The sequence below is a fragment of the Streptomyces hiroshimensis genome (assembly GCF_014650335.1).
GTDB lineage: Bacteria > Actinomycetota > Actinomycetes > Streptomycetales > Streptomycetaceae > Streptomyces > Streptomyces hiroshimensis.
The window spans coordinates 121699-351120 of record NZ_BMUT01000009.1; the positions used below are offsets into that span (position 1 = coordinate 121699).

A 229422-nucleotide genomic window follows, 5' to 3' on the forward strand; every position below is an offset into this window, starting at 1 on the left:
GTGTGGGCGACCGTCAGGTCGACGCAGCGTTCGGCGGCACCGGCGATCAGGGCGGAGCGGGCCAGGGCCGCGCGGAGCCGGGCCTCGTCGAGCAGTTCGGGGGAGATCCGGCGGACCCGCGAGGCGGGGATCTCAAGGGTGGCAAGGAACAGGTCGTCGCGGGGTTCCTCCGCGAGGTTGCCGCCGGGGGTGAGGACGGCCTGGCCGGGGGGCAGGGTGAACAGGACAGGGCCGAAGGGGGCGGCGGCCAGGACGACCACCGCGGTGGCGGCGCGGGCCCAGGGGACACGGTGCAGGGTGCCGGTGACCAGCAGGGTGTCGTCGTCGCCCAGGCAGCCGGGCGAGCCGACGGGGGAGGCCGCCGGGCGGGCGTGACGGACGGTGAGCTCGGGGGCGATCGCGTAGCTGAGCGGGCCGCCCGGGACGGGGAGGCCGACGCGGCGCAGCAGGGGGCGGGCGACCAGGGCGGTCTCGGCGAGGGGGGCGGGGACGGCGCGGTGTCCTGCTTCCCGGGCGGCGGCGAGGAGTTCGGCGGTGGAGGCGTCCTCGGAGGGGAGGGTCACGGCGTCGGGGGCGGTGGTGTTGGCGACCGTGGCGATGGCGTCCGCAGCGGCGTAAAAGGCGGTGGTGTCGTAGGCGTCGGCGGAGATGACGGGGGTGCCGGTGTCGATCGTGTGGGTGTCGATCGTGTCGGTGTCGATCGTGTCGGTGTTCATCAGTGCTGCTCCAGACCTCGAGTGATGATGCCGCGAAGGATTTCGTTGGTGCCGCCGCGCAGGGTGTAGCCGGGGCTGTGCAGCAGGGCGAAGGCGAGCAGTTCGGGGTGGCTGCCGGGGGTGGCGTGCGGGTCCGCCGGGGTCGGCAGGATGCTGCGGACGGTGTCGACCAGCGCGCCCTCCAGGCGGGTACCGAGGTCTTTGACCAGGGCGGCCTGGGTGTCGGGCGAGTGCCCGGCGTCCAGGGCCGCGGCCACGCCGAGGGACAGCCGGCGGACACTGTGCAGGCGGGCCGTGAGGATGCCGATCTGGGTGAGCTGGTCGGCGGTGGCCGGGCGCTGCTCCAGTTCGCGGAGCAGGGAGACCAGCAGGGGGAAGGTGGACAGGTAGCGTTCCGGGCCGCTGCGTTCGAAGGCGAGTTCACCGGTGACCTGCTTCCAGCCGCTGCCCCGCTCCCCGAGCAGCATGCCGTCGGGGATGTCGACGCCTTCGAGGTGGACGGCGTTGAAGCGGTGCTCGCCGCTCATCAGGTGGATCGGCTCGACCCGTACGCCCGATGCGCGCAGGTCGACGATGAACTGGCTGAGCCCTGCGTGCTTGTCCTCGGCGTCGTCGGTGCGGGCAAGGACGATGGCGTAGTCGTTGACGTGGGCGCCGCCGGTCCACATCTTGGTGCCGGTCAACCGCCAGCCGTCGGCGGTGCGTTCGGCGCGCGTGGCGACCGAGGCGAGGTCGGAGCCGCTGTTCTTCTCGCTCATGCCGATGGAGAAGAAGCACTGCCCTGCGGCGATCCGGGGCAGGAAGAAACGGCGCTGCTCCTCGGTGCCGTGCCGGAGGATGGACGGGCCGGCCTGCCGGTCGGAGACCCAGTGCGCGCTGACCGGGGCTCCGGCGGCGAGCAGCTCCTCTATCACCACATAGCGGTCCAGGAACCCGCGGCCTGCACCGCCGTACTCGGTGGGCAGGGCCATGCCGACCCAGCCGCGCTCGGCGAGGCGGCGGCTGAAGCCGGGGTCCCAGCCGGCCAGCCAGGAGTCGGGGCGGCCGAGCACGGTGCCGCGGGCGCGCTCCTCGTCGACGAAGGCACGGACCTCGGCGCGGAGCCTGCGGGCCGATTCGGGCAGGGAGACATCGGGGAAGGCGATCGGGGAAAGTGTCGAAGGAGACATGGATTGTCCGCTCCCGGGGTCGATGAATTGACTGATGCGTTTCAGGCCGCGGCGTGCAGCAGGGAAGGGTCGAAGCCGGCTTCGCGGAGCACCTCGTCGGTGTGCTGGCCGATGCCCGGGCAGGGCCGCAGCTCCGGCTCCGGGTCGGCCGAGTAGCGCACCGGGCGGCCGATGACCCGGTAGCGGCCCTCGGTGGGGTGTTCGGCCTCGTACAGCAGGCCGCCCTCTTGGGCGTAGGCGGTGGTGGCGGCGGAGGCCAGGTCGAGCACGGGGGCGGCGGCGATGCCCGCCCGGTCGCAGAACGCCTGCCACTCGGCGCTGGTGTGCCGCAGCGTCAGCCCCGCGAGCAGCGGATAGAACGCGTCGGCGTTGCGGTCCCGGTCGGGGGCGGTGGAGAAGCGCGGGTCGGTGGCCAGTTCGGGGCGGCCTACGAAGGCGGTGAAATCCCGCCAGTTGCGGTCGCTGTGCGGCAGGATGCACATCCAGCCGTCGGCGGTGCGCAGGGCCCGGCGCTGCGGGCTGAGCGAGCGGGGCGAGCCGAAGGCTCCGTCGGCCTCCAGGGCGGCCGCTCCCAGGTGCTCGACCAGGTTGAAGGCGAGCATGGTGTCGGCCATCGGGACCTCGATGTGCTGTCCGGTGCCGCCGTGCTCCCGGTAGTGCAGCGCGGCCAGTACCGACTGGGCGATCTGCATGCCGCAGATCTTGTCGGCGAGGACGGTGGGAACGTAGTGCGGCTGGCCGGAGACCTGGTGGTTGAGCCAGACCAGGCCGCTGGCCGCCTGGATGATGTCGTCGTAGGCGGCGTGCGTGCCGTAACGGCTGTCGCTGCGGAAGCCCTGAGCATTGGCGTAGATCAGGCCGGGGTTGACGGCCGCGGCCTCGTCGTAGCCGAGGCGGAGCTTCTCCAGGGCCTGCGGGCGCAGGTTGGTGATGAAGACGTCGGCGGTGCGCAGCAGGGCGAGCAGGGCGTCGCGGCCGTGCGGGGCCTTGAGGTCGATGGCGGCGCTGCGCTTGTTGCGGTTCAGGTTGAGCGCCGGGCCGCCCATGCCGGGGTGGCGCCGCGGCGGGTAGTGGCGCGTCATGTCGCCCGTGGGCGGCTCGACCTTGATCACGTCCGCGCCCAGGTCACCGAGTTCCTTGGCGGCGTACGGGGCCATGATCACGCTGGCCAGTTCGATGACGCGGACTCCGGCGAGGAGTCCGCGGCCGGACGGGCCGCTCGGCTTCTCGGACATCTTGCGGTGCCTCCTGGGGTATCGGGTGGGGCGGTACGGGCGGCGGCGGTATCGCGCCCCGAAGGGGCGCGGGGAACTGCGCGACCAGCCACGACGCGCCCGCAGGTGACGTACTGGACTTCGAGCGGAGCGCTTTAGCGCCACTGGAGCGCGGCAGACCCGAGCGGGGAACGCCGGCCGGGCTGTGGGACCGTGCGCCCGCTGTACGCGAACGGTGTCGCCGGTTCGGTGAGCGGGCCGAAGTCGGTCTCGGCGGTCGACAGCGCGGCGAACGGCGTGCGCCCGGGCCGGGGCAGGTCGAGTACGTCCTCCCGTGCAAGCAGCCCGAGCTCCTGCACCCAGTGGCAGACCCCGGCCAAGGTCACGCGGATCCGCCAGGAGCCGCCCTCGGTCGCACGCCGGCGCAGGACCGTTGCCACGGCGGCGGCCCCGAGGTAGGCGGCGAGGTAGTCGTTGAGCAGGTACGTCGGCGGCAGCGACGGCCGGTCGGTCCACTCCTCGACGGCGAATCCGGTCGCCGAGCAGGCGAGTTGGTCGAACCCGCCGCGTTCGCCCCAGGGTCCTTCGGCGCCCCAGGCGTGGTATTCGAGGGTGATGAGTCCGGGGCGGCGCCGGACGAGTTCCTCGGCCTGTGCCCCGTGCCGGGCCAGTCCCCGGTAGGCGTGCACGAAGACGTCCGCGTCCTGGAGCGCATCCTGGAAGGCCGCACGGTCGTGATCGTCGCGCAGGTCGCAGTAGGCATTGCGCTTGCCGCCACCGGTCATCGCGATCATCGGGATCGGGTCGGGGCGGTCGGGACGCGACAAGTGCAGCACGTCGGCGCCGAACTGGGCGAGGAGCCGCGCCCCGACGGGACCCGCGATGACATGGGTGAGATCGAGCACCCGTACGCCCGCGAGCGCCTCATCGTCCTCACCGATCGGCTCCAGCGGCCGGACCGGTCCGTCACCGACGCGTTCGATCTCGACGACCGGACGCCGGGCCACGTACCGCCCGGCGGGGTGCGCGAGCCACTCGTCGCGGGTGCGCACGGCGCAGGCGACGCCACCCCGCGCGCAGATGGCCTCCTCCAGCGCGAAGGCGTCCCAGTCGGCCGTGGCCTGCGCGATCCCCACCTTGTCGAGCCCGCACCCGAGCACGGAGCAGACCGCGTCCCGCAGATGCGGATAGGTGGTGATGAGGAAGATCCACCGGCCGTCGCGCGCCCGGTAGAAGTCGTTGTTGCCGAGCAGCGTCGGATCGTCGAGGAGAGCGCCGATCGGGCGCCCCGAGAGCGTCGTGTGATACGTGGCCATGAGCTGGTCGATCGCGGCCCCGGCCTGCACCTCCACCCTCTGGTGCCGGTGACCGCGCTGTTCGCCGACCGCCGCCGTCTGCCGCCCGAAGACACCGATCGCGGCGGACATGGCATCGGCGAGGCGGTGCACCGAGGGCACCAGGGGATCGGCTCCGACGACGGTGATGTCCTCGGCTCCCCGGGCCGGATCAGGGTCGCCGAGGGTGTGCAGCAGCCGGGAGACGATCTCGCCGGTGGGCGTCGGCGGTGTCGGCTCGGTCGTGGTCAGCGTGTGCGAAGTCATGCCGGGATGCTCGTTCCCAGCGCTGCGCGAGCGCCTGGACTCACGGATATCCGTGAATCGATGCGGATGTCACATCCGCCTCTCCTGGATGTGCGCGAGCAGCCGGGCCGCCGCCCGGTCCAGGCGCAGCCGCTCCGAGCGGCCGCGACGCCGGTGCGTCAGAACGAGGGCGCCCGTGACGACGGGGCCGTCCGTGACGGGGATCGCGAGCGCGCTGACCTCGGGATCGGCCAGACCCTCGCTGCGGCTGACGCGCGACGCGCGGATCGCCGGAAGAGCGCGGCGGAACTCCGCGACCGCCTCGGGGTCATGGCGGGCGAGCTCGTCGAGCAGGCCGTGGCGCTCCGCCTCGTCGGTGAAGGCCAGCAGCAGCCGGCCTGCGGCGGTGCGCAGCAGCGGCCGGGCCATGTGCTCGTCGGCAAGCGGCAGGAGGCGGGGGATCTCGTCCTCGCCGCCGCGCGCGAGGTGCACGGCGTCGAGCCCCACCCGCACCGTGAGCAGCACCGGGGTACCCGCGACGCGGCTCAGTTCGTTGAGCTCGGCCTGACTGATCTGCGGGACGACCCGGCCCGCGATGAGGTTGAGGACATGCGGGGCGGGTCCGAGCCTGAAGCGCCCGTGCCGTTCCAGCAGAAAGCCGGTCGCGGCAAGGCCGCCCACCAGGTCCTGCACCGAGCTCGCCGGCGCCCCGACCGTCCGCGCCAACTCGGCCACGGTCACCCCGCCCGGCTCCCGCGCGGCGGCCTCCAGGATCCACGCGACCCGGTCCACCGTACGGTGACGCCGCCGCCGGCCGTGCTCGCTCATCCCGCCCCACCTGCTCCTTACCTGGTCCTTCTTGTACGCCGCCGGCCATCAGCGCCGACACGGCCCGTCGATTCATTCCGATCGAGGGCCTACTCGGGTGCTCAGGTTGAGGGCCTACTCAGCGGCTCAGGGCGGCGGTTTTGATCTCGCGCTGGGCGAAGACGTGCTCACGGCGGTCCGCCATCTGCCGCAACGCGTCCTTGCGGTCCCGCTTGGAGAGCCGGTCGAGGTACGTGTGGCCGAGGAGGTGGTCGGTCTCGTGCTGCAGGCACCGGGCGAAATAGCCCGTCCCTTCGACGACGACGGGGTTGCCGTCCTTGTCGAACCCGCGGACGACGGCACGATCGGTACGGGGGACCGCCATGGTGGCGCCGGGCACGGACAGACAGCCCTCGCTGTCGTCGATGAGCCGGCGGCTGCCCGGATCGGGCAGGTCCAGAACCGGGTTGATGACGTGGCCGACATGCCGGATCCCGTAGTCGTCCGGGCAGTCGTACACGAACAGGCGTAGGTCGACACCCACCTGATTCGCGGCCAGTCCGGCGCCGTCGGCCACGTGCATCGTCAGGAACATGTCGTCGATCAACGCCGACAATTCCGGAGTGCCGAACTCGGTCACCTCCTGGCAGGGACGGTGCAGGATCTCCTCGCCCACGACCGTGATCCGGCGTACCGAACCCCGTGCCGAACCCCGTGCCGAACCCCGTGCCGGCTCCGTCATTGCTGTCTCCCCCTCTTGTTGATCTCGCCAAGTCTTCTCGCTTGCCAAGATCTTTGCAAAGTAGCAGACTTTGCAAAGTGACTGAAGATGACCTCAACTCCGGGCTGCACGGGACATGGGACAACGGCGGTGGCCTGCGCGAGCACGAGGTCCGTACGGCGCTGCTGGACCTGTTGGCGGAAGTCGGCACCGTCACGGCGACCGAAGCCGCCGACCGGCTGGGCTACAGCTCCGGGCTGTGCTCGTTTCACCTCCGGCAGCTCGCGCGCCACGGACACATCGAGGAAGCCCCTCACCACGGGGGTCGCGCGCGGCCCTGGCGCCTGAGGCAGCGCGGCTCCTCTGCGAGTGCCCCCGCAGGGGATCAATTCGGTGACCTGGCCCGGGGGCTGGAGGACGAGAGCTGGCAGCGATGGCTCGCCGGGCGGGATCAGGCGCCGGCCGAATGGCGCCACGACGAGGCCTTCAGTGCCATCGCCTACCTGACGCCCGAAGAGATGAGCCGGGTCGCGGACGTCATCCGTCGGGCGCTCGCCCCCTACCAGGACCGCGAACAACGCCCCCTGGCACGGCCCGACGGCGCCCGGCCGGTGGCCCTCATCACCCGGCTGTTCCCTTTGCTTCCCAGCGCGACGGAAGAGGGGGACCAGGACTGATCAGTCCAGGAGGCCGTCGAGGTCGCGGAGCAGGCGCACCTTGGACCGGGCGCCGACGAGGGACGTCACGGGCTCGCCCGCGCGGAAGAGCATGAGGGTCGGCATGGACAGGACCCCGTAGGCGGCCTGCGTCTGCGGGTTGGCGTCCACATCGAGTGCGACGATCTTGAGTCGTCCGGCTTCCTGCACGGCGAGATCGGCGAGTACGGGGGCGATCATGCGGCAGGGCGGGCACCAGTCGGCGGTGAACTCGACGAGGACGGGGAGCTGCTCGTCGAGGACTTCGGCGGCGAAAGTGGCGTCGGTGACGGCCGTGACGGCTGTGGAGGTGGTTGCGACCTTGACTGCGGCTGCGGCCGTGGAGGCGTTCATGGTGTGTCAGGGGTCCCTTCGAGAGGTGGCTCTTCCGGTGTGTCCGGTGTCCGGTGTTCCCGGTGTTTCCGGCCCGGTGAAGGCGCAGAGCGGCGGCGGGCCGCCGGGGGCGTCGGCCGCCGCCTCCAGCTCGGCGCGGGCGAGCTGGGCGCCCACCTCGGCGCGGATCCGTTGCAGGTGATCGATGCAGTCGTCCAGCTCCGCGAGCTTGCGGCGGTAGACGTCGAGGGAGGCGGGGCAGGAGTCCCCGGCCGGGTGGCCGGCCCGCAGGCAGTCGACGAACGGGCGGGTCTCCTCCAGCCCGAAGCCGAAGTCCTGCAGCGTGCGGATCTGCTGGAGCAGTCGCAAGTCGCCGTCGTCGTAGGTGCGGTAGCCGTTGCCGCTGCGGCGGGCGGGCAGGAGCCCTAGCTCCTCGTAGTGCCGCAGGGTGCGGGTGGTGGTGCCCGCCTGCTGTGCCAGTTCCCCGATGCGCATGGCGACGACCGTAAACCTTCACGTGGGCGTCAAGGCCAGTGCGGAGAGCGCGGAGAGCCCGGAGAGCCCGGAGAGCCCGGAAATCCGGTGACCGTGCGGAACGCCCTCGTTAGGGTGCGGTCATGATCGATGCCCCGTACGACGACGCCGGGCTGCTGCCCGCCACCCGCCGCGCTCTCCTCCACCGCCTCGCCACCGGTCAGTCCCAGGGGCGCGCGCCCTCCATGGTGGGGGCGGTGATGCGGGAGGGACGCCTGGTGTGGAGCTCCGGCCGCGGTGAACTGCCCGGAGGGGCGGCTGCGGAGGACGTCCAGTACCGCATCGGTTCGATCACCAAGACGTTCGTCGCCGTGCTGGTGATGCGGCTGCGCGACGAGGGGCTGCTGAAGCTGGAGGACAGGCTCGGCGCGTACATCGACACCCCTGCGGGCGGCGACGCGACCGTCGCCCAGCTCCTGTCGCACACCTCGGGGCTCGCGGCGGAGGCGCGCGGGCCGTGGTGGGAGCGCACGGACGGCTCGCTGCGCCCCGGCCTCGACGACCTCTTCGGTGACCGCCCCCAGCTCCACACCCCGGGGCGGCTGCACCACTACTCCAACCCCGGATACGCGCTGCTCGGCGCCCTGGTCGAGCGGATCCGCGGGGAGAACTGGTACGAGGTGCTGCGCCGCGAGGTGCTCGCACCGCTCGGCATGGACCGTACGACTCTCGCGCCCGTCGCGCCCCACGCGGACGGCTGGGCCGTGCACCCTTGGGCGGACGTCCTCCTTCCGGAGCCCGCGGCGGACACCGGGCGGATGGCACCCGCCGGCCAGCTCTGGTCCACGACGGCCGATCTGTGCCGCTTCGCGGCGTTCCTGACGGACGGGGACGAGCGGGTGCTGCCCGCGGCGACGCTTGCCGAGATGCGGGTGCCGGAGGGCGGTCCGCAGGGGCAAGGGAAGTCCGGCTACGGGCTCGGCCTGCAGGTGATGCAGCGGGACGGCCGGACGCTCGCGGGCCACATGGGCACCATGCCGGGCTTCGTGGCGATGCTGCTGACGAGCCCGGAGGACGGGATCGGGGGAGTCGTCCTGGCCAACCGCACCTCCTGCTTCGAGGTCGCGGACGTCGCGGCGGACCTGCTGGCGACGGTCGCCGACCTCGAACCGCGGATCCCCGCGCCCTGGCGCCCCCTCGCCGGGGTGAAGAACGAACACCTGGAGCTGACCGGCTCCTGGTACTGGGGTGCGGCCCCCTTCACCCTGCGGCTGCGCGACGGCGGGGCCCTGGAGCTGTCGCCGCTGGGCTCGGGCGGGCGCGGCTCGCGCTTCCGCCCGGAGCAGGACGGCACCTGGACGGGGCTCGACGACTACTACGCGGGGGAGACGCTGACCGCCGTCCGGACGGCGGAGGGCACGGTGAGCCACCTCGACATCGGCACGTTCGTCTTCACCCGTGAGCCGTACGAGGCGGGCGGTGCGGTGCCGGGCGGCGTGGACGCGGCCGGCTGGCGGGCCGAGGAAGGCATTGAAGGGAAGTAATCGGATTGTCCGTCCGGCTCTGTGGACGACGGTCGGCGCAGGACCGGGTGCGGACGTAGGGTCAGGGAGAGATTGGCGGGCGCCGGGAGACGGCGCGACACCCGGAAGGCACTGGCACCGTGACTGCGAACACCGCACCGGACCTGCTCGACCTCGCGCCGCTGGGCGCCGGACAGTTCGCGCGCATCGAGGACAAGATCGCGTCCCTGATGCGCACGCGCGAGACCGTCGTCACGATGCAGGGCGAGGCGCTGCTGCCGCTGGAGGCCGCGATCCGCTCGGCCGTCCGGCCCGGCAGCACCGCGCTCAACATCATCACCGGCCCGTACGGCGAGACGTTCGGCGGCTGGCTGCGCTCCTGCGGTGCCGAGGTGGTCACCGTCTCCGCGCCGTTCAGCGGCGCCGTCGGGGCCGATCAGGTCGCCGAGGCCCTGCGGGCGAATCCCGCGATCGACTTCGTCAGCCTGGTCCACGCCGAAGCGGCCACGGGCAACACCAACCCCGTGGCCGAGATCGGCGAGGTCGTGCGTGCGCACGGTGCGCTGCTGATGCTGGACGCGGTCGCGTCCGTCGCCGCCGAGCCGCTCCTCACCGACGAGTGGGGCGTCGACCTGTGCGTCATCGGCGGGCAGAAGGCGATGGCCGGTCCCGCCGGCGTCTCCGTCGTCTCGGTCAGCGCCCGTGCCTGGGAGCGCATCGCCGCCAACGAGCAGGCGCCGCGCCGTTCGTACCTCTCCCTGCTGGACTGGAAGGAGCGCTGGATCGACGGCGGCCGCACGGCGCTCCCCCACGCCCCCGCCCAGCTGGAGATGCTGGCCCTGGAGCAGGCCGTCGACCGCATCGAGGAGGACGGCCTGGAGGCCGTCATGGCCCGCCACCGCGCTGCCGCTGCCGCCACGCGCGCAGGGGCCCGGGCCCTGGGCGGCGGCCTGTCCCCGTACGTCGTCCGCGACGAGGACGCGGCCCCCGTCGCGACCACCCTGCGCGCCCCCGGCGGCAAGGACGCCCGCGATGTGGTGGCGGCCGCCCTGGCCGCCGATGCCTCGGTGCCCGTGCAGGCTGCGGCGGGTCCGCTCGCCAAGGAGATGATCCGCGTCAACCACTACGGCCTCGATGCGGACCGCGAAGTCGTCCTGGCCTCGCTCTCGGCGCTCGGCGAGGGGCTGCGCGCACTCGGCCTGCCGGTTGCGGACGAGGCGGATGCTCTGGAGGCGGCGGGCAAGGCGTGGGATGCGGTGATCCCGGGCTGACCCCCGGCTCTTAGGCGTGCCCCAGGGCCGCCGCCGGTGCTGTACGCACCGGCGGCGGCCCTTTTTCTTGCGCTCCTTACCTCGCGCCCCTTCCTCGCGCTCCTTCCTCCGTCTTTTCCTCCCCCCTTATTTGGATTTGCACCGATATGGCGTGTCGCGCCCCTCGTTCACAGGCCCGGATAAAATCGGAACCGGCAACCCGTTTCGATTCCTGGCCCCCGGAGGCGTACCCGCATGGCAGAGCGCAGACTCTCTTCGCTGCCTTCGCAGGCCTCCGCATCCTTGCGCTCGGACGCCCGGCGCAACCGTGCGCTGGTTCTCCAGGCAGCCCGATCCGCCTTTGAGGAAGCCGGGTTGGGGGCGCCGCTCGGTGAGATCGCGCGCCGCGCAGGCGTCGGTACGGGCACGGTCTACCGTCATTTCCCTTCCAAGGAAGCCCTGTTCAGGGCGGCGGTCAGCGACAGGATCGTGCTTTTCACGGACACTGCACGGGAGTTGGCGCATGCCGATGACCCCGGCGCGGTCTTCTATCGCTACCTTTCGGCGGTCATACGCCTGACCGTGCGGAACAAGGCGCTGTGCGAGGCCCTGGAGGGTCGTTTCGAGGCCTCTCCCGGCGTCGAGGAGGCGTTCCGGGAAGCCCTCGCCGTTCTGCTGCAGCGGGCCCAACAGGCCGACGCCGTACGGAAGGACGTGACCATCGACGACCTGATGGCCCTGCTCATGGGCTGTCTGTCGATGGAGCAGCGGCGCGGCCCGGGCGTGGCGCAGGGGAGGATGACGGCCCTGGCGTGCGACAGTCTCCGTCCGGGCCGCCGCGTAACGAAACTGCCCGCGAATCCGCCCGCCGGGCGTAACGAAACGCAGTGCGGGGTGTGCGGAGGCGTGGTGGCTCCCGCGCGTACGGGCCGACCGGCCCGGTACTGCGGCGCGGCCTGTCGGCAGAAGGCGCACCGGGAGCGGGCCAGGGCACGCGCGTAGGCCCCCGGCCCCTCAGGGCGGCCGGGGGTCTGTGGGTCTGTGGGCCTGGGGGCCTGTGGATCAGAGCCGGCGCTGTTACGAAACGGGAGCCAGCGACTCCACGGCCGTGACGAGCGGGGCCAGCTCCTCGCGCTTGGAGGCCTCCCGGAGGGCCTCGCGCAGCGCGGTGTCGTTCGTCGGCCGGGCCTCTGCGAGGAGGGCGAGGCCCGCCTCCGTGACGTCGGTGTAGATGCCCCGGCGGTCGGTGAGGCAGAGGTAGCGGGTCAGCAGGCCCCGGTCCTCCAGGCGGTTGACCAGGCGCGTCGTCGCGCTCTGGCTGAGCACGACGGCCTCGGCGACCTCGTTCATGCGCAGGTGGCCGCCCTCGCCGTTGTGCTGCCGGCTGAGCACGTCGAGCACGGAGAACTCGCGCACGCTCAGGCCGTGCGCCGCCTGCAGCGCCCGCTCGATGTGCGCCTCGATCCGGCCGTGCAGGGCGGACAGCGCGCACCAGCCCTGTGCCAGGCCGAGCAGAGCGGGGTCCGGGGTGCGGGACATGAGGCGCCTCCTTCTGACCGCACATGCGTGTCGTCACGGACCAGGATAGCCGTGCATCGCAATAGCCCGCGCTTGCAAGTATCCGCGTATGCAATTATTGTCTACGCCGGTAAGGGTCGATTGCAATGATGCCTGGCGGACTCCTCCCGCCCCTGATCCCTCTCCCCCTCCCCTCCGTGAAGGACCCCTCGTCATGCCTCTCGCACTGCTGGCGCTCGCCATCGGCGCCTTCGGTATCGGCACCACCGAATTCGTCACCTCGGGGCTGCTCCCGGAGGTCGCGGACGAGTTCGGCGTCTCCATCCCGACCGCCGGCTACCTGACGACCGGCTACGCGCTCGGCGTCGTGATCGGCGCCCCGATCCTGGCCGTCCTCGGCAGCCGGGTGCCGCGCAAGAAGATGCTCATGGCCCTGATGGGCCTGTTCGTCGCCGGCAACGCGATCTCGGCGGCCGCCCCCGTCTTCGGGGTGATGCTGGCCGGGCGGATCGTCGCCTCGTTCGCACACGGCGCGTTCTTCGGCATCGGCGCGATCGTGGCCGCCGGCCTGGTCGCCCCGCAGAAGAAGGCGGCCGCGCTCGCGATGATGTTCACGGGGCTGACGGTGGCCAACGTGGTGGGCGTGCCGATGGGCACGATGGTCGGCCAGAGCGCCGGCTGGCGCGTCACGTTCTTCCTCATCGCCGGCCTCGGCGTGCTCGCCGTCCTCGGCATCGCCGCGCTCGTACCGCAGCAGCCCCGCCCCGAGCAGACCCGGATCAGCGGCGAGCTGGCCGCCTTCCGCAACCCCCAGGTCCTGCTCGCCATGGCGATGACGGTCCTCGGATTCGGCGGCGTCTTCACCATGACCACCTACTTCACGCCGATGATGACCGACGCCGCGGGCTTCGCGTCCTCCTCCGTCACCTGGCTGCTCGTCCTCTTCGGCCTGGGCATGGTGGTGGGCAACCTCATCGGCGGCCGCTTCGCCGACCGCGCGCTGATGCCCATGCTGCTCACGGCCCTCGGAGGCCTCGCGATCGCCCTCGCCCTGCTGCCGGTCGCCACGCACGACAAGATCGCCACGGCGGTCGTCGTCCCGCTGATCGGAGCGCTGGGCTTCGCGACCGTCCCGCCGCTGCAGAAGCGCGTCCTCGACCAGACCGCGGACGCCCCCACCCTCGCCTCCGCCGTCAACATCGGCGCCTTCAACCTGGGCAATGCGATAGCGGCCTGGCTCGGCGGCCTCGTGATCTCCGCCGGCTTCGGCTACACGGCGCCCAACTGGGTCGGCGCGGCGATGGCCGCCTCCGCCCTCGCCCTGGCCCTCGTCTCGGCAGCACTGGAGCGGCGTACGGGCGCCCAGGGCGCAGCGGGTGCGCCGAGCGCGCGGGACGGGCGCATCGTGGCGCAGCCGGAGCGCGTCACGACGTAAGGCGTCACGACGTAAGGCGTCACCAAGCACGGCGTCACCAAGCACGGCGTCACCAAGGGCGTCATCACCCCAAGCCCTGCCTCATCAAGCACAGCACCACAACGCACATCCAGGAGCACCCCCCCCATGAGCACCACTGCCACTCCCGCCACCAGCGCCACCCCCGTCCTCCCGCTCACCACGGACGACGCCGACGCGCTCGTGGCCGCCGCCCGCCGTGCCGCGGACGAGCAGGGCGTACGGGTCGCCGTCACCGTCCTCGACGCGGGCGGCCACCTGCTGGCCTTCCGCCGGGACGACCGGGCGGTGCTGATCGCGGGGGAGACCAGCACGCGCAAGGCGTTCACCGCGCTGCAGCTGGACGCACCGACCGCCGACCTGGTCGACGCCGTCCAGCCCGGCGGCCTCTTCCACACCCTGCCGACCGCCCTCGACCGCCCGCTGCTCTTCATCGCCGGAGGCGTCCCGCTCCACCGCGACGGCAGGCTCGTCGGCGCGATCGGTGTGGGCGGCGGGGCGCCGGAGCAGGACCACGGCATCGCCCTGACCGCGATCGAGGCCGTCCTGGGCGGCTGACTCCGCGGACCCGCATACTCTCGGGCAGCGTGAGCAGACTGCATTTGTTTGATATGGACGGGACCCTGATGCACGGGTCCGCGGCGGCGATCGAGATATCCCGGCAGCTCGGGGTCGAGCGGGAGATCGCCGAGCTGGAACGGGCATTCGCGGCCCGCGAACTTCAGCCGCCGCGCTTCGCCGAACTCGCCTGCGCGCTGTGGCGGGAACTCACCGAGGAACAGATCGCCGCGGCTTTCGACGGCGCCCCCTGGATGGCCGGAATACGTGAGGTCTGGGCGGAGATCCGCGCCCGCGGCGAGCGCTGCGCCGTGATCTCACTCTCCCCGGGTTTCTTTGTGGAACGCCTGCTGACCTGGGGTGCCGACGCCGCCCATGGATCGCGCTGGCCCGCGGTGCCCTTCCGGGATCCGGTGGACCCGGCGGGCATCCTCGACGCCGGGTCGAAGGTGCGGATCGCGGACGAGCTGTGCGCGGAATTCGGCCTGACTCGTGCCGACTGCGTGGCCTACGGGGACTCGATGTCGGACGCACTGCTCTTCTCCGTGGTCCCGGTCTCCGTGGCGGTGAACGCCGATCACCACGTACGGGATATCGCCGTGCACTCCTATGCGGGCCGCGACCTCAGGGAGGCGTACGAACTCGTCGGCTCCGCTCGTTAGCCGGTAGTTCGCAGCCGATTCCGTAACAGTGAAGTCCGCACGTGGAAAGAGAGGTTGTATCGCTCGCGATGCCCGGTATGGTCAACGCCCGTTGGCTGGGGGCTGCTTGACCCACCGGTGTGGGTGAATCGGCTCAGCCTAGCCTCAACCGGGTCCCCGTCACCGGGACTTCCCGTGATTTGCGCGAGGCGGCGCAGAAGGTGGCATGCTGCGCAGCCTGGAACAGCGATCCATGAGCAGAGCGGGGAATTGCGAACACTTTCCGGCTTGAACGGAAGTGCGAGGACGGACCGAGAGATGTTCGAGGCGAGACGATGAAGGACGCTCCGACCAGGTCGGCCGACGGCGGCGCGCACGGCAGAGGGAGTGACCGGGGCTGGTTCACCCCGACGCAGCCACCGGACGGAGACAGGGCCCGCGGCGGGCACGACAGGCCACCGGAGGGCGGCACGGAGGCGGAGGCCGTACGGCAGGCACCCCGGCCGGGCAAGTGGGTGGCGGTGCGGTCGGCGGAGCAGCCGAAGCCCCGGACGCAGCCTCAGCCACCACCCCGGCCGCACGGGTACGAAGAGCCGCATGGGTACGAAGAGCCGCACGGACGCGAACAATCACGCGGGTACGAACAACCACGCGGGTACGAACAGCCGCACGCGTACGAACACCAGCGCCCGGCCGAACCGCCGCCCGACAGGGGATTCCGCCCCGCGTGGGAGCCCGCGCCCACCCCGGTCCCCCCTCCCTCGCCCCCTTCCCCTCTCCCTCCCCCCGCCCCCACCCCTCCGGCCCCCGCCGCCCCCGCGCCCGCAGCGGCGCAGTCGCCCGACACGCTGCTGATCCGCCGCACCATGGCCGAGATCGAGCCCGTGGCCGACAAGGCGACCTCGTACTTCTACGCGCTGCTGTTCATACAGCACCCCGGTCTGCGCGCCCTCTTCCCCGTGGCCATGGACACCCAGCGCGACCGGCTCTTCCGGGCGCTGCTGACCGCCGCCCAGCACGCGGACGACTCCGCCGCACTCACCTCCTACCTCTCCCGCCTGGGCCGCGGGCACCGGAAGTACGGCACCCTGCCCGAGCACTACCCCGCGGTCGGCGAGTGCCTGATCGCCGCCCTCAGCCGCTATGCGCCGGCCTGCTGGAACGAGGCCACCGAGGCCGCCTGGGTCCGGGTCTACACGGCGATCTCCCAGATCATGATCGACGCCGCCGCCGAGGACGAACGGCAGTCGCCCGCCTGGTGGCAGGCCGAGATCGTCGGCCACGAGCTGCGCACCCCGGACGTCGCCGTCGTGACCGTACGGCCCGACCAGCCCTACCCCTTCGTCGCAGGCCAGTACACCAACCTGGAAACCCCCTGGTGGCCGCGTGTGTGGCGGCCCTACTCCTTCTCCGCCGCGCCCCGCCCGGACGGGCTGCTCTCCTTCCACGTCAAAGCCGTGCCCGCCGGCTGGGTGTCAGGAGCACTCGTCCACCGCGCCCGCCCGGGCGATGTCCTCCGGCTCGGTCCCCCCACCGGTTCCATGATTGTGGACCACAGCACTGACAACGGCCTGTTGTGCCTGGGCGGCGGTACCGGCATCGCGCCGATCAAGGCGCTGGTCGAGGATGTCGCCGAGCACGGCCGGTGCCGCCCGGTCGAGGTCTTCTACGGTGCGCGCCACGCCGACGACCTCTACGACATCGACACCATGCTGCAGCTGCAGCGGGCGCACAACTGGCTCTCGGTCCGGCCGGTCGTCTCCGACGGCCCCACCCGCGGCCTGAGCGGGCAACTGCCCACCATCGTCCGCCAGTACGGCCCCTGGCCCGCGTACGACGCCTACCTCTCCGGGCCGCCCGGAATGATCCGCAGCAGCGTGGACACCTTGAAGGGCATCGGCATCCCGTCCCACCGCATACGGCACGACGCGATCGACGGCCTCATGGCGACCATGCCGGGCTGATCCGGGCTGATCCGGGCGGTCGCCCGGCGCGTCACCCCAGGTCGTCCGCCAGCAGCGCTCGTACGCCCTCGATGTTCGCGTCGAGGTAGGCGCGCAGCGACGGGGGCACCAGCTCCACCGAGGCGATCCCCTCCCGCGTGAACGGGATCCGCACCACCTCGTACGTCCCGCGCGGCTCGTCCACCTCGGGGCCGTGGCGCTGCGAGAGGTCCATGGAGGCGAGCCGGCAGACGAAGAAGTGCTGCACCTTCACGCCGTGGGCGGCGTGGTGGAGCGAGTGGGAGACGGTGTCGACGAAGGCGGGGACGACGTCGACGACCTTGGCGCCGAGCTCCTCGTCGACCTCGCGGTGGAGCGCGGCGACCACCGTGCTGTCCTCCGGCTCCATGCCGCCGCCGGGGGTGATCCAGTACGGCGCCTCGCCGGGCTTGGTGCGCTTGATCAGGACCATCTCGAAGGCGGCGTGGGGGCCGGGGTCGCCCCCGCTGTCGAGCAGGATGGCGCGAGCGGTGCGCTTGACCACTGGACGTTCGGTCATAGGGGACATCTGCCGCGTGGGGCGGTCGGTGAAACCCCTGGCGGCACCCCTTTCTCTCTCCTTTCTCTCTCCTTTCTCACCAGGAAACAGCGGCGCGCAGGAGCCACTCGTGTGCCCGTGCGAGGTGCGGGTGGGCCAGCGTTCCGGTCCGTACGACGAGGAAATAGGTGCGCAGCGGGGGCACGGGCGGATCGAGGAGGGCCACGATCTCGCCGGTGTCGAGGGCGTCCGCGCACAGGTAGCGGGGGAGCACGCCGAGCCCGGCGCCCGCGATGACGCAGGAGAGGACGGCGCGCAGGTCGGGGGCGATGACGTTGCCGGAGGCGACGGGCTCGGTCTCGAAGACGGCGGCCCAGTAGCGCGTGACGAGCGGCAGGGTCTCGTGGACTTCGACCACCGGCAGGTGTTCCAGGGCCCGGACGCCCTTGTCGCGCACGACGGCCGGGCCGCCCAGGCGCGCCGCCCAGCGCGGCGCCGCGACGAGTACGTGCTCCTCGTCGCAGAGCGGAGTGGCGGTCAGCAGCCGGCCGCGCGGGCGCGAGGTGGTGATGGCGAGGTCGTGGTGGCCGGCGGCCAGGCTTTCGAAGAGCTCCTCCGCGGTGCCGTGGGCGGCGCGCACGGCCAGGCCCTGGGCGATGAGGGGAGCGAGGGCGGGCAGCGCGCGCAGGTCGGTGAACTCCGGGGGACCGGCGAGGTGGAGGGTCCGGTTCCGGGACCCTTCCTCGTCCATGCCCGCTTCGGTGATCTCCAGCAGGGCGTCGACGTGGGGTGCGATCTTGTGGGCGAGTTCCTCGCCGGTGGTGGTGGGGCGCACCCCGCGGGCCAGGCGGAGGAAGAGAGGGCGGCCCAACTGCGTCTCCAGCGTGCGGATCTGGCTGGTGACGGCTGGCTGGGAGAGGCCGAGCAGGGCCGCGGCCCGGGTGAAGGACCCGGCCCGGTGCACCGTGACGAACGTGCGCAACAGGGCCAGATCCATGCCGTCTCCCCTGACTCGGTGCCTCCCGGTCGTAGGGGAACTATAAATAAGTCGATAGGGCTGTGTCGCCGGTGTGATTGGACACTGACGCAGAGTCAACTAGCCTGGACCGGGTGGTCATTCGTGCGTGGTTCGCGCGTCCGACCACGACGGCTCGAGTCAAGAGGGGGGAGACTCGAGCCGTCTCTACGGGCGGGCTGCGTCGTCCCTACGAGCAGGCCGCGTCGTCCAGCGCCGCGAGGACGTCCGCGATGAGATCCTCCGTGTCCTCGACGCCCACCGAGAAGCGGATGAACCCCTCCGGCACGGCGTCGCCTCCCCACCGCCCGCGCCGTTCGGCCGTCGACCGTACGCCGCCGAAGCTGGTCGCTTCGTCGACGATGCGCAGGGCGGTCAGGAAGCGCTCGGCGTACGCGCGGTCCGGCAGCACGAAGGAGACCACGCACCCGAAGCGCCCGCCGCGCATCTGCTGCAGGGCGAGGTCATGGGCGGGGTCGGAGGGCAGCCCGGGGTGGCGCAGCCCGGTCACTTCGGGCCGGTCGGACAGGGCCTCGGCGAGCGCGAGCGCGGTGGCCGCCTGCCGGTCCACGCGCAGCTGCAGCGTCGCCAGGGAACGGTGGGCCAGCCAGGCCTCCATGGGGCCGGGGATCGCGCCGGCGACCTTGCGCCAGTTCCGCACGGCCGCCGTGAGCCGCGGGTCGCGTGCGGCCACGTAACCCAGGAGGAGATCGCCGTGGCCGGTGAGGGCCTTGGTGCCGCTGGCCACGGAGAAGTCGGCGCCCAGCTCCAGGGGGCGCTGGCCGAGCGGTGTGGCGAGGGTGTTGTCGACGGCGACGAGCGCGCCGCGGCGGTGGGCGGCGTCGGCGAGCCGGCGGATGTCGCACACGTCGAGGCCGGGGTTGGAGGGCGATTCGATCCACAGCAGGCGGGCGCCCTCCAGCGCCGCGAGCTGGGCGTCCCCGGCGGTCGGAGCGGTGCGCACGGCGATGCCGAACGCCTCCAGGCGCTCGCGCAGCGCGGGCAGCAGCTGATAGCCGTCCGAGGGCAGCACCGCGGTGTCGCCGGGCCGCAACTGCGAGAGGAACACGGCGGAGATCGCGGCCATCCCGGAGGGGAACGTGACGGCCTCCGCCTCCGCTTCCGTCCCCGCGCCCGCCTCCGCGCCCGGGCCGCCGGGTGCCTCCAGGGCGGCGATCGCCGTCTCCAGGGCGGCCCAGGTGGGGTTGGCCTCGCGGCCGTAGGTGTACGGGCCGGAGACCTCGCCCGGCAGGTGGTAGTGGGCGGCGAAGGCCGGGCCGGGGAGCGCGGGCTCGTTCGCCCGCGGTTCCGGCAGGCCCGCCCGTACAGCCCGCGTGCCGTCGCCTGTCATGCGCAGTACCCCTCCTTGAGTCCTCGCCGTCTAGGCATTCGCGTCTCGGTCTTCCGTGTCCCCGTCCTCGGCGTCTCAGTCCTTGTCGTCAGGAAGGATCATGTGCATCGCCCAGGCCACGACCGAGATGATCACGCCGCCGATCAGGGCGTTCCAGAAGCCGTCGACGTGGAAGGCGAGCCCCAGCTCCTTCGCGAGGAACGACGTCAGCAACAGCATCAACGCGTTGATCACGAGCGTGATGAGGCCGAGGGTGAGGATGAACAACGGGAAGGACAGCAGCTTCACCACCGGCTTGACGATGAAGTTGACCACGCCGAAGACGAGCGCGACGAGGATCAGCGTGAGCACCTTGCGCACCGTGTTCTCACCGGAGAGCGTGATGCCCTTGAGCAGCCAGATGGCGACCGCCAGGGCCGCCGCGTTGGCGATCGTCTTGACTACGAAATTCTTCATGGTGAGATCGTTGCAGACGCAGCATGTGGACGGACCACGACCGAGGAGCGGCAAGGGGTGGACGGTAGATGAAGGCCTTCCGGCTGGATGAGCTGGAGGGGGAGCGCCTTGCGAACGACGGCGCCTACCTGCAGTTCCTGCGCGAGCGGAACATGTCGGTCGGGCTGTACGCGCTCGACGCCGGGCAGATGGACCCGCAGACCCCGCACGCCCAGGACGAGGTCTACGTGGTGATGAGCGGCCGTGCGTCGATCACCGTGGGGGAGGAGACGACGCAGGTGGGCCGGGGGAGCGTGGTCTACGTACCGGCCGGTGTGACCCACCGCTTCCACCACATCAGCGAGCCTCTGAGGGTTCTGGTGGTCTTCTCTCCCCCTGAGAGCTGAGGGCCGGCCCCGGAAACCCGTAGGGGGACGCTCAGGGGTCGACGAGGGCTCCACGGGCCCCGCCGGACCCCCTGCCCGTCCTAGCATCGAAAGCAAGGCCGGAGCACCCGCGCTCCGGTACCACGAAGCGGAAAGCAGGGACGAACGACATGGCTGAGAAGGGGATTTTCGCAGGACTCCCGTGGTGGGTGAAGTGGATCGCCGTGCCGGTCCTCGTCCTCGTGGTGTTCGGCAGTCTGATCATGAGCGTGCTCGGCTTCGTCATCTCACTGGTCTTCAAGGCCCTGCTGCTGGTCGCGCTCATCGCCGGGCTGATCTTCGTCGTCAAGAAGTTCACGTCGTCGTCCTCGTCGTCGAAGGGCGACTGGTAGCCCGAGCAGCCCGCCCGGCCGGTCGCCGCCGGGACCGGTGTTGACGGCTCTGGCAATTTCTCTGCCCTGAATCCCCCGGAACGACTCCGCCCCGTAGTCGAGTCGCTACGCTCCAGAGTCATAGAGCTCGTAAGCTCAGTCTCGATCTCTATCGGTAGCTGAAGAATCACTCCTGGTGACCTATGGATGCCGTCGAGCGGTGGTGTTCATGGGGCGCGAGGAGCCAATCCCGGGCCAAAACGACGAATACGGGGCATTGGGCGATGCGTGAAACAGTTCAGGCAGAAGTGATCATGACCTTCCTCGTCTCCGAGGAGCTGTCCTTCCGGATCCCGGTGGGACTGGACTACGACAGCAGCGATCCCTACGCGGTGAAGTTCACCTTTCATCTTCCCGGCGACGCGCCTGTGACCTGGGCCTTCGCAAGGGAGCTGCTGCTCGACGGGCTCAGTCAGCCCTCCGGCGAGGGCGATGTGCACATCGCCCCCGCCTCCGCCGAGCACCTCTCGGACGTCTTCATCCGGCTGCAAGTGGGCTCCGAAGGGGCCCTGTTCCGGGCCGGCGCGGCGCCCCTCGTGGCCTTCCTCGACCGGACCGACCGCATCGCCCCGCTCGGCGAGGAGCGCTCGGTCGCCGACTTCGACTACGACCTCGCCGCGGCGCTCGACAACATCCTCGCCGGCAACACCGAGGGGCAGAACGCCGGTTAGCGGCCCGGCATGCCTTCGCCGGCCACGCCCTCGTCCCGGACCGGCACCCGCTCAGTGCGCGGGGGCGCGCCCTTCGGCGCCGTCCCGGCCCCCAGCGCTCCTGAGCTGCCCTTTTCCCCGGAGTCTCCCTTCCCACCGGCGCCCGCGGCGCCCGGGAAGCCGGCTCCGTTCCCGCCCGGCCCGTCCGCCGCGCCTGCCGTACCCGCCGTACCCGGCGTACCCGGTGTACCCATGGCGGAGAGCAGCTGCCGCGCCAGGCCCAGACCCGTGCCACCCATCGTCAGGGCCTTCGCAAACATCTCGGACATCCCGTCCGCCCCGTTGAGCAGCACCATGTGGTCAACGTTTCCGAAGGCTTCAGCCCCAGCACGTACGATCTCGGGCCACTTTTCGGCCAGTTGTTGCGCGACCACCGCCTCCTGGTTCTCCGCCAGGGCCGCCGCCCGTGCCTTGATCGCCTCCGCCTCCGCCAGGCCCTGCGCCTTGGCGGCCTCGGCCGTCGCCAGGCCCTTCGCCCGCGCGGCCTGCGCCTCCGCCTCACCGGTCGCCCGGGTCGCTTCGGCCGCAGCGGCGCCGCGCGCCTTGGTGGCCTCCGCCTCGGCGCCGGCGGCGGCCTTCACCCGAGTCGCCTCGGCAGCCGCCGCCAGCTCCGTCTCCCGGGCCTTCGCCTGGGCCGCGGAGATACGGGCATCGCGCTCCGCCTCGGCCAGGGTGCGCTTCTCGTACGCCGCCGCGTCCGCGGGCTTGCGCACATCCGCCTGGAGCTGCTGCTCCCGCCGGTGCGCCGCCAGCTCCGCCACCCGCGTCTCCTGGACCACGACCTCCTGCTGGGCCGCCGCCTCCGCCAGCGGGCCGGCCTGCCGCGCCTTCGCCGCCGCGCTGTCCCGCTCGGCCTGATAGCCGGCCTGCAGGATCTCGGAGTCACGGTGCGCCTGCGACATCCGGGCCGCGGCCTGCTGCTCCGCCTCGGTCGCCAGCCGGTCGGCCTCGGCCTGGGCGATCCGGGCGTCCCGCTGCACTGCCGCGGCGTGTGGCGCGGACAGGTTCTTGATGTAGCCCGTGGGGTCCTGGATCTCGTGGATCTGCAGGGAGTCGATGATCAGACCGAGCTTCTCCATCTCCGTGCCCGAGGCGGCCCGGGTCTCCCCCGTCAGCCGCTCGCGGTCACGGATCATGTCCTCCACGGTGAGCCCGCCGACGATCGAGCGCAGATGGCCCGCGAAGACGTTGTGCACGCGGTCGCCCATGACCTTCTGCTGGTCCAGGAAGCGGCGCGCGGCGTTCGCGATCGACACGAAGTCGTCGCCCACCTTGAATATCACCACGCCGTGGACCTTGAGCGGGATGCCCTGCTTGGTCACGCAATCCACATGGAGATCGGCCTCGTTGAGGTCGAGCGACAGCTTCCGGACCACCTGGACCCCGGGCAGCACGAGGGTCCCCCGCCCCGTGACGATCCGGAAGCCCATGCCCTCTTCCAGGCCCTCGGTCCGGTGCTTGGAACCGGAGATGACCAGCGCCTCATTGGGCTCGGCCACCCGCCACATCAGTTTGAACAGCCCGACCATGATGGCCACTGCGACGAGGACGATCCCCGCCACGACGCCGATGAGCATGCGTCCAGCCCCCCTTTTTCAGGCCCCACAACGGGGCCCCTCAAACCCCTTCTGCCCCGGCTGTATCGCCCGTAAGCAGGCGTCATCACCCGTAAGCAGCCGTCACGTACACCGTCCGCGGCGGCTGGTACTCCATGATCACCACCACCGTCCCGCGCTCGATCCGCTCGCCCGGCTCCGCCGCGTAGGCCAGGAAGGCCTCGGCCCCGCCCCGGACGCGCACCATCACCTCCCCGACCAGGCCCGGCCCGACCGTGCCCGTGACCCTGCCCTGTTTTCCGATCACCGGCAGCTCCCCCCTCGTGCGCTCACTTGGCCCGGCGGCGACGGCCACCCTTCGCCCGGGCACGCCCTCCGGCCCGCGACCCGAGCCCCGGACCGCCACCCGGCCTCGTACTCGCATTGTGCCGGTCGGCACTGACAACGAGGGCCGCCAGTGCGGTCGTCACGGGCACGGATGCCACCAACCCGATGCTGCCGACGAGTGTCCGTACGATCTCCTCGGCCACGATCTCGCTGGTCGCGACCGTTCCCACCCCGCTGTCGGCGATGGAGAACAGCAGCAGCAGGGGCAGCGAGGCACCCGCGTAGGCCAGCACCAGGGTGTTCACGACCGACGCGATGTGGTCCCGCCCGATGCGCATCGCCGCCCCGTAGAGCTTCCGCCAACTCGCGCTCGGGTCGGCGTCCTTCAGCTCCCACACGGCCGACGTCTGCGTCACCGTGACGTCGTCGAGCACGCCGAGCGAGCCGATGATGATGCCCGCGAGCAGCAGCCCGCGGATCTCGATCTCCGGGTAGAGGCTGTGCACGAGCCCGGTCTGGTCGTCGGTGTTGCCCGTCAGATGGGCCCAATTGGTGAAGATCGTTCCGAGCAGGCCGATGAGCAGCAGCGAGGTGAGTGTTCCGATGACCGCCACGGATGTGCGCGCGGTCAGGCCGTGGCACATGTAGAGCGCGATCAGCATGATCGCGCTGCCGCCGATGACGGCCACCACCAGCGGATCGGAGCCCTGGAGGATGGCGGGGAGGATGAAGAGGGTCAGCACCCCGAAACTGATCACCAGCGCGATCAGCGCGAAGACCCCGCGCAGCCGGCCGACGACCACGACGGCCAGCGCGAACACCGCGGCCAGTATCGCCATCGGCAGCGTCCGGTCCACGTCGCTGACCGAGTACTGCAGGTTCTTCGGGGCCTTGGGGGCGTACGCGAGGACGACCTCCTGGCCGACCGTGTAGTGGCGGGAGGCGCTCGGCTGGACGAGCTCGGTGAACGTCCGGCCCTTGTCCGGGCCCGAGGTGACCTCGATCTCCGACTTCTCGCAGGGGCCCTTCGGCTTGGCGGGCCCACCGGCTCCGTCCGGCCCGCCCTGCTGTCCGGGCGGCTGCTGCTGCGGCTGGGCGCCGGCCTTCGTGCAGTCGACCTCCTCGATCTTCACCACCCGGCCCGACTCCGTCTTCTGGTCGAGGCCGAGCCCGGAGTGCTCGTGCGGGGGCGCACCGCCGGGCCACAGCACGACCAGGCCGGTGAGCACCGCTGCGGCGAAGGGGATGAGGACCGCGGCGATCACCTTGCGCAGGTGCGCGGAGACGGGCGAGGCGGGGCCGTGGCTATGGCTGTGCCCATGGCTGTGTCCATGGCCATGGCCATGACCGGAGCCATGACCGGGGTCGGGGCCATGGCCGGGGCCGGGGACGGGGCTATGGCCATGACTGTGGCCGTGGGCTGGGGAATGCTGGTCCGTGGGGGTCACGCCCCGCATCATCGCAAGCCCCCCTGGCCCTTCGGTCGGGAGAGGCGCTAGCGTGGTGGCACCTTTGCAATCGCGGGAGCTCGGAGCACCGGGCTGAGAGGGCGCTGACCTCCGTACGGAGATTCGTACGGATGACCGCTGCGTCGACCGCCGAACCTGTTACCGGGTAATGCCGGCGTAGGGAGTTCTGGTCTCATGACCTCGCAGGATGCACGCACGTCCGAAACCGGCCGGGAGATCGGCTGGCACAAGGACTACGTGACCGGCTCGCGTCCGGACCTTCGGGTGCCGGTTCGGCGGGTCCACCTCACCAACGGGCAGGACGTGCAGCTGTACGACACCTCCGGCCCGTACACCGACCCGGCGATCGAGACGGACGTCCGGCGCGGCCTTCAGCCGCTCCGGGAGAACTGGATCATCGGCCGTGGTGACACCGAGGAGTACGCCGGGCGCCCGATGCGCCCGGAGGACGACGGCATCAAGCACACCTCGCCGCGCGGGGGGCTGAAGAACCTCGACGCGGTCTTCCCGGGCCGCCCGCGCCAGCCCCGCCGGGGCCGCGGCGGACAGGCCGTCACCCAGCTCGCGTACGCCCGCCGCGGTGAGATCACCGAGGAGATGGAGTACGTGGCCCTCCGGGAGAACGTCTCTCCCGAGACCGTCCGCGAGGAGATCGCGGCGGGCCGGGCGGTCCTCCCGGCCAATGTGAACCACCCGGAGATCGAGCCGATGATCATCGGCAAGAAGTTCCTGGTGAAGGTCAACGCCAACATCGGCAACTCCGCCGTCACCTCCTCCATCGAGGAGGAGGTGGAGAAGATGACGTGGGCCACCCGCTGGGGCGCCGACACCGTCATGGACCTCTCCACCGGCCGCAACATCCACACCACGCGCGAGTGGGTGCTGCGCAACTCCCCCGTGCCGATCGGCACCGTGCCGCTCTACCAGGCCCTGGAGAAGGTCGACGGCAAGGCCGAGGAGCTCACCTGGGAGATCTACAAGGACACGGTCATCGAGCAGGCCGAACAGGGCGTCGACTACATGACCGTGCACGCGGGCGTGCTGCTGCGCTACGTCCCGCTGACCGCCCGCCGCAAGACCGGCATCGTCTCCCGCGGTGGTTCGATCATGGCCGCGTGGTGCCTGGCCCACCACAAGGAATCGTTCCTCTACGAGAACTTCGAGGAGCTCTGCGAGATCCTCGCGGCCTACGACGTGACGTACTCGCTCGGCGACGGCCTGCGCCCCGGCTCCATCGCGGACGCCAACGACGAGGCGCAGTTCGCCGAGCTGAAGACCCTCGGCGAGCTCAACACCATCGCCAAGCGCCACAACGTCCAGACGATGATCGAGGGCCCGGGCCACGTCCCGATGCACAAGATCAAGGAGAACATCGACCTCCAGCAGGAGATCTGCGAGGAGGCGCCGTTCTACACCCTCGGCCCGCTGACGACCGACGTCGCGCCCGCGTACGACCACATCACCTCCGGCATCGGCGCCGCGATGATCGCGTGGTGGGGCACGGCGATGCTCTGCTACGTCACGCCGAAGGAGCACCTGGGCCTGCCGGACCGCGACGACGTCAAGACCGGTGTGATCACCTACAAGATCGCCGCCCATGCCGCGGACCTCGCCAAGGGGCACCCGGGGGCGCAGGAGTGGGACGACGCGCTCTCCGACGCCCGGTTCGAATTCCGCTGGGAGGACCAGTTCAACCTGGCTCTCGACCCGGAGACGGCACGGGCCTTCCACGACGAGACGCTGCCCGCCGAGCCGGCGAAGACCGCGCATTTCTGTTCGATGTGCGGGCCGAAGTTCTGCAGCATGAAGATCTCGCAGGACATCCGGCGCGAGCACGGCGGCGACCTCGCCGTCGACCCCGAGGCCGGGATGGCGGAGAAGTCGAAGGAGTTCGCGGCGGCGGGCAACCGCGTCTATCTGCCGATCGCGGACTGATCGGGGCTCGCGAGGGCTGGTCGGCGCTCGCGAGGAATGATCGGCGCTCGCGAGGACTGATCCGGCAACGGACCCGGACCCGGATCCGGCCCCGGCCGCAGGCGCCCGGAGGGCCGCCCGGAATCACTCCGGGCGGTGGTCCGGGCCGCCGTAGTCGGGGCTGGTGAAATCGGGGCTGGTGTAACCGGCGCGGGTGCCGGAGCCGGAGTCGCTGTCGGGGCTGGTGAAGCCGGGCCGGGAATACCCCAGGTGGGGCGTGCGGCCATGGCCCTCACGGCGCCTGGGGACGACCGGGGCGGAGGAGCCCGGACCCCCGCCGGGACCGGCGGGGGCGTTGGCCAGGGCCTCGCGGACAAAGGGCAGCAGACCGCGGTGGATCAGGGCCTGCCGCCACGCCTCTCTGGCCCGCTCGGCGTCCTCCTGCATGCGCACCCCTCGCGCATCACTCTCTCCGGAGGAGCCGTTGCGCAGGGCCGTGAGCACGATGCCGACCATGGCGATGAACACACCGGCGGCCGTGAGTCCGGCGAACCACCAGCCGACGTTGACCATCGGGTCCGCCACGGCCGTGTTGGAGCCCACGGACCGCAGGACGTAGCCGATGGCCAGGAAGATCAGGGCGGCGATGCCGGCGAGGACCGGGGCCAGGACGGCCAGCACCGCTCCGGCACCCGCACCCGAGGACTCCTCCGGCTCTCCGTCCGTGGCAGCGGGGGCGGCCGCGCCGGAGGGAGCGCTTTCGGCATCGGGTGCGCCCCCGGCGCCTACGGTTTGGGGGCGTGCCGTCGCGGAGAGCGCGCGCAGTGCATCGCGCGCCCTTACGTAGTTCTGGTATTCGACTGTTGCGCAAGCCGAGATGGCGGGCATGGCGTCGATCGCCATCTCGCGCAGCTGTTCTGTATTGAGCCGCTGTCCTATCGCGGCGGCAAGTTCCGGGTCATGGTTCGCGGTACGCAGCGCCTGGTCGAGAACCCGCTCGAATTCCGGGTGGTCCTCGGCCAGCAGATGCGGAGCGCTGTTCATGTGCATCCCCCGATGCTCCGTAGGGCCGTGGTGCCGGCTTACACCGGGCAGTGGGCGGAAACGGAGGAGAGCCTGCTACGGATAAGCCGATGGTAGAGCCGTACCGGCGCGAGGTGACAGTGTGTTTCCCGAATTACCCCCGCGGCGGTGGAACTCCCTACCTGCCCGTCCGTCTGCCCGCTGAACCCTCAGTCAGCCAGAGGAAGTTGCACGACCAGCAGTTTTCCGGCCATCGTGACGCCGCCGTCCATGGCGAGGGCGAGCCCGCCGGCGTACAGGTGCGGGCCGTCCACCAGCGGCGCTCCGTCGTCCTCGGCGTCCGGCTCCTCCGTGCCGACCTCTCCCAGGAGGTAGGGGATGGGGCTGTGACCGTGCACGATCCGGCCACCGCCGTAGGTGCCCAGCAGCTCGCGCACGGCCACCGGGCCGGCGTCCTCGTCGCGGAAGGCGAAGCGCTTGGTGAACTTCCGGAAGAGGTCCCAGACCTCGTCCGGGTCGTTGCGCTGCAGGGCCTCGGTGATCGCGTCGTTGACGTCCTCGATGGAGTCGCCGAACTCCAGGTAGGCGGTGGTGTCGGAGTGCACCAGCAGGTGCCCGTCCTCCTCCGCCATGGCGTCGAGCCGGGACATCCACTGCAGGTGGTGGTCCTCCAGGCGCTCCATGTCGGAGCGCTGGCCGCCGTTGAGCAGCCAGGCCGCCTGGAAGGAGGCCGTGCCGGCGCCCGAGTTGACCGGCGTGTCGGCGAACCGCTTCGCGCCGATGATCAGCAGCTCGTGGTTGCCCATGAGGGCCTTGCAGTAGCCGCCCGCCGCCGCGGCCTCGGCCGACAGCCGCATGACGAGGTCGATCACGCCGACGCCGTCCGGGCCGCGGTCGGTGAAGTCGCCGAGGAACCACAGCCGGGCGTTGCCCGCGGCCCAGTGGCCCGCCTCGTCGATGAGGCCCTCCGCGGCCAGCGCCTCGTAGAGCTCGTCCAGATAGCCGTGGACGTCGCCCACGACGTAGAGCGGGCCCAGGCCGGGCCGCTGCGGGGCCGGCGGGTGCGGATCGGTGAGCGGGGTCAGCTCGACCGTCGGGACGTCCTGAGGGGCCCTCTGGGGGGCGCTACGGCCGATCACCGGAAGGTCCCGCGCGGTCGGGGTGTAGCCGTCGGGGGCGTCCATGGGCGGCTGTACGGGGGGCGCGGACTGTGCGTACGGCGCCATGGGGCCCGGGGCCACGGGAGGCGCAGGAGGCGCGGCGTAGCCGGGGAAGGGCGGGATCCCCGCCGTGTGCCGTGCCGCGGGTCCTTGACCGGCCCCCTGAGTCATCGACCCCTCCACCATCGCGCCGCCGTGCACCTTGTGGACCTTGCCTGGTCGACGGCGGTCCGTGGTGTCGTGCGCCCATCATAGGAATGACCGTCGCGGCTTGTGACGCACCAGGGGCCGCGAATCGGGGCAGGAGAGTGCGCACGACGGGTTTTTCTCCCCAATTGAGCCATTCGCCCGGGCGCTGTGCGCCCCCCGAGCGCCCTCCCGCCGACCCGCTGACGGCGGTGGAGGCGGGGAACGGCGCGTTGACCGGGAGACGGACGGCGGCGGCCGGAGGGTGCCCGGCGCCGCCGCCCGGCATCTGCGACCGCCGGAAGCGGCGGCGCCCGGGTCGGACGTGGAGCTTCCGGATCAGCCGGCGGGGCTGCGCGGCGCGCTGACCGTGGTGCGGGGCGGCCGGCGCTGGGAGGAGGTGCGGACGATCAGCTCGGTCGGTATCACCTGCTCGACCGGCCGGCCGCTGTCCAGCCCCTCGATGGCGTCGATGAGGAGCTGGACCACCGCGGTGCCGATGCGCCGCGGCTTGAGAGAGAGCGTGGTGATGGGCGGCTCGGTGGTGGCGTAGACCGTGGACTCGCTGCAGCAGACGAGCAGCAGGTCGTCCGGGACGCGCAGCCCGTAGCGGCGGGCGGCGGCCAGCAGGTCGGTGCCGTTGGGGTCGAACAGGCCGTACACCGCGTCGGGCCGGTCCGGGCGGGCGAGCAGCCGGTCGGCCGCGACGGCGCCGGCGCAGGGGTCGTGGGCGGGGTACTTCTCGTAGACCGGATCCTGGCCGACCCGCTCGCACCAGTGCAGGTAGGCGTGGGTGGAGAGCCGGGTGTAGGTGTCGGTGCTGGTGCCCGTCAGCAGGCCGATGCGGCGGGCTCCGGCGGCCGCGAGGTGGTCGAGGATGCCGAGGACGGCGGCCTCGTGGTCGTTGTCCACCCACGCGGTGACGGGAAGGGTGCCGGCGGGGCGCCCGTCGGAGACGACGGGGATGCCCTGGCGGACGAGGTCGGAGACCACGGGGTCGTGGTCGGAGGGGTCGATGACGACGGTGCCGTCGAGGGCGACGTTGGACCACACGTCGTGACGGGAGGTGGCGGGGAGGATGACCAGGGCGTAGCCGCGGGCCAGCGCGGCGGAGGTGGCCGCCCGGGCCATCTCGGCGAAGTAGGCGAATTCGGTGAAGGTGAAAGGTTCATCCCCGTACGTGGTCACCGTCAGGCCGATGAGGCCGGACTTGCCGGTACGGAGGGTGCGGGCCGCGGCGGACGGGCGATAGCCCAGCCGGTCTGCGACCTCGCGGACATGGCGGCGGGTCGCGTCCGGTAGCCGGCCCTTGCCGTTGAGCGCGTCGGAGACGGTCGTGATCGAAACCCCGGCGGCGGCGGCCACGTCGCGGATGCCCGCGCGTCCATGCCGGCTGCCCCTGCGGGATGGTTCCGCCCGGCTCACCTGATGCTTCCCTGCTGCTGTCATGGCGAGCCGATAGTAGGGCTCGGGTGGTCCGTTGGCAGGGCGGCATATTTGACTGTTGACAGGCACGTTTCTGCAAGAGGAATTCCCTTCAATGACCATGGAAACGCAGCCTGTTGGACCCTTCGGCGGGGTGCCGAAGGCCTGTGGCATATCCGCACCTGGTGAATGGTCCAGGTCTCGAAGAGGTCTCAACTCACCTTCATGGGGGATGCGCGCCACGGCGCCCGCCACCGGCGCACGCCATTTACGGAAGCGCTCCCCCTGCTCTGGACGCCGACCCGGTGAATCCTCTTAAGGTGTGCAGTATTCATGTCCGCTATTCGTGTGCGGTCCGTCCCGTGCGGCCGCGAGCGCACGGGATGTCGAGGAGGACCTGCGGTGACCGAGAAGACCCCGAAGCTGCGCGCCGCGCTGGACGGCGTGCCGACCTACAAGCCGGGCAAGCCCGCCGCTGCCGACGGCCCGGTCGCGTACAAGCTGTCCTCCAACGAGAACCCGTATCCGCCGCTGCCGGGCGTGCTGGAGAAGGCCGTCGCCGTGACGGGATCCTTCAACCGCTACCCCGACATGGCCTGTGCCGGCCTGATGGCCGAGCTGGCCGAGCGCTTCTCGGTGCCCGTCTCCCACCTGGCCACCGGCACCGGCTCGGTGGGCGTGGCCCAGCAGCTGGTGCAGGCCACGGCCGGCCCCGGCGACGAGGTGATCTACGCCTGGCGGTCCTTCGAGGCGTACCCGATCATCACGCAGGTCTCCGGTGCCACGCCGGTGCAGGTCCCGCTGACCGGTGACGACGTCCACGACCTGGAGGCGATGCTGGCGGCGGTCACAGACCGGACCCGGCTGATCTTCGTCTGCAACCCCAACAACCCCACGGGCACCGTGGTGCACCGGGCCGAGCTGGAGTCCTTCCTGGACCGGGTGCCCTCCGACATCCTGGTGGTCCTCGACGAGGCGTACATCGAGTTCGTCCGCGACCCCGAGTTCCCGAACGGGCTCGACCTCTACCGGGACCGGCCGAACGTCTGCGTGCTGCGGACCTTCTCCAAGGCGTACGGCCTGGCCGGCCTCCGGGTGGGCTTCGCGGTGGCCCACGAGCCGGTGGCGGCGGCGCTGCGCAAGACGGCCGTCCCGTTCGGCGTGAGCCAGATCGCCCAGGAGGCGGCCGTCGCCTCGCTGCGCAGCGAGGACGCCCTGCGCGAGCGGGTGGACGCGCTGGTGGCCGAGCGTGCGCGGGTCGTCGAGGCGCTGGCCGGCCAGGGCTGGACGGTGGCGCGGACGCAGGCGAACTTCGTCTGGCTGCGGCTCGGGGACCGGGCGCTCGACTTCGCGGGGGCGTGCGAGCGGGCCGGGGTGATCGTGCGGCCGTTCGCCGGTGAGGGCGTGCGGGTGACGATCGGTGAGACCGAGGCGAACGACATCTTCGTGCGTGTGGCGGAGGAGTTCCGCAAGGAGCTCTGAGCGAGCGGGCCCTTCGGCCCCGGCGTGAGTGGGCCTTCCGGCCCCGGCTGTTTCGGCGCCGCGCACCCCGGGTGGGGTGCGCGGCGTTCGTGTGTTTCGGGGGCGGCTTGTCCGAGGGCCGGGCGGCGGGCGCTAGGGCCGAAGGGGGTACCCCCCTGACTTGGCCGAAAAGCCGGTGCGCCATAATGCTTGTGAATGTGAACGCGTTCACAAGCGCGCCCTATTGTCCCGCTTCACCTGGGGCATACAGGTGCATAACGCCGACGACCTGTGTCGCCGGCGACGCGAGAGGCAAGGAGAGACCGAGTGAATCTGGCTTTGGCTCCTGAGACGCTGGCCCGCTGGCAGTTCGGCATCACGACCGTCTACCACTTTCTCTTCGTCCCGCTCACGATCAGCCTTGCCGCGATCACCGCCGGGCTGGAGACCGCCTGGGTCCGCACCGGCAAGGAGAAGTACTTCCACGCCACGAAGTTCTGGGGAAAGCTCTTCCTCATCAACATCGCGATGGGCGTGGTCACCGGCATCGTGCAGGAGTTCCAGTTCGGTATGAACTGGTCGGACTACTCCCGCTTCGTCGGGGACGTCTTCGGGGCCCCGCTCGCGATGGAGGCCCTGCTGGCCTTCTTCTTCGAGTCGACCTTCATCGGGCTGTGGATCTTCGGCTGGGACAAGCTGCCGAAGAAGATCCACTGTGCGTGCATCTGGATCGTCGCCGTCGGCACGCTGCTGTCCTCGTACTTCATCCTCGCCGCGAACTCCTGGATGCAGCACCCCATCGGCTACGCCGTCGACAAGGCGACCGGCAAGGCGCACCTGACCGACATCTGGGCCGTGCTGACGCAGAACACCACGCTCGTCGTCGTCTTCCACACCCTCACCGCGGCCTTCCTCACCGGCGGCGCCTTCATCGTCGGCATCGCCTCCTTCCACCTGTGGCGCGCCAAGCGCAAGCAGCTCAGGGGCGAGGAGCTGGGCGACAAGCAGCGCAAGCAGGTGGGCGCGATGCGGACCTCGCTGCGCGTCGGCCTGACGGTGGCGGTGATCGCCGGCCTGGGCACCGCGATCAGCGGCGACGAGCTCGGCAAGGTGATGTTCGAGCAGCAGCCGATGAAGATGGCCGCGGCCGAGGCGCTGTGGGAGACCAAGGCGCCGGCACCGTTCTCGGTCTTCGCCGTCGGCGACGTCTCCAAGGGCCACAACAGCGTCGAGATAGAGATCCCGGGCCTGCTCTCCTTCCTCGCCCACAACAACTTCACCGAGGCCGTCCCCGGCATCAACGACATCGCCGCCCAGGAGGCCGCGCGCTACGGCGGCGATCCCGAGGACTACATCCCCAGCATCTTCATGACCTTCTGGGGCTTCCGGCTCATGATCGGCTTCGGGATGACCTCCTTCGTCGCCGCGCTGATCGGGCTGTGGACCACCCGCAAGAAGTTCTGGCTCGCGCCCGAGTTCCGCACCGGCGAGAACGAGGTCCCGCGGCTGATGCTGACCAGGACCCGCGAGATGAGCCCCTTCTTCACCGCCTGGTCCTGGCGGATCGGCATCCTCACCATGGGCTTCCCGCTGATCGCCAACTCCTTCGGCTGGATCTTCACCGAGATGGGCCGCCAGCCCTGGGGCGTCTACGGGCTGATGAAGACCGCCGACGCGGTGTCGCCCGGCGTCAGCCAGGGCGAGGTGCTCACCTCCATGGGCGTCTTCACCCTGCTGTACGGGGTGCTCGCCGTCGTCGAGGTCAAGCTGCTCGTGAAGTACGCCAAGGCCGGACCGGACACCGACGAGAAGCCGCCCGCGAAGGACCCCCGGCTGCGGCTGCCCTCCGGCGGCGCGGGCGAGAGCCCCGAGGACGCCGACAAGCCGCTGACCTTCGCCTACTGACGCGCTCGCCCGCTGAAGCGGCGGAACGGAGAACCGACCATGCACCTCCACGACTTCTGGTTCCTGCTGATCGCCGTCCTGTGGACGGGCTACTTCTTCCTCGAAGGGTTCGACTTCGGCATAGGCGTGCTGACCAAGCTGCTCGCCAGGGACCGCACCGAGCGCCGGGTGCTGATCAATACGATCGGCCCCGTCTGGGACGGCAACGAGGTCTGGCTGATCACTGCGGCCGGTGCCACCTTCGCGGCCTTCCCCGACTGGTACGCGACCCTCTTCAGCGGCTTCTACCTGCCTCTCCTGGCCATCCTGGTGTGCCTGATCGTGCGCGGCGTCGCCTTCGAGTACCGCCACAAGCGCAGCGGGGAGCGCTGGCAGCGCAACTGGGAACACGCGATCTTCTGGTGCTCGCTGCTGCCCGCCTTCCTGTGGGGCGTCATCTTCGCGAACATCGTCCGCGGTGTCCCGATCGGGCCGGACAAGAACTTCACCGGCACCCTTGCCGACCTCTTCGGCCCGTACGCGATCCTGGGCGGCTTCCTGACCCTCGTGCTGTTCACCTTCCACGGCGCGGTCTTCGCGGCGCTGAAGACGGTGGGCGACATCCGCGCCCGTGCCCGCTCCCGCGCCACCGTGCTGGGGATGACCTCGGGCGTGCTCGCCGTGGCCTTCCTCGGCTGGACCCAGGCCGAGTCGGGCAACGGACGCAGCATGGCCGCCCTGATCACCGCCGTGGTGGCGCTGGCCGCCGCGCTGGTCGTCAACCACTACGGGCGCGAGGGCTGGGCCTTCGCCTGTTCCGGCGTGGCGGTCGCGGCGGTGTTCGCGCTGGTCTTCCTCGCGCTCTTCCCGGACGTCATGCCCTCTTCGGCCAACCCGGCCTGGAGCCTGACCGCCGCGGACGCCGCCTCCAGCCCGTACACGCTGAAGATCATGACGTGGGTCGCGGTGCCCATGACGCCCCTGATCATCGCCTACCAGGCGTGGACGTACTGGGTCTTCCGCAAGCGGATCGGCACCCAGCACATCCCGGCACCCGCTGCTCACTAGGCCCCTTCGGGCCGCCGGTGGTTTGAGGGACATGCGCCCCTCAGGCCACCGGCCCACCGGGCCGCCAACCCCTTGGGCCGGCAGCCCCTCAGGACGGAGAGGACGGACCGCCATGAAGCCCGTCGACCCCCGGCTGCTCCGGTACGCCACCGCGACCCGCTTCTTCCTCGCCGCGTCCGTCGTGCTGGGGCTGGCGGGCGCCGGGCTCGTCATCGCCCAGGCGATGCTCATCGCGGAGATCGTCACCGGCGCCTTCCAGCACGGGCGGACGGCGGGCGGCCTGGGCCCGTCCTTGGCGCTGCTGGCGGCCGTCGCCGCCGGCCGCGCCGCCGTCTCCTGGCTCACCGAGCTCGCTGCCCACCGCGCGAGCGCGGCGGTCAAGTCCGAGCTGCGGGACCGCCTGCTGACGCACGCCACCCGGCTCGGCCCCGGATGGCTGGACGCGCGCAGGACGGGTGAGCTCACCACCCTCGCCACGCGGGGCGTCGACGCACTGGACGACTACTTCGCCCGCTATCTGCCCCAGCTGGGCCTCGCGGTCGTCGTCCCCGTCGCCGTGCTCGCGCGTATCGTCTCCGCGGACTGGGTCTCCGCGCTGATCATCGTCCTCACGCTGCCGCTCATCCCCCTCTTCATGGTGCTCATCGGCTGGGCCACCCAGTCGCGGATGGATCGCCAATGGCGGCTGCTGTCACGGCTTTCCGGGCACTTCCTCGACGTCGTCGCAGGGCTGCCCACGCTCAAGGTCTTCGGGCGGGCCAAGGCCCAGGCCGAGTCGATCCGCGCGATCACCGCCGACTACCGGCGGGCCACCCTGCGCACCCTGCGCCTCGCCTTCCTCTCCTCCTTCGCCCTCGAACTGCTCGCGACCGTGTCGGTGGCGCTGGTCGCCGTCGGCATCGGCATGCGGCTCGTGCACGGTGAACTCGACCTCTCCACCGGCCTGATGGTGCTGGTGCTGGCGCCCGAGGCCTATCTGCCGCTGCGGCAGGTGGGCGCGCAGTACCACGCGGCGGCCGAGGGGCTGGCGGCCGCCGACGAGGTCTTCGCCGTCCTGGAGACCGAGCCCGCGCCGGCCGGGAGCGCGCCGGCCCCCGACGCGCGGAAGGCGGCCCTGACCGTCGACCGGCTGGTGGTGCGGCACGCGGGGCGGGCCGAACCCTCCCTGCCCGAAATCTCGTTCGAGGTGCGGCCCGGGGAGACGGTCGCGCTCGTGGGGCCGAGCGGCTGCGGCAAGACGACCCTGCTGAACGTGCTCCTCGGCTTCGCCCGCCCGGACGCGGGCCGGGTGCTCGTGGACGGTACGGACCTGGCATCGCTCTCCCCCGGAAGCTGGCGGGACCAGGTGGCCTGGGTCCCGCAACGACCCCGTCTCTTCGCCGGGACAGTCGCCGAGAACGTACGACTGGCACGGCCCGGCGCCACGGACGCGGACGTGCAGGAAGCACTGCACGCGGCCGGTGCGCTCGACTTCGTCTCCATGCTGCCCCACGGCACTGACACTCGCCTCGGCGAGAACGGAGCCGGCCTCTCCGCCGGGCAGCGTCAACGTCTCGCGCTGGCACGGGCGTTCCTTGCCGACCGGCCGGTCCTGCTTTTGGACGAGCCGACGGCGAATCTGGACGGCGAGACCGAGGCATCGGTCGTCGAGGCGATCGGGCGGCTGGCCGCGGGACGCACCGTGATCATGGTGGTGCACCGGCCGGCGCTGCTGGCGGTGGCCGATCGGACGGTGCGGCTCGCAGGCATCGCACCCGGGGCGGATGTGGTGCCTGTGCAGCGGGGTGCGAAGGCGGATGCGGAGGTGGAGGCGGCGGCAGAGTCGGCGGCAGAGGCGGAGTTGCAGCTTCCGGCGGCGGCCGCAGCCACCGGTGCAGCCCTGCCCTCCGGCGTCCCTGGCGACTCCCCCGAAGACCGGCCGGTGAAGGCCCGCCCTGCCGTCCGCCCTGCCGCTCGTACGGCCGGTGCCCTTGCACGCGTGCGTGCCGCCGGCCGCCCCCTGCGCGGCCGCTTCGCCCTGGCGCTGCTGCTGGGCGCCCTGGCCCTCGGCAGCGCCGTCGGGCTGATGGCCGTGTCCGGCTGGCTGATCTCGCGGGCCTCGCAGCAGCCGCCCGTGCTCTACCTGATGGTCGCCGTCACCGCGACCCGCGCGTTCGGCATCGGGCGCGCCGTCTTCCGCTACGCCGAGCGCCTGGTCTCCCACGACGCTGCCCTGCGGACCCTGGCCGGCCTGCGGGCGGGCGTGTACCGGAGGCTGGAGCGCCTGGCGCCCGCCGGGCTGCGCGACACCCACCGCGGTGACCTGCTGTCCCGGCTCGTGGCGGATGTGGACGCGCTGCAGGACTACTTCCTGCGCTGGCTGCTTCCGCTCGGATCGGCCGTTCTCGTCGGCGGCGCCTCCGTCGGCTTCATGACGTGGCTGCTGCCGGAGGCCGGTCTGGTGCTCGCCGCCGGGCTGCTGGTGGCCGGGGCGGCGGTGCCGGTGCTGTCCGGCGCGGTCGCCCGGCGGGCGGAGCGGCAGTCCGCCCCCGCCCGGGGCGAGTTGTCGGCCCAGGTGGTCGACGTCCTTGCCGGTACCGACGAGTTGACCGTAGCGGGCGCCCTGCCGGCGCGGCTGACCGCGCTGCGGGCGGCCGACGGCAGGCTCACCCGGATCGCCCGGCGCGCCGCGGCGGCCACGGCCCTCGGATCCGGCCTGTCCGCCCTCGCCTGCGGCCTGACGGTGGCCGCTGCCGCCTGGACGGGAGTGACGGCCGTGCACGACGGCCGGCTGGACGGGCTGTGGCTGGCGGTCGTCGTGCTGATGCCCCTGGCGTCGTTCGAAGCGGTGGCGGGACTCCCGCTCGCGGTGCAGTACCGGCAGCGCGTACGGAAGTCCGCGGAGCGCGTGTACGAGGTGCTGGACGCGCCCCTGCCCGTACAGGAAGGCACGGCCGGTGCGCCCGGAACGCCCTTCCCGCTGCGGCTGACGGACCTGACGGCGCGCTATCCGGGGCAGCCGGCCCCCGCCCTGGAGGGGTTCGGGCTGGAGCTCGTGGCGGGCCGCAGGGTGGCCGTGGTGGGCCGGTCCGGCGCGGGCAAGACGACGCTCGCCCAGGTGCTGCTGCGCTTCCTCGACGCGGAGTCCGGCACGTACACCCTCGCCGGGCGGAACACCGTGCCGATGGCGGGCGAAGCGGTGCGCGGGCTGGTGGGGCTGTGCGCGCAGGACGCGCACATCTTCGACAGCTCGCTGCGCGAGAACCTGCGCCTGGCCCGGCCGGACGCGAGTGAGGCCGACCTGCGCGACGCCCTGCGGTCGGCGCGGCTGCTGGAGTGGGTCGACGGGCTCCCGCAGGGGCTCGACACCCTGGTCGGGGAGCACGGGGCGAGGCTGTCGGGCGGACAGCGGCAGCGGCTCGCCCTCGCCCGCGCGCTGCTCGCCGACTTCCCCGTACTGGTGCTGGACGAGCCTGCCGAGCACCTCGACCTGCCGACCGCGGACGCCCTCACCGCCGACCTGCTGGCGGCCACGCAGGGCCGTACGACCGTGCTGATCACGCACCGGCTGACGGGGCTGGAAGCGGTCGACGAGGTGATCGTGCTGGAGCGGGGGCGGGCGGTGCAGAGGGGCTCGTACGAAGCGCTGGCGGCCGCGGACGGGCCCTTCCGGCGGATGCTGGAGCGCGAAGAGGCGGCGGACACCGGCCTTCAATCCCTTTCCCTGACAAATGGTGCTTACTAGGCTCTTGGGTATGGCAGCCACGGCAGACGACTCCAGCCCGCGGGACGCCGCCGGTCCCGGGGGCGCCGGGGCGCCCAGGACCGGTCCGGGCCCGATGGACCCCCTGGCCATCGCCACGGAGGCCACCCGCAGCCTCCAGGGCATGTCCACGGAGCTCACCGCGCGCGTGCCGCAGCTGCTGGAGGCCATGCGCTCGGTCGGCACCGGCCTGGAGCTGCACACCACCCTCGACCGCATCGCCCGGACCGCCGCCGAGCTCACCGGCGCCCGTTACGCGGCCATCGGCATCATCGACTCCACCGGCGAGGGGCTGGCCGACTTCATCACGTACGGGGTGACCAAGGAGCAGCACGAGCGCATCGGCGCGCTGCCCGACGGCCACCACGGGCTGCTGGGGGCGCTGATCCACCAGCCCGCACCCGTGATGCTCACCGACCTGTCGTCCGACCCGCGCTCGGCCGGGTTCCCGCCGGAGCACCCGCCGATGCGGACGTTCCTGGGCGTGCCCATCCGCGTCGGGGCCGAGATCTTCGGCAACCTCTACCTCACCGAGAAGCGCGGCGGCGAGTTCAGCCTGGCCGACCTGAACATGGTGAAGATCCTCGCCACCGAGGCCGGCATCGCGATCGGCAACGCGCGCGTGCACGAAGAAGGGCGCCAGCGGATGCGCTGGATCGACGGCTCTGTGGCCGTGACGACGGCCCTGTTGTCGCGCGGTGACGCCGAGGACGCCCTGTCCGTCGTCGCCGAACAGGCACGCCGCCTCGCGGACTCCGCCGCCGGCATCGTGCTGCTGCCGGACGAGGACGGCGGGCTGGAGATGGTGGCCGTCTCCGCGGACGATCCGGCCGGCCTGCTGGGGACGGTGATACCGCCCCACAGCCCGGTCGTCGCGGACCTGCTGGCCGGCGAGCCGGTCTTCGTCGACGACTCCGCCACCGACCCGCGCATGATCACGGGGGTGGCCCCGCGCTTCGGGCCGAGCATGCTGCTGCCGCTCAAGAGCGGCGACCGGGTGCTGGGGACGCTCGCGACGCCGCGGGCGCGCGGCGCCCGCAAGTTCACGCCCGCCGAGCGCACGCTCGCCGCCCAGTTCGCGGCACAGGCCGCCCTCGCGCTCGTGATGGCCGAGGCGCAGCGCGACCGCGAGCGGCTGGCCGTCTTCGAGGACCGCGACCGGATCGCCCGCGATCTTCACGACCTGGTCATCCAGCGGCTGTTCGCCACCGGTCTGATGCTGGAGAGCGCACAGCGCAACGCCGTCGTGCCCGACGTGAAGCTCAAGGTCGGCCAGGCCGTCGACGAGCTGGACGTGACCATCCAGGAGATCCGTACGGCCATCTTCGCGCTGCAGCAGGGGCCTGCAGAGGCGCCTGCCGGGCTCCGTACGCGCGTCCTGCGCGAGCTGGGCACCGCCGCCGTGCCGCTGGGCTTCCAGCCCTCCGCGAGCTTCGTCGGCCCCGTCGACGCGAAGGTCGGGGAGCTCACCGGCAAGAACCTCATCGCGGCGCTGCGCGAAGCCCTCTCCAACGCCTTCCGGCACGCCCGGGCGTCGCGCATGGAGGTGGTCGTCGACGCCACCGTCTCCCTCCCGGACGGCAGGCCCGCGGTACGGCTGACCGTCGCGGACGACGGGGTCGGCATCCCGGAGGGCGGCCGCCGCAGCGGACTGAAGAACCTCGCCAAGCGCGCCGAGTCGCTGGGCGGCTCCAGCTCGTACGGACCCGGGCTCGGGGAGGGCGGGGGAGGCACCCGGGTGGTGTGGGAAGCGCCTCTCTAGGAACCCCCTTCTCTAGGAGCTCCCTATGGCGGCCCCATAAGGCGGCTCTGTAAGGCCGTGCCGGGAAGCCTCGCCCAAGCCGCCCGGATCGCCCGGCCGGCCGCAGCCGTTCCTCCGAACGGACCTCAGCGGGGGCGCCCGGGCAGGACACGCGACAAGATCGCGTCCATGCGACGCCTGTACCGCCCGATACGCGGACCGCGCCTGCTGCCGAGGGCCGGCGCTGCGGTCGTCTCCGTCCTGTGCGTGCTGTGCGCCGTGTGCGCACTGGGCTTCCCGTCACTCCCCTCCGCCCCTCCGGAGACGGCCCGCGCGCCGGACCGCGCGAGCCGGGTCACCTCCGAGGTGCTCCGGCTGGCGGAAGAGGTGGAACAGACCCGGCGGCAGTACGAGCAGGCACAGCGTGCGGCGAAGGAGGAGAGAGCGCGTTCCCGGGAGATAGACCGGCTGCTGCAGGGCCGGCGGGTCGTCTCGGACACCCTGCGCGAGGACGTGGGGTCGGCCGCCCGTGCGGAGTATCGCACCGGCGGCTTTACGACCGCCCCTGCCGACGAGTCGGATGCCGAGGACCCTCTTGAGCTGGTGGCCCTGCAGGTGCCCGATGCCCGCCGCCGGGCGCGCCTCGCGCGGATGATGGACGAGGACGACCGCAAGAGCAGGAGGCTGGTCGCCGAGGGAGAGGAGCTCGCCCTTGCCCGGCCCGAGCTCGACAAGGACAGCGAGCGGCTGCGGGAGCAGGTGCGCGCCGTGGAGGCCCGCCTGGTGGCGGCCCGGGGGGATCTCAACACCCTGGCGCAGGCGGCGATCGACAACGGCCGCTGCATCCCGCTCCGGCGCGCGGCGGCCGGCGGCGGCACGGGTGCGGAACACGCTGCGGCACAGGCGAACGGTCGCTGGACGCGCCCGGTCACCTCGTACCAGCTGACCGCAGGCTTCGGGGGAGTGGGCGCCAACTGGGCGAGCACGCACAGCGGCCAGGACTTCGCGGTGCCCTCCGGCACCCCGGTGCGGTCGATCGGCGCCGGGACGGTGGTCGCGGCCGGGTGCGGAGGGGCGTTCGGCATCAGCCTCGTCGTGCAACACGAGGACGGCTGGTACTCGCAATACGCGCACCTTGCGGCGACGTTCGTGACGCCGGGGCAGCAGGTGCGTGCCGGGCAGTGGATCGGACTGTCCGGGACCACCGGCAATTCCACCGGGCCGCACCTGCACTTCGAGATCCGCACCTCGCCCGAGTTCGGGTCGGCGGTCGACCCGGTGCCCTGGCTGAACGCCCACGGAGTGCGGCTGTAGCGGCCGTAACGGCTGTAGAGGACCGCTAGGCGGGGTCCCCGCCGGACCCGGCGCGCAGGATCTGCTCGATGACCGCCGCCACGCCGTCCTCGTCGTTGGCGGCAGCGTGGTGCGTGGTGGCCGCCAGCACCTCGGGGTGCGCGTTGGCCATCGCGTACGCGGTGCCGGCCCAGTCGAGCATCTCCAGGTCGTTGGGCATGTCGCCGAACGCCACGACCTCCTCGCGGGAGATGCCGCGCTCCGCGCAGCACCGGGCCAGGGTGCTGGCCTTGCTGACGCCCGGCCCGCTGATCTCCAGCAGGGCGGTCGGGCTGGACCGGGTGAAGGAGCCGTGCGCGCCGGCCGCCGCGCGGGCGATCGCGAGGAACTCGTCCGGGCCCAGGTCGGGGTGGCTGGCCAGCAGCTTGAGGATCGGCTCGGTGTATCCGCCGTCCTCGGCCAGGAGCTTCTCCGCCGGGGCGACGACGGCGCCCGGGTCGAGGAAGAACGGCGGGTACGCGGGCTCGTAGTGGAAGCCTGTGGTGCGCTCCACGGCGAACGAGGAGCCCGGGGCGGCGGCACGTACGGCGTGCACGACGGCAAGGGCGTCGGCGCGCTCCAGCGGGCGGACGTCGACGAAGCGGCCGCCGTCACGCAGATCGACGACGGCGGCGCCGTTGGCGCATATCGCCAGGCCGTGACCCTGGACGTGATCCCTGACGACGTCCATCCAGCGAGCCGGGCGGCCTGTGACGAAGAAGACCTCGATGCCCGCCGCCTCGGCCGCGGCGAGGGCCGCCACCGTGCGCTCGGAGACCGTCTTGTCGTCCCGCAGGAGCGTGCCGTCCAGGTCGGTGGCGATCAGCCGGGGCATGGCGGCGGGCCGCTGCACGGCCGGGGTCTCGGGCTGCTCGGTAGCTGAAGTCACGGGTTCCATTCTGGGCCACGGGCATATGCGACGCACAGGTGTGCGTAAAGCCGCGTATGCCTTCAAGCCGGTGCCCCCGTCGCCCGGGCCGGTGTGCCCGTCGTCACCCGGGGCATGTCGGTGCCACCGCTTAGGCTCGGTGGCATGCGACTGAGCACCGTGATCCTTCCCGACCGCCGCTGGTCCGAGGGCGGCCGGGCCGCCTGGCAGCGCGCCGAGGAGCTGGGCTTCCACACCGCCTACACCTACGACCACCTGTCGTGGCGGACCTTCCGCGACGGGCCGTGGTTCGGCGCGATCCCCACGCTGACGGCCGCCGCGGCAGCCACCTCCCGGATACGCCTGGGCACGCTCGTCACCTCGCCGAACTTCCGGCACCCGGTCACGCTGGCCAAGGAGCTCATCTCCCTGGACGACATCTCGGGCGGCCGCATCACGCTCGGCATCGGCGCCGGGGGCTCCGGCTTCGACGCCACGGCGCTGCTGAAGGCCGGCCAGGAGCCCTGGACGCCCCGGGAGCGGGCCGACCGCTTCGGCGAGTTCGTCCCGCTGCTGGACCGCCTGCTCACCGAGGGCGTCGTCACGCACGAGGGCGAGCACTACTCCGCCTTCGAGGTGCGCAACATCCCCGGCTGCGTGCAGCGCCCCCGGCTGCCCTTCGCGGTCGCGGCCACGGGCCCGCGCGGTCTGCGGCTCGCCGCCCGCCACGGGCAGGCGTGGGTGACCACGGGCGACCCGAAGCTCTTCGAGACCGGCACGCCCGAGCAGTCCCGGGCCGCCGTCGCCGGCCAGATCGAGCGGCTGGGCGCAGCCTGCGCCGAGCTGGGCCGGGACGTCTCCGATCTGGGCAAGACGATGCTGACGGGCTTCAGCCCGGACCGGCCGCTGGACTCCTTGGACGCCTTCGTCGACTTCGCCGGTTCGCATGCGGAGCTCGGCATCGACGAGATCGTGGTGCACTGGCCCGTCGCCGACTCGGTCTTCGAGGCGGACGTCGCCGTCTTCGAGAAGATCGCCACGGACGGGCTCGCGCAGCTTTCGGCCTGACCGGTCGGCCTGACCGGTCGGCCTGGTCCGGATAAGCCTGATCTGGATTCTGGATAGGGAGGGAGAATCGGGGCATAGGCACCACTGGAGGCGCGTTCCACAGAGAGCAGCCTTGGAGGTCTCCCATGCACTCCTCGCGTTCCTCGTCGAGCACCCGATTCGCCCCCGACCGGGGGCTCACCGCCCGCATGGTGAGCACGATGTTCTTCATCGGGCTGCTCTACGTGGTCTTCGTGGGCGTGCTGCTGGCGCTGCTGCGGGGCGCCTGGCCGGTCATCCTGCTCCTCGCGGGCGGCCTGTTCGTCGCGCAGTTCTGGTTCAGCGACCGGATCGCCGCCTTCAGCATGGGGGCGCACGAGGTCACCCCCGAGCAGGCGCCCGAGCTGCACGGCGCCGTCGACCGCCTGTGCGCGCTCGCGGATATGCCGAAGCCGCGCGTGGCGATCGCCGACAGCGATGTGCCGAACGCCTTCGCCACCGGGCGCAACCGGAAGAACTCGCTGGTCTGCGCGACGACCGGGCTGCTGCGCAGGCTGGAGCCGGAGGAGCTGGAGGGCGTGCTCGCCCACGAGCTCTCCCACGTGGCCCATCGCGACGTCGCCGTCATGACGATCGCCTCCTTCCTGGGCGTCCTGGCCGGGATCATCACCCGCGTCGGCCTGTGGGGCGGCTTCCGCCGCGTGGGCGGGCGCGACAGCAACACGGCCGTCCTGGTCGTGCTGATCCCGCTGATCAGCGCCGTCGTCTACGCCATCAGCTTCCTGCTCACCCGCCTGCTGTCGCGCTACCGGGAGCTGTCCGCCGACCGCGCCGGGGCCCTGCTGACCGGTCGGCCCTCCGCCCTGGCCGCCGCCCTGACCAAGGTCACCGGGGAGATGGCACGGATACCGACCCGCGACCTGCGGCAGGCCGAGCCCTTCAACGCCTTCTACTTCGCCCCCGCCTTCTCCAAGGAGAGCTTCGGCCGCCTGCTCTCCTCCCACCCGACGCTGGAACAGCGGCTGGAGCAGCTCGGCCGGATCTCGGCCCAGCTCGGCCGCGCCTGACGCCCGACCGCCGTCCCCGCCCGACCGCCGTCCCTGCCCGTCCTGCCCGTCTGCCCGTCTGCCCGTCTGCCCGTCTGCTCGTCTGCCCGGAAGGAGCGTGTGCCCGTGGGCTTCCTGGACGCCATCCTCGGCCGCAGCAAGCCGGTCCGCCCGGACCTCGACCAGCTCTTCGCCCTGCCCTCCGCAGCGGTCACCCTCCAGGCGGGAGCGGGGTTCACCCCGACCGGGCTGGGCTCGGTCTGCTTCGCGACCGTGGAGGGCGGGGCCTTCGCGCAGCTGCAGCAGGACGTACGCGCCCTGCTGGACGCCGACACGGAGCGCGGCGGAGCGCCCGTGGAGTTCAGCCAGGACGCGTACGGCTACACCTGGCTGCTCGCACGGCAGCCGCCGGAGGACACGGCCGCGCTGGTCAACGACCTGCACGCGGTGAACACACTCCTCCAGGACGGCGGATTCGGGCCGCAGTTGCTCTGCTCGCTGATGGGCTTCCGCGACGCCGGCGGGCGCTCGCTGGCCCTGGTCTACCTCTACAAGCGCGGCACGTTCTACCCCTTCGCGCCGGTGGCGGGCGACCGGGGAGAGGGGGCGCAGGGCAAGCAGGAGAAGCGGGACAACGGCCTGGAACTGCAGGTGCGGGCGCTGCTGGCGGACGACCTGCGGGTCGAGGAGGACCTGGCCCGCTGGTTCCCGGTGTGGGGCGCGCCCGGCCTGTGAACAGGGCGGGCACGCCCACGAGCGGTCCGGGCCGGGTGGCCCGGGACCGGCGATCCGGTGTGCGGGCTCAGCCGGGGAACCGCAAGAACGCCGCCGGTACGCGCTCGACCAGCCATACGCCGTTCTCGCTGACGCGGAAGACGTGCCCCGCACGGTGCATCCCATGGGCGTCCACGGTCAGCACGACCGCCTTGCCGCGCCGGGCGCCCACGCGCGTCGCCGTCTCGCGGTCGGCGGAGAGGTGGACGGCATGCCGGGCCATGGGAAGCAGGCCCTCGGCCCGGATCGCCGCGACGGAGCGCGACACCGTGCCGTGGAAGAGCACTGCGGGTGGTTCGGTGACCGGCAGGCCGAGGTCGACGGCAACGGAGTGGCCCTGGTTGGCCCGGATGCGGTCGCCGTCGAGCGCGTAGCGCTGCTTGTCGCTGGCGGCGACGACCTCCTCCAACTCGGCCCGGCTGAACGGGAAACCGTGCGCCGCGCTCGCCGTCAGCAGGGCCTCCACGGGCGTCCATCCCTGGGCGTCCAGGGTGATGCCGATCCGGTCCGGCTCGTGCCGCAGGTGCTTGGCCAGGTATTTCGAAATGCGCGTCGCGCGCTGGGCGTCCATCACCGCTGCCTGGCCTTCCTGAGTTCCTCGGCGGCCCAGCGGGCCCATTCCTCGCGCATGGCGGTGAAGCGCAGGCCGTACTCGAGAGCCAGCCGGCCGTTCACGGACAGCGCGTCGTCTCCCCAGTCGACGTTGCGCTCCACTTCCTCCAGCGCCCTGTGGTGGCCCGCGGCGCGCTCGGCCTCGCTTATCAGATAGGCGGTGGCCTCCACGGGCGTGAGGTGGTTGAGGAAGAAGACCCGCAGCAGGGCGTCGCTGCGGCGGACGGTGCTGGGCGGGGTCTCGGTGAGCCAGCGGTGCAGCTCGGCGCGGCCCTCGTCCGTGACCGAGTACTCCTTGCGGCCGCGCGGGCCTTCCGCCGCGACCTCCAGCAGGCCGGCCTTCGTGAGCTTGCCCAGCTCGCCGTAGACCTGGCTCTGGGTCGCGGGCCAGGCATTGCTCAGCGAACTCTCGAAGCGCTTCATCAGGTCGTACCCGCTGGCGGGCTGGTCGGCCAGCAGGCCCAGCATCGCGTGTCTCAGGCTCATGGCCACCACTTTACCTTCCACTGTTGACATGTCGAGCAAGGATCTTCTAGTTTTGACATGTCAGAGTTGGAATGTCGGCGGGAAGGCCGACGGGCCCCCGAGGAGATTTCGATGAACTACGTGCGCGGCTTCATTCCCTGGATCGCCTTCGCGGTCGTCTCGTCCGCCGGCTGGCAGTGGGGTGCAGTGGCCGGGCTCGCCGCCGGTGCCGGTCTGCTGGTCAAGGAGCGCAAGGCCGGCAGGGCGGGGGAGTCGCTGATCCTGGAGATCAGCACGCTCTGCTTCTTCGCCGCACTCACCGTCCTGGCCTTCGCCCTCCCGCACAGCGGGCTGCGTCACTTCGGCGGTGCCCTGTCCCTGGGGTGGCTCGCGCTCACCGCCTGGGCCACGCTGGCCGTCGGCCGTCCGTTCACGACGGGGATCGCCAAGACGCAGGCGCCGCCGGAGGTGTGGGACACCCCGCTCTTCCGCCGTATCAACGTCGTGATCACCTCCGTCTGGGCCCTCGCCTTCACCCTGACCGCCGCCGCGCTGACCGCTGTGAGCGCCGCCGGCCTCGGCAGCGCCGTGTCCACCCCGATCCAGGTCGCGGGCTTCGCCCTGCCGGCCCTCTTCACTGCCCGCTATCCCGAGCGCGTCCGCGCCCGCTACGCCCCGGCAGCCCGGTAACGCCCTTCACCGCAGAGGAGATCCGCGCCATGACGACGTCCGCGCCTGCCCACCTCGCCGGCAACTTCGCCCCCGTGGCGGAGGAGCTCACCGCCCACGACCTCCCGGTCACCGGTGCGATCCCGCCCGAGCTCACGGGCTGGTATCTGCGCAACGGGCCCAACCCCCGGGATGCCGCGTCCAGCCACTGGTTCTTCGGCGACGGCATGATCCACGGTGTGCGCCTGGAGGGCGGCCGGGCCACCTCCTACCGCAACCGCTGGGTCCGCACCTCCACGTTCACCGACGGCGCCCGGGTGTACGACGAGCGCGGCAATCGCGATCTGGCCGCAGGAGCCGCCAACACCCATGTGGTGCGGCACGCCGGCCGCACCCTCGCCCTGGTCGAATCCTCCTACCCGTACGAGCTGGACGGCCGGCGCGGGCACGAGCTGGAGACCGTCGGCCCCTACGACTTCGGCGGCCGGCTGACGACGCCGATGACCGCCCACCCCAAGACCTGCCCGGTCACGGGCGAGCTGCACTTCTTCGGCTACGGAGGGCTGTCCGCGCCCTACCTGACCTACCACCGCGCCGATGCCGACGGCGAGTTGGCGGTCAGCAGACCGATCGATGTGCCCGCGCACACGATGATGCACGACTTCCACCTCACCCGCTCCCACGTGGTCTTCATGGACCTGCCCGTGGTCTTCGACCTCGACCGCGCCGTACGGCCCGGCGGCGGCATGCCGTACGCGTGGGACCCCGGCTACGGGGCCCGGCTGGGCGTGCTGCGCCGTGACGACCCCTACGGCGAGGTGCGGTGGTTCGCCATCGACCCCTGCTACGTCTTCCACTCCCTCAATGCCCACGACGAACAGCAGGCCGGCGGGGAGCGGATCGTGCTGTACGTGGCCCGCTATCCGCACTACGGGAGCGAAGCCGGGGGCCGCGCCCACGCCACCCTGTGGCGGTGGACCCTCGACCTCGCGACCGGAGCGGTGGCCGAGGAGCAACTCGACGATCAGTCTTGTGAGTTCCCGCGGACGGACGACCGGCTCGCAGGCCTCGCATCCCGGTACGGGCACGTCACCAGCGCCCCGACTCCCGGCAGGCCCCAGGAGCGGGCGGCCCTGCTCCGCTATGACCTGCACACGGGTTCCGTCGCCCGCCATGACTTCGGGCCCGGGCGGACCCCCGCCGAGGCGGCGTTCGCCCCCGCCGACGACCGCCCCGGTGGTCCCGGCTGGCTGCTGACGTACGTCCACGACGCCGCGACCGACCGGAGCGACCTCGTCATACTCAACGCCGACGACCTCGCCGCCGCCCCGGTGGCCACCGTTCATCTGCCGCAGCGGGTGCCCTGCGGCTTCCACGGCAACTGGCTCGCGGACTGCTGAGCCGGACGAGCACTGCGCCGGGCGGGCCACTGCGCCGGTCCGCTGATCCGGATCACCGGCCGGTCCGCCGGGCCTATCCCGCCTCAGGCCGGGTGACCAGCGCATCCATGGTGCGGGCCCGGACCTCCCGCTCCGCGGCGGCGGCGATGAAAGCGGCGACGTTCTCCGGCCCCACGAGATCCGCCACGGCCCGGACGGTCCCCTCGGGGAGCCGGACGGCTCCGGGGGCGGCCACAGACGAGCCGGCAGCGGCCACAGCGTCTCCCGCCGCACTGTCCGCCCTGCCACCCGCTGCCTCCACGGCGGCGCCCGCCGGATCCGCAGCGCCGCCGCTGCCCGCAGGTTCCCCGGCAGGTCCCCCGGCAAGCCCCCCGGCCGGCCTTCCGGCGGGGTCACCTGCGTCGTCGCCCTCGGGTGCCGTGCCCATGACGGTCTCGCCGTCCAGATGGTGGCGCAGGTAGCGCGTGGCCATCGCGCGCATGGCGCGGGCGAGTTCGGCATCGACCGTCTGCTGGGCCAGGGGGCGCAGGCGGCGCACCAGTGCGGCGGCCTCGGCGGCCTCCTCCTCGGTGGGCGGGTGGCCGAGGTAGGGCCGGAAGACGTATTCGGTGGTGAAGTCCAGGAACCGGCCCGCTATGCGCTCGACCCTCGTGCGCAGTTCACGCAGGTGGCCGGTGATGGCGGACAGGGGCACCCCGGCGGCGTGGAGCTCGGCGGCGACGGCCAGCTCCTGCGGGCTCGGCACGAGGAACTCCTCGGGCGAGTCCGGTACGCGCACGAGGACGCCGAGCCGCACCGCCTCCTCCACGGCCGCGTCGTCGGGGGTGCCGCCGAAGCGGGTGTCGAGCTCCGGGCGGGTGATCCGGCCGGCCTCCTCGTCCGTCCACGGCCCGGCCACCTCGGCGACGAGCCCGAGGACCGCGCCCAGACCGCGGCCGGTGTCCCAGGCGTCCAGCAGCTCCTTGATGCTGGCCAGGGTGTAGCCGCGGTCGAGGAGCCCCGCGATCTGGCGCAGCCGCGCCAGGTGGGCGTCCCCGTAGACATTGGCGCGCCCGCGCCGCTCCGGCTTGGGGAGCAGCCCGCGGTCCTGGTAGGCACGGATCGTGCGGACCGTGGCGCCGCTGCGGTGGGCGAGGTCCTCGATGCGGTATTCGCGGGGCCGCTCGGGCCGCCCGGGCTGCTCGGACAAGTGGGTCGCTCCTTACGAGAGGGCCGCGCGGCCTATCGCGCCCGCCGCGGTCCGTGCCGCGGGTGAGGTCGCCAGATAGTCAACGGCCCTGCGCAGCGACCCCTCCTTCGAGGGATGGTACGACCGCCGGAGGTAGCGGGGCACTGCCGCGCCGAGCTCACGCCAGCTGGGCAGCAGACCCTTCTCCACGGCCCGGTTGTGCTCGCGCAGCGAATAGCGCATCCGTCTCACGAGCCGCGGGTCGTTGCGTATCAGATACCGGGCTCCCCGGCCCCACAGGTGGAACAGCACCGGCGCCGTCACGGCCATGCCGAGGGCGCGGCGGGCATAGCGCCCGGGCTCGTCCCCGCCGCAGTGCTCGTACATGTCGAAGGCGACCGCGCGGTGTTCGACCTCCTCCGCGCCGTGCCAGCGCAGCAGGTCCAGCATCACCGGGTCGGGCACGGCCCGGTCCAGTCCTTCCGCCTCCAGCACCCAGTTGCCGAGCACGGCCGTGAACTGCTCTATGGCGGCGATCAGCGAGAGGCGGAAGCGCAGCCACTCCTGTGCCGTCACCGGCAGGCCGAACGGAGGCTTCTCACCGAGCAGGACGTCGAAGAGGTAGTCGACGTGGCGGGTGTACGGGGTGGTGTCCAGGCCCTGCGCGGCGAGGTGGCCGAGCACGTACGCGTGCTGGACGCTGTGCGTGGCCTCCTGGCCCATGAACCCCTTGACGTCCTTGAGCAGCGCCGGGTCCCGGACCAGCGGCAGGGCCTCCTTGAACACCTTGACGAACCACCGCTCCCCCGCGGGCAGCAGCAGGTGCAGGACGTTGATGACGTGGGTGGCGGTGGGCTCGTCGGGTATCCAGTGCAGTGGTGTCGCGTCCCACTCGAAGGAGACGCGGCGGGGGGCTATCGTGTGCCCGCCCGCGTAGCCGTCGGTCATTTCTGCTCCTCCGCCGTCCGCTACAGCGGCGGCTCGATCCTGGCGAGGGCCCGCTGGGCCCAGGGTGCGAAGCGGGACATGAAGCGGAGGCCGTGGGCCTCGGGGGTGACCGGCACGACGGCCTGGTTGCGCACCACCGCCCGCAGGACGGCCTCGGCGACCTTCTCCGGCGGGTAGTTGCGCCGGCCGTAGGCCCGGCCCGCCTTGGTGCGCAGGCGCTGCTGCTCCTCCTCGGAGGCCCCGGCGAAGCGCGCGGCGCCGGTGATCGCGGTGTTGACGATGCCGGGGCAGATGGCGGAGACGCCGATGCCCTGCCCGGCCAGCTCGGCGCGCAGGCACTCGCTCAGCATCAGCACCGCCGCCTTGGACGTGCTGTACGCGGGGAGGGACCGGGAGGGCTGGAAGGCCGCGGCGGACGCGGTGTTGACGATGTGGCCGCCCTGGCCGCGCTCGGCCATCTGCTTGCCGAAGAGGCGGCAGCCGTGGATGACACCCCACAGATTGACGTCGAGCACCTTGCGCCAGTCCTCCGCCGGGGTGTCCATGAAGGACCCGGCGACCGCGATCCCGGCGTTGTTGACCAGCACGTCCACCACGCCGTACTCGGCGGCGACCTTCGCGGCGAGCTTCTCCATCGCCGCCTCGTCCGAGACGTCGGTGCACTCGCCCCAGGCCTCGGGGGCGCCGACCAGCCGGGCCATCTCGGCCGTACGGACCACGCCGCCCGGATCCCGGTCCACGGCGACGACCCGGGCGCCCGCCTCGGCGAACGCGAACGCGGTGGCCCGGCCGATGCCGCTGGCCGCCCCGGTCACCAGCACCAGCCGGCCGGCGAACCAGCGTGCGTACGGGCTGGCGGGAGCCGTCTCCGCCGCCCGCGGGCCCTCCTGCCGGGCCAGCGCGAACTCGGCGATCCATGCGGCCACTTGATCGGGCCGGGTGCGCGGCACCCAGTGCTTGGCGGCCAGGTTGCGCCGCACCAGGCCGGGGGCCCACTGCTCCAGGTCGTCGTAGAGCCGCTCGGAGAGATAGGCGTCACCGGTGGGGGTGATCAGCTGCACGGGCGCGTGGGCGTAGGCATCGGTGCGCGGGCGGCGCAGCCGGGCACGGATGTTGTCGCGGTAGAGCCAGGCGCCGTGGGCGGCGTCCGACGGCAGGGAGGGCGTCGGATAGCCCGACAGCGGGAGCTTCTCCAGGCGCGCGATCAGCTTGGGCCACTGCTTGCCCAGCGGTCCGCGCCAGGCGGCCTCCGGCAGCCCGGGGGTGTGCAGCGCATACACGTACCAGGACCGGGCGCTCTGGCCCAGCATCTGGGCCACCCGCCGCGGGGTGGGCCGCCCCGCGCGCTTGCGGAACCACATCGCCATGTGGTCGAGGGAGGGGCCGGAGATGGACGTGAAGGAGGCGATGCGCCCCTCGGTGCGGGCGACGGTGGCGAACTCCCACGCCTGCACCGAACCCCAGTCGTGCCCGACCAGGTGCACCGGGGCGTCCGGGCTCACCGCGTCCGCGACGGCCAGGAAGTCGTCCGTCAGCTTCTCCAGGGTGAAGCCCCCGCGCAGCGGCTTCGGCGCCGTGGAGCGGCCGTGGCCGCGCACGTCGTACAACACGACGTGGAAGCGGTCGCGCAGCCGCTCGGCGACCTCGGACCAGACCTCCTTGCTGTCCGGATAGCCGTGCACGAGCACCACCGTGGGCAGCGAGGCATCGCCCAGCTCCGCCACACACAGCTCGACCCCGCCCGTACGGACCCGGCGCTCCCGCGCGCCCTTGAGTCCCGCGCCGTTACCGGCGTTCTCGCTCATGCGGCCCTCTCCTCCTGCGTGCGCCGCACATGCGGCAGATCGTCGTCCAGCCAGAACGCGCTCTCCTCGGGATCCCGGGAGTCGGTGACCACCAGGAGCTCCTCGAACTTCGCGCCCGTCCCCCGGAAACCGAGGTGGGGCTCGACCGCCCACAGGCCCGGCCGGGGTGGGTGGTCGGAGAACCGGTACGGGCTCCACAACGGCGACCAGCCCTCCCGGTGCCCGTGGAGGGCGTCGGAGGCGAGCCCCTTGAGGGCCTGGGTGCCGAACCCGAACACATGCGGCGACCAGCGGCGCTCCCTGACCCGGCCCACCTTGTGCGCGATCACCCCGAACGGATAGGCACGGTGCCGGTTGGCATGGCCCTGGCGCACCATGAGCCGGTCCACGTCCTCGTAGATCTCGCGCAGGGGGCGGCGCTCGCGCACCTCGCGCAGGATCAGCTCCCGGTGCTCCGCGAGATCGGCCATCAGGCGGTCGTGCAGCGGATTCGGGCCCAGGCAGCCGGAGTAGCCGATGTCGGCCGTGAAGCCCCGGTGGACCGGGGCCATGTCGAGGATGAAGGGCATCCCCGCCTCCAGCCGCCGGCCGGTCGGGAAGAACTGCAGCGGCACCCGGAAGCCCGCGAACGCCGTGCGGTCCCCGAACCAGGCGAAGGGCAGATGGAACCAGTCCCGCACGCCTCGACGCCGCAGCCACTCCCGCTGCATCCGGGCCGCCTCGCGCTCGGTGACGCCCGGCCCCAGCTGTGCGGCCACCGCCTCCGCGCAGTCGTAGGCCAGCCGCTGGACTTCCCTGAAGCCCCGCAACTCGCCGGTGAGTTCCCGAGGCACTGCTGAGGTCATGGCCATTCGTCCGTCCCGTGAGCCGACTCCGGTACGCGTCCGTAACTTGACACTGACGAATGTGACAATGCCCGGCGGCTGCGTCAAGAGTCGTGCACGGCCTGTGGAAAACCTCTTCGCCGCCCCGCGTGCTAACCCGCACCCCGCCCGCACCTCGGCCCACACCAGCCCCGCGCCCTCCACAGGGCCCCGCCCGGCCCACCCCTCCCTGCGGACTGTTCCCCTACGGGCACGTCAGACCCGAGGACTACACGGAACCAGCCGTCAGGTCTGACGCCTGGTGTGGCACGCACCACTACCTTCGAAGGTGTGACTGTGATCGCTACCGAAAGCCTCAGCAAGCGGTTCCCCCGGGTGACCGCTCTTGACCGGCTGTCCGTCGACATCACGCCGGGCGTGACCGGCCTGGTGGGCGCCAACGGAGCCGGCAAGTCCACGCTGATCAAGATCCTGCTCGGGCTGTCCCCCGCCACCGAGGGCCGCGCCAGCGTGCTCGGCCTCGACGTCGCGACCGAGGGCGCCGCCATCCGCGAGCAGGTCGGGTACATGCCCGAGCACGACTGCCTGCCGCCCGACGTGTCGGCCACCGAGTTCGTCGTCCACATGGCGCGGATGTCCGGCCTGCCCGTCACCGCCGCCCGCGAGCGCACCGCCGACACGCTGCGCCACGTAGGCCTCTACGAGGAGCGCTACCGCCCCATGGGCGGTTACTCGACGGGCATGAAGCAGCGGGTCAAGCTGGCCCAGGCCCTGGTCCACGACCCCCGGCTGGTCCTCCTGGACGAGCCCACCAACGGCCTCGACCCCGTGGGCCGTGACGAGATGCTCGGCCTGATCCGCCGCATCCACACCGACTTCGGCATTTCGGTCCTGGTCACCTCACACCTGCTCGGCGAGCTGGAGCGCACCTGCGACCACGTCGTCGTCATCGACGGCGGCAAACTGCTGCGCTCCTCCTCCACCAGCGACTTCACCCAGGCCACGGCCTCCCTCGCGGTCGAGGTCACGGACTCCGACGCCCACCCGGACGGCACGGCGGCCCTCGCCGCCGCGCTCACCGCGGCCGGCCTCGCCGTCCAGCCCGTCGGCCGGACAGCCGAGTTCGCGGCGGCCGGATCCGGCCACGTCCTCCTCGTGGACGTCACCGGCGACGACACCTACGACGCCGTGCGCGACGCGGTCGCCGGCCTGGGCCTCGGCCTCATCCGCATGGAGCAGCGCCGCCACCGCATCGCGGAGGTCTTCCAGAGCGCACACGAAAGCGCACACGAAAGGGGCAGCACCGATGCCGCCTGAGACCGCCTCCGCGCCCGCGCAGGACGTCATCCACAACATCGGCTACCGCAACTACTCCGGCGCCCGCCTCGGCCGCTCCTACGCCCGCCGCTCGCTCTTCTCGCAGAGCCTGCGCGGCGCGTACGGCCTCGGCCGGTCGGCGAAGTCCAAGGTGCTGCCGATGATCCTGTTCGGTGTGATGTGCCTGCCCGCAGCGATCATGGTGGCCGTCGCGGTCGCCACCAAGCTCAACAAGCTGCCGGTGGAGTACACGCGCTACGCGATCATCATGCAGGTCGTCATCGGCCTCTACGTCGCGGCACAGGCCCCGCAGTCCGTCTCGCGCGACCTGCGCTTCAGGACCGTGCCCCTGTACTTCTCGCGCCCCATCGAACGAGTCGACTACGTGGCCGCCAAGTTCGCCGCGATGGTCTCCGCCCTGTTCATCCTCACCGCAACGCCCCTGCTGATCCTTTACGTCGGCGCCCTGCTCGCCAAACTCGACTTCGCGGAGCAGACCAAGGGGTTCGCACAAGGACTGGTCTCCGTGGCACTGCTGTCCCTGCTCTTCGCCGGCATCGGCCTGGTGGTCGCCGCGCTCACCCCGCGCCGCGGCTTCGGCGTCGCCGCCGTCATCGCCGTGCTGACCATCTCCTACGGCGTGGTCAGCACCGTCCAGAACATCGCCCTGCAGCGCGACAGCATCGACGCGATCGGCTGGATGGGCCTCTTCTCGCCCATCACCCTCATCGACGGCGTGCAGACGGCGTTCCTCTCCGCGACCTCCGCCTTCCCCGACGGCCACGGGCCGAGCACCGCGGCGGGCGTGGTCTACCTGCTCGTCCTCGCCGCCCTGATCGCCGGCTCCTACGGGGTGCTGATGCGCCGCTACCGAAAGGTCGGGCTGTGACCTCGATCCGTATCGACAACGTCTCCCGCTGGTTCGGCAACGTCGTCGCCGTCAACGACGTCTCCATGACCGTCGGCCCCGGCGTCACCGGCCTCCTCGGACCCAACGGCGCCGGCAAGTCCACCCTCATCAACATGATGGGCGGCTTCCTCGCCCCCTCCACCGGCACCGTCACCCTCGACGGCGTGCCCATCTGGCGCAACGAGCAGATCTATCGCCACATCGGCATCGTCCCCGAGCGCGAGGCGATGTACGACTTCCTCACCGGCCTGGAGTTCGTCCGCGCCAACGCCGAACTGCACGGACTCGGCGCCGCCGAGGCGCAGCGGGCGCTCGCCACCGTCGAGATGGAGTACGCCCAGGACCGTGCGATCAGCACGTACAGCAAGGGCATGCGGCAGCGCGTGAAGATGGCCTCCGCGCTCGTCCACGAACCCTCCGTCCTGCTGCTGGACGAGCCCTTCAACGGCATGGACCCGCGCCAGCGCATGCAGCTGATGGAGCTCCTGCGCAGGATGGGCGCAGAGGGCCGCACCGTGCTCTTCTCCTCGCACATCCTGGAGGAGGTCGAGCAGCTGGCCACCCACATCGAGGTCGTCGTCGCGGGCCGGCACGCCGCCTCCGGCGACTTCCGCAAGATCCGCCGGCTGATGACCGACCGCCCGCACCGCTATCTCGTCCGCTCCAGCGACGACCGCGCGCTCGCCGCCGCCCTGATCGCCGACCCGTCGACGGCCGGCATCGAAGTGGATGTCGAGGAGGGCGCCCTGCGCATCCAGGCGGTCGACTTCGGGCGCTTCACCGCCCTGCTGCCCCGGGTCGCCCGGGAGCACGGCATCCGGCTCCTGACGGTCTCGCCCTCGGACGAGTCCCTGGAATCGGTCTTCTCGTACCTCGTCGCGGCCTGAAAGGAGCCCAGCGCCATGTACAACGCCACCGTCGCACGGCTCACCTACCGGGGCCTCCTGGGCCGCCGCCGTGCCTTCATCCTCTTCGGGCTGCCCGCTCTCCTGATCGCCGTCTCCGTCGTGATCCGGATCCTCGTCGGCGCCGACGACGGCACCGCGGGCAGCGTCCTGGGCGGCTTCGCGCTGGCCACCATGGTCCCGCTGATCGGCGTCGTCGCCGGAACCGGCGCGATCGGTCCGGAGATCGACGACGGCTCCGTGGTCTACCTGCTGTCCAAGCCCGTCAAACGCCCCACGATCATCTTCACCAAGCTGGTCGTCGCGATCGCCGTGACCGTCGTCTTCTCGGCCGTCCCCACGCTCATCGCCGGCTTCGTGCTCAACGGCAACAGCCAGCAGATCGCGGTCGCCTACGCCGTCGCCGCGGCCGTCGCCTCCGTCGCCTACAGCGCGGTGTTCCTGCTGATGGGCACCCTCACCCGGCACGCCGTCGTGGCCGGCCTGGTCTACGCCCTGGTGTGGGAGTCGCTCTTCGGCAGCCTCGTCCCCGGCGCGCGCACCCTGAGCGTCCAGCAGTGGTCGCTCGCCCTCGCCCAGCGCATCGGTGCGGAGGGCGCCGTCTCCTCGGATGTGGGCCTTCCGACGGCCCTGGTCCTGCTCGCCGGGGTGACGGTGGCGGCGACGTGGTTCGCGGGCCAGAAGCTGCGCTCCCTGACGCTCGCCGGGGAGGAGTGACCTCTCCCCGCACGAGCCCGCGGGGAGAGGAGTGAACCTCATCCCCGTATGACATACCGCTGCAGCGCCCGGGCGATCTCCACCTGCTCGGGCGCGAGTGCGTCCTCGCCGTCCTCGACGTCCCACAGGGCGTTCTGCAGCACCCTGCCCAGCGTCCAGCGGGCCGCCTGTCGCCGGTCCAGGCCCAGCACGTCGGTCATCAGGTCGAAGCGGCGCAGCACCGCCCGCTCCACGTCGCCGGTCGCGGTGATGTCGTCCCACCGGTCGTGCAGGGCGGGCAGCAGTTCGAAGCCGGGGTCGCCGACGAGCGGCTTGGGGTCGATCGCGAGCCAGGGCTCGCGCGCGGAGCCCGGCACGGGGGCGAGGACGTTGGCGTAGTGGAGGTCCCAGTGCAGCAGCTGGTGGCCGGGCTCGCCGATGACCTCCCGTACGGCCGCAGCGCATGTCTCCACCAGCCGCCGCTCCGAGGCGTCCCGCAGCTCCGGCAGGGCCGCGGGCACGTCCTTCAGCATGGCCCCCGCGATATCTGCGAGGGGCCGCAGTCCGGCGGGCACGGGGGCCGTCAGCAGCCGCGCCAGCAGCTCGGAGAGTGTCTGCAGCGACGCCTCTGCATCGCGTATGGACAAGAGTGAACGGTTTGCATCCAACCGTTCCAGCAGCATCGTGCCGGTCGCCTCGTCGTGGTCGAGGAGCGTGACCGCCCCGTCGCCGTCCCAGGCCCGCAGCGCGACCGGCTCCCCGGCGCTCTCATCGGTGACGGGCTGGAGCTTGAGCGCCGCCGGGGCGCCGTCCTCCCGCAGCACGGGCAGGACGAGGGCGACCATGCCGTGCGAGGCCGGCCCGTCGATCCGCAGGCCCCAGCGGCCGAGGAACCGGGCGGCCAGCTCCGGCAGCGCCGCGATCCAGGAGCGGCCCGCCTCCCCGTCGAAATCCTCGTGGAAGCCGGCGAGTTCCGCCGGGATGGTGATGCGGTGAGCGGCGTGCATGGGCGACGGTCTCCTCACGACGGGTGGGGAGGCCCCGAAGGGCCTCCTGCCCACCCAACGTCTCAGATCTTCCGATCGCGCCCGGCCCCCATCGCGAGAAGCAGCAGCGCCGCACAGGCCACGAGCAACAGGGCGACCGGAAGCGTCCAGCTGTCGGTCGCCTGGTGGACCGCACCGATCGCGAACGGGCCGACGGAGGCGAGCAGGTAACCCCACGTCTGCGCCATGCCCGACAGGCGGGACGCGGTGTGGGCGTCGCGCGTGCGCAGCACCATCAGCGTCAGAGCGAGGCCGAGCAGGCCGCCCTGGGCGACACCCATCAGCGTCGCCCAGACCCACGCGCCCTCCACGGGAGCGGTCAGCAGGCCGGTGACCCCGGCGGCCATGAGGACGACCACGCCGGCGCCGAGCACGCGCTGGTCGCGCATCCGCCCGGCGACCATGGGCACGACGAACGAACCGGCCATCTGCACCAGCGTGTAGAAGGCGTAGACCATGCCGGCCTGGCTCTTGCTCATGCCGTGGTCGGTGAACACCGTCGGCATCCAGGCGATGCACACGTAGGCGATCAGCGACTGGGTGCCCATCATCAGCGTGACCTGCCAGGCGAGGGGCGAGCGCGTCAGCTTCGGCCCGCTCTGCTCCGCCTGTACGGGGGCGGCGGCCGCCTGGCCGTGCCGGGTGCCGCGCCGCGCGATGACGGCCTGCGGGACCCATACGACGGCCGCCACGGCGGCGAGCAGCGCCCAGGAGGCCAGGGAGCCCTGCCAGCCGCCCAGAGCCTTCTCCAGGGGTACGGACAGGGCGGCCGAACCGGTGGCGCCGAGGATCAGCGTGGTCGAGTAGAGCGCGGTCATGCTCGCGGCGCGGTCGGGGAAGTCCCGCTTCACCAGACCGGGCATCAGAACGTTGAGCAGGGCGATCGCCGTGCCGACGAGCGCGCAGCCGACGAAGAGGGCGACGACGGGGGGCGCGATGCGCAGCAGGATGCCGCCGCACAGCAGCAGGAGCGCACCGCACAGGACGGTCTCCGTGCCCCAGCGCCGCGCGAGCTTCGGCGCGATGATCGAGCCCAGGCCCATGAAGACCAGGGGGATCGTGGTGACGAGGCTGCTCGCCGCGGCCGCCAGGTGGAAGTGGTCACCGATCTCGCCGATGAGGGGCGAGACACCGGCGAGCGCGGCCCGCATGTTGAGCGAGGCGAGGACGATGCCGGTCATGACGAGCGCGGGGTGGGCGCGCAGGGTCCGGCGCGCGGCGGCCACCGGCGGCGCGGGAGCCAGGTTCTCTTCCGCGTCTATCAGGGGGTCGAGTGTGTCCGGCCTCGTTTCCGACATGGGGTGCCTTTCCAGGGACGCTCGGTGAGGTGACGTGCGGTGAGATGCGGGGCTATGAGTTGAGCCGAGATGAGGGGCCGTGCGGGCGCGGGTCAGTCCTCGGCGAGGAGGCTCTCCACTGCCTGCTTCGGGCGCTCCAGGAGGGCCCGGGCGGCCTGCGCGGCGGCCTCGGGGTCGCCGGAGGCGATGGCGTCCATGAGGGCGTGGTGGTCGCCGTGGATGATGCGCGGCATGTCGCGGTCGCCGAGCGCGGTGACCAGCGCCTCGCGGACGGAGCTGCTGAACCAGGCGTAGGTCGCGGTCAGCGCGCTGTTGTGCGCGGCCTCCACGACGGCGCGGTGGAACTCGACGTCGTGGTCGGCGTAGAGCTCCAGGTTGCCGGAGTCCGGCTGGCCCTCGGGGTCCTCGAACGCCGTCTGGGCCTCCAGGGCGGCCTTCATCCGGGCGAGGTCGGCGGGCTCGTGGCGCAGGGCCGCCAGGCGCGCGGCCTCGGCCTCCAGCGCGATGCGCAGCTCCAGGACGTCGCGCACTCCCGCGCGCTGCACGCCGCGCATGATCTCGGCCGGGTCGGCCATGGAGACCACGAAGGTGCCCTCGCCCTGCCGCGAGCGGAGCATGCCGGCGTGCACGAGCACGCGGACGGCCTCACGGACCGTGTTGCGGCCGACCTGGAGCTGCTCGGCGAGCGCGTGCTCGGTCGGGATGCGGCTGCCGATCTTCCACTCGCCTGCCGTGACCTGGGCGCGCAACTGCTCCACGACGGTGTCCACGAGGGACTGCCGTCCCGCTGCCCGCAGTGCCATTCGTCCTCCGGTCCCGGCCCAGGCCGTCCATCATTCACCCGATTGCCCAGTCATCCTACAACTGCGGGGAGCGGGCGGCCAGGGCGCCGGACGGCTACCGTCGAAGGGTGCGTGGACGGGACGAGCGCCGCGGCTCCGGCACGCCCGGCCGGTGGCCGGCCGTCGCCGCCCGCGCCGCTTCCCTGGCCCGGTCCGGCACCCGCTCCTGGATCCGCTCCTCGCCGGGCACGCACATATGGCTGCTCGTCATCGGCATCACCAGCCTCGTCATCGCCGCGGCAAGCCAGGACCTGGAGACGTTCCTGCTGCACCGCACCAGCAGCAACATCCACCAGCTCACCAAGCACCCGCTGCAGTCACTTCTGATCAGCGGGTTCTGGATCGAGAACCCCTCGTCGTTCCTGCTCTACGCCGCGCTCTTCGAGGTGCTGCACGCGAACGTGGAGCGCTGGATCGGCACCGCCCGGTGGCTCTTCACCGTCGGCTTCGCGCACGTCGCGGCGACGCTCATCAGCCAGGAGATCGTGCAGCTGTCCATAGAGGACCACTCGCTGCCGCGATCGATGAAGAGAGTCGTCGACATCGGCGTCTCCTACGGGCTCGCGGCCGCCGCCGGGATCCTCACCTACCGGATACCGCGGCCGTGGCGGTGGGCCTGTCTCGCCGGAGTGCTGCTCTTCTTCGCCCTCCCGCTCCTCACGGGAGGCACCTTCACGGACGTGGGGCACGCAATAGCCGTGGCCATCGGCCTGGGCTTCCGGCAGTTCACCCACGGCCGCCCCGCATGGGACTTCGCGCGCGTGCCCGAAGCCCTGCGCCGGGCGGCCGCGGCCGTGACGCCGGGACCGGTCAGCCGAAGAGACGCTCCAGGACCGTAGCGATCCCGTCGTCCTCGTTCGACCCGGTGACCTCGTCGGCGACGGCCCGCAGCTCCGGATGGGCGTTGGCCATGGCCACGCCGTGGGCCGCCCAGCCGAACATCGGTATGTCGTTGGGCATGTCACCGAAGGCGATCGTGTCGGCGGGCTTCATCCCGAGCCGGCGCGCGGCCAGGGACAGGCCGGTGGCCTTGCTCAGCCCCAGCGGGAGCAGCTCGACGATGCCCGCACCCGCCATCGTCACACCGACGAGGTCGCCCGCGGCCGCCAGCGCGGCCTCGGCCAGGGCGTCGTCGTCGAGCTCCGGGTGCTGCAGGTAGAGCTTGTTCAGCGGCTCGGCCAGGAGATCGTCGCGGTCGCGGGCCGGGACGGCCGGCAGCGGGCCCTCCTGGATGCGGTAGCCGGGGGTGACGAGCACCTCGCCGTCGAGGCCGTCACGGCCCGCGGCGAGGTGCAGCGGACCGGTCTCGGCCTCGATCTTGGCGATGGCCAGCCCGGCGAGCCGCCGGTCCAGCGTCACCGACGTCAGCAGCCGGTGCTCGCCCGCGTGGTAGACCTGCGCGCCCTGCGCACACACCGCCAGGCCCTGGTAGTCCAGCTCCTGCAGGATGTGGCGCGCCCACGGCACGGCCCGCCCGGTCACGACGATGTGCGCGGCACCCGCCTCCGTGGCCAGCTTCAGAGCGGCCCGGGTGCGCTCCGAGACGGTTTCGTCGGAGCGCAGCAGGGTGCCGTCGAGGTCGGTCGCGACGAGACGGTAGGGAAGCCCGGAGGCGGCGCCGTCATTCACTTGGAGACGGGCTCCAGCACCTCTCGCCCGCCCAGGTACGGACGGAGCACCTCGGGCACGCGCACCGAGCCGTCGGCCTGCTGGTGGTTCTCCAGCAGCGCCACGATCGTGCGCGGCACCGCGCACAGCGTGCCGTTGAGGGTGGCCAGCGGCTTGACGGTCTTGCCGTCGCGCAGGCGGATGGACAGCCGCCGCGACTGGAACTCGTCGCAGTTGGAGGTCGAGGTGAGCTCGCGGTACTTGCCCTGGGTGGGGATCCACGCCTCGCAGTCGAACTTGCGCGAGGCGGAGGCGCCCAGGTCACCCGTGGCGACGTCGATCACCTGGTAGGGCAGCTCGAGGCTGTTCAGCCACTGCTTCTCCCACTCCAGCAGGCGCGCGTGCTCGGCCTCGGCGTCCTCCGGCGCGACGTACGAGAACATCTCGACCTTGTCGAACTGGTGGACGCGGAAGATGCCCCGGGTGTCCTTGCCGTACGTGCCGGCCTCGCGGCGGAAGCACGGGGAGAAGCCGGCGTAGCGCAGCGGGAGCTGCGAGGCCTCGACGATCTCGTCCATGTGGTACGCCGCGAGCGGCACCTCGGACGTACCCACCAGGTAGAAGTCGTCCTTCTCCAGGTGGTAGACGTCCTGCGCGGCCTGGCCGAGGAAGCCCGTGCCCTCCATGGCACGCGGCTTGACCAGCGCGGGCGTCAGCATCGGGGTGAAGCCGGCGGCCGTGGCCTGGGCGATGGCGGCGTTGACGAGCGCGAGCTCCAGCAGGGCGCCGACGCCCGTCAGGTAGTAGAAGCGCGAGCCGGAGACCTTGGCGCCGCGCTCGACGTCGATCGCGCCGAGCAGCTGGCCGAGCTCCAGGTGGTCCTTGGGCTCGAAGCCCTCGGCGGCGAAGTCGCGCGGGGTGCCGACGGTGTCCAGGACGACGAAGTCGTCCTCGCCGCCGCGCGGCACGTCGGGGTGGACCAGATTGCCGATCTGCAGCAGCAGGCGCTGCGCCTCGGCGGCGGCCTCGTCCTGCTCGGCGTCGGCGGCCTTGACGGCGGCGGACAGCTCGCCGGCCTTCTTCAGCAGCGCGGTCTTCTCGTCGCCGGCGGCCTTGGGGATGAGCTTGCCGAGCGCCTTCTGCTCGGAGCGGAGTTCGTCGAAGCGGACGCTGGACGACCTGCGCCGTTCGTCGGCGGAGAGCAGTGCGTCGACGACGTCGACATCCTCTCCACGGGCACGCTGGGAGGCGCGCACACGGTCGGGGTCCTCACGAAGCAGGCGAAGGTCAATCACCCCTCCAGGCTACCGTTGCGGACGCGATCACTCGACGGCATATTCCTCTTGGTGATGTTTTGCCCCATTTTGGGCGGTTGAAAAAGGCTGCGCATAATCACGTCGGCGGGTGATCGGGAACGCGGCGAAAAGCCGCCCGGGTGGACGCCTGGGGAATGGCTGCGCTTTTGCCGAAAAGGGGGCATAGCGGTGGCGCGGGCGCCGATCCGCTTGTGGGCGGCGGGAGTTGGTCCGCTCCTTGTCCACAGGAGGGCATTCCTCCGCTTTCTTTATCCACAGGCTGTGCGTGAAATCTGTGGACGCCGGAATCGAACGTTCCGTCCGCTTCTGTCCTGCGCCGTGTATTCCTTGGTCAAACCTCGCTCGGCCACTCATTCGGGTGGTATTGCCTCGCCCTAAAGGGTTATTCGCAGACATTCTGCTGACGGGTGGGTTGTGGGCAGCTCGATCGAGCGAACCTAGGTGCTGTGGATGACGGCCCTATGGCTAGAGCGATTTGTCGACCTTGACCGATTCGCAGGGCGGGGTACGCGCCTTGCTCTGTCGACTTGTCCCCAGGTCGAGAACCGCCTGTGGATAACTCTGGGGATGTCCGCGCCGACGGCTACCGTCGAGGCGTGGACATCAACGACTCCTGCTTACGAGCGGCAGGCCCGGGAGTGCCCGGGCCGGGTGCGGCCGAGGCCTGCTCAGGCCCGGCCGTCCTGGCAGCGCACCAGCCAGTCCGCCGCCGTCACGAACTCCTCGTCCGACGTGCCGTAGCGCGCCGGGCCCACCTCCGCCGGATCCACACCCGCCCGGGGATACGAGCCGAGGAACCGCACCTTCGGGCAGATCCGCTTCAGCCCCATCAGCGCCTCGCCGACGCGCCGGTCGGTGATGTGCCCCTCCGCGTCGATCGCGAAGCAGTAGTTGCCGATGCCCTCGCCCGTCGGGCGGGACTGGATGAGCATCAGGTTCACCCCGCGCGTCGCGAACTCCTGCAGCAGCTCCAGCAGGGCACCCGGATGGTCGTCGCGCAGCCACACCACCACGGACGTCTTGTCCGCGCCCGTCCGCGCCGCAGGCCGCGCCGGGCGGCCCACCAGTACGAACCGGGTCTGCGCGTTCTGTGCGTCGTGGATGTCGGTGACCAGCGGCTCCAGCCCGTACGTGGCCGCCGCGAACTCCCCGGCGAACGCGGCGTCGAAGCGCCCCTCCTGCACCAGGCGCGCGCCGTCCGCGTTGGAGGCCGCCGACTCCCAGAGCGCGTCCGGCAGATGCGTGGCGAGCCACTTGCGCACCTGCGGCTGCGCCACGGGGTGGCCGGTCACCGTCTTGATGTCCGACAGCCCGGTCCCGGGGCGCACGAGCAGCGCGAAGGTGATCTGCAGCAGCACCTCGCGATAGATCATCAGCGGGGTGCCGCCGGCGAGCTGGTCGAGCGTCGCGGTGACGCCGCCCTCCACCGAGTTCTCGATGGGCACGAGCGCGGCCGCCGCCTCGCCGTTCCGCACGGCGTCCAGCGCCGCAGGCACGGACACCATCGGCACCAGCTCCCGGGTCGCCGCCTCGGGCAGCGTCCGCAGGGCGGCCTCGGTGAACGTGCCCTCGGGGCCGAGATAGGTGTAGCGGCTGGCCGACATCACGCTGGCTCCTCGATCGTCCGGGGACTCGCCACGATACCGAGCGCCCCGGTGGCGGGTCCGGCGCACTGAGCGCCGGCCCGATCCGTCCCCGGGGAGCGAGGAGCCCGGCCGGGCCTCCCGGCCCTCAGCCCTCAGCACTCAGCCTTCCAGCAGTCGCTGCCCCACGTACTCGCCCGGCGCGCAGCCGCCCGGCACCGCGTAGAGGCCGCTCGACTCATGCCGCAGGAAGCGGGAGAGGCCGTCGCCGCGGTCCAGCTTCCGCTGCACCGGCACGAAACCCTTCAGCGGGTCCGCCTGCCAGGCGACGAACAGCAGGCCCGCGTCCGGAGCCCCGTCATCGAGGAAGCCGTCATGGTAGGAGAACGCCCGCCGCAGCATCTTCGCGCCCCGGTTGGTCACCGGCGACGCGACGCGGATGTGCGCATCGCCCGCGATCGCCAGCGACCCGTCCGCCTGGAACTTGTCGAGGTCGACCCGCGTCGTCTCCGTGCCGCCGGACAGCGGTGCCCCGTCCGACTTGCGGCGCCCGATCACCTTCTCCTGACGCTCCAGGGAGAGGTTGTCCCAGCTGTCGAGCAGCATGCGGATCCGCCTGAACACCGCGTAGGAGCCGCCCACCATCCACGCGTCCGGGCCGCTGGGGTCCTCCGGCACGTAGATCCGGGTCGCGAAGTCGGGGTCCGACGGCTTGGGGTTGTTCGTGCCGTCGATCTGTCCCATCAGATTCCGGGCGGTCATCGGCCGCGCGGTGGCCCCCGGCGTCCGGTTGAAGCCGTTCATCTGCCAGCGCAGCCGTGCCGCGCTCCCGGCCTGCTGCTGGAGCAGCCGCAGGGCGTGGAAGGCGACGAGCGCGTCGTCGGCGCCGATCTGCACCCACAGGTCGCCGTCGCTGCGCTTGGGGTCGAGTGCATCGGCGGTGAAGGCGGGCAGCGGCTCCAGGGCGGCGGGCCGCTTCGAAGCCAGCCCGGTCCGGTCGAAGAACGTCCGGCCGAAGCCGAAGGTGACGGTCAGCGAGCAGGGGCCCGCGTCGAGCGCGACACCCGAGTCGTCGCCCGTGGGCGTCTTCCCGGCCATGAGGTCGGCCGCGGTCGCCGACCACCGCCGCAGCAGTGCGGCCGCGGCCTTGCGGTCGGCGCCCGGCGCGAGGTCGAAGGCGGCGAGGTGGCCGCACGTCTGCGCGGGGTCGGCGATCCCGGCCTGGTGCGCGCCGTGGAAGGACCTGGCCGCGGAGCCGACGCCGTTCAGCGGGTCCGGCTCCTTCCGCACGGTCTCGGCGGCGACCGCCCCGGCCGCACCGCCCGCGACGAGCCCGGCCGCGCCCGCGGCCCCGGCCGTGCCGAGCAGCCGGCGGCGGCTGACGCCGTTCGCGCTGCGGGCCTGCGCGGGCCGAGCGGGCTGCTCGGCCCGGCCGGTCCCGGCCTTCGCGGTCCCGGCAGCAACAGCAGCCTCGGCGGCCTTGGCTTCTGCCACAGCCTTCCCGGCCTTACCGGTCTTCGCAGCTTTGCCAGGCTGCTGGGCCTGCTGGGCCTGCTTGGCCTGCTTGGCCTTCGAAGCCTGTGTGGCCGGTCCGGTCTGTGCGGCCGGTCCGGTCTGTGCGGTCTCTGCGGCCTGTGCGGCCTTCTCTTCGTCCTGGGATCGTTCAGTCATCAGTTGATCTTCACGTTCCTGATCTCCGTGATCTGGTCGATGTCGGAGGTCCGTACGGTCAGGGTGAGCTGCCATTCGCCGGCCATGGGCAGCTGGAATCCGGAGGCCTGCCAGCGGCCGGCGGCGCCGCGCTTGAGGGACGTGCGCAGCGGGCCGATGTTCTTCCGCGTCTCGGTGAAGGCCACCTCCAGCTCGGGTACGTCGACGGCCTTCCCGGCGGGGTCGGTCACGGAGACGTCGAGGGAGTTGTTGCCCGAGCGCGCCGGGTCGATACGTATGAGGGCCGTGCCTCGCCCATTTGTGCCACCGGTGTCGTACGGGATCTTCACCTCGGCGGGCCCGGAGGGGGCCGGCGCCGGGGTGCGGGGGCCTCCGGAGGAGGCGGCCTCGCGCTGTTCGGTCTCGGCCCGCCCGGGCTGGGTGCCGGTGAGGAGGGTGGTGACGGCGAGCAGGACGACGGCGACCCCGGCCTCGGCCAGGACGGTGCGCCGCAGCCCGCTGCGGCCTTCGTCCGCGTCGCGCCGCCGCTGCCCGGCGGCCTTCTCCAGGGCCTCCCGCTGGCGTGCGAGCTGGGCGGCCCGTTCGGGGGAGGTGTCCTTGTCCTCCCGCGCGGGGCCCGCAGCCTTGGCGGACCGGGCCTGCCCGGCCGTCCTGACCTGGACCGGCTTGGCGGCCGTGGCCGGCTTCTTCTTCGCCGGGCGGCGGTCGGTGAGCCGGCCCGTCCAGCGGCGCGAGAAGTACGCCAGGCCGACCATGCCCGCCACGAGTGCGATCTTGAGGAGGAGCCAGCGGCCGTACTCCGTGCCGGTGAGCGCGCCCCACGAGCCGACCTGCCGCCAGGACTGGTAGAGGCCGGTCGCGACCAGCACGCACACCGAGGTGAAGGCGAGCCGGGAGAAGCGCTGCACCTCCGCCTGCCGGATGGGCTCGCCCGTCCAGAGCACGGCCAGGAGTGCGGCCAGGCCGCCCAGCCACACTGCGACGCCCAGCAGGTGCAGGACGTCGACCGGCATCGCGAGCCACGGCTGCAGGCCCGCCGAGGCGTGCTCGGCCATCGCCCAGGTCGCCGCGAGCCCGACGGCGACGACGGTGCCGCCGATCGCGAGCCCGTAGGCGACGTCGCGGCGCTCCATGCCGGTGCGGTCGCCGTCCTCGCGGGCGTACGAGCCGAACAGGACGGCGAGGAACACCGCGGCGGCGCTCAGCAGCAGCAGGCGGGACAGCAGGGCTGCGCCCGGCTTGGTGGCCAGGACGTCACCGAGGAGGGCGAGGTCGAAGGCGGCGCCGAGGCCCTTGCCGCTCGTGTACGGGCCGCGCAGCAGCAGGAGCACCGAGGTCGCGGCGAAGAGGGTGATCCAGCCGCCGACCGCGGTGCGCTGCACCGGTCGCGGGGAGCGGCACACGCCTGCGAACACACAGCCGCCGACGAGAAGGAGGTAGCCGGCATAGGCCGCATAGCGCCCTGTGGTGTAGAGAGTGTCGACGACCGGGTCGGCCTTGGCCGTCGTCACTTTCGCCGCCGTCTTCGACGGCGCGCCTATGGAGAAGGTGAAGGCCCCGGCCACCGGGTGGCTGTCCGCGGAGACGGCCTGCCAGGCCACCGTGTAGGTGCCGTCGGCGATCCCGCCCGCGAGCCCGACGGACGCCGTGTTCGACTTGCCGTCCACGTGCGCCGGCTTGCCCTCGTCGACGCGCTTGCCCTGCGGGTCGAGGATCCGCACCGAGTCGGCGCTCAGCAGGACGCCTTCGGAGAAGGTGAGCTTCACCTGCCGGGGCGCGAGCGGCACCACCGACCCGGAGGCCGGATCGGTCGAGGTCAGCGCGGCGTGCGCCGACGCGCTGCCCGCCCCGGGCCCGAGCGCACAGAGCAGCGCGGCGAGCAGCGTGCCGAGGACCGGCAGCAGCCGCCCGGCGGTCAGGGTCTTCATCGCACGTCAGTCCTTGGGACGGAACGTCGTGGACTCCACCGGCACCTTGACCTTGACCGGGCCGGCGGTGGCGAAGTGCAGCGTGAACTCGATCTTCTCGCCGACGTTCGGCTTGTGGTCGAGCTTGCCGAGCATCAGGTGCGTACCGCCGCGCGCGAGCTTCAGCTCGCCCTTGGCCGGCACGTCGAGCGCGGCCGCGTGCTTCATCTGCGAGCCCTCGGTGGTGTGCATGGTGATGTCACCGGAGAGCGGGCTGGTGACCTTGGTGAGCCGGTCGGCCTTGTCGCCGTCGTTGCCGACGGTGAAGTAGGCGGCGGCCATGTCGGTCATCGCGGGCTGCGGGAGGTAGGCGCCGCTGACCGAGAGCTGCGGCTTGCCGGACGCCAGGGCGTCCTTCTCGGACTGGCAGCCCGTGAGCAGCAGGAGACCTCCGGCGAGGACGAGCGGCAGGGCGGCGGCGGTGGCGGCGGTGGTCTTGCGCATCACGGGTTCTCTCCCTTGATGATCTTCGGGAGATCCTTGGAGTACTGGTCCTTGCTGGTTTCGGTGGTGTATATCCAGTGGCCGCCGTCGTCCTTCGGCGAGAAGCCGACCACCTCGGCTCCGTGGCTGACGGTGATGGAGCCGTCCTTCTCCTTCTTCGGCTTCTCCACGAAGATGCCGATGCCCTTCGCCGCCGCCTGGATGGTGGCGAAGTCACCGGTGAGGCCGACTATGTCCTGGCCGCCCTGGGCGTCCAGCCACTCCCGTATGCGCTTGGGCGTGTCGCGCTCCGGGTCGGTGGTGACGAAGACGACCTGGAGCTTCTCCCGGTCCTCCTTCGGCAGCGTCTTCTCGGCCGCGGCGATGTCGGAGACGACGGTGGAGCACACGTCGGGGCAGTAGGTGTAGCCGAAGTAGAGCAGGAGCGGGCGGCCCTTGGTCGCGTTGACCAGCTCGTACTTCTTGTCGTTCGTGTCGGTGAGGACCAGGTCCGGCTTGGCCTTCGGGGTGTCGAGGGTGATCGCGGCCTTCTTCGGCGTCGCGGAGACGTCGGCTACGGGCTTGTCGCCGCCGTCGTCCGAGCCGCCGCCACAGGCGGTCAGCGTGAGCGCGGCGGCCGTGGCCAGGGCCGCGCCCAGAATGCGGGTGCGCATGGAGCTCTTCTCCAGGAATGGGTCGGTGGTGCGGGGGGCGGGGCTCCGGGCCTCGGTGAGGGCCCGGCGCCCCGGCCGGTCCGTGCGTCAGGCCGCCGAGCGGCGGCGCCCGGCGAGCACGCCGAAGGCGACGCCCGCCGCGCCGACGACGATGCCGACGATGCCGAGCGTGCGGGCGGTGGTGTCGGAGCCGCCGTCGCCCTTGTCCGACTTCTCGGACGCGTTCTCGGTCTTGCCGTCCGTGCTCTTGCCGCTGGTCTTGTCGTCGTCGTGGTGGTCGTCGCCCTTGCCGGCGGCGGCGCCCTTGGCGACGAGCTTCAGCGTGGGAGCCGGGTGCTCGGCCTCGGCGCCGCCCGGCTTGGACGGGTCGATCCAGCGGACGACGTCGTCGTCGGAGTACGTCTGGAGCGCCTTGAAGACCAGCTCGTCGACGTCCTCGGGCAGCTTGCCGACGGACAGCGGGAACTGCTGGAACTGGCCCGGCTCGATCTTGCCGCCGGTCCAGGTGATCTTGCTGACGGCTTCCTCGATCGTCTTGCCGTGCGTCTGCAGCGGCTTCTCCAGCTTGGTCTTCTCGACCTTCACCTCCCAGCCGGGAACCGGCTGGGGCATCACCGAGGAGAGCGGGTGCTTGGTGTCGAGGGTGACCTCGAGCTTCACCGTCGAGGCGTTGTCCTTCTCGTTCGGCACCTTGAAGGCGATGGTGCTGTAGCCGCCCTTCTCGGCGGTGCCGGGCTGCACGCTCACGTGCGCGGCGGCGGGGCCGGCGAGGAGCAGGACGGAGCCGGCGGCGAAGGCGCCGATGACGGGGAGGCGACGGCGAGCGGTCTTGGCGTTCATGGGGACACTCCAGGGGCAGGAGAGATCAGTGAGGAGGGGTGGCACGCGTGCGGCGACGACGACCGTGCGACCCGTCCTCATGCCCGGAATGTGCCTTGTGCGCAGGCGTGAGCGTGCGCGAGCGCGAGCGCGCTGCAGAGCGGGAGGCGCTCGGCTGCTCGGGGAAGGCTCGGGGAAGGGGGAAGGCGTCGCGTCGTCAGGCCGCGAGGGCGAAGACCGGCGGGCCCCGCCTGATCACGAAGTGCTGGAGCACCGGCTCCGTGGCGGGCCGCTCCTCGTCCCCGGCCGGACGCCGACCGGCGACCGGCGGCATCCCGGCGGCCGTCTCCCTCAAGGTGCCCACGAGCGCGAAGGCGGCGCGCAGCGCCCGTACGAGAGAGGTCTCCGCGACCTCGCGCGCGGACTGCCCCGAGAGCGCGACCACTCGCCACAGCGCCACCTCGCCGCGCCGCAGCAGCCAGCCCGCGGCGAGCGCCGCGAGGAGGTGGCCGAGCAGCATCGGCAGCGAGAGGGGGAGTGCGTCGAGCAGCGAGCCGGAAGGCATTCCGGAGGACATCCCGGAGTGCATTCCGGAGCCTGCGCCCGCGGCCGCCGCCCCCGACTGCTGCAGGGGGTGCACGGCCGGGTCGAGGCCGGCGTCCGTGATGACGCGGCGGGCGTCGGTGGCGGATATGAGGTGCGGCTGGTTGCAGACCAGCTGCGAGGCGAAGCTGATCAGCCGGCCCTCGGTGACCGTCTGCCGTGCCGCGACCCCGGCGCCCTGCTGGCCGATGCCGAAGAGCGTGTGCAGTGCGAGCTGCCCTGCTGCCAGACCCGCGGCGATCGACGGCAGCGAGCGCTCCCGCCCCGCCAGCGGCACGGCCAGGGCGAGCACCGCCAGGAAGCCGGCCGCGAGGGTCCACAGCGGCACCTTCGCGCACGACGCCAGCACGTGCCCGCCCGCGGACAGCAGAACGCAGACCGCGGTGAACACCGCGGCCCGGATCAGTCGCAGATCGGCGCCGACACGCGCGACGGGGTGAGGCATGGCTGCGCCATCATCCCACCGGGCTTACTCCTCCCCTACGGCAGGGGGCGCTCGATCTCCACCCGTAGGGGGCGCACCGGCGCACTCCTGTCCACCGCCATACACCGATGCATCCACCGGGCGCGTCGTCCGAATGAGCGGTCTCACACGCTCCGGAGGCTTACGGGGTGTCAGTGCTGGCTATACGTATCGGTATGTCGAGCCGCGGCCAGGAGGCTGAGCATGAGCATTTGGTGGTCACTCCATCTGCGGCGGGAGGCCGCGAGCGTTCCGCTCGCGCGGCGGTTGCTGATCGGCGCGATGGAGACGGCCGGCGTCGACCCCGATATTTCCTATGATCTTTCGCTCGCCCTGAGCGAGGCGTGTGCGAATGCCGTCGAGCACGGAGGCGATTCCTCCACGGGCTATCTCGTGACGGCGTTCATCGACGGCGACACCTGCCGGATCGAGGTCACCGATTCGGGCCCGGGCTTCCCGGAGCAGCCCCGTCCGCATGAACGCCGTCGGCAGCGCCCGCAGCCGCGGCCCCTGGCCCCCGCCGAGGACGAGCACGGCAGGGGCCTCTTCCTTATCGAGTCGCTCACCGACCACGTCCGTGTACGCAACCGCCCGGGCCGCCAGGGGGCCGTGGTCACCTTCGACAAGATCCTCAAGTGGAGAGAGGACGCGGCGCTGCTCCGGGCGTCGTGACCCCTGCGTCCCCGGCTGTCACCCGGCCGCGGTTGTCACGGCTGTCTGTCACCCGGCCGTGGCCGTCGCCCGGCTGTCACTCGACCGTCAGCGGCACCGGGTGGACCTCCGTGACCGGGTGCCCGGCCTGGGCGTGGACGCGCTTGACCGCATCCGCCGAGGGTGCCTCGGACAGGCAGTAGACGGTGCCCGACTTCGGGTCCGCCCAGGCCCGCTCGAAGTGCACGCCCTCCTCGGCCTCGATGGCCAGATCCCTGCGGTGCGCTTCCTGAAGCTGGTCGGCAGTGATGCCCTTCATGCCGTGATGGACGTCCATGTACTTGCTCATGGCTCCCACACCTCCCTGGGTGCGCCCTATGTGGCCATGATGCGCTCAGGGGTCCCTGCGGACCACCGCAGGGACCCCTGAGCAGCCGGTCCTCCCAAGCCCTTAAGGCCAGCCCTTAAGGCCGGCCCTTCAGGTCAGCCCTTGAGGGACGCCATCCACGCCTCGACGTCCGCGGACGTCCGGGGCAGCGCCGCCGACAGGTTCCGGTTGCCGTCCTCGGTGACCAGGATGTCGTCCTCGATACGGACGCCGATGCCGCGGTACTCCTCGGGCACGGTGGTGTCGTCCGCCTGGAAGTACAGGCCGGGCTCGACGGTCAGGACCATGCCGGGCTCCAGGACTCCGTCCACGTACGTCTCGGTACGGGCGACCGCGCAGTCGTGCACGTCCAGGCCGAGCATGTGACCGGTGCCGTGCAGGGTCCAGCGGCGCTGCAGCCCGAGCTCCAGGATGCGCTCCACCGGGCCCTCGACCAGACCCCACTCCACCAGCTTCTCGGCCAGCACGCGCTGCGCCGCGTCGTGGAAGTCGCGGTACTTCGCGCCCGGCTTGACCGCCGCGATGCCGGCCTCCTGCGCCTCGTACACCGCGTCGTAGATCTTGCGCTGGAGGTCGTTGTACGTGCCGTTGATCGGCAGCGTACGGGTGACGTCGGCGGTGTAGAGGCTGTTCGTCTCCACGCCCGCGTCCAGCAGGAGCAGGTCGCCGGAGCGGACCGCGCCGTCGTTGCGCACCCAGTGCAGGGTCGTGGCGTGCGGGCCGGCGGCGCAGATGGAGCCGTAGCCGATGTCGTTGCCCTCGACGCGGGCGCGCAGGAAGAAGGTGCCCTCGATGTAGCGCTCCGAGGTGGCCTCGGCCTTGTCGAGCACCCTCACGACGTCCTCGAAGCCGCGCACGGTGGAGTCGACGGCCTTCTGCAGCTCGCCGACCTCGAAGGCGTCCTTCACGAGCCGCTGCTCGCTGATGAAGACGCGCAGCTCCTCGTCGCGCTCGGCGGTGACCTTGTCGGTCAGGGCCTCCTCGATGCCGGCGTCGTGGCCGCGGACGGCGCGGACCGGGCCGGTGGCCGTGCGCAGCGCCTCGGTGAGCTCGCGGACGTCCTTGGCCGGCAGGCCCAGCAGCTGCTCGGCCTCGGAGAGGCTGTGGCGGCGGCCGACCCACAGCTCGCCCTGGCCGTCGAGCCAGAACTCGCCGTTCTCGCGGTCGGAGCGGGGCAGCAGGTAGAGCGTCGCCCGGTGGCCCTCGGCGCCGGCCGGCTCCAGGACGAGCACGCCGTCCTGGGTCTGGTCACCGGTCAGGTACACGTACTCCGTGGAGGCGCGGAAGCTGTACTCGGTGTCGTTCGAACGGGTCTTGAGGTTCCCGGCCGGGATCACCAGGCGCTCCCCGGGGAAGCGCGCGGAAAGCTCGGCGCGGCGGCGGGCCGTGTGCGGCGCCTGCTCGACGGGCTGCAGGTCGCGCAGCTCGGTGTCGGCCCAGCCGGTCTTCATGTTTGCGGCCAGCTCGTCGGAGACGGCGGGGTAGAGGCCGTTCTTCCGCTGCTTGATCGGCTCGTCGCCTTCGGGGTTCTCGGGCGCGGGCTGCTGCTCGGTCACTGCTTTCCTCCTCGGACGGGGCGCTTTCCATCGTATGTGTGACCGAAATACGAGGAAACTATGAGGAAAATCCGAGGAGGGGGAGGGGCGGGTCAGGCGGGGGCAAGCGGGGTCGGGCGGGTCACGGTGTCACTCGAAGTGGGCGGCGAGCAGGACGACGTCCTCGCTGCCGTCCCAGTCGCTGTGGCTCTCCGGCGGCAGCACCGTGCGCAGCACGTGCTCCACCAGGGCGTCCGGGTCCCGGCGCGCCGCCTTCGGCACTCCGGCCGCGGCGGTGCGCAGCCGTGCGAAGGCCCGGTCCATCGGCCGGCCGGTCCGGTGCAGCAGCCCGTCGCTGTAGAAGAGGAGCGTTTCTCCGGGGGCGGGTTCGATTTCGACGCTGGGCGCCTCCCAGCAGGCGAGCATCCCGAGCGGCGCGGACAGCGACGTCTCGACGAACTCGACGCGGTGGTCGCCGATGATCAGCGGCGGGCAGTGGCCGGCCCCCGCCAGGATGACCTTGCGCTCGGGCGGCTCGCAGTACGCGAAGATCGCCGTCGCGGCGCGGGCCGGCTCGGTGAGCCGCAGCAGGAGCTCTAGGTCGGAGAGGACCGCAACCGGATCCTCCCCTTCCATGACGGCGTACGCCCGCAGGGACGCGCGCAGCCGGCCCATGGCCGCCACGGCGCTGGGACCGGAACCGCTTACTCCGCCCACGGCCAGGCCGAGCGCGCCCTCGGGCAGCGGCAGCGCGTCGTACCAGTCGCCGCCGCCGAGCGGACCGGTGCGGTGCCGGACGGCCAGCCGGATGCCCGGCGTCCGGGGCAGCCTGCTCGGCAGCAGCTCCTCGCGGAGGGTCGCCACGGCCTCCCGGGCCTCGGCCAGTTCGAGCTGGCGGGCGAGGTGTTCGGTGGCGTGGTCGCGGTAGAGGCCGACGAGGTGACGCTGCCGCTCGGTGGGCTCGGCCGGCTCGTCGTACAGCCAGACGGCCGCACCGATCCGGCCCGCGTTGTCGGTCTCCAGGGGGACGGCGTAGCTCGCTCCGTAGCCGAGGCGGGCGGCGACCTCCCGGTACCGGGGGTCGAGGCCCTCGTCGGAGGCGACGTCGGGGTGGGCGGTGCCCGTACGGGATCCGGCCGGGGGGAGGTCGTCGAACAGACGGCCGTAGGACCCCGGGGCGGTCTCGGGCACGGCCCCCGGGGCGGTCTCGGGGGCGGTCCCCGGGGCGGTCTCCGGCGCGGCCTTCGGTGGGACCTCCGGGAGGGTCTCGATGTGGCCGAGGTCCGCGTGGTCCAGGCCGAATCCGACAGTGACGGGGTGGTCGCGGCCGGGGCCCGTGGCCGGGTGCAGCGTGACCAGGCCGCGGCGGGCGCCCACGAGCGTCGCACCCGCCCGCAGGGCCTCGTGCAGGGCGGCGTCGAGGGTGGCCGTGCGCGTGAGCCGCTCGGTCAGCTCCTGGAGCGTGGTGAGGTCGGAGATCCAGCCCGCGAGGCGGTCCTGGACGACGGCGTTGGGGGCGGGGAGGGAGGGACCCGGAAGGAGCGCCGCCGGGCCGGAAGGGCCGGAGGCGCCGGAGGAGGCGGCAGCGGCGGACGGGTCCGCGGGGTCGGCGGTGCTTGCCGGGGCATCCGATCCGGGCGTTCCGGGAGCAGCAGGGGAGAGGGGATCTGCGGAGGAGGCGGCAGATGTGGGGGCGGGAGTCTGCGCGGGAGCGGGGAGCGGAGGATTGATTCCGGCCACTTTCGGCAGGTGGGGCGTGGTCATGGCCGGCTACCCGGACCGGGCTGCGGCGCGGTGGACCGGGCGCTCGTGTGCACCAGGGCCCGCGGCACTTTGCCGCTCCCTCTTGACCACCGTCTTGACCTGTGTTTTCTCATGAATAGCATCGCAAACCCCCTGTCGCGTTGCGCGCTATCGGTGCTCCACATGTACACGCCCGGGCAAGGAGATGTCCAGCATTGAACCGGTGGGATTGGTGGTGTCTATGGGGTTTCAAAGTTGGCCGGAAAATGGTCCAGAGGCCATGGATTTGCGGTCGACTGGCGTTGCTCGACAGCGCGTCATATCCACACCGGTGGGTACGTACACGAAGAAGGGCAGGGGCAGTTGGGGCCGCCCCGGAACCCGGCGGCGGGCCCGAGCGTCTTAACCGGCGACGGCCGCGCCCGCACCCGAGGGCGATGGGGAAACCCATGCCGCAGGCGAGGGGCGACAGGCTCGGCACGAAGCGCCATACGCGCGCCACCCCCCGCCATGTTTCACGCTCGGCCCGTGGCGTGATGCGCTGCGTTGTACAAGCAGTGGCTAGTGATCCACGTGGTGTGCCGGCTTGGAAAGTGCCACGGCGTGTTGAGCGGCGCGCCATGTCGGGCCGTAGTGCCATGGAGTTCGGACGCGGCCCGAGTGCAGTTCAGGTGCAGTTCCAGTAGGCAGTCCCGCAGTGCCGTGCAATGACCGCGCAAGGCTGTGCAGGGTCGTGCAGATCCCTGCAGCGTCTTACGGGTCTCCGCGGCACGGCCGGTGCGCCGGCCGGTTACTCCGAGTTCCATCCGTACCACCCGTACGGCCGCGTAAACCGCAAGGCAGTTCACAAGGCACGGCACGGCGGTCCAGCTGTGCACGGCAGTTCAGCAGTGCAGTCCAACAGCTCAGCAGTGCAGTCCAACAGCGTGATCCGGCCCCTGCCACCGGCGGGGGTCCCGACTTCGGCGTTTACGGAAAGGAACGAGCGCTCATGCGCGAGATCCTCGGAAGGCGACGCAAGCTCTCGCTCAGGCGAGGCGATCGGTCCGCGGTCCTCACCGCGGCCCTGGCCTATGCCACCGAATGGCAGTGGCCCGTACTGCCCGGCGCGGGCCTGCGGCCCGACGGCGGGCGCGTGCGCCGGTGCAGCTGCCCGCAGCCCGACTGCGCGGTCCCCGGCGCCCACCCCTTCGACCCGGGGCTGCTGGCGGCCACCACGGACGCCCGGATGGTCCGCTGGTGGTGGACCAACCGGCCCGACGCACCCGTCGTGCTCGCCACGGGCGGCCGCGCGCCCTGCGCGGTGAGCCTGCCCGCGGTCGCCGGCGCCCGCGCCCTGGCGGCCTTCGACCGCGCGGGCATCCGCCTGGGCCCCGTGGTCGCCACCCCCACCCGCTGGGCCCTGCTCGTGGCCCCCTACTCCCTGGAGGTCCTCGGCGAGCTGCTCCACCGCCAGGACTGGGTGCCCGGTTCGCTGCTCTTCCACGGGGAGGGCGGTTTCGTGGCCCTGCCGCCGTCGCCCACGGGTGCGGGCCGGGTGCGTTGGGAACGGGCGCCGCAGCCGGCAGGTCCTGCCGGACCTGTCAATGGCGCCTCGGGTGGCGGGATTCGTACGTTCCGGGCTGATCGAACGGAGCGTGCGGAGCGTAGGGAAGGTACGACCGGGTCCGCCCGGCCGTGGCTGCCGGACGTGTCCGCTCTGGTCGACGTCCTGGTCGAGGAGAGCGCGGGCACGGGGACGTCGGGCGGCGGCAGCCGGCTCGCCTTCTGACCGCCGGAGACCGCTGATCGCTGCTGACGGCTGCTGACCGCTGCTGACTGCAGGGATGCGGAAGGGCGCTCTTGAGAAGCGCCGGTACGAGCACACGGAGAGCGCGTACGGACGGGAGACGCACGCGCTCTCACTCGTACGGGTGTAAGCCCGTCCGAGTTCTGCGGGATTCCACCGCGCGGCCCCGGGGCGAGCCCTGTCCTGACCGCTATGTTCAGGGGTGAGGGCCTGTGCCGGGCGATGCCGGCCGGGCCCGGTCGAACCGAGGCCGGGGTGTCCCGAGCCCGTCCCAGCCGTCCCCGCGATCCATTCAGCGTCCGCGCGGCGAATCTCAGGTGGTCCCCATGGAGCGTGCGTCTGCATCCGGTGTGCCCGAAGTGTCCGGTACATCCGGCATGTCCGTCGGGTCCGGAGGGCCGAGGGTGCCCGCGGAGCCGGGCGGAACCTTCGCGGAGCCGGGTGGAACCCCCGCAGCGCCCGGTGGCGCCCCGGCGGAGTCCGAGGGCGCTCTCGCGGAGTCCGGCCGGGGCGGTGAGCCGCGGGGCGCCAACCTTCGTATGGTCGCGCTGGCGAGCGTCGTGGCGCTGGCCGTCGTGCTGCCCCTGGCCGCCGCCACGGCCGGGCCCGCGGGCCTGCCGGGCCCGGAGGCGGCGCGGGGGGAGCGCCCCGGGAAGCACCCGGGGGCGGCCGACGGCGGGCTGCGCGGGGAGTCGGCGGGCCTGGGGCGCCCCGGAGGCCCCGGAGGTCCCGGAGGCCCGGGCAAGGACTTGGGCAAGGACCTCGGCAGGGGTCTCGGCAAGGACCTCGGCAGAGGCCTCGGTCCGGACCTCCGCGAGGATCAGGGCGCGTGGCCCGCGGCCTCGCCGCCGCTGATGGGGCCCGCGGGCTCCGCCGTCTCCGCCTCCGCCCGCTGCGGCCCCGAACTCACCTCTCCCGAAGGCGTGGAGGCCCAGACGTGCGTCCTGGAGCAGCGCAACGAGACCTGGGCCCGTACGTACTACCGCAACGCGACAGGCGCCCCTCTGCGGGCCGTTCTGACCCTCATGGGCCCCGACGGCCGGACCGTGCAGGTGCAGTGCCGTACGACCGCCTCCGACGACCCTGACGGGTGTGAGACGCCTCGCGCGCGGACGGTCCGGACGATCCGGGCGGAGGGCGAGGGGGCGGCCGGGGACGAGCCGGGCGGAGATCCGTACGAGGCGGTGGCGGAGATCGCCACGGCGGACGGGAAGCTGCTGCTGCGCTCGGGGAGCAACTCGGCGGAGGAGCGAGGGGATTAACCGGGGCGATCGCCCGGTGCAGGCTGCCGGCGCGAGCTCCCGGGGCAGGTTCCCTGCGCGGGCTCCCGGCGCGGGCTCTCGGGGCCGCGCGCCCGTGCCGGCGTTTCCGGGCATGGAAACGCCCGGTCGCTGGCGACGGGGGATGCACCAGCGACCGGGCTCCTAGAACGGTAACAAGAGATCGGCCGTTCGCAAATTCGATCGTGGATTTCCGGACGCGTATTTCCGGGCTGACAGCGGGAGTTGTGACAGGAGTCACGTAAATGGCGCCCGTTTAGGCCCCGGAATCAACTACTCCGCTGCCTGGAATCCAACAGTCCGCCGCCGGGTACCGCTAAGCGTGGCCGTCCCGGCGGCGGACCCGCCTCAGTTCAGGGTGATCTGACGGCTGGTGAGGCCGCTGCGCGCCCGCCGCTCGTCGCCCGTCAGGGGAGAGGTGTCGGCGAGTGCCGTGGCCAGCCGCTCCGCGAAGGCCGCGGCCGGCTTCTCGGTGTCCTCGGCGCGCATGTCGCTCGGCAGGTCCCACACGGGCACGGTGAGGCCGTGCGCCCGGAACGACCCGACCAGGCGGGTGCCATCGCCCAGCGAGGAGGTGCCCGCGGCGTGCAGCCGGGCCAGAGCGTCCAGAAGCTGCTCCTCGGGGTGGGTCATGACCCAGCGGAGGTGATTCTTCTCCGGCGTCTCGCACCAGTACGCGGCCTCGACGCCGGACAGGCGGGCGGTGGGGATGGCGGCGGCGTTGGCCCGGTCCAGGGAGGCGGCGACATCGCCGGTGGCGTTCTCGGCGTTCTCGACCCAGAACTCGAAGCCCGTGTGGACGTTCGGCTCGAACGGGCCCTCCGGGTCCAGCAGGTCCTGCAGGCGCGGCCCGTCGGTGGCGGCGCGGCCGGCGGGCACCGGGGTGCCCGGCTCGGCCTCCAGCGCGCGCTGCAGGGTGTCGGCGAGGTCGCGGCTGAGGTCGCCGGAGGCGGTGTCGTTCTGCAGGCCCAGCAGCACGGCGCCGTTGTCGCGGCGCAGGGCGGGCCAGGCCATCGGCAGCACGGTGGCCAGCGTCACCGAGGGCACGCCCTCCGGCAGCCCGCCCTTGAGGGTGAGCTCGATCGTCGCGGCGGGCACCAGCTCGCGCAGCGCGACCCAGTCGGCCTCGCCGGGCAGGCCTTCGAAGGGCCGGTGCACGAGCTCGGTGGCCGCCTGCACGGCCGCGCGGCCGTGGCAGGCCTTGTAGCGCCGGCCCGAACCGCACGGGCAGGACTCACGGGCGCCGACGACGGGGATCCGGCCGTCGGCGGCCTGCGGCGATGCGGCCTTGGTCTGGGGCCCCTTGGTCTGGGGGCGGCGCTTCTTGGCCATGGGGTGCGTGTCTCCCGATCGGTGCAGGTGCGTACGGCGCGGCGGGCACGGTGACGTGCGTACGGGACTGCGTACGACACGGTCCGTGCGACGCGGCGCGTACGGCTCGTACGGGCGCGAGCCTAGCGCTCGCCGCGGCGGCCGGAACGGGCACGCGCGCGGGGCGTCGGGAGGAGGGGACGAACGGGATGACGGGACGACGGGGCGTCGGCGGGTCGGCGGCCGGTGGTGGGGTGCCGCTCGGTGCGGAGCGCTGTTCCCCGGCGGGTCCCTGGCAGGTACCTGGCGGGTTTCTGACGGGCGCTCCGGGTGCGGGGCCCACCGGCCGTGCACGGGCGTGCGTGATTCTCTTTCGTGCAGGTCGTGCAGGTCGTGCAGGTCGTTGCAGGCCTTACGGGTCTTACGGGTTGTCCGGGTCGTATGGGCGTATGGGATCTCGCGGCGTCTCGCGGCAGGATCTACGCGCGTCGCGCCACTGTCATGTCGGTTGTCATGTCAGTTCGTCGATATCTGCGAATACCGGCTGGGAAGCTGCTGCCGCTGCTGCGGCGGCGGCCACGCGTGTGGCGAAGCTGTCGTGAGCCGAGAGCGCGGCCCATACCGTCACCTCGCCCGATGCGTCACGGACCCCCCAGTCCTGGGAGAGGGCGCTGATGATGTTCAGCCCGCGGCCTCCGCGGGCGGTCACCGAAGGCGTGGCCGGAACCGGCCGGGTCGGGCCTCCGCCGTCCGTCACCTCGACCGTGAGCCGGCCGTGGGCGTCCACTCTCCACGCGGCACGTATTCCCCCGTCCTTGTCCCCCTCGTCTCCGTCTCTGCGACCGTCGCCCTCCGGGCTCAGCGGGCGTCCGTGCCGGTACGCATTGCTGAGCAGCTCCGAAAGGATCAGTACGGCGTCGTCGATGACCGAATCCGGTACCCCGATGATGCGCAGATCCTTGCGCATCCGGTGTCTTGCCTGGCCCACACCGGTTGGACCATGGGGTACGGCCATGATCGACGACGTGGGCACCTCCTGTGCCACCACCAACGCCACCCCCGAGACCTCCTTTGCCCCACGTCAGGGGATGGATGCCCCAATGGACTGGACCGGAAACCGGCCATCCGAGACCCGCCGGGGGCACTCGGCCGGATCGAACACGCACCGAACGCGCCGGTGCACTCCTTGTAATGGAGCCGGGGAGTAGCCCGGGGAGTAGCCCGGGGAGTGAGCCGGGGAGCGGGGCGGCGGGCTAGGACCGGCCGAGCTGGGTGAGCACCCGCCGGGGCCGGTTCGTGATCAGCGCGTCCACTCCGAGGCGCGCGCAGAGCTCGACGTCCTCGGGTTCGTTCACCGTCCAGACGTGCACCTCGTTCCCCGCCTCGTGCAGCCGGGCCACGTAGCCGGGGTCCTTGCGGATGATGCGGATGCTCGGGCCGGCGATGCGGACGCCCGCGGGCAGCCGCCCGTCGCGGTGGCGGGGCGAGACGAACTGCATCAGATAGACGGTCGGCAGGGTCGGGGCGGAGAGCTGGACGCGGTGCAGGGAGCGGGCGGAGAAGCTCATGACCCGTACCGGTGAGGGGCCGTCGGCGGGGGGCCCGGCGAGGCCGAAGCGGCCCAGGAGTTCGAGCAGCTTCTGCTCCACCTGGCCCGCCCAGCGGGTCGGGTGCTTGGTCTCGATGGCGAGCTCGACGCGCCGCCCCGCGTCGGCCACGAGCTCCAGCAGCCGCTCCAGGGTGAGCACGGACGTCGCGTCCAGGTCCGGGGCCTCGGTGTCGGAGACGTCGGCCTTCCAGGAGCCGAAGTCGAGGGTGGCGAGGTCGGCGAGCTCCAGGGAGGAGACGGCGCCGCGGCCGTTGGACGTACGGTTGACGCGGCGGTCGTGCACGCAGACGAGGTGGCCGTCGGCGGTGAGCCGGACGTCGCACTCCAGTGCGTCCGCGCCGTCCTCGATCGCCTTGCGGTACGCGGCCAGGGTGTGCTCCGGGGCGTCCTCGGAGGCCCCGCGGTGGGCGACGACGGCGAGCGGGTGCCGCTCGGGGCGGAGGTCCCGGGCCGGGTGCGCATAGGTCACCGCGTTATCGTGCCATCGCCCGGCACCCTCACGCATGCGGTCCCTTTTGTTGTGGAGTGCCCGGAGCGAAGCGTCGCTGCCGTGGGGGCACAGGGTCCGCTTACGGTGGTCTGACGTGCGGTGGGAAAAGCTGGCCGTGGGCTGATCGTGGGTGGCGTGAACGACGTCGGCGGCGTGGATCCCGCGGATGACGTGGACACCACACCGCGCATGGCGTAGGCACATGGCGTAGGCACCATGTAGGAACTGATGTGGCACCTGATGAGGAGAGAGCTGTGAGCACCGAGAACGAGGGCGCCGCCGTCGCGCCTGCGGAGGGCGTTCCGGATGTTCCGGGCGGCTCGTCGGGCGCTTCGCCGGCCGCTTCGCCGGCCGTTTCGATGGAGAAGGGCGACGTCCCGCCCGCGCCGGAGGCTCCGGCCCAGGCCCCGGCCCAGGCCCCGGCCCAGGCTCCGGCGCAGCCCGCGGCCCCGCCTCAGCCGGGGTACGGGCAGCCGGGTGCGCAGGGCGGCGGCCAGGCCGCGCAGGGCGGGGGTCAGGGCGGTCAGGGCGGCGGTCAGGGTGCCGGCGGCTGGTACGACGCGCAGCCCCAGCAGCATCACCAGCCGCCTCAGGGGCAGCCGCAGCCGCAGCAGCCGTACCCGTACGGCGCGCCCGCGGGCGGTGGCTCGGTGGGCCCGGTGGGTCCGGTGGGTCCGATGGGCCCGACCGGGGTGTGGGCCGGCGGCCCCGACGCGTACCCGCCCGCCCGCAAGCGCGCCGGCGGCCTCGTGGCGATGGCGCTGGCCGCGACCCTCGTCGCAGGCGGTGTCGGCGGCGGGATCGGCTACTGGGCGGCCAGCCGTGACGGCGGCGGCAGCTCGACGACCATCTCCTCGTCCGGCGACCCGAAGACCGAGAGCCGCGCCCCCGGTTCCGTGGCGGACATCGCCAACAAGGCGCTGCCGAGCGTCGTCACCATCGAGGCGCAGAGCGGCGGCGGCGAGGGTGGTACGGGCACCGGCTTCGTCTACGACACCGAGGGCCACATCCTCACCAACAACCACGTCGTCGCCTCGGCCGCCCAGGGCGGCGGCAAGCTGATGGCCACCTTCTCGGACGGCAAGCAGTACGACGCCGAGGTCGTGGGCCGGGCGCAGGGCTACGACGTCGCCGTCATCAAGCTGAAGAACCCGTCCGGCGCGAAGCTCAACCCCATCCCGCTCGGGAACTCCGACCGGACGGCGGTGGGTGACGCCACGATCGCGATCGGCGCGCCCTTCGGCCTGTCCGGCACGGTCACCACGGGCATCGTCAGCGCCAAGAAGCGCCCGGTGGCCTCCAGCGACGGCGGCGGCATGGGCAAGGCCTCGTACATGAGCGCCCTCCAGACGGACGCATCGATCAACCCGGGCAACTCCGGCGGCCCGCTGCTCAACGCCCAGGGCGCGGTCATCGGCATCAACTCCGCCATCCAGTCCGCGAACAACGGCGGCGGTTTCGGCGGCGGCCAGCAGCAGGCCGGAAGCATCGGCCTCGGCTTCGCCATCCCGATCAACCAGGCCAAGAACGTCGCCGACCAGCTCATCAAGACCGGCAAGCCGGTCTACCCCGTCATCTCGGCCTCGGTGAACATGAAGGACGTCGGCTCGGGCGCCAAGATCGCCCCCACCGGCGACAACAACAGCCCGGCCGTGACCCCGGGCGGCCCGGCCGACAAGGCCGGCCTCAAGCCGGGCGACGTCATCACCAAGCTCGACGACACCGCCGTCGACAGCGGCCCCACCCTCATCAGCGAGATCTGGACCCACAAGCCGGGCGACAAGGTGACGGTGACCTACACCCGCGACGGCAAGCAGTCCACGGCAGAGATCACATTGGGCGAACGCAAGGGCGACAACTGAAGCGATAGGCTGGCCCCCGCGCTGCCGCACAGGCGGTGCGGGGAGGCTTGCCCGAGCGGCCTAAGGGAACGGTCTTGAAAACCGTCGTGGCAGCGATGTCACCGAGGGTTCAAATCCCTCAGCCTCCGCCAGCCCTGCGTTGACGCAGGCCAGATGGGGTGTCCTCGATCGAGGACACCCCTTTCGCTTGGGGCCGCGAGGCCACGGGGCCGGAGGCCAGGGCGGTCACCGGGGCAGTGCTTCGACGGCTTTGATGACGGGGTCCGTGCCGTCCTCGGTGGACAGTGCGCTCCTGATGCCGGTTGCCCGTGCTCGCCATGCCGGCTCGCGTACCGCCCGGACGATGAGGGACGCGAGGCGTTCCGCCGTCACGTCCGCCATCGGCAGCACTCCGGGCGCGACGCCGAGGGCGCGGAGCCTGGTGGCCCAGAAGGGCTGGTCGTAGAAGACGGGGACGGGGACCGCCGGGACACCGGCGCGCAGGCCGGCGGCCGTGGTGCCGCCACCGCCGTGATGCACCACGGCTGCGGTGCGCGGGAAGAGCCACTGGTGGGACACCTCCCCGACGGCCAGGATGTCGTCACCCCTGGCTTCCAGGCCGGACCATCCCGCCTGCACCACACCCCGGACCCCGGCCCGGCGCAGTGCCTCGGCGCATACGTCCGACAGTTGCCCGCTGCGCGGTGACGGCATGCTGCCGAATCCGATGAAGACCGGTGGCGGTCCGGCGGCGAGGAAGTCGGTGAGCCGGGGATCCGGCTTCCAGCCGGTCGGCTCCTCCGGCCACCAGTAGCCCGACAGCCGGTGCTCGGGAGGCCAGTCGGCCGGGCGCGGGACGACGTGCGGGCTGAATCCGTACCAGATCGGCCAGTCGGCAGCCAGACGCCGGCGCGCGGTCCGGTTCAGCGGCGGCAGGCCCAGCTCCGCCCTCACCCACTGGACGGTCGACGCGGCCTGACGGTGGAACGCCCGCCAGAGAGCGCCGGAGAGGAACCGGTTGCCCAAGCGCCCGGCGGAGCGGCGCCCGAGGGCCATCGGGGCGAACGCGCCGGTCGGGGCGACGGGTTGCAGCAGCGCACCCAGGCTCGGGATGCCTAGGCCGTCGGCGACGGCTTTGGCCGGCAGGGCCGTCTGCCCCGAGGCCACGAGCACGTCCGCGCCCTGCCGGGCCGCCTGGAGGATGCCGTGCGCGAGGTCGGCCGCGTAAACGGTTCCCTGCTTGGCGATCGTGAGCGTCCCCAACGGGCCGTCCGCTCGGCCGGGGAGCTTCCGCGCGCACGCCTCGTGCATGTCCAGGGGGTCCAGGGGGAGGCGACGAAAGCCCAGCCCGCAGGAGCGGATCAGGCCGGTGAACCGCTCGTGGGTGGCCACGGTCACTTCGTGGCCCGCCTGCCGCAGCCGGACCCCCAGGCCGGTGAACGGCGCGACGTCACCCGTGGAGCCGCTGGTGACGAGCAGGACGTGCATGACGCCGACTCCCTCGCAAGACAGGGATGAAACTAAATTTAACTGGATGAAACGGGGCAAACTATAGGAGTCGCGGGGTGGAATCATGCGAAAGCGGCCCACAGCCGATGAGCTGTGAGCCGCCGTGAGCCGCCGTGAGCCGCTATTCCTCGCCTGTGCCGTTCTATGCCTCGCGTGTGCCGCTATTCCTCGCGCGTGCCGCGCAGGTCACTTCCAGGGGTCGGTGAACGACCGGCCGGGGACGGGCTTGGCGATGAGGGCCACAGGAATGAAGAAATTGACCTGACCGATCGCGATCATCAGGGTCGCGAGCGCCTTGTCCTCGAAATGCCCGGACACCTCGGCATAGAGCTCGTCCGAGACCCTCTCGCCGTGTACGGAGGGCTGGAACACGGCTTCCACCAGAGCCAGCGCGGCGCGCTCGGCGCCCGTGAAATACGGAGCGTCCTGCCAGGACGCCACCGCGGAAATCCGCTCTTCCGACTCCCCGGCCTTGCGCAGGAATCCCGTGTGCAGAACGGTCAGATACGTATTGCCGACGATCTGACCGGCGCGCAGCTGGAGAAGGCTGATCGTGGTCCGCGGCACCGAGCCGTTGCCGGTGGCCTTGAACAGCGCCGCCGACACCTCCGCCAGCTCGGGGACGAGCTTCACAGGGTCCTCGGGCATCCGGGGACCCGCGGGAACCTCTGCAGTGATCGAACGTGCTTCCATCGTTGCCTCCGTCAGGGCTTGCGTATTGCCTTCACTGCTCTGACGGACGGCGTCGCAGGAATGTGACCGGCTGGGCTGTTATTTGTTTTCGGTTCTGCCCACCGGCAGTTCCATGCCCTTCAGCGTGGCCCGGATGCCGTCCTTCTCGACCCTTACGTCGCGCAGTTGCAACTCCCGCGCCTCCTTGGGGAGGGAGAACGCGAAGGACAGGCGGTCGGAGAGCTCCGGCGGCCGCATGCGGATGACGCTGCCGATCAGCTTCGGATCGATGCCGAGCTTCTTCAGCAGCCAGGGGTTGTCCATGGCCGCGTCGATGAGGTTGACGTGCATCAGCCTTTCGACGAAGCGGGGAGCGCCGGTCAGGCGGTGCAGTTTCTCCTCGTTCCTCAGAGCCGCCGCGGCGTCCTGCGGTGAGACGCCGAGCCGCTCCGCCAGGGCCGGGACGGAGAACAGCGCCTTCGCCCGGGCCGCGTCGCGGCTGATGCGTTCGGCCGTCTCGCGGTGCAGGGTCAGCCCCCGCCCCTTGCCCGGGCGGTACGTGGCGATGCCCGGCACGTCGAGGCTCATGTCGTCCACTTCCGTGGACAGGCCGCGGCTTCCGTTCAGCCGCAGCTGCGCCTGTGCTCGTACGCGCAGCTCCTGGCCGCCGACGCTCAGCTTTCCGTCCGCACCGATCGTATGGTCGGTGCGGCGGCTGAAGATGACCTGCGATGCGGCGAGTTCGCGGTTCATGTCGTCGAAGGACAGCAGGACGTCTCCGTCCAGGTCGCCGATGACGGCGCCTCGGATGTCGCTCGGCAGATTCCCGGTCAGCTGGATGTCGCGGCTGCTGGCGTGGACCTTTGCCAGCGACAGGCGCTGGGCGGCCACGTGCGGGACGGTGACGTCCACGCGCTGCAGGCGCTTCTCCAATACCTGGGTGAGGAACGGGAACCCGTGGATGTCCACCTGCGGAGCGGCCGCCAGGTGGAGCTCCTTCTGGAGTGTCTGCTGCGCCTTCTTCTCGGCGTACATCTGTGCGCAGCGGTCGCCCAGCACCAGGATCCCGGCGCAGAGGGAGAGGGCGATCAGCAGCTTGACCGCGCGGGGGGCGGCCGCGAGCGGGCCTCTGCGGCGGCGGTGGCCGCGCTTGCCGCGGCGGTGGTTCGGCGGGGACCAGGGTTCGTCCTCGGCGTCGTTCTCGACTCCGGCCTCGTCGGGGTCCCCGTGGAGGAGCCGGAGGGGGAGGACGGTGAGCGGTTGCGTGTCCGTCACCGAGGCGGGGTCAGGGCCGGGGCCCGGGGCGAGGTCCTGATCGGGGTCCGGGTCGGCCAGTGACGCCAGTTCTTCATAGGGGTTGGGGGGACGGGAAGGTATGCGTGTGGGGGTTCGCATCGCCATATCCCACCACGTGCGATCCCCCGGAACGCAAGCGCTACCGGCAGTACGTCCGAAAACGGAGCCGTTGCCCCCGTAGCCGCCCGCCCGGTGGCCCCGGGCGATGTCCGGAAGCTTCCGGGAAACTTCCGGGCGCTTGGAGATCATGTACTGTTGCGGCAGTTGGCAGGAAACCGTCCCAGGAGGTGAGACCCATTACCGCTGTTGCAGGCCGGGTGCTCTCTTTCTCTGGTTGTACGGTCGCCGCTCCTTCTCTCTAGCGGACCGCGAGAGCGCCCTTCGGTGATCCGGAAGGCTTCTCCATGTGTGACTCCTCTTCTTTCTCTCTCCGCTCTTCCCGCTCTTCCTTCTCCCTCGTCTCCTTCCCCCTCGTCGTTTCCAGGCTTCGGAACGCCGGCTGTGTCTTCGCCGAGGACGAGGCCGAGCTCATCGTTTCGGCGGCGCGTACGCCCGACGAGCTGGAGGACATGGTGGTGCGGCGCGCGGCCGGGCTGCCTCTCGAACACGTCGTCGGCTGGGCCGGGTTCTACGGGCTTCGGATAGCCGTGGACGCGGGCGTCTTCGTCCCGCGGCGCCGTACGGAGTTCCTCGTCGGACAGGCCCTCGCCCTCAGCTCTCCGCGCGCCGTCGTCGTCGACCTGTGCTGCGGGTCCGGGGCGGTGGGCGCGGCGCTGGCGTCGGCCGTGGAGGACATCGAGCTCTACGCCGCCGACATCGACCCGGCGGCGGTGGAGTGCGCCCGGCGCAACATCGGCGGGAGCGGCGTCGTCTATGAGGGGGATCTGTACGAGCCCCTGCCCGGCGGGCTGCGCGGGCGCATAGACGTCCTCGTCGCCAATGCGCCCTACGTGCCCACCGAGGCCATCGCCCTGCTGCCGGCGGAGGCCCGGGAGCACGAGGCGCGGGTCGCGCTGGACGGCGGCTCGGACGGGCTCGACGTGCAGCGGCGGGTCGCCGCGGCGGCAGCGGGATGGCTCGCGCCGGGCGGCCATCTGCTGGTCGAGACGAGTGAGCGGCAGGCGTCGCGGACGGTCGAGGCGTTCGCGGGGAGCGGGTTGATGACGAGGGTCGTGGAGTGCGACGAGCTGGATGCGACCGTCGTCGTCGGCACCAGGCCGGGCGGCGTCCGGCGGGCGCGGGTCGCGCACGCCGCCGTGTCGCGATGAACAGGGTGTCCCGCTGCCCTGCGGGGCCGGGGGCCCCTCGGCGCGGCCTGCAGGGCTGTGCACCCCCGGCCTGCAGGGCGGGTCACCCCCGCCCTGCCTGAACGTTTATGCCGTCTCCGGTGTTCACTTCTTGGCCATGTTTACGGAATTGGCCGATATTTCGCCGGAACGGTTCTGCCCTTGTGGCGTATGGGCTCCAAGGGCTCTCTGGGGGGTGTGGGTCAGGGGCGGGCGAGGGTGGTGGGGGTTTATTCCGGAGTGGTCATGCTTGCGAGGGAATGGGAAGCGACGGGTGGTTCGCCGGGGATTCGGTGGGCAAATCTTGGATCGCGACGTCGAAAACCTCGCCGGGCGGTCGGCCAACTGCTCGGCACTGTGCAGTAGTTCTGTCTACTCGCATGTCTGCTCGCAGTAGTTCCGCTCAGCGTTCTGGAGGAATAGAAATGGCAAGCACCCGCACTGCTCGCGTCCTCACCACTGCTGCCGCTCTGCCCGTGGCGGCGGTCCTCCTCTCCGGCGTCGCCCACGCCGATGACGACGGCAACGGCAACCAGGTGGCCAACCGGGGCTCCAACGCGGCTGCCGCGGCGGTCGTGGGAAGCGGCGTCGGGGGCTCCAACCACGGGAACTCCACCACCACGCAGCAGCAGGCCACCGGCGCCGGTGCCCACAACCAGGCCAACACCGTGAGCGTCAACGGACCGGCTCGCACGGCCATCCGCCAGGACAACGTCACCATCGTCTTCAACGACGACCGCTGGTAGTCGCTGGGCCGGGGGGCGGCACATGTGACAGATGACCCTGGGGGCAGGGTCCGGTGAGGGTGCGCGGCGGCACTTCGGTGCCGCCGCGCGGCCATGTCCGCAGTCCTTGACCTCTCGGTCCTTGACCTCTCGACTTCATCTGACGGATAGTCAGATTCAGTCGAGAGGGGGGTCCCCGTGCGTTCCGTCGACGACGTGCACCACCTGCTCAAGCCCTTCGAAGGCCGTCCCGTGGCCGTCTCCGCGCCCGCCAGGGACCCCGTCAACGCGCCGATGATCAGGCATTGGTGCGAGGCCATGGGCGACACCAACCCCGCCTACGCAGGGCCTGATCCCATCGCCCCGCCCACCATGCTCCAGGCATGGACCTTGCCCGGCCTCTCCGGCGCCCTCTCCGGGCGTACCCCCGCCGGTCGCGGCTCCGTCGGTCACACCTCCGCCCATGACGAGCTCTTCGCCCTGCTCGACGGCGCCGGGTACACCGCGGTCGTCGCCACCGACTGCGAGCAGGAGTACGTACGCCCGCTGCGGCCCGGCGACGAGATCACGTTCGACTCGGTCATCGAGTCCGTCTCCCCCCGCAAGGCCACCCGGATCGGGGCCGGCTACTTCATCACCACGATGATGCGGGTGCGGGTGGCCGGCGAGCTCGTCGGCACCCACCGCTTCCGGATCCTCAAGTACGCGCCGGTGTCCGGGAGGCTGACCGAGAAGCCCACCGAGCCCCCACGTCCGGACCGCACCGCCCGCCCCGCCCGCCCCCGCCCCGTAGTCAACCGCGACAACGCGCCCTTCTGGGAAGGCGTCGCCGCGCACAAGCTGCTCATCCAGCGCTGCGCCGCCTGCGGCGCCCTCCGCTTTCCCTGGCTGCCCGGCTGCGGCCGCTGCGGCTCACCCGAGTGGGGGACGGTCGAGGCCTCCGGCTCCGGCACCGTCTACTCGTACGTGGTCATGCACCACCCGCCGTTCCCGGCCTTCGACCCCCCGTACGCCGTAGCGCTCGTCGAACTCGCCGAAGGCGTACGGATGATCAGCAGTATCACCGGTGTCCCGCACGACGGCGTGCGCATAGGAATGTCCGTCGAGCTGGAATTCATACGAGTGGACGCGGGATGGGAACTCCCGGTATTCCGCGCCCGTTCGGAAGGGCCGGAAGGGGAAGTCGCATGACGCCCGGTGAAGAACTCCCGCCCCTCACCGTTCCCATCACCCGTACGCTCGTCATCGCGGGTGCCATCGCCTCCCGTGACTACCAGGATGTGCACCACGACGCCGAGGCGGCCCGCGCAAAGGGCTCCCCTGACATCTTTATGAACATCCTCACCACCAATGGTCTGGTGGGCCGGTACGTCACCGACTACGTCACCGGTCGTGCCGGCCCGAAGGCCGTCCTCCGCAAGGTTTCGATACGGCTCGGGGTGCCCAGCTATCCAGGCGATGTTCTGGTGCTGACCGGAAGGATCCTTTCCGTGAACGAGCGCACCATCGAGATCTCCGTCGTCGGTACGAACCGCCTCGGCCGCCACGTCACCGGAACCGTTCTGGTGGCCCTCCCCTCACGGACCGCCGCGTGATCGGCGGCACCGCCGCCGTCGTCGGTGTCGGCGCCACCGCCTTCACCAAGGACTCCGGCCGCAGCGAGCTCGCCCTGGCCGCGGAGGCCGTCCGTGCCGCCCTCGACGACGCCGGGCTCGCTCCCCGGGACGTCGACGGCATGGTCACCTTCACCATGGACACCAGCCCGGAGATCACCGTCGCCCAGGCGACGGGCATCGGCGAGCTGACGTTCTTCTCCCGCGTCCACTACGGCGGCGGTGCCGCCTGCGCCACCGTTCAGCAGGCCGCCCTCGCGGTCACGGCCGGCATCGCCGACGTCGTCGTCTGCTACCGGGCCTTCAACGAGCGTTCCGGCCGCCGCTTCGGCGCCGGAGTGCAGGGGCGCGAGCCCTCGGCGGAGGGTGTGGCGCTCGGCTGGGGACTGCCGTACGGGCTGCTCACGCCGGCGTCCTGGGTGGCCATGGGCGCCCGCCGCTACCTGCACGCGTACGGCCTGGAGCCCGAGGTCTTCGGGCACGTCGCCGTCACCGACCGGCGCCACGCCGCGACCAACCCGGCCGCGTACTTCCACGGCCGCCCGATCACCCTCGCCGACCACGCCGCCTCCCGCTGGATCGCCGAGCCGCTGCGGCTGCTGGACTGCTGCCAGGAGACGGACGGCGGCCAGGCCCTGGTCGTCACCTCCCTGGAGCGGGCCCGCACGCTGCGCCGTCCGCCCGCCGTGGTCGTCGCCGCGGCGCAGGGCGCCGGCCGGACCCAGGAGCAGATGACCAGTTACTACCGGGACGACATCGACGGCCTGCCCGAGATGGGCGTCGTCGCACGTCAGTTGTGGGGGAGCAGCGGCCTGGGCCCCTCGGACATCGATGTGGCCGTCCTCTACGACCACTTCACGCCTTACGTGCTGATGCAGTTGGAGGAGTTCGGCTTCTGCGGGCCCGGCGAGGGAGCCGCGTTCGTGGAAGCGGACACGCTGCCGCTGAACACCCACGGCGGGCAGCTGGGCGAGGCGTACCTGCACGGTATGAACGGCATCGCGGAGGCGGTGCGGCAGCTGCGCGGCACCGCCGTGAACCAGGTACCGGACGCTTCCAGGGCGCTGGTCACCGCCGGTACCGGAGTTCCCACGTCCGGGCTGCTTCTCGGGGCAGACGGATGAACGGAGGGCGTGTCACGGAAGGGCGCCGGTCGATGGCGCCTTTGACTCCGGGTATGGACCGACGAAGGAAGATCATCGGATATCTCCTCGCCCTGATGGCGGTGGTCGCCCAGCTGATCGGCGCCGAGCCCGCGGGCGCCGGCGACCGGGGCGACCCGAGGGACGAGGGGGCATCCGTCTTCAGGGGCTGGGGCATCGACACCTGCCAGGCCCCTGCACTGACCACGCTGAGCGCGTGGAAGTCGTCGGACTACCGGGCCGTCGGCGTCTACTTCGCCGGCCGGGCCCGCGCCTGCCCGCACCAGACCTACCTCAGCGAGCGCTGGCTGGAGGGCGCCGACGACATGGGCTGGCGCGTCCTGCCGATCTACGTGGGCTCGCAGTCCCCCTGCGTGCGGGCGAGCAACAAGCGGGGCTACCTCATCGGCTCCGAACCCTACGACCAGGGCCAGACGGAGGGCGAGGAGGCCGTCTCCCGGGCCTCGGCGCTCGGCATCGACATCCACAGCGCCCTCTACCTCGACATGGAGGCCTACGACGACAAGGACGGCGACTGCGCCCGCACGACGCTGTCCTTCATCCGCGGCTGGGGCACGGCCGTGCGCAGCGCCGGCTACCTGCCGGGCTTCTACAGCAGCGCCGAGTCGGGGGTGCGGCACATGGACCGGGCCCGCCGTTCGGGCACGACGGGGCTGCCCGACGTGCTCTGGTTCGCCCGCTGGCGGGTCGGGGCCACGACGGACGGCGAGCCGTCGATCGGCCGGTCGGCGTGGCAGCCGCACCGCCGCATCCACCAGTACCAGGGCAATGTCACCGAATCGCACGGGGGACGGAAGCTGACCATCGACCGTAATCTGGTGGACGCTCCCGTGGCGATCATCGACTGAGGGCCTGAGGGCCTGAGGGCCTGAGGGCCTGAGGGACTGGGCGCCTGAGGGACTGGGCGCCTGAGGGACTGGGCGCCTGAGGGACTGGGCGCCTGAGGGACTGGGGGCCTGGGGCACTGAGGGCCCGGGGGCCCGGGGGACTGCTCCCGGGCGCGTACCCGGAGGGGGCGTCCCGTGCTCCTCTCCCCCTCCGGGAGGTGGGGGCAGCCCCACCTGTACGACCTGAGGCGGACCGTCCTTCGGCACCTGCGGCCGATCCGCCGGGTACAGGTGCGCTCCTAGCGTTGAAGCATGACAGCAACCACGACGCCTGTGTGCACCAGCGCATCCACCGCCGTGTACCCGTCGTTCTCCTCCTACGTACGGGCACGCGGTCCGGTGCTGCAGCGCACCGCCCGCTCTCTGACCTCGAACCCGTGCGACGCGGAGGACCTGCTGCAGACCGCGCTGACCAAGACGTACCTGGCGTGGGAGCGCATAGAGGACCACCGGGCCCTGGACGGCTACGTGCGCCGGGCCCTGGTCAACACGCGCACCTCGCAGTGGCGCAAGCGCAAGGTCGAGGAGTTCCCCTACGACGAGCTGCCCGAGCGCGAGGCGGCCCCCTCGGCGGACCCCGCCGAGCAGCAGGCGCTGCGCGACGCGATGTGGCGGGCCGTGCTGCGGCTGCCGGTGCGGCAGCGGGCCATGGTCGTCCTCAGGTATTACGAGGACCTGACCGAGGTGCAGACGGCCGAGCTGCTCGGGGTCTCCGTCGGCACGGTCAAGAGCGCCGTCTCCCGGGCGCTCGGGAAGCTCCGCGAGGACCCGGAGCTCGCCTGCGCGGCGTGACGGAAAGTGCTCACCGCCGTGGGCCGAGGTAGTGCCGAGGTAGTGCCGGGGTAGTGACTTACCGCGAGATACCCCAGCACAATCAGCGGACCACACCAGCCGTAGCAGGTCTTCGGGAGGACCCCGGTGCTGAGCACGATGCAGGACGTACCGCTCACAGTCACGCGCATCCTCGCCCATGGCGCGCGCGTGCACGGAGGCGCCACCGTGACCACCTGGACCGGGGACGGCGAGCCACTGCGGCGCAGTTTCCGGGAGGTCGCCGAGCGGTCCGTGCAGCTGGCCCACGCGCTGCGCGACGAGCTCGGGGTGGTCGGTGACCAGCGGGTCGCCACGCTCATGTGGAACAACAGCGACCACCTGGAGGCGTATCTCGCGATCCCCTCCATGGGCGCCGTCCTGCACACGCTCAACCTGCGGCTGCCCGTCGAGCAGCTCGCCTGGATCGTCAACCACGCCGCCGACCGCGTGATCATCGTCAACGGCTCGCTGCTGCCGCTGCTCGCCCCGCTCCTGCCGCACCTCGGCTCCGTCGAGCACGTGATCGTCTCGGGCCCGGGCGACCGCTCCGCGCTGGAGGGCTGCCGCCCGCGCGTGCACGAGTACGAGGAGCTGCTCGCGGGCCGGCCCGTGGCCGGCTTCGACTGGCCGGAGCTTGACGAGCGGCAGGCCGCCGCCCTCTGCTACACCTCCGGCACCACCGGCGAGCCCAAGGGCGTCCTCTACAGCCACCGCTCGGTCTACCTCCACGCCATGGAGGTCAACGCCGCCTCGGCCTTCGGCCTGACCCCCGCCGACACCTGTCTCCCCGTAGTGCCGATGTTTCACGTGAACGCCTGGGGCCTGCCGCACGCGGCCTTCATGGCGGGAACGTCCCTGCTGATGCCCGACCGCTTCCTGCAGCCGGCGCCGCTCGCCGAGATGATCGCCACCGAGCGGCCCACGGTGTCCGCCGGCGTCCCCACGATCTGGGCGGGCCTGCTCGCCGAGCTCGACGCGCGCCCGCGGGACCTGTCCTCGCTGCGTACGGTCATCAGCGGCGGCTCGGCCGCCCCGCCCGCGATGATGCGCGGCTTCCACGAGCGCCACGGCGTGCGGCTCGTGCAGGCGTGGGGGATGACGGAGACCTCGCCGCTGGGCTCGGTGGCCTACCCGCCGGCCGGTCTGAGCGAGGAGGAGGAGTGGCCCTACCGCGTCACCCAGGGCCGGCTGCCCTCCTCCGTGGAGGCCCGGCTCGCCGGTCCGGGCGGGGAGATCCTGCCGTGGGACGGTCAGTCGGCCGGTGAGCTGGAGGTGCGCGGACCGTGGATCGCGGGCGCGTACTACGGCGGCGCGGCCGCCGAGCCGATCCGGCCCGAGGACAAGTTCAGCCCCGACGGCTGGCTGCGTACGGGTGACGTCGGCACGATCACGTCCGACGGCTTCCTCACCCTCACCGACCGCGCCAAGGACGTGATCAAGTCGGGCGGCGAGTGGATCTCCTCCGTCGAGCTGGAGAACCACCTGATGGCCCATCCGGACGTCGCGGAGGCGGCTGTCGTGGCCGTCCCCGACGAGAAGTGGGGCGAGCGCCCGCTCGCCGCCGTGGTCCTCAAGGACGGCAAGGCCGCCGACTACGCCGCGCTGCGCGTCTTCCTGGGCGAGCGGGTGGCCCGCTGGCAGCTGCCGGAGCGGTGGACGTCGGTCGCGACCGTACCGAAGACGTCGGTGGGCAAGTTCGACAAGAAGGTGCTGCGGAAGCAGTACGCGGAGGGCGGGCTGGAGGTCACCGTCCTGGGCGGCTGACCCGCGGCGGGCGGATGACCGCGGGCGAATGACCGCGGACGGATGACACGGAACGCCGGGCAGGGGGCCGCCGATGAGGTCCCCTGCCCGGCGTCGGCATGTGTGCCCGCCGACTACGGGGGCTGCGGCGCCGGAGTCTTCTCCGGTGTCCCGTCAGCGCTTCGTCAGCGCTTGGCGCCCACCAGCGCGCTGCCGACCCAGCCCACAGCCACCGCCGCCGCCGCGATGGCGCAGACGCCGTTCCAGCCCCAGTGGGCGTATGCCGGGCCCGCGAGGGCGGAGGCGCTCGCGCCGCCGACGAAGGCCGTGACGACGTAGGCCGTGTTGGCCGCCGCGGGGGTTCCGGTCGAGGCCAGGGCCCGCGTCTGGTTGGCCACCTGACCGGCCATCAGGCCCGCGTGGATCAGTACGGCCGCCGTGCACAGCGCCCACAGCCGGTGCCCGCCGAGCCAGAACAGCGGCAGGGAGGCCGCCGTGAGCACGTAGGACGCGATGACGACCCGGTTCGAGCCGAAGCGGTCGATGAGCGACCCCGACACGGGGGCGACGACGGTCGAGACGAGGCCGAACAGGCCGAAGAGGCCCGCGGTCGCCGTCGACATGTGGAACGGCTCGTCCGCGGTGAGCAGCAGCGCGAGCGTCGTCCAGAGGGAGCTCCAGGCGCCGAAGAGACCGGCCTGGCGCAGGCACGCGGCCCGCAGCTCGGCGGACGCGCGCAGCAGCCCCGGCAGCCCGGCGATGGCCTTGAGCGGCTGCGCGGCGCGGCGCGGCCGGGTCTCGGCCGGGAGCATCACGGCGGTCAGCAGGCCGATCGCGACGGTGAGCGCGGCGGCGCCGAAGAAGACGGCGCGCCAGCCGTACGCCTGCCCGGCGAGGGAGCCGAGGACGCGGGCCGCGACGATGCCGGTGAACAGGCCCGCCACGACGGCGGCCACGTGCCGCCCGCGCCGGTCCGCGGGCGCCCGCTCGGCGACCAGCGGGACGAGCAGCTGCGGGACGACCGTGGCGGCGCAGGCCACCAGGACGGCCGCGGCCAGCGCGGGCAGGCCGGGCGCGAGGGCCGCCGCGACGAGGGCCGCGCCCGCGACGGCGGACAGCACGGCCACCAGGCGGCGGCGGTCGGCGGTGTCCCCGAGCGGGGCGAAGGCCAGCAGGCCGATGGCGTAACCGAGCTGGGCCACGGAGGCGATCCAGCCGGCCGCGGAGGGCGCGGCGCCGAAGTCGCGGGCGATGAGGCCGAGGAGCGGGGCCGCGAGGTAGATGTTCGCGGCCGTGACGGCGGTGCAGAGGGCGATGACCGCGAGGAGGACGGTGTTGCCGCCGCGGGCGGGGGCGGCCGGCGGCGCCGATCGTACGGCCGTGGCCGGGGTCGTTGCCGTGGGCGCGGCTGCGGGTGACGGTGACTTCGTGGGCGTCGGCATGAGTGGTGTGGCTCCCCCGGGGCGGTGCGTGCGGTTCAGGCAGTTGCAACCAACTGGTTGGTTGTAAGTTTCACGTGAAACGGAACGTGCTGTCAACCGAATAGTTGGTTACTCTGGGTGCATGGCAGTCGTAAGGGATCCAGAGGCCACCAAGGCGCGCATCTTCGCGGCGGCCACCGCCGAATTCGCCGCCCACGGCATCGCCGGCGCGCGCATCGACCGCATCGCCCGCGAGGCCAAGGCGAACAAGCAGCTCATCTACGCCTACTTCGGCGACAAGGCCGAGCTGTTCTCGCAGGTCCTCCAGCAGGCCCTGCTCGAACTCGCCTCCGCCGTACCCGTCGACGCCGACGACCCCGACTGCTACGTCGACCGCCTCATGGAGTACCACAAGGCCCACCCCGAGCTGCTGCGGCTGCTCCTGTGGGAAGGGCTGGAGTACGGCGAGGGCGAGATCCCGCACGAGGTCGAGCGGCGCGCCCGCTACAACTCCAAGGCCGCGGCCTTCGCCACCGCCCAGGAGAAGGGCACGGTCGACGCCACGCTGCCGCCGCGCCATCTCGTCTTCCTGATCAGCGCGCTCGCCGGGTGGGCCACGGCCGTGCCGCAGTTCCGCCGGCTGCTCGTCGGCGGAGCGGACGGCGACCTGGACTCGCTGCGCGAGTCGGTGCGGACGGCGGCGCGCAGGATCACGCAGCCGACCGGGTCGACCGGGACGGACAGCCCCGGCAAGCCCTGATCAGCCTGGTCAGCCCGATCAGTCCGTGCCCACCTTCGACAGCAGGTCCACGATCCGGCCCTGCACCTCCGCGCTCGTCGACCGCTCCGCCAGGAACAGCACCGTCTCCCCGGCGGCCAGCCCCGTCAGCTGCGCCGGGTCGATCCCGGCCGAGGTGTAGACGACCATCGGCGTGCGCTTGAGCAGGCCGTTGCCGCGCAGCCAGTCGACGATGCCCGCGCGGCGGCGGCGCACCTGCATCAGGTCCATCACCACCAGGTTCGGGCGCATCTGCGTCGCCAGCGCCACCGCCTCGGCGTCCGTCGCCGCACGCCCCACCTGCATGCCGCGCCGCTCCAGCGTCGCCTTCAGGGCCTCCGCGATCGGCTCGTGCTCCTCGATCAGCAGCACGCGTGGCGGGTGCATCTCGCTGTCGCGCGGCGCCAGCGCCTTCAGCAGCACCGCCGGGTCCGCCCCGTAGGCCGCCTCGCGCGTCGCCTGCCCCAGCCCGGCCGTCACCAGCACCGGGACCCCGGCCGCGACGGCCGCCTCGCGCAGCGACTGCAGCGCCGTGCGCGTGATCGGCCCCGTCAGCGGGTCCACGAACAGCGCCGCCGGGTACGCCGCCGTCTGCGCGTCGACCTCCTCGCGCGAGTGCACGATCACCGGCCGGTAGCCGCGCTCGGTCAGCGCCGCCTCCGTGGACGGGTCCGGGGCGGGCCATACGAGGAGCCGGCGCGGGTTGTCCAGCGGCTCGGGGGGCAGCTCGTCGTCCATCGGCGGGCGCGGGGCGTTCATGACTTCCACCGCACCGTTGGGGCCGTCGAGGGGCTCGGGCCCCTCCGAACCCTCGTCCGGAGCTCCTATGGCGAAGGCACGCCCTTCCGGGGCGCCGAGCAGCGGCGGCTGCGGGGCCGACTGCGGGGCCGGCTGCGCCGGTGCCTGTCCTTGCCCCTGTCCCTGTCCCTGCGCCTGCCCCTGCTGTCCCTGTGCCTGCGGCTCGCGCTCGCCCTCGGCCGGGTTGCCGAGTCGCCGGCGGCGGCCCGAACCGCCCGGCGCCGGCTCCTGGCCGGGCTGCTGGGCGAACGGCTGGGCCTGGCCCAGGGCGCGCACGCTGATCGGGCGCCCCGAGGTGTCGTTGCCGGGGGCCGCGGCGGCTGCGGCGGCGCCGGGCTCCTCTGCCAGGGCCCGCCGCGCTCGGCGGCGGCCCGTCGGCGCGGGGGCGCCTGCGGCGGGCTGGTCCGCGCCGGTGGCGGGGCCGCCCGCGCGGGAGGGGTCGGTCTCGCGCGCACCCGTGGCGCCGTACGACGCGGGGGCGCCGTCCGGCGTGGGGCCACCGGCGTACGGGGCTGCCGGGGCCGCGCCGCCGCTGTTCGGTCCGGGGCGGCCGTGCCCCCCGTGGGAGGGGACGGGTCCGCTCGGCCCGGCCTGGCCGTTCGCGGCGTCGGGTCCGGCCGGCGGCGTCGGGACGCCGCCGGCGGCGCCCGGGCGGGCCTGGGGGCCCGCACCGCTGCCCGGAACCGCACCGGCGGGCGCGGGCCCGCTCCGGCTCGGGAACGGCGCCGGGGCGCTTCCCGCTTCCGCGGGCGTGGGGCCGTTCGGTCCGAGGAAGGAGGACGTGCCGCCCTGCCCGGGGGCATCCGTTCCGGCAGGCGCGGGGCCGCCGGGGCGACCCGGGAACGGTGCCGGAGCGCTTCCCGCTTCCGCGGGCGTGGGGCCGTTCGGTCCGAGGAAGGAGGACGTGCCGCCCTGCCCGGGGGCATCCGTTCCGGCAGGCGCGGGGCCGCCGGGGCGACCCGGGAACGGTGCCGGAGCGCTTCCCGCTTCCGCGGGCGCGGGGCCGTTCGGCCCGAGGAAGGACGACGTGCCGCCCCGTCCGGGGGCATCCGTTCCGGCAGGCGCGGGGCCGCCGGGGCCGCCAGGGCGGCCGGGGAAGGGCGCCGGAGCGCTTCCCGCTTCCGCAGGGGCGGGGCCGTTCGGTCCGAGGAAGGACGACGTGCCGCCTCGTCCGGCGGCGTCCGGGTGGGCGGGTGCGGGTGCAGGACCGCCGGGGCCCGGGAACGGCGCCGGGGCGCCTCCCGTCTCCGCGGCCGGGCGGCCGGCGGGAATCGCGCCGGCCCGGCCGGGGAACGGCGCCGCAGCGCCTCCCGCTTCCGCAGGGGCGGGGCCGTTCGGGCCCAGGAAGGACGACGTGCCGCCCCGTCCAGGGCTGTCCGTACCGGCAGGCGCGGGGCCGGCCTGGCCGGGGAACCCCGTACCCGCCGGTGCCGGGCGGCCCTGGCCCGGGAACGGTGCCGGAGCGTCTCCCGCCTCCGCGGGTGCCGGGCCGTTCGGCCCCAGGAAGGACGACGTACCGCCGCGCCCGGCCTGCGCATCCGCGTCAGTCGGTGCGGCACCGCCCTGGCCCGTGAAGCGGCCCGCGGTTCCCCTCTCCGCCGGATGCGGCGCACCGGCACCGGCGCCCTCGTCGTCGGCCGGCTTGCGCGGGGCGCCCGGCAGGCCGGGCGGAGCAGGCTCGGGGGAGCGGTCGGCGTCGGCCGGGGGAAGGGCGAAGGCCGTGCGCGGGACGGAGGGCTCCGCGGTGGTCTGGCCGGGGATCGGGCGCTCGGGGGACTCCGCGAGGGCCCGGCGGGCCCGGCGCCCGGTGGGTGCGGCCGCGGCGGCGGACTCGGGCGTACGGTCGGCCTCGGCCGGCGGCAGGGCGAACGCCGTGCGCGGCGCCTCGGCCTGCTGCGGCTGGTCCCTGCGCGCGCGCCGGCCCGTCGGCCCGGCCGGCGAGCCCTGCGGTGGTACGAGGCCGCTCGCGTCGCCGCCGTCACCGGCCGCCCCGGGCACAGGCCCCGGGCCCGAGCCCGGACCCGTGGCGGAGGCGTCGTCAGGCCCGCCCCGCCCGTGCCGGTTGGCCCGGCCCGCGGGGGCGCCGTCACCCTCGGCCCCCGCCGCAGGCGCCGACGGCTCCTCGTCCGTGCGCGGCTTGGCGCGCCGCCGCCCGGTGGGCGGCGTGTCGTCGTTCTGCGCGGGCGGTGCCTGAAGCGCGATGCCGTCACCGGTCGTGTCGCCGTCCGCACCCCGGCGCGCCCGCCGCCCGCTGCCCGGCGCGGCGGAAGAGTCGGCGGCACCGGAGGCGGCAGCGGCACCGGAGGCGGGAGGAGTCTCCGCCGTGCCGCGCGCCCGCTGGGACGGCACCGGCATGACGGTGGTGGCGTTCATCGTGTCCGTCATCGTGTCCGTGGCGGACCGCCGCTCCGTGGCGGCGGGGCTCACCGGCCCGCCCTTCGCGGAGACCGGCACCTCCAGGACGTACGCGCTGCCGCCCGACGCGCCCGGCACGTCATGGGTCTGCAGCACCCCGCCGTGCGCCCGCACGATGCCGCGCACGAGGGGCCCGTGGACGGGGTCGCCGCCCGCGTAGGGGCCGCGGACCTCGATCCGTACGACCTCGCCGCGCTGTGCCGCCGCCACGACGATCGTGGAGTCGCCGGCCGGCGCGCCGCCCGCGGGCACGTTGCCCGTGGCGTCGACGCCCGCGACGTCCGCGATCAGGTGCGCCAGCGCCTGCGCGAACCGCTCCGGGTCGACCTCGGCCTCGATCGCCGGCGCGTGCACCGCGAACTGGGCCCGGCCGGGCCCGATCAGCTCGACCGCGCCGTCCACGCCGGCGGCCACGACCTCGTCGAGCGCGACCGTCTCGCGCTCCAGCTTGGCGTCGCCGGCGTCCAGCTGCTGATAGGCGAGGACATTGTCGACAAGCGTGGTCATCCGGGCGTACCCGGCGGACAGGTGGTGCAGGATCTGGTTGGCCTCGGGCCACAGCTGGCCCGCCGGATCGGCGGCCAGGGTGCCGAGCTCGGCGCGCAGTTGCTCCAGCGGGCCGCGCAGGGACTCCTTCAGGACGGCCTGCAGCTGCGCGTGGCGCGCGGCGAGGGCGTCGTACGCCCGGCGGTCGGTGAAGGTCATCACCGCGCCGACGAGCTGGTCGCCGTCGCGCACGGGCGCCGTGGTGAGGTCGACCGGGACCGCCCGGCCGTCCTTGGCCCACAGCGCCTGCCCCCGCACCCGGTGCTTGCGCCCCGAGCGCAGCGTGTCGGCGATCGGGGACTCCTCGTACGGGAACGGCGTGCCGTCCGGCCGCGAGTGGTGGATCAGCGGGTGCAGCTCCCGGCCGCCGAGATCGCTGGCGCGGTAGCCGAGGATCTGCGCGGCGGAGGGGTTGACCAGCACGACCTTGCCCGCGATGTCCACGCCGACGACGCCCTCCGCGGCGGCGCGCAGGATCATCTCGGTCTGCCGCTGCTGGCGGGCGAGTTCGGCCTCGGTGTCGAGCGTGCCGGTCAGATCGCGGACGACGAGCATCAGCAGCTCGTCGCCCGTGTAGGGCTGGTGGTCGGCGTACGGGGTGCGGCCGTCCTCGAGGTTCGCGCTCGTCACCTCGACGGGGAACTCCGAACCGTCCGTGCGCCGGGCGATCATGCGGGTGGGCTTGGTGCGGCCGTCGTCGCTGTCGGGCAGGCGCATGGAGCCCGGGATGCGCCGGGAGTCGAAGTCGGGCAGCAGGGAGAGCAGTCCGCGCCCGACGAGCCCCGTGCCGGGAACCTCGAAGGTCTCCAGAGCTATGTGGTTGGCGTTGACGACCGTGCCGTTGCAGTTGACGAGCAACAGGGCGTCGGGGAGGGCGTCGAGTATGGCTGCGAGGCGAGCAGCGCCTCGGGATGGCCTGCTGCTCACGACGACGCTTCCTCCCTGGTTACCGCACCTTGCCGACCCCACCGGGCGGGCGGTCCGCCGCGCCGTGGCGTGTCACTGGAGCGCAGTCTACGGGCTGCCGGGGCGGGCGCGGCGGCGGACGAGGCGTGCGGCGAGGCGCGCCGGACGGGCGCCGTGGGGCGTCCTGCCGCAGGCCCGACATGTCTTCTGTGTCAGCCCTTGTGGTGGACATGGTGGGTGCTCGCCGGCGTGCCGAGCAGGCTGGCGAAGCGGTCCCAGCGGTCGATCTCGCACCCGTTCTTCCGCGTGAACACGGCCTTCACGGGGCGGCCGGCCCACCGGCCGGTGACCTTGGCGCGCTGCGGGCCGCCGTAGATCATCGTGCACACCGAGTCCTTGGGGACGGGGGCGAACGGGTCCTTTCCCCAGGTCGTCTGGCCGTCGATCTGGCCGCACGCCTCTCTGACACGCGGGTGCGTTCCTCCGGCCGGGTGGCAGTAGAGCTCGTAGGTCCGGACGCCGGTGAGGCCCGCGGTGAACTTCCCGGTGTCGCTGACGGTCACCGTGAGGTGGTCGTTGCTCTCGGGGTTGGCGGGCGGCATGGGGAGCCCGGCGGCCGAGGCGGACGGGAGGGTGAGCAGGGTCACCGGGGCCAGCGCGGCGGCGGCGAGGGCGAGGCGGCGGAGCAGCATGCGGGACTCCAGGGTCCGAGGGCGGGCGAGGCGGACCGGGGGCGCGCAGGGCCGGGCCGATCCCTTCACCCGACTAACGCGCCGGGAGGCAACGCGTTGCGCTCGGGAAAACGTCTTTGCCCCGCCCGGTGAAAGCCCGGTACCGTAGGGGTGCGATTGGTGAGCGGCCGCGAGGTTGTGCCATCATCTGCATCGCACCACTCGCGCATGCGTGGGTGGGCTGGAGGCGTCGCCTAGTCCGGTCTATGGCGCCGCACTGCTAATGCGGTTTGGGACTTAAATCCCATCGAGGGTTCAAATCCCTCCGCCTCCGCAGTAACCGGAAGCCCCGGTCGTCCTTGAGACGGCCGGGGCTTTCGCGTTGCCGGGGTCTGCGCGTCGGGCCTGTCGGCCGATGCTGTGGGCGATCTTGTCCGCAGGGGTCGCCGGAGCCGCTCCAGAGGGCGTTTTCGCAGGTCAGGGCTGGTGCGGGGAATGGATTTCGCGTGGCGGCGGAGTTCATGTAATGTTGTCCACGCAACGCCGACCGGCAAGAAAACGCCGGGAAGCCGAGCGCTCGTAGCTTAACGGATAGAGCACTTGACTACGGATCAAGAGGTTGCAGGTTCGAATCCTGCCGAGCGCACAGCCGAGAGTATGGTCACCACTTAGGTGGTACTGTTCACTCGACCGTCGCGGGGTGGAGCAGCTCGGTAGCTCGCTGGGCTCATAACCCAGAGGTCGCAGGTTCAAATCCTGTCCCCGCTACTAAGATCGCAGGCCCGGTACCTCAGGTACCGGGCCTGCGGCGTATCCGGAGCACTTCGTCCCGCTCGGGAGTGCCCGCTCGGGAGTGTCGGATCGGGAGTGGCCGATCGGCGCGTGATTCTCAGGAGAATCACAGAGAGCCGAAAGATGCCTCTCACGCGCCGCCCGCAGCCTCTTGCCCATGACGGCCGACCCCTCCACCAGCCCCGCACCCGCACCCTCCCCTCTCCTGCGCGATGACGGCGGCCCCGTCCGCGTCCTCGTCGTGGACGACGAGGCCTCCCTGGCCGAGCTGCTCCGCCTCGCCCTGCGCTACGAGGGCTGGGACGTGCGGACCGCGGCCGCCGGCGCCGAGGCCGTGCGCGTCGCGCGGGACTTCCGGCCGGACGCCGTCGTCCTGGACGTGATGCTGCCCGACATGGACGGTCTGACCGTGCTGGAGCGGCTGCGCCGCGAACGCGCCGAGGTGCCGGTGCTCTTCCTCACCGCCAAGGACTCCGTCGAGGACCGCATCGCCGGCCTCACCGCCGGCGGCGACGACTACGTCACCAAGCCCTTCAGCCTGGAGGAGGTCGTCGCCCGGCTGCGCGGGCTGCTGCGCCGGGCCCGCGCCGTCGCGCCGCGCCCCGACTCCGTCCTCACCGTGGGCGACCTCGTCCTGGACGAGGACAGCCACGAGGTCTCCCGCGGCGGCACGGACATCCACCTCACCGCGACCGAGTTCGAGCTGCTGCGCTTCCTCATGCGCAATCCGCGGCGCGTGCTCAGCAAGCCGCAGATCCTCGACCGGGTCTGGTCGTACGACTTCGGCGGTCAGGCCAACGTCGTGGAGCTCTACATCTCCTATCTGCGGCGGAAGATCGACGCGGGGCGCCCGCCGATGATCCACACGCGGCGCGGCGTCGGCTACCTCATCAAGCCGGGTGCGCCGGCCGCGCCGGCCACGACGGCGTGAGCCGGCTGCGGGATCCGCGGGATGTGCGGGGCCTGCGCGGCTTCCTCGCCCGGCCGCGCCCCCTGCGTACCCGGCTCGTGGTCTCCACCGTCGTCCTGGTCGCCGTCGTCTGCGCGGTGATCGGCACGGTCACGGCCATCGTGCTGCGCAGCTATCTGTACGGGCAGCTCGATACGCAGCTCGGCGAAGTGGCGCGGCGGGCCGCGGCGCCCCACCCGCCGGTGGCCCCGGCCCCGGCCCCGGTCCGCCGGGGCGGCCCGCTGGGCTTCGTGCAGGGCGGCGGCCAGCCCATCGGCACCGTCGGCGCGCTCACCGGGCCCGACGGCCGGGTCGCCGACTCGGCCGTGAGCACTCCCGCGCACGGGTGGCGGGGCGACGAGCTTGTGCGCGAGCCGCTGACCGCCGCCCAGAGCGAGGCCCTCGCGGGGCTTCCCCGCGACGGCCGGCCGCACGACGTCGGGCTGCCCGGGCGGGGGCAGTACCGCGCCCAGTCCGCGACCGCCCCCGACGGGACGACGTATCTGGTCGGCATCCCGGCCACGAGTGTTCAGGAGACCCTCAACGCCCTTGTCGTGGTGGAGGTGTGCGTCACCGCGGCCGGGCTTGTCGCCGCCGGGATCGCGGCTGCGGCGACGGTGCGGATTGCGCTGGGGCCGCTGCGGCGGGTCGCGGCGACGGCCACGCGTGTGTCCGAACTTCCCTTGGACCGCGGGGAAGTGGCCCTGCACGAGCGCGTGCCCGAGGCGGAGGCCGATCCGCGCACCGAGGTCGGCCAGGTGGGTGCGGCGCTCAACCGTATGCTGGGGCACGTGAGTTCGGCCCTGACGGCGCGTCAGGAGAGCGAGACGCGCGTCCGGCAGTTCGTCGCCGACGCGAGCCACGAGCTGCGGACGCCGCTCGCCTCCATCCGCGGCTACGCCGAACTCACGCGCCGGGCGGGCCTCGGTGGGAGTGCCGGTGGGAGTGCCGGTGGCGCCAGGGGAGGCCGCGAGGAGATCGGGCCGGTCACCCGGCACGCGCTCGGCCGCATCGAGTCCGAGGCGCACCGGATGACCGGGCTCGTCGAGGACCTGCTGCTCCTCGCCCGCCTGGACACCGGCCGCCCGCAGGCGTTCGCGGACCTCGACCTCTCTCCGCTCGTGGTCGACGCCGTGAGCGACGCGCGGGCGGCCGGGCCGGGCCATGTGTGGCGCCTCGACCTGCCGGCCGAACCGGTGGCTGTACGGGGTGACGCGGCCCGTCTGCATCAGGTGCTCGTCAACCTGCTGGCCAACGCGCGGACGCATACGCCCGCGGGGACGACGGTGACCGTTCGCCTACGGGGCGCCTCCGGCGGTGGGTGCGTCACGGTGGAGGTGGAGGACGACGGGCCCGGCATTCCGGCGGAGTTGCTGCCGCATGTCTTCGAGCGGTTTGCGCGGGGGGACGCGTCGCGGACGCGAACCGGCACGGGGGGTTCGGAGGGCTCGGGGGGTTCGGGACTGGGGCTTGCGATCGTGCGGGCGGTTGTGGCGGCGCATGGGGGGAGGGTGGCGGTGTCGAGTACGGCTGGGCGGACCGTCTTTACGGTGGAGCTGCCGGTTCGGCGCCGCCGGGAAGCGTCGTCGGGGGTGCCCGCGGAGCACCGTCGGGGCTGAGCGCCCCCGACTCACAGGTCCGGCACAGGCTGTGCACACTCTCGCGACAGGCCCCGCCGACAGGGTCGGGCCATGACCGAGACGACCCCCGCTCCGGCCCGGCACGCTCCTCCCGACACCGGGCCGCTGCCCGCCCGCAGGGCCCTCCCGCTGCGCGGTCACGGCCCCGTGCTCGACGTCGTGATCCCCGTCCACAACGAGGAGGACGACCTGGAGGCGTGCGTGCGCCGGCTGCACGCGCACCTCATGGCCACGCTCCCGTACGGATTCCGGATCACCGTCGCGGACAACGCGAGCACCGACCGCACGCCCGAGGTCTCCGCCGCCCTGGACGACGCCTTCGACGAGGTGACCGCCGTCCGGCTGGAGGAGAAGGGGCGCGGGCGGGCGCTGCACACCGTCTGGTCGCTGTCCGAGGCGCCCGTGCTCGCCTATATGGACGTCGACCTGTCCACGGACCTCAACGCCGTGCTGCCGCTCGTCGCCCCGCTGATCTCCGGCCACTCCGACCTGGCCATAGGGACCCGGCTCGCGGGTGGTGCGCGCGTGGTGCGCGGGCCGCGGCGGGAGTTCATCTCCCGCGCCTACAACATCGTGCTGCGGACGGGGCTCGCGGCGCGGTTCTCCGATGCGCAGTGCGGGTTCAAGGCGATCCGCAAGGACGTCGCCGAGCGGCTGCTGCCGCTCGTCGAGGACACGGGGTGGTTCTTCGACACCGAGCTGCTGGTGCTGGCCGAGCGGGCGGGCCTGCGGATCCACGAGGTGCCGGTGGACTGGGTCGACGACCCGGACAGCTCCGTGCGGATCGTCCGCACGGCGGCCGACGACCTGCGCGGCGTATGGCGCGTGGGGCGCGCCCTGGCCACCGGGGCGCTGCCGCTGGACCGGCTGCGCCGCCCCTTCGGCGACGATCCGCGCGACCGGGCGGTGCCCGGCGTCCCGCGCGGACTGGCCCGGCAGCTGCTGGGCTTCTGCGCGGTGGGCGTCCTCAGCACGGGCTTCTACCTGGCGCTGTACTCGCTGCTGCGCACGGCCACCGGCGCGCAGGCCGCGAACGCGCTCGCGCTGCTGCTGTCGGCCCTCGCCAACACCGCGGCCAACCGCCGGCTGACCTTCGGCGTGCGGGGGCGCGAGCGCGCGGTCCGCCACCAGGCGCAGGGCCTGGTGGTCTTCGCCGTCGGCCTCGTCCTGACCAGCGGTTCGCTCGCCGCGCTGCACGCGGCGGGCGGCTCCCCGTCCCACGGCCCGTCCCACGGTGCCGAGCTGGCCGTCCTCGTCACGGCCAACCTCGCGGCGACGGTGCTGCGGTTCTTGTTGCTGAGGGCGTGGGTGTTCCCGGCGGGATCCGCGGACGCCGGAACGGAGAGGGATCGATGACCACGATGACGAAGGCCGCGAAGCTGCGGCTCGCCGCGCTGCTCGCCGTCACCGGTGCGCTCTACCTCTGGGACCTGAGCGCGTCCGGTTACGCCAACCAGTTCTACGCCGCCGCCGCGCAGGCGGGCGGCGCGAGCTGGAAGGCGTTCTTCTTCGGCGCGTCCGACGCCGCCGGGGCGATCACCGTCGACAAGCCGCCGGCCGCGCTGTGGCCGATGGGCCTGTCCGTACGGCTCTTCGGGCTCGGCTCGTGGGCGATCCTCGTGCCCGAGGCGCTGATGGGCGTGGCCGCGGTGGGGGTGCTGTACGCGTGCGTGCGGCGGCACTTCGGGGAGGCGGCCGGGCTGCTCGCGGGGGCGGCGTTCGCGCTGACGCCCGTCGCCGCGCTGATGTTCCGCTTCGACAACCCCGACGCGCTGCTGTGCCTGCTGATGGTGTGCGCCGTGGCGTGCGTCCTGCGGGCGCTGGAGGGCGGGCGGACGGCGTGGCTGCTCCTGGCGGGGCTCTGCTTCGGCCTGGGCTTCCTCACCAAGACGCTGCAGGCGTGGCTCATCCTGCCGCCGCTCGCCCTGCTGTACGCGGTGTGCGCGCCGGTGCGGCCGCTGCGGCGTGCGGGGCAGCTGCTGCTCGCGGGGCTGGTGACCGTCGTCTCCGGCGGCTGGTGGGTGGCCGTGGTCGAGCTGTGGCCCGCGGACTCGCGCCCGTACATCGGCGGCTCGCAGCACAACAGCTTCCTCGAACTCACCTTCGGCTACAACGGACTCGGCCGCCTCAACGGCAACGAGACCGGGAGCGTGGGCGGAGGCGGCGGGCCCGGTGGCGGCGGGCGCTGGGGCGAGACCGGCATCCTGCGGCTGTTCGGGACGGACATGGGCGGTCAGATCGCCTGGCTGCTCCCCGCCGCGTTCGCGCTGCTGCTGGCCGGACTGTTCCTGACCCGGCGCGCAGGCCGGACGGACATCCGCCGGGCGGCGTTCCTGGCGTGGGGCGGGGCGCTGCTGATGACCTTCGCGGTCTTCAGCTTCATGTCCGGGATCTTCCACCAGTACTACAACATCGCGCTGGCTCCGTACGTGGCGGCACTGACCGGCATGGGGGCCGTACTGCTGTGGGAGCGCCGGGCCTTCGTCCCGCTGGCGGCGGTCGTGGCGGGGACGGCCGGCTGGGCGTACGTCCTTCTGGACCGTACGCCGCAGTGGCTGCCGTGGCTGAAGTGGGCGGTGCTGCTGGGCGGGGTCGCGGCGGGGTGTGCGCTGCTGGGCGCGAAGCGCGGTCCTGTCGCACGGGTCGCCGTGGTGCTGTCCGTGGCGAGCGCGCTCGCGGCGCCCCTGGCGTACACGCTGAACACGGTGCGGACGCCGCACGGCGGGTCGATCGTGACGGCGGGGCCGGCGGTGAAGGGCGCGGGGCGCTTCGGCGGCGGTGGCGGCATGCGGATGGCGGGGCGGGACGAGCGGTTCGGCGGTGCGGGTGCGGGTGCGGGTGCGGGTGCGGCCGGGGGCCGGGGGCCGTGGGGTGCGCCGGGTGGGCGCGGGCCTGGTGGTCCTGGTGGACCTGTTGGGCCTGGTGGGCCTGGTGGACCTGCCGGGTTCCCGGGGAAGGCGCCGCGCGGTGAGCGCCCTGCAGGCGGTGGCATGGGCGGGCTGCTCGGCGGTCAGCGCGTGAGCGCCGCCGCTGCGGCCGCGGTGAAGAAGGACGCGTCGGAGTACCGGTGGGCGGCGGCCGCGGTCGGTTCGCAGAACGCGGCGGGCTACCAGCTCGCCACCCAGGTGCCGGTGATGGCGATCGGCGGCTTCAACGGGAGCGATCCGTCGCCGACGCTGCGGCGGTTCGAGGCGTACGCGAAGGAGGGGAAGGTGCACTACTTCATCGCTTCGGCAGGCGGGGAGATGCGCGGCGGCGGGCGCGGAGGCACGGAGTCCGCCTCGGCCGGGATCGCCTCGTGGGTGGCGGCGCACTTCACGAAGGTCACCGTCGGCGGGGCGACGCTCTACGACCTGACGCGGCCGGTGGAGGGCTCGTAGAAGCCCTCGCGGAAAACCCTCTTGTACGGCGTAGAGGAGCTCTTGTACGGTGTACGACGACAACGGGTCGTACACCGTACAAGGGGGATCTCGCATGACTGCGCCGACCAAGGAATCACCAAGCGCCGCGGAGGAGCTGCCGAAGCGCAATCCCACGCGCTGGCTGGTGCTCGGCGTGATCTGCCTCGCCCAGCTCACCGTCCTGCTCGACAACACCGTGCTCACCGTCGCCATCCCCTCCCTCACGGAGGAGATGGGCGCGGCCACGTCCGACATCCAGTGGATGATCAACGCCTATTCGCTGGTCCAGGCCGGTCTGCTGCTCACCGCGGGCAGCGCCGCCGACCGCTACGGGCGCAAGAAGCTGCTCGCCGCCGGGCTCGCCCTCTTCGGCATCGGCTCGCTGGGGGCGGGCCTGTCGGAGACCACCGGCCAGCTGATCGCCGCCCGCGCCGGCATGGGCATAGGCGGGGCGCTGCTGATGACCACCACGCTCGCCGTGGTCGTCCAGGTCTTCGACGAGGAGGAGCGCGCCAAGGCGATCGGGCTGTGGGGCGCGGTCGGCTCGCTCGGCTTCGCCGCCGGGCCGCTGATCGGCGGGGCGCTCCTCAACCACTTCTGGTGGGGCTCGATCTTCCTGATCAACCTGCCGGTGGCGGTGCTCGGCCTGCTGGCCGTCCTCAAGTGGGTGCCGGAGTCCAAGAACCCGGCCGGTGAGCGGCCCGACCTGCTCGGTGCGCTGCTGTCGACGGTCGGCATGACCGGGGTCACCTTCGCGATCATCTCGGGGCCGGGGGAGGGATGGACGTCCGCGCAGGTGCTCGTCTCCGGCGGAGTGGGTGTCGTGGTGCTGGCGGCGTTCGCCGTGTGGGAGCGGCGGGCTCCGTATCCGATGCTCGACATGCAGTTCTTCCGCAACCGGCGGTTCGTGGGCGCCGTCTCCGGCTCCATCCTGGTCGCCTTCGGCATGGGCGGATCGTTCTTCCTGCTCACGCAGCACCTGCAGCTCGTGCTGGGGTACGACCCGCTGCAGACCGGTCTGCGGATGTCGCCGCTGGCGCTGGTCATCATCGTCCTCAACCTGACGGGCGTCGGGGCGCGCCTCCTGCCGAAGGTCGGTACGCCCGTCTCGATCGCGGGCGGCATGGGGCTGCTGGCGGCGGGGCTCGCGGCGATCGCGGTCCTCGGCGCGGACGGGTACGGCGGGATGCTGTTCGGGCTCGTGCTCATGGGCACCGGCATCGCGCTGTCCATGCCGGCCATGGCCACGGCGATCATGTCCGCGATCCCGCCGGAGAAGGCGGGCGTCGGGGCCGGGCTCAACGGCACGCTGCAGGAGTGCGGCAACGGGCTGGGTGTGGCGGTGCTCGGTGCGGTGCTGAACTCGCGCTTCGCGGCGCTGATCCCTGCGGTGGCCGCAGGGGCGGGGTCGCTGCCGGCGGCGCTGGCGGAGGCCCGCACGGACGCTGATCGCGTGGCGATCGCCGACGCGTTCGCCACGGGTGTGCACACCAGCCAGCTGGTGGGTGCGGCGGCGGTCCTGGCGGGCGGCCTGACCGCGGCGCTTCTGCTGCGCAGGGCGGAGCGGGCGCAGTAACGGTTCCCTGCCCCGGCGGGGGTGATGGGCGAGGCCCATCGGGCCCCTTGGGGCGGGTAGCGGGGCGCGGCCCTCGCGGGGGTGGGGCCGGGCCTTTGAATCCGCCGCGGTGGTGCTTGGCCACCGCGGTGGGTTTCGGCGGTGCCGTTCCGGCCTGAGGTGGGTCCGGCACCGCCGGGCTGGTGGGGTGTGGTTGCTCGCCGCCGCGGCGAGGCGATGGGCCCGGCCCATCGGGCCCGGGGGCGCGGCCGGGTCCTGGAATCCGCCGCGGTGGTGCTTGGCCACCGCGGTGGGTTTCGGCGGTGCCGTTCCGGCCTGAGGTGGGTCCGGCACCGCCGGGCTGGTGGGGTGTGGTTGCTCGCCGTCGCGGCGGGGTGATGGGCGAGGCCCGTCGGGCCCCTTGGGGTGGGTCGGCGCCGCCGGCCGGGTGGGCGGGTCCTGCTCGCCGTCGCGGCGGGGGCGACGGGGCCGTCGGAGTTGTACCGGAATCGGGGGGCCTCGTGGGGCAGGGCCTAGCATTCGGGGTGGACGGGACATGAGACAGGGAGGCGGCACGGACATGGCGGGCGGCGGTAAGGGCGCGGCGAGCGGCCCGCGGACCAGTGTGTGGATGGCCGGGAAGCCCGCCCCCGCCCCACGGCGCGTGGACGACCAGGGCACGGGCCTCGACCGGCAGCGCATCGTCGCCGCCACGATCCGCCTGCTCGACGCCGAGGGCATCGAGAAGTTCTCCATGCGGCGCCTCGCCGCCGAGCTGGGCGTGACCGCGATGTCGGTCTACTGGTACGTCGACAACAAGGACGACCTCCTCGAGTACGTCCTCGACGAGATCTGGGCCGAGGTGGCCCTCCCGGACCTGTCGGACGAGGGCGCCGACTGGCGCGCCCAGCTCCGCAGCCTCGCCGAGGCCTACCGCAGGTGCCTCGCCGGCCACCCGTGGGCCCCCCGCCTCCTCGGCCGTTACCTCAACCTCGGCCCCCGCTCGATGGCGTTCTCCAACGCCACCCTCGCCGTGATGAACCGCTCCGGCGTCCCCCAGGACCGCCTGACCGGCGCGCTCGCCGCCCTCTTCCACTTCGTCTACGGCTTCTGCACGATCGAGGGCCTGTACAAGGAGCGTTGCCGCGACGCGGGCGTCGACGAGGAGGAGTACTTCCTCAACGTCATGAAGGTGGTGTCCGCCGGCTCCGACTGGGCGGCGACCTATCCGGCGGCCGCCGAGGTCACCGAAAGCTGGACCGAGGCGGGCAGCATCCAGGAGATGCGCGAGCGCGACTTCAGCGTCGCCCTCGACACGGCGATCGCCGGCATCGAGGCCATGCGCAACCACCCCGGAAACCCGGGAACGACCGCTCCGTAGGCGGCTGACCCGCCCCGTAGACGACCGCCCCGTAGACGACTGAAGGCCCCGGCCGGTGGCGCGCAGGCCGTCCCCTGCCTGTGCGCGCGCCACCACCCGGGGCCCGTCACCGGGTCCCCTCATGCCGTTCAGGTCCCGGTTTCCGTCCGCCGGGGGCGCGTCTCCGCTCGATTCCGCGCCCCGGCCGACGGGGTCTGTCAGCCGCCCTGCCGGGCGGGTTCGGCGTCCTGTCCCACGGGGGACGCGGCGGCAGCCGCCTGCGCACCCGACCGCCCCTGCAGGGCGACCTCCTTGATGAACAGGGTCAGGACGAAGGCCAGCAGCGCGCACGGCGCGGCGTAGAGGAACACGTCGCCCACCCCGTGCCCGTAGGCGCTCTCGACGACCGTCCGCAGCGGCGCGGGCATCGCATCCAGCTTGGGGATGCCGCCGCCGGAGCCGCCGCCCTTGGCCGCGGCCGCCGCGGCCTGCGGGCCGAGCGCGGCGATGCCGTCCTTGACGTAGTCCGTGACCCGGTGCCCGAGCACCGCGCCGAGCGCCGAGACGCCCACCGCGCCGCCGAGGGAGCGGAAGAAGGTGACGACGGAGCTGGCGGCGCCGAGGTCCTTGGGGGCGACCTGGTTCTGCGTGCAGAGCACCAGGTTCTGCATCATCATGCCCATGCCGAGGCCGATGAGGGCCATGTAGACGGCCAGGTGCCAGTACGGCGTGTCGTAGCGCATCGTGCCGAGCAGCCCGAGGCCCGCGGTGAGCAGCACGCCACCGCTGACCAGCCACGCCTTCCAGCGGCCGGTCTTGGTGATGATCTGCCCGGAGATCGTCGACGACAGGAACAGGCCGCCGATCATCGGGATCGTCATCACGCCGGACATCGTCGGCGACTTGCCGCGCGCCAGCTGGAAGTACTGCGAGAAGAAGACCGTGCCGCTGAACATCGCGACACCGACGAAGAGGCTCGCCGCCGACGAGAGGGTGATCGTCTTGTTGCGGAACAGCCGCAGCGGAATGATCGGCTCGGACGCCTTGGACTCGACGAAGACGAAGATCGCACCGAGCGCGATCGAGCCGCCGACCATGGCGTACGTCTGCCACGAGATCCAGTCGTAGTTCTTGCCCGCCAGCGTCACCCACACCAGCAGCAGCGTCACCGAGGCGCTGATGAAGAACGCGCCCAGCCAGTCGACCTTCACGTCCCGCTTCACCACGGGCAGCTTCAGCGTCTTCTGCAGCACGATCAGCGCGATCACGGCGAACGGCACACCGACGTAGAAGCACCAGCGCCAGCCGAGCCAGTCGGTGTCGGTGATGACGCCGCCGAGCAGCGGGCCGCCGACCGTCGCGACGGCGAAGGTCGCACCGAGGTAGCCGCTGTAACGGCCGCGCTCGCGCGGGGAGATCATCGCCGCCATGATGATCTGCGCCAGGGCGGACAGACCGCCGACGCCGATGCCCTGCACGGCCCGGCAGGCGATGAGCATGCCGGTGTTCTGCGAGAGGCCGGCCACGACCGAGCCCGCGACGTAGACGATCAGGGCTATCTGGACCAGCAGCTTCTTGCTGAAGAGGTCGGAGAGCTTGCCCCACAGCGGGGTGGACGCGGTCATCGCCAGGAGCGAGGCCGTGACGACCCAGGTGTAGGAGGACTGGCTGCCGTGCAGATCGGAGATGATCTCGGGCAGTGCGTTGGAGACGATCGTCGAGGACAGGATGGCGACGAACATGCCGAGCAGCAGCCCGGACAGCGCCTCCATGATCTGCCGGTGAGTCATGGGGGTGCCGGCGTCCTGGCCGCCGTGCTTGGCGTGGCCGCCCCCCACACCGGCCGGTGCGGTCGAAGCCATTGAGTTCCTTTGCGGTGCGAGTGTGTGTGCTGTGGCTGCTGTGAAAGCTGTCTGAGCTGGGTGCGCTGTGCGTGCGGTGGCGGCGGGGGTCCGGCTACGTCTGCGGCTGCAGCTGCGGGGCCGTACGGGTGCGGCAGCCGTCGAAGCTGTCGCGGAACCGCCCCAGCAGTTCGATCAGCCGGCCGACGTCCTCCGAGGACCAGTCCTGCAGGCAGGTCGCGAGCGCCTGGGTGTAGCGCCCGGAGACCTGCTGGAGCAGGGCTTCGCCGTCGGGGCTGATGCGCAGCAGCCGGGACCGCCGGTCCGCGGGGTCCGGGTGCCGTTCGAGCCAGCCCCGGGCCTCCGCGTACGCGACGTGGCGGCTGGTCACCGACATGTCGATCAGCAGGAGTTCGGCGAGCCGGCCCATGCGCATCTCGCCGGACTGCCGCAGCACCGTCAGCACCACGGCCGCAGCCGGCGAGCAGTCCGCCGGGAGCACGCGAGCGAGGTCGCGCCGGACGGCGGCGACGGCGCTGAGCTGCCGGGCGAGCTCTGCGTACTGCTCCTGCTCGGCCATGCGCCGCCCTCCCCACTTTCAGTTGCTTAGGGCAACGATGTAACCAGAATTTGGTTGCTGCAGGCAAGCGAAAAGAGGTTTCCCTGGGTAAAGGTAGCGCCAAGGAACCACAGGTCCCCGTAAAACCGCAGGTAGGGCGCGAAGCGGACGGAGTGCCTCGGCAAGGCGGGGCGCTGCGCACCGCCCCTCCCTCCTTCGCTAAGGTCCTGGCCCATGGCCAACCCCCATCAGCAGAACCCCGAGGGCTACGACCCGGCGGGCAGCACCCAGATGTTCCGTGCCTTCGTCGACGAGGGCCAGGGCGGCCCCGCGGGCAGGCGGGCCGCGGCGCCGGCCCCCGCCCGGTCGTCCGGTCCGCGCGTCGGCCTGATCGCCGGAGTGATCGCGGCCGTCGTGGTCGTCGCGGCCGTGGTGTGGCTCGCGCTGGGCTGATGCCCGGGAGCCGGCCTCCGGGCCGGCGCTAGCCCCACTCCACCTTTACGTCGCGCGTCTCGACGTGCATGCCCCACGGCACGCGCCAGGCATCGACGCACACCGTCCACGTCCCCTCGACCGCCGCGCCCGCCCCGATCGGCACCGGGAGCGGCTGCGACGAGGTGAGCGTGGCCCAGTCGATGCCGAGCAGGTCGATCACGTGCGTGCCGAAGGCGACGGTGCCCGTGGTGACGGGGCTGCCACCGGAGTTGGTGAGCGGCACGGTGACCTTCTCGCACCAGCGCCGGTCCTCGTCGTCCGCGGACCGCTGCGACTCACCGACGGTGAGCCGGGCCGGCTCGGGCGTGTGTGAGGGCTGCCCGGGGCGTGAGGGCGGCGAGCCCGGTGAGGCCGGCGAGGGGCGCGGTGGCTTCGCCGGGGCCGCGGGGCCCGCCGTGCGCGGGGGACTTCCGGTGCCCGTACCGGAATCCGCGCCGCGTCCGGAGCCGGTGCCCTGCGGGCTGCCGCTTCTGCCGGACGGCGACGGCGGCGACGGCGGTGACTGCGGTGATTGTCGCGACTGCGGTGAAGAAGAGGTCGGCGGCCTGGGAGAACCTGGTGCCGGAGAGCCCGGTGAACGGCCCGGGGAGCGGCCGGAAGGCGGCGCTGCGGGCAAGGAGTGGAACTCGACGCCCTTGTCGGGCGGAACGGCTCCGCCCACCGGGTGGGAGGACGAGCCGGGGCCTGCCGCCTCGGAGGCGACGTAGGCGTCGCGGTCGGTGCCGCCGCAACCTGTGAGAACGGCTCCCAGGGCGAGTGCGGCCGCCGCGGCTGAGGCGGATGCGGAGACGATCGTCTTCCGGCGCATCGGCCCAGTGTGGCTGACGGTTAGTCAGGAGTACAGAGTCGGGCGGTACGGACGGTGCAGGTCCGGCGATCCCCCGTGCGATTCGCCGTGTGGTGGATGGTCCCCCGTGAGATCCCCCGTGACGGTGCGCCTAGTCCGCGATGAGGCCTTCGCGGAGCTGTGACAGCGTCCTGGTCAGGAGCCGGGATACGTGCATCTGGGAGATGCCGACCTCCTCGCCGATCTGTGACTGCGTCATATTGGCGAAGAAGCGCAGCATGATGATCTGCCGTTCCCTCGGGGGCAGTTTGGCCAGGAGGGGCTTGAGGGACTCGCGGTACTCGACGCCCTCCAGCGCGCTGTCCTCATAGCCGAGCCGGTCCGCCAGGGAGCCCTCGCCGCCGTCGTCCTCCGGGGAGGGGGAGTCGAGGGAGCTCGCGGTATAGGCATTGCCGACGGCCAGGCCGTCGACGACATCGTCCTCCGAGACGCCCAGGCACAGGGCCAGTTCGGGCACGGTGGGCGAGCGGTCGAGCTTCTGTGCGAGCTCGTCGCTGGCCTTGGTGAGGGCGAGGCGCAGCTCCTGCAGCCGGCGCGGCACGCGCACCGACCAACTCGTATCCCGGAAGAACCGCTTGATCTCGCCCACGACCGTCGGCATCGCGAAGGTGGGGAACTCCACGCCCCGTTCGCAGTCGAAGCGGTCGATCGCCTTGATCAGGCCGATCGTGCCGACCTGGACGATGTCCTCCATGGGCTCGTTGCGGCTGCGGAAACGGGCGGCCGCGTAGCGCACGAGGGGGAGGTTGAGCTCGATCAAGGTGTCGCGGACGTAGGCGCGCTCCGCGCTGTCCCGCTCAAGGGCGGCCAGTCGCATGAAGAGGGAGCGGGAGAGGGTGCGGGTGTCGATGGATTCGCAGTCGTCGAGCACGGCGTGCGGTGCGTCGGTGGCGAGCACCTTCGCGCTGCCCAGGTCTACGGACATGCCACCCCCTTGAGGTCGCGGACGGGTCACAGCGTGCCCCTCGCACGAGGGGTTCGGCCCCCACCTGAATACCGGAGGCCGCGCCGTGGCAAACGCAGTTCCTGCAGAATGTCACATGTCGGCAACACGCTGTAGCGTCAAGTCGACATATCTGCTGCCTCGTATGAGGAGGGGGTCACTCGTGAGGGTTAGGCCTCGATCCGATTTGCGGAACGCAGCCGGGCGAAGCTGCGCGAGAGCAGCCGCGATACGTGCATCTGGGAGACGCCCAGCTCCGCGCTGATCTGGGACTGCGTCAGATTGCTGTAATAGCGCAGCAGCAGAATGCGCTGCTCGCGCTCCGGCAGTTGCACGAGCAGGTGGCGCACGAGGTCACGGTGTTCGACCCCGGCGAGTGCCGGGTCCTCGTAGCCGAGCCGGTCCAGCAGGCCGGGCAGGCCGTCGCCCTCCTGGGCCGCCTCCAGGGAGGTCGCGTGGTACGAGCGGCCGGCCTCGATGCAGGCCAGCACCTCGTCCTCGGGGATCCGCAGCCGCTCGGCGATCTCGGCGGTGGTGGGCGTGCGGCCGTGCAGCACGGTGAGGTCCTCGCTGGCGCCGTTGACCTGCACCCACAGCTCGTGCAGTCGGCGCGGGACGTGCACGGTGCGCACGTTGTCGCGGAAGTAGCGCTTGATCTCGCCGACCACGGTCGGCATCGCGAAGGTCGGGAACTGCACCCCGCGGTCCGGGTCGAACCGGTCGATGGCGTTGATCAGGCCGATCGTGCCGACCTGGATCACGTCCTCCATGGGTTCGTTGCGGCTGCGGAAGCGGGCGGCGGCGTAGCGGACGAGGGGGAGGTTCGCCTCGATGAGTGCGGCCCGCACGCGGGCGTGCTCGGGGGTGCCGGGCTCCAGGGTGACGAATTCCTTGAAGAGCACCTGGGTGAGGGCCCTGGCGTCGGCGCCGCGGCTCCTGGGGTGGCCGGGGTCGGCCTCGGGGTCGGCGTCGGTGTCGGTGTCGGCGCCGGTACCGGTGTCCGTGGCGGTGTCCGTGGCGGTGTCCGTGGCGGTGTCCGTGTCCGTGTCGGCGGTCGCGTCGGCGTCGCGGCCGGGGCTCCCGGCGCCGTCGGGGCGGTCGGAGGGGTCGAGGGCGCCCGCGGGCGGCTGGTCGCGCTGAGCAGGGGCTTCGTGGAGGGGGGCTTCGGGGACGGTTCGGGCCGACACGGTTCTGCCACCCTTCATGGTCAACTCATCCGGCAAAAGCGGTCATAGCATCACAAGACATGTGCACTGTGTGCAAGAACCCCATAACATCGTGTTGACCATAAAAACGGCCCCTCGCCATGGTGGCGAGGGGCCGTGCGCAGCGGGCGCTCAGAAGGGGTAGTCGGCGATCACCCAAGTGGCGAATTCACGCCACTGCGCGACACCCGCCTGATGCGCGGGGTGGTCCAGGTAGCGCTGGAGTGCCTCGGCGTCGTCGACGGCGGAGTTGATGGCGAAGTCATAGGCGATCGGCCGGTCCGAGATGTTCCAGGCGCACTCCCAGAAGCGCAGCTCCGGGATGGCGCCGCCGAGCTTCTCGAACGCCTGTACACCGGCGACGACGCGCGGGTCGTCGCGCCGGACGCCCTCGTTGAGCTTGAACAGGACGAGGTGACGAATCACGGCACTGCCTCCACGCCGGGGCGGACCGGACCGCTCCGGCCCCTCGGCTCGGCGCGGCCCGTCAGCTGATCAGTTGGGTCATAAACTCGCCGACGCTCTTGGCGGCGTCCGAGATGCCCTCGAACCCTATCTGGACGAGCTCCGCCGACCGCTTGGGGGAGTGGATGATCGTGTACGCCACGAAAATGCCGAGCGCCCACAGCGTGATCTTCTTCGCCTTCTCCACGGCGCACTCCCTCCCCCGGTGATCCCCGTGATCCCCTGCTCCGGTGGCGGAGTCTAACCGTACGTTTGCCCGAATGCCGGGAACGTGCCCGGTCGCTTGCGCCGCACTCACGTCACACTCCACGCCGCACTCGCACCACACTCACGCCACCTTTAAGGACCAAAGGCCTGCCAAGCCGGGTCCTTCGCCGTACGGAGGCCCCTGCGCCGGGGCGGAGGATGGGGGGAGCCCGTACCGGATCTGGCAGGAATCCGGAGGGCCAGGGACATGGCCTCACTGCGGGGTCAGGGCCGCGAGCTTCCCCCCCGACCGCGGCCCGGACTTGGAGGCCGTGACCCCGCCGGGGGAAGCGGCTGTCCCCCCGATGCCGCTTCCCCCGACCTGCTTTCCGGAGCCCCGGCCCCGGACCCGTCTCGCGCCCGGGTCCGGCGCCGGGGCCTCGTGCGTTCCGCGCCCGCGCGCACTCCGGCGCGGGCGAATCCGGAGGCGCGATCACAGCTTTGCGACAAAGGTGAGATTCACGTACTGCGGGGGCACCAGAAAGGTATCCGGCAGCCGGCGGACGGCCGGTGCCGGAGGGTGCGGGGCCGAGGGAGGTCGGTGAGGGGCGACATGGGCGCGGACGAGCCCGCCTTCGCCATGCGGGAGCGTGTGGCGTGCGGCGCGATCATCATTGAACTGCACGGCGAGATGGACATCTTGGCGGAACAGGAACTCGGGCCGCGCATGGATGCGCTGACCGAACGGGGCCGCGCCGACATCGTGATCGACCTCCGCCGGGTGACGTTTCTGGACGCGAGCGGGCTCCGGCTGCTGCTCAGAGCCCGGCACCGCATGCTCTGCCGCGGCGGGCGGCTGCGGGTGGTGCGGGGTGTGCCGCGCGTGTCGCGGGTGATGCGGGTGGCCGGGGTGGAGGGCGCCTTCACCATCGTGGACGCCTTCCCGTCCGTACGGGCGGAGGAGCCGGGTCCGCAGGACGGCAGCGTCGCCTGAGCGGTGGCGTGGTGGCGTGGTGGCGCGGGCCGGGGCGTGCCCGGCGCGCGCCCTGCCGCCCCGCGCTGCCCCGTGCTGGCCCGCGCTGTCCCGCCCCCGGCTCCTCGGTCCGTTCAGTCCGTGATCCCTGCTGCCTCCACCAGCGCCCGCGCCGTGATCCGGCCGCCTTCCACGGCGTGTTCGGCCGTGCTCGGGCGGAGGCGGCCCAGCGCCGGGTCGAACTCGCTCATGATCACCCCGGCGTGGTCCGTCCGCGGCTCCTCCAGCCGCACCGGGTGCCCGTGCCCCTGGAGCGCTGCGGCGAACTCCCACGAGAAGCGGACGTCCACCTGGTCGTCCGCCGAGCCGTGCACGAGCCGCACCGGCACGGGCGAGGTCGTAGCTGTAGCCGTGGCCGGGGTCGTGGCCGGGAGGTCTGCGGCGTCCGCGAGATCCTTCAGGGGGACGGAGCCGGTCGTGCGGGCCGGCACGTCGTACCGGCCGGCGATGCCCACGACCGCGGCCGGCCGCCAGCCGCCGAACAGATCGGGCCGCAGCGCGGTGGCCACCGCCGCCCCCGCGCCGGCCGACCACCCGGCGACCACGATCCGGCCGGGGTCGCCGCCGTACTCCGCCGCCCGCTCCCGTACGAACGACAGGGAGTCCAACAGATGTGCCATGCCGCGGTCGGGGGCGTCGGAACGCCAGTCCGCGGCGAAGACCACGACTCCCCGGGCTGCCGCCGCCTCCGCGACCGGCCGCATGATCTCCCGCTCGTCCGGTCCCGTGCCGTGCCAGAGCAGGACGGCGGGCGCGGGCGCGGGCCCGGCGCCGGGCGGCGCATAGACGTCCACGGCCTTGCCGGTCGCGGTGTGGGCGAGGGTCCGTGTCACGCCGGTCTCCGTGGTCATGCTGCTGCGCTCCTGCTGTCGTCCGTCGGTCTGGCCTCTTGCGTCACTCTTCCGCCACGCCTCCGTCACTCCTTCACCGGGGCCACGGAACTGTTCACCCGTGCCGCGGCATTGGCGGCGTCGTCGACGGTGACGACGAAGTGCTTCCCGGACGTCAGCTCCAGCCACAGGGCGTCGCCCGCGCGCAGCGAGACCGCGGTCTGCCCCGGCATCCAGCGGTACCCCCAGCCGCCGAGCTCGCCCGGCCGGCTCTGCTTCGCCCACGCGTGGCGTATGCGGGACAGCGGTATCCGGCGCCGCACGAGGGGGAGGAGGACGGAGTGGACCGTCACCCCGCGGGCCGTGACCGTGACCCGGACGGCGCCCGTGATCAGCAGGGCGGCCGAAGCCACCAGCAGGACGGGGAAGACGGACCATGCGTCGTCCACCAGGAGGGCGACCGCCAGGAACCCCACCCCGGACGCCGCCCCCAGCCCCAGCATCCAGCCCGCCACGACCGTACGGCTCCAGGCCGCCGCCTCCGCCCCCGGGCCGCCGCCCTGCACGCTGCTGCTCATTGCCGCTCCCCCCGACTCGTCAAGCACTGCAAGCACTGCAAGCACCGCAAGCGCCGCGCTTTGTTCGTATCACGCTAGAACAACTGGTCGTTTGCGGCAAGAGCCTTCGCTACGGGACGCGTTGCAGCACCGTGTAGCCGAGCCGGACGTCGGGGTTGTCGGTCAGGACCGTGCCGTGGAGCTCGGCCCACGAGTGGAACGCCTGCGCCGGTGAGGGCGTGGCGCGGCCGCGGGCCACCGTCATCCGCGCGGGCAGCCCGAGTGCGCACAGATACGTGGTCAGGGCCAACGACCTCGGCAGGCACGGACCGTTGGGCAGCATCGCCCGGAGCACCAGCTGCGCGCCGAGGATCTCCCGGCGGGCCAGCCGCACCGCCGTGCCCGGCGCCAGGCCGGAGAGCGCGGCCGAGCCCCGGGCGGGCCGGGTGCGGCACAGATACGGGTACGCCCCGCGCCAGCCGCGCCGCCGGTACAGCCACAGCGCCCGCGCCGTGCGGGCGAGGGCGACCGCCCGCAGGCGGAGCGGGACGGCGGGCGGCGGCGGGCCCTCCCGGGGGCCGTCCAGGAAGAACTCCCAGTCCGCGATCACCGGTCCGCCCTCCGGCGGTGCGCCCTCCACGAGTACGTCCTCCTCAGGCGCCACCCGCGCGGCGCGCGCGCCGTCTCCTCCGGCAGCAGGGCCCGCTCGCCCAGCCGGTCGGCGAGGCCGGCCAGCCCGGCGGCCAGCGTGGCGTCGTCCGCGTCGAAGTCCTCGCGCAGCCGGGCGACCGCCGCGGAGACGGAGTCGCACGCCAGGGCGGTGCGCAGCATGTAGGTGGCCGTGGAGTTGAGGGACAGGCAGACACCCCGGCGGGTGTCGAGGATGAGGCCGGCGTCGTCGGTGTCGTCGAAGACGGCGTGGTCGGCCAGGCCGATCAGAGGCATCGGGTGAACCCCCTCCGGTTCGCGGGCGTGCGCCGCGCGTCGCTGCGCAGGAACAGCTCGGTCATGGCGGTGCTGAGCAGGGCGTCCGCGTTGAGGCGCAGCCGCGCCGGCTCGGCCAGGACGTCCGCGAGCCGCAGGGGGTCGACGATGCCCAGGCGGACGAGGTGCGCCTCCGGAGCGCCGATGAGGGCGGCGAGGACGTGGCGGTGGCCGAGGACGTAGTCCTTGTGCGGGGAGCCGGGCCACAGCCGGCCGTGCCGCCGCCAGACGGCCGCGGGGAACCGGCTGGAGAGCATCAGCCGCAGCACGGGCTTGGTGATCAGCCGCCCCTGGTGCGGCAGGAGCCGGTAGGCGTCCGGCATACGGGCGGAGAGCCGCCGCAGGTCCTTTCCGCCCAGGGGGTTGCACAGCTGGATGCCGCGGGGCCGCCAGAGGGTCAGGTTCGCGCAGTGCTCCTGCGGTGCGTAACCGGGGTAACCGGGGTGGCTGGGGTGGCTGGGGTATTCGGGGTGACCGGGAGAACCGGGTCCGGGCGCGCCGGTGGTTCCTTTGGTTCCTTCCGGGTCGCCGGGGAAGGGCGTGAGGAAGTCCGCGGCCCGCGCACCCCCGCGCCCGGGCGCGCCGTCGTCGAGCAGCGAGGAGCCGGGCGAGGCGCTGCGCAGGATGCGGGGGAGCTCCCAGCGGGAGGTGAGCAGCCCCCGGCACAGGACGGCCTTCTCCCGCGCGGTCAGGTCGCCGGTGAGCACGCCGTGCAGGCCGTAGCGCGACGGGCCGAAGATCCTGCCGCCCTCGCGGCCCCAGGCGAGGAAGGTGATCCCGTCCCGGGCGACGCGCTCGGCGGTCTGTTCCAGCCACCGGTAGGCGGTGTGGTCGGCCGTGTGGCTGTACGGGTGGGGGAACTCCCACCGCTCGTCCAGGTATCCGGCGCCGTCGTCCGTCACGACCGGAACGAACGGCACCCCCAGGTGGTCGCAGACCGCCCGGGCGTATCCGGACTCGTCCGCGAGGGGGTCCCGGGTGGCCCGGTGGTAGGCGACCACGTCGGCTCCGGCCGCCACCAGGGCCGCGAGCACGGCCGCGGAGTCCAGGCCGCCGCTGAGCAGGATGCCGGTCCGGCCGCGGCCGGCGTAGGGCCGTACGGACTCCACCAGGAGGTCCCAGGCGGTCGCGGCGTACTCCGCCATCGTGGTGCGCGCGGGCAGCTCCAGCGGGGTCACCGGATCGTAGGCGGCCGTGGTCGGCGCACCGTGCTCGACGGTGACGATCCGGCCGGGCGGGACGGGGGTGATGCCGGGGTAGACGAAGACGGACTCGCCGCGGCAGGAGCGCCGGACGGCCTCCGGGTCGAACTCCCCGGGGCCGTCGAGCAGATCGGTCGGGTCGGTGGAGAACCGCAGCAGGTCCTTGGAGCAGCGGTAGTGCAGGCCTTCCTCTCCGGCGGCGCTGCGGAAGAGGAACACCCTGTGGTCGGCGACCAGTGCACCGGCCAGCTCGCCGGGCAGGCGGGCGAGTTCCGCGTGGCGGCCCTCCTTGAGGGCGTGGACGAGCCGCGCGACCCACGCGGGCGTGACCGGGCCGTGGACGACACCGGTCAGCAGGAGTCTCTCCCGCTCGGAGGGGAACGGGACCCGGGCCGTCCCCGGCGCCGCCCACTGCACGAGGTGGCGTCCGGGGTCCGACCAGGCGGGGCGCTGCCCGAAGGGGGCGGTCACGTACGAGATGCGGGGGGTGCTGCCGCCGCCGAACGGGACGCGTCCGTAGCAGCCCAGGTAGTCACCGACGGGAACGGGGACGGGCTCCATGGCTTCCCTTCCGGCCTTCCGAGTCGTGGGCGGTCAGTTGTTCGACCGTGCCGAGCTCGTCGATGCGCGGTTCCACGTAGGGGCGTTTGGCCGCGGGCGGTTCGTCCGGCAGCGGCCGGCCGGTGACGTGCGTGCTCTCCATTGCGGGCCCCCTCTTTCCGCGTCTGTCCGCGTCTTTCCGCAGGGCACTTTGTCCGTCCCCCTCCACGGTCGGGCACTCCTGCCGCTCCCGCACAGAGGGTGCTGACGCGCTGGAGCGGCGCCCCGGAGCGGGCGCAGGGGCGCGCGGCGCGCGGACGCTCAGGTACCGGGGCGCGCGCCCGGACGGCGGTCACGCGGCGTCATGCCGCCTCGATGAATCTCCGCACCATCGCCACGAACGGCTCCGGGTGCGACACATGCGGAACATGGCCTGCGCCTTCCAGGCTCCGCAGCTCCGACCGCCGCACGGCCCGCGAGAGCTCGGCCGTGACCGGCGGCAGCCACGGCAGGCTCTCCGTCCCGTACGTCAGCAGCGCCCGCCCGGAGTAGGCGGACAGCCGGGCGAGGTCGAGGTTCGCCCAGCCGGGGTCGGACTGCTCGGCCGCGAACGCGCGGCTGTTGGCGACGAGGGTCGCGCGCACCCGGTCGGGCAGGGCGGCCCAGGAGCCCGGGCCCAGGGCCACCTCTTCCATGAAGCGGCGCACCCCCTCGCCCGCCTCTCCCGCGAGGATCAGGGCCACCGCCGCGTCGATGCCGTCCTGCGCGGCCCGCATCAGGATGTGGGCGGGGTCGTCGCGGGGGATGACGCCCAGCAGCGGGGGTTCGTGGGCGACGACGGTGCGCAGGAGGTCGGGGCGGCGGACGGCCAGGCCCAGGGCGGTGGACGCGCCGAAGGAGTTGCCGACGGCGTGGGCCGGGGCGAAGCCCAGCGTCTGCAGCAGCGCGGCGAGGTCGTCCTCGTGGTCGCGGCGGGTGCCGCGGCCCGCGCCGCGGGTGCTGGCGCTGTGCCCGCGCCGGTCGTAGACGAGGACGCGGAAGGACTCCGCCAGGGCCGGGAGGACCGCCTGCCAGGTGTAGTGGTCGGTCAGTCCGCCGTGGACGAGCACCAGCGGCTCGCCCTCGCCCGCGACCTCGTGGAAGAGCTCCGCGCCGCGCACACGGACTCGCGCCATGCAGAGCCTCCCTCGCTCGGACGTACCGCACGGACGTACCGCACGGACGTACCGCACGGACGTACCGCACGGACGTACCGCACGGACGTACCGCTTGGACGTACCGCTTGGACGTACCGCTCGGGCCCCGGTGCCCGGCCGCGGTCCGACCATGACAGCCGCCGTGGCACGCCGTCCGCAAGACCGCCTCTTCCGGATGTTCCGCGTGTTCCGGGGCGATCATCGAGGCATGGACAAGACCCTTCACCTCGCCCAGCAGCCCGAGGCCGACGCCCTGCTCGGCCGCAGCCCGCTCGCCGCGCTGACGGGGATGCTGCTGGACCAGCAGATCCCCATGGAGTGGGCCTTCGCCGGTCCCTACGCCATCGCGCAGCGGATGGGGCGTGACGACCTCGACGCGTACGAGATCGGCGCCTACGACCCGGAGGCGTTCGCGGCGCTGCTGTCGGAGAAGCCGGCGGTGCACCGCTATCCCGGCGCGATGGCCAAGCGCGTCCAGCAGCTCTGCCAGTACCTGGTCGAGCACTACGGCGGCGAGGCGAGCGCGGTGTGGGAGGGCGTCGCCACCGGCGAGGAGCTGCTCGGGCGGCTCAAGGAGCTGCCCGGCTACGGCGAGCAGAAGGCCCGCATCTTCCTCGCGCTGCTCGGCAAGCAGCTCGGGGTCGCGCCGGAGGGCTGGCGCGAGGCCGCCGGCGCGTACGGCGAGGAGGGCTCCTACCGCTCGGTCGCGGACATCACCGGGCCCGAGTCGCTGGCCAAGGTGCGGGCGCACAAGCAGGAGATGAAGCGGGCCGCCAAGGAGGGTGCGGCCAAGAAGGCGACCGTCCGGCCCGCCAGGAGGACCCCGCGGCAGACGAAGCAGGACTGACCGGCGGCAGGACTGACCGGCGCCGGATCAGGCAGGCGGCGCCGGATCAGGCGGGCGGCGCCGGATCAGGCGGGCGGCGCCGGATCAGGCGGGCGACGTCAGACCAGGCGGGAGACCGCGCGCAGTTCCGGCGCGCGCTCGCGCAGCCGGGCCAGGAGGTCGTCGGCCGCGGCGTGCAGCGCGTCGAGCGGCATGGGGTCGAGCCGCTCCAGCAGGAACAGTGCGCTCGTGGACTTCTCGGTGATGCGCGTGCGGACGCACTGGCGGTGGTTCCAGCGGCGGCAGGTGGCGCCGAGGTCGTCGCGCCAGATCACCTCGCCGGGCTCGGGGTGCTCGACGGCCGGCGCGCCGCCGGCCACCGTGTCGAACGGCTCGTCGCCCGTGGCCCGCACGAGGCGCGGCGCGCCGGCGTACGCGGCCAGGTCCTCGCCGCCGACCGGGAGGCGGTGCGCGACGGACACGGCGTTGTAGACGTCGACCAGGAGGCTGACCTCGGGCAGGCCCGCGGGGGCGCGGCGGATCAGGGCCTCGGCGCTGTTGCGCGTACGGCCCGGCTTGGCGCCGAACGCGCCGTAGGCCGCGCGCCAGGCGGCGATGTGGGGCTCGGCGGTGACGTCGCCGAGGCCCTCGGCGGTCGCGGCGGCCTCCGCGAGCTGCTCGCGCGACCAGGGGTCGCTCGGGCCGGCGGGCAGCCCGTCCGCCGCGATCACCAGCACGGTGAAGTCGGGCCGCAGCGCGCGGACGGCCGCCTCCACGTGCACGCTCGCGGCCGCCGCTTCGAGATCGAGGTCGAGATCCGGGTCCGGGGACATGGACGGTGCCACCCTCCTGCAGTCGTTTAAGTGAAATCGACGGTAGCATCAAACGACCGGATGCCGGGAGGGGCGAAGATGACCGGCATGAGCGGCAACACCGAAGCAGCGGCGGACGCGGGCAGGCCCGGCGACGCACCCGGCAACAAGCCCGGCGACGAGTCCGGCGGCGACAGGTCCGTCATGGAGGCCGTCGCCGCGCGCGTGCGCGCCCTGCGCAAGGACCGGGGCTGGAGCCTCGACGCGCTCGCCGCCCGCGCCCGGGTCAGCAAGGGCATGCTCGTCGCCCTGGAGAACGCCCGCTCCAACCCCAACCTCGCCACCCTGGTCCGCCTCTGCGACGCCTTCGGCGTGCCCCTGACCGAGCTGCTCCAGCAGCCCGCGGCGCCGCTGCTGCAGCCCGCGGCGCCCGACGGCCAGCCCGTCCTGTGGACCGGCCCGGACGGCGGCAGGGGCCTGCTCGTCACCGGCGCCGCCCCGCCCGTGGGCGCCGAGCTGTGGCACTGGCGGCTCGCCCCCGGCGAGGAGCACCACAGTGAGGCCCACGTGCTCGGCACCGTGGAGCTGATCCATGTCCTGCGCGGCACCCTCGCCGTCACCGCCGGCGGACAGGAGGTCGTCCTTCCGCAGGGGTACGGACTCCGCATGGCGGGCGATCGACCCCACTCCTATGCGAACCGTACGGAGTCGGAAGTCGAGTATTCCGGCGTGGTGCTCGTACCGCCGCACGGCTGACCCCGTGTGGACGGCCGGAGTGCTCCGGCTGTGTCCACAGGCTGTGGGCAATGTCCCCGGAGGCCTGCCGAGGGGTCCCCGCTGCTCCTGGTATGCGGCCGATTGTCGCCTTCGCGCTCCCGTGCCGTGGCTGCGCCGGGAGCCTGTCGCCCGGTAGGCTTTCCGTGTGATCTTCAAGCGCATCGGAAACGGGCGGCCGTACCCCGACCACGGCCGGGAGAGCACCCGGCAGTGGGCGGACGTCGCCCCGCGCCCGGTGCGGCTCGACCAGTTGGTGACCACCAAGCAGCAGCTCGACCTGGAAACCCTGCTGGCCGAGGACTCGACCTTCTACGGCGACCTCTTCGCCCACGTCGTCAAGTGGCACGGCGACCTCTACCTCGAGGACGGCCTGCACCGCGCCGTGCGCGCCGCGCTCCAGCAGCGCCAGGTGCTGCACGCCCGCGTGCTCGAACTGGGCTAGCCGGGGCCGGCCGGGCCGCCCGCCCGTCCGTGATCGCCGGGGCCCGGGGCCGTTCGGCGGCTGTTTCCGGCCGTTGTTCGGCCTTTCGGGTTGGGCCGCGCGAACCCATTGATCATTTAGTAGGCAGCGGCCCTGCCCCGCACTACGCTGCGCCCATGAGCATGCTCACCCCTCCCGGCATGGGCAGGAAGTACCGCATTACGGGCAAGCGATTCCCGCACATGCGACGCCCCAGAAACCGCCGCAGGATCGTGCTCGCCGCAGTCACCTCAGCCGTCGCGCTCGCCGTGGCCGGATGGGGGACTCTCCAGCTCGTCGACGTCTTCACCGGGGGCCCCAGCGAGACACAGGCCCACGGCGCGGGCGCGAAGGGCGGGAAAGGGGCGAAGGACGGCGACTGCAAGGCGGCCGCGGAGGAGGGCGCGGAGCCGAAACCGCTGCCCCGGCCCTCCGACATCACCGTCAACGTCTACAACGCGACTCCGCGCGGCGGACTCGCCAAGATCACCGCGGATGAGCTCAAGAGCCGCGGCTTCAAGATCGGCAAGGTGGGCAACGCACCCGCCCTCTACGACAAGAAGGTCGAGAAGATCGGCCTGCTGATCGGTGCCCCGACGGCCGCGGAGGGGGCGCTGAAGGTCATCGGCACCCAGATGGCCGGGGCCGAGGTCAAGAACGACCAGCGCACGGCCGACGAAGAGGTCGACCTGGTCATCGGCAACGAGTACAAGGAGCTCACGGCCCGGCAGGACGCCGACCGGTCCCTGACCGACATGGGCGTGGAGCCGGGGCAGGCGCCTTCGGAATCGCCCTCGCCCTCGTCGGCGCCGTCGCCGTCGAAGGCCGCGTCCCCGGCGCCGAGGCCGTCCAAGTGCTGAGGGGGCTCGCACCCGGGCTGCGGTGATGTCCGGCACCGCCGGTCCGCCACGCTGTGGTGATGCGCCGTTGCGGCGGAGGAAGAACCGCCCGCCGCAACGGCGAAGTGCCACGACGGCGGGGTCCGGCGCAATGCGCGGACACCGCGGCCGGTGCGTGCCTCGTGAGCCGGCGGCTAGCCCGCCGTGCCGTACATGCGGTCGCCCGCGTCGCCCAGGCCCGGGACGATGTAGCCGTTCTCGTTGAGGCGCTCGTCGACCGAGGCGGTGACCACGGTGACCGGGGCGCCCGCGAGCTCGCGCTCCATGACCTCGACGCCCTCGGGGGCGGCCAGCAGGCAGATCGCGGTGACGTCGTCGGCGCCGCGCGCGATCAGCTCGTTGATCGCCGCGACCAGCGTGCCGCCCGTCGCCAGCATCGGGTCCAGGACGTAGACCTGGCGGCCCGAGAGGTCGTCGGGCATGCGCGTGGCGTAGGTCTCCGCCTTGAGGGTCTCCTCGTTGCGGATCATGCCCAGGAAGCCGACCTCGGCGGTCGGCAGCAGCCGGACCATGCCGTCGAGCATGCCGAGACCGGCGCGCAGGATCGGCACCACGAGCGGGCGCGGGTGGGAGAGCTTGACGCCGGTGGTCGCCGTCACCGGGGACTCGATGTCCACCTGCTCGGTGCGCACGTCGCGCGTGGCCTCGTAGGCGAGCAGGGTGACCAGCTCGTCGGCGAGACGCCGGAAGGTGGGGGAGTCGGTGCGCTTGTCGCGCAGGGTGGTGAGCTTGTGCGCCACCAGGGGGTGGTCGACGACGTGGATCCGCATGACATCGACATTAACCGAGCTTTCGGCCCCCGGCGGCCGCCGTGCGGCGTTCGACGCTCCGCTGCAGGTCTGCGGCGGTCTGTCGCCGCACTGGCATCAAACCACCACTTAGGGGGAAAGTGGGCACGTACGCCCGGTCTGTCGCTCCGGGCGTGGCCGGCGAAGTACTCGGCACGAGGTGGTCCTGCCATGGCTGAAGACGCCCCCGAGAAGCCCGACACGAAGCCCGACACGACGCGTGGCGCACCGGCGCCCGAACCCGGATCCGCTCCCGGCTCCCGGACCGAACCCGGGCCCGGGGCCGAGGAGGAGGCGGACCGCCGCCGCAGACGCGCCCAGTTCCTGCGCGAGCTCAACGAGGCGAAGGAGCTCCGCGACCGCGTCCAGCCGCGCCGGGCCCGCGCCGCCCGGATGCGCCAGCAAATGCGGATGAGGACCTTCCGCTGGTGACGTGCCCGCGACGCGCACGCGACGCGCCCGCCCGGACGGCGGCTCCCGCAGCGCCACGTGAGGCACATCTCTTCGGACTGCTGCACGACGCAGCGCGGAAGACCTCTCGCAACGGCGAGGTTTCTGCCACGATTCCGAGTGGGCGGGGTGGTCCCCGTCCGGCCCGGCACCGCCTATGACCAGTGGGAGAGTCACGGTGTACTTCGCCGCACTGCTCGCGCGCACCGAAGACGGATGGCAAGCGAGCGATACAGACCTCGACAACGTGGAAACCCTGGCCGACCTCGCCGACCTGGCCCGTGAGTCCGCGGTGGACGACGACACGGTCCTGGCGTTCATCGAGCAGGAGGACTCCTGGTTCGGGATCGTCCGTGTGGACGGTGAGGACGACCCGCGCGTCTTCGTCTCGAACGCGGTCGTCGCGGGCCGCAGCTCGTACGGCGCCATGCTCGTGGACGAGCTGATCGGCCGCGACGAGAACGACGGCACCGACGACCTCGACGACCTCGACCTGGACGGGACGGAGGACGGCGAGCCCGACGCCGTGGAGGACGAGGCCGAGGAGGCGGGCGACGCCGCCGAGCCGCGGCCGGCCGGTCCGCTCGGCGACGTCGATATCCTCTCCGACCTCGGTGTGGGCGCGAAGGAGCTGCTCGCCCTCGAAAGCGAGGCGCTCAGCGAGATCGCCGACGCCCTCGGCTGCACGGAGGTCCTGGAGGCCGTCCGCTGACGGCCGCCGGGCCCGGTTCGCTCACACTGGTGCCATGAACGAAGCCGTCCGCGAGCCGACAGACCACGACCCCGTACGCGCACCGTGGCTCGGCCCCATGCGGGCCGCCCTGGACGAGGCCGTACGGGCCCCCGCCACCGGCGACGTGCCGGTCGGCGCCGTCGTGCTGGGTCCGGACGGCTCCGTCATCGGCCGCGGCCGCAACGAGCGCGAGGCCACCGGCGACCCCACCGGCCACGCCGAGGTCCTCGCCCTGCGCGAGGCGGCGCGGGCCGTGGGCGAGTGGCGCCTCGCGGGGTGCACGCTGGTCGTGACGCTGGAGCCGTGCACGATGTGTGCGGGCGCGATCGTCCTCTCCCGCGTCGACCGCGTCGTCTACGGCGCCGTGGACGAGAAGGCCGGCGCTGCCGGCTCCCTGTGGGACGTCCTCCGCGACCGCCGGCTCAACCACCGCCCCGAAGTGATCCAGGGCGTCCTCGCCGGGGAGTGCGCGGGGCTCCTGACGGACTTCTTCCGCGACCGCTGAGCGCTGCCGCTGTGCGCCCCGGCGCCCTTGATGAGGAGCGTCACACCGCTGCGCCCCGGAACCGATTTCAGAGCACGGCCCACCGTCCGCTAAGCTCTCTCTCGGTAGCGTGTCCGAGCGGCCTAAGGAGCACGCCTCGAAAGCGTGTGTGGGGGCAACTCCACCGTGGGTTCAAATCCCACCGCTACCGCCAGCGACACCCCTTCGCCCGTGGAAACACGGACGGAGGGGTGTTCTGCATTTCCGGGGCGGCTTCCGGAGCCTTCAGTGCCTGATTTCCATCGCGATGCCGGCGGGCGTCGTGAAGTAGAGCCAGCGGTCGCCGGTCAGGGGGCCTTCCGCGATGGTCTCCGGGGCGCCGAGGAGGCCGACGCCCGGGACGGTTGCCAGGTGCTGCGCGGCGGCGTCCACGTCGTCGACGTCGAAGGCGAGGTGGTGGCCGCCGATGTCGCTGTTGCGGGGCGGGCGCGCGGGCGCGCCGGGGGAGAGCAGGACGGCGGGGGCGGGCCCGAGGCGGAGGCCGACGCCGCCCTCGGCGGTGCGGTGGGTCTCCTCGGCGCCCAGGGTGCCCGTGAAGAAGGCCGCGGCGGCGTCCACGTCGGCGACCGTGTAGGCGACGTGGTCCACAGGGTGGGCCGTCGAGGTTCCCGGCTGCCGCTGGAGCAGACGCAGGGGCAGGCCCCCGGGAACGCTGCTCAGACGCTCCGTGACGGCCGCGAGGTCGTCCACCCGCACCGCCAGGCGGTGGTGCCCCGCCGTGCCGGCCTCCGGCGGCACGGTGTTCTGGTCGGGGGCGGTGTATTCGAAGAGTTCGAGGCGGGTCGCCGGGCCCAGGCGCAGCATCGCGATCCGGGCGACGGCGCGCGGGTGGACGCCGAGCTTGCGGGTCATCCAGTCGCCCGTGGCGTGGGCGAGGGGGCCTTCCTCGTAGAGGAGCTGCGCTCCGAGGGCGTCGGTGAAGAACGCGACGGCTTGGTCGAGGTCGGTCACGGTGACGGCGTGGTGGTCGACCCGGTAGGCGGGAGTGGCGGCGCCGGAGGGGCGCAGGCGTACGGGGCGCAGGCGTACCACCGGGATGACGCGGTCCGTGCGCTTCTCGAAGTCGGCGAACTGCGGGGATATCGCGACCTGCTGTGCGTAGAGGCGGTCGCGTTCGGCGGCTTCGGTGAAGACCGCCTCCACGGGGTGGGTGCGGCCTTCGTGCTCCACGGTGGCGACGGGGTTCGCGCGCAGGTTGCGGCACCAGGCGGGGTCGGTGTCGTCGCCTCCGTTGGCGGCGAAGACGACCCAGTCGCCGCCGTCGCGCAGGTAGGTCGCCGGGGTGGTGCGGGGGAGGCCGCTGCGGCGGCCGGTGGTGGTGAGGAGGATCAGGGGGATCCCCTCGAAGTCGCCGCCCACGCGGCCCGCGTGGGCGCGGAACTCCTCGATGATGCGCTGGTTGAAGGGGTTGGCGTTGCTGTCGGCGGCGCCGGGGGCGGGGGCCGGGACGTGCGTCATGGCGGGTCAGTCCTTTCCTGAAGGGGAAGCGGCGAGCACGCGGGCCGGGCGGCGGGCCTTCAGTTCGTACGCGCACAGGGCGAGCCCGAGGGCCACCACCGCCGCGCCCACGACCGGCGCTGCGCGCAGGCCCGCGCCGGACTGGACCGCGGCGCCCCCGAGCAGGCCGCCCGCGGCGATGCCGATGTTGAAGGCCGAGCTGTTGACGGACAGCGCCAGCGTCGGCGAGCCGACCTCGGCCGAGGTGACGATGATCGTGTTGAGGCCGGGGACGGTGCCGAAGTAGGCCAGGCCCAGCAGCAGGAGGGCGCCCGCGGTGAGCCAGGGGAGGGAGGCCACCGCGGCCAGCAGGAGCAGCGCGCCCGTCACGGCCGCGAGGATCACGGCCAGGGACGGGACGAGGGACCGGTCGGCCGCCTTGCCGCCGAGGGCGTTTCCGGCGACGCCGCCCGCGCCGTAGAGGAGCAGCAGCGCCGTGACGGCCTGTTCGCCGAAGCCGCTGACGTCCGTGAGCAGGGGCACCGCGTAGGTGAAGGCGGTGAAGACGCCGGCGCTGCAGAAGACCGTGATGGCGATGGCGCGCAGGACCCGGGGGCGGGCCAGGACGCGCAGTTCGGCGAGGGTGCTGCCGCCGCCGCCCGCCGTGGGCCGCTGCGGTCCGGAGGGGAAGCAGCGGGCCAGCAGGGCGAGGCAGGCCAGGCTCATGGCCGTGATGGTCCAGAAGGTGGCGCTCCAGCCGTAGTGCTGGCCGACGAAGGTGCCCAGCGGCACGCCGAGGACCATGGCGAGGCCGAAGCCGAGGGTGATCCGGGCGCCTGCGGAGGCGCGCTGCCCGGGCGGGGCGAGCTCGCCGGCGGAGGTCAGGCAGATGGCGAAGACCGTGGAGTGGGCGAAGGCGCTGACGAGGCGTCCGGTGACGAGGAGGGCGTACGAGCCGGCCGGGGCGGCGAGTGCGGCGATCACGTTGCCGAGGGTGAAGAGCGCCAGCATGCCCAGGAGGAGGGGCTTGCGCGCCAGCCGGCCGGTGGCCAGCGTCATCAGCGGGCCGACGACGACCACGACGGCCGCGTACACGCTCACCAGCAGCCCCGCCGCGGACAGCGAGACCCCGAGGTCGTCCGCGATGCGCGGCAGGATGCCCGCGATGACGGATTCCGCGGTGCCGATGCTGAAGGTGCACAGCATCATGGCCAGGATGGGCAGGGGCATGGTTCTCCGGGGGACGGGCCGGTAGCGGGGGCGCGGGCGTGGGCGCGGACGCGGGCCGCTGTCAGGGGCGTGGTGGCAGAGATACGGGCCGGCGGTGCGTGGCGGGGGATCCACGCGCCGCCGGCCCGGGTCCCGGTGCCGCGGCGGCCGCTACTCGCGGGCGCCGACGGGGGCGGGGAGGGCGTCGAGTTCGGCGATCTCGGCGGCGGTCAGCTCGACGTCGGCGGCCGCGGCGTTCTGCTCCAGGTAGGCGAGCGTCTTGGTGCCCGGGATCGGCACGACGTGCTCGCCCTGGGCCACCAGCCAGGCCAGGGCGACCTGGGAGAGGGTGACGCCGTGGCGCCCGGCGATCGTGGCGACGGTGTCCACGATGGCCTTGTTGGCGGCCATGGCCTCCTCGGTGAAGCGCGGCATGGCGCGGCGCCAGTCGTCCTCGGTGAGGTCGGCGGGGTTGCTGAAGCGGCCGGTGAGCAGGCCGCGGCCCAGCGGCGAGTAGGGCAGGAAGGCGATGCCCTGCTCGTTGCAGTAGGGAAGGACCTCGCCGAAGGAGTCGCGGGTGAACAGCGACGCCTCGGACTCGACGACGGCCACCGGGTGCACGGCCTGGGCGCGCTTGACGTCCTCCAGCGCGACCTCGGAGAGGCCGATCGCGCCGACCTTGCCGGCGGCGACGAGCTCGGCGAGCGCGCCCCAGCTCTCCTCGACCGGGACCTCCGGGTCGATGCGGTGCAGCATGTAGACGTCGACGCGGTCGGTGCCGAGGCGCTTGAGGCTCGCCTCCAGGGCCGACTTCAGGTAGTCGGGGCGGCCGTTGAGGGACAGGCCGTTCTCGTCGAGGACCAGACCGCCCTTGGTGGCGAGCACGACCTTGTCGCGGCGGCCGGCGAGGGCCTTGCCGACCAGCTCCTCGTTGGTGAAGGGGCCGTAGACGTCGGCGGTGTCCAGCAGCGTGACGCCCAGGTCGATCGCGCGGTGGATCACCTTGACGGAGGCGTCGTCGTTCCGGTTCTGCGGGTCGTAGGCGAAGGACATGCCCATCGTCCCCAGACCGATCCGGCCGACCTCCGGGCCGTTCTTCCCCAGCGTGGTGGTGCGCATCGCGTGACTTCCTCTCTGCCCCCGATCAGGAGCGTCCGCTCCCCGATCAGGAGAGTTTGAACTTTCAAGTAAAAATCTAGGCGGCCGGGCGGAGGCCCGCGACGGGGGCGGACCTGTTTGTCAGGTTCGTTTCCGCGGCCGGGCGAACCGCATGGCCGGACGCTCGACGGCCACGTACAGCAGCCAGGCGCACAGGAGCGCTGCACCGGCTTCGAGGGCGAGCACGGCGAGGGCGAGCGGGGTGGGCAGGGGCCATGTGGCACCGAGGCGCCCGCGGACGGCCTCAAGGAGGACCTGCTGGACCATGTAGAAGGCGAAGGAGACCTCGCCCAGCCAGAGCATCACCCGCCCGCGGAACGGCGATCGCGTGCCCCGGACGTCGGCGGTCGCGGCGGCCGAGATGAGCAGTGCGAACGGGACGATGGTGACGGCGTTGATGGAGTACGGCGGCGGGACGAACAGCGAGACCGCGTAGGCGGCGACGGTCAGCAGCCCGGCGGGGAGCAGACCCAGGCGGATCCAGCGGCCCGAGAGGACGATGCGCGCCATGAGGATGCCGAGCACGAAGTCCAGCAGGCGGGTCGCGGGCAGGATGTAGACCAGCCAGAACTGCGGCTCGGAGACCGCGTACGGCACCTCGATGACCGGCGTGCCCGGCACGAACAGGCCGGCGGCGACGGCCACGGCCGCGACGGCGGCCACGGTGCCGCCCGCGTACCACCACAGCCTCTCCTCGCGGATCCGCCGCACCAGCCGCGCCCAGAACGGGAACGTCAGGTAGAACAGCAGCTCGCACGAGAGCGACCAGCTGGGCGGGTTGACGCTGAAGTACACGTCGATGTCGTGGAACCAGGACTGCACCAGCAGCAGGTTCGGCACGGCCTGCGCCGCCCCCGTGGTGGAGGCCGCGACCAGCAGCAGGCCCAGGACCCACATCACCGCGTGGTTGGGGAAGACCTTGAAGAAGCGGCGGCGCCAGAACGACACCGCGCGGTCGCCGGGGCGCGCCGACCACGTCATCACGAAGCCGCTGAGGACGAAGAAGAACGAGACGCCGACCCAGCCCGCCCGGCTGAGCACCTGCCGGTAGGTCTCCGCGGCGCCCCCGTCCGCGAACAGATCGGTCGCCACGTGCGGCAGCGACGCGTGGTACAGGAACACCAGCAGGGCGGCGACGAAGCGCATGCCCGTCAGGGACGGAAGGCGCGAGCGGGAGGCGGGGGAGCCGGGGGCCGGGGAGGCCGCCGGGGCGGCGGCCTCCCGTTCCCGTTCCTCTACCCGTACGTCGGGCTGTACGGTCACCGCTGATCAGCTCCCACCGGCTGCCGGTGTTCGCTGACGCCGGGCGCCGCCGGTCCGGTCTCCGGCCGGTGGCGCGGGCGCCCGAAGCGCCGCATCGCGGGCCGCTCCACCAGCACGTACAGCAGCCATCCGAAGAACAGGGCCAGCGCGAACGTCAGCGCCATGATGCCGAGCGCACCCGGGGTGTCCCACGTCTTGCCGGCCGAGGAGTCGGTCGCGGCGAGGCCCATCGGGCCGTACTGGAACACCAGGAAGTGCACGATGTAGAAGGCGAAGGAGACCTCGCCCAGCCACATCATCGGCCGGGTCGCGAACGGCGACCGCTCGCCCTTGGTGTCGGCCACCGCCGCGGCGGCGATCAGCAGGGCGATCGGCAGCGCCGTCGGCGCCACGAGACCCCATGCGTCCGGCAGGAACACCATCAGCGCGTAGCCGGCGGCCAGGAGGGCCAGGGCGGGCAGCTGCTTCATGCCGATCCAGCGGCCGGTCATCACGACGCGGGCCATCAGGATGCCGAGGGCGAAGTCCAGTACGCGGGTGGCGGGCAGGAAGTAGACGAACCAGTAGCGCCACCACGAGACCGGCTGCCACGGGGAGTCGGGGCTGCCGGGGAGCAGCTGCGCGACGAGTGGCACGGCGACGAACGCGGCGATCACGATGCCGACCCACATCCACAGCCGCTCGGGCCGGATCTTGCGGATCAGGCCGTGCAGCAGCGGGAACGACAGGTAGAACAGCAGCTCGCAGGAGAGCGACCAGCTGGGGCCGTTGGTGCCGGCGAGGATGTCGAGCTGCGGCACCCAGCTCTGGAGGAGGAAGAGGCTCGGCACGGTGTTCCCGGCCGTCACCGCCGTACCCGCCCAGATCATCAGCAGCATGCCGGCGAGCCAGGTCACGAAGTGGTTGGGGTAGATCTTCGCCAGGCGGCGCCGGTAGAACCGCCGCGGGCTGTCCCCGGACTTCGCCGACCAGGTCAGGACGAAGCCGCTGAGGACGAAGAAGAACCCGACGCCCAGGTAGCCGGCGCGGCTGGTGTACTGCACGACCACGTCGTTGAGGGAGTCGTCGGCGAACAGCTTCGCGACGGCGGCGTGGGTGACGAAGACGAGGATCGCGGCGACGAACCGCATGCCCGTAAGGGAGGGGAGTCTGGAGGAGCCCGGTGGGCTCGCGGAGTGGTGCGGCTTCTGCGACACGGGGATGCCCTATCAGGAGGGGAGCTGGACCGACTGGCGGTGCCGGAAGACGTTCTTCGGGTCGTACTTCGCCTTCACCTTCTGCAGGCGGGCGTAGTTGTCCTTGTAGTAGAGGCGGTACCAGGGCACGTCCGAGGTGTTGAGCTTCGGATCGCTGATGTCGCTGTCCGCGTAGTTCACGTAGCAGCCGTCCGTCACGGCGTTCGGCACGGGCACGCCGCCGGTCTCCGCGTACATGTCGCGGTAGAACTCGCGCAGCCAGGCCTGGTTCTTCGCGTCGTCCGCCGGGTCGGTCCAGTACGTCTGGTAGAGCAGCTTGAGGACCGAGCTGCGCTGGGCCACGGGGGTCGCGTCGGGGGCGGTCTCGTTGATGCGGCCGCCGAAGGACGTGGCGACGAGGCCGCCGTACTTGTTGGCGTAGTCGCCGCGGGTGAGGTGCTTCCAGATCGCGGCGATCTGGTGGTCCGGGAACCCCTTCTTCATGTACGCGGACTTGTGCTCGCCGCGGAAGGTGGGGTTGGTCTGCAGCTCGCTGCTGGTGCCGATGTAGCGGGTGGCCTTGAGCCACGGAAGGCGCTTGGTGCTGGCGAACTCCGGCATGGGGCGCAGCTCGCCGACCTGCTCGCCGACCTCCTGGTGGGCGACGCCGAGGGCCTTGTTGAGGCCGTTGAGGAAGTCGTTGACGAGCTTCTCGGCGTCCGGCGCGGTGCCGTCCATCTGGAGCAGCATGCCGAGCGCGCCCGAGGCCTTGTGGTTGAGGAACAGCCAGCTGCACAGGCCCGCGTAGGGGGAGTTCGCGCCGCTGTTCTTCTCGTGCCACTCGCCGTAGAACTTCACGAACTCGGTGAAGCCGCGCTGGGTGACCTTCTCCCAGGGCCAGGCGGCGGCCGTGACGAGGACCTCGGCGGGCGGGTTCGGCAGCAGCTTGGACGGGTCGGAGCCGGTGGCGCCGGGCGAACGGAACCAGTAGCGGGTGATGACGCCGAAGTTGCCCCCGCCGCCGCCCGCGTAGCCCCACCACAGGTCGCGGTTCGGGTCGTTCTCCTCGCGCGTCGCGACGACCGCCCTGGCCTTGCCCGACGCGTCCACGGTCACGACCTCGACGGCGTACAGGTGGTCCACGACCAGGCCGTGCTTGCGGGAGAGCATGCCGTAGCCGCCGCCCGAGGCGTGCCCGCCGATGCCGACGGCGTAGCAGACGCCGCCCGGGATGACGACGCCCCAGCCCTCGTAGAGCGTCTCGTAGACGTCGAGCAGGGTCGCGCCCGCCTCGACGGCGAAGGCTTTGCGGTCGGTGTCGAAGTAGACGGCGTCCATGAGGGTCATGTCGAGGACGACCTCGACGTCGGGCCGGAAGACGAAGTCCTCGAAGCCGTGCCCGCCGCCGCGCACGGTGAGCGTCTTCTTGCCGTCGACCGCCTCCTGGACGGCCTTGACGACGTGCTCGGTGGTCGTGGGCAGCCGCACGGCGTCCGGCTTGCCGGCCCAGCGCTGGTTGAAGCCGGTGATCAGGTCGCCGTAGCGGGCCTCGCCGCGCTTGACGGTGACGAGGTCGGTGCCCAGGGACAGGCGGCCCACCGCGCCCTTGTCGGCCGCCACGGCCGTGGCGCCGCCGGTCAGGCCCGGCACGGCGGCTGCGCCGACGGCCGCGCCGGCCACTCCGCCGGTCCGGGCGAGGAAGCCGCGCCGGCTCACCTTGCTCATGACGTTCCCGCTCCTCTTGTCGGTGGGGGTGGGGGTGGGGGTGCTCGTCCCGGCGTCGGTGCCGGTCATCGGACGCACTCCATGCGCTGCTCCTCCGGGAGTTCCGGGATCCGCGCGGGCAGGCGGCCGGTGGTCCGCGCGGGCAGGACGCGTACGGTGAGCAGCTCCAGGCCCTCGTCCAGGGCGCGTACGGTCAGCCGGCAGTCGTGCGGCGCGAGCAGCAGTTCGCCCGCTCCTACGGGGCGGGTGGTGCCGCCGGAGGTGGCCTCGCCCCGGCCGGCGAGGACGTAGAGGGCCTGCTCGATGCCCTCGTCCGGGCGGTGGGCGGCGGTCGCGCCCGGCCCGAGCCGCAGCAGGTCGACGGCCTCGCACTCGCTGTGGAGCATTCCGCGGCGGGCCAGGCAGGCCCACTCGGCCGAGGGGCCCGCGGCGTTCAGGAAGCGGGCGGAGGCGTCCGCGCGCTGGATGATCACCGCGCCTCCCCGGCGGCCGCGGGCGCGACCGGTACGGCGAGTTCGGCGTGGAAGAACTCCATGCCGTCGTGGTTGGCGGCGATCTCGGCGGTGGTGCCCAGCGGCAGCGTCAGGGCGGTGCCGGGGGTGAGCTCGGCGGTGGCGCCGCCCGAGGCGGCCCAGCCGGAGCCGGAGAGCACGAAGACGGTGTGCTCGGCGCCGCGCGAGTGCAGGGTGCGCGTGGCGCTCGGCTCCAGCGCGTCGATCTCTACGGTGCGCAGCGGGCCGGTGAAGACCCGGCCCGGGTCGACCGAGCGCTCGGCGCGCAGGTCGTGCAGTTCGGCATTCGCCGGATTCACCGAATTCACTGGATTCGCCGGATTCACAGTCTTCTCCTCCGCCGGGCGCGGCGTGTCGCCCCGCAGCGCACCGGCCGTGGGGGGTGTGAGCATTTCGATGACGAGCCAGTCCAGGTGGTCCTCGCCGGTGTTCCGCAGGCCGTGCACGGCGCCGGTACCGGTGAGCAGGAGGGAGCCGGGGCGGGCGGGGTGCGCGGTGCCGTTCAGCAGGAATTCACCGCGGCCGGAGAGGATGAAATAGATCTCCTCGGTACGGGTGTGCCGGTGTTCGCCGCTGACGCCGCCGGGCGGAATGCTGGCCCATTCCACGGCTTCCCAGTCCCCGCGCAGATCGCGGCGGCTCGCCAGGCACTTCCAGTGGGTGAGGCCGGCCGCGCCGTGCACGCCGTGGATGTCGGCGGCGCCGGAGACGTCGGCGAGGAGTGCGGCGGGGGCGGCGAGTGCCCTGGGCTCGCCGGGCGCGGTGGCCGCGGGGGTCTCGGTGACCTCAGGCACGGACGGCCTCCTGCGCGCTGCCGAGGCGGCGCAGGTCGTCGACGGCGACCGCGAGCTCGTCCTCGGTGACGTCGTTGACGAAGACCGCCTCGCCGATGCCGGCCGGGAGCGGCAGCCGCTGCTGCCCGTCGCGGTGGCGCACGGTGTCGGCCAGCGCCTCGGCCAGCAGGCCCGGCTCCAGCAGGGCGTTCCAGCTGGGCAGTTCGAGGGAGCGCATCACGGCCAGGACGCGGTCGCGCTGCCCGGTGGAGACCAGGCCGCGGCGCCAGCCGAGGACGGTGGTCAGCGCCATGTCGACGCACACCGCCTCGCCGTGCAGCAGGGCGGGCAGGGCGTGCATCTCGACGGTGGGGCTGAAGGTGTGCCCGTAGTCGACGACGCGCTCCAGCTCGGTCTCCCACAGGTTGGGCTGGAGCTCCTCCAGCATCCCGTGGATGGCGCGCTGGACGACCTCGCTCGCGGCGCGCTCCAGGGCGGGGGTGGTGCCCTGGAACTTCTCGTCCAGCAGCCGCGGGCCGTACTCCTCCAGCAGGTCGAACAGGCGCGCGTCCTTGATCAGGGCCATCTTGAGGATCTCGGCGAGGCCGTTGGCGATGTGCCGGCGGTCGACGGTGACCAGGAAGGAGCGGTCGAGGAGGGTGAGGGAGGACGCGAAGTAGGTGCCCAGGCGGTTCTTGTGGTTGTTGAAGTTCACGCCGGTCTTGACCCCCACGCCCGCGTCGACGAGGCCGATGAGCGTGGTGGGGACGCGGACGACGGGCGTGCCGCGGCGGTAGAGGTTGGCGACCAGGCCCACGATGTCCATCAGCACGCCGCCGCCGATCACGACGATCGGCTCGCGCCGGCGGTCGATGCCGAAGGCGTCCAGGGCGCGCACGATCTCCGTGGCGGTGTCCAGGCTCTTGACGGTCTCGTCCACCTGCACGGCGTGCAGCGCGTACTCGACGCCGTGGTGCGCGAAGTAGCTGCGGATGCGGTCGCCGTGCAGCGCGAGGACGTTGGCATCGACGACGACGAAGCGGCGGATGCGCTCGGGGCGCTGCCCCGCGTGTCCGAGCAGCGCGGTGTTGCCGAGCCCGAAGGCGTCGTCGCACACCTGGATCTCGTAGTGCACGGGCATCGACGCGCTGACCTTCCAGGCGTCCACGCGGTCGCTCCGCGTCACGAGTCCCGGCGTCGTTACGGGCTTCTCCATCACGTTCTCTCCCCCGAGGGTTCGGTGTTCTGCGGTGATTCGGGAAGTGATCGTGGAAGGCGGTAAGCCGCGCCGCCAAGCCCGTATCGCGTTGCTGTCAGATGGCAAAGGAGTTGTCAGGTACGGGAATTGGGGGAGATGACACTCCCGTGAATTCCTGACGCTTGCGCGCCGCAGAATTGCCGGAGGCGGGTGGTACGCCGCAGAGTTCCGGTCCATGACTGGACCCCTGACCGCGACCCTCGACCGACCGGTCCACGGCGGCGCACCGGCCCGCCCGGCCGTGTCCGTATGGATCGAGGACGCCGGCCGCGACCGGCTCACCCCCGGCGCGCTGCGGCGGCTCGTCCACGACCGGCAGGTCACCGGCCTCGCCTGCGGCCCGCACGCCACCACGGAGGAGCTGCGCCGGGCCTGCGCCGCACTGTCCCCCGCCGGCGGCGGCGCCGGCAGCGGCACGGTCTCCGCCGAGCTCACCGTGCGCGGCGCGGGCGACGCCGCCGCGGTGCTGGGCGAGGCCCGCGTCCTGCACGGGCTCGTCGCCCGCCCCGGCCTGCTGGTCTGCGTGCCGGCCGCGCCCCGGGCGCTGCCCGCCGTGGCGGACCTGCTGGCCGAGGGCATCGGCGTGCACGTGGCCTGGATCGGCTCGGCCGCCCGCTACGGGCGGGTCCTCGACGCCTTCCGCGCGGGCCTGGAGCGCGCCCGCGCCGCGGGGCTGGACCTCTCCGGCCTGCACACCGCCGCCTCCGTGCCCGTACGCCGGATCGACGCCGTCGTCGACGCCCGGCTGGACGCGGTCGGCGGGCACGAGACGGCGGCGCTGCGCGGCCGGGCGGGCCTCGCCACCGCCCGGCTCGTGCAGCGCGCGCACCGGGATTTCCTCGCGTCGCCGCGCTGGCGCGCCCTGGCCGCGGCCGGTGCGCGGGAGCCGCGGCCCGTGTGGTCCCTCGGCGGCCCGCCCGTCCGCTCCGGCAGCCTGCCCGTCCGCTCCGGAAAAAGTGACATTCTCGCCGGGCTCGCGGAACTCGCGGCGCCGGGCGCGACCCTCGCCCTGCCGGAGGGCGCGCGCGGTGCCCTCGGCGGGGTGCCGTCGGTAACCCCGGCCGGGCCGGCGGGCGGCGGCCGGGATGACCTGCGCCACGACGAAGCGCGACGCACCATCAGCTTCCTTGACTGGTACGGCATTTCCGCCGAGGATTCCGCGGCGTGCATCGAGCGGCGCGGTCTCGCACGAATGCTGCCGGCAAGGTGATGCCGCCGGGAACGTGATGCTGCCGGATGGCCGGCAGGGCAAGGAGTGACAAGGTGTGCGGCGCGGGCGTCATCAGCCTGCTGGCGGACGAGGGCGTCTCGCGCTGGCTGGACGGTGCCGGGTGGCACGAGCCCAACCCGCGCCGGCTGGCCCGGCTCGTCGACGACGGGCTGATCACCGGGCTGGCCCTGGGGCCCGAGCCCCTGACCCGGTCCCTGCGCCGGCGCGCCCGCGCACCGTGGGCGGGCCGCCCGCTGCGCGAGGCCGGGCCGTGCGCCGAGTCGCTGCTCGCCGCCGAGGCCCGGCGCGCCTGCGACGTGCTGCTGCCCGTCCACGAGCGCACCGGCGGCCGCGACGGGCACGTCGCGGTGGAGGTCGGCCCCGTCGCGGACACGGCGACGGCGCTGCGCCTGTGGCGGGCCGTGGACCGCCCCAACGCCCTGGTCGCCCTGCCCGCCTGCCCCGAGGGGCTGGCCGCGGCCGCCGACTGCCTGGCCGAGGGCGTCGGCGTGGACGTCGGGCCCGTGCTCTCGCCCGCCCACTACGACCTCGCGGCCGCCGCCTGGCTGGACGGCCTGAGCCGGGCCCGCCGCGCGGGCCGCGACCTCGCCGCGCTCCAGGCCGTCGTCTCGGTGCCGCTGGCGCCCGTGGACGCCGCCTTCGACGAGCGGCTGCGCCGTTCCTCCTCGGAGGCGGCGCAGGTGATGCGGGGAGAGGCCGCGCTCGCGTCGGCGCGGCTCGTCTTCCACTGCCACGAGCAGCTGCTCGCCGGGCCCGCCTGGCGCGAGCTCGCGGCCCACGGCGCCCGCCCGCACCGGATGCGCTGGACGGACACGGCCGTACGGACCCCGGGCATCCCCGACACCCGCTACGTGGACGAGCTCGTCGTCTGGGACGCCATCACCACCATGAGCCCGGCGACGCTGGAGGCCGTCGCCGAGCGCGGCAACCCGCGCGGCGACGCCGTGACCGGGCGGGGCCGCGCCGCCGCCCGGGTCCTGGACTCCCTGGAGATCCTGGGCGCCGGCTACGTGCACACCACGCGCGAGCTGGCCGACCGCGCCGTGCGGCTGCGGTCCCTGCGCTGGAGCGAGCTGCTCGGCGCCGTCAGCGCCAGCAGCGGGGCCGCCTTCACCACGGTCTCCTCGAACTCCTCCGCCGCGTCGGAGAGGTCGACGATCGCGCCGCCCACCCCGTAGCGGACCCGCCCGGGCGTGACCACGGCCGTGCGGATGACGATGCTCAGGTCGGCGGCCCCGGTCAGCGAGAAGTAGCCGAGGGCGCCGGAGTAGACGCCGCGCGGGCCGTTCTCCAGGTGGTCGATGATGCGCATGGTGCGCAGCTTCGGCGCGCCGGTCATCGAGCCGCCGGGGAAGGCGGTGCGGACGCAGGCCACCGCCGAGACGTCCGGGCGGAGCGTGGCCCGCACGGTGCTCACCAGCTGGTGCACCGTCGCGTACGTCTCCACCCGGAAGCTGCCGGACGCGTCCACGCTGCCGGTCTCGGCGCAGCGGCCCAGGTCGTTGCGGACCAGGTCGACGATCATCAGATTCTCGGCGCGGTCCTTCTCGTGGACGAGCAGCTCGGCGCGGAGCGCCGCGTCCTCCTGCTCCGTCGCGCCGCGCGGGCGGGTGCCCTTGATGGGACGGGACTCGGCCGCGCCGTTCCTGTCGACGCGCAGGAACCGCTCCGGCGAGGTGCTCAGCACCGACAGGTCGCCGAAGCGCAGCAGCGCGCCGAACGGGGCCGGGCTGAAGCGGCGCAGGTACTGGTAGCCCTGCCAGGGGTCGAGGTCGCCGCGCGCCTCGGCCATGTTCGTCAGGCACACCTCGTACGTCTCGCCCGCCGCGATCTCCTCCAGGCACTCGTCGATCAGGCCCAGGTAGGCGGAGCGGTCGTGGCGCAGGCGCGCTTCCGACAGGGGCGCCGGGGGACCGGCGTACGGGGTCCGCTCGCCGGCCAGGGCGGCGAGCCGGCGGGCGGTCGCGGCCAGCCAGGCGCGGGCGTCGCGCTCGCTCCCGCGTCCGTCCTCGTTCCCGTCCTCGGCCAGGGCCAGCAGGTACGTGGTGCCGGTCGCGTGGTCGAGGACGACGGCCCGGTCGGCGAAGACCATGTACGCGTCCGGCTCCTCAGAGCGGTGCACGGCCCGGCTGCCGCACTCGGCCTTCAGCTCGTAGCCCAGGTAGCCCACCCAGCCGAGCGCGAAGTCGAAGGGCAGCTCCGGGACGCTCGCGCGGGTCGCGGCGAGGTCGCGGTCGAGCCACTCCAGGAAGGCGCCCGAGACGATGTCGGTGCGGGCGCCTCCGGCGGAGTGCACCGTGACGGTGGAGGTCCACACGTCGGCCTTGGCGACGCGGGCGAGCGGGCCCGAGGCGTCCCCCATGAAGGAGAAGCGGCCCAGTTCGCCGTCGCGGCGGCTGCTGTCCAGCCAGAAGGTGTGCGGGTTGCTTCCGTGCCGGCCGTCGCCGTCGTTGCCGTCGCCGTCGCCGCCGAAGAGGCGGGCGTGGACGGTCTCGTCGTCCCAGCGGGTGGGCAGCTGCTCGGCGAGGACGCGGAGGGTGCGGCGGGGGTGGGCGGCGGGCGCCGGGGGCGCTTGGGTGAGCTCGACCGTGGGCCGGTTCGCGGTCCGGTTCGCCGGCCGCCGCTCCTCCGTCAGCCTGCGGAAGTTGGCCAGCAGCTCGATGCCGTAGTGGCTGCCCGCCGACTCGGGGTGGAACTGCACGCCCCACTGCGGCCGCTCCCGGTGCTCCAGGCCCATCAGCACCCCGTCGGGCGTCCAGGCCGTCGCCTTCAGGACGCCGGGCAGGTCGGTGACGGCGAGGGAGTGGTAGCGCACGACCTCGAAGGGCGAGGGCAGGCCGGCGAAGAGGCCGGTGCCGTCGTGCAGGACGGGGGAGGTGCGGCCGTGGTGCGGGCGCGGGGCCCGGCCGACGGTCGCGCCGTGCAGCATCCCGATGCCCTGGTGCCCCAGGCACACGCCCAGCAGCGGCAGGTCGGTGCGCTCGGCGATGGCGCGGCAGATCCCGAAGTCGGCGTCGCGCAGCGGGGTGCCGGGCCCGGGGGAGAGGACGACGTTGTCGAACTCCGCGAGGCGGCCGGGGTGCCAGTCCGGGTCGTCGTTGCGGACGACCTCCGGCGGCTGCCCGTTCACGCGGGCCAGGTAGTGGAACAGGTTGTAGGTGAAGGAGTCGTAGTTGTCGACGAGCAGAGTGCGCACAGTGATGTCGTCCGTGGAGAGTGCCGTGAGGTGCGTGCCGTGAAGTGCCGTGAGGAGTGCCGTGGAGAGTGCTGTGAGGGTGCCGTGATGGTGCCGTAAGGCCGGGGCCGGGTGTTCGCCGGGGTCGTGCGGGCGTTCGCCGCCGGCCGGGCGCGCTCTAGGCGGCGGGTCTCAGCGCAGCCCTTGCCGCGGTCACTTCGAGCAGCATGTGCTCGACCGTCTCCTGCCCCTCCCGGACCCTCCGGCTGCGCAGGACCCGCAGCCCGCGCCCGCACTCGCGGGCCGTCCGGCGCAGGCCGAGGATGTCGCCGCGGTCGCTGAAGTGGAGCAGGACCCGCCCGCCCGGCGCCAGGTGGTCGTGCGCGCCGGCCAGGTAGCGGCGGTGGGCCGCGTACCCGGCGTCGACGTAGGCGCGCTCGTGCATCGACCCGTAGACGTAGTGCTCCGGCGCTTTGACGAAGTTGGAGTGCCAGTAGACGGTGTCGAAGCGCTCGCCCTCGCCGTCCTTGCCGTCCTCGCCGAGCTCGCGGAGCGGGGCGAACAGGTCGCCGCAGAGCGTTCGGACGCGGTCGGCGACGCCGTGCCGGGCGGCGTTGAGGGCGGTGTTGCGGGCGGCCTGCGGGCTGATGTCGGAGGCCACGACGCGGCCGTGCCCGGTGAGGGCGGCGGTGACGGCGATGACGCCCGTGCCGCAGCCGATCTCCAGCAGGGAGCGGGGCCGTCCGTGCGGCCGTCCGTGCGGTCGTCCGTGCGGCGGGCCGGCGAGCTCTGCGTCGAGCAGCTCCATGGCCACCCCCGTCGCCGCGGAGAACGGCGGGGCGAACACGCCGTCCAGAAGGTCCCACTCCCGGCCGTCCAGAGTGAAGACGTCCGGCCGGTCGGGCCGGTGCAGCGACTCCGCGCTGCGCCGGAGCGATCGCACGTAACTCTGTAGGTGCGCCTGTCCTGTTTCCTGCATTTCGTCCCCCCAGTCAGAACCGGCGCGCGCTTGCTGCGGCGCGCGCCACGCACCCTTCACCCTTGCTGAAACCGCAGGTCAGGGGAAGGTGGGCGGTTCACCGTGTGGGGCGGGGAGGGGTGTGGACGGTGTACACCAAGACCGGGCAAAGTTGACTGGTCCAGTCCAATCCGCTTACGTTCACCCGCGGGGGGACGCTTCACCTGAAGGGTCCGGAGAGAGACGACTCTGGGGGTACGGAGATGACTCGCGCCGTGCACTCCACCACGGCAAGTGCGATCACCGTGCTCAGACTGCTCGCCGAGGAGGCCCCGCCCGGCCGCTTCGAGGCCCTGGTCCGCGAGGCCCGCCGCAGCGGCCTCACCGGCTCCGCCCTCGCCGAGCTCGAACAGGCCACGGAGCTCGCCCTGGGCGTCCACGCGCTCTTCGGCCGGCACGAGCAGCGCGAGGCCGGGCTCACCGCGCTCGTGGACACCGCCCGCGACCTCACCCTCCCCTACGACCTGGACACCCTCCTCAAGGTCATCTCGCACCGGGCGCGCCGCCTCCTCAACTTCGACATGGCCTACATCGGCCTCCTCGACCCCGACGGCGAAAGCTCCTGCATCCGCGCCTCCGACGGCGACACCACCGCTCTCAACGTGGGCCTGCGCGTGGCCGGCGGGCACGGCCTCGGCGGCGTCGTCCACGGGCAGGCCGCGCCCTCCTGGACCGCCGACTACCTCGGCGACGACCGCATCCCCCACTCCGAGGAGATCGACGAGGTCGTCCGGGCCGAGGGCCTGCACGCCGTCATGTCCGTGCCCCTGCAGCACGGCGACTCCGTCTTCGGCACGCTCTACGGCGCCAACCGCAAGATCCGGCACTTCGCGCCCGACGAGATCGGGCTCATGCGCTCGCTCGCCGACCTCGCCGCCGTCGCCATCGAGAAGGCGCGCCTCCTCGACAGCGCCCGCGCCGAGGTCACCGAGCTGGAGCTGGACAGCTCCCGCGCCCGCACTTACCTGACGACCGAACGGCGCCTCGCGGACGTCCGCAGCCGGCTCATCGACCTCGTACTCGACGGCTGCGACCTGCCCGCCGTCGCCGCCGAGGCCGCGGCCGTGCTCGACGGCGCGCTGATCGTGCGCGACGCCGACGGGCGCACCCTCGCCGTCGTCGGCGACCCCGCCCCGCCCCCGCTCGACGAGGCCGACATCGCCAAGGCCGTCCTCGACGCCCACGCCGGGCGGGCGCCCGTCCGGGCCGGGGAGCGCGCCTGGGTCGCCTCCGCCGCGGCCGGGTCCGAGGCGCTCGGGGCGCTCGTGCTCGTCCCCGCGCAGCCGCCCACCGACAAGGAAGTGCGCCTGCTGCACTCCACCGCCCAGGTCTGCGCGACGCTGCTGCTCATCCAGCGCAACACGGCCCTCGTGGAGGGCCAGGTCCGCGACGAGCTCTTCGACGAACTCCTCTCCGGCCGCCGCCCGCTGTCGGCGCGGCTCGCCGACCGCGCACGGCGGCTCACCGTCGACCTCACCCAGCCGCACGTCGTGGTCGTCGCCCGGCCCGAGGGCGGGCCCCAGGGCCGGGCCGTCGTCTGGGCCTCCTCGTACGCCTACCGGATGTCCGGCCTCAAGAGCGTGCTCGACGGCAGCATCGTGCTGCTGCTGCCCGGCGGCGACGCCGGGGCCACCGCCAAAGCCGTCTCCGAGGAGCTCACGCCGCTCCTGCACCACCCGGTGACGGTCGGGGCGGCGGGGCCGGTGACGGGCGACGGCGCCGTCCACCAGGCCTACCAGGAGGCCCTGCGCTGCGTGGACGCCCTGACGGCCCTCGGCGACACCGGAGGCTACGCCTCGCCCGGCGAACTCGGCTTCCTCGGCGTGCTGCTCGCCGAGGACCACGACGTCGACGGCTTCGTCCACTCCGCGCTCGGCCCCGTCCTCGAATACGACATGCTCCGCCTGACCGAGCTCACCCACACGCTGGAGGTCTACTTCGCCTCGGGCAGCAGCGCGACGGCGGCGGCGGACGTCCTGCACGTCCACCCCAACACGGTCTACCGCCGCCTGGAACGCATCACGGAACTCCTGGGCCCGACGTGGCAGAAACCGGACCGCGCCCTGGAAATCCAGCTCGCGCTGCGGCTCCAGCGCACGAGGCACTTGCTGAGCCGGCGGCCGGGCGGCGACGCGTAGCCGCCGTCCGGCGGGGTGGGGGTGCGGGCGGGGCGCCCATCCCGGCTGCCGGGTCGGCAATCTCCTTCCGCCGCGGCGGCGAGCAAGCGATCACGACGTGTCCGGCGGTGCCGAGCGTGCCTGAGGCGGGTGCGGCACCGCCGGTTGCCACCGTGGGGGTTGAGCGCCGTTGCGGCGGGGGTGGGGGTGCGGGGCAGCACCCACGACCCCTGGGGTGGGCACCGCCGGCGTCGGCGCCGTCACGCGTACAGGGCCTCGCCCGTCAGGGCGTAGGCCGAGGTCAGGGACGAGACCGCGTACGCCGCCGAGGACAGGGTCATGTGGCGGTGCCAGCCCGGGAAAGAGCGGCCCTTGAAGTCGCGGAGGCCCACGCGCGCGCCGACCTCCTCGCAGTCCGCCGCCGTGTCATGGGCCAGACGGGCCAGCCGCGCCAGTTCGCCGACGGGCGTGCGGACCATGTCCGTCAGCCAGATCCGCTCGGGCGCGCCCTCCGGATCGCGCCACTCGCCCAGCAGCAGCCCGGGCCGCTGCCCGCCTGCCGGCAGGCGCCCGTGCCCCACCGGCAGTGTCACCGGCACCGCGGCCACCAGCCCCGCCCCCGCGATCCGGCGCCGCAGGCCCCGTACGCCCTGGAGGATCCGCAGGGCGGGGACGGGCCCCAGGCCGTGGCCCGGCAGCGCCGGTTCGGCCACGACCAGCCGCGTCGCGCCGCACACGCGGGCCAGCACCGGCAGGCCCGCCTCGGCGAAGCGCCGCACCGCGGGCCCGACCCGGGTCGTGGGCACGTCCAGCACGACGGGACGGCGCGGAAGCTTCCACTTCCGCAGGTCGTCGAGGACCGTGCCCGTCGCGCTCTCGTCCGCGGTCTCCTCGCGCAGCGCCGACGCGGGGATGCCGGCGCCCTGCTCGTCCGCCCCGTCGGCCCCGTCGGGCAGGAAGAGCCGCCAGTGCACCGGTACGGTCATCGCCCCGGAGGCGAGCCACACCCCGAACGCGCGCTGCGCGTTGACCGTCTCGCCCAGCTCCGGGTCGAACTGCCGCCGCACGCCGACCGAGTGCTCGCCCCGCTTGGGAATGATCAGCTGCCGTACGACCCAGGCGCGCGCGGGGGCGATGCCTTCCACGTAGTGGGCGAGGGCCTCGCGCAGCGGGTTCCAGTGCCAGGTGGAGCTGCAGATGAAGTGGTGCAGGCTCTGCTGGCCGCCGGGTGCGTCGACGGCGCCCGCGATGTTCTGGATGGTCTTGCGGCCGTTCGCGGCGAGCAGCCCGTGCAGATACTGCTCGCCCTTGCTGCGCTGGTCGCTGCGGCGCAGCGACCGGAACAGCGCCTCGGCCATCTCGGCGACGAGGTCGTCGGGGATCCCCGGCCCGGCCGCCGACACGGCCCCCGGCCCGGCGGCCCGCCCGGATCCCGGGCCGAGGCCCCCCGGCCCGCCCGCCGCCGGGAACCGCCCCCCGTGCCGCCCCCCATGCCGCAGCCCCGTCACCATCGCCGCCTTGTTCACGGCACTCCCCCTTATGCCTCGCACCACGGCAGCCGCAGCCGGCTGCACTGTCACGATGCCGCCGCGGGGGCGCCGCGGAGGAGGGGAGGCGTGCACACACTTCGGGCCGCGGGTGGTGAACGGTCTCCACACGCGGGGGTGGCCTCCTCCTCCCCCCGGCCGGCGGCTCAGGTCGTCGCGACCCGTACCGAGATGCCCGCCAGCACCGTCCCCATCACGTACCGCTGCATCCGCAGCCACCGCGGCCGCCGCCGCAGGAAGCCGGATATGGCACCGGCGCTCATGGCGATCAGGGCGTTGCCGGTGATGGCGACCGCGATCAGGGTGAGGCCGAGGACGAGGCTCTGCCCGGCCACGGAGCCCCGGTCGGGTTCGATGAACTGCGGCAGCACGGAGATGAAGAGGACGGCGATCTTCGGGTTGAGGAGGTTGGTGACCAGCCCCATCGTGAAGAGCTTGCGCGCCGGGTCCGGCGGCAGCGGCTTCGGGTCGAACGCCGAGACCCCGCCGGGCTTGAGGGTCTTCCACGCGAGGTAGGCCAGATAGCCGGCGCCGGCCAGTTTGAGGGCCGTGTAGACGGCGGGTACGAGGCTGAAGAGCGTGGCGAGGCCGGCGACGGCGGCCAGCAGGTAGACGAAGAAGCCCACCGCGACGCCCAGTAGGGAGACGAGCCCGGCCCGCCGCCCTTGCGTGATCGAACGGGACACCAGGTAGATCATGTTGGGGCCGGGGGTGAGGACCATGCCGAGTTCCACGGCGGCAATGCCCACCAGCGCCTGAGTGCTGACCATGCGACTCCTCCGGGAGTGTGGTGTGCCGGCGGCCGGCCGGCCGGACCGCGGGCCCGCCGACCGCCGGTGATCATGGTCATTCAACCCGGGCCCACGCCCCCGTCGCGGCGATTTTCGTGGCGTACGCACCGAAGTCGGCCGGCGCGCGGCCGAGGACGCGCCGCACCCCGTCGGCGGGCTCGGCCGTGAGGCCTGTGCGGTGCAGGGCGAAGAGCGCGTCGAAGGCGTTCGCGGCCGCCTCGGTCCAGCCGGCCGCGAGCAGTTCGGCGCGGTACTCCTCCGGCGTCAGCTCCACGTAGGCGATCTCCCGCCCCGCGGCGCGGGCCATCGTCGCGACGGCCTCGCCGAAGGTCAGCCCGCGCGGCCCGGAGACCTCGTACACGTCGTCGGTGTGCTCGGCGCCGGCGCGGGTGAGCAGCGCCGCCGCCACCTCGGCGACGTCGTCCGCGTCGACGAACGGCTCGGGCACGTCCCCGATCGGCAGCGCGAGACGCCCCTCGCGGAGCGGCCGCCACCACAGGTCCTCGCTGAAGTTCTGGTTGAAGTTGTTCGCCCGGACGACCGCCCACTCGGCGCCGGAGTCGCGGACGGCCTTCTCGGCGACGGCCATGCCCTGCCCGAAGTCCTCGCCGACATGGGCGATCCCGCGCCCGGAGAGGACGACGAAGCGCCGCACGCCCGCCTCGACGGCCTGCCGGGCGAAGACGGGCACGGCCTCGTACCCCTCGTCGGGGGCGATGAGGTAGACGGCCGAGACGCCCTTGAGGGCGGCGGCCCACGTGGCCGGTTCGGTCCAGTCGAAGCGCACCTCCCCGGACCGGGAGGCCGCCCGGACGGGCACACCGGCGGCGCGGAGGGTACGGACCACCCGGCGTCCGGTCTTGCCGGTGGCGCCGAGGACGAGGATGTCGGGGCGGGAGGCGGTGTTCTTCACAGGAGTCGTGTTCTTGGGAGCGGCGTTCGTCATGGCTACAGCCAATCCGCCGGGCACGGCGCCCACCATGGGCGACAGTCCGGGGTGCATGTCCGCGCGTATGAGCAGCAGAACGAGCGCCGGAGGAGGACAACGGCAGGTTCACGGAGGCTTACTACCTCTCCGCGCCCGCCTCCCCCACCACCGCTCGCGTCGCGCGGGAGTTCGTCAGCGCCGTGCTTCAGGCGACCGCGCGCACCTCGCTGGAGGACGGGCGGGGGCTCAGGCTCGTCAGAAGCCTCTCCGTCGATTCCGGGGTGACCCTCGTGTGGGACGAGCTGAATGTGGTCGGGAAGTGCGTGTGGTTCGAGCCGCGCGCGGAAGCGAGCTCGTAGTACTGACCGGACCGGGCACAGAATGTCGGGTCCGGCAGGATGCGGCCTTCCTAACGTGAGGGACGTAAGGGAAGGAGACCGAGGTGCTGGAGCGGCTGAACGAGGCCCTGGAACATATCGAGTCGCATCTCGATCAGCGGATCGAGGCGACCGAGCTGGCGCGGATCGCGGTGACGTCGGAGTACCACTTCCGCCGGATGTTCTCCGCGCTGGCGGGGATCTCTCTGTCGGAGTACATCCGGCGCAGGCGGCTCACCGTCGCCGGGGCCGAAGTGCTCGCCGGGGAGCGGACGCTGCTGGAGATCGCGGTGCGCTACGGCTACGGCTCGGGGGAGGCGTTCGCGCGTGCGTTCCGGGGCGTGCACGGTGTGGGGCCGCGTGAGGCCCGGCAGACCGGTGCCGCTCTGCGCTCCCAGCCTCGGATGTCCTTCCGTCTTGTTGTCGAAGGGAGTAGCAGCATGCGATACCGGGTCGTGGAGAAGGAGCAGTTCCGCGTGGCCGGCAAGAAGGTCCGTGCCCCTCTGGTCCATGAGGGGGTGAATCCGGTGATCGCCGATTTCATCCGGGGCATCGACCAGGAGACGATACGGCGCATCGCCGCCCTGTCCGATCAGCAGCCGGAGGGGATCGTAGGGGTGAGCGACGACCTCGACCCGAGCCGGGCGGAGGGAACCGAACTCGACTACTACCACGGCGTGGTGACCGGGGCCGACGTGCCCGCGGACTTGGACGCGCTCACCGTCCCGGCGGGGACATGGGCCGTCTTCGAGAGCTCCGGGCCGTTCCCGCAGGCGCTCCAGTACCTGTGGCGGGACGTGTTCACGCAGTGGTTCCCGTCCAACCCGTACCAGAGCAGGCCGGGCCCCGAAATCCTGCGCACCCGGCTGTCGCAGGACGCGGCACACGCGGACGCGGAGCTGTGGATCCCCGTGGAGCGGACTGCGGTCTGAGTCGGTGACGCGGCGGTGCCCGGCCCTGGGGCACCGCCGTGCCGGAGGAGCTCCGGACGCGCGTGGTCACCGCTCCGCCGTCAGCTCCGGCATCGCGCCCTTCGTCGTCTTCAGGTCGATGACGGCGAAGGCCGCGCCCTGGGAGTCGGTCAGGGCCGCGAAGCGGCCGAAGGGGCTGTCCATCGGGCCGAAGTGGAGTGCGCCGCCGCGGTCCCGTGCCGTGGCCACCGCCGCGTCGCAGTCGCCCACCGCGAAGAAGATCTGGATGTACGGCGGGATCTCCGGCGGGAACTCCTCGCCCATCGCCATGCGGCCGAGCACCGTTTCGCCGCCGAGGTCGAAGAGCTTGAAGTCGATCTGCTCGTCGTCGGCGTCCGCCTCGCCCTTCATGTGCTGCAGCCCGTAGGGGAAGACGGCCGGGAAGAAGGCGTCGGCCTGGCCGGGTTCGCGGGTGAAGACCTCTGCCCAGCAGTACGCGCCCGGCTCGCCGCGCTTCTGGAAGCCCTCGTGGGTGCCCGCCTGCCAGACGCCGAAGGTGACGCCGGAGGGGTCGCGGGCGAGGACCATGGTGCCGAAGTCGCCGACCGTCATCGGCTCCATCAGCAGTTCGCCGCCGGCCGCGCGGATCTTTCCCGCGGTGGCGGCGGCGTCGGGCGAGGCGAAGTACAGGCACCAGGCGGATGTGCCCTCCTGGCCCGGCATGGGGGGTACGACGGCGGCCACGGCCTTTCCGTCGGAGTACGCCTCGGTGTAGTTGCCGAACTCCGTCGCACTCTCGCCGAACGTCCATCCCAGGACGGCACCGTAGAAGTCCTTGGCCTTCTCGATGTCCGTGAACATCGCGTCGGCCCAGCACGGCATGCCCTCTGCTTGCGCGGCCATGGTTCCGGCTCCTTCCCAGCGATCAGCGAGCGATCCCCGAGCGTTCCCCCGATGCCACGCTAGCCATCCGCACCCGCGCCCGCACGAGGAGCACGAGGAGCCCGCAGGGCGATCAGCCCGACGATCGCCGCGGCGGCCACCGCGACCAGCCCGCACGCCAGGATTCCCGCCCTCGCCCCGTAGTGCTGGACGGCCCAGCCCACGACCGGGCCGCCGACAGGCGTCCCGCCCGTGTACACGAGCATGTACAGCCCCATGACGCGGCCGCGCATCGCGGGATCGGTGTTCAGCTGCACCAGGGAGTTGGCCGTCGTCGAGAACGTCACGCTCAGTAGCCCCACCAGCACCATCAGCGCCCCGAAGAGCCAGACGGACGGCGCCAGCGCCGTGACGGCCTCCAGGGCGCCGAAGGCGGCCGCCGTCCCCACCAGCACCACCGTGCGGCTGCTGCGGCGCCGCGCCGACATCAGCGCCCCGGCCAGGGCGCCCAGGCCGACCGCCGTCGTGAGGAAGCCGAACTCCTTCGCGCCGCCGTCGAAGACGTTGTACGCGAAGCCCGACAGCAGCGTGGGGAAGTTGAAGCCGAAGGTGCAGACGAAGCCGACCAGCACGATGGGCCGTACGAGCTCGGGATGCTCGCGCACATGCCGCAGACCCGCTCTGATCTGGCCCTTCTCGCGCGGCTGCGACGCCGTCGGGCGCAGCTCGCCGACCCGTACGGCCAGCAGCGAGGCGATCACCGCGACGTAGGAGAGCGCGTTGAGGGCGAAGGCCCAGCCGCTGCCGATGACGACGATCAGCGGTCCGGCGGCGGCCGGGCCGAGCAGCCGGGCGCTCTGGAAGTTCACCGCGCCCAGGCTGACCGCGTTGGCGACGCGCTCCGGCCCCACCATCTCGGGGACGAACGTCTGGATCGCCGGGTTGGCGAAGACGTTCATGAGGCCGAGCAGGAACGCGAAGACGTAGACGTGGGCGACCACGACGACGTCGGTCAGCGTCAGCACGGCGAGGGCGGCCGCGAGCAGGCCCATGGTGCCCTGCGTGGTCAGCAGGATCCGCCGCTTCGGGTACCGGTCGGCCACCACGCCGCCGAACAGGCCGAAGAGCAGCACCGGCAGGAACTGCAGAGCCGTGGTGACGCCCACGGCGAAGGTGCTTCCGGTGAGGTGGAAGACCAGCCAGTCCTGGGCGACGAACTGCATCCACGTACCGGAGTTCGAGATGAACTGGCCGAAGAAGAAGTAGCGGTAGTTGCGGACGGCGAGCGAGGCGAACATGCGGCTGCGCGGCTGCGCGGGCGCCGGTGCGGGGGCGGCCTCGGCGGGGCCGTGGCCCCCTCGGGACGGAGCGGTCATCGGTATCAGACCTTCGTACGGATCACGCGTCGCGGCGGGCAAGGACCAGCAGGTAGGCGAGGCCCGGCAGTTCTCTGCGCACGGTACGGACCGCGGTCACCGTGAAGCCGGCGCCGGCCAGCAGCTCCGTCGCCTCCCGCTCGTTGAACCAGCGCGACAGGCGGCCGTCCTCGGCGCGGTTCAGGACGCCCTCGGCGAGCTCCTCGGCGGTGGTGAACAGGCTGACGGCCAGCAGACCGCCGGGGCGCAGCCGCTGCCGCACGTTCGCCAGGTAGGGCGCGTAGTCCTCCGGGGCCTGGTGGTGGAGCACGCCGTTGTCGACGGCGGCGTCGAAGACGCGGTCGTCCGCCAGGTCGGCGAAGTTGCCGACCTCGAAGGCCGCCGCGGCGCCGTAGCGGCGGGCGATGTCGTCCCAGTCGGGGAGCCGTACGAGGTCGACGGCGGTGACCCGGTGGCCGGCGGCGAGCAGGAGCTCCATGTCCCGCCCGCGGCCCGCGCCGATGTCGATCACGGAGCCGCCCGGCGCCAGCTCCGTGCAGAGCAGCGGGACCAGCTCCCGCATCGCAGGCTCCTCGCTCCAGGAGTCCGCGCCGTCCTCGTAGCGGCGGACGAACGCCTCGCGCAGCACCTCGCGGTAGCCGGCGTGCTCCCCGGTGCCGGAGCCCGTACCCGTACCCGTACCCGTACCCGTACCCGTATCCGTTCCTGTGCCCGTGCTCACAGACCGCCTCGCTTCCTCTTCGCTGTCGCGTTCGTCGCCGCTTCCGTACCGGCCGCCGTCCGTGCCACGCCCGGCTTGCCCTTCGGGTGGACCTCGCTCTTCGGCGCCCACACCCGGCTCCCGGCCGGGACGTCGGCCGTCACCAGCGCGTGCGCGCCGACCAGGCTGTCGTCACCGATGCGCACCGGGCCGAGGACGGACGCTCCCGCCCCGACCACGACGCGGTCGCCGAGGGTGGGGTGCCGTCGCTCGCCCGGCAGCCGGTGCCGGTCCCGCCACCAGCCGACCGCGCCGATCGTGACCTGGTGGTAGAGGGTGACGTCGTCGCCGATCACGGCGTCCTCGCCGATGATCACGGCCGCGCCGTGGTCGATGAACAGCCGCCGCCCGACGCGCGCGCCCGGGTGGATGTCGACCCCGCCGGACAGGAAGCGGCCGATCAGCGACAGGACGCGCGCCGCGACCCGGTGGCCGCGCGCGTGCAGCCCGCTCGCCGGCCGGTGCAGCCACAGGGCCGGCAGGAAGGGGGCGAGCAGCGCTTCGCCGCGCGTGCGCACGGCGGGGTCGCGGTCGGCGACGACCTTCAGGTCCTCGCGGAGGAGGCGCAGACAGCGGGGCAGGAGCGAGGGGGAAGGGGAGGTGGACGGAGACGGGGAGGGGCTCACGCCGCCACCTCCGCAGTCGCCCCGGCAACCGCGCTGCCGGCCCCGGCCCCCGCACCCCGGCCCCGCATCGCCCGCGTGAACGCCGCCAGCTGGTCCGCCAGCTCCTCGCACCGCGCGTGCACCGGGCCCGTCAGGTCCAGGGCCCGGTCGCCGCCTCTCCCCGAGGGCGAGAAGTCCGCGGAGACCGTACTGACCTGCATCGGCACCGCCCAGCCCTCTAGCGCCTTCACGACCTGGCGCAGCTGTTCACAGGCGGTGGCCGAGCCGCGCGGCCCGCCGGCGTGGGAGACCAGGCCGACCGCCTTGCCCGCGAAGGCGTCGGACGGCAGGAGGTCCACGGCGTTCTTCAGCAGCCCGGAGTACCCGGAGTGGTAGACGGGCGTCCCGAGGACGAGCGCGTCGGCGGCGAGGACCGCCTCGATGAACTCGCGTGCCCGGCCCACGGGGTGGGGGGCCTCGCTCCAGTAGTGGTCGGGGTGGCTGCGCGGCAGGTCGAGCACGGCGAGGTCCGCGAGGCCGCTCTCGAAGCCGCGCTGTTCCAGGAGGCCGCCGATGTGCCCGACGAGGGCCCGGGTGTGGGAGCCGGCGCTCGGGCTCCCGGCGACGCACAGCACGTGCAGTCGGGCGGTCACGACGCACCCACCGTTACCTGCACCAGGTCGTGCGCCTCTTCCGCCGCCTTCCGCGCCTCCGCGGCCGTCGCCGCCGTGGTGATGAGGAAGCCGAGCCGGTCGAAGTTGTTCCGGGCCGGCCGCACCTCCTGTCCGGGCCGGGCGTGCAGCATCACCTCGGCCGTGCCGGGGGCCTGCCGTGCCGCGTCCGCGCCGATGCCGGCGAGTACGCCGGATGCGGGTGCGGTGATCGCCCGGATGCAGCCCACGCCGCGCACCGGGGCGGGTGACGGGCTGCCGCCGAGGGCGAGTTCGACGACGTCGTGGTAGATGTTCCGCTCCAGGACGTAATTGATCATCGTGGGGACGTAGCCGCCGATGAGCCGGCCGTTGATCTCGATGATCTGCGGCCCGTCCGGCCCGAGGACCACCTCGGTGTGGGTGTGCGCGCGGCGGACGCCGACGGCGGCGAGCGCGTCGGCGCACACGCGGACGACGGCCTCGCGCACGTCGTCGGCCAGCTCGGCGGGGAAGCAGCCGCCCAGCTCGACCGGGTGGGGCGCGGGGGCCAGCATGCGGTCCACGCAGCCGTACGGGGTGCTGACGCCGTCGACGGTCACCATCTCGCAGCTGACGACGGGGCCCGGGACGTACGCCTCCAGCAGCGCCACTCCGCTGCCGGCGACCCCGCGCCCGTAGGAGCGCGTGCCGGCGATGGCCTCCGCCAGCGCGGCGACCTCGGCGGCGTCGTTCGCGACACCGACGTGGAGCGAGCCGAAGCCGTCGGACGGCTTGACCACGACCGGGTAGCCGAGCTCCCCGGCCGCGGCCACGGCCTCCGCGACTGTCAGGGCCCGCCGGAAGGCCGGCTGCGGGACGCCCGCCGCGCCCAGGAGCTCGCGTACGGCGTGCTTGTCGCGCAGGCGCCGCATCACCGCGGCGCTCTCGAAGGGCAGGCCGAAGGCCTCGGCGACCTGTGCGGTGGCGGGCAGGTGGCCCTCGCTGAGGGCGAGCACGCCGTGCACGGGGTGCTTGCGGTGGAGCGTGCCGATGACGTCGAGCAGGGCGTCCGGGTCCGTGGTGGGGACTCCGGTGAGCAGCCGGGTCGGGATCTTCAGCGCCTCCTCGCCGCCTTCCGCGGCGAGGTAGGGGTCGAGGGAGTGGGCGACGAAGGTGACTTCGTGGCCGAGCGCGACGGCCTCGCTCACGACCTTGAAACCGGCTGTCGGGGTCGTCTCGACCAGGACCAGGTGGGCCATGTCAGCACCCCCCGCCGGTCGTTACGTCTTTCGTGGTCGTTACGTCTTTCGTGGTTGTCGTGCTTGTCGCGGATATCGCGGCTATCGCGTTCGCTGCGGCGGCGTGGCGCGTCATCGTCCGAGCTGCTCCCACTCCTCGGGCGTCCCGGCGTCGGGAAGCACGGTGACGACCGTCGCGGAGGGCGGCAGGGCGGCGGCCGTCTCCTTCGCGGCAAGCCAGTTGGCGGCGGCGGAGCTGCCGATGCGTAGGCCGGTCAGGTCGTGGAACTCCCCCATGGCGGCGAAGGCGCGCGGGTAGGAGACGGTGCGGTGCTCGACCTCGGCGTCGTGGAGCGTCACGAACGGCTGCCGGATGCCGTGCCCCATGCCGCCGGACCCGGCGTACTTGCGCTGCCCGTTCGGCGGCTGCTCGCTGCCGTACGGGAGCTCGGCGGGGGTGACGCCGACGGCCCGGACGGCGGGGAAGCGTGCGCGCAGCGCCCGCAGGACGCCGACGAGGGTCCCGCCGGTGCCGATGGAGGCCACCCAGGCGTCCGGGACGCGGCCGCCGAGCTGCGCGGCGAGCTCGGCACCGGTGGTGCGCTCCTGCAGCAGGGCGTTGGCGGGGTTGCGGTGCTGGTAGAGCAGGGTCCACTCGGGCTCGTCGGCGGCGATGCGCAGGGCCTCGCGCACCACGTCGAGGAAGCCGCGCTCCTTGTCGACGAGGTCGACGCGCGCTCCGCGGGCGGCGAGGGTGTCGAGCAGGCTGCGGGGGCTCGCCGAGGACAGGACGAAGCGGGAGCGGACGCCCAGCTCCGCGCAGAGCTGGGAGAGGGCGTTGGCGAGGTTGCCGCCGGAGTACTCCAGGACGCGGAGCTCGTCGAGCGGGCGGTCGCCGTGCTGCTGCAGGGCGCTGCCGAGCAGGGCGTAGGCGACCCGGTCCTTGATGGAACCGGCCGGGTTCTCCCACTCGCACTTGGCGAGCACGGCCGCGCCACCGTCCGGGCCGGGAAGCTCGATCAGCGGGGTGTCCCCGAGCTCCTGGCCGAACTTCGCGTAGAGCGGGTACCGCTCCTCCAGGGCCGTGTAGTCCACGGACGCCGTGGCCCCGTCGAGACTGCCGGGAGGGTAGGGCGCTTCCAGCGGTTCGTGGTGGGAGGGAAGCGATGAGGAAGGGGGTGAGGGGGGTGCGGGGTCGTTGATGTCGCCGGCTTTATCCACCGTCAGCCTCCCTGAGCGATTAACAAGTGAAGCAATCCGCAGCGCAGTTCATTCATAAGCACTTGATCGGGCAGCGCGATCACCCTAGGCGGAATGGCGACTTGTACTGCGGCGATTGTGATTGCCGTCACATTTCCACGGAAAAGATGGCTGATTGCTTTCGGCGGGTACGGCGGGTAGTGGCAGGTGGAAGAATGAATCGGACGCTCAAGTTCCGCTTTGTGCAGGGCAGTTGAATATCCCGGCGGCGTGGCCTGGCGCCGCCCGCCGACCGTAATTTCCGGCCACCTTCGCCGTATTCCTATGTTTGGGATCCGGGTAAGGATCCATTGGATTCAGCCCGCGAAAACCGGCTGATCAGCCGCTTTGTTTCCCGCGTTTCCCGAGTTCCCCGCCCGGTACGCGCTCGGGCTCACCCCCCGCACCCGCTTGAACGCCGTGCTGAACCCGAACGGATCGGCATAGCCCACCCGGCGCGCGACGGACGCCAGCGTGGCGCCGGGCTCGCCGAGCAGATCCACGGCCAGCGTCATCCGCCACTCGGTGAGGTACGCCAGCGGCGGCTCCCCGAGCAGCTCGTGGAAGCGCTTGGCGAACGTCGAGCGCGACACCCCCGCGACCGTGGCCAGCGAGGCCAGGGTCCACGCCCGGTCGGGGGCCTCGTGCATCGCGCGCAGGACGGGGCCCACGACCTCGTCCCCCAGCGCCCGGTACCAGGCGGGCGAGGCCGCCTCGGGCCGGTCGAACCAGTCCCGCAACGTGCACACCAGCAGCCAGTCCAGCAGCCGGTCCACCACGATCTGCCGCCCGGGCAGGCGCGCGGACAACTGCGACTCCAGATACCCGCGCATCGACGAGCAGTCGTGGTGGCCGTCCGGGACGACGAGCACGGGCGGCAGCACCTGCAGCAGCCGGCGCGGCACCTCCCCCGGCACGCGGTAGGCGCCCGCCATGAGCACCGTCCGCCCGTCCGCGCCCTCGCCGTCCACGCCCCCGTCGGCCGTGTCCGGGCCGCCGCCGTCCGCGTCCGGGCCGCCGCAGGACACCTCCCGCACCGGGCCCGCCGACCCTTCCGGCGAGGACGGGTCGTCCGTGAAGACGAACGGCTCCGGTCCGCGCACGATCGCCGTCTCGCCCGAGGTCAGCCGCCGCGGCCCGCCCTCCGCCGGAACGAGCCAGCCCTCGCCGCGCAGCGGTGCGCACAGGGTCAGGAAGGCGCCGTCGGTGAAGCGCAGGGCCCAGGGCGGCGACAGCACCGACCCTCCGAAGACCGCGCCGTTGGCGCGCACACCCCGCAACAGGTCATCGAAAGGGTCCATGGAGGGCACGATATGCGGCGCAACATGGGGGTGCCTTCCTATTTGCGGTGGCAGACGAACGTCTTGGTCCCGTCGTCGCCGGTCTGGATGACGGCACATGCACAGCCTTCCGGACACCGGGGCGGTGCGGCGTGGGCGCTTCGCTGCCGGTCCGGGGGGTAGTTGCAGACGGAGCAGTACCACGTGGGCTTGTACGGGTAGGTCACGTCCCACCACATGGGGTTGCGGCAGTGCGGGCACCTGACCAGAGGGGGGCCGTTCCGACCAGCGTTCATGGCGGCATGCTGCCCCAGCGGGCACGGCTTCGGGCCGGGTCCCGGAAGTTGTTCACCCGTTCGAGCCGCCACCCCGGTGCCGGCCACAGGGGGCACGGCTCGGCGGTGCCCAGGCCCCTGCAACCCCCTGCCTGCCGATGTCGGCTGCCCGTACGCTGCCCGTACACGTCGGCGTACGGAGGCGGTTCGGTGGACACCCTGGACTTTCCTGCAGAGTTGAGCACTGGCGAACGGATCCGGATTCTCAGGGAATCCCGCGGGATGAGCCGCGAAGTCCTCGCAGGCTTGTGCGGCCGGAAGGCGGACTGGCTCAAGAAGATCGAGACAGGGGAGCGGGAGCTCAATTCGCACTCGCTCCTGCTCAGGCTTGCTGCCGCGCTGCAGATCCCCGACCTGTCGATCCTGACCGGCGGTACCCCTGAGGTCGCCCAGCCGGTCCCCTTGGGACGGATCGATCACCCGACCATGCCCGCCATCTGGGCAGCCGTGATGAGCCGGAGCCTCGTGCCACTCACTGGCGGGGCCGACGTACAAGGCCTGCAAGGGCTGCAGGGCCGGGTGGAGCAGACCTGGCGCCTGTGGCACACGTCCGGACGCAACCGCACCGAAGTGGGAGCGCTGCTCCCCGCGCTCATCCGGGATGCCGAGACCGCCGCCCGCACTCTGGAAGGGGCGCAGCGACGCACCGCTCTCGTCGCTCTCTCCGACGTGTACCGGCTGACCGGGCAGGCGACGGCCTACATCGCGCCGGCCGAACTCGCCTGGGTCGTCGCGGACCGCGCACTGGCCGCGGCTCAGCGGGCCGACGACCCTGCCGCGATCGCCGCTGCGGCGTGGAACATGGGCAACATCCTCCGCGAGACCTCGTACCCGGAGGAGGCGCTGAGGGTCGTAACAGAGGCCGCGGACCTCATCCGGCCCCATCTCGACGGATCCCCCGACGACTGGCGGGGGATCTACGGAGCGCTGCAGTTGCATGCCGCGGTGACCTGCGGCCGTGAAGGCCGCAAGGGGGACGCGTGGCGGTACTGGGACCGCGGGGACCAGATCGCCAAATCGCTGCCCGTCGCGTACGTGCACCCGAGCACGGTATTCGGGCGGGCCAATGTGGATTTCCACGCCGTTTCCGTGGCCACGGACCTTCGGGCGTCCGGGGAGGCACTGTCGCTTGCCGATGACATCGACCCCGACGTGATGCCGTCGGCGGAGCGGCGCGCCCGCCTGTGGGTGGAGGTGGCGCGCGGACACCTCCTGCGCGGTGACCGGACGGCGGCTCTGCACGTGATGAAGCTCGCCCACGGGATCGCCTCCGAGACGGTGGCGTACACCCCGTCCGCCCGCGGCATCGCGGCAGACCTGTGGCGTACGGCGCCACGTGCTCTGCGCGGGGAGGCGGGGCGCTTGGCGGAGGCGGTCGGCGTGACAGCCGCGCTCTAGAGGGACAGCCCCTGTGAGGGGGACAGATTGTCCCCCTCACCCTCCGGCTGCCGCCCTACGGTCACTGACTGCCGGCGGAGGATCTGCAGTCAGGGGTTTTCATGCACAACGTGGACCAGTGCCACGCGTCTCTCCGGAAAGGGGGCACGGCGACGCGTGACGTGAGCACAGGCGAGATCCGTGTTCCGCTCGCCCTCTTCATCCGGGACGAGCAACAGGGCGCGGTCGAACTCGTGTTGAGCGGCATCGAAGCGGCCGGATTTCATGCCTTGATCGGAAACCTGCTCTCAGGCGGTACAGCCGCCGAAGGGACTCTCTTGTCAGCACGCCTGGCCGACGTCAATCGCCGCTCCTCGGGCGGTGGACTGTGACCAAGCACCCCGAGCAAACCGGAGACAAGACCATCCCCCTGGCGTCATGCCTGAAATGCACGGCGCTGGTGGTCAGGGGCGTAGCGGCGCGGCGACAGGGGCCGGACGCGGTCAAGGCAATCGAAGCCCGGCGCCGTCAACACGTCAGCGAGGCACACCGATGACCTCCCCCCGTCCGGCCTTCCCCCTCGCCCCGGGCCCTCTCGCCAACCGGCCCGGCGCAGGCCCCTGCTGCGCAGAGGCGAAACGGATCGTGGACCAGTACGCCGAGGCCTGGGCAAGAGGCGAGCGAGACGCGTACAGGCTCGGCCTGTCGCCGGCAGCGGCGCACCGCCGTTGGCCGGGCCACGGCGAGCCGGACCGCACTCGGCGCGCCCGCCCGGGCGGCACCACCCGCACGGCGGCGGGACCGTCCCGTGCCGATACAGCTGATCACCGGGCGGGATCGTCCCGCGCCCGTACACCGAAGGAGCGTCGATGACGAAGCGATGGCACACCATGGCCGACGGCGGTAACCCGCAGGACGACAGCGACAGCGGCAACAAGCACGGCGGCGCCGGCTCCGACGAGGGCGGTAACACGAATGACGGCAGCGGTCCGGCGGACGGCAGCTGAGTGAGCGCGCAGGAGCAGGCGATCGAGGAGGCGGGCCCCCGGCGGCTCGCCTCCGCTCTGATGGAATCGGGCGCCCTGACGCCCGACTGGCTGCCCGCGTTCGAAGCGGTCCGCCGGGACGGCTTCGTCCCTGACCGGCTGTGGCCCGGCCGGGCGAGCGGCACCGTTCAAGGCGACTGCATCGACCGGTCGGCGGACCCGGACGCGTGGTGGGACTCGGTCTACTCCGACATCCCCCTGACCACGCAATGGGACGACGGCTCGCACACGGGCACGGGCAAGGGACGTTCCCCCACGTCCTCGAACTCGATGCCGAAGATGGTGTTCTCCATGCTGGGCGCCCTGAGCGTGGAGCCGGGGAACGAGGTTCTTGAAGTCGGCACCGGGACGGGCTGGAACGCGGCGCTCCTCGCCCACCGCCTCGGGCCGGAGAACGTCGTCACCGTCGAGGTCGACCGGGCCGGCGCCGACGAGGCCCGGCGCCGGTTCGGGGCGTTCGGCCTCACGCCTCTCTCGGTCGTCGGCGACGGCGCCCAGGGGTACGAGCCGCGCGCACCGTACGACCGCATCATCGCCACCTGCTCGATCGCCGAGGTCCCGTACGCGTGGGTCGGGCAGTCGCGCCCCGGTGCGGTCATCGTCGCGCCGTGGGGCCCGGCATACGGCGGTCAGGGCATCGTCCGCCTGTCGGTCGCCGAGGACGGCAGGACGGCGAGCGGCCCGTTCGTGATGTCCTCCGCGTTCATGCGGCTGAGAGGCCAGCGCGAGACCTTCCCGCCCCGTGCCGCGTACCCGGGTAGCGACCGGCCCGCATCCGGTTGCCGGAGGGTCTCACCCCTCTCACCCGACGACATGGGCGACTGGATCCACATGTTCACGATCGGGGTGTGCGCCCCGGGCCTCTTCTGCCGCGTGGAGAAGAGGGACGGTGGCGCCTACCGGCTGTGGCTGTTCGACATGGCGGTGACATCGTGGGCGACCGCGGACTACGAGAAGGGCCGCACCGAGTTCGACGTGGCCGAGTCCGGCCCCCGCCGCCTGTGGGCCGAGGTCGAGCAGGTCATGGACTGGTGGTACGCGAACGGCCGCCCCGGCTTCGGGCGGTACGGGCTCACCGTCACGCCCGAGGGCCAGTCCGTCTGGCTGGACGCTCCGGAGAACGTGGTGCCGACGGTGAGGAGCAGCCTGGCTTGACCAAGGGCGGCGTCACCCCTCCACCACCAGCCGGTACCCCCGCTTCGGCACCGTCCGTATCAGGCCCGCATGCGCGCCCAGCGCACCCCGCAGCCGGCCCACCGCCGCCTCCACCGCGTGTTCGTCCGCCTGTGCGTCCGGCCAGACGCGGCGCAGGAGTTCGCTCCGGCTGAGGACCCGGCCCGGGTGTTCGGCGAGGGTGCGCAGGATCGCGGCCGGGAGCGGGGGGAGCCAGATGGGTTCGGTGCCGCCGCCGGCGATGAGGGCGGTGCCCTGGAGGACGAGGCCGTGGGGGCCGTCGCGCAGGACGCGGCGGTCGCGGGCCGGGAGGATCTGGGTCAGGGTGCGGACGAGGGCGCCGAGGCGGCCGCGTTCGGGCTGGACGGTGGGGACGCCGGCGTCTTCCAGGGGGCGGGCGCAGACGGAGCCGACGCACACGGGCAGGACGGGGCCCCGCAGCGCGTCGAGGAGCTGCGCCGCCAGGCCGGCCTCGCGCGCGCAGGCCAGGAAGAAGTCGATGGCCGGTGCGCTGGTGAAGGTCAGGGCGTGCACTTCGCGGCGTACGGTCTGCTCGACGAGGCGCCGGGCCGCGCCCGGGTCCTCGGGCCGCGTCCACCGGTACACCGGCACTTCGATGACCTCGGCGCCGCGTGCGCGCAGGGCGTCCGCGAAGCCCGGGAGGGGCGCGCCGTGCTCCTGGACGGCGATGCGGCGGCCGGTGAGCTCGCGGGCGAGGAGCCAGGCCAGGAGCTCGTCGCACGCTTCGGAGCCGGGGGAGTAGGTCTCCTCCAGGCCGCTGGCGCGTACGGCGCCGGTCGCCTTGGGGCCCCGGCTGAGGACTTCCGCGCCCCGGCAGGCCCCGGCGAGCCCCGCGGCGTGCCCCCAGCCCTCGGCGGCGCTCATCCAGCCGCGCCAGCCGACGCCGGTGGTGGCGACGACGTAGTCGAGCGGGGCGGTGAGACAGCGTTCGGTGGCGCGGCGCAGGGCCACGTCGTCGTCGAGGGGGACGATCCGCATCGTGGGGGCCTCGACGACCCTGGCTCCCCTGCGCCTGAGCAGGGCGGTCAGTTCGTCGCGCCGACGGTCCGCGGTGACGCCGACGACGTAGCCCGCGAGCGGGCCGGGGGCTGGGGGTGTGGGGGGAGAGGTGCCGGTTCCCATGGTGCGCATGTTCGGGCGACGGGGTTTCGGCGCCGTTGCGCGCCTGTCACGCGGGGGTAAGGGAAGACGTCCGGGAGGTTACGGCGCATGTCGTACGGCCGACATCGCCTGCCCGGCCGTGTGAACGGCATGTACCGCGCGGGCAACATCGCCGACGCGGCTGCGTAACGCCCCGGCCCGATCCTCGGTGCCATGACGACGACCGGCACCGACCCCGCCAGGGCCAGCGACCCCGCCAGGGCCGGCGACCCCGCCAGGTCCACCGCCACCCACTGCCCTTACTGCGCCCTGCAGTGCGGCATGCGGCTGCGGCCCCTGCCTGCCGGCGGGCCGGAGCCGGTCGAGGTCCTGGAGCGGCCGGACTTCCCCGTCAACCTCGGAGCCCTGTGCGGAAAGGGCCGGTCGGCCGCGGCCGTCCTGCGTCGCGGTGCCCGCCTCACCGAGCCCCTCGTCCGCGACGCCGGTGCCCGGGACAAGCCGCTCCGCCCCGCCTCCTGGGACGAGGCCCTCGACCGCGTGGCCGCAGGCCTCACGGCGGCCCGGCGGCAGTACGGCCCGGACGCCGTCGGCGTCTTCGGCGGCGGCGGGCTGACGAACGAGAAGGCCTACCTGCTGGGCAAGTTCGCACGCGTCGCCCTGCGCACGGCGAACATCGACTACAACGGCCGCTTCTGCATGTCGTCCGCGGCGGCCGCGCACCGCCGGGCGTTCGGCATCGACCGCGGCCTGCCGTTCCCGCTGGCGGACGTCGCCCGTACGGACTGCGTGATCCTGGTCGGCTCCAACCCGGCCGAGACGATGCCCCCGGCGCTGCGCCACTTCCGCGAGCTGCGCGAGAACGGCGGCCGGCTGATCGTCGTCGACCCGCGCCGTACGCGCACCGCCGAGCTGGCCGACCTGCACCTGCAGCCGCTCCCCGGCACCGATCTCGCGCTCGCCCTCGGCCTGCTGCACCTGCTGATCGCCGACGGCCGGCTCGACAAGGACTTCATCGCCCGCCGTACGACCGGCTTCGCGCAGGCCCGCGCCGCCGCCATGGCGCACTGGCCGGAGCACGTGGAGCGGCTGACGGGCGTGCCGGTCGCCCGACTGGCCGCTGCAGCAGCCATGTTCGGGGACGCCGCGAAGGGCATGGTGCTGACCGCGCGCGGCCCCGAGCAGCAGAGCAAGGGCACGGACACCGTCAGCGCCTGGATCAACCTGTGCCTGGCGGCCGGCAAGGCGGGCCGCCCCGGGTCCGGCTACGGCTGCCTCACCGGCCAGGGCAACGGCCAGGGCGGCCGGGAGCACGGCCAGAAGGCCGACCAGCTGCCCGGCTACCGCTCCATCACCGACCCCGCGGCCCGCGCCCACGTGGCCGCCGTGTGGGGCGTCGACCCCGCCGCCCTGCCCGGGCCGGGGCGCAGCGCCTACGAACTCCTCGACGGCCTCGGCCGCGACGGCGGCGCCCGCGCGCTGCTGCTCATGGGCTCGAACCCCGTGGTCTCGGCGCCCCGTGCGGCCCACGTGACCGAGCGGATCCGCGCGCTGGACTTCCTCGCCGTCAGCGACGTGGTCCTCTCCGAGACGGCCCACCTGGCCGACGTGGTCCTGCCGGCCACCCAGTGGGCGGAGGAGACCGGCACGACGACGAACCTGGAGGGACGGGTGATCCTCCGCCGCAAGGCCGTCGACGCCCCGGAGGGCGTCCGCAGCGACCTCGCCGTCCTGCACGGGCTCGCCGCCCGGCTCGGCGTGCCCGGCGGCTTCCCCGAGGACCCGGAGGAGGTCTTCGAGGAGCTGCGGCGCGCCTCGGCGGGCGGGCAGGCGGACTACGCGGGCATCAGCTACGACCGCATCCGCGACGAGGACGGCGTGTTCTGGCCGTGCCCCGGCGAGGACCACCCCGGCACGCCCCGCCTCTTCCTGGACCGCTTCGCCACCCCCGACGGCCGGGCGCGCTTCGCCGCGGTGTCGCACCGGCCCGCCGCGGAGGAGCCCGACGGCGACTACCCGCTGTTCCTGACGACGGGCCGCGTCGTCTCCCAGTACCAGAGCGGCGCCCAGACCCGGCGCGTCGACGAGCTCAACCGGGCTGCGCCGGGCCCCTTCGTGGAGCTCCACCCCGCCCTCGCCCGCCGGCTCGGGGTGGGGGAGGGCGAGCTGCTGGCCGTCAGCAGCAGGCGCGGGCGGGCGGTCGCCCCGGCCCGCGTCACCGACACCATCCGGCCCGACACCGTCTTCATGCCCTTCCACTGGGGCGGCGCGGGCCGCGCCAACTCCCTGACGAACCCGGCCCTCGACCCGGTCTCGCGCATGCCCGAGTTCAAGGTGTGCGCGGTGCGCGTCGAACGGGCCGCCTCCGCCTCTGCCGCTACGGAGACGGCCGCTACGGAGACGGAACGGTGACGCGCCGGATCGCCGTCGTCGGCGCGGGCATGGCCGCGGCCCGGTTCGCCGAGCGGTTCCGGCTCCTCGGCGGTGACGCGGAGGTGACGCTGTACGGAGCCGAGCCGTGCGCCCCGTACAACCGGGTGCTGCTCGCCGACGCCCTCACGGGGCGGTACGCCACGGACGACCTGACGTCCGACCTGGCGCTCGACCTGACGCTGCCGTCCGGCGACGCCCGGCTGCGGACGGACTGCGCGGTGACGGGGCTCGACACCGTCGCCCACACCCTGCGGCTGGCGGACGGCGAACAAGTCCCGTACGACGAGCTCGTCCTGGCGACCGGCGCCGAGCCGGTGCTGCCGCCGGTCGACGGGCTGTGCGGTCCCGGCGGCCGCCCGCGCCCCGGGGTGCACGTGCTGCGGACCGCCGCCGACTGCCGCGGCCTGGCCGGCGCGGCCGCACACGCCCGCCGCGCCGTGGTGATCGGCGGCGGCGTGCTCGGGGTGAGCGCGGCCCGCGCCCTGGCCGCCCGGGGCCTGCCGGTGACGCTCGTCCACCGGGCCGGCCACCTCGTCGAACGCGACCTGGACGGCGCGGCGGGCGAGATCCTGCGCCGGGGCCTCGCGGAGCTGGGCGTCGAGGTCCGTACGGGCAGCGTGGCGCGGGAGGTGCGAGCCGGCACCCCGGTCGGCGCCGGACGTACGGGCTTCCCGCCCCCCTCCGCATTCCCCTCCACCGCCCCGAGCGCCGTCGCCGCCGTCCGGCTCGCCGACGACCACGTGCTCGACGCCGACCTCGTCGTCGCCGCCTGCGGCGTCGCGCCCCGCACCGCGCTCGCCCGCACCGCCGGCCTGCCCGTGCGCACCGGAGTCGTCGTCGACGACCGGCTCTCCTGCGCCCCGGACGCGTACGCGATCGGCGACTGCGCCGAGCACCGCGGCACCGTCCACGGCACGGCCGTCGCCGCCTGGGACCAGGCCGACGTGCTGGCCGCCCGGCTCTCCGGCGCCGCCCCGGACGCCGTGTACCGCGGCTCGCGCCCGTACACCCGGCTGACGGCCGGACCCCTGGCGTACGCGGCGTTCGGCGAGACCGGACCCGAGGACCCCGGGCCCGGGACCCCGGGGGTCGACGTCCTGCGGCTCGCCGACGCGACCCGCGGCTCGTACAAGAAGCTCCTGCTGCGCGGCGACCGGATCGTCGGCGGCATCCTCCTCGGCGACCCGGCTGCGGCCGCCGCCCTGATCCGCGCCTACGAGCGGGACGAACCCGTAGTCACGGATCCCCTGTACCTGCTCACGGCCCAAGGAGCCTGCTGATGACGGAACAGCCTGCGGACCGGACGGCGAAACAAACGGCGGACCGGACGCCGAAACGCCTGGTCCTGATCGGCCACGGCATGGTCGGCCAGCGCTTCCTGGAAGCCCTGACGGAGCGCACCGCGGAGTGGCAGGTGACCGTCCTCGCCGAGGAGCCGCGGCCCGCGTACGACCGCGTCCACCTGACCTCCTGGTTCTCCGGCACCTCCGCCGAGGAGCTCTCCCTGTGCAGTGCGGGGTTCCTGGCGGAGCACGCCGTCGACCTGCGGCTCGGCGACCCGGCCGCCGCCGTCGACCGGGACGCGCGGACCGTCACCACCGCCTCCGGCCGCACCTTCCCCTACGACGCCCTGGTGCTGGCCACCGGCTCGTACCCCTTCGTGCCGCCCGTCCCCGGGCACGACGCCCCCGGCTGCCACGTCTACCGCACCATCGAGGACCTGGAGGCCATCCGGGCGGGCGCCGGCTCGGCCCGGACCGGCGCGGTCATCGGCGGCGGTCTGCTCGGCCTGGAGGCCGCGGGCGCGCTGCAGGCCATGGGGCTGGAGACCCACGTCGTGGAGTTCGCGCCCCGGCTGATGGCGCTCCAGGTGGACGAGGGCGGCGGCGCCGTCCTGCGCCGGAAGATCGAGGAGCTCGGCGTCGCCGTGCACACCGGCGCCGGCGCCCAGCAGGTCGACACCGGCGACGACGGCCGGGCCCGCGGCCTCACCCTCTCCGACGGCACCGCGCTCGCCGCCGACCTGGTGATCTTCTCCGCGGGGGTGCGCCCGCGCGACGAGCTGGCCCGCGCCTGCGGCCTGCCCGTCGGCGAGCGCGGCGGCATCGTCGTCGACGAGCACTGCCGTACGGCCGACCCCGCGGTCTTCGCCGTCGGCGAGTGCGCGCTCGCCTCCGACGGCCGCGTGTACGGGCTCGTGGCGCCCGGCTACGCCATGGCCGAGACCGCCGCGCGCCGGCTCTCCGGCGGCGAGGGCTCCTTCACCGGCGCCGACACCTCCACCAAGCTCAAGCTCCTCGGCGTCGAGGTCGCGAGCTTCGGCGACGCGCACGGCACCACCCCGGGCGCCCTCGACGTGCTGTACTCCAGCAGCCGCGACGGCGTGTACAAGAAGCTGGTGATCGGTGCCGACGGCGCGCTCCTCGGCGGCGTGCTGGTCGGCGACGCGGAGGCGTACGGCCTGCTGCGCCCCCTCGCTGCGAGCGGTGCGCCGCTGACCACCCCGCCCGAGCAGCTCGTGCTGCCCGCCTCCGCCGGAGCGGCCGCCGCCGGGCCGGTGGTCCTGCCCGACGACGCGGTCGTGTGCTCCTGCCACCACGTCACCAAGGCCGCGGTCAGGGAGGCGGTACGGGACACCGGCTGCACGAGCGTGCCCGACGTCAAGAAGTGCACCAGGGCCGGTACGGGCTGCGGCAGTTGCCTCAAGATGCTCGGCACCATCGTCACCGACGAGCTCGCGGCGACCGGCGCCGAGGTCGCCCGCGGCCTGTGCGAGCACTTCGACCGCACCCGCGCCGAGCTCTACGAGATCATCCGCGTCAAGGGCATCGACGGCTTCTCGCGGCTCATCGACGAACACGGCACCGACCCGCGGCGGTCCGGCGAGGGCTGCGACGTCTGCAAGCCCGTCGTCGCCTCGATCCTCGCGAGCCTCGGCAACGGCCACATCCTCGACGGCGAACAGGCCGCCCTCCAGGACACCAACGACCACTTCCTGGCCAACCTGCAGCGCAACGGCTCCTACTCCGTCGTCCCGCGCGTCCCCGGCGGCGAGATCACCCCCGAGGGCCTCATCACCATCGGCGAGATCGCCCGCGACTTCGGCCTCTACACGAAGATCACCGGAGGGCAGCGGATCGACCTCTTCGGCGCGAGCGTCGACCAGCTCCCGCGGATCTGGCAGCGGCTGGTCGACGCCGGCTTCGAATCCGGGCACGCCTACGGCAAGGCCCTGCGGACCGTGAAGTCGTGCGTGGGGGAGACCTGGTGCCGCTACGGGGTACAGGACTCCGTCGGCCTCGCCATCGAACTGGAGCTGCGCTACCGCGGGCTGCGCGCCCCGCACAAGCTGAAGTCCGCGGTCTCCGGCTGCGCCCGCGAGTGCGCCGAGGCGCAGAGCAAGGACTTCGGCGTCATCGCCACCTCCGACGGCTGGAACCTCTACGTCGGCGGCAACGGCGGCGCGAGCCCGCGCCACGCCGACCTGCTCGCCTCCGGCCTCGACCGCCCCGCCCTGATCCGCACGATCGACCGTTTCCTGATGTTCTACATCCGCACCGCCGACCGCCTGGAGCGCACCGCCCCCTGGCTCGAACGCCTCGACGGCGGCCTCGGCCACCTGCGCGCCGTCGTCATGGACGACGCCCTCGGCATCTGCGCCGACCTCGACGAGCTGATGGCACGTCACATCGAGACGTACGAGGACGAGTGGGCCGCCACCCTCGCCGACCCCGAACGGCTGCGCCGCTTCGCCTCCTTCGCCAACGCCCCCGGCACCCCCGACCCGACCGTCCGCTTCGTCCCCGAACGGGGCCAGATCCGCCCTGCCCTGCCGCACGAGCACGAGCAGGGGCAGACCGACGGGGCGCCGGTGATCGCCGGTGCCCGGCTGGAGGTGCGTACACGATGACGACGACCGTGGAGATCTACGACGGAACGGGCTGGCAGCCCGTGTGCGAGTGGGACGGGCTCGTCCCCGGGCGCGGGGTCGCGGTGCTGGTCGGCGACCAGCAGGTGGCGGTTTTCCGCGACCGCGCCGGGGAGGTGTACGCCGTCGGCAACCGCGACCCCTTCAGCGGCGCGCACGTCCTCTCGCGCGGCATCCTCGGCAGCCGCGACGGCGTGCCAGTGGTGGCCTCGCCCATGTACAAGCAGGCGTTCTGCCTGCGGACGGGCGCCTGCCTGGACGAGCCGCTGGCACCGGACGGCAGCGACGCGGCGGTACGGGTGTGGCCGGTGCGGCGGGGGGACGCCCCCCGGGCGGCGGCCCCGGCGGCTCCGGCGGCCTCGGCGGCCTCGGCGGTCCCGGTGTTCCCGGCGGCTCCGGTGGTCCCGGCCACCGCGGAGGGCCCCGCTCCGCCACCGCCCCGGGCCGGCCGCCACGACATCGCCGACTGGCGCCCCGAGGACCCCGTCTTCTGGAAGGAGACGGGCGCCCGCGTCGCCCGCCGCAACCTGCTCTTCTCCGTGCTCTCCGAGCACATCGGCTTCTCCGTGTGGAGCCTGTGGTCCGTCCTGGTCCTCTTCCTCGGGCCCGAGTACGGCATCGACCCCGCCGGGAAGTTCCTGCTCACCGCCCTGCCGACCGCCCTCGGCGCCGTGCTGCGGCTCCCGTACACCGTCGCCGTGGCCCGCTTCGGCGGCCGCAACTGGACGGTGATCAGCGCCCTGCTGCTGCTCGTCCCGACCGTGCTGGCCGGCGTCGTCCTCGAACCCGGCGTCTCCTACGGGACCCTGCTCGCCGTAGCCTGCGTCGCCGGTGTCGGCGGCGGCAACTTCGCCTCCTCCATGGCCAACATCAACGCCTTCTACCCGCAGCGCCTCAAGGGCCGGGCCCTCGGGATGAACGCGGGCGGCGGCAACCTCGGCGTCCCCGCCGTCCAGCTGCTCGGCCTGCTGGTCCTCGCCACCGCGGGCAGCGGCCACCCGCGCCTGCTGCCCCTGCTCTACATCCCGCTGATCGCCCTCGCCGCCCTCGGCGCCGCGCTGCGCATGGACAACCTCACCGCGCTGCGCAACGACAGGCGCGCCCTGCGCGAGATCTGCCGCGAGCCGCACACATGGGTGATGTCCGTGCTGTACATCGGCACGTTCGGCTCCTTCATCGGCTTCGGCTTCGCCTTCGGACAGGTGCTGCAGGTGCAGTTCCACGACGACTTCGGGACCCCGGTCGCGGCCGCGGGCCTGACGTTCCTCGGCCCGCTGCTGGGCTCGCTGGTACGCCCGTACGGCGGGCTGCTCGCCGACCGCTGGGGCGGGGCGCGGGTGACGCTGTGGAACTACGGGGCGATGGCCGCGGGCGCCGTGACCGTCCTGGCCGCGTCGCGGCAGGGTTCCCTCCCGCTGTTCGTCTCCGGGTTCGTGGCGCTGTTCGTCTTCAGCGGCATCGGCAACGGCTCGACGTACAAGATGATCCCGGCGATCTTCCGCGCGCAGGCGCGGACCGCGGTGACGGGCGGCGCGGACCCGGCCGAGGCGGAAGGGACGTCCCGGCGCCGCGCCTCGGCGCTGATCGGGGTCGCCGGGGCGGTGGGGGCCTTCGGCGGCGTCCTCGTCAACCTCGCCTTCCGCCAGTCCTTCCTGGGCTCGCACAACGGCGACGCGGCGTACCTGGCCTTCCTGGCCACGTACGCCCTGTGCGCGGCGCTGACGTGGGCGGTCTACCTCCGGCCGGGCCGGAACCGGCTGGAGGGGGTGTAGATGACGGCCTCGCTCCGACGGCTTGCGGAAGCCGGGCTGTTTGCGGACGCCCGGCTGTTTGCGGAAGCCCCCGCCCTCGTCGCCGTCGCCCACGGCACCCGCAGCGCGGCCGGGGTCGCCGTGACCGAGGCGCTCGTGCGGCGCGTGCGCGCGCTGCGGCCCGGGCTCGACGTCCGGGTCGGCCACCTCGGCCTGGCGTCGCCGTCGCCGGCGGAGGTCCTGGCGGGGCTCGACGGCGCGGCCGTGCTCGTACCGCTGCTCCTCGGCACCGGTTACCACCTGCGCTCCGACATCCCCGCCGCGGTCACCGCCGCGCCGTGGCTGCGCTGCCGCACCGCCCCTGCACTCGGCCCGCACCCGCTGCTCGCCGAGGCCCTCGCCGGGCGGCTGGCCGAGGCGGGACGGCCGGAGCGCTCCCCGGCGCCGGTCGTGCTCGCCGCCGCGGGCTCCTCCGACCCCGCCGCCCTGGCGGACACCGCCCGCATGGCCCGGCTGCTCGCCCTCAGGCTGGGGGTGCGCGTCGTGCCGTCGTCCGCGGCCGGGGGCGGTACGAGACCCGTGGACGCCGTGGCCGTCCTACGGGCCGAGGGGCACGATGACGTGGACGTCGCCACCTATCTGACGGCGCCCGGGCACTTCAGCGAGGCGGTACGCAGGGGAGCGGGGGCCCGGCTCGTGTCGGACCCGCTCGGCCCGCACGAGGCCGTCGCGCGGCTGGTCGTCCGCCGCTACGAGAAAGCCGTCCGTCAGGGAGCCGTCGCAGGCGGGGCACCGCGCCCGGCCGTCAGCCGGACGCCCGTGACGAGCGACGGGCGGATCCGTACCGCGCAGTCCATCCGCGCGTCCCACCACGGCTCCAGCAGGGCCTCGTAGCGGGCGAGTTCGTCCGGGTCGGTCACGAGCGTGCAGTAGCCGGTGACCACGACGCTCCAGCCGAGGTGGGTGACGGGGTCGATGGCGTCGGCTTCGTAAGCGACCACCACGCCGTGGCTTCGGGCATCCGGCTGCCCAGGTCGCTCCGGCGGCACCGCGAGCCCGGCGAGGGCCGCGCCCTCGTGGGTGCGGATGACGACGTGCCCGCCGTCCACGATGTGGTTGACCGGCCGGATCGCGGGCAGGGCGCGGCGGGTGAAGACGACCCGGCCCAGGGAGACGCTGCCCAGGAGCAGCAGGGACTCGGCGCGGCTGAGTTCGACCCGGTGACGGGCAGGTGCGGTGGCGTCGCTCACCCCTCCAGTACAGGCGAGCCGATCACCGCGTACCAGGGGCCGTTCGGCCCCCGGCCCTAGGCCCGGTCCGGCAGCGGATCGTGCCGGATGCGGGCCGCCGGGAGCGCCGGGGACGGGCCCGCCGTGAGCCGGGCCACGAGCGGGCCGGCCATGGACGGCGGCCCGCTGACGTAGGCGAGGTGCCGCGACCAGCCCCCGTGCCCCGCGACGACCTCGGCCAGCGCGTGGTGCTCACCGGGTCCGGGCCCCTCGCCGACCACCTGGGTGACCTGCAGCCACGGGTAGCGGCGGCGCAGTTCGTCCGGCGCCTCGGTGTCGTAGAGCGCGGAGGGGTGACGGACCCCGAGGAAGAGGTGCGCGCGGCGGTGCGCGGCGGCGCGGTGTGCGGCCCGCCGGGACGCCAGCTCCTGCAGCAGCGCCTTCGCCGCGGCCCATCCGGTGCCGCTCGCGACGAGCAGCAAGTCGTGGGCGAGGTCGTCGTCGAGCGTCATCGTCCCGCTCGCCGGGCCGAGCCGCAGGGTGTCGCCGACGCGGGTACCGGCCACGAGGGCCTCGCTGACCCCGCCGCGGCCGGTCAGCCGCACGTGGAACTCCAGCTCGCCGTCCGGCCGCGGCGCGCAGGCCAGTGAGTACTGCCGCCACGCCTGCGGCAGCAGCGGCGAGGCCACCGACGCGTACTGCCCGGCCCGGTACGGGTACGGCTCGTGCGTCCGTACGCGCAGGACGGCCAGGTCTGCGCGGCGCAGGTCGTGCCCGGTGACCGTGGCCTGCCAGGCGGGCGGCTCGGCGAGGGCGGCCTCCGCGCCCTCGACCATGGCCGCCACCGCGAACCGCAGCATCCGCACCCACGCCCGCTCCATGGTCTCGTTCCAGCGCGGGCCCGCCGTGCGGCGCAGCGCCTCGCACAGCGCGGCCTCGAACGCCCGGTAGTGCGCGCGCCGTACGCCCAGCTTGCGGTGGTCGCGGCCGAGGCGGGTGAAGACGGACGCGACCTCGTCCGGGTCGTGCAGGTTCTCGATCAGGTACCGGAAGATCCCTTCGAGGTGCGTGCGCTGGAACTCCATCGACTCCGGGAAGAGGCGCCGCAGGTAGGGCCAGTGCGCGAACATCGCGTCGTAGAGATGGGCGATCAAGTCGCCGAAGGGCGTGACGAGTTCGAGGTGATCGGTGATCACGCGCTGGTCGGCGGCGCCGGAAGCGCCGTCGTAGGGGCGCTGCGGCGGCGCCCCGGTCTCTGCGCCGGCCCCCTCCGCCGCCTGCCGTGCGCCCGGGGACAGCAGCCGGCGGCGCAGCCGCATCGCATCGTGGCGGGCGAGCAGGGAGTGGTAGGAGTCGTTGACGGTGTTCACGGGTCGATGCAACTCCTCGCGCAGGCTGGGACGCGCCAGTATGGCAACGGGCCTGCGGGACCACCCGGCCCTGGTCCGCAGGGCCGTTCGGCCCTATCCGGCCGGTGGTGCGACGGTGTGAGCTGGTGCTGTGGGGTCCGCGCGAGCGGGCTCCGGCGGGGGCGCCGCCACCCGGTGCGCTGCGCCCCTGCCGGGCCCGGACGCGGTGCCCCCGACCGGCCCGGACATACTGCCCCGGACATACTGCGTCGTATGGAACGGACCGACACGAACATGGACTTGCGCGTCTTCATCCTCGACGACCACGAGGTGGTCCGGCGCGGCGTCCGCGACCTCCTCGAAGCGGAGCCGGACATCGAGGTCGTGGGGGAGGCCGCCACGGGCCGCGAGGCCCTCTCGCGCGTGCCGGCGGCCCGGCCGCACGTGGCCGTCCTCGACGTGCGCCTCGGCGAGCGGGGCGAGGAGGGCGGCGACCACGGCGGCATCGAGGTCTGCCGCGAACTGCGCGCCCGCATGCCGGAGCTGGCCTGCCTGATGCTCACGTCCTTCGACGACGACGAGGCCCTCTTCGACGCCATCATGGCGGGCGCCGCCGGCTACGTCCTCAAGCAGATCAACGGCTCGGAGCTGGTGACCGCGGTGCGGACGGTGGCCACGGGGAAGTCGACGCTCGACCCGCGCACGGCGTCCCGGGTGATGGCCCGCCTGCGCGCACCGAGCGAGCCGGAGGTGCCGGAGAGGTCGGAGATGTCGGAGCTCGACCGCCTCTCGCCGCGCGAACGGGAGATCCTCGACCTCATCGGCGAGGGCCTGACGAACCGCCAGATCGCCGACCGGCTGTTCCTCGCGGAGAAGACGGTCAAGAACAGGATCTCGTCGATCCTGGCGAAGCTGGGGGTGGGCAGGAGGGTGCAGGCGGCGGTGATCGCGGGAAAGGCACGCAACCTCTGACCCTGAGCCATCCGGAATGCCCCGTCTGCCGTCCCCCGTCCGCTCAATCCGGCAGCGGCACCGTCCACACGATCCGCGTCCCCCCGCCCTCGGGTGTCTCCACGCTCAGGCTTCCGCCGTGCAACTCCGCCCGGGACCTCATGTTGGCGAGCCCGCCGCGCCGTGGCGCGGAGCCGACTCCGACGCCGTCGTCCGTGACGGTCAGCGTGGCCCGTGATCCGTCCACCGCGAGGACGACGTCCACCCGGCGGGCGGCGGCGTGGCGGGCGGCGTTGCTGAGGGCCTCAACGGCCACCGCGAGGACCTGCTCGGCGAGTTCGCCGGGAACATCGGTGTCGGCGCGGCCCTCGATGCGCAGGGCGGGCGCGAAGCCCAGCATCCGCGCGGCCGCCTGCACCGCCTCGGCCATGTCGCGCCGCAGGCTCGGCCCGCTGCCGCGGCCGTCCCCGGCCGTCCGCAGGCCGAAGATGGTCGAGCGGATGATCTGGATCGTGGTGTCCAGGTCGTCGACCGCCCGGCCCACGCGCTCGGCGGCCTCGGGCCGCTCGATCAGCCGGGTCGCGCTCTGCAGGGTCATGCCGGTGGCGAAGAGCCGCTGGATGGCGAGGTCGTGCAGGTCGCGGGCGATGCGGTCGCGGTCGTGGAGGACGGCCAGCTCCTCCGACTCGGCGCGCCGCTGGGCGAGTTCGAGGGCGATGGCGGCCTGGTCGGCGAAGCCGGAGATCAGCTTCACCTCGGTGTCGTCGAACGGGGGCCGCCCGGCGCGCCGGTGCAGCCGCAGCGCGCCGCACGCGCCGGGGCCGGAGGGCAGGGGCACGACGACGGCGGGCCCGTCACCGGGCCCGGCGCCGGTGCCTTCGCCGTCGACCGCCGCGGGCACGACGACGGCGCCGTCCGCGCCCGCGACCTCCTTCGCCCGCGCGGCGATCAGCTTCAGCGCCTCGTCGGCGTCGGTACCCGACAGCAGGCTCCGGGTGATCTCCCCCAGCGCCTGCAGCCAGCGCTCCCGGCGGCGGCTCTCGTGGTACATGCGGGCGTTGTCGATGGCCACGCCCGCGGCGATGGAGAGCGTGGTCAGGACGGCCTCGTCGTCGGCGTCGAAGGCGGCGCCGCCCCGCTTCTCGGTGAGGTAGAGGTTGCCGAAGACCTCCTCGCGCACGCGCACGGGCACGCCCAGGAAGGTGCGCATGGGCGGGTGGTGCTCGGGGAAGCCGTAGCTGCGCGGGTGCCGGGTGAGGTCGGTGAGCCGGAGCGGGGCGGGGTTGTGGATGAGCTCGCCGAGGATGCCGCGGCCGCAAGGCGTACGGCCGATGCGCGCGGCCAGCTCCTCGGACATGCCGACGGGCAGGAACTCCGACAGCGTCCGCTCGTCACCGACGATCCCGAGGGCCCCGTACTCCGCATCGGTGAGCGTGACCGCGGCCTCGACGATCCCGTGCAGGACCTGGGGCAGCTCCAGCCCGTGGCCGAGACTCATGACGGCGTCGAGGAGCCCGCGCATCCGATCGGCCGACGGTAACCGCCCGGCTGTCTGACCACCGGCCTGATCGCCGGCCTGATCGCCGGTCTGACCACCGGCCTGATCGCCGGCCTGATCGCCGGCCTGACCACCGGCCTGATCGCCGGTCTGACCACTGGTCTGATCTGCGGCCTGATCTGCGGTTTCCGTCATGACTGCTCCCCGGGCCAGGTACCTGGCCAGCAGCGTACGACAGGGCCGCCCGGCCCCCGGAAAGGGGCCCGTACGGCCCTGCCGCCCCACCCTGCCCACCGGCCACCCTGAACCACGGCGCCGGGAGGAGCCGCGTCCCCCTCCCCCGTTGTCCGGAACTCCTCCCGGCGCCGAGCTCCTGTAACGCCTCGCCGCTCCCCGCCCGCCTCAGGCGAGGTGGGTGACGACACCCGCGTGGAAGCGGTCCACCGCATCGTCGACGCTGCGGATGAACCCGGACTCGGCGTTGCCGCGCGTACTGCCCATGCCCTTGAACAGGGACAGCCGGAAGCCGGTGATCCGGGCGCCGTCCTGAGGCAGGATCCCCGCAGGCTCGGGACGGAGGCGCTCCAGGGTGCCGCGCGGTCCCCGCCGGCCCGCCACCAGGGCCTCGACGTGCACATCCGCCGGCGCGTCGGAGAGACGCCGGACCAGGCGCTTGGCCCAGTTGAGCGGGTAGCCGTGGTCCGGGACGGGGATCTCGACGGATGTCCGCAGCTTGCCGGTGCGCAGGTCGGCAATGATGGTGAGGATGCCCGGGGCGCCGTCGATGCGGAGCTCGGCGGTCAGGCGCCCTTCCTCGCACAGCCGGTCGGCGAGCGCGGCGCGCCGCGAGTGGGGGTCGGTGCCGCGTTTCGCGCGCTGGACGGGCAACACCTTCTGTCCGAGCGCTCCACCGAGCCGCAGGCACACCTGGCGGATCAGCCGCTCCCAGCTCTCGACGACCTCGACGGCGCGCCGGTCTCCCTGGACGAGGGTTTCCGTGTCGATGCCGTTGCGCACGGGCACCCAGGCCGGACCCATGTTCTGGAAGCCGTGGCAGCCGGAGTTCTCGTGCTGCAGGTAGTGCAGCAGTTCGTGCAGGAGCCAGGCGTGGGTGGCTTCCCCGACGCCCTCGTGGCGGATCAGCATGTGGGCCTGGTGAGCGACTTCGGCCCAGGAGAGGTGCCAAAGGGCGACCTTGTGCTTGCGCCGGCCGTCCACCTTGACGTCGACCAGCGGGCTGCCTTCCAGTGCCACGTCGTTGGACAGCGTGACGACCGCCTCGTAGCCGCGCCGGGCCGCGATGTCCATGTAGTCCTGTACCTGCGCGGACTTGAGCGGATTGCCGTTGGTCTTCGTCTCGATCAGCGCCGTCCACAGCCTTCCGGCCCGCTCGACCCGGACCACACCGTCCGGGCGTCTGGGGGCGTCGCCGAACGGCAGGGAGACCTCGACGAAGGTCTGCATACGGCCGGCCGGCGCCCCGAAGGCGGCGGTGAGACGCCGCCCGAACTCCGGCACCTGCGCCATCACCGCCAGCAGTACCGACGTGGCCCGCATCTCGCGTTCGCGGTCGCTCCTGAGTGGGGGGACGGGGAACAGCCGCGCCTCCCGCCAGAAATCGTTCTCAGCGAGGGACCTCCTGGGCACGTCGGGCAGGGTGACCTTCTTCTTGGCGGTGCGGGGGCCGCCGTGGCGCCTCGGCGGCGGACCGGGCGGCGCGGCGAGCGCTCGACCGTGGTCGGCGGGCGCGCGGCCGAGGTCTCGCGCCGGTGCGCTCGGCTCCTGCAGCGGCGGTGCCGGTGCCGGCGGGTCACCGGCGGACGTTGCCTCAAGGGGCGGGGTCGCCCTCTCGGATGCGGGCGCGTGACCGGATGCGGACTCGGCCGCCGACGCGTGCTCGTCGCCCTCGTCGCCTTCGTCGACCTCGATGCCGAAGTCCGTGGCCAGCCCGGCCAGTCCGGACCGGTAGCCCTGCCCCACGGCGCGGAACTTCCATTCCTCGCCGCGCCGGTAGAGCTCGCCGAAGATGAACGCGCGCTCGGTGCCGGCTCCATCGGCGGAAAACCCGAGCAAGGTCTCGCCGGTCCGGTCGGCCAGCGTCACCCGCAGATCGTCCAGATCGCCGAAGCATGCGCCCCCGTACCGGCTGGCGGCCACGACGATGCGCTCGACGTCCGGCGGGGCGGCGGTCAGGTCGAGGCTGATGCGGTCCTCGCTGCCGTCGGCGGTGGGCGTCTTTCCTAAGAGCTGCACGCTCCCGTCTGCTGCCGCAGGGTTGTTGTAGAAGAAGAAGTCGGCGTCGTCGCGCACCTTCCCGCCGGCACCCAGCAGCAGGACGGACACATCTGCATCCCCGTCGCCACTGGCGCTGCTCCAGCTCAGACTCACGATCACGGAGCCGGCGTCCTCGCTCAGCGCCGCCAGCCCGATATTGCCGCCCTTCACCATTTCGCGCATGGATCCCCCGTGTGGTGATGTGTGATGCAGCACACACGTGTGCACACGAAGTGAACCCTAGCCCTCGGGACGGGGAGCCCGGGGCGTGATCCAACGACTGGGTGGCTCCGGGGACTGCCCGGGTGAGTACGCCCAGGCGGGTGAGCCGGTCGGGTGAGCCGGGCCGGGGGACGCGTACGGGTGGCCGGGGTGGGCACACGTCGGGTTCGGGGGTGGCTTACGGCGCGTGAGGGAGGCTGCGAGCGATGAAGGCCTTGATCTGCGGCGGCGGGATCGCGGGGCTCGCCCTCGCACGGTGCCTGGGTGGCCACGGCTGGGAGGTGGTCGTCCTGGAGAAGGCCGACGGCCTCCGCACCCACGGCTACATGATCGATTTCTTCGGTCCGGGCTACACGGCCGCCGAGGAGATGGGCCTGCTGCCCCGGCTGCAGGAGCTCGGCTACGCCGTGGACGCCCTGCGCTACGTGGACGAGGACGGACGTACGCGCGCCGGGCTGTCCTACGAGCGGTTCGCCAAGGCCGCCGGAGGTCGGCTGATCAGCATCATGCGGCCGGACCTCGAACTCGCGCTGTACGAGAGCCTGCCCGGCAAGGTCGACGTACGGTTCGGGACCGGTCTCACCGCGGTCACCCACCACCCGGACGGCGCCACCGCCACGCTGACCGACGGCACGGACGTCGCAGCGGACGTCGTCGTCGGGGCGGACGGAGTCCACTCGGCCGTCCGCGGGCTCGCCTTCGGCGACGGTGAGGGCGACCGCGGCGCGCAGCAGCACGGGCGAGGCGAGCCGTACGTGCGCCGGCTCGGCTTCCACACCGCCGCGTTCGTCTTCGAGGACCCGGGGATCCACGCCATCGGCCGGAAGAACTTCGTCCTCACCGACACCACCGACCGGCAGATGGGCTTCTACAGCCTGCGCGACGGCCGCGTGGCGGCGTTCGCCGTCCACCGCTCCGCCGACCCCGCCCTGCCGGACGACCCGCGCGAGGCGCTGCGCCGGGAGTACGGCGGGCTCGGCTGGGTCGTCCCGCGGGCGCTGCGCGCGTGCCCGCCCGGCCACGAGGTGTACTACGACCTGGTCGCCCAGGTCGAGGTGCCCTGCTGGAGCCGGGGGAGGGTGACCCTCGTCGGCGACGCCTGCTACGCGGTGTCGCTGCTCGCCGGCCAGGGCGCCTCGCTCGGCATGGCGGGCGCCTACCTGCTCGCCGAGCAGCTGGCCGAGGCGCCGTCGGTCGGGACGGCGCTGCGGCGGTACGAGGAGAGGTGGCGGCCGGTGGTCGCGGAGAAGCAGCGGGCGGCCCGGCGGGGCGTGCGCTGGTTCCTCCCCGGCTCGCAGCGCGAACTGCGGTTGCGGAGGCTGGCCCTGCGCGCCGCGGCCCTGCTGCCGGGAGCCGACCGGTACGTGGCGACGGCGCTGGCGGGCAGGACGAAGGGGGTCCTCAGACGCGCCCTGAGGTAGCGCACCGCCAACCAGTGCTCCGTTCAGGGAAGTTCGGGGGTTCCCCGGCGCGGGAGCTTCGGCCACCATGGGGGGTATGGCGTACACGGCGGGAAGTACCGGGACGGGAACCACCGGGAGCCTGCGGTCGGATCTCGTCGATCTGTCGGGCGTATCCCTGGACGAGCTGCGTGAGGTGAGCGGCCTTCCGGAGGCGTTCGCCGCGCTGCGGGGCAGGCTGGCCGACGGCTCCGCCCCGCTGTGCCAGAGCGAGATGACCCCGCCGTGCGGGGGCGCGGCCCGGGCGCAGAGCGGTTCGCGGCCCTGAGAGTTGGTCAGGGCTGAGCCGTACCGGTTGCCGCTGCGGACTCTGGCCGCCGTCGCCACGGGCGAGGTGGACGAGGCCGACCTGGCGCTCCTGGCTTCGGCGCAGCGCAGCCGCCTGCTCCTGGCACTCGCGGCCGCCCAGGACCGCGCCGGGACGCCCGAAGCGGCCGGAACGGCAGGCCATTCACCCGCGAGCGCGCCCGTCACGCGCCCCGCCGCGTCCTGGGCGCAGCTGGCGGCCGTGCAGCGCTCGTGCCCGGCGGCCGTGGAGGCGGTCCTCCACGACCCCGTCGTGGCGGCCTGGGCGTTCCGCCTCCTGCGACGGCTGGCCCACGGCGCGGTCGCCACCCCGGCGGACGCCCCGCTCTGGGCGGGGCCGCCCCTCCTCGGCTCGCTCGCGGCAGCGGCGGCGATCAGGGCCGGTGCCCGTTGCTCCCTGCGTGTCCCCGCCTACAGGGGCCGCCTCTGGCTGCCGTCGCTGGGCGTGACCGGGGCGGTGGCCCGGGGGGAGTGGACGGTGGCCGGGGTGGAATGCGGCCCCGGCGGCACGGTGGTCTACGGCGACAGCGGCTCGGTCCGCCTGCCGGACGACCTGTCGCACCCGGCGGAGGGCTGGTCGCCGCTGCCCCGCATCGGCACCGGAACGACCGGGGAGGAAAGCGCCGGAATCGTTCTGGACCACCTCTCCCCGTACCGCGACTTCCGCTTCCTGAGCGACCCGGCGGACCACCCGCCTCCGGTGCTCCGCGCCTGGGACACCCTGCTCGGCGAGGCCCTGGAGCAGATGCGCCGCGGTCACCCCGCCGCGTACCGCATGGTCGCGGGCACGATCCGCTCGCTGGTCCCGGTCGGCACCCCCGGCCCCCTGCGTCCCATCAGCGTGTCGGTGCCGGACGCGTACGGGGTGGTGATGATGTCGCTGCCGGACGACGTCTCGACGATGTCGGCGACTCTGATCCACGAGGCACGTCACCAACTCCTCACCGCCGTAGGGGACCTGAGTCCTCTGTTCGTCCCGGTGCGCGAGGGCCCCGAGCGGTTGTACTTCGCCCCTTGGCGCGAGGACCCCCGCCCCCTCCGCGGCCTCCTCTACGGTGCCCACGCCTTCGCCGGCGTCACGTCCTTCTGGCGCGACCGCCGCCACCTGGAGGGCGAACGCGCCGAATTCGAATTCGCCCTGCACCGCTGGCAGGTCCGCACGGCCCTCGCGGCCCTCCGCAACGCCACGGGCCTGACGGAGGCGGCGGGGCGGGTGGTGGCGGGGCTGGCGGAGGAGGCGGGGGGATGGCGGGCCCTCCCGGCGTACGGTGCACCGCGCCGGCTCGCGGAGCTCTGCTGCAATGACCTGCGGGCCGCCTGGCGCGCGGCGCATCTGACCGTGGCGGAAAGGGACGCGGACGGCCTGGCCCGGTGCTGGTCGAGCGGCGGCCCGCCCCCGGCCCTCCTGCCCGCGGTGCATGCCGTCGTGGCCGGGGCCGGGGCTGTGGCAGGGGCGGGGGCGCGGGGCGTCGTCGTCAGGACATGGCTGGCCCGGCTGTGGCTGGGCGCCCGGGAGGACTTCGACCGCGTGCGGTCGGAACTGGAGGCGGGGACCGCCGGCTTGTGGGAGACGGCGGGGGCCACCGCCGCCGATGCGGCCCTGGTGGCCGGGGACACCCGCGAGGCCCTTGAGCGCTTCCGCCGGGCGGCTCCGGGCCCGGCGGCGTGGATCGGCATCGGCCTGGCCGGCGGCCCGCAGGCCGCGCCGCTGGTCGAGCGCCCGGAACTCGTCCTGGCGCTCCACGCCGCCGTGGTGCGCAGCGGCGCGAAGCCCCCAGGCCCCGAGGAACTGGCCCGGTGGCTCCGCTCGTGACCCGCGCGCCGGAACGCCGTCAGGTATGCGGTCGGGAACGCCGTCAGATGATCAGCATGTCGATGTCGCAGTTGGCCCGCAGCGAACCGACCGCGTCCCGCGTGGCCTGGTGATCGGGCCCCAGCACCTCACGGAACTTCGCGAGGGTCGTCTCGTACATCTCCAGGGCCTCGGCGGTCCTGCCGAGGGCCTTGAGGTCGTAGGAGAGGTTGAGCCGGATGGCCAGGGTCTCCGGGTGGTTCTCGCCGCGCGCCGCGTCGCTCCGCGCGAGCAGCTCGACGCCGATGTCGTGGGCTTCTTGCGTCTCGCCCAGCGCAGCGAGATCGCTGGCGAGGTTCGTCATGGTCAGGAGGGTGAAGGGGTGGTCGGGACCGAGAATGGAGATCAGCCCTTCCGCGGCCACCCGGTTGAGCTCCCGGGCCTCGGTGATCTGGCCGCGGAGGCGGTGCGCCACGGCGAGGTTGGTCGCGGTGGCGTAGGTGTGGGGGTGGTGCGGGCCCATGACCTCGCGGCACAGCTCCATGACCTCGCGGCCGAGTGCGACGGCGCCCGCGAGGTCACCCGTCTGCCGGAGGTCGGTGGCGTAATTGAGCGCCGCCCAGGCGTTTCCGTGCTTGTCGGTCTTGCGCTTGGTCTTGTACAGGTCCATCACCTGTGAGGAGAGCGCGAGCGCGCCGGCGTGGTCGCCGAGCTTGCGGCGGATGACGGTGAGTTCGCGGGTGACCCAGCCGGTCAGCGCGTGCTCCTCGCCGAGCGTGGAAGCGGCTTTGACCCGAAGGTTCTCCTGCCCTTCCAGGGCCTCCTGGTATTTGCCGAGCTGCTGGAGGTCGATGTACAGGCAGTGCCGGCTGAGCAGCGTCTGCAGATGGTCGTCGCCGAGGACCTCGACCCTGCGCTGATGGGTGTCCTCGTCGTGCTCGTAGGCCTTTTGGGCGTTGCCGGCGAGGCGGAGACTGACGGCGTAGTTGTGAGCGGTCATCAGCGTGCCGGGGTCGTCCGGGCCGAATTCCCGCAGCGTCGTCTCGTAGGCCTGCCGGTCCAGTTCGCTGGACTGGTGGAACTCGCCGCGCGCCCGCAGCAGGACGGCCATGAAGCTCAGAGCGCGCTGGCTGGCCTCATGGCGCTCGCCGAGCACCCGGCGGCAGCGCTCGACGAGCTCCGACTGGACCTCGTACGCATCGTTGTACCGGTTGTTCCAGCGCAGGGCCATGGCCCGGGCCTGATCGGCGGCGATGACGTGCTCGTCATCCTCGCCGAGCTTCTGCCGCCAGGCCCCCGCGGCCTCCTCGGCGGCATCCAGCGCTTCCTCGTATTCGGTGCGGGCGATGAGGAAGCGGGCTTCGTTGAGGATCAGCTCCCTGGCCCAGGGGTCCTCGCACTCCACCAGCCTGGTGGCCCGTACGTGGGGCAGCAGGGCGGCATAGCGGGGCCAGTCGGGCGAACGCTGGGGATTCCGGGGATCGGAGTAGGCGAGGACCTGGTGTGCGCAGTGGCGCATCTCCTTGCGCTCCACCTCACTCATCCGTTCGATGAGGACGCGCTGGACCAGACGGTGGACCTGGACGGTCGACTTCCGGTGGTCGATCCGGGCGAGGGCGTAGCGCCCGATCTCACGGACGGCGCGGCCGAGCTTGATCGGGTCGTCCAGCGTGGCACGCAGCGCCGAGGGTCCCTCGATGCCGCGGACCGCGGAGAAGAGGTACCAGTCGATGGGCTCGGGGGCGAAGAACGCGCAGACCTGGAGCAGCTGGAGAGCGGAAGGGTGGTCCTCGCGGAGGCGGTCCAGGGAGACGTTCCAGGCGGCCGCGACCGGCAGGTCGTAGTCCACGGGCGGTGCGACCCGGAGCAGCTCCGCGTACTTCGTGTCGAACAGGTCCAGGTACTGGTCCACCGGCATGCCCGTTTCGGCGAGCCAGACGGCGGCCTGCTCCACGGCCAGCGGGAGGTCGCCCAGGGCTTCCGCCAGCCGGTCGGCGGACTCGTCGGAGATATGCGGACTGCGTCGTCTGATCAGAGCGATGCTCTCTTCGCGTGCGAACACATCGACCTCGAGTGAGCTTGCGAGGTGCGACCATTGTGAGTTGCGCGACGTGACCAAAACCCGCCCGGGGCCGCCGTTCGGGAAGAACTTACGAACCTCATGGGGATTTTCGGCGTTGTCGAAGACCAGGAGCCAGTTCGCGTAGGGTTCGCCCACCCGAAGCGCCTCCAGGACCGCAGGCACGGCACCTCGGTCCGTCCCCGCTCGCAGGTGCATTCCTTCCCCGAGTTCGATGAATGACTGCACGATTTGATTGGTCTGTTCGGCTGAAATCCACCAGACCAGATCGTATTCCGTGCTGTTCCGGTAGACGTATTCGACCGCGATCTGGGACTTGCCCACGCCCCCCATGCCGTGCAGCGCCTCGGGCAGGACGGCGGTGATCTCGTTGTCGTCATCGGCGGTGAGGCGCGTGTGCAGCCGGGCCAGGAGCTCTTCGCGTCCGGTGAAGTTCCGGTTTTTCTGCGGGACATTGCCCCAGAGCCGCGGAGGCACCGCCTCGGTATGCGAAGCCTGGAGCGGCGGAATAAAGGGGGAAGGATGGGAAGAGTGAGAGGGGGTGGAAGGCGTGGAAGGGGTGGACACGTCATCTCCTGAGGACTCCGGCGGTGATAGGCCTTTCAGAGGGCGGGCGCGGAGGCCTTCAGGAGGGGGTGAATTCCCATAGGGGTGGGGAGACCGGGCGGGCGCCTCGGGAGGCAGCGGAGGCGAATACGGCACCGGCTTTTCGTTCAGCAGCCGCTCCAGCCGTATGCCGCGCGCGAGATAAGGGCCCGACACGGCGAGCAGAGCACTGCGCAGGGGGCGGACGAAGGGCCGCGTCCGGTCGCTGACCGGGGGGACGGGCGCATCCGCCTGCCAGGCCACCACCGTGGCGCCACCGGGCACCGAGCACGCCAGACGGGGGCCGAGGTGGGTGGAGACCTGGCGCAGGACGCCGATGGTCTCCGCGCGGGTGCCGAGCGCCAGGAGCTCCTCCCGGACGCCCTCGGCGAAGTCGAAGGAGACGTGCTCCGTGTCCTCCACGTCGCTGCCGTGATCGGTGCGCCGCAACAGCCCGAACAGCAGGATCTCGGCGAGGTTCCAGTCCTCGGCGCCCGGCAGCGCGCGCTGGATCAGGCGCATCACCGGGAGGTTGAGGGGCGCTGCCGCCAGCCGGCGGGCGAGGGCGAAGGCCGTGGGGGACGCCTTCCTGGCGAAGCGCCTGACGGTTTCGTCGGCGCGCCCCGGCAGCCACACCGGCACGGAGTGGTGCGAGGGCCGGGCCCCCTGATCGCCGTCGGCGCCGGTGAGCAGCACGGCCAGGTCGTGGCGGCCGCCGGCCGATGCCACGAGCCGGGCCCAGCTCCCGAAGGACCCCGGCGTCAGCTCCAGCAGCGGCAGGGGCACGGGCGCGGGCGCGGGTACGGGCGGGGGCGCGGAGGAACGGCCGGACCTGGGCGGCGGCGGGTCGTCGAGCCCGGCCGCCGGGCTGATCGTCCGCCGCACCGCGAGCCGCCGGTTGGGCGCGGCGGTATCGGGGGTGGTCAGCTCTGCCCTGACAGCGCTGGGCAGGGTGAATTCCCACAGTTCCTGCGGCATCAGACTGAGGACGGCCGTCGGGGCGCCCTGCGCGGCCGTGCACAGGTAGGCGGCCGCATCGCCGTTCCGCCAGGCCCTGGCGACGCCGTCGGTGACCACCAGCTGCAGGCGGTCCGGGCCGGGATCGCCTGCGACCGGCACGGCCCTGCGGCGGCGGGCCAAGGAGCCCACCGCCGTGATGTCCAGCCGGGACGTGCTGATGCGGCGGAAGGCCGCCGCCTGCTCCATCAGCTCCCGGAGCCGGCGCACCGTGTCCTGCCACACGGCCATCGACGGGTTCGTGTCGATCAGGAGCGAAAGGGAGAGACGCCGCTCCCGGGCGGGACGGGTGACGGGCAGCCACAACCCGTCCGCGGCGATGCGCTCGGACGTGGCCTCCTCGTCGAGCTCCCGGGTCCCGGGTGCCGGGCGGAAGAGGCGCAGGGGCCTGAGGGCGCGGCCCAGGGCCAGGCTCCCGGGGAACGGCGGCGTCGCCGGCCAGGCGTCCGCCGCGGACGGTGCCCGTGGCACGGGCGGGAAGGCGGCGGGGGCGGGCGGGACTGCCGGGGCTGCCGGTACGGCCGGGACGACCCACGTCCCGTCGGCCCTGAGGCCGGTCTCCTCGACGGAGGCGGCGGCCGCGCCTTCATCCGGGTCGGGGGGCGCGGTTCCGGTGTCGGCTTCGGCCTTGGCTCCGGTGTCGGCCTCGGCTTCGGCCTTGGCTTCGGATCCGGCCTTGGTGCCGGTCTCGATTCCGGTCTCGGGTCCGTGCGGGCCGCCCGCGTCTGCTGCGTGGGCTGTGTCGTCGGCTCGGTCGTGCGTGGGGTCGAGGGCCGCCGGGTTGCGGGCCGCCGGGCCGTGGGCAGAGCCGTGGGCTCGATCGTGGGCAGGAGGGGGATCCGGCGCACCCGCGGCGGTGTCGTGCTCCTGTTCCTGGTCCTGTTCCCCACCCGTACCCATTTCTCCGGTCCGGGCGCCGGGCGGGGCGTCGGCTTCGTCGTCGGGCGGCCGGTTCTGATGGGGATCGGCGGCATAGGGATCGGTGGCGTAAGGATCGGCAGCGTCCTGGCAGGCGGCCAGGTACACCGCGTCCCGCAGCTCCAGCCAGGTCGGCAGTGACGACGGGCCGTTCGGCGGCCCCGTCATCGGATCCCCGGCACGTGCCCGGTGCCGTCGAGCCGGTGCCACAGTGCCTCGACAAGGCGCGGCAGGTCGCCGTTCTCGTCTTCGGCGGGCCGGGTGGAGGTGGTGAGGTAGGCGGCATTGAGCAGCTGGTCGATGGAGAGCACGCCCTCCCTCCTGCGGTCGGCGAAGCGCGAGATCAGCTCGCCGCCCCACTGCCCGGCCACCTCCGGGCCGAGGTGCGCCGCCAGCATGTCCGCGAGGTCGTTCTCGTCGGGCTCCGGCATGTCGAGCACGAGGCACCGCCGCAGGAAGGCGGGCGGGAACTCCCTTTCACTGTTGGACGTGATCACAATGACCGGGAACGCCCGGCAGGTGACCATGCCTCCGGTGATCTCGGCCTCGCCCTCGGGGTCGTACGTCATCACCTTGACGGACGGGTGCCTGCGCCGTGCCCGCAGCAGCTCCGGGATGGGGAAGGACCCTTCCTCGAAGACGCTGAGCAGGTCGTTCGCCAGGTCGAGGTCGCTCTTGTCGAGCTCGTCGATGAGCAGGACGCGCGGCTGGGCGTAGGGCAGCAGGGCGGTGCCCAGCGGGCCGAGCTGGATGTAGTTCCCGACGGCGGGGGAGGCGGCAGCGCGCTCCTCGGACGCCTCGGCGGGGGCCACTGCCCCCGCGGGGCCCGCGGGGGCAGTGGAGGCCACGGAGGACGTCGGGGCCGTGGGGGCCTCCACGCCGTCGCCGGTCGCCGCGCGGAGTGCCGCGGCGTCGTGGACGCGGCCGATCGCGTCGTACTCGTAGAGCCCCCGCTGCAGCGTGCTGCGGCTGGTGATGTGCCAGCGCAGGACCGGGCCGAGCCGCAGTTCGCGGCTGATCCTGTAGGCCAGGCTCGACTTGCCGGTGCCCGGCCTGCCGCTGACCAGCAGGGGGCGGCGCAGCACCAGGGCGGCATTCACCATCTCCGCCTCGCGCCGGGCGAATGCGGACGGCCTGCGCGCCGAAGGGTGAGCACCGAGCCGGCGCACGGCCTCCTCGTCCTCCTCCTCGCCCGCAGGCGGCGGAGGCAGCACGGGGCTGCCGTCGAAGCGCCGCCAAGGCGGCGGAGGAGGCAGCAGTTCGCCCAGCGTCGTGTCGTGCAGGCGCTCTCCGGTGCCTCGGTAGATCCACCAGCGGGGCCGCTCTCCGGGCTCACCGGAGGTGAGGGACGGGGCGTCGTCAGGAAGCGTCAAGGACCCTCCTCCCTGTCTGCAGGAGGGGGGACCGGGTGTGTGCCAGGCGCGACAGGCATCCGATTCGGATCATCCCACAGCAGAGCGACATGGCGGCCGACAACAAAATACTCTTCAGGATCGCGGTCGCCGGACGAGATGCGCAATGACTTGACCAGACCGGGTAGGCCGCGGGGGTCGCGGCTGTCCAATAAGGACCGGAGCGCGGTGCGGAAGGCAGGGTCGATTCCGTTCCTGCGGTCCCACAGCACCACGGGGACCCCTGCCCGTAACGCCGCTGCCAGCTCGTTGAGTTGGTCGTGCACCCCTTCTTCGCTACGAGCGCCGTCCGGCGGAGCGCTGAGGACGGCCACGGCGGGAGGGGGATCGGAGAGCAGATGGCGCCTGCCGTCCTGCGGGAACCAATGGACCCGCCCTGCACAGCCGTTCGTGAAGTCCCTCCATCTTCGGGACCAACTTCCGTGCAGGTCACGGCGGTCGATCCGCTCCAGACTCCTCAGAACCACGTGGTGGTCCTCCCCCAGCACCCCGTCCACCCCCTGGAAAGGCGCCTTGCGCCATCGCTCCACAGTCATGCCCAACAGCCCCTGCGGAAGCACGAATTCAATGGCAAGGTCACTCTTTAGATACGCCCATTCGCTCTCGGCTTGACGGATCAGCGAGCGCACCTCGCTCTCCGCGTGGTCGAGGTCGATCCTGCGGTCGGTGCCCCGGAGCTGCCCCTCCGGGTGCAATCGCCACCAGTGCGACAGCAGCGCGTTCCTCCCCTGCTCGGGCGCGAGCAGGGGCCGGATGCGGATGATCAGGTAGTCCGGGGGGTCCCAGACATCGGGGGTGCCTGGGGTGCCTGGGATGCCGGGGGCGTCGGGGACGTCGGGGATGCGGGAGGGAAGCGGCTCGGGAGGGTCGGCGGCAGGCCGCGGGGCGGTCCGTTGATCAGGAGGGTGCGGGTCGTACCGGCGCGCCCACTCGACGATCCTGAGCCGGACCGCGTCCTCCGCTCCGAGGGCCAGCAACTGCTCCAGGACCTGGAAGCAGGGCAGGGCCTCCCCCGGGCGGGCGTTGAGCGTCGCCGCATGCAGGAAGACCGTCCAGGGCTCGCTGCAGTGGCCGGGGGCCGCCGGCAGCCGCCGGGCGTGCAGGAAGCCCGAGTACCGCCGGTGCAGATCGGGGATGCGCACGCCGTCCAGCAGCAGAAAGAGCTCGTCCCACTCCTCTTCGCCCAGCAGCTCCACCTCCCACAGGGCGGTGGCCACGCGCAGCTTGCGGATCGCCACCGAGTCGCCCTCGCGCCACTCCAGGCTCTTCACGAGCGGGGCAAGCCCCGCAGGCCCGCCGCAGAGGTCCTGCACCAGCCGGACGACGAGACTGCGCCGCGCCGTACCGGCCGTGCCGCCCACCAGGGCTGCGCGGGCCGTGCGGCCGTATCTGAGGACGAGGTCGTACAGCGTCCCGTCGTCGGTGATGCAGCCGACCTCCATCACTGCGTCGACGAGATATCGCGGCGGCTCCTGGCGGACGTCGGCTTCCGGACCGCCGTACTCCGGGGGCGGGGGAGTGCACCTCCGGGGGCCGACGGACCGATCGTCGGGGGGTCGGTCGCTGACAGCTTGGTCGCCGACGGCACCGGCGAGCGGCGGCCACAGGCGGACGGCCGCCTCCACCGGAAGCATCCAGGCGGCCTTGACCGTGCGGTCGGTGTGGGCCGCCGTGACGAGGCCGATGACGCGGCCCCGGTCCGGATCCCACACCGCCGCGCCGCTGAACCCGTGCTCCATGACGGCGCCCGTCGTATGGAGGGCGTCGAGCTGCAGCCAGTCCGGGCACGGCCCGCCGCCGCCCGTCAGTACGGCCGTCGCGATGAGCCCGGCCGGCGCTCCGCGCGGATAGCCGATGACGGAGACCCGACGGCCGTCCGGACTGCCGCAGGGAGCGAGGGGGAGCGGGCCGCAGTCCCGGGGGAGGAGGGGATGGCCCGGGTCGAGCGCGAGGACGGCGAGGTCGGCGCTGCCGGCGAGCGCCGTGCCGGGAGGGACGTGGCCGAGGGGCGGCGGCGGTGCCCAGCCGCCGGGCACGGGGCGGGCCGCGGCCGACCAGTTGCGGCCGGGGAAGTCGACGGTCAGTTCACCGAGTTCACCGAGTTCACCGAGTCCACCGGCCGGTGGTCCGCCGGTCGCGCTGATGACGACATGGGCGCAGGTCAGGACGTGCAGCGCGGCTCCGTTCGGGGTGCGTGGCGCCACCAGGATGCCTGCTCCCCATAAGCTGCCGTCCGGCGAGAGTGCCCGTACCTGCCCTAGATTCGGCCACATGGCGATCGTCTCCCCCGACGTCGTCCCGGCATCGTCCCGGCGTCTGCAAGGCACTTCCCTGGCATCTGCAAGGGCGCTTCCCCGGCATCCGCGCGGCGTCTGCGCGGCGTCTGTGCGGATGCCCTCCCGGCATGATGCGCGTCTACGGCCCACCCTGCGCCAAGTCTAGGAGCGGTGGCCGGAATTCAGCAGGTTGCATGCCCCGCATGCCATCCGCCGCATCCGTCATCAGTCCTGCGCCGACCCGCCGGTGCGGGCACGCCACACCATGGCGACCTTGAGGTGCCCCTCCGTCTCCGTCCGGGCGATGACCGCCCCCGCCGTCGCGTTGAGCCGTACCCCGAACTCGACGGTGACCTCCTCCGGCGGCCGGGGCAGGGAGATCAGCCGGTTGAGCGTCGTCTGCGCGATGCCCCGGATGCGGTTGAGGCCCTCCTCCAGAGACCCGGTCGCGTCGGCGATGGCGTCCCCGAGGCGCGAGACGGCGACGATTCCCGGCTCGTCCTCGGACACCTCGACGACGGCTTCCCCGCCGTCCTCCGTACGGAACCTGATCAACTGGGTCACCGCGCTCGGCCTCCGCCCCGGGGTAACTCTGCAAACCCGACCTTAGGGTCACGAATCTACCGGCAGGGGCGGGGAGTTGGCCAAGGATCGACGGGGAAGGCCGGTCCCTACGGCGCGGGCCGGAGCCGTCCCTCCAGCCCGTCGAGAACGCGCTGCAGCCCGTAGTCGAACTTCTCGTCGCGCGTCTCGCGGGGGTCCTTGCCCCGCAGCGCCTCGTACTGCTCCCGCAGCTGGGGATGGGCGCTCGCGGCCTCCTCGGCGGCGGGCCACAGGCTCTCCACCCACTCCCGCTCGGTCCGGCCGCTGCGGGCGAGCGTCGTCAGCCATGCCGCTTCGCTGACGGTCATGCCGATGACGTACGCGGTGAGCGCGGACACGGCGTGGTCGGCCTCGTCCGCGGGGAGGCCGGCCGCGGCGAACATGGCGAGCAGCCCCTCGGAGAGCCGCATCGCGTTCGGCCCGAGCTGGGTCACGCCCGCCCCGCCGAGGACGGAACCCATCCAGGGGTGCTGGAGGACCGTCGCGCGCAGGCTGCGGGCGCAACGGGCGGCGGCTGCCCGCCAGTCGGCGTACGCGCCGGGGGTGTGCGTGCCGGAGGCGTACGCGTCGGGGCCGGGCACCTCGATCTCGCCGTAGACCTCGTCCACGACCAGCTCGATGATCTCGTCCTTGTTCGCCACGTGCGTGTACATGGAGGTCGCGCCGGCGTTCAGGCGGGTGCCGAGCTTGCGCATGCTCAGGGCGTCGATGCCCTCGGCGTCGAGCAGTTCGAGCGCGGCGGAAACGATCTGCTCGCGGCTCAGGGCGGGCTGCTCGCGCTTGGCGCGCCGGGGGCGGGTCCACACGGACGGGATCGTGGACGGGATCGGCTGCTTCTCCTGCTGCTCGTCGGCCGGCATACGGCCTCCTCTCTCTTGCGCGCTCTCTCGCGGCACAGGATAGCCGCCGAACCGCACAACGTACGTATTGCCGAACAGTGTGCGATGGCCGTACAGTGTTCGACATGGCGCACGGCGTTCGAAGAGCGAGCCGGCGGGCGCCGTCCATTTCGCACAGGACCGGACCGGATCGGGGAGAAACGATGTCCACGAATCGCACTGCTGCTGCCGCCTCTGCTGCCGCCTCTGCCTTCGACGCAGCCCACTGGCAGGCCCGTCTCGACGAACTGCGGGCGGCGCACCACGTCCCGGCGGCGTCCCTCGCCGTCCTCGTCGGCGGGCGGATCCACGAGCTGGCCAGCGGGGTGCTGCACCGCGGCACGGGCGTGGAGGCGACCACGGACTCGGTCTTCCAGCTCGGTTCGATCGCGAAGGTCTACACGGCCACGCTGGTGATGCAGCTGGCGGAGTCCGGCGCCCTGGACCTGGACGCACCGGTCGCCGACGTCCTGCCGGAGTTCGCCGTCGCCGACCCGGAGGCGGCCGAGGCCATCACCGTCCGCCGGCTGCTCAGCCACACGAGCGGACTGACCTGCGACTTCACGCTCGACACGGGCCGTGGCGACGACTGCCTCGCCAAGTACGTGGAGGCCGCGCAAGGGGTGGCGCTGGACTGCCCGCCCGGCACGGCCGTCTCGTACAGCAGCGTCGGCTACAACGTCCTCGGCCGCATCATCGAGGTGCTGACCGGCCAGACGTGGGACCAGGCACTCAAGGACCGCCTCCTCACCCCGCTGGGGCTCACGCACACGATGACGCTGCCCGAAGAGGTGCTGCGCTTCCGCGCGGCGATGGGTCACCTGGGCGAGCCCGGCCAGGACCCGGAGCCGGCGCCCGCCTGGGACCTCATGCCGCGCTCGGCGGGCCCTTACGGCCGCGTCTGCGCCACCGCCGGCGACGTGGCCCGGCTGGCCGGCATGCACCTCGCGGGGGGTACGGGGCCGGACGGCACGCGCGTACTGGACGCCGGGACCGTCTCGGCCATGCAGCGGCGCGAGGTCGACGTCCCGGACAAGTGGACCGTCAGCGCCGACGGCTGGGGCCTGGGCTGGACCCTGTACGACTGGGCCGGCATCCCCGGCTTCGGCCACGACGGCGCCTCGATCGGGCAGTACGGATACCTGCGCGTGGTGCCGGAGGCGGACGTGGCCGTGGTTCTGCTGACCAACGGCGGCGGCGCACGCCTGCTCTACGCCGCCCTGTTCCGCGAACTCCTCGCCGAGCTCGCCGGAGTGACCATGCCCGCCCCCTTCGCCCCGCCGGCCGCACCGCCCGCCGTGGACATGACGCCGCTCGTCGGCACGTACCGGCGCGAGGGCGTCGTCATCACCGTCACGGCCACCGCCACCGCCGCCGGGCGCACGGGCGAGCCGCGCCTGGTCTACGAATTCGTCGACGGCATGAAGGACTTCTCGCCCCCGCTGGAGATGGACCTGACGCCTCTGTCGCCCACGGTCTTCGCCGCCTCGGGCGCGGGCCCGTCCTTCAGCGAGGACTGGATGCCGGTGGTCTTCTCCACGCTCTCGGACGGTACGGCGTGCGTGTACATCGGCATGCGGGCGGCACCGCGGGTGTCCTGAAGCGGACGGGCGGGGAGCCGGGAACGGAGCCGGGAACGGAGCCCACCAAATACGAAGGCCCCGGCCGGTTTCCCGGTCGGGGCCTTCGATAGTGCCCGGTGAGGCACTGTGCGGAGGATACGAGATTCGAACTCGTGAGTGGTTGCCCCCAACACGCTTTCCAAATGTTCGTCCGGGGGTACGGGCGGGTGCGGGGTGGTGCCGGCCCGGGGCGGGGTGGTTGGCGGGTGGGCCTGTGGACCCCGCTGGACGGGGGCGAATGAGACCAAAACTGAGACCAGGCGATGTCTGTTTTGCCTGCTCAGACGTTCTTCTCTGCTCTGCGCCGCGCGGAGGAATGTGCGCCGAGAGCTCGTAGTGCGGCTTGACGCTCGCCCGGTGTGTAGGTGCAGTAAGGGCAGCCGCCGACCGTCTCGAAGGTCTCTCGGAAGCCCAAGTGGCCAAAGTGGCACTGGACGACCTCAGCCGTGCGTCCCTCCGTGCTCCAGAACAGAGGGATGCTGTCAGCATCGCTTGTCATGTGATCACTTCTCTCTGAGTCGGCCCGCCACGGTGTCTGCGGCGGTGCCCTGCTCCCGTCGGTGCTGCGCCATTGCGGGCTCTTGGGCAAAGGAGACGATGTCTGCGATGCCCGGGTGGTAGCCGTCCGAGGTGTCCACCACCAGTGTGGGTACGTCGAGGGAGATCGGCACGGACGATTCGTGTGAGTGTTCTCGGGAGACGATCGCTTCGAGAAGGTCGTGATCAGCGTGGGCGGCGCGATGCTCGCCCGGGGGTCCGGCAGGGTGTAGGGCGGTTCTGACCCGCGGTGCAGGTGTCACGGTGCTGGCCTGTGGACTGCCCCGGACGACCGTGAATCCAACAAGAACTGCAACAACGGATCGCGCCCCGACCTGCGCTTTTACCGTTCGGCGTGCCTGCGCTGCAGGGCCGGAATCGCGGTGATCTTCTCGGTATCGAGACGGTCCCACAGGATGCCGCTCGGGCGGTGCGGGGCGGGGCAGGCGATGACCTCGTCTGGCGTGATGATCAGGTCGACGCTGACGTCGTGCTCGGTGGCAGGAATGGGCCCGTCCACGACCTGGAGAGGGTGGACAGTAGTGACCACCAGCGTCTCGGGGCTGATCAGCCCCGCCTCGGTCAGAAGCGCGAATTCGAGGTCGGAGTAGCCGGCGCCCTTGCCTATGCGGACGCCGTTTCTGTTGACCGCGACGCTGCCCAGGACCACGACCTGGATGGGGCGGAGGCTGCCGACGTCGACGGTCGGGGCGACAGAGGCTGCGACACGGCTGGAGGCGGCCTCGGCGGGCGGGACGGTGAGGGCGGCGGGGTCGAGCAGATAGAACGGTCGGGGCGTCGCGAGCTTCGGCACGGCCATGTAGACGGTCTTGCCTTCTTCCAGGGCCCGGGCGCGTACGGGTAGCTGGGCCTTGTCCGGGACGGCCTTGATGGTGGTGGCCGCCTTCCACGCGGGCAGGGCCGCGAGCTGTTCGGCGGCTTGATCGGAGCCCTTGAAGTTCGGGATGCGGCCGTGGGCGGTGTCGTTGTAGGTGGCGGAGGCGGCGTCGAGGGCGTCCCAGACACGCTGTCGCACCTGCTGCTTGGCCTCGTCGTACTCGGTGGGCACCGGTGTTCTCCTTGCCTTCAGGTCGTCGCCATGAGCGCCAGCAGGCGGTCGTGGACGTCTTGGACGCGCGGTTGCTCGCGCCAGGGGCGGAGTTCTCGGGCGGCTCCGAAGACGATGTTCATGCCGCCTCCCCCTCGTGTCTCTTCCAGGTCTGTGATGGCTTGGCCGAGGGCGAGGACCGCCGCGTCGACTTCGCCCTGGCGAATGTGGACGAGCGTGAGGTTCCCCAGCACGATCGCGCGGGATTTCCGGCGATCCGCAAGTGTCACCGCTGTGGCTGTGAGGACTTGCTCCGCTCGCAGGTGCTGCCCGAGGGAGAGGTAGCAGGCCCCAGCGAGCCGCCCGAACTGGCTGGGAGAAATCAGCTCCACAGCCGCGTCCGTGGGGTCGGTTCGGCCGAGATGCTCTTCGGCCTTCGCGAGAGCACGTTCGCAATCAGTTGCCTCGCCGAGCATGGCGTGGGCTTCCGCCGCATGGAGCATCGCGAGGCCCGTGAGTGCCTGGCTGGAGTCGGCGACTGTGGCGGCCGCTCGTAGGCAGAGGCTCAGTCCGGCTACTGCGTCCCGGCCGCCGTAGAGGGCGACATATGCGGTGCGGAGGAGCGCGTGGCCTTCGAGCGTGTGATCACGTAGGTGGCGGGCGACGCTGGCGCCTTGGTCGTAAAAGGACTTCGCGGCGGCGTGGTCGCGGCGCTGGGAGGCATCCCAGACGAGCTGGCCCATGAACGTGGCGGTGTCTGCCTGGAGCGTGCGGAGCTCCCGTTGCACACGACCCCGGCGGGCCTCACCGGCTAGAAGGGCCACGTGCCCGAGCTGGCGGCCGGCCTCCGCAAGGAGTCCGGCGGAGGGCTCCTGGTCGTAGCGGTCGGTCAGCTCCTGAAAATCGGTGCGCAGCGTGGCGCACGTTTCCAGGTCGGATCGTTCGGGATACCGCGTGGCGTACTGGAGCCGGTCGGCTTGGGGATGGTCGGTGCTCGTCGAGGCGGTTGCGAGGAGCTCCTGTAATCCGTCCGCGGTGACGCCTAACGCGCGGGCGAGGCGTGGGCGCATCCACGGCCGGGGATCTGCTTTGCCGCTCTCCCACCGCACCACGGTGGAGCGGTCGACCTGCATCAGCTCCGCGAGCGCTTCCTGGGTGAAGCCCCTCGACTCTCGCTGCTGGGCAAGCCGGTGCCGCTTCAGCGTCATGAGGTCATCTCCCCGATCTCCGTCAGAGGGCAACTTCCCAGGTCACGCCCAGGTATGCCACACGGATGCCGCACAAGTGCGTCAATTCTGCCCTGGACGGTGTCCTGGACGGGGAGTTCTGTGGAGGCCGACACCCCCGTGGTGAACCCAGCGGCGCTGGTCAGGGCCCCGACGCAGTGGGGCGCCAGCCAGGCCGCGCTGGTCCCGGCCCTTGAATCGTGGAAGAAGGCCCTACTGCCATGACCATTGCTGCACGCCGGAGGTTCAGGCAGACCCGGAGGCACACGTCGGCTGGTGGTCGTTGATGAGCCCTCTGAGAAACCGGCACCAGCGCCCGCGGCAACGGCGGGGAGGGGCCCCTGCCCACGGCCGCCCTGTCTCCGGCTGGCAGCGTTCGCCTCCGGGGTGTTCGACCACCTGGCCAAGCACCCGGCCCACCTGACCTACGACGTGATCATCACTCGCCCCTGCCGGGCGTACATGGCGGGTCGTGCAGACGGGGGGCCGCTGTGACCTACGAGCTCCGGCTCACCAGCCCGTACGCCTCGTTCACGGCGACGCCGCTGCACCCGAAAGCGAAGCAATTGCAGGAGGTTCGTCGGTTTGCCCGGGCAGTGTGACGGCGGCCCCGCACACGGCCACTTCAGGCGGAGAGCGTCCGCGCTCTGTGGACATCCGCCCGAGCTGTGCAGGGCCGAGGACGGAGTGACCACCTGCTCGTGCGGCGCGCAGATCTTCACTGACTACCGGGCGCTGGGAGGAGCGGCCCTGGACATCGCGGAGCGCAGTCCCGAGCCGTCAGCCGGGCGGACGATGCGCGGGACCGGGACCGGCATGTTCACGCGCAATTCCACGCCGGGAGCGGAGTGGATGGAGGGCAGCTCTGACGAGACCGGCCGAAGTGATCGGTACGTGGATGGCGATCGTTCTTGTTGCTGAGGAGAGTCACATGGCACAACACTCTGCTGACGGGTTACGCCGCGGGTACGACCGGTGGTTCGCATCGAGGCCGCAGACGGTCGTGCTCCAGCCGACGAGTTTCTGCAACATGGACTGCACCTACTGCTACCTGCGAGACCGGGGCCTGAAGAACGACATGCTGCCCGCGACCGCCGGCGCCGTGGCGGCATCGGTCGACGAGGGGGGAGATCAGCTCCCAGGCATGCGACTTCGCGGGCCGCCGCCCCTCGTGAGGAGCCCCAACGCCTCCGTGATGGCACAGCGACGTGGGAGACCACTCTTACGGCATGGCCAAGGTATCCGGGCGGCGGATCACCGCCGAGATTCCGCGGAAGCCTGCAGCGAACCCACTCTTGTGTCGGCGAGCACCGCCAACCCGCAAGGCACCGTCGTCGGAGCCCTGCGCGACCCGTGCATGCTCGTCGTCCACGATCAGTTCGGCGAGGACGTGATCCTTCAAACGGTCTCCCCGGGCGGCGGAGACGGCGGTGTCGTCCTGGCAGCGGTCCGCCACATGTCGCCAGCGGTCGGCGGAATCCGGATCGCCGCTCCACGTCCACAGACCTGCGGCTGCCCGTGCCACTTGGGCCATGAACTCGGTTCCGCCCATGTGAACGGAGCGTGCCTGCCCCGATCCGGGTGACCCGACCCATGCGTAGCTACCGATGACCGCTTCGAGCGCTCCGTCCCTCCCATCGAAGATCAGGAGGCTCGCACCGCTGCCCGTTCGTTCCCTGGCCGGCTTCAGGAGATCCCTGCCCAGTCGTTCTGCGGCGTGGTAGCCGATCCGGTGTAGCAGCTCGACGACGTTCTGCGCGTTGGTTCCCTCGTCCGTGTCGCCGTACAGGATGTCCACGCGCACCCCGCGCGCCACCGCAGCCTGGATGGCGTCGCCGAGCTTCGACAGGCTCTCCATGTTCACCGTGGGTGAGGCGATCAGGACGTGGTTCGCCGCCGTGGCCAGTGCCTCGGCGATCACGAGTTGGTGGGCCTCCTCGCCGGACACTTCCGAGAACAGGGCCGCTTCGGTCGACTGGTCCGTGGGGCCGTCATCGCTGCTTCCGAAGGGTTCGGTGCCGTAGAGCCATGGGAAGGAGGCGCTTGTCTGGGGTGCCGCTGCGGCCCCGAGCGCGGCGGCCGCAGGCTTTCGCCCCGGGATGCTCAGCGGTGTCGGCCGGCGCCCGGGGCCGGTGGCCGACACCTGGGCCTGTGCCGGAGGCGCCACCTTCACGGCGATCGCCTGTGGCGCCGGTTGGACGTCCGGGGCGCTCTCCAACTCCTCCTTCCTGGCCTGTGCCACTGCCAGGATCTCGGCTGACAGAGCCTGGTGCCAGCCCCGCGGGAGCCCCGTGATGAACCGGTCGACGAGGTCGACGCGCACGGGGAGGAATCGGTCGACCGTCACGAGCCGGGGCCGTCCGATGCTGCGCACCCACTCGCCGCTATTTCGGGGCAGTAGCTTCTGGATCTGGGACTCGTCCAGTGCGTTGCGCACGATGCGCAAGGGTGTGGACGGGTTGAGGTCCGGCCGTGCCTCCTGCTTCGAGACGGTCAGCACTTCACCTCGCCTGGCCAGTTGCCCTGCCGTGCGATCGAGGACCACGGTGCAGGGCGCGGCAGGGGCCACGACGACCGATGCCGGGTCCTTACCGGACAAGCACGCCTGCTGCCCTTCGTCGGTGAGGACGAAAGTGGCCTCCCGGCCGCTGGTGACGGCGACCCACCCCGCACCGACCAGGGTCACCACGGCTTCGACCATCAGCCGTTCGTGGACGCGGAAGGTGTCGCACAGAGAGGTCAGTGTCGCGCCCTGGTTGGGGGCGACACCTGCCTGTGCGGCGATCTCTTCCAGAACCCGCCGCTCCAGACGGCTGTACGGGCGGCCCCGGGCCACGCTGAAGTTGACGCTGAACATGCTCACGGGTACGAGGACGATCACGAGTGCTCCCTGAGGTCAGCCGGGATACGTAGAGCCCTGCCATCCAGGAACCATTCGTCGAGCAGGGTGACGATCTTCTTGAAGGACCACAGGGGTTGGGACTCGTCTTCGAGACGTACTGCCTGCACCTGGTGGAGGAAGAAGTCCCAGGACCCTACGAGGATCAGCAGGCGCTCCGCCCGCGAGAGGAGCACGTTCATCCGGCCCGGGTCGTCGAGGAATCCCAGGCCGTGACCGATCTCCTTCTCGTTGTTGCGGACCAGGCTGATGGCGACGACGTCCGCCTGGTTGCCCTGGAAGGAGTCGACCGTGTGGGCGGGGAACCGGTTGCTGTTGTCCGCTTCGGCCTTGAGACCCAGCTGGACCTGCAGTCCAGCGGGGAGGGGCGTGTCCCGCAACTGCTTGCTGAGCAGGCTCACCTGCCGTGAGTACGGCGCCAGCACCGCGAGCTTGCCCTGACACCCGCCGTCCGGTCCGAGGGTCTGCAGGAAGTTGGCGAGCGCGCGCGCCTCCGAAGGATTGGTGTACTTCGATTGGCCGCTGTTCGGACCTACCTCATGGGTGGTGGCATCGTCGCGGCACCACGGCACGTCGAGCCAGACCACGGCACGGTCACGAAGGCCGCTCGGGGTGTGGAAACCGTGACGCACCCGCTCGACCGGTTCGCCTTGCTTGTCCAGGGTGCGATTCATCAACCGCCTCTGGTAGTACGCCTCGGAGATCAGCCGGCCGATGTCCGGGTGCATGCGGTGCTGGCCGATCAACTGCCCCGCAGACGCTCCCTTCGCCTCTGTGTCCGTGACGAGACGGTCCGCACCCGTGGCCACGGCGCAGTACTCGTACAGACGGTGGAAGGTCTTCAGCCATTCCTTGGAGTACTCGCGGAACTCGTCCCGGTCCGCCTGGCTGCGGCGCTCCCACGAGTCGAGCCATTCCTGGTCGAGCATGCCGGACGCGCGTGGTTTGAGGCGGCCGAGGATGTGTGCCACCGGGTCCAGCTTGTCGATTCCCTTGTGGTAGTCCTCGTATCGGTAGGGGTCCAGCTGCTTGTGGTCACCGATCAGCAGCCAGCGATGACCTGCCTGCAGTGGCAGCGCGAGGTCGAACGCGTGCGCCTTGCCCGCCTCCTCGACGATCGACCAGTCGAACGCCTGACCAGCGGCGAGGGCGACCAGGTCGCCGGCGCTGGTGGTGCAGTACGTGAGGTTCGCGCCGCGTTTGACCAGCTCGACGAAGTCCGACGAACGGGGGCCGAGGTCCCCCTGCTCCTGCATCATGTTGATCTCGCTGACCATGGCCTTCGCGTCGTCCAGCCAGGCGAGCTGCACCTCGCTGGGCGAACTCATGGCTTCGAGCTGGGAGATGCTGCGCTGGAGCACCTGCCTGGCCACGCCCTCGACGCCGTCCTCCGGCAGGGTGGTTCCGGCCTTGTGCGGGCCCCGCAGCCGGATCTGTAGCGGCCTGTCGGCCTCGGGTACGTCCTGGAACGCCTCGCCCACCTTCGACCTGAGCACGTCGACGGCTCCGTGGGCCTGGGCCGTGACCAGCACCTGGACGACGGGATCCTCGGTGATGATCTCGCGCAGCAGCCAGGCGACGAGGGTGGTCTTGCCCGTGCCTGGCGGCCCTTGCAGCGTGTAGATGGGTCGAACCCGCAGGATGTCCTCGATGCTGGCCCGCTTGGGCTCGTCGACCCGATCGTGATCGAGTTCGACGGGAAGCTCGGAGGCGCCGGTGTCCATGCGGACGTGGCTCGGGGTGGCCAGCGAGCGCAGGAGGTATCCGTGTTGGTCGAGGGCGTCGATGGCCTTCTTGCGACGCCGGAACAGACTGATCTGCCCGGGCATGCCAGCGCTGCGGAGGAACCCCTCCTTCTCCAGCTTCACCCGACCCTTGCTCAGGCCCGGGCGGCTGAGGGTGATGCACTCGGTTGCCTGGTCCATGTCGTCGACCTGCCACACGTTGCCGTCGTCGTCGGACTGGGGGTCCCGGGGCGGGAGCTTGAGGCGGGCGCCGTCGCGGGCTCCCGACAGGATCACCTTGCGGTCGCTGCCCCGTACCTCCTTCTGCAGGAAGTCGATCAGGTCCACGCGGAACGGCTCGAAGATCTCGTGTCCTTCGGGGCGCGCGCGCTCCTTGACCACGGCCCGCTCCACGCCGTCCTCCTGCCACGGGGCGCGGACGACTTCGTACGGGAAGATCTGCGAGTCGAGGAGGAGCAGCTCGATCTGATTGCTCACTCGGACGAACTCGTGGAAGCGGCCGAGCTCGCGCGAGACCTGGGCACTGCGATCGATCTTCGGTAGCGCGAGCTCCCACGACGTGGCGTTCTGCGCGATCGTACGGTCGCGGGCCACCTCGTCTCTGGCATAGGCGAACACGCGGCCGGGTGGGAGTTCGCGGAAGCTGTCGTCGCACTCGCTGTAGAGCAGCGGCTGGGCGGACCGGCAGTCCGCGACCTGCCAGCTGGACGTGCCGTCCTTCCCCCGGTGCGGCGTGATCCTCAGGCTGAGCCTGCCGCCGACGAGGATGAAGTACGGCCTGTTGGGGACGGCGTACAGAAGGGGCTTCTGCAGGTCCTGACGGACGAACTCGCACGCCTCCTTCCGGTGGATCGGGTCCCCAGGGATGAAGGTCCCCATGGGGTCGAGGCGCAGGTGGTCGCGCAGCCCGCTGTCCATCAGGTGATCGATGAACTCCGGCCGCCGCAGATCGAGGGCCAGGACGTACTGGGCATCTTCCTGCTGGGTGCGCAGGGGGTTCGCCAGGGCCCGCGTAATGTCCTGGATCCGGCCGATGATGTCGTATGGCGCGGTCAGGCGCTCCAGCGGGTCTTCGGCGACGAGGTCCAGCAGCAGCTTGCGTTCGGCCTCGGTCAGCTCGGCCTTGGCGGTGTCGATGGTCTTGAGCACCCGTGCGTGACGCTCGGGCGGGGGATTGGTGGTGAAGCGTTCAAGGTCGAGGAGCAGCCGTGCGCAGAGGATGCCGAAGGCGAACCAGTCGTCGTCCTGACGCCAGGCAGTCACGCCCCCCGTGGTGCGCTCGGGTGGAACCGGCCAGCCGACAGGGGGCTGGGTCCCCACCGGACGGCCCAGTTTGACGGACCACTCGAAGCCGCCGAGTCGCAGGGACTCGGCACCGAGGTCCTCGTCGAAGAAGAGAGAGTCGAGGTCCACGCCCCGGTGCAGGACCTGTCGCTCGTGCAGCAGGTTCAGCCCTGTGGCGACGCGCCGTAAGCCGTTCCACAACTGTTCGCGGGCGGCTGTCCCGCGGTTCGAGAGCCACGGGTAGCGTGCCCGGCGTCGCAGCGCGGTGGCGACGCGCTCGTAGCCCGGCGCCTCCAGGACCATGACGAAGCAGTTGTGTCCCCGGTCGAGGCCGGCGTCCTTCAGCACGACCAGGGCGTCGTCTGCCCTGGGACTGCTCGCGATCTTGTATAGGGTGCGCAGTTCGTGGTCCCAGAGGGCGCGCTGCACCCTGTCCGGTTGGTCACCCTCGTACGTCCACGTCTTGAGCAGGTACGTGTAGCCGTCGCTGAAAGCCTCCCAGACCTGGGATTCGCCATCACCTGTGTGCGGACCCGCGGTGATCTCGTACCTGTTCTGCAGAAGCAACGTCCCGATTGTGGGAGCCGTCATCCATCCACCTTCACGACCTGGAGAGCGGGTGAGCAGACACTACGTGCGGCCCTGCCTGGCCGCGCGAATGAAGCGTGATCCTACTCACGCTCGTGGAGTCATTGCGGCCGGTTTCGGACATCCGCACGCACGACTCGGCGGGATTGAGGCAGGTTGTCGCGGAGCCTTTGTCCACCTGGGAGTTCGAAGGCCCTTCCGGCTGCTCGATTCGCCTCCGGACTGGTCGGTAGTGCAGGGCAAGTGCTGCCAACACCTCTGAGTATGCGCCCTGTTGGAGTACCAGTGGTCCTTCCTATGGTGGAGAGATGGCAAATGGGGTATGGCACACCGGATATGGCCTAGAGATCAATCTGTCCCTGCCTGATCTCGGTCACCCGGGGCGTCCCGATCTGCTGCGGGAGATCACCGCCAGGGTCTCTGACCGCGACCCGCAGCTGCTCGAATGTCTCGCGCACCACGACGGGCGGGAATGCCTGTCGGAGACCGGCGGGAAGTCGCCGTGGATGTTCATCCGCCGAGGCCGGGTCGGGGGTCGGCGGCCGCTCGTGGCCTCGCACCTGCCGATCACGCATAAGGCGACCTCGGCGGAGAGCGCGCAACACAAGGCGACCAAGGAACGGGTCGTCGAGACCGCCGCGCGGTACGGCCTGGGCGCCGAGGCCGAGGTTCCCATGGCCAACCGGCGGAGCGTCTCGGACGCCGTCGTCGTCGGGCCCGGCGGCATACGGATCGGCTGGGAGATCCAGTACCACCACCTCAGTCCGAGCAGCGTCCACCGGCGCTCGGTCAACGCCAGGGAGCACGGCATCACCCCGCTCTGGGTGGCGAAGGACCGGACGGTCTCCCTGATCGACCGGGCTCCCTGGGCGCGGGTCGACGACATGCCGTGGAAGGACATCGCCGACGGCAAGGAGATGGTGATCCGCGGTGGGTTCCGGCACCTCGAAGTCTGGAAGTGCGTACCGAGCAGTGAGCGCCACTGTCTCGTCAGCGAGGGCGCCGGCCACTGTGGCGCGATTCACGCGGACTGGTTCGTGCCCGCTCTGTGCCTCCCGCAGCGGAAGCCCGTCCACATCGAGGACCTGGTCCTGCAGAGCGCGACGGGCGAGAGCGTCCCGGTCTACGTGCCCAACCGAGGAAGCGGCCGTGCCGGTCGGCACATGTGGGTCTCGGCCGACGACCGCACGCTGTGGCAGGAGCTCATCGGCGAGAAGACTCCTCTCCCGGCGGCCCCAGCCGAAGACGAGGACGACGTGATCACCTTCGCCGAGCAGGAGATCGACCGGACCTGCCGAGCTGGTGAGGAGGGCTGGTTCGTCAGTGACGGCCGGCCCGTCCGCGATCTCGATCAGCCGACCGGCGGCTTCACGCTTCCCCGCATGCCGGTCCAGCGCTCCCGCGACACGATGCGGATCACCGCCGTGGAACGCGCCGCAGCCTCCGCCGCGCTGGGGTGCCCGCCGTGGGAACTTGGGCTCTGCGTCGGCTGCGGCCAGTTGATGCGGCGCTACGGTCGGAACGCGGCCATGTACTGCAACGTGTGCCGGACCGTCCTCAACAGGCGGTAGCCGGGAACTGCAACCAAAACTGCAACCAGGGAACGACGAAGGCTCCGACCGCTGTGCGGTCGGAGCCTTCGTTTCGGCTGGTCAGCCGTGGCGGAGGATACGAGATTCGAACTCGTGAGGGGTTGCCCCCAACACGCTTTCCAAGCGTGCGCCCTAGGCCTCTAGGCGAATCCTCCGCCGCAAACAATACAAGACGCGGAGGGGTGCTCGCGAACACGTGGTCGCGGGGGACGTCCGGAGCGTGCCGGGGTGGCTGAGCACCCCGGGCGATCCGCTAGGCTTGGGGGCAAGCCCCTCACGTGGCGCTATCTGACTGAACTCCCCCAGGGCCGGAAGGCAGCAAGGGTAGGTCGGCTCTGGCGGGTGCGTGGGGGGCCCTTGTGTTTCCGGGGCCCGCGCCCCGGAGTCGCGGGGGCCTGTGGATGTGAGCGAGGCCACTTGTCAGTGCGGCCCGATATCGTCGTAGGTGTGTCGTCCCTCGCGCTCTACCGCCGCTACCGCCCCGAGTCCTTCGCCGAGGTCATCGGGCAGGAGCATGTCACCACCCCGTTGCAGCAGGCGCTGCGCAACAACAGGGTCAATCACGCGTATCTGTTCAGCGGGCCCCGCGGCTGCGGCAAGACGACGAGCGCGCGCATCCTCGCCCGCTGTCTGAACTGCGAGGAGGGGCCGACGCCCACTCCCTGCGGGCAGTGCCAGTCGTGCCAGGACCTCGCGCGCAACGGGCGCGGTTCGATCGATGTGATCGAGATCGACGCCGCCTCCCACGGTGGTGTGGACGATGCCCGTGAGCTGCGGGAAAAGGCCTTCTTCGGGCCCGCCTCCAGCCGCTACAAGATCTACATCATCGATGAGGCCCACATGGTCACCTCGGCGGGCTTCAACGCCCTGCTGAAGGTGGTCGAGGAGCCGCCGGAGCACCTCAAGTTCATCTTCGCGACCACGGAGCCCGAGAAGGTCATCGGCACCATCCGCTCGCGTACGCACCACTACCCGTTCCGCCTCGTCCCGCCCGGCACGCTGCGTGACTACCTGGGCGAGGTCTGCGGGCAGGAGAAGATCCCCGTTGAGGACGGCGTGCTGCCGCTCGTCGTGCGGGCCGGTGCCGGTTCCGTGCGTGACTCCATGTCCGTGATGGACCAGCTCCTGGCCGGCGCCGCCGAGGACGGTGTGACATACGCCATGGCGACGTCCCTCCTGGGCTACACGGACGGCTCCCTGCTCGACGCCGTCGTGGACGCCTTCGCGGCGAACGACGGCGCCGCGGCCTTCGAGGTCGTGGACCGCGTCATCGAGGGCGGCAACGATCCCCGCCGCTTCGTCGCCGACCTCCTTGAGCGCCTGCGCGACCTCGTGATCCTCGCCGCCGTGCCCGATGCGGTCGAGAAGGGCCTCCTGGACGCCCCTGCCGACCTCGTGGAGCGCATGCAGGCCCAGGCCGGCGTCTTCGGCCCGGGTGAGCTCAGCCGCGCCGCCGACCTGGTCAACGAGGGCCTGACGGAGATGCGCGGGGCGACCTCGCCGCGGCTGCAGCTGGAGCTGATCTGCGCACGCGTGCTGCTGCCCGCCGCGTACGACGACGAGCGGTCCGTACGGGCCCGGCTCGACAAGCTGGAGCGCGGTGCGGCCGCGCTCGTGACGGCTCCCATGGCGCCCGCCGCGGGCTACGTGCCCGGTCCCGGCGCGCACGCCCCTGACCAGGCGTACGGGCAGCCCGCGCACGCCCCCGGGCTGTCGGGTCCGGCCGCCGCCCGCGCGGCGGTCTCCGGGGCTCCTGCACCCGCTGCCGCCCCCGTCCCGGCCGCACCGGCTGCCCAGCCGGCCCCGGTGGCGCCTCCCGCCCCGGCAGCCCCGGCATCTCCGGAAGCCCCCCCGGCTCCGGCCCCGGCTCCGGCCCCGGCTCCGGCCCCCGCTCCCGAAGCCCCCGCCGCCCGCCCCGCCGGTGCCTGGCCGGCGGCTGCCGCGCCCGGCCAGGGCGCTCCCGCAGGTCAGGCGGCGGCTCCTGCCTCCGCCCCCGCCGCCGCCCGCCCGGGCGCCTGGCCCTCCGCCGCCACCCCCGGTCAGGGCCATGCCGCCGCTGCCCCGGCTCCCGCCACGCCCGCGCCTGTGCCCGCAGCCGCCCCGGCGGCCCCCGGCCAGTCCCGGCCCACCGGCGACCCCACCCAGGTCCGCCAGATGTGGCCCGCCATCCTGGACGCGGTCAAGAACCGCCGCCGCTTCACCTGGATCGTCCTCAGCCAGAACGCCGAGGTCGTCGGCTTCGACGGCACCACCCTGCAGGTCGGTTTCGCCAACGTCGGCGCGCGCGACAGCTTCGCCAACAGCGGCAGCGAGGAGGTCCTGCGCCAGGCGATCGGCGACGTCTACCAGGGCCAGGTCCAGTGGAAGATCGAGCTGCTCGTCGGCGGCGGAGGCGGCGGAGGCGCCGCAGGCGGCATGAGCGGTGGCGCCGGCGGTACGGGATTCGGCGCGCCCGCAGGCGGCTACGGCGGCGGTGGCGGCTACGCCCCCTCGGCCCCGGCTCCGGCCTCGGCCCCCGCCGCCCCCCGGCCCGCCGCGGCTCCCGCCCCGGCGGCCCCGCAGCAGCCCCAGCCCCACCAGCCCCAGGCGTCGGCTTCGTCCACACCCCCGCCCCCGGCGGCCCAGGCGTACCGCGAGCCCGAGCCCCCGCCCGTCGCCCCTGAGGACGACATGCCCGCCGAGGACGATCCCGACCTCGACGAGACGGCCCTGACCGGCCACGACCTCATCGTCCGCGAGCTGGGCGCGACGGTCATCGAAGAGATCGCCAACGAGTGACCGGCAGGGATTGACCGGCAGGGAGAAGAGCAGGAAGCAGGGCAGGAGAGGCACCGGGTGCGCCGCATGCGCCCCCGGGCGCCCCCTGGCCCCCGGGCGCCCCCTGTTCTTCTTCCCCCGGCATGGGGCGCGGGAAGCGGCAACCACGTAGGCTCGGGCTACCGAAACATTCGGTGGACGAACACCCACCGAACCGCGCGCAGAACCGCGCGCCGAACGTGCACCAACGTCGTCGACAGCCAGGAGCGAACCCGTGATTCCCGGTGGTGGCCAGCCCAACATGCAGCAGCTCCTCCAGCAGGCGCAGAAGATGCAGCAGGATCTCGCTGCAGCGCAGGAAGAGCTCGCCCGTACGCCCGTCGAGGGCTCGTCGGGCGGCGGCCTGGTGAAGGCCACGGTCACCGGCTCCGGCGAGCTCCAGGCCCTGGTCATCGACCCCAAGGCCGTCGACCCCGAGGACACCGAGACCCTCGCGGATCTCATCCTCGCCGCCGTCCGTGACGCCAATACCGCCGCCCAGCAGCTGCAGGAGCAGAAGCTCGGCCCGCTCGCCCAGGGCCTGGGCGGCGGCAGCGGCATCCCGGGCCTGCCGTTCTGACGGCGGTCGGCCCGCCACCGCTGAACAACATCAAGAAGGAGCATTCGATCCGTGTATGAAGGCGTGGTCCAGGACCTCATCGACGAGCTGGGCAGGCTGCCCGGCGTCGGTCCCAAGAGCGCGCAGCGGATCGCCTTCCACATCCTCCAGGCCGAGCCGGCCGACGTCCGTCGGCTCGCCCACGCCCTGACCGAGGTCAAGGCCAAGGTCCGCTTCTGCGCGGTCTGCGGCAATGTCGCCCAGGAGGAGCGGTGCCGGGTCTGCCAGGATCCGCGCCGCGACCCCTCGGTGATCTGCGTCGTGGAGGAGTCCAAGGACGTCGTCGCCATCGAGCGGACGAGAGAGTTCCGCGGCCGCTACCACGTGCTCGGCGGGGCGATCAGCCCCATCGAGGGCATCGGTCCCGACGATCTGCGCATCCGCGAGCTGCTCACCCGGCTCGCGGACGGCACCGTCACCGAGCTGATTCTGGCCACCGACCCCAATCTGGAAGGTGAGGCCACTGCCACGTACCTCGCCCGCATGGTGAAACCCATGGGGCTCAAGGTCACGCGGCTGGCCAGCGGCCTCCCCGTGGGGGGAGACCTTGAATACGCCGACGAGGTCACGCTCGGGCGTGCCTTCGAAGGGAGACGACTTCTCGATGTCTGACGCAACGCTGCACGACGCCAAACGCGACCCCGACGACTTCGCGGTCTCGGTCGCGGACTCCATCGAGAGCTTCATCGTCGCCGTCGCCGAGGTGTCGCGCGGCGATGAGCCCGACAGCGCCGTGCCCTTCCTGCTGCTGGAGGTCTCCCAGCTCCTCCTCACCGGCGGCAGGCTCGGCGCGCACGAGGACTTCCTCCCCGACGAGCGGTACGAGCCCGACGTGGGCCCCGAGCCGGATGTCGACGAGCTGCGGGAGCGCTTCGCTCTGCTCCTCGACCCCGTGGACGTCTACTCGGAGGTCTTCGACCCCTACGTGCCGCGCTCCGCCCCCGTCGCCTGCCGGATCTCCGACGACCTGGCCGACATCATCACCGACCTGCGGCACGGCATGGCCCACTACCGCGACGGCCGGGTCAGCGAGGCCCTGTGGTGGTGGCAGTTCTCCTACCTGTCCAACTGGGGCCCGACGGCCTCGGCCGCCCTCCGCGCCCTCCAGTCCCTGGTCGCCCACGTCCGCCTCGACCAGCCGCTGGACGAGCTGGGTGACCTCGACACCGACTCCGGGGCCACGGAGGAGCAGCTCGCCGAGGAGGCGGGCCGCGTGATGGAGGCGGAGATCGCGGGCCCGCTGGGGCTGCGCGGCGCCTGACCGGCTGCGGCCGCCGCGCCGGGCTGCGGCCGCGCCCCGTCCCCCCCCCCCACGCGCACACGAACAATGCGCGCACTTCGGCCATAGTTGAGGATTCGACGTTCCCGATCTCCCTCCCCTCATAGCCTGCATGCGGACCCCGTACGAGGGGACGACGAGGGGATGAGGACATGGACGCCACGCCCGGCACGGACCACCCGGCCCTGACAGCCCAGTTGGGCGACATCGCAATGGGCTTCTTCTACGCCTCCGCGCTGCGCGCCGTGGCCGTCCACCGCGTCGCCGACCACCTCGCCGGCGGCCCTCTGCAGCCCGACGAGCTCGGCCGGCGCGCGGGCCTGCACGGGCCGACGCTGCGCCGCGTCCTGCGCCTGCTGGCCACGCGCGGCGTCTTCCAGGAGGACGGACAGGGCGCCTTCGGCCTCACCCCGTCCGCCGAGCTGCTCCGTACGGACGTGCCCGGCTCGGCGCACAGCGGGATGGTCTGGATCACCGAGGAGGTCTTCCAGCGCTCGGCCGCGGGCCTGGAGGACGCCCTGCGGACGGGCGTGACGCCGTTCGACGCGGCGTACGGCATGCCGTTCTTCGACTACCTGCGTACGGACGCGGAGGCGCAGGCCCGGTTCGACACGGGCATGGCCGCCATGTCCGGCCCCGAGGACGAGATCGTCGCCGAGGCGTACGCGTTCCCGGCCACCGGCACGGTCGTGGACGTCGGTGGCGGCCGCGGCGGCCTCCTGCGGGCCGTGCTCACGCGCAACCCCGGGCTCTCCGGCGTCCTGTTCGACCAGGAACAGACCGTCGCCACGCACCTCTTGGACGTCAAAGAGACCGCAGGCCGCTGGCGTACGGACGGCGGGAGCTTCTTCGAGGCCGTGACGCCGGGCGGCGACCTCTATCTGCTGAAGCACATCCTCCACGACTGGAACGACGAGGACTGCCTGCGCATCCTGCGCGCGATCCGTGCGGCGATCGTCCCCGGCGGCACGCTGCTGGCGGTGGACGCGATCCTCCCGCCGGGCAACGATCCGCACTTCGCCAAGATGGTGGACATCATCATGCTGGCCTGTCTGAGGGGCCGGGAACGTACGGAGGAGGAATTCCGCTCGCTGCTCGGCGAGGCGGGCTTCCGGGTGAACCGGATCGTTCCCACGGAGACCTTCTCCTCGATCATCGAGGCGGTGGCGGTCTAACCCTGCCAACCCCGACGCGGCGATAACGTTCCCCCGTACACGCACACTCGTGCGGGGGAACTTTGGCCGTTCTGGCTCGTATCCGGCTGGCCGGTCTTAGCCTCTGGCGCAACCATGTCGGTACGGACCGTGAGGTGAACGGCGACGATGCTGCGCAATTCCCGACCCCCCATTGCATGGCGGTACTGCGGCGGCCAGATCAAGATGTGGCGCGCACAAGCGGACGTCTCGCGCGAAGAGTTGGCGGCGGAGGCCAACTACGACGTCGAGACAGTGAAGTCGATGGAGCAGGGGCGACGGCGGCCCACGCAGAGACTGCTGATGGTGGCGGACCAGCTGTGCGGCGCGAGGGGGTTCCTGATCGCGGCGGAAGAGTACCTGCTGCCGGAGAAGGACCTGTCGCGAGCGCCGGAATACATGGCTGCTGAGGCCGTGGCAGTGGTCGTGCACGGCTTTGAGCTCGTGCTCATTCCTGGCTTGCTGCAAACCGAGGAGTACACGCGAACGATCATGAGTGGGAGCATTCCCCTCATCCCCGAGGAGAGGATCGAGAGCGGTATCGCATATCGCGTGGGGCGCCAAGGGCGACTGGGCGACGAGACGGTGCTGTTCAACTTCGTGATCTATGAGGCGGCCCTACGTGCCATGGTGGGCGGCCCAACAGTGATGAAGGGACAGCTTCGGAGGCTGCTGCAGGTAGGGGAGCAGCGAAACGTGTTCATCCAAGTTCTGCCCGCCGGGCAAGGCTACTTCCACGGAATGGGAGGGGCGTTCACGGTCCTGCAGGGCCCGGAGGGTGAGCACTTCGCCTACACCGAGTGCCAGGGGGCTACCTCGCTGGACTCGGAAGGGGAGAGGGTCAGTGCAATGGTGAACCGCTTTGCCATGCTCCGCATGCAGGCCCTCGGCGAGGAGGAGTCCAGGCGGTTCATCGCTACGTTGATGGAGGAGTTGTGAGTGTCAGGCTGAGGTGGATCAAGTCCAGCTACAGCGGCGAGACGCAGAATCTCAACTGCGTTGAGGTGGCTGCCATGTCAGGTGCGATGCGGGTCCGAGACTCGAAGCTCGGGGGTATCGGTCCGCGGCTGTCGATACCGGCCCACGCCTGGGAAGCGTTCATAACCTACGCGTCTGGGGCGGCGGACTGAGCTTCGGGCGCCGGGCGTCGAGATTCGAGCCCTCTATGCAAGGAATGGGCGGGGAGGTTGAACCCACCCTCCCACCCATGGCGTAGGTGTGGCAGCGAGCGCTGAAGTCGCCTATACCACAAGAGACATGACTTTACGTGATCGGGTCGCGACGATCCGCTGCGGCCGTGTAGCGTGCGCAGCAACAAGCAACCCCCGCCGGTGCTAGCAACACCGAACGGGGGTCTGACCATCGAGATCGAGAGACGCGATCCCTTGGCTGCAGCCAACCTTAGCGCTGACGCGCTCCCGTACGCGCCCCCCATGGCCCGACCCGGCTTCGGAAAACGCTCCGCACCCGGTCAGGCGCCCCGCCGCGCGGACGACTTCGCTCACCTGCCCGCCCGCGAGGCATCCGTCGCCGGCTACCTGGACCGCCTGCCCGAGGGCGCGGCCATGGACGTGAAGACTCTGGCCAAGGAGCTGGCGGCGTACGGCCAGCAGGCCATCCGCACCGCGCTCAATTACCTCGCGCAGGCCGGGCACCTGTGCCGCCGCCGCGAGCCGGTGGGGGAGGGCCGTACGCAGTGGGTGTTCCGTACGTACTTCTCGCGGACGCCACGGAACGAGGTGTGGTGGAAGAGGTTTTTGAGGGGCGACGCACCACCCGAGCAGGTTGACGCCGCCCCCGAACCCGAACCCGTACCGGCGGCGCAGCCCCCGGCCCGCTCCCGCGCGTACAAGACGCTGGCGACGCTGGGCCGTACGGGCGACCGCCGCCTGACGCTGTCGGCGTCGGAATGTGCGCAGTTGGAGCCGCTGGTGGCGGAATGGTTCGCGCGGGGAGCGAGCGAGGCGGACATCGTCCGGGCCGTGGCGTCGGGCCTCCCGCCGGAAGTCCACTGCGCGGGCGCCTTCGCCCGCCGCCGACTGATCGACAAGATCCCTCCGGAACGGTTCCACGAGCCCGCCGACCTGCCCGGTCCGGCGCCCGCCGAGAAGGTGCAGTGCAGGACGTGCTGCGCCCCAGGCCCCCCGGAAGCGTTCTCGGAAGGCCTGTGCCGCGCCTGCCTGCCGCCGAGTGCGTCGCACGCTGCCGAGGAGGCACTCGCTGCCGAGCGTGCGGAGGGGGTCCGGCGCCGTGTGGCAGACCTGAAGGCGTCTTTGGTCCGGCAACGGCCGGGCGATGTGTTGAACAGGAAATCAGCCCGCAAGCGGAGGTAGCCCCCTCCCGAACCCTGGAGGTACCCCCTGTGGATGACGCTATGACCTACCGCGCCTACGAGCAGGTGTACATCGAGCTGCTCAGTGCCGCCGCCCATCTCGACACAGTGCGTCGTGTGGACCTGGATGCCGTCGAACCTTGCGCCACCGCAGCCATGCACGCGGTCCGTTTCGCCGTCGCCATCCTGTCACCGGCCGTCCCGACGCTACCGCCGCCCCGCTTTCCGGACGACACGGAGCGCCTGCTGCAGCTCGCCGCGAATTGGCGTGAGGCGGCACTTGGGCTCGGTGACTTCACACCTCCGCGCCCCGACTTGCGAGTGGTCGGCGACACGGCACCGCCGTCGAAGAAGACGTGACCTTTTAGCGCTCGGTCTCCTCAGCGCGGACGAGGGCTTCATGGGCCCGTTCTTTGAGTGCCTTTACTCTGCGCAGGACCCGTTCGTCCGCGGGGAGCGGCAGCAGAATGGCCAAGGCCTGATCGATTGCGGCAAGCGAGTCGTTGATACTGCCCGTGAGCACAATGTGTTCGGCGAGGTCGAGATAGGCCCTGGCTCGCACGTATGGGTCCTCATCGTCGACGAGCAGCTTGGACGTGACCCCGGCGCTTACCGCGGTGAAGCTCACGTAGCCGGCGAAGCCCGGGACTGGATTCGGCACCCTGACCCGTTGCAGGACGCTGGTGGGGAGAGTCGCGAGCACCGTGAGGCCCAGACGGACGGCGTCGTCGTTCGATTCGAGCACGAGGTCCAACTGTGTGAGGTACAGCGGTGCGAGCTCGTGCTCGGCCAGGTGAGGCCACCGTGCCGAGGCGGAGGCGAGCGTGTAGAGGGCGTGCCGGGGCCACCCCGGCAACTCGCCTTTGTCGGCCAGGAGCCGGCGGGCGGCACCCGTGGCCCACGGATCCGGCGCGTAGTCCTCCACCTCATGCCCGGGCGTGGTCAACGCGATGAAGTCCTCGGCGAGGACGTCCGGGTAGAGGGGCTCCAGCACGGTTCCGGTGTGCGGGGTGGAGGACGGATACGGCACCGCATGGTCCGTGAGGAGCCGGGCCGCGTCCCCGTCCGGGCAGGCGTCGATCGCGGTCAGGGCCGCCCGGCCGTCCTGATACGTCACGGCACCCGTAAGAGCCGCCGTATAGACGGCTCGGCCGAGTGCGTCCGGGGGCGTCGTGACGCGGCTATTGGCGTGCAGTGTCTGCCAGTGGTCACGTTCACGGTTCAGGAGATAGGCGGAGAACTGCGCCGGAGTGTTCAGGCCCGTCTCCGCCTGCTCCGGGTTACGGCGTACGCGGTCTACCTCTGCCAGCGCCGCCATGTGGATGGCGAGGACCGACCGGAAGCCGGAGTCTTTGGACAGTACGACGGGCGGCGGGAAGATACCGCGCGCCCCGGGCGCCTTCAGGGCGGCAGCGAACCGCTCCCGTGCCGCCGCGAAAAGATCTCCCGCGCTCGTGATCGGGTCATCCGCCAGCGTCGACAGCGGCAATTGGTCCGTCGCCAGGCCCATCCGGTCCAGCCGATTGGCGAGCGGCTGCCACCATGCCCCCGCGGGCCGGGCCACCAGCAGCACCCGGGCCGGGCGGCCCTCCTGGCGTGCTGCGTCCTGCATGAGCTCCAGCAGGTCGGTGACCGGCCACCGTTCGGCGTAGTCGGCCACCATCAGTACGCCGGTTCCGGCCTTGTCCGCCCGGCACGCCGCGGTCCCCACCGGCGCCGGGTCGCTCGCATGTCGCGCCTGCAGTACGTCCCAGCCCGCTTCACAGCTCAGCGTCGCGAACCGCGCCGCCAACCGCGTCTTGCCCTGGCCGCCCGGCCCGTGCAACAGCAGCACCGACACGGACGGCGCGCCGTCACGCCACTCCGCGAGCCGCGCCAGCTCGGCGGACCGCCCCGTAAAGGGGACGACTCCCTGCCGGGCCAGCAGCAGGCGGGCCGGCTGGGCGCGGGCCTCCTCGACGGTCAGCCGGGGGCGGGCCGACGGGAAGGCGTCCACCCGGTACAGCGGGGGCTCCCCACCGGTGACGGACACATCGCCCGTCACAGCCGTCACCTGCACCACGGACCCGTAGACGACCGACCCCGCGACCCACGACCCGCGGCCGCGCTTCTCCGGGCCACGCGTTTCCGGACGCCGCCGCTCCGGCCACCAGCGGGCCATCATCGGCCCTGCTCGATGTCGACATCTCCGTCCGTCTCGCGGACCTGGTCGACCGGCCCGCCGACCGTGCTGCCGGAAACGGTCTGGCCGTTCCCCGGGGCGGCGGCGGGGCCCGGCGCGGGCGGCGTACCCGGCGTGGCTCCCGGCCCGCCCGTATGCCGGATCCGGACGGCCCCGCCCGTACCGGATACCTGCGTGACCCCGCCCCCGACCGAGCTACCGGTCACCGCCTGGCTTCCCGCCGCTTCGCTCGGCCCGCTCGGCCCGCTCGGCCCGCTCCGCCCGCGCCGTAATCCGGCCACTGCCACCCACAGCCCCGCCAGCCCCACGAACAACCCCAGCACCGTGGCCCACCGCTCCGCGGCGTCCCACCCCGCCACCGCGAAGTACACCGCGAGCCCCACCACGGCCGCGGCGGCTGCCGCACCGCCCCAACGCGCCTGCACCCGTCCGTTCATGCACCGCATGGTCCCGAACCGAGGGGCGCTGCGCCGGGCGAACCCGGTTTTTGGCAGGCTGTCGGCACTTGTCCGATCATGATCGGTACCGAATTCTCGAAATTCTCGAAAGCGGGGGGAACCGCGATGAGTGACGTCAGAGACACAAGCGATGACGCAAGCGACGTGGAGGAGTACCGGGTCACCGGCATCGGCTGGCGGGTCCTTGCGGCCCTCTGCACCGTCGGCGGGGTCGTCTCGCTGGCCTGGGTGACCTTCGGTATCGGCTGGGGCGCGTACTTCGACAGGATCGCCGGGGACTACGGGCCGGAGATCTACGCCCCCTCGGGAGCCGCGATGCTCGGGCTTCCCCTCTTCCTCGGGGCCCTGCTCTTCGCCCACCGCGCCCGCACCTGGGTCGCCGCCGACGGGCTGCGGACGCGCACCTGGCGCCGCACCCGCTTCATGCCCTGGCAGGAGATCACCGACATCACCCTCGACCGTCACCGCTTCGGCAACGACGGCCCGTACCACAACCTGTACATCAAGGTACGGCTGCGGAACGGCCGCAGCCGCAAGCTGCCCGCGCTCTCGACCGTGGGGTCGATGTACGGCGTCCACGCGGACATGGTCGCGCGCTGGAAGGCTGCCACGGGGATCGCGGGGGTCACGGGTGCCACCGGGGCAGACACCCCCCGCCCTGCAGATCCCCGTATGGTGCAGCTCACAAAGTGAGTGGTCCGGGCCGCAGCGGGAAGAAGCGACCGCGGGCGGTCCGACGGAGCACCGTCCGCGATCACGGCGCGGCCGACACGTCTCACCATGCGATATCGGCATGGCTGATTCCGACCGCTCGTTAGACTGAGCCGACCGCATTACACAGAGCTGCGAGGAGCGCACGTGGGCCTTGTCGTGCAGAAGTACGGAGGCTCCTCCGTTGCCGATGCCGAAGGCATCAAGCGGGTTGCCAAGCGAATCGTGGAAGCCAAGAAGAACGGCCACCAGGTGGTCGTCGTGGTTTCCGCGATGGGTGACACGACGGACGAGTTGATCGATCTCGCCGAGCAGGTTTCGCCGATGCCTGCCGGTCGTGAGTTCGACATGCTGCTGACCGCCGGAGAGCGGATCTCCATGGCGCTGCTGGCGATGGCGATCAAAAACCTCGGCCACGAGGCGCAGTCCTTCACCGGCAGCCAGGCCGGTGTCATCACGGACGCGGTCCACGGCAAGGCGCGCATCATCGACGTCACGCCGGGTCGTATCCAGCAGTCCGTGGACTCCGGCAACATCGCGATCGTGGCCGGCTTCCAGGGCGTGTCCCAGGACAGCAAGGACATCACGACCCTGGGCCGCGGCGGTTCCGACACCACCGCCGTCGCCCTGGCCGCCGCGCTGAACGCCGAGGTCTGCGAGATCTACACCGATGTCGACGGGGTCTTCACGGCCGACCCGCGGGTGGTGAAGAAGGCCCGCAAGATCGACTGGATCTCGTTCGAGGACATGCTGGAGCTGGCGAGCTCCGGTTCCAAGGTGCTGCTGCACCGCTGTGTCGAATACGCACGCCGTTACAACATCCCGATCCACGTGCGCTCGTCCTTCTCGGGGCTCCAGGGCACCTGGGTCAGCAACGAACCGCAAGGGGACCAGCCGATGGAGCAGGCGATCATCTCTGGCGTCGCGCACGACACCTCCGAGGCCAAGGTCACGGTCGTCGGTGTGCCGGACAAGCCGGGTGAGGCCGCGACGATCTTCCGGGCGATCGCGGACGCCGAGATCAACATCGACATGGTCGTGCAGAACGTCTCGGCGGCGTCCACCGGGCTGACCGACATCTCCTTCACCCTCCCGAAGACCGAGGGCCGCAAGGCGGTCGAGGCGCTGGAGCGGACGAAGGCGCGCGTGGGCTTCGACTCGCTGCGCTACGACGACCAGATCGCGAAGATCTCGCTGGTCGGCGCGGGGATGAAGACCAACCCGGGCGTCACGGCGACGTTCTTCGAGGCGCTGTCGAACGCCGGGGTGAACATCGAGCTGATCTCGACCTCCGAGATCCGCATCTCCGTCGTCACCCGCGCCGACGACGTCAACGAGGCCGTCCGGGCGGTGCACTCCGCCTTCGGCCTGGACACCGAGAACGACGAGGCCGTCGTTTACGGCGGCACCGGGCGATGACCTCCGGCCCCGCGGCCCGTACAGGCACCCACTCGGGTGCCGGTACGGGCCGTAAGCCGGTGCTCGCGGTCGTCGGCGCCACCGGTGCCGTCGGCACGGTCCTGCTGGAGATCCTTTCGCGGCGTGCGGACGTGTGGGGCGAGATCCGTCTCGTCGCCTCCGCGCGCTCGGCCGGGCGCCGGCTCACCGTGCGCGGCGAGGAGACCGAGGTCGTCGCGCTGAGCGAGGAGGCGTTCGACGGCGTCGACGTCGCCATGTTCGACGTGCCGGACGAGGTCTCCGCGCAGTGGGCGCCGATCGCCGCCGCCAAGGGCACGGTCGTCGTCGACAACTCCGCCGCCTTCCGGATGGATCCGGACGTGCCGCTGGTGGTGCCCGAGGTGAATGCGCACGCGGTGCGCGTGCGCCCGCGCGGCATCGTCGCCACGCCCAACTGCACCACGCTGTCGATGATCGTCGCGGTGGCCGCGCTGCACGCCGAATTCGGGCTCAGCGAGCTGGTCGTCTCCTCGTACCAGGCGGCTTCCGGGGCGGGCAAGGCGGGCGTGGACACGCTGCGGGCGCAGCTGGCGGCGGTGGCCGGCTCCTCCCTGGGCACGCAGCCCGGCGACGTGCGCCGTGCGGTCGGCGACGCGCTCGGGCCCTTCCCGGCCCCCCTCGCGCTGAACGTGGTGCCGTGGGCCGGTTCGCTACGGGAGGACGGCTGGTCCTCCGAGGAGCTGAAGATCCGCGACGAGTCCCGCAAGATCCTGGGGCTGCCGGGCCTCCGGGTGGCGGCGACGTGCGTACGGGTCCCCGTGATCACCACGCACTCGCTGGCCGTGCACGCGCGGTTCGAGAACGAGGTCACCGTCGGGCAGGCGCACGAGATCCTGGCGAGTGCGCCCGGGGTCGTGCTCGTGGACGACCCGGCCGAGGGCGAGTTCCCCACGCCCGCCGACGCGGTGGGCACGGACCCGACATGGGTGGGGCGGGTGCGCCGGTCCATGGACGACCCGAGGGCGCTCGACCTCTTCGTGTGCGGTGACAATCTGCGCAAGGGGGCGGCGTTGAACACGGCCCAGGTCGCGGAAATCGTGGCGGCAGAGCTGACCACTCCCTAATCTGGAGAACTGGTGAAGGTCTTGAAGGTCCTGTGATCAAGTCGTTGGTCCAGACCTCTTGAACTGGGCAGATGAAGTGTTCGACGATGCGCTCCCCGCCCACTGCAACCACCGGCGGCCGGGGGGCGTCTTTGCTGCCGTCTCTCAGGGCGGCAATAGAACCGGGGCATTGAGGAAGAGCTGGTACGCATGAGGGCATATGACGCATCGTCACGCGGCGCATCGTCAGACGCGGCGCCTCGCGTGTACAACCCTGACGGGGGGAAGCGTGTCCAACAGGCGTGGCAGAGGTCATCAGCATCGCAACCGCCCCGAGGCGCGGCGGCAGCGCACTGCGTCCGCGTTCGCACCCGTCGGGCGGCATGCCGGTGATCGCTCCCTGGCCGGCCGCCCGCACCGCCGCCCAGCTCCCGCCCCAGCGGGGGGACGCTGACGAAGCAATGGCAGCGGGCACCACAGTCGATCACCTCACCGAGACCTACAGGGCCCACTACCGCTCCCTGCTCGGCCTTGCCGCGCTGCTCCTCGACGACACCGCCTCCTGTGAGGACGTGGTCCAGGAGGCCTTCATACGGGTGCACTCCGCGCGCGGCCGGGTGCGGGATCCGGAGAAGACCCTCGCCTATCTGAGGCAGACTGTCGTCAATCTGTCCCGCTCGGCGCTCCGCCGTCGCATTCTCGGGCTGAAGCTGCTCTCCAAGCCGATGCCCGACATGGCGAGCGCCGAAGAGGGAGCGTACGAACAGCTGGAGCGCGACCAATTGATCAAAGCGATGCGCGGACTGCAACGCCGGCAGCGTGAAGTCCTCGTCCTCCGCTATTTCGCCGATATGACCGAGGCCCAGGTCGCCGAGACCCTGGGCCTCTCGCTCGGCTCGGTCAAGGCGTACGGGTCGCGGGGGATCGCGGCGCTTCGCGTCGCCATGGAGGCTCCGGCATGAACCGCCCCCCTTACGACGGGCCCGGTCCCGACGACGAGCGCGGCGGTGGCATGGACGAAGAGGCGCTCCGGCAGCTGCTGCAGGGCGCCGTGGAGGACATCGAGCCCGCTCCTGATGCGCTGGAGCACATCCGGCGCGCCGTGCCGGCCCGGCGTACCCGCCGCAGGCAGGCCCTCGTGGGCGCCGCGGCCGCGCTGATCCTCGGCGGCACGGCCCTGCCCGCGGTCGTCCACGTCGCCACCACCGGTGACGAGGTCGAGGACCGGCACGCCAATACGGCAAGCAGCCAGCACGCCGCCGAGGAGCCGGGCGCCGAGCCCCGCGGGGTGGTCGACGGCGGGGGCCGGCCCGAGGAGGGCGAGGGCCGGAATCACGACGAGAAGCGGGAGCAGCGCAAAAACGAGGAAAGCAAGGGGAACGAGCCCAAGCCGGCCGCATCCTCCCCCGCGAGCAACCTCCCCGCGCCCACGAACACCTTCGCGGCCGTCTCCCCGATCTGCGACCGCGACCAGCTCGGCAAGGGCAGCGGCTCCGTCGGACCCGCCGACCGCGACGGCCGCGTCTACGGCGCCTTCCGCGTGGTCAACGTCTCGCGCGCCGTCTGTACGGTGGGCGGGCCCGGGACCGTCGCCGCGAGCCCGCGGGGCGGTACCACGAGCGAGCGCGTCTCCGTCGTCGACCACACGCCGGGCGACGCCGCGACCGGCCTGCCCGACCCCACGACCGAGCCCAGCGAGGTCATCCTCCAGCCAGGACAGGCGTACGAGGTGAAGTTCGCCTGGATTCCGACGGGCGACGGCACGCGCAACAGCTGCGCCAAGAACACCGGCGGGGCCTCTCCGGCGCCTTCCGCGGGCGGCGGCGGCGCCAGCGCCTCCCCGGCCTCCGGAACCGTGGCCGCCCAGCCGCCGAGCGTGCCGGATTCGCCCCCGCCCACGCCGCCGCCGAGCATCGTGCTCAGCCACACCCCGGATGTCGGCGAGCCGGCCATAGCCGACGCCAAGATCGACGACGCGTGCGCCGGCACCGTCTACCGGACGGGGCCGATCGCCACAGCGAGGTGACGGCACCGGGGCCGGTGACGGTGGTGGTGACGGTGGTCGTGGCGGTGCCCCCGGCAGGGGGCGGTGCTCGCCCCCGCGGGCGTGCCCGTACCGTGGTGGTGTGTATCGGTTCCTGCTGACTCCCCGCTGGTGGGCGATCAACGTCTTCACCGTGGTGGCCATCCCCTTCTGTCTCTTCATGGGCAGCTGGCAGCTCGGCCGCTTCGAAACACGCGTCGACTCGCACCGCGAGCAGCAGACGCAGGCCGACGACGCCCGCAAGGCGGAGGCCGAGCCGCTGCGCGACCTCCTCCCGGTGACGACGGAGACCTCCGGCCGCCGGGCGACGGCCTCCGGCCGCTACGACACCGGGCACCAGCTGCTCGTACCGGAGCGGAGCCTGGACGAGCGCCGGGGCTTCTACGTGCTGACCCTGCTGCGCACCGACGACGGCAAGGCCCTGCCCGTCGTCCGGGGCTGGCTGCCCGGCGACGCAGGCTCCCGGGCCGACACCGCCAAGGTCCCGGCCCCGCCGGCCGGGCACGTGACGGTCACGGGCGCCCTGCAGTCCTCGGAGAGCCCCGGCTCCAAGGGCGTGCAGGCGGGCGGCGGCCTGCCCGCAGGACAGCTCGGCGTGATCAGCGCCGCCTCGCTGGTCAACCTCGTGCCGTACGGGGTGTACGACGCGTGGATCACCGCCACCGAGGCCGACGGGGCGATGACCCCGGTGCCCCCGGCCGCCGCCCCGGGCAGCGGCCTGGACCTCAAGGCCTTCCAGAACCTCGGCTACACCGGTGAGTGGTTCGTCTTCGCCGGCTTCGTGCTCTTCATGTGGGCCAGGCTCTTCCGCCGCGAGGCGGAGGCCGCGCGCGACCTGGCCCTCGGCATCACTGCGGAGCAGGCTCCGGGCGGTCCGGGTCAGGTGCCGGACGGCCCGGCGCAGGACGGCCCAGATGACGCTCCGCAAAAGCGATCTCCAGCCGGAGCTGCTTGATCCGCTCCTCCACCACCAGGGAGCCGTGCCCCGCGTCGTAGCGGTAGACCTCCAGGGGGTGGCCGCGCCGCTCCAGCCGCTCCACGTAGTTCTCGATCTGCCGGATCGGGCACCGCGGGTCGTTCATGCCCGCGGAGATGTAGACCGGCGCCCGGACCGCCTCGACGTACGTCAGCGGGGAGGACGCCGCGTAGCGCTCCGGCACCTCCTCCGGGGTGCCGCCCAGCAGCGTGCGGTCCAGGGCCTTCAGGGCCTCCATCTCGTCGTGATAGGCCGTCACGTAGTCCGCCACGGGCACGCCGGCCAGGCCCAGCGCCCAGGCCTCCGGCTGGGTGCCCAGGCCGAGCAGCGTCAGATAGCCGCCCCACGACCCGCCCGCCAGCACCAGCCGCCCGGGGTCGGCGATCCCCGCGGAGACCGTCCAGTCCCGGACCGCGGCGATGTCCTCCAGCTCGATGAGGCCCACCCGGTGCTTGAGCGCGTCCGTCCAGGCGCGGCCGTAGCCGGTCGAGCCGCGGTAGTTGATCCGGACGACCGCATAGCCGTGGTCGACCCAGGCGGCGGGGCCCGCGGCGAAGGCGTCGCTGTCGTGCCAGGTCGGGCCGCCGTGGACGTCGAAGACCGCGGGGAAGGGGCCGGTGCCCTCCGGCACCTGGATCAGGGCGTGCACCTTGCCGCCCGGACCGTCCACCCAGACGTCCCGGACCGGCACGGACCGCGGGGCCCGGCCGACCCCGCCCGGCAGCGCCTGCGGATCCAGCACGACCTGGCCGCTCGTGGACCGCACCACCGACGGCTCGGCCGCCGAGGACCACAGGAACTCCACGCTGCCGTCCGGCCGCGGCAGGGCACCCGACACCGTGCCCACGGGCGTGTCCAGGCGGGTCATCGAGGCATCGGCCAGGTCGTAGCGCCACAGCTCGCTGCGCGCCTGGTGGCTGTGCTCGACGAGCAGCGCGGAGCCGTCCGGATACCAGCCGGCGTCCAGGTCGCCCGGGAGATCGACGGCGAGGGCCGTCTCCTCGCCCGTGGCGGCGTCCCACAGCATCGGCTCCCAGCGGCCCCGCCGCTGGTGCCCCACGAGCAGCCGGGAATCCCCGGGCACCGGCGCGAAGCCCATGACCGCCAGGCCCAGCTCCTCGGTGCCGCCGCGGGTGTCGTCCAGCTCGGCGACGGTGCTGCCGTCCGGGCGCACGATGCGGACGGCCGAGTGCATCGCATCGCCGTGCTCGGTGTGCTCGATCGCGATCAGCGTGCCGTCGTACGACATACCGCCGACCCCCGCGGACTCCGCGTGGCGGTAGACCTCCACGGGCCCCGCGCCGGGCCGCGCCACGTGAACCGTCGACCCGCCCTCGTCCGTGGACCGGCCGACCACCACCGTGCCGTCCCGGCCCAGGGCCAGGCCGGCGGGGTAGGAGGGATCGAGGCCGGGCACGGCGGGCTCGTCGGGCCCGCCGTGGAAGGGCTGGCGCATCCACACGCCGAACTCGTCCCCGTCCTTGTCGGCGAACCACCAGATCCACTCGCCGTCGGGCGTCAGCACGCCGCCCGTCGTGCCGTTCGGCCGGTCGGTCGCCTGGCGCTGCGCGCCCGTGGCGCGGTCCCACGCGTACACCTCGAAGGTGCCCGTCACGTTCGACACGAACAGGGCGCGGTCGGGGGCGTCCTTCGCCCATCTCGGCAGCCCGACGCGCGGCGCCCGGAAGCGCTTCTCCCAATCCGGCATGGCCGCCGCGCCCGGAATGGCCGCCGCCGCATCCGGCACAGCCGCCGCCGTGCCCTGCGGGGCGACGGCGGGCCCCTCGTCCTTCGGTTCGGACCCGTTGCTCTCAGTCATGGGCCCATTCTGCGCCGGAACGCCGACAGCGTGCCGAGAAGAGCCCCAGCCTGTGGATAACTCCGTTCCGGATGCGTCTCCTTCCGCCCGGGGCGCCCGGGGCGTCTTCCACCGGGGCTTCCGTCCGGGGCTTCCGTCCGGGGCGCGGGCTCAGGACCGGTCGCCCGGCACCGGGCGCAGGCCCAGCCGCCCGGCCGTGTCGTCGTCGAAGTCCTCCAGAAACCCGGCGAGCGTGTCGGTGAGGTGGTTCATGCACCGCGCGCCGAACAGCACCGGCTGGTAGCCCGAGACCCGGTAGGGCGTGGCGACCATGGCCCGGACGTCCAGCTCCCGGACCTCGCACGCACCGAGCCGCTCCAGCTCCCCGTAAGAGGACAGCAGAGCAGCCCCGTACGCCTTGACCTCGTTGACCTCGTCCGGGTTCGTACCCGCCCCCGCCCCCGCCATCACGCCGAATTCCAGGGTGAACCAGTACACGCGGCTGATGACGTCGAGGGCCTCCGGCGTGGTGAGGCGCGTCGCCGCACGGCCGAACATGCGGTAGAGCTCGGCGAACCCGGGCGACGCCAGGTGGATGCCGTGGCCGAACACGTCGTGGATCACGTCCGGTTCGGGCGTGTACAGCGGAACCGACGGATGCCGGACGAACTGCACGGCGTGGAAGTAGCCGCGCTCCATCGACCCGAGGAAGCGCCGGTTCTCCACGAACCCGCCGGCGAGCGTGAACTCGAACCCCGTCAGGGGCTTCAGCCGCGCCCCCACCTCCGCGTGCTGGGGTACGTGGTCGGCGGGGATGGGGGCCGCCTCCGCGGCGTCCAGCACCTCCCGGCAGGCGTGCGCCCGGTGCGCCCTGCCCAGCGCGCCGTGGACCGTGCGCCACGTGGCGTGCTCGTCCTCGGTGTAGTCCACGGTGGGCGACGGATCGCCCACGCGGTGCCCGCGGGCCAGCTTCACCAGGGTGTCCCGCCGCTGCAGATACCGGCTGTCGCACCGCCCCGGGTGCTGCGCCGCCCGGCCGAGCCGGCCTCCCGGCGTCACCGGCGTGCGTGACCAGAGATGACTCATGACACACAAGGTG

Annotated in this window: 196 protein-coding genes, 6 tRNA genes, 1 other RNA gene and 3 pseudogenes (1 of these 206 only partly in view); 98 read left to right on the plus strand and 108 right to left on the minus strand. The window is 72.4% G+C overall.

Going from position 1 to position 229422, the window contains the following annotated elements; genetic code table 11:
* The 6 genes from IE241_RS34655 to def form a co-directional block, all read right to left on the minus strand.
* Positions 1–716, minus strand: the 5' portion of a protein-coding gene (locus IE241_RS34655; RefSeq protein WP_190023320.1) for an acyl-CoA dehydrogenase family protein. Its footprint begins 379 nt before the window's first position; the window shows 716 of its 1095 coding nt (coding positions 1–716); its start codon is at positions 714–716; its stop codon lies beyond the left edge, outside the window.
* Positions 716–1885: an acyl-CoA dehydrogenase family protein gene (locus IE241_RS20910; RefSeq protein ID WP_190023321.1), complete on the minus strand. Its 1170-nt coding sequence runs from the start codon at positions 1883–1885 to the stop codon at positions 716–718. Before IE241_RS20910 ends, IE241_RS34655 begins: the two co-directional genes overlap by 1 nt.
* A 41-nt stretch (positions 1886–1926) precedes the next feature.
* Positions 1927–3120, minus strand: a complete 1194-nt coding sequence (locus IE241_RS20915; protein ID WP_190023322.1) for a CaiB/BaiF CoA transferase family protein — start codon at positions 3118–3120, stop codon at positions 1927–1929.
* A gap of 134 nt (positions 3121–3254) precedes the next feature.
* Positions 3255–4700 (minus strand): CoA transferase, encoded by a 1446-nt coding sequence (locus IE241_RS20920; RefSeq protein ID WP_190023323.1) that lies wholly within the window; start codon positions 4698–4700, stop codon positions 3255–3257.
* A 69-nt stretch (positions 4701–4769) separates the two neighbouring features.
* Positions 4770–5507 (minus strand): helix-turn-helix domain-containing protein, encoded by a 738-nt coding sequence (locus IE241_RS20925; protein WP_190023324.1) that lies wholly within the window; start codon positions 5505–5507, stop codon positions 4770–4772.
* Between the two features lie 118 nt (positions 5508–5625).
* Positions 5626–6228, minus strand: coding sequence for a peptide deformylase (gene def, locus IE241_RS20930; protein WP_190023325.1), 603 nt, complete (start codon positions 6226–6228; stop codon positions 5626–5628).
* Positions 6229–6305: 77 nt separating this feature from the next.
* Here def and IE241_RS20935 point away from each other — a divergent pair, with 77 nt between their 5' ends.
* Positions 6306–6884: a winged helix-turn-helix domain-containing protein gene (locus IE241_RS20935; protein WP_190023326.1), complete on the plus strand. Its 579-nt coding sequence runs from the start codon at positions 6306–6308 to the stop codon at positions 6882–6884.
* Here the strand turns inward: IE241_RS20935 and IE241_RS20940 are convergent, their stop codons facing one another.
* Both IE241_RS20940 and IE241_RS20945 read right to left on the minus strand, forming a co-directional pair.
* A complete protein-coding gene (locus IE241_RS20940; protein WP_190023327.1) occupies positions 6885–7256 on the minus strand; it encodes a thioredoxin family protein in 372 nt (123 codons plus the stop codon).
* A gap of 6 nt (positions 7257–7262) precedes the next feature.
* Positions 7263–7730, minus strand: a complete 468-nt coding sequence (locus tag IE241_RS20945; protein WP_190023328.1) for a MerR family transcriptional regulator — start codon at positions 7728–7730, stop codon at positions 7263–7265.
* 122 nt (positions 7731–7852) lie between these two features.
* Between IE241_RS20945 and IE241_RS20950 the strand changes: the two genes are divergently transcribed.
* From IE241_RS20950 to IE241_RS20960, 3 genes are all read left to right on the plus strand, one after another.
* Complete coding sequence (locus IE241_RS20950; protein WP_190023329.1) at positions 7853–9253, plus strand: serine hydrolase domain-containing protein; 1401 nt, start codon at positions 7853–7855, stop codon at positions 9251–9253.
* A gap of 119 nt (positions 9254–9372) precedes the next feature.
* The gene (locus IE241_RS20955; RefSeq protein ID WP_190023330.1) at positions 9373–10503 is read left to right on the plus strand and encodes a pyridoxal-phosphate-dependent aminotransferase family protein; all 1131 of its coding nucleotides are present in this window, start codon (positions 9373–9375) and stop codon (positions 10501–10503) included.
* 234 nt (positions 10504–10737) lie between these two features.
* Positions 10738–11484, plus strand: coding sequence for a TetR/AcrR family transcriptional regulator (locus IE241_RS20960; protein WP_190023331.1), 747 nt, complete (start codon positions 10738–10740; stop codon positions 11482–11484).
* Between the two features lie 75 nt (positions 11485–11559).
* Here IE241_RS20960 and IE241_RS20965 read toward each other — a convergent pair whose 3' ends face one another.
* Positions 11560–12021, minus strand: a complete 462-nt coding sequence (locus tag IE241_RS20965; RefSeq protein WP_190023332.1) for a MarR family winged helix-turn-helix transcriptional regulator — start codon at positions 12019–12021, stop codon at positions 11560–11562.
* 193 nt (positions 12022–12214) lie between these two features.
* On the opposite strand from IE241_RS20965, the gene IE241_RS20970 reads away from it, so the two are divergent.
* The 4 genes from IE241_RS20970 to IE241_RS20985 all read left to right on the plus strand — a co-directional run bounded on the left by IE241_RS20970 (position 12215) and on the right by IE241_RS20985 (position 16616).
* The gene (locus IE241_RS20970; RefSeq protein WP_190023333.1) at positions 12215–13435 is read left to right on the plus strand and encodes an MFS transporter; all 1221 of its coding nucleotides are present in this window, start codon (positions 12215–12217) and stop codon (positions 13433–13435) included.
* Between the two features lie 126 nt (positions 13436–13561).
* Positions 13562–14011 carry a GlcG/HbpS family heme-binding protein gene (locus IE241_RS20975; RefSeq protein ID WP_190023334.1) on the plus strand — a complete coding sequence of 150 codons (450 nt, stop codon included), beginning with the start codon at positions 13562–13564 and terminating at the stop codon, positions 14009–14011.
* A 29-nt stretch (positions 14012–14040) separates the two neighbouring features.
* Entirely contained in the window at positions 14041–14673 is a 633-nt protein-coding gene (locus IE241_RS20980) for an HAD family hydrolase (protein ID WP_190023335.1), read from the plus strand.
* 845 nt (positions 14674–15518) lie between these two features.
* Positions 15519–16616, plus strand: a complete 1098-nt coding sequence (locus tag IE241_RS20985; protein WP_444545151.1) for a globin domain-containing protein — start codon at positions 15519–15521, stop codon at positions 16614–16616.
* 31 nt (positions 16617–16647) lie between these two features.
* Here IE241_RS20985 and IE241_RS20990 read toward each other — a convergent pair whose 3' ends face one another.
* The 4 genes from IE241_RS20990 to IE241_RS21005 all read right to left on the minus strand — a co-directional run bounded on the left by IE241_RS20990 (position 16648) and on the right by IE241_RS21005 (position 19955).
* Positions 16648–17154 carry an NUDIX hydrolase gene (locus IE241_RS20990; RefSeq protein ID WP_190023337.1) on the minus strand — a complete coding sequence of 169 codons (507 nt, stop codon included), beginning with the start codon at positions 17152–17154 and terminating at the stop codon, positions 16648–16650.
* Between the two features lie 76 nt (positions 17155–17230).
* Positions 17231–18130: a LysR family transcriptional regulator gene (locus IE241_RS20995; protein WP_190023338.1), complete on the minus strand. Its 900-nt coding sequence runs from the start codon at positions 18128–18130 to the stop codon at positions 17231–17233.
* A 208-nt stretch (positions 18131–18338) separates the two neighbouring features.
* Entirely contained in the window at positions 18339–19499 is a 1161-nt protein-coding gene (locus tag IE241_RS21000) for a cystathionine gamma-lyase (RefSeq protein WP_190023339.1), read from the minus strand.
* 75 nt (positions 19500–19574) lie between these two features.
* On the minus strand, positions 19575–19955 hold the full coding sequence (locus IE241_RS21005; protein ID WP_190023340.1) for a phage holin family protein: 381 nt from the start codon (positions 19953–19955) through the stop codon (positions 19575–19577).
* Positions 19956–20023: 68 nt separating this feature from the next.
* Here IE241_RS21005 and IE241_RS21010 point away from each other — a divergent pair, with 68 nt between their 5' ends.
* From IE241_RS21010 to IE241_RS21020, 3 genes are all read left to right on the plus strand, one after another.
* Positions 20024–20341, plus strand: a complete 318-nt coding sequence (locus IE241_RS21010) for a cupin domain-containing protein (protein ID WP_030366801.1) — start codon at positions 20024–20026, stop codon at positions 20339–20341.
* Between the two features lie 149 nt (positions 20342–20490).
* A complete protein-coding gene (locus IE241_RS21015) occupies positions 20491–20712 on the plus strand; it encodes a DUF5326 family protein (protein ID WP_190023341.1) in 222 nt (73 codons plus the stop codon).
* A 263-nt stretch (positions 20713–20975) separates the two neighbouring features.
* Positions 20976–21422 carry an SsgA family sporulation/cell division regulator gene (locus IE241_RS21020; RefSeq protein ID WP_030366799.1) on the plus strand — a complete coding sequence of 149 codons (447 nt, stop codon included), beginning with the start codon at positions 20976–20978 and terminating at the stop codon, positions 21420–21422.
* On the opposite strand, the gene IE241_RS21025 is transcribed toward IE241_RS21020, so the two are convergent.
* The 3 genes from IE241_RS21025 to IE241_RS21035 all read right to left on the minus strand — a co-directional run bounded on the left by IE241_RS21025 (position 21419) and on the right by IE241_RS21035 (position 24804).
* Positions 21419–23038, minus strand: coding sequence for an SPFH domain-containing protein (locus IE241_RS21025; RefSeq protein ID WP_190023342.1), 1620 nt, complete (start codon positions 23036–23038; stop codon positions 21419–21421). The genes IE241_RS21020 and IE241_RS21025 overlap by 4 nt on opposite strands.
* A gap of 85 nt (positions 23039–23123) precedes the next feature.
* Positions 23124–23324 (minus strand): NfeD C-terminal domain-containing protein, encoded by a 201-nt coding sequence (locus tag IE241_RS21030; protein WP_190023343.1) that lies wholly within the window; start codon positions 23322–23324, stop codon positions 23124–23126.
* 22 nt (positions 23325–23346) lie between these two features.
* Positions 23347–24804, minus strand: coding sequence for a YibE/F family protein (locus IE241_RS21035; RefSeq protein ID WP_190023344.1), 1458 nt, complete (start codon positions 24802–24804; stop codon positions 23347–23349).
* Between the two features lie 183 nt (positions 24805–24987).
* Here IE241_RS21035 and thiC point away from each other — a divergent pair, with 183 nt between their 5' ends.
* The gene (gene thiC, locus IE241_RS21040; RefSeq protein WP_030366795.1) at positions 24988–26748 is read left to right on the plus strand and encodes a phosphomethylpyrimidine synthase ThiC; all 1761 of its coding nucleotides are present in this window, start codon (positions 24988–24990) and stop codon (positions 26746–26748) included.
* Positions 26749–26871: 123 nt separating this feature from the next.
* Here thiC and IE241_RS21045 read toward each other — a convergent pair whose 3' ends face one another.
* The 3 genes from IE241_RS21045 to IE241_RS21055 all read right to left on the minus strand — a co-directional run bounded on the left by IE241_RS21045 (position 26872) and on the right by IE241_RS21055 (position 30545).
* The gene (locus IE241_RS21045; RefSeq protein ID WP_308433728.1) at positions 26872–27771 is read right to left on the minus strand and encodes a hypothetical protein; all 900 of its coding nucleotides are present in this window, start codon (positions 27769–27771) and stop codon (positions 26872–26874) included.
* 188 nt (positions 27772–27959) lie between these two features.
* Positions 27960–29081: a metallophosphoesterase gene (locus tag IE241_RS21050; RefSeq protein WP_373300728.1), complete on the minus strand. Its 1122-nt coding sequence runs from the start codon at positions 29079–29081 to the stop codon at positions 27960–27962.
* 354 nt (positions 29082–29435) lie between these two features.
* Positions 29436–30545: a LacI family DNA-binding transcriptional regulator gene (locus IE241_RS21055; protein WP_190023346.1), complete on the minus strand. Its 1110-nt coding sequence runs from the start codon at positions 30543–30545 to the stop codon at positions 29436–29438.
* A 378-nt stretch (positions 30546–30923) separates the two neighbouring features.
* Here IE241_RS21055 and hisC point away from each other — a divergent pair, with 378 nt between their 5' ends.
* From hisC to IE241_RS21085, 6 genes are all read left to right on the plus strand, one after another.
* The gene (gene hisC, locus IE241_RS21060) at positions 30924–32003 is read left to right on the plus strand and encodes a histidinol-phosphate transaminase (RefSeq protein WP_190023347.1); all 1080 of its coding nucleotides are present in this window, start codon (positions 30924–30926) and stop codon (positions 32001–32003) included.
* Between the two features lie 306 nt (positions 32004–32309).
* Positions 32310–33887, plus strand: a complete 1578-nt coding sequence (locus tag IE241_RS21065) for a cytochrome ubiquinol oxidase subunit I (RefSeq protein WP_190023348.1) — start codon at positions 32310–32312, stop codon at positions 33885–33887.
* Between the two features lie 39 nt (positions 33888–33926).
* Entirely contained in the window at positions 33927–34934 is a 1008-nt protein-coding gene (cydB, locus tag IE241_RS21070; protein ID WP_190023349.1) for a cytochrome d ubiquinol oxidase subunit II, read from the plus strand.
* A gap of 112 nt (positions 34935–35046) precedes the next feature.
* Positions 35047–38658, plus strand: coding sequence for a thiol reductant ABC exporter subunit CydD (cydD, locus tag IE241_RS21075; protein ID WP_190023350.1), 3612 nt, complete (start codon positions 35047–35049; stop codon positions 38656–38658).
* 94 nt (positions 38659–38752) lie between these two features.
* On the plus strand, positions 38753–40438 hold the full coding sequence (locus IE241_RS21080; protein ID WP_229899620.1) for a GAF domain-containing sensor histidine kinase: 1686 nt from the start codon (positions 38753–38755) through the stop codon (positions 40436–40438).
* Positions 40439–40606: 168 nt separating this feature from the next.
* The gene (locus IE241_RS21085) at positions 40607–41731 is read left to right on the plus strand and encodes a M23 family metallopeptidase (RefSeq protein WP_190023352.1); all 1125 of its coding nucleotides are present in this window, start codon (positions 40607–40609) and stop codon (positions 41729–41731) included.
* 25 nt (positions 41732–41756) lie between these two features.
* Here IE241_RS21085 and IE241_RS21090 read toward each other — a convergent pair whose 3' ends face one another.
* Positions 41757–42647 carry an HAD family hydrolase gene (locus tag IE241_RS21090; protein WP_190023353.1) on the minus strand — a complete coding sequence of 297 codons (891 nt, stop codon included), beginning with the start codon at positions 42645–42647 and terminating at the stop codon, positions 41757–41759.
* Positions 42648–42782: 135 nt separating this feature from the next.
* Here IE241_RS21090 and IE241_RS21095 point away from each other — a divergent pair, with 135 nt between their 5' ends.
* The 3 genes from IE241_RS21095 to pspAB all read left to right on the plus strand — a co-directional run bounded on the left by IE241_RS21095 (position 42783) and on the right by pspAB (position 45445).
* Positions 42783–43685, plus strand: a complete 903-nt coding sequence (locus IE241_RS21095) for an LLM class flavin-dependent oxidoreductase (protein WP_190023354.1) — start codon at positions 42783–42785, stop codon at positions 43683–43685.
* Positions 43686–43810: 125 nt separating this feature from the next.
* A complete protein-coding gene (htpX, locus tag IE241_RS21100; protein WP_190023355.1) occupies positions 43811–44731 on the plus strand; it encodes a zinc metalloprotease HtpX in 921 nt (306 codons plus the stop codon).
* Positions 44732–44836: 105 nt separating this feature from the next.
* Positions 44837–45445: a PspA-associated protein PspAB gene (gene pspAB, locus IE241_RS21105; protein ID WP_190023356.1), complete on the plus strand. Its 609-nt coding sequence runs from the start codon at positions 44837–44839 to the stop codon at positions 45443–45445.
* 67 nt (positions 45446–45512) lie between these two features.
* On the opposite strand, the gene IE241_RS21110 is transcribed toward pspAB, so the two are convergent.
* On the minus strand, positions 45513–46055 hold the full coding sequence (locus tag IE241_RS21110) for an RNA 2'-phosphotransferase (protein WP_190023357.1): 543 nt from the start codon (positions 46053–46055) through the stop codon (positions 45513–45515).
* Positions 46055–46582 (minus strand): PadR family transcriptional regulator, encoded by a 528-nt coding sequence (locus IE241_RS21115; RefSeq protein WP_190023358.1) that lies wholly within the window; start codon positions 46580–46582, stop codon positions 46055–46057. The genes IE241_RS21110 and IE241_RS21115 overlap by 1 nt, the downstream gene beginning before the upstream one ends.
* A 111-nt stretch (positions 46583–46693) precedes the next feature.
* Between IE241_RS21115 and IE241_RS21120 the strand changes: the two genes are divergently transcribed.
* Together IE241_RS21120 and IE241_RS21125 are read left to right on the plus strand one after the other, a co-directional pair.
* Positions 46694–47251 (plus strand): hypothetical protein, encoded by a 558-nt coding sequence (locus tag IE241_RS21120; protein ID WP_190023359.1) that lies wholly within the window; start codon positions 46694–46696, stop codon positions 47249–47251.
* A gap of 29 nt (positions 47252–47280) precedes the next feature.
* Positions 47281–48630, plus strand: a complete 1350-nt coding sequence (locus IE241_RS21125; protein ID WP_190023360.1) for a carotenoid oxygenase family protein — start codon at positions 47281–47283, stop codon at positions 48628–48630.
* 73 nt (positions 48631–48703) lie between these two features.
* On the opposite strand, the gene IE241_RS21130 is transcribed toward IE241_RS21125, so the two are convergent.
* Genes IE241_RS21130 through IE241_RS21145 form a run of 4 tightly spaced genes read right to left on the minus strand, consistent with a single transcriptional unit; the run spans position 48704 to position 53396 of the window.
* On the minus strand, positions 48704–49819 hold the full coding sequence (locus IE241_RS21130; protein WP_190023361.1) for a MerR family transcriptional regulator: 1116 nt from the start codon (positions 49817–49819) through the stop codon (positions 48704–48706).
* A 12-nt stretch (positions 49820–49831) separates the two neighbouring features.
* Positions 49832–50746 (minus strand): metal-dependent hydrolase, encoded by a 915-nt coding sequence (locus IE241_RS21135; RefSeq protein WP_190023362.1) that lies wholly within the window; start codon positions 50744–50746, stop codon positions 49832–49834.
* A 20-nt stretch (positions 50747–50766) separates the two neighbouring features.
* Entirely contained in the window at positions 50767–52551 is a 1785-nt protein-coding gene (locus tag IE241_RS21140; RefSeq protein WP_190023363.1) for an SDR family oxidoreductase, read from the minus strand.
* Positions 52548–53396, minus strand: coding sequence for a M24 family metallopeptidase (locus IE241_RS21145; protein WP_190023364.1), 849 nt, complete (start codon positions 53394–53396; stop codon positions 52548–52550). Before IE241_RS21145 ends, IE241_RS21140 begins: the two co-directional genes overlap by 4 nt.
* 282 nt (positions 53397–53678) lie before the next feature.
* Here IE241_RS21145 and IE241_RS21150 point away from each other — a divergent pair, with 282 nt between their 5' ends.
* The 4 genes from IE241_RS21150 to IE241_RS21165 are packed head-to-tail and all read left to right on the plus strand — an operon-like array spanning position 53679 to position 57224.
* Positions 53679–54692, plus strand: a complete 1014-nt coding sequence (locus tag IE241_RS21150) for an ABC transporter ATP-binding protein (protein ID WP_190023365.1) — start codon at positions 53679–53681, stop codon at positions 54690–54692.
* Positions 54682–55581: an ABC transporter permease subunit gene (locus tag IE241_RS21155; protein WP_190023366.1), complete on the plus strand. Its 900-nt coding sequence runs from the start codon at positions 54682–54684 to the stop codon at positions 55579–55581. The genes IE241_RS21150 and IE241_RS21155 overlap by 11 nt, the downstream gene beginning before the upstream one ends.
* Entirely contained in the window at positions 55578–56489 is a 912-nt protein-coding gene (locus IE241_RS21160) for an ABC transporter ATP-binding protein (protein ID WP_190023367.1), read from the plus strand. Before IE241_RS21155 ends, IE241_RS21160 begins: the two co-directional genes overlap by 4 nt.
* Positions 56490–56504: 15 nt before the next feature.
* Positions 56505–57224: an ABC transporter permease subunit gene (locus IE241_RS21165; RefSeq protein ID WP_190023368.1), complete on the plus strand. Its 720-nt coding sequence runs from the start codon at positions 56505–56507 to the stop codon at positions 57222–57224.
* Positions 57225–57262: 38 nt separating this feature from the next.
* Here the strand turns inward: IE241_RS21165 and IE241_RS21170 are convergent, their stop codons facing one another.
* The 3 genes from IE241_RS21170 to IE241_RS21180 form a co-directional block, all read right to left on the minus strand.
* The gene (locus tag IE241_RS21170) at positions 57263–58210 is read right to left on the minus strand and encodes an aminoglycoside phosphotransferase family protein (protein WP_190023369.1); all 948 of its coding nucleotides are present in this window, start codon (positions 58208–58210) and stop codon (positions 57263–57265) included.
* 62 nt (positions 58211–58272) lie between these two features.
* Positions 58273–59547, minus strand: coding sequence for a CynX/NimT family MFS transporter (locus tag IE241_RS21175; RefSeq protein ID WP_190023370.1), 1275 nt, complete (start codon positions 59545–59547; stop codon positions 58273–58275).
* A 92-nt stretch (positions 59548–59639) separates the two neighbouring features.
* Positions 59640–60350, minus strand: a complete 711-nt coding sequence (locus IE241_RS21180) for a FadR/GntR family transcriptional regulator (protein WP_190023371.1) — start codon at positions 60348–60350, stop codon at positions 59640–59642.
* Between the two features lie 182 nt (positions 60351–60532).
* Between IE241_RS21180 and IE241_RS21185 the strand changes: the two genes are divergently transcribed.
* The gene (locus IE241_RS21185; RefSeq protein WP_229899622.1) at positions 60533–61228 is read left to right on the plus strand and encodes a rhomboid-like protein; all 696 of its coding nucleotides are present in this window, start codon (positions 60533–60535) and stop codon (positions 61226–61228) included.
* On the opposite strand, the gene IE241_RS21190 is transcribed toward IE241_RS21185, so the two are convergent.
* The 9 genes from IE241_RS21190 to IE241_RS21230 form a co-directional block, all read right to left on the minus strand.
* Positions 61200–62018 (minus strand): HAD family hydrolase, encoded by an 819-nt coding sequence (locus tag IE241_RS21190; protein ID WP_190023372.1) that lies wholly within the window; start codon positions 62016–62018, stop codon positions 61200–61202. The two genes, IE241_RS21185 and IE241_RS21190, sit on opposite strands and share 29 nt — an antisense overlap.
* Positions 62015–63292, minus strand: coding sequence for a serine--tRNA ligase (gene serS, locus IE241_RS21195; RefSeq protein WP_190023373.1), 1278 nt, complete (start codon positions 63290–63292; stop codon positions 62015–62017). Before serS ends, IE241_RS21190 begins: the two co-directional genes overlap by 4 nt.
* A gap of 689 nt (positions 63293–63981) precedes the next feature.
* Positions 63982–64917 carry a prephenate dehydratase gene (gene pheA, locus IE241_RS21200; protein WP_190023374.1) on the minus strand — a complete coding sequence of 312 codons (936 nt, stop codon included), beginning with the start codon at positions 64915–64917 and terminating at the stop codon, positions 63982–63984.
* A 141-nt stretch (positions 64918–65058) separates the two neighbouring features.
* Positions 65059–66567 carry an iron uptake transporter deferrochelatase/peroxidase subunit gene (efeB, locus tag IE241_RS21205; protein WP_229899571.1) on the minus strand — a complete coding sequence of 503 codons (1509 nt, stop codon included), beginning with the start codon at positions 66565–66567 and terminating at the stop codon, positions 65059–65061.
* On the minus strand, positions 66567–68495 hold the full coding sequence (locus IE241_RS21210; RefSeq protein ID WP_190023375.1) for a copper resistance CopC/CopD family protein: 1929 nt from the start codon (positions 68493–68495) through the stop codon (positions 66567–66569). The genes efeB and IE241_RS21210 overlap by 1 nt, the downstream gene beginning before the upstream one ends.
* A 6-nt stretch (positions 68496–68501) precedes the next feature.
* Entirely contained in the window at positions 68502–68978 is a 477-nt protein-coding gene (locus tag IE241_RS21215) for a copper chaperone PCu(A)C (RefSeq protein ID WP_190023376.1), read from the minus strand.
* Positions 68978–69631 carry an SCO family protein gene (locus tag IE241_RS21220; RefSeq protein ID WP_190023377.1) on the minus strand — a complete coding sequence of 218 codons (654 nt, stop codon included), beginning with the start codon at positions 69629–69631 and terminating at the stop codon, positions 68978–68980. The genes IE241_RS21215 and IE241_RS21220 overlap by 1 nt, the downstream gene beginning before the upstream one ends.
* A gap of 87 nt (positions 69632–69718) precedes the next feature.
* On the minus strand, positions 69719–70471 hold the full coding sequence (locus IE241_RS21225) for a YcnI family copper-binding membrane protein (protein WP_190023378.1): 753 nt from the start codon (positions 70469–70471) through the stop codon (positions 69719–69721).
* Positions 70472–70667: 196 nt separating this feature from the next.
* Positions 70668–71498 carry a hypothetical protein gene (locus IE241_RS21230; RefSeq protein ID WP_190023379.1) on the minus strand — a complete coding sequence of 277 codons (831 nt, stop codon included), beginning with the start codon at positions 71496–71498 and terminating at the stop codon, positions 70668–70670.
* A gap of 222 nt (positions 71499–71720) precedes the next feature.
* Here IE241_RS21230 and IE241_RS21235 point away from each other — a divergent pair, with 222 nt between their 5' ends.
* Complete coding sequence (locus IE241_RS21235; protein ID WP_190023380.1) at positions 71721–72188, plus strand: ATP-binding protein; 468 nt, start codon at positions 71721–71723, stop codon at positions 72186–72188.
* 76 nt (positions 72189–72264) lie between these two features.
* On the opposite strand, the gene IE241_RS21240 is transcribed toward IE241_RS21235, so the two are convergent.
* From IE241_RS21240 to IE241_RS21250, 3 genes are all read right to left on the minus strand, one after another.
* On the minus strand, positions 72265–72516 hold the full coding sequence (locus IE241_RS21240; RefSeq protein WP_190023381.1) for an SCO4226 family nickel-binding protein: 252 nt from the start codon (positions 72514–72516) through the stop codon (positions 72265–72267).
* Between the two features lie 134 nt (positions 72517–72650).
* On the minus strand, positions 72651–74111 hold the full coding sequence (locus tag IE241_RS21245) for an aminopeptidase P family protein (protein ID WP_190023382.1): 1461 nt from the start codon (positions 74109–74111) through the stop codon (positions 72651–72653).
* A 129-nt stretch (positions 74112–74240) separates the two neighbouring features.
* The gene (locus IE241_RS21250; RefSeq protein WP_190023383.1) at positions 74241–75854 is read right to left on the minus strand and encodes a PP2C family protein-serine/threonine phosphatase; all 1614 of its coding nucleotides are present in this window, start codon (positions 75852–75854) and stop codon (positions 74241–74243) included.
* A 970-nt stretch (positions 75855–76824) separates the two neighbouring features.
* Between IE241_RS21250 and IE241_RS21255 the strand changes: the two genes are divergently transcribed.
* Positions 76825–77604, plus strand: coding sequence for a bifunctional DNA primase/polymerase (locus tag IE241_RS21255; protein WP_190023384.1), 780 nt, complete (start codon positions 76825–76827; stop codon positions 77602–77604).
* 422 nt (positions 77605–78026) lie between these two features.
* Entirely contained in the window at positions 78027–78884 is an 858-nt protein-coding gene (locus IE241_RS21260) for a hypothetical protein (protein WP_308433729.1), read from the plus strand.
* Between the two features lie 366 nt (positions 78885–79250).
* Here IE241_RS21260 and IE241_RS21265 read toward each other — a convergent pair whose 3' ends face one another.
* The 3 genes from IE241_RS21265 to IE241_RS21275 form a co-directional block, all read right to left on the minus strand.
* A complete protein-coding gene (locus IE241_RS21265; RefSeq protein WP_190023385.1) occupies positions 79251–80234 on the minus strand; it encodes a DUF5926 family protein in 984 nt (327 codons plus the stop codon).
* 490 nt (positions 80235–80724) lie between these two features.
* Positions 80725–81228 (minus strand): ATP-binding protein, encoded by a 504-nt coding sequence (locus IE241_RS21270; RefSeq protein ID WP_373300729.1) that lies wholly within the window; start codon positions 81226–81228, stop codon positions 80725–80727.
* A 238-nt stretch (positions 81229–81466) separates the two neighbouring features.
* Entirely contained in the window at positions 81467–82291 is an 825-nt protein-coding gene (locus tag IE241_RS21275) for a glycerophosphodiester phosphodiesterase (protein ID WP_229899573.1), read from the minus strand.
* A gap of 275 nt (positions 82292–82566) precedes the next feature.
* Here IE241_RS21275 and IE241_RS21280 point away from each other — a divergent pair, with 275 nt between their 5' ends.
* Together IE241_RS21280 and IE241_RS21285 are read left to right on the plus strand one after the other, a co-directional pair.
* Positions 82567–84174, plus strand: coding sequence for a S1C family serine protease (locus tag IE241_RS21280; protein ID WP_229899575.1), 1608 nt, complete (start codon positions 82567–82569; stop codon positions 84172–84174).
* A 41-nt stretch (positions 84175–84215) separates the two neighbouring features.
* Positions 84216–84305, plus strand: a tRNA-Ser gene (locus tag IE241_RS21285).
* A 94-nt stretch (positions 84306–84399) separates the two neighbouring features.
* Here the strand turns inward: IE241_RS21285 and IE241_RS21290 are convergent.
* The 3 genes from IE241_RS21290 to IE241_RS21300 form a co-directional block, all read right to left on the minus strand.
* Positions 84400–85641, minus strand: a complete 1242-nt coding sequence (locus IE241_RS21290) for a glycosyltransferase (protein ID WP_190023387.1) — start codon at positions 85639–85641, stop codon at positions 84400–84402.
* Between the two features lie 207 nt (positions 85642–85848).
* On the minus strand, positions 85849–86355 hold the full coding sequence (locus IE241_RS21295; protein ID WP_190023388.1) for a carboxymuconolactone decarboxylase family protein: 507 nt from the start codon (positions 86353–86355) through the stop codon (positions 85849–85851).
* Between the two features lie 78 nt (positions 86356–86433).
* Positions 86434–87609 (minus strand): LmeA family phospholipid-binding protein, encoded by a 1176-nt coding sequence (locus tag IE241_RS21300; RefSeq protein WP_229899577.1) that lies wholly within the window; start codon positions 87607–87609, stop codon positions 86434–86436.
* Between the two features lie 425 nt (positions 87610–88034).
* Here IE241_RS21300 and IE241_RS21305 point away from each other — a divergent pair, with 425 nt between their 5' ends.
* From IE241_RS21305 to IE241_RS21340, 8 genes are all read left to right on the plus strand, one after another.
* Positions 88035–88898: a putative protein N(5)-glutamine methyltransferase gene (locus IE241_RS21305; RefSeq protein WP_190023390.1), complete on the plus strand. Its 864-nt coding sequence runs from the start codon at positions 88035–88037 to the stop codon at positions 88896–88898.
* Between the two features lie 443 nt (positions 88899–89341).
* Positions 89342–89662 (plus strand): hypothetical protein, encoded by a 321-nt coding sequence (locus tag IE241_RS21310; protein ID WP_190023391.1) that lies wholly within the window; start codon positions 89342–89344, stop codon positions 89660–89662.
* Positions 89663–89839: 177 nt separating this feature from the next.
* Positions 89840–90832 carry a bifunctional MaoC family dehydratase N-terminal/OB-fold nucleic acid binding domain-containing protein gene (locus tag IE241_RS21315; protein WP_190023392.1) on the plus strand — a complete coding sequence of 331 codons (993 nt, stop codon included), beginning with the start codon at positions 89840–89842 and terminating at the stop codon, positions 90830–90832.
* A complete protein-coding gene (locus IE241_RS21320; RefSeq protein ID WP_190023393.1) occupies positions 90829–91236 on the plus strand; it encodes a hotdog family protein in 408 nt (135 codons plus the stop codon). Before IE241_RS21315 ends, IE241_RS21320 begins: the two co-directional genes overlap by 4 nt.
* Complete coding sequence (locus IE241_RS21325) at positions 91233–92378, plus strand: lipid-transfer protein (RefSeq protein ID WP_190023394.1); 1146 nt, start codon at positions 91233–91235, stop codon at positions 92376–92378. The genes IE241_RS21320 and IE241_RS21325 overlap by 4 nt, the downstream gene beginning before the upstream one ends.
* A gap of 53 nt (positions 92379–92431) precedes the next feature.
* Positions 92432–93265, plus strand: a complete 834-nt coding sequence (locus tag IE241_RS21330) for a DUF1906 domain-containing protein (protein ID WP_229899579.1) — start codon at positions 92432–92434, stop codon at positions 93263–93265.
* 291 nt (positions 93266–93556) lie between these two features.
* Positions 93557–94096 (plus strand): SigE family RNA polymerase sigma factor, encoded by a 540-nt coding sequence (locus IE241_RS21335; protein ID WP_190023395.1) that lies wholly within the window; start codon positions 93557–93559, stop codon positions 94094–94096.
* A 126-nt stretch (positions 94097–94222) separates the two neighbouring features.
* Positions 94223–95881 carry a long-chain fatty acid--CoA ligase gene (locus IE241_RS21340; protein ID WP_190023396.1) on the plus strand — a complete coding sequence of 553 codons (1659 nt, stop codon included), beginning with the start codon at positions 94223–94225 and terminating at the stop codon, positions 95879–95881.
* Between the two features lie 164 nt (positions 95882–96045).
* Here the strand turns inward: IE241_RS21340 and IE241_RS21345 are convergent, their stop codons facing one another.
* Positions 96046–97302 carry an MFS transporter gene (locus IE241_RS21345; RefSeq protein WP_190023397.1) on the minus strand — a complete coding sequence of 419 codons (1257 nt, stop codon included), beginning with the start codon at positions 97300–97302 and terminating at the stop codon, positions 96046–96048.
* A 121-nt stretch (positions 97303–97423) separates the two neighbouring features.
* Here IE241_RS21345 and IE241_RS21350 point away from each other — a divergent pair, with 121 nt between their 5' ends.
* Complete coding sequence (locus IE241_RS21350; protein WP_190023398.1) at positions 97424–98041, plus strand: TetR/AcrR family transcriptional regulator; 618 nt, start codon at positions 97424–97426, stop codon at positions 98039–98041.
* Between the two features lie 18 nt (positions 98042–98059).
* Here the strand turns inward: IE241_RS21350 and IE241_RS21355 are convergent, their stop codons facing one another.
* Together IE241_RS21355 and IE241_RS21360 are read right to left on the minus strand one after the other, a co-directional pair.
* Positions 98060–102745, minus strand: a complete 4686-nt coding sequence (locus IE241_RS21355; protein ID WP_190023399.1) for a PAS domain-containing protein — start codon at positions 102743–102745, stop codon at positions 98060–98062.
* A gap of 191 nt (positions 102746–102936) precedes the next feature.
* Positions 102937–103416, minus strand: a complete 480-nt coding sequence (locus tag IE241_RS21360) for an SSI family serine proteinase inhibitor (protein ID WP_190023400.1) — start codon at positions 103414–103416, stop codon at positions 102937–102939.
* A 222-nt stretch (positions 103417–103638) separates the two neighbouring features.
* On the opposite strand from IE241_RS21360, the gene IE241_RS21365 reads away from it, so the two are divergent.
* From IE241_RS21365 to IE241_RS21405, 9 genes are all read left to right on the plus strand, one after another.
* Positions 103639–103729 (plus strand) — tRNA-Ser (locus IE241_RS21365).
* A gap of 239 nt (positions 103730–103968) precedes the next feature.
* A tRNA-Arg gene (locus tag IE241_RS21370) sits at positions 103969–104041 on the plus strand.
* A gap of 48 nt (positions 104042–104089) precedes the next feature.
* Positions 104090–104163, plus strand: a tRNA-Met gene (locus tag IE241_RS21375).
* A 181-nt stretch (positions 104164–104344) separates the two neighbouring features.
* Positions 104345–105118, plus strand: coding sequence for a response regulator transcription factor (locus IE241_RS21380; RefSeq protein WP_190023401.1), 774 nt, complete (start codon positions 104345–104347; stop codon positions 105116–105118).
* A 5-nt stretch (positions 105119–105123) separates the two neighbouring features.
* Complete coding sequence (locus IE241_RS21385) at positions 105124–106755, plus strand: sensor histidine kinase (RefSeq protein ID WP_308433733.1); 1632 nt, start codon at positions 105124–105126, stop codon at positions 106753–106755.
* A 72-nt stretch (positions 106756–106827) separates the two neighbouring features.
* A complete protein-coding gene (locus IE241_RS21390) occupies positions 106828–108132 on the plus strand; it encodes a bifunctional glycosyltransferase family 2/GtrA family protein (protein ID WP_190023402.1) in 1305 nt (434 codons plus the stop codon).
* The gene (locus IE241_RS21395; protein ID WP_190023403.1) at positions 108129–110156 is read left to right on the plus strand and encodes an ArnT family glycosyltransferase; all 2028 of its coding nucleotides are present in this window, start codon (positions 108129–108131) and stop codon (positions 110154–110156) included. The genes IE241_RS21390 and IE241_RS21395 overlap by 4 nt, the downstream gene beginning before the upstream one ends.
* Positions 110157–110250: 94 nt before the next feature.
* Entirely contained in the window at positions 110251–111753 is a 1503-nt protein-coding gene (locus IE241_RS21400) for an MFS transporter (RefSeq protein ID WP_190023404.1), read from the plus strand.
* Positions 111754–112288: 535 nt separating this feature from the next.
* Positions 112289–113113 carry a TetR/AcrR family transcriptional regulator gene (locus IE241_RS21405; protein WP_229899581.1) on the plus strand — a complete coding sequence of 275 codons (825 nt, stop codon included), beginning with the start codon at positions 112289–112291 and terminating at the stop codon, positions 113111–113113.
* Positions 113114–113310: 197 nt separating this feature from the next.
* Here the strand turns inward: IE241_RS21405 and IE241_RS21410 are convergent, their stop codons facing one another.
* Complete coding sequence (locus tag IE241_RS21410) at positions 113311–114882, minus strand: MDR family MFS transporter (protein ID WP_506004937.1); 1572 nt, start codon at positions 114880–114882, stop codon at positions 113311–113313.
* Between the two features lie 166 nt (positions 114883–115048).
* On the minus strand, positions 115049–115513 hold the full coding sequence (locus IE241_RS21415) for a MarR family winged helix-turn-helix transcriptional regulator (protein WP_190023406.1): 465 nt from the start codon (positions 115511–115513) through the stop codon (positions 115049–115051).
* A gap of 213 nt (positions 115514–115726) precedes the next feature.
* On the opposite strand from IE241_RS21415, the gene IE241_RS21420 reads away from it, so the two are divergent.
* Positions 115727–115945, plus strand: a complete 219-nt coding sequence (locus IE241_RS21420; protein ID WP_190023407.1) for a hypothetical protein — start codon at positions 115727–115729, stop codon at positions 115943–115945.
* A 28-nt stretch (positions 115946–115973) separates the two neighbouring features.
* Here IE241_RS21420 and IE241_RS34260 read toward each other — a convergent pair whose 3' ends face one another.
* The 5 genes from IE241_RS34260 to IE241_RS21445 form a co-directional block, all read right to left on the minus strand.
* Positions 115974–116210, minus strand: coding sequence for a hypothetical protein (locus IE241_RS34260; RefSeq protein WP_229899583.1), 237 nt, complete (start codon positions 116208–116210; stop codon positions 115974–115976).
* A gap of 715 nt (positions 116211–116925) precedes the next feature.
* A complete protein-coding gene (locus IE241_RS21430) occupies positions 116926–117759 on the minus strand; it encodes an RNA polymerase sigma factor SigF (RefSeq protein ID WP_190023409.1) in 834 nt (277 codons plus the stop codon).
* 188 nt (positions 117760–117947) lie between these two features.
* Positions 117948–118964, minus strand: a complete 1017-nt coding sequence (locus tag IE241_RS21435) for an RNA polymerase sigma factor SigF (RefSeq protein ID WP_229899585.1) — start codon at positions 118962–118964, stop codon at positions 117948–117950.
* 150 nt (positions 118965–119114) lie between these two features.
* On the minus strand, positions 119115–119408 hold the full coding sequence (locus tag IE241_RS21440) for a Dabb family protein (RefSeq protein WP_190023410.1): 294 nt from the start codon (positions 119406–119408) through the stop codon (positions 119115–119117).
* A gap of 61 nt (positions 119409–119469) precedes the next feature.
* Complete coding sequence (locus tag IE241_RS21445; protein ID WP_190023411.1) at positions 119470–119634, minus strand: hypothetical protein; 165 nt, start codon at positions 119632–119634, stop codon at positions 119470–119472.
* Positions 119635–120234: 600 nt separating this feature from the next.
* Between IE241_RS21445 and IE241_RS21450 the strand changes: the two genes are divergently transcribed.
* On the plus strand, positions 120235–120627 hold the full coding sequence (locus IE241_RS21450) for an STAS domain-containing protein (RefSeq protein WP_190023412.1): 393 nt from the start codon (positions 120235–120237) through the stop codon (positions 120625–120627).
* 113 nt (positions 120628–120740) lie between these two features.
* Here the strand turns inward: IE241_RS21450 and IE241_RS21455 are convergent, their stop codons facing one another.
* The 7 genes from IE241_RS21455 to IE241_RS21485 form a co-directional block, all read right to left on the minus strand.
* Positions 120741–121517, minus strand: coding sequence for an alpha/beta hydrolase (locus IE241_RS21455; RefSeq protein ID WP_190023413.1), 777 nt, complete (start codon positions 121515–121517; stop codon positions 120741–120743).
* Between the two features lie 65 nt (positions 121518–121582).
* Positions 121583–122074 (minus strand): hypothetical protein, encoded by a 492-nt coding sequence (locus IE241_RS21460; RefSeq protein WP_190023414.1) that lies wholly within the window; start codon positions 122072–122074, stop codon positions 121583–121585.
* 109 nt (positions 122075–122183) lie between these two features.
* A complete protein-coding gene (locus tag IE241_RS21465; protein ID WP_190023415.1) occupies positions 122184–122693 on the minus strand; it encodes a lasso peptide biosynthesis protein in 510 nt (169 codons plus the stop codon).
* The gene (locus tag IE241_RS21470; RefSeq protein WP_190023416.1) at positions 122660–122998 is read right to left on the minus strand and encodes a PqqD family protein; all 339 of its coding nucleotides are present in this window, start codon (positions 122996–122998) and stop codon (positions 122660–122662) included. Before IE241_RS21470 ends, IE241_RS21465 begins: the two co-directional genes overlap by 34 nt.
* Positions 122989–124800: an asparagine synthase-related protein gene (locus IE241_RS21475; protein ID WP_190023417.1), complete on the minus strand. Its 1812-nt coding sequence runs from the start codon at positions 124798–124800 to the stop codon at positions 122989–122991. The genes IE241_RS21470 and IE241_RS21475 overlap by 10 nt, the downstream gene beginning before the upstream one ends.
* Entirely contained in the window at positions 124772–124942 is a 171-nt protein-coding gene (locus IE241_RS21480) for a hypothetical protein (protein ID WP_190023418.1), read from the minus strand. The genes IE241_RS21475 and IE241_RS21480 overlap by 29 nt, the downstream gene beginning before the upstream one ends.
* 199 nt (positions 124943–125141) lie before the next feature.
* Positions 125142–125954, minus strand: coding sequence for an alpha/beta fold hydrolase (locus IE241_RS21485; RefSeq protein WP_190023419.1), 813 nt, complete (start codon positions 125952–125954; stop codon positions 125142–125144).
* Between the two features lie 229 nt (positions 125955–126183).
* Here IE241_RS21485 and IE241_RS21490 point away from each other — a divergent pair, with 229 nt between their 5' ends.
* The gene (locus IE241_RS21490) at positions 126184–126822 is read left to right on the plus strand and encodes an HhH-GPD-type base excision DNA repair protein (protein WP_190023420.1); all 639 of its coding nucleotides are present in this window, start codon (positions 126184–126186) and stop codon (positions 126820–126822) included.
* A gap of 98 nt (positions 126823–126920) precedes the next feature.
* On the opposite strand, the gene IE241_RS21495 is transcribed toward IE241_RS21490, so the two are convergent.
* Entirely contained in the window at positions 126921–127634 is a 714-nt protein-coding gene (locus IE241_RS21495) for a B3/B4 domain-containing protein (RefSeq protein WP_190023421.1), read from the minus strand.
* A gap of 87 nt (positions 127635–127721) precedes the next feature.
* Here IE241_RS21495 and IE241_RS21500 point away from each other — a divergent pair, with 87 nt between their 5' ends.
* From IE241_RS21500 to IE241_RS21510, 3 genes are all read left to right on the plus strand, one after another.
* Complete coding sequence (locus tag IE241_RS21500; protein ID WP_190023422.1) at positions 127722–128369, plus strand: helix-turn-helix domain-containing protein; 648 nt, start codon at positions 127722–127724, stop codon at positions 128367–128369.
* A gap of 166 nt (positions 128370–128535) precedes the next feature.
* A complete protein-coding gene (locus IE241_RS21505; protein WP_030368795.1) occupies positions 128536–128832 on the plus strand; it encodes a type II toxin-antitoxin system VapB family antitoxin in 297 nt (98 codons plus the stop codon).
* A 155-nt stretch (positions 128833–128987) separates the two neighbouring features.
* Positions 128988–129710, plus strand: coding sequence for a LytR C-terminal domain-containing protein (locus IE241_RS21510; protein WP_190023423.1), 723 nt, complete (start codon positions 128988–128990; stop codon positions 129708–129710).
* A 173-nt stretch (positions 129711–129883) separates the two neighbouring features.
* Here IE241_RS21510 and upp read toward each other — a convergent pair whose 3' ends face one another.
* On the minus strand, positions 129884–130519 hold the full coding sequence (gene upp, locus IE241_RS21515; RefSeq protein ID WP_190023424.1) for a uracil phosphoribosyltransferase: 636 nt from the start codon (positions 130517–130519) through the stop codon (positions 129884–129886).
* A 189-nt stretch (positions 130520–130708) separates the two neighbouring features.
* Here upp and IE241_RS21520 point away from each other — a divergent pair, with 189 nt between their 5' ends.
* From IE241_RS21520 to IE241_RS21535, 4 genes are all read left to right on the plus strand, one after another.
* Entirely contained in the window at positions 130709–130969 is a 261-nt protein-coding gene (locus IE241_RS21520; protein WP_190023425.1) for a hypothetical protein, read from the plus strand.
* Positions 130970–131165: 196 nt separating this feature from the next.
* Entirely contained in the window at positions 131166–131699 is a 534-nt protein-coding gene (locus IE241_RS21525) for a tRNA adenosine deaminase-associated protein (protein ID WP_190023510.1), read from the plus strand.
* A 34-nt stretch (positions 131700–131733) separates the two neighbouring features.
* The gene (gene tadA, locus IE241_RS21530; protein WP_190023426.1) at positions 131734–132225 is read left to right on the plus strand and encodes a tRNA adenosine(34) deaminase TadA; all 492 of its coding nucleotides are present in this window, start codon (positions 131734–131736) and stop codon (positions 132223–132225) included.
* 103 nt (positions 132226–132328) lie between these two features.
* Positions 132329–132418: transfer RNA gene (locus IE241_RS21535), tRNA-Ser, on the plus strand.
* Positions 132419–132489: 71 nt separating this feature from the next.
* Here the strand turns inward: IE241_RS21535 and IE241_RS34265 are convergent.
* From IE241_RS34265 to IE241_RS21590, 9 genes are all read right to left on the minus strand, one after another.
* The gene (locus IE241_RS34265; protein WP_229899587.1) at positions 132490–133722 is read right to left on the minus strand and encodes a nitroreductase/quinone reductase family protein; all 1233 of its coding nucleotides are present in this window, start codon (positions 133720–133722) and stop codon (positions 132490–132492) included.
* Between the two features lie 6 nt (positions 133723–133728).
* On the minus strand, positions 133729–134931 hold the full coding sequence (locus IE241_RS21555) for an MFS transporter (RefSeq protein WP_190023427.1): 1203 nt from the start codon (positions 134929–134931) through the stop codon (positions 133729–133731).
* A gap of 150 nt (positions 134932–135081) precedes the next feature.
* Positions 135082–136029 carry an aldo/keto reductase gene (locus IE241_RS21560; RefSeq protein WP_190023428.1) on the minus strand — a complete coding sequence of 316 codons (948 nt, stop codon included), beginning with the start codon at positions 136027–136029 and terminating at the stop codon, positions 135082–135084.
* A gap of 120 nt (positions 136030–136149) precedes the next feature.
* Positions 136150–137331, minus strand: coding sequence for an acyltransferase family protein (locus IE241_RS21565; protein WP_229899590.1), 1182 nt, complete (start codon positions 137329–137331; stop codon positions 136150–136152).
* Positions 137328–138461, minus strand: coding sequence for an acyltransferase family protein (locus IE241_RS21570; RefSeq protein ID WP_190023429.1), 1134 nt, complete (start codon positions 138459–138461; stop codon positions 137328–137330). The genes IE241_RS21565 and IE241_RS21570 overlap by 4 nt, the downstream gene beginning before the upstream one ends.
* Before the next feature lie 78 nt (positions 138462–138539).
* Positions 138540–140300, minus strand: coding sequence for an FAD-binding oxidoreductase (locus IE241_RS21575; RefSeq protein WP_308433730.1), 1761 nt, complete (start codon positions 140298–140300; stop codon positions 138540–138542).
* Positions 140297–140704, minus strand: coding sequence for a cupin domain-containing protein (locus IE241_RS21580; protein WP_229899592.1), 408 nt, complete (start codon positions 140702–140704; stop codon positions 140297–140299). Before IE241_RS21580 ends, IE241_RS21575 begins: the two co-directional genes overlap by 4 nt.
* Positions 140701–141537: a cupin domain-containing protein gene (locus IE241_RS21585; protein WP_190023430.1), complete on the minus strand. Its 837-nt coding sequence runs from the start codon at positions 141535–141537 to the stop codon at positions 140701–140703. Before IE241_RS21585 ends, IE241_RS21580 begins: the two co-directional genes overlap by 4 nt.
* Complete coding sequence (locus IE241_RS21590; RefSeq protein ID WP_190023431.1) at positions 141530–142732, minus strand: sedoheptulose 7-phosphate cyclase; 1203 nt, start codon at positions 142730–142732, stop codon at positions 141530–141532. Before IE241_RS21590 ends, IE241_RS21585 begins: the two co-directional genes overlap by 8 nt.
* Positions 142733–142949: 217 nt before the next feature.
* Between IE241_RS21590 and IE241_RS21595 the strand changes: the two genes are divergently transcribed.
* Both IE241_RS21595 and IE241_RS34270 read left to right on the plus strand, forming a co-directional pair.
* Positions 142950–143984, plus strand: a complete 1035-nt coding sequence (locus tag IE241_RS21595; protein WP_190023432.1) for a transaldolase family protein — start codon at positions 142950–142952, stop codon at positions 143982–143984.
* Between the two features lie 26 nt (positions 143985–144010).
* A pseudogene (locus IE241_RS34270) lies at positions 144011–145027 on the plus strand (transaldolase family protein); the annotation flags it as partial.
* Here the strand turns inward: IE241_RS34270 and pabB are convergent.
* On the minus strand, positions 145012–147201 hold the full coding sequence (pabB, locus tag IE241_RS21600; RefSeq protein ID WP_190023433.1) for an aminodeoxychorismate synthase component I: 2190 nt from the start codon (positions 147199–147201) through the stop codon (positions 145012–145014). The pseudogene IE241_RS34270 and the gene pabB overlap by 16 nt on opposite strands.
* 157 nt (positions 147202–147358) lie before the next feature.
* On the minus strand, positions 147359–148123 hold the full coding sequence (locus IE241_RS21605; RefSeq protein ID WP_229899594.1) for a methyltransferase domain-containing protein: 765 nt from the start codon (positions 148121–148123) through the stop codon (positions 147359–147361).
* A gap of 278 nt (positions 148124–148401) precedes the next feature.
* On the opposite strand from IE241_RS21605, the gene IE241_RS21610 reads away from it, so the two are divergent.
* Positions 148402–150336, plus strand: coding sequence for a helix-turn-helix domain-containing protein (locus IE241_RS21610; protein WP_190023435.1), 1935 nt, complete (start codon positions 148402–148404; stop codon positions 150334–150336).
* 239 nt (positions 150337–150575) lie between these two features.
* On the opposite strand, the gene IE241_RS21615 is transcribed toward IE241_RS21610, so the two are convergent.
* The 3 genes from IE241_RS21615 to IE241_RS21625 form a co-directional block, all read right to left on the minus strand.
* Positions 150576–151673, minus strand: coding sequence for an IS701 family transposase (locus tag IE241_RS21615; protein WP_444545153.1), 1098 nt, complete (start codon positions 151671–151673; stop codon positions 150576–150578).
* A 335-nt stretch (positions 151674–152008) separates the two neighbouring features.
* Positions 152009–152632 (minus strand): LysE family translocator, encoded by a 624-nt coding sequence (locus tag IE241_RS21620; protein WP_190023437.1) that lies wholly within the window; start codon positions 152630–152632, stop codon positions 152009–152011.
* A gap of 76 nt (positions 152633–152708) precedes the next feature.
* Positions 152709–153599: an NmrA family NAD(P)-binding protein gene (locus IE241_RS21625; RefSeq protein ID WP_190023438.1), complete on the minus strand. Its 891-nt coding sequence runs from the start codon at positions 153597–153599 to the stop codon at positions 152709–152711.
* Positions 153600–153781: 182 nt separating this feature from the next.
* Between IE241_RS21625 and IE241_RS21630 the strand changes: the two genes are divergently transcribed.
* Both IE241_RS21630 and IE241_RS21635 read left to right on the plus strand, forming a co-directional pair.
* Positions 153782–153940, plus strand: a complete 159-nt coding sequence (locus IE241_RS21630) for a hypothetical protein (protein WP_190023439.1) — start codon at positions 153782–153784, stop codon at positions 153938–153940.
* Between the two features lie 83 nt (positions 153941–154023).
* The gene (locus tag IE241_RS21635; RefSeq protein ID WP_190023440.1) at positions 154024–154890 is read left to right on the plus strand and encodes an AraC family transcriptional regulator; all 867 of its coding nucleotides are present in this window, start codon (positions 154024–154026) and stop codon (positions 154888–154890) included.
* 66 nt (positions 154891–154956) lie between these two features.
* Here the strand turns inward: IE241_RS21635 and IE241_RS21640 are convergent, their stop codons facing one another.
* From IE241_RS21640 to IE241_RS21675, 8 genes are all read right to left on the minus strand, one after another.
* Positions 154957–155772, minus strand: a complete 816-nt coding sequence (locus IE241_RS21640; RefSeq protein ID WP_190023441.1) for a VOC family protein — start codon at positions 155770–155772, stop codon at positions 154957–154959.
* Positions 155773–155831: 59 nt separating this feature from the next.
* Positions 155832–157127 carry an MFS transporter gene (locus IE241_RS21645; RefSeq protein ID WP_190023442.1) on the minus strand — a complete coding sequence of 432 codons (1296 nt, stop codon included), beginning with the start codon at positions 157125–157127 and terminating at the stop codon, positions 155832–155834.
* A 22-nt stretch (positions 157128–157149) separates the two neighbouring features.
* A complete protein-coding gene (locus IE241_RS21650) occupies positions 157150–157848 on the minus strand; it encodes a class I SAM-dependent methyltransferase (RefSeq protein ID WP_190023443.1) in 699 nt (232 codons plus the stop codon).
* Complete coding sequence (gene epsC / locus IE241_RS21655; RefSeq protein WP_229899596.1) at positions 157845–158513, minus strand: serine O-acetyltransferase EpsC; 669 nt, start codon at positions 158511–158513, stop codon at positions 157845–157847. Before epsC ends, IE241_RS21650 begins: the two co-directional genes overlap by 4 nt.
* Positions 158510–159145, minus strand: coding sequence for an NADPH-dependent FMN reductase (locus IE241_RS21660; RefSeq protein WP_190023444.1), 636 nt, complete (start codon positions 159143–159145; stop codon positions 158510–158512). The genes epsC and IE241_RS21660 overlap by 4 nt, the downstream gene beginning before the upstream one ends.
* On the minus strand, positions 159142–160383 hold the full coding sequence (locus IE241_RS21665; protein WP_190023445.1) for an ATP-grasp domain-containing protein: 1242 nt from the start codon (positions 160381–160383) through the stop codon (positions 159142–159144). The genes IE241_RS21660 and IE241_RS21665 overlap by 4 nt, the downstream gene beginning before the upstream one ends.
* A 111-nt stretch (positions 160384–160494) precedes the next feature.
* Positions 160495–161583 carry a PLP-dependent cysteine synthase family protein gene (locus tag IE241_RS21670; protein ID WP_229899598.1) on the minus strand — a complete coding sequence of 363 codons (1089 nt, stop codon included), beginning with the start codon at positions 161581–161583 and terminating at the stop codon, positions 160495–160497.
* A gap of 335 nt (positions 161584–161918) precedes the next feature.
* A complete protein-coding gene (locus tag IE241_RS21675; RefSeq protein ID WP_190023446.1) occupies positions 161919–162902 on the minus strand; it encodes an AraC family transcriptional regulator in 984 nt (327 codons plus the stop codon).
* A gap of 464 nt (positions 162903–163366) precedes the next feature.
* Between IE241_RS21675 and IE241_RS21680 the strand changes: the two genes are divergently transcribed.
* The 4 genes from IE241_RS21680 to IE241_RS21695 all read left to right on the plus strand — a co-directional run bounded on the left by IE241_RS21680 (position 163367) and on the right by IE241_RS21695 (position 166794).
* Entirely contained in the window at positions 163367–164614 is a 1248-nt protein-coding gene (locus IE241_RS21680; protein WP_268254419.1) for a helix-turn-helix domain-containing protein, read from the plus strand.
* A gap of 101 nt (positions 164615–164715) precedes the next feature.
* Positions 164716–164985: a hypothetical protein gene (locus tag IE241_RS21685; protein WP_190023448.1), complete on the plus strand. Its 270-nt coding sequence runs from the start codon at positions 164716–164718 to the stop codon at positions 164983–164985.
* A 477-nt stretch (positions 164986–165462) separates the two neighbouring features.
* Entirely contained in the window at positions 165463–165600 is a 138-nt protein-coding gene (locus IE241_RS21690) for a hypothetical protein (RefSeq protein ID WP_190023449.1), read from the plus strand.
* Positions 165601–166794 carry a methyltransferase domain-containing protein gene (locus IE241_RS21695; RefSeq protein WP_308433731.1) on the plus strand — a complete coding sequence of 398 codons (1194 nt, stop codon included), beginning with the start codon at positions 165601–165603 and terminating at the stop codon, positions 166792–166794.
* A gap of 12 nt (positions 166795–166806) precedes the next feature.
* On the opposite strand, the gene IE241_RS21700 is transcribed toward IE241_RS21695, so the two are convergent.
* Complete coding sequence (locus IE241_RS21700; RefSeq protein ID WP_190023450.1) at positions 166807–167955, minus strand: uroporphyrinogen-III synthase; 1149 nt, start codon at positions 167953–167955, stop codon at positions 166807–166809.
* Positions 167956–168147: 192 nt separating this feature from the next.
* Between IE241_RS21700 and IE241_RS21705 the strand changes: the two genes are divergently transcribed.
* From IE241_RS21705 to IE241_RS34280, 6 genes and pseudogenes are all read left to right on the plus strand, one after another.
* Positions 168148–170343 (plus strand): molybdopterin oxidoreductase family protein, encoded by a 2196-nt coding sequence (locus tag IE241_RS21705; protein WP_190023451.1) that lies wholly within the window; start codon positions 168148–168150, stop codon positions 170341–170343.
* Positions 170340–171644: an NAD(P)/FAD-dependent oxidoreductase gene (locus IE241_RS21710; protein WP_308433732.1), complete on the plus strand. Its 1305-nt coding sequence runs from the start codon at positions 170340–170342 to the stop codon at positions 171642–171644. Before IE241_RS21705 ends, IE241_RS21710 begins: the two co-directional genes overlap by 4 nt.
* Entirely contained in the window at positions 171644–174274 is a 2631-nt protein-coding gene (gene nirB, locus IE241_RS21715; RefSeq protein ID WP_190023452.1) for a nitrite reductase large subunit NirB, read from the plus strand. The genes IE241_RS21710 and nirB overlap by 1 nt, the downstream gene beginning before the upstream one ends.
* Positions 174271–174597 (plus strand): annotated as a pseudogene (nirD, locus tag IE241_RS34275) (nitrite reductase small subunit NirD); the annotation flags it as partial. The gene nirB and the pseudogene nirD, both read left to right, overlap by 4 nt.
* 93 nt (positions 174598–174690) lie before the next feature.
* On the plus strand, positions 174691–176064 hold the full coding sequence (locus tag IE241_RS21720; RefSeq protein WP_373300730.1) for a nitrate/nitrite transporter: 1374 nt from the start codon (positions 174691–174693) through the stop codon (positions 176062–176064).
* Positions 176065–176451: pseudogene (locus tag IE241_RS34280) on the plus strand (sirohydrochlorin chelatase); the annotation flags it as partial.
* Between the two features lie 359 nt (positions 176452–176810).
* On the opposite strand, the gene IE241_RS34285 reads toward IE241_RS34280, so the two are convergent.
* Positions 176811–177293 carry a pyridoxamine 5'-phosphate oxidase family protein gene (locus IE241_RS34285; RefSeq protein WP_229899602.1) on the minus strand — a complete coding sequence of 161 codons (483 nt, stop codon included), beginning with the start codon at positions 177291–177293 and terminating at the stop codon, positions 176811–176813.
* Positions 177294–177349: 56 nt separating this feature from the next.
* Positions 177350–178642: a globin domain-containing protein gene (locus tag IE241_RS21730; RefSeq protein ID WP_229899604.1), complete on the minus strand. Its 1293-nt coding sequence runs from the start codon at positions 178640–178642 to the stop codon at positions 177350–177352.
* 252 nt (positions 178643–178894) lie between these two features.
* Between IE241_RS21730 and IE241_RS21735 the strand changes: the two genes are divergently transcribed.
* The gene (locus tag IE241_RS21735; RefSeq protein WP_229899606.1) at positions 178895–179593 is read left to right on the plus strand and encodes a response regulator transcription factor; all 699 of its coding nucleotides are present in this window, start codon (positions 178895–178897) and stop codon (positions 179591–179593) included.
* Positions 179594–179636: 43 nt separating this feature from the next.
* Here IE241_RS21735 and IE241_RS21740 read toward each other — a convergent pair whose 3' ends face one another.
* Entirely contained in the window at positions 179637–181094 is a 1458-nt protein-coding gene (locus IE241_RS21740) for a sensor histidine kinase (protein ID WP_190023522.1), read from the minus strand.
* A 378-nt stretch (positions 181095–181472) separates the two neighbouring features.
* A complete protein-coding gene (locus IE241_RS21745; protein ID WP_190023523.1) occupies positions 181473–183518 on the minus strand; it encodes a TerD family protein in 2046 nt (681 codons plus the stop codon).
* 254 nt (positions 183519–183772) lie between these two features.
* Here IE241_RS21745 and IE241_RS21750 point away from each other — a divergent pair, with 254 nt between their 5' ends.
* The 3 genes from IE241_RS21750 to IE241_RS21760 all read left to right on the plus strand — a co-directional run bounded on the left by IE241_RS21750 (position 183773) and on the right by IE241_RS21760 (position 187145).
* Positions 183773–184987, plus strand: coding sequence for an FAD-dependent monooxygenase (locus IE241_RS21750; protein ID WP_190023454.1), 1215 nt, complete (start codon positions 183773–183775; stop codon positions 184985–184987).
* A gap of 76 nt (positions 184988–185063) precedes the next feature.
* Positions 185064–185294, plus strand: a complete 231-nt coding sequence (locus tag IE241_RS21755; protein WP_190023455.1) for a hypothetical protein — start codon at positions 185064–185066, stop codon at positions 185292–185294.
* A gap of 27 nt (positions 185295–185321) precedes the next feature.
* Entirely contained in the window at positions 185322–187145 is a 1824-nt protein-coding gene (locus IE241_RS21760) for an aKG-HExxH-type peptide beta-hydroxylase (RefSeq protein ID WP_190023456.1), read from the plus strand.
* Positions 187146–187188: 43 nt separating this feature from the next.
* On the opposite strand, the gene fxsT is transcribed toward IE241_RS21760, so the two are convergent.
* From fxsT to IE241_RS21785, 5 genes are all read right to left on the minus strand, one after another.
* Positions 187189–191892: an FxSxx-COOH system tetratricopeptide repeat protein gene (fxsT, locus tag IE241_RS21765; RefSeq protein WP_229899608.1), complete on the minus strand. Its 4704-nt coding sequence runs from the start codon at positions 191890–191892 to the stop codon at positions 187189–187191.
* The gene (locus IE241_RS21770; RefSeq protein WP_190023457.1) at positions 191889–193097 is read right to left on the minus strand and encodes an AAA family ATPase; all 1209 of its coding nucleotides are present in this window, start codon (positions 193095–193097) and stop codon (positions 191889–191891) included. Before IE241_RS21770 ends, fxsT begins: the two co-directional genes overlap by 4 nt.
* Positions 193094–195409, minus strand: a complete 2316-nt coding sequence (locus IE241_RS34290; RefSeq protein ID WP_268254420.1) for a VMAP-C domain-containing protein — start codon at positions 195407–195409, stop codon at positions 193094–193096. Before IE241_RS34290 ends, IE241_RS21770 begins: the two co-directional genes overlap by 4 nt.
* 228 nt (positions 195410–195637) lie before the next feature.
* Positions 195638–195976, minus strand: a complete 339-nt coding sequence (locus IE241_RS21780) for a CU044_2847 family protein (protein WP_190023458.1) — start codon at positions 195974–195976, stop codon at positions 195638–195640.
* A gap of 107 nt (positions 195977–196083) precedes the next feature.
* A complete protein-coding gene (locus IE241_RS21785; protein WP_190023459.1) occupies positions 196084–196875 on the minus strand; it encodes a TetR/AcrR family transcriptional regulator in 792 nt (263 codons plus the stop codon).
* A gap of 182 nt (positions 196876–197057) precedes the next feature.
* Between IE241_RS21785 and IE241_RS21790 the strand changes: the two genes are divergently transcribed.
* Complete coding sequence (locus IE241_RS21790; protein WP_190023460.1) at positions 197058–198494, plus strand: serine hydrolase domain-containing protein; 1437 nt, start codon at positions 197058–197060, stop codon at positions 198492–198494.
* A gap of 524 nt (positions 198495–199018) precedes the next feature.
* On the opposite strand, the gene IE241_RS21795 is transcribed toward IE241_RS21790, so the two are convergent.
* The 5 genes from IE241_RS21795 to IE241_RS21815 form a co-directional block, all read right to left on the minus strand.
* A complete protein-coding gene (locus IE241_RS21795; RefSeq protein ID WP_190023461.1) occupies positions 199019–199186 on the minus strand; it encodes a hypothetical protein in 168 nt (55 codons plus the stop codon).
* Between the two features lie 209 nt (positions 199187–199395).
* On the minus strand, positions 199396–200121 hold the full coding sequence (locus IE241_RS21800; RefSeq protein ID WP_190023462.1) for a 5-formyltetrahydrofolate cyclo-ligase: 726 nt from the start codon (positions 200119–200121) through the stop codon (positions 199396–199398).
* A gap of 17 nt (positions 200122–200138) precedes the next feature.
* Entirely contained in the window at positions 200139–201308 is a 1170-nt protein-coding gene (locus IE241_RS21805; RefSeq protein ID WP_190023463.1) for a helix-turn-helix domain-containing protein, read from the minus strand.
* A 1240-nt stretch (positions 201309–202548) separates the two neighbouring features.
* Positions 202549–204207 (minus strand): phospholipase D-like domain-containing protein, encoded by a 1659-nt coding sequence (locus IE241_RS21810; RefSeq protein WP_190023464.1) that lies wholly within the window; start codon positions 204205–204207, stop codon positions 202549–202551.
* Positions 204204–207845: an AAA domain-containing protein gene (locus IE241_RS21815; protein ID WP_190023465.1), complete on the minus strand. Its 3642-nt coding sequence runs from the start codon at positions 207843–207845 to the stop codon at positions 204204–204206. Before IE241_RS21815 ends, IE241_RS21810 begins: the two co-directional genes overlap by 4 nt.
* A 305-nt stretch (positions 207846–208150) precedes the next feature.
* Between IE241_RS21815 and IE241_RS21820 the strand changes: the two genes are divergently transcribed.
* A complete protein-coding gene (locus tag IE241_RS21820; RefSeq protein ID WP_190023466.1) occupies positions 208151–209413 on the plus strand; it encodes a competence protein CoiA family protein in 1263 nt (420 codons plus the stop codon).
* 88 nt (positions 209414–209501) lie between these two features.
* Here IE241_RS21820 and IE241_RS21825 read toward each other — a convergent pair.
* Positions 209502–209589, minus strand: a tRNA-Ser gene (locus IE241_RS21825).
* Between the two features lie 111 nt (positions 209590–209700).
* Here IE241_RS21825 and ffs point away from each other — a divergent pair.
* The 10 genes from ffs to IE241_RS21875 all read left to right on the plus strand — a co-directional run bounded on the left by ffs (position 209701) and on the right by IE241_RS21875 (position 218013).
* Positions 209701–209795: signal recognition particle sRNA small type (ffs, locus tag IE241_RS21830), an RNA gene on the plus strand.
* Between the two features lie 86 nt (positions 209796–209881).
* The gene (locus IE241_RS21835; RefSeq protein WP_190023467.1) at positions 209882–212212 is read left to right on the plus strand and encodes a DNA polymerase III subunit gamma and tau; all 2331 of its coding nucleotides are present in this window, start codon (positions 209882–209884) and stop codon (positions 212210–212212) included.
* Between the two features lie 253 nt (positions 212213–212465).
* Positions 212466–212810 (plus strand): YbaB/EbfC family nucleoid-associated protein, encoded by a 345-nt coding sequence (locus tag IE241_RS21840; RefSeq protein ID WP_190023468.1) that lies wholly within the window; start codon positions 212466–212468, stop codon positions 212808–212810.
* 51 nt (positions 212811–212861) lie between these two features.
* Positions 212862–213461 (plus strand): recombination mediator RecR, encoded by a 600-nt coding sequence (gene recR, locus IE241_RS21845; RefSeq protein ID WP_190023469.1) that lies wholly within the window; start codon positions 212862–212864, stop codon positions 213459–213461.
* On the plus strand, positions 213454–214110 hold the full coding sequence (locus tag IE241_RS21850; protein ID WP_190023470.1) for a DUF5063 domain-containing protein: 657 nt from the start codon (positions 213454–213456) through the stop codon (positions 214108–214110). Before recR ends, IE241_RS21850 begins: the two co-directional genes overlap by 8 nt.
* Positions 214111–214280: 170 nt before the next feature.
* On the plus strand, positions 214281–215303 hold the full coding sequence (locus IE241_RS21855; protein WP_190023471.1) for a methyltransferase: 1023 nt from the start codon (positions 214281–214283) through the stop codon (positions 215301–215303).
* Positions 215304–215450: 147 nt separating this feature from the next.
* Positions 215451–216260: a helix-turn-helix domain-containing protein gene (locus tag IE241_RS21860; protein WP_190023472.1), complete on the plus strand. Its 810-nt coding sequence runs from the start codon at positions 215451–215453 to the stop codon at positions 216258–216260.
* Entirely contained in the window at positions 216257–216451 is a 195-nt protein-coding gene (locus tag IE241_RS21865) for a DUF397 domain-containing protein (protein WP_190023473.1), read from the plus strand. The genes IE241_RS21860 and IE241_RS21865 overlap by 4 nt, the downstream gene beginning before the upstream one ends.
* A gap of 303 nt (positions 216452–216754) precedes the next feature.
* The gene (locus IE241_RS21870) at positions 216755–217654 is read left to right on the plus strand and encodes a hypothetical protein (RefSeq protein ID WP_190023474.1); all 900 of its coding nucleotides are present in this window, start codon (positions 216755–216757) and stop codon (positions 217652–217654) included.
* 41 nt (positions 217655–217695) lie between these two features.
* On the plus strand, positions 217696–218013 hold the full coding sequence (locus IE241_RS21875; protein ID WP_190023475.1) for a hypothetical protein: 318 nt from the start codon (positions 217696–217698) through the stop codon (positions 218011–218013).
* A 4-nt stretch (positions 218014–218017) separates the two neighbouring features.
* Here the strand turns inward: IE241_RS21875 and IE241_RS21880 are convergent, their stop codons facing one another.
* Both IE241_RS21880 and IE241_RS21885 read right to left on the minus strand, forming a co-directional pair.
* Entirely contained in the window at positions 218018–219697 is a 1680-nt protein-coding gene (locus IE241_RS21880) for an ATP-binding protein (RefSeq protein ID WP_190023476.1), read from the minus strand.
* Between the two features lie 116 nt (positions 219698–219813).
* Positions 219814–220272, minus strand: a complete 459-nt coding sequence (locus IE241_RS21885) for a hypothetical protein (RefSeq protein WP_190023477.1) — start codon at positions 220270–220272, stop codon at positions 219814–219816.
* Between the two features lie 126 nt (positions 220273–220398).
* Here IE241_RS21885 and IE241_RS21890 point away from each other — a divergent pair, with 126 nt between their 5' ends.
* The 6 genes from IE241_RS21890 (at position 220399) to IE241_RS21915 (ending at position 226504) form a co-directional block, all read left to right on the plus strand.
* Complete coding sequence (locus IE241_RS21890; RefSeq protein WP_190023478.1) at positions 220399–220986, plus strand: PH domain-containing protein; 588 nt, start codon at positions 220399–220401, stop codon at positions 220984–220986.
* A 165-nt stretch (positions 220987–221151) separates the two neighbouring features.
* Positions 221152–222423, plus strand: a complete 1272-nt coding sequence (locus IE241_RS21895; RefSeq protein WP_190023479.1) for an aspartate kinase — start codon at positions 221152–221154, stop codon at positions 222421–222423.
* Positions 222420–223526 (plus strand): aspartate-semialdehyde dehydrogenase, encoded by a 1107-nt coding sequence (locus IE241_RS21900; RefSeq protein ID WP_190023480.1) that lies wholly within the window; start codon positions 222420–222422, stop codon positions 223524–223526. The genes IE241_RS21895 and IE241_RS21900 overlap by 4 nt, the downstream gene beginning before the upstream one ends.
* Before the next feature lie 281 nt (positions 223527–223807).
* Positions 223808–224467, plus strand: coding sequence for a SigE family RNA polymerase sigma factor (locus IE241_RS21905; protein ID WP_336004131.1), 660 nt, complete (start codon positions 223808–223810; stop codon positions 224465–224467).
* Positions 224464–225531, plus strand: a complete 1068-nt coding sequence (locus IE241_RS21910) for an anti-sigma factor (protein ID WP_190023481.1) — start codon at positions 224464–224466, stop codon at positions 225529–225531. The genes IE241_RS21905 and IE241_RS21910 overlap by 4 nt, the downstream gene beginning before the upstream one ends.
* A gap of 100 nt (positions 225532–225631) precedes the next feature.
* Complete coding sequence (locus IE241_RS21915; RefSeq protein WP_190023482.1) at positions 225632–226504, plus strand: SURF1 family protein; 873 nt, start codon at positions 225632–225634, stop codon at positions 226502–226504.
* On the opposite strand, the gene IE241_RS21920 is transcribed toward IE241_RS21915, so the two are convergent.
* Together IE241_RS21920 and IE241_RS21925 are read right to left on the minus strand one after the other, a co-directional pair.
* The gene (locus IE241_RS21920; RefSeq protein ID WP_190023525.1) at positions 226398–228233 is read right to left on the minus strand and encodes a S9 family peptidase; all 1836 of its coding nucleotides are present in this window, start codon (positions 228231–228233) and stop codon (positions 226398–226400) included. The genes IE241_RS21915 and IE241_RS21920 overlap by 107 nt on opposite strands.
* A 261-nt stretch (positions 228234–228494) precedes the next feature.
* Entirely contained in the window at positions 228495–229409 is a 915-nt protein-coding gene (locus IE241_RS21925; protein WP_190023483.1) for a phenylalanine 4-monooxygenase, read from the minus strand.
* Positions 229410–229422: the final 13 nt, after the last annotated feature.

What these genes read in the sequence shown, in the direction of transcription:
- IE241_RS21420 (WP_190023407.1), top strand. Translation starts at nt 115,727, where the DNA reads ATGGCCAACCCCCATCAGCAGAACCCCGAGGGCTACGACCCGGCGGGC.
- IE241_RS21610 (WP_190023435.1), top strand. Translation starts at nt 148,402, where the DNA reads ATGACTCGCGCCGTGCACTCCACCACGGCAAGTGCGATCACCGTGCTC.
- IE241_RS21210 (WP_190023375.1), bottom strand. Translation starts at nt 68,495, where the DNA reads ATGAAGACCCTGACCGCCGGGCGGCTGCTGCCGGTCCTCGGCACGCTG.
- upp (WP_190023424.1), bottom strand. Translation starts at nt 130,519, where the DNA reads ATGCGGATCCACGTCGTCGACCACCCCCTGGTGGCGCACAAGCTCACC.
- IE241_RS21910 (WP_190023481.1), top strand. Translation starts at nt 224,464, where the DNA reads ATGAACCGCCCCCCTTACGACGGGCCCGGTCCCGACGACGAGCGCGGC.
- IE241_RS21875 (WP_190023475.1), top strand. Translation starts at nt 217,696, where the DNA reads ATGACCTACCGCGCCTACGAGCAGGTGTACATCGAGCTGCTCAGTGCC.
- IE241_RS21560 (WP_190023428.1), bottom strand. Translation starts at nt 136,029, where the DNA reads ATGCGCACCACCACGCTGGGGAAGAACGGCCCGGAGGTCGGCCGGATC.
- IE241_RS21240 (WP_190023381.1), bottom strand. Translation starts at nt 72,516, where the DNA reads ATGAGCAAGTACATGGACGTCCATCACGGCATGAAGGGCATCACTGCC.
- IE241_RS21295 (WP_190023388.1), bottom strand. Translation starts at nt 86,355, where the DNA reads ATGGAAGCACGTTCGATCACTGCAGAGGTTCCCGCGGGTCCCCGGATG.
- IE241_RS20950 (WP_190023329.1), top strand. Translation starts at nt 7,853, where the DNA reads ATGATCGATGCCCCGTACGACGACGCCGGGCTGCTGCCCGCCACCCGC.
- IE241_RS21460 (WP_190023414.1), bottom strand. Translation starts at nt 122,074, where the DNA reads ATGAGCAGCAGCGTGCAGGGCGGCGGCCCGGGGGCGGAGGCGGCGGCC.
- IE241_RS21785 (WP_190023459.1), bottom strand. Translation starts at nt 196,875, where the DNA reads ATGCCGGCCGACGAGCAGCAGGAGAAGCAGCCGATCCCGTCCACGATC.
- IE241_RS21475 (WP_190023417.1), bottom strand. Translation starts at nt 124,800, where the DNA reads ATGGAGCCCGTCCCCGTTCCCGTCGGTGACTACCTGGGCTGCTACGGA.
- IE241_RS21590 (WP_190023431.1), bottom strand. Translation starts at nt 142,732, where the DNA reads ATGGAGAAGCCCGTAACGACGCCGGGACTCGTGACGCGGAGCGACCGC.
- IE241_RS21595 (WP_190023432.1), top strand. Translation starts at nt 142,950, where the DNA reads ATGACTGGACCCCTGACCGCGACCCTCGACCGACCGGTCCACGGCGGC.
- IE241_RS21085 (WP_190023352.1), top strand. Translation starts at nt 40,607, where the DNA reads ATGCGACGCCTGTACCGCCCGATACGCGGACCGCGCCTGCTGCCGAGG.
- IE241_RS20910 (WP_190023321.1), bottom strand. Translation starts at nt 1,885, where the DNA reads ATGTCTCCTTCGACACTTTCCCCGATCGCCTTCCCCGATGTCTCCCTG.
- IE241_RS21575 (WP_308433730.1), bottom strand. Translation starts at nt 140,300, where the DNA reads ATGACCGGCACCGACGCCGGGACGAGCACCCCCACCCCCACCCCCACC.
- IE241_RS21395 (WP_190023403.1), top strand. Translation starts at nt 108,129, where the DNA reads ATGACCACGATGACGAAGGCCGCGAAGCTGCGGCTCGCCGCGCTGCTC.
- IE241_RS21400 (WP_190023404.1), top strand. Translation starts at nt 110,251, where the DNA reads ATGACTGCGCCGACCAAGGAATCACCAAGCGCCGCGGAGGAGCTGCCG.
- IE241_RS20965 (WP_190023332.1), bottom strand. Translation starts at nt 12,021, where the DNA reads ATGTCCCGCACCCCGGACCCCGCTCTGCTCGGCCTGGCACAGGGCTGG.
- IE241_RS21555 (WP_190023427.1), bottom strand. Translation starts at nt 134,931, where the DNA reads ATGCCCCTGCCCATCCTGGCCATGATGCTGTGCACCTTCAGCATCGGC.
- IE241_RS21870 (WP_190023474.1), top strand. Translation starts at nt 216,755, where the DNA reads ATGGCCCGACCCGGCTTCGGAAAACGCTCCGCACCCGGTCAGGCGCCC.
- IE241_RS21790 (WP_190023460.1), top strand. Translation starts at nt 197,058, where the DNA reads ATGTCCACGAATCGCACTGCTGCTGCCGCCTCTGCTGCCGCCTCTGCC.
- thiC (WP_030366795.1), top strand. Translation starts at nt 24,988, where the DNA reads ATGACCTCGCAGGATGCACGCACGTCCGAAACCGGCCGGGAGATCGGC.
- IE241_RS21050 (WP_373300728.1), bottom strand. Translation starts at nt 29,081, where the DNA reads ATGACTCAGGGGGCCGGTCAAGGACCCGCGGCACGGCACACGGCGGGG.
- IE241_RS21755 (WP_190023455.1), top strand. Translation starts at nt 185,064, where the DNA reads ATGGCGTACACGGCGGGAAGTACCGGGACGGGAACCACCGGGAGCCTG.
- IE241_RS21255 (WP_190023384.1), top strand. Translation starts at nt 76,825, where the DNA reads ATGCGCGAGATCCTCGGAAGGCGACGCAAGCTCTCGCTCAGGCGAGGC.
- IE241_RS21045 (WP_308433728.1), bottom strand. Translation starts at nt 27,771, where the DNA reads ATGAACAGCGCTCCGCATCTGCTGGCCGAGGACCACCCGGAATTCGAG.
- IE241_RS20985 (WP_444545151.1), top strand. Translation starts at nt 15,519, where the DNA reads ATGGCCGAGATCGAGCCCGTGGCCGACAAGGCGACCTCGTACTTCTAC.
- efeB (WP_229899571.1), bottom strand. Translation starts at nt 66,567, where the DNA reads ATGACTGAACGATCCCAGGACGAAGAGAAGGCCGCACAGGCCGCAGAG.
- IE241_RS21735 (WP_229899606.1), top strand. Translation starts at nt 178,895, where the DNA reads ATGGAACGGACCGACACGAACATGGACTTGCGCGTCTTCATCCTCGAC.
- IE241_RS21615 (WP_444545153.1), bottom strand. Translation starts at nt 151,673, where the DNA reads ATGGCCGAGGCGCTGTTCCGGTCGCTGCGCCGCAGCGACCAGCGCAGC.
- IE241_RS21330 (WP_229899579.1), top strand. Translation starts at nt 92,432, where the DNA reads ATGGACCGACGAAGGAAGATCATCGGATATCTCCTCGCCCTGATGGCG.
- IE241_RS20925 (WP_190023324.1), bottom strand. Translation starts at nt 5,507, where the DNA reads ATGAGCGAGCACGGCCGGCGGCGGCGTCACCGTACGGTGGACCGGGTC.
- IE241_RS21270 (WP_373300729.1), bottom strand. Translation starts at nt 81,228, where the DNA reads ATGGCCGTACCCCATGGTCCAACCGGTGTGGGCCAGGCAAGACACCGG.
- IE241_RS21455 (WP_190023413.1), bottom strand. Translation starts at nt 121,517, where the DNA reads ATGACCACGGAGACCGGCGTGACACGGACCCTCGCCCACACCGCGACC.
- IE241_RS21675 (WP_190023446.1), bottom strand. Translation starts at nt 162,902, where the DNA reads ATGGACCCTTTCGATGACCTGTTGCGGGGTGTGCGCGCCAACGGCGCG.
- IE241_RS21620 (WP_190023437.1), bottom strand. Translation starts at nt 152,632, where the DNA reads ATGGTCAGCACTCAGGCGCTGGTGGGCATTGCCGCCGTGGAACTCGGC.
- IE241_RS21305 (WP_190023390.1), top strand. Translation starts at nt 88,035, where the DNA reads ATGTGTGACTCCTCTTCTTTCTCTCTCCGCTCTTCCCGCTCTTCCTTC.
- IE241_RS21750 (WP_190023454.1), top strand. Translation starts at nt 183,773, where the DNA reads ATGAAGGCCTTGATCTGCGGCGGCGGGATCGCGGGGCTCGCCCTCGCA.
- IE241_RS21225 (WP_190023378.1), bottom strand. Translation starts at nt 70,471, where the DNA reads ATGAACGCCAAGACCGCTCGCCGTCGCCTCCCCGTCATCGGCGCCTTC.
- IE241_RS21415 (WP_190023406.1), bottom strand. Translation starts at nt 115,513, where the DNA reads ATGGCCGAGCAGGAGCAGTACGCAGAGCTCGCCCGGCAGCTCAGCGCC.
- IE241_RS21025 (WP_190023342.1), bottom strand. Translation starts at nt 23,038, where the DNA reads ATGCTCATCGGCGTCGTGGCGGGGATCGTCCTCGTCGCAGTGGCCATC.
- IE241_RS21570 (WP_190023429.1), bottom strand. Translation starts at nt 138,461, where the DNA reads ATGCGGTTCGTCGCCGCGATCCTCGTCTTCGTCACCCACGCCGCCGTC.
- htpX (WP_190023355.1), top strand. Translation starts at nt 43,811, where the DNA reads ATGCACTCCTCGCGTTCCTCGTCGAGCACCCGATTCGCCCCCGACCGG.
- IE241_RS21855 (WP_190023471.1), top strand. Translation starts at nt 214,281, where the DNA reads ATGGACGCCACGCCCGGCACGGACCACCCGGCCCTGACAGCCCAGTTG.
- IE241_RS21005 (WP_190023340.1), bottom strand. Translation starts at nt 19,955, where the DNA reads ATGAAGAATTTCGTAGTCAAGACGATCGCCAACGCGGCGGCCCTGGCG.
- IE241_RS21485 (WP_190023419.1), bottom strand. Translation starts at nt 125,954, where the DNA reads ATGGCGCGAGTCCGTGTGCGCGGCGCGGAGCTCTTCCACGAGGTCGCG.
- IE241_RS21925 (WP_190023483.1), bottom strand. Translation starts at nt 229,409, where the DNA reads ATGAGTCATCTCTGGTCACGCACGCCGGTGACGCCGGGAGGCCGGCTC.
- IE241_RS21500 (WP_190023422.1), top strand. Translation starts at nt 127,722, where the DNA reads ATGAGCGGCAACACCGAAGCAGCGGCGGACGCGGGCAGGCCCGGCGAC.
- IE241_RS21290 (WP_190023387.1), bottom strand. Translation starts at nt 85,641, where the DNA reads ATGCACGTCCTGCTCGTCACCAGCGGCTCCACGGGTGACGTCGCGCCG.
- IE241_RS21310 (WP_190023391.1), top strand. Translation starts at nt 89,342, where the DNA reads ATGGCAAGCACCCGCACTGCTCGCGTCCTCACCACTGCTGCCGCTCTG.
- IE241_RS21705 (WP_190023451.1), top strand. Translation starts at nt 168,148, where the DNA reads ATGACGACGACCGGCACCGACCCCGCCAGGGCCAGCGACCCCGCCAGG.
- cydB (WP_190023349.1), top strand. Translation starts at nt 33,927, where the DNA reads ATGCACCTCCACGACTTCTGGTTCCTGCTGATCGCCGTCCTGTGGACG.
- IE241_RS21685 (WP_190023448.1), top strand. Translation starts at nt 164,716, where the DNA reads ATGCACAACGTGGACCAGTGCCACGCGTCTCTCCGGAAAGGGGGCACG.
- IE241_RS21320 (WP_190023393.1), top strand. Translation starts at nt 90,829, where the DNA reads ATGACGCCCGGTGAAGAACTCCCGCCCCTCACCGTTCCCATCACCCGT.
- IE241_RS21215 (WP_190023376.1), bottom strand. Translation starts at nt 68,978, where the DNA reads ATGCGCAAGACCACCGCCGCCACCGCCGCCGCCCTGCCGCTCGTCCTC.
- IE241_RS20945 (WP_190023328.1), bottom strand. Translation starts at nt 7,730, where the DNA reads ATGCGCATCGGGGAACTGGCACAGCAGGCGGGCACCACCACCCGCACC.
- IE241_RS21470 (WP_190023416.1), bottom strand. Translation starts at nt 122,998, where the DNA reads ATGCCTCTGATCGGCCTGGCCGACCACGCCGTCTTCGACGACACCGAC.
- IE241_RS21090 (WP_190023353.1), bottom strand. Translation starts at nt 42,647, where the DNA reads ATGGAACCCGTGACTTCAGCTACCGAGCAGCCCGAGACCCCGGCCGTG.
- IE241_RS21125 (WP_190023360.1), top strand. Translation starts at nt 47,281, where the DNA reads ATGACGACGTCCGCGCCTGCCCACCTCGCCGGCAACTTCGCCCCCGTG.
- IE241_RS21010 (WP_030366801.1), top strand. Translation starts at nt 20,024, where the DNA reads ATGAAGGCCTTCCGGCTGGATGAGCTGGAGGGGGAGCGCCTTGCGAAC.
- IE241_RS21020 (WP_030366799.1), top strand. Translation starts at nt 20,976, where the DNA reads ATGCGTGAAACAGTTCAGGCAGAAGTGATCATGACCTTCCTCGTCTCC.
- IE241_RS21110 (WP_190023357.1), bottom strand. Translation starts at nt 46,055, where the DNA reads ATGGACGCCCAGCGCGCGACGCGCATTTCGAAATACCTGGCCAAGCAC.
- IE241_RS21180 (WP_190023371.1), bottom strand. Translation starts at nt 60,350, where the DNA reads ATGGCACTGCGGGCAGCGGGACGGCAGTCCCTCGTGGACACCGTCGTG.
- fxsT (WP_229899608.1), bottom strand. Translation starts at nt 191,892, where the DNA reads ATGACGGGGCCGCCGAACGGCCCGTCGTCACTGCCGACCTGGCTGGAG.
- IE241_RS21490 (WP_190023420.1), top strand. Translation starts at nt 126,184, where the DNA reads ATGGACAAGACCCTTCACCTCGCCCAGCAGCCCGAGGCCGACGCCCTG.
- IE241_RS21390 (WP_190023402.1), top strand. Translation starts at nt 106,828, where the DNA reads ATGACCGAGACGACCCCCGCTCCGGCCCGGCACGCTCCTCCCGACACC.
- tadA (WP_190023426.1), top strand. Translation starts at nt 131,734, where the DNA reads ATGAACGAAGCCGTCCGCGAGCCGACAGACCACGACCCCGTACGCGCA.
- IE241_RS21410 (WP_506004937.1), bottom strand. Translation starts at nt 114,882, where the DNA reads ATGACTCACCGGCAGATCATGGAGGCGCTGTCCGGGCTGCTGCTCGGC.
- nirB (WP_190023452.1), top strand. Translation starts at nt 171,644, where the DNA reads ATGACGGAACAGCCTGCGGACCGGACGGCGAAACAAACGGCGGACCGG.
- IE241_RS21380 (WP_190023401.1), top strand. Translation starts at nt 104,345, where the DNA reads ATGACGGCCGACCCCTCCACCAGCCCCGCACCCGCACCCTCCCCTCTC.
- IE241_RS21850 (WP_190023470.1), top strand. Translation starts at nt 213,454, where the DNA reads ATGTCTGACGCAACGCTGCACGACGCCAAACGCGACCCCGACGACTTC.
- IE241_RS21350 (WP_190023398.1), top strand. Translation starts at nt 97,424, where the DNA reads ATGGCAGTCGTAAGGGATCCAGAGGCCACCAAGGCGCGCATCTTCGCG.
- IE241_RS34265 (WP_229899587.1), bottom strand. Translation starts at nt 133,722, where the DNA reads ATGACGCACGTCCCGGCCCCCGCCCCCGGCGCCGCCGACAGCAACGCC.
- IE241_RS21820 (WP_190023466.1), top strand. Translation starts at nt 208,151, where the DNA reads ATGGCAAATGGGGTATGGCACACCGGATATGGCCTAGAGATCAATCTG.
- IE241_RS20970 (WP_190023333.1), top strand. Translation starts at nt 12,215, where the DNA reads ATGCCTCTCGCACTGCTGGCGCTCGCCATCGGCGCCTTCGGTATCGGC.
- IE241_RS21080 (WP_229899620.1), top strand. Translation starts at nt 38,753, where the DNA reads ATGGACCCCCTGGCCATCGCCACGGAGGCCACCCGCAGCCTCCAGGGC.
- IE241_RS21135 (WP_190023362.1), bottom strand. Translation starts at nt 50,746, where the DNA reads ATGACCGACGGCTACGCGGGCGGGCACACGATAGCCCCCCGCCGCGTC.
- IE241_RS21115 (WP_190023358.1), bottom strand. Translation starts at nt 46,582, where the DNA reads ATGAGCCTGAGACACGCGATGCTGGGCCTGCTGGCCGACCAGCCCGCC.
- IE241_RS21890 (WP_190023478.1), top strand. Translation starts at nt 220,399, where the DNA reads ATGAGTGACGTCAGAGACACAAGCGATGACGCAAGCGACGTGGAGGAG.
- pheA (WP_190023374.1), bottom strand. Translation starts at nt 64,917, where the DNA reads ATGTCGGCCAGCCGCTACACCTATCTCGGCCCCGAGGGCACGTTCACC.
- IE241_RS20920 (WP_190023323.1), bottom strand. Translation starts at nt 4,700, where the DNA reads ATGACTTCGCACACGCTGACCACGACCGAGCCGACACCGCCGACGCCC.
- IE241_RS21155 (WP_190023366.1), top strand. Translation starts at nt 54,682, where the DNA reads ATGCCGCCTGAGACCGCCTCCGCGCCCGCGCAGGACGTCATCCACAAC.
- cydD (WP_190023350.1), top strand. Translation starts at nt 35,047, where the DNA reads ATGAAGCCCGTCGACCCCCGGCTGCTCCGGTACGCCACCGCGACCCGC.
- IE241_RS21250 (WP_190023383.1), bottom strand. Translation starts at nt 75,854, where the DNA reads ATGACCACGCCCCACCTGCCGAAAGTGGCCGGAATCAATCCTCCGCTC.
- IE241_RS21805 (WP_190023463.1), bottom strand. Translation starts at nt 201,308, where the DNA reads ATGACGCTGAAGCGGCACCGGCTTGCCCAGCAGCGAGAGTCGAGGGGC.
- IE241_RS21035 (WP_190023344.1), bottom strand. Translation starts at nt 24,804, where the DNA reads ATGATGCGGGGCGTGACCCCCACGGACCAGCATTCCCCAGCCCACGGC.
- IE241_RS21640 (WP_190023441.1), bottom strand. Translation starts at nt 155,772, where the DNA reads ATGGCCGCGCAAGCAGAGGGCATGCCGTGCTGGGCCGACGCGATGTTC.
- IE241_RS21740 (WP_190023522.1), bottom strand. Translation starts at nt 181,094, where the DNA reads ATGCGCGGGCTCCTCGACGCCGTCATGAGTCTCGGCCACGGGCTGGAG.
- IE241_RS20960 (WP_190023331.1), top strand. Translation starts at nt 10,738, where the DNA reads ATGGCAGAGCGCAGACTCTCTTCGCTGCCTTCGCAGGCCTCCGCATCC.
- IE241_RS21170 (WP_190023369.1), bottom strand. Translation starts at nt 58,210, where the DNA reads ATGCACGCCGCTCACCGCATCACCATCCCGGCGGAACTCGCCGGCTTC.
- IE241_RS21625 (WP_190023438.1), bottom strand. Translation starts at nt 153,599, where the DNA reads ATGACGAACGCCGCTCCCAAGAACACGACTCCTGTGAAGAACACCGCC.
- IE241_RS20975 (WP_190023334.1), top strand. Translation starts at nt 13,562, where the DNA reads ATGAGCACCACTGCCACTCCCGCCACCAGCGCCACCCCCGTCCTCCCG.
- IE241_RS20940 (WP_190023327.1), bottom strand. Translation starts at nt 7,256, where the DNA reads ATGAACGCCTCCACGGCCGCAGCCGCAGTCAAGGTCGCAACCACCTCC.
- IE241_RS21885 (WP_190023477.1), bottom strand. Translation starts at nt 220,272, where the DNA reads ATGAACGGACGGGTGCAGGCGCGTTGGGGCGGTGCGGCAGCCGCCGCG.
- IE241_RS21345 (WP_190023397.1), bottom strand. Translation starts at nt 97,302, where the DNA reads ATGCCGACGCCCACGAAGTCACCGTCACCCGCAGCCGCGCCCACGGCA.
- IE241_RS21165 (WP_190023368.1), top strand. Translation starts at nt 56,505, where the DNA reads ATGTACAACGCCACCGTCGCACGGCTCACCTACCGGGGCCTCCTGGGC.
- IE241_RS21360 (WP_190023400.1), bottom strand. Translation starts at nt 103,416, where the DNA reads ATGCTGCTCCGCCGCCTCGCCCTCGCCGCCGCCGCGCTGGCCCCGGTG.
- IE241_RS21665 (WP_190023445.1), bottom strand. Translation starts at nt 160,383, where the DNA reads ATGGCCCACCTGGTCCTGGTCGAGACGACCCCGACAGCCGGTTTCAAG.
- IE241_RS21145 (WP_190023364.1), bottom strand. Translation starts at nt 53,396, where the DNA reads ATGACCTCAGCAGTGCCTCGGGAACTCACCGGCGAGTTGCGGGGCTTC.
- IE241_RS21690 (WP_190023449.1), top strand. Translation starts at nt 165,463, where the DNA reads ATGACGAAGCGATGGCACACCATGGCCGACGGCGGTAACCCGCAGGAC.
- IE241_RS21700 (WP_190023450.1), bottom strand. Translation starts at nt 167,955, where the DNA reads ATGGGAACCGGCACCTCTCCCCCCACACCCCCAGCCCCCGGCCCGCTC.
- IE241_RS21815 (WP_190023465.1), bottom strand. Translation starts at nt 207,845, where the DNA reads ATGACGGCTCCCACAATCGGGACGTTGCTTCTGCAGAACAGGTACGAG.
- IE241_RS20990 (WP_190023337.1), bottom strand. Translation starts at nt 17,154, where the DNA reads ATGACCGAACGTCCAGTGGTCAAGCGCACCGCTCGCGCCATCCTGCTC.
- IE241_RS21430 (WP_190023409.1), bottom strand. Translation starts at nt 117,759, where the DNA reads ATGTCCGTAGACCTGGGCAGCGCGAAGGTGCTCGCCACCGACGCACCG.
- IE241_RS21175 (WP_190023370.1), bottom strand. Translation starts at nt 59,547, where the DNA reads ATGTCGGAAACGAGGCCGGACACACTCGACCCCCTGATAGACGCGGAA.
- IE241_RS21120 (WP_190023359.1), top strand. Translation starts at nt 46,694, where the DNA reads ATGAACTACGTGCGCGGCTTCATTCCCTGGATCGCCTTCGCGGTCGTC.
- IE241_RS21140 (WP_190023363.1), bottom strand. Translation starts at nt 52,551, where the DNA reads ATGAGCGAGAACGCCGGTAACGGCGCGGGACTCAAGGGCGCGCGGGAG.
- IE241_RS21495 (WP_190023421.1), bottom strand. Translation starts at nt 127,634, where the DNA reads ATGTCCCCGGACCCGGATCTCGACCTCGATCTCGAAGCGGCGGCCGCG.
- IE241_RS21920 (WP_190023525.1), bottom strand. Translation starts at nt 228,233, where the DNA reads ATGCCGGATTGGGAGAAGCGCTTCCGGGCGCCGCGCGTCGGGCTGCCG.
- IE241_RS21520 (WP_190023425.1), top strand. Translation starts at nt 130,709, where the DNA reads ATGGCTGAAGACGCCCCCGAGAAGCCCGACACGAAGCCCGACACGACG.
- IE241_RS21645 (WP_190023442.1), bottom strand. Translation starts at nt 157,127, where the DNA reads ATGACCGCTCCGTCCCGAGGGGGCCACGGCCCCGCCGAGGCCGCCCCC.
- IE241_RS21745 (WP_190023523.1), bottom strand. Translation starts at nt 183,518, where the DNA reads ATGGTGAAGGGCGGCAATATCGGGCTGGCGGCGCTGAGCGAGGACGCC.
- IE241_RS21265 (WP_190023385.1), bottom strand. Translation starts at nt 80,234, where the DNA reads ATGGCCAAGAAGCGCCGCCCCCAGACCAAGGGGCCCCAGACCAAGGCC.
- IE241_RS21015 (WP_190023341.1), top strand. Translation starts at nt 20,491, where the DNA reads ATGGCTGAGAAGGGGATTTTCGCAGGACTCCCGTGGTGGGTGAAGTGG.
- IE241_RS21230 (WP_190023379.1), bottom strand. Translation starts at nt 71,498, where the DNA reads ATGCCTCACCCCGTCGCGCGTGTCGGCGCCGATCTGCGACTGATCCGG.
- IE241_RS21480 (WP_190023418.1), bottom strand. Translation starts at nt 124,942, where the DNA reads ATGGAGAGCACGCACGTCACCGGCCGGCCGCTGCCGGACGAACCGCCC.
- IE241_RS21095 (WP_190023354.1), top strand. Translation starts at nt 42,783, where the DNA reads ATGCGACTGAGCACCGTGATCCTTCCCGACCGCCGCTGGTCCGAGGGC.
- IE241_RS20915 (WP_190023322.1), bottom strand. Translation starts at nt 3,120, where the DNA reads ATGTCCGAGAAGCCGAGCGGCCCGTCCGGCCGCGGACTCCTCGCCGGA.
- IE241_RS21900 (WP_190023480.1), top strand. Translation starts at nt 222,420, where the DNA reads ATGACCTCCGGCCCCGCGGCCCGTACAGGCACCCACTCGGGTGCCGGT.
- IE241_RS21405 (WP_229899581.1), top strand. Translation starts at nt 112,289, where the DNA reads ATGAGACAGGGAGGCGGCACGGACATGGCGGGCGGCGGTAAGGGCGCG.
- IE241_RS21335 (WP_190023395.1), top strand. Translation starts at nt 93,557, where the DNA reads ATGACAGCAACCACGACGCCTGTGTGCACCAGCGCATCCACCGCCGTG.
- IE241_RS21055 (WP_190023346.1), bottom strand. Translation starts at nt 30,545, where the DNA reads ATGACAGCAGCAGGGAAGCATCAGGTGAGCCGGGCGGAACCATCCCGC.
- IE241_RS21235 (WP_190023380.1), top strand. Translation starts at nt 71,721, where the DNA reads ATGAGCATTTGGTGGTCACTCCATCTGCGGCGGGAGGCCGCGAGCGTT.
- IE241_RS21510 (WP_190023423.1), top strand. Translation starts at nt 128,988, where the DNA reads ATGAGCATGCTCACCCCTCCCGGCATGGGCAGGAAGTACCGCATTACG.
- IE241_RS21220 (WP_190023377.1), bottom strand. Translation starts at nt 69,631, where the DNA reads ATGCGCACCCGCATTCTGGGCGCGGCCCTGGCCACGGCCGCCGCGCTC.
- def (WP_190023325.1), bottom strand. Translation starts at nt 6,228, where the DNA reads ATGACGGAGCCGGCACGGGGTTCGGCACGGGGTTCGGCACGGGGTTCG.
- IE241_RS20995 (WP_190023338.1), bottom strand. Translation starts at nt 18,130, where the DNA reads ATGGATCTGGCCCTGTTGCGCACGTTCGTCACGGTGCACCGGGCCGGG.
- IE241_RS34290 (WP_268254420.1), bottom strand. Translation starts at nt 195,409, where the DNA reads ATGTGGCCGAATCTAGGGCAGGTACGGGCACTCTCGCCGGACGGCAGC.
- IE241_RS21860 (WP_190023472.1), top strand. Translation starts at nt 215,451, where the DNA reads ATGCTGCGCAATTCCCGACCCCCCATTGCATGGCGGTACTGCGGCGGC.
- IE241_RS21000 (WP_190023339.1), bottom strand. Translation starts at nt 19,499, where the DNA reads ATGACAGGCGACGGCACGCGGGCTGTACGGGCGGGCCTGCCGGAACCG.